The sequence below is a fragment of the Streptomyces zhihengii genome (assembly GCF_016919245.1).
In the GTDB taxonomy this organism is placed as follows: Bacteria; Actinomycetota; Actinomycetes; order Streptomycetales; family Streptomycetaceae; genus Streptomyces; species Streptomyces zhihengii.
On record NZ_JAFEJA010000003.1, the window covers coordinates 288,356 to 519,041 of the forward strand.

The window sequence follows — 230,686 nt, forward strand, 5'->3', positions numbered from 1 at the left end:
CTCCCCGTCCGTGGTCAGACTGCCCGAAGCCAGTGCACTGAGTACCAGCTCTCGCACGTAGAGAATATTCCCCTCAGAGGCAGTGAATAGCTCGCGAAGGGTCTGACGCTCGATCGGGCCGCCGAGAGCCGTCCGGAGGACTTCCTCGACGTTCTGGCGGTCGAAGGCTGTGACATCGATCTGCCGTACGACGTCTCGGTAGCAGAGCGCTGCGACGGCCTCGGAGATCGGTTCCCCTGCACGCACGGTGCAGATGAGGCGGATCACGCCGGCGTCCACCAGTTGTTGCAGCAGGAGGACGGAGGTGGCATCCAGCAGATGGATGTCGTCCACCCACAGCGCCCAGCGGGTGCGCTGCTGTGGCCCGGCCAGCGAGGCGGCTACCTCTGCGAAGCCCTTCATAGGGTCGGAAAGATCCACTCCTGCGGGGATGATGTGCGCGATGGCACCCAGTGGCACCGTGGCGGCCGCGGCGGTCGCCGTCGCCTGCAGAACCTTCCAGCCACTGGCAGCGGCTCGCCCGAGGCACTCCTCGGCCAGCCGCGACTTCCCCACTCCCGGCGGTCCAAAGATCCGCACACCTTTGCACCGCTCATCCGACCACGCAGCCTCGAACTGGTGGAGTTCCCTGTCCCGGCCGATCAGTGGCCACGGAGATGCCGCCAGAGCGCGAACTTCCATGGCTTTCCTTCTGCTGTCCGAATACGGAGCTACTCATGGACGGCTCTCTGACTGAACTGCCGTCCGCAATACATGGAGATGGCTGCATAGTCCGACTCCATTTTAGTGCCGGATGGTATCTATGTCCGCGACGGACTATGTCAAGCCTCCTGGTCCTAGCTAGCGCTGCGCTGCTCGAGACCGGGGTCCTGCTGAGGGCGACGGTGCGCAGTGATGTCCCCGCTGATCAGGAGGGAGAGCCGATCAGGGTTCGGCTTCCGTGCGGCCCACGGGCGGACCGACTCGTAGTTTGCCGCGGCCCGGATGACTGCGCCGTCAGCGTGCAAACCGCCGGCGATCTGGAGGCCCACGGGGCGGCCATCACTTGTGAAGCCAGCAGGCACTGTGATGGCCGGTGCCGTGAGCATGTTGTAGGGGTACGTCAGCAGCCAGCCCAGCAGGCGACGCTGAAGAGACTCTCCGGTGAGCCAGTCTGGACAGAACTGGCTGTGCGGAAAAGCTGCTTCCGCGACGGTGGGCGAGACCAGAAGGTCATAGCGCTGCATGAACGTGGTGTACGCATCCCACATGCCGCCGCGGAAGGCATCTGCGTTGCCCTTCTGTACGCCGGTCAGGCGCTCTGCCTCCTGCATGAGCGCAATGAGGTCGTCGTCGACTTCGCCGCGCAGAGTCTCCCAGTCCAGGAGGTCATGTTCCGAGGCAAAGCCAGGCACCCAGATGCCATTCCACATTGCTTCCTCGGGGTTCCCCCATGGGGGTGTCGCTTCCTCGACAGTGGCCCCGACTTCGGTGAATGCTTCTACGGCAGTGGCACAGATAGCAGCTACTTCGGGGTCGATCTGTGTACTCAGGCCCAGGTCAGGGGAGTACGCGATGCGCCAATGGCTGACGCTTCGTTCCAACTCGGCGAGGTAGTCGGTGCCGTCATCAGGCAATGACAGCGGGTCTTCACGATGCCGACCGGCAGTCACCTTCATCATGAGCGCACAGTCAGCCACGGTCCTCGCGATGGGGCCGTGGTAGGCCCAGGTGTAGTAGCGGCCGGCGAGAATCGTCTGCGGGATGCGGCCCAAGGACGGCTTGAAGCCGACCACGCCACACAGCGAGGCCGGGATCCGCACCGACCCGGCACCGTCGCTGCCTTCTGCCAGTGGGCCGAGACCCGCTGCGACAGCCGCCGCTGCGCCACCACTCGACCCGCCCGCGCTGAACCCTTGCTTCCAAGGGTTGTGGGTTGCGCCGTAGAGATGGCCTTCAGTGCCTCCCCAGTAGCCGCTCTCAGGGGTGTTGGTCTTTCCCAGGAACACACCTCCTGCGTCGCGCAACCTCCTGACGACGGCCGCATCGCGCTCACCGATGGCACCAGCGAGAGGGCGAAGGCCGAATGCGAGAGGTTGATCCTTCATCGCTGTGAGCTCTTTGATGGAGTACGGAACTCCATGAAGTGGTCCCAGACGGTCTCCCGACATGATCGTCCGGTCGCGAGACTTGGCTTCGGCCATCACCTGCTCAGGATCGAAGCTGATGAACGCATTGAGCTCCGGATTCAAGGTCTCGATCCGCGTGACGATGGCCTCCGCCACTTCAGTCGCGGACACTTCTCGAGCTTTGATCCTCGCCGCCAGCGCCACTGCCGGCATCCAGGGGATGTCCTCGGGGTTCATGACCTGGTCCTCACATCCGTCGGGTGGATCACTGAGCGACGCACTCCCTGCACGGTGGGGTCCACGATTCCGGACAGTTGCCGCATCCCGCATCGGTAGATCTGCCGATTCCCAAACCCCGTTCTATGATGGTGGGCCCCTGTTCCCGTGCACCAAGCTGTGGCATCGTGTCGCTTCAGTGCCAGGATTCGAGGAGGCGGGATGGACGCCGACGACTTCGGGGGCGCCATCGGGCAGGTGGCCGACGACAACCTGCTGACCCGGTGTTCAGGTGTGCTGGATCTGGCCAGGTGGCGCATCGGAAGCGACGGGATCGCGCTCGTAGCCATCGACCGTGCAGGGGCTATGCCGTCCGTCGTGGTGACGCTCGGCTACGATGCCGACACGATGGCTTCGCTGACCTCCAACGCTTTCATGCTTGAATGTCGCGAACTCCAACGCCAACTCGCCCACCCACTCGATATCTACTCGTGGGAGGACGTCAACTTCGCCGACAGCCGCTTCGCGCAGGAGTCCCTGGTACCTAGGGGATTTCGCAATGGGATGTCCGTGCCGCTTCGCGATCACGACGGAACGCTGGTCGGGCTCATGCATGCCAGCACCACCCGCCCTGTGATTGACGCACAAGCCAAGGCGCTGGTGCTTTCGATAAGGCCGCAGCTCGCTTCACTGACAGATACCGTCCGCACGGCACGGCAGACGGCGCTCACATCGCGCGAAAAGGAAGTTCTGCGTCATCTGTGCTGCGGTTTGAGCAACCACGAGATCGCCGCGCGCATGTTTGTCACCGAGCGCACGGTCGCTACGCACATGGAGCACATACTCCGCAAAACGGGGACACCGAATCGCGTCGCTGCCGCAGTCTGGGCCCTGCGCCACTGCTTGTCAGCGTGAAGAGGCTCTAGGGTCCGTCTCCAAAGGATCTTGCCAGAGCAGGAATGATGCCAGGCTGACCGCCGCTTCGTAGGAGGTGGCGGTCTTGTCGTATCTGCTGGCGATGCCGCGGAAGTCTTTGAGGCGGTTGAAGCAGCGCTTGAGGGTGTTGCGCCGGCGGTAGGTCTCCGGGGCGAAGCCGGGTGGTCGGCCGCCGCGGCTGCCGCGGTTTCGGCGGTGCTTCTTCTGGTCGTCTTTTTCGGGGATCGTGGCGGCGATGCCGCGTCGCCGCAGGTAGGCGCGGAATCCTCTTGGGCTGTAGGCATTGTCTGCCACGACATGGTCGGGTGTGGAGCGTGGACGGCCCGAGCCGATGCGGGGCACGCGTATGCGTTCGAGCAGAGCCTGTGCCATGACGCTGTCGTGTCTTTGGCCGACGCTGAGCATGAGGGCCGTAGAGCGGCCCTTTCCGTCGCAGGCGAGGTGGAGTTTGGTGGTCAGGCCGGCCCGGGATCGGCCGAGGGCGTGATCGTCCGGTTCGTCCTGCCGGTGCTTCCCCCTTTTCGTCCGTTGGCAGCGGCGTGCTGATGGGCCCGGACGATGGTGGAGTCGATCTGGACGAGCCAGTCAATGTCGCCGGCCACATCCGCGCGAGCCTGGATCTGCTGCAGGGCCCGGGTGAATACGCCGTCGATCGCGTAGCGGCGGAACCGCGTGTAGACCGTCTGCCAGGAGCCATGGCGTTCTGGCAGGGTCACGCCAGGAAATACCGGTACGGATCGTGTAGACCATCCCCTTGATGATCTGCCTGTCCTCCGACCGAGGTCGCCCCCGAGCGGCCCGCGGTATCAGTGGAGCGAGCAACTCCCACTCAAGTTCGGTGAGTTCATGACGGCGTATCACGACACCATGATCCACCATCGAACGACCCACGACACCATGATCCACCATCGAACGACCTTTGAAGACGGGCCCTACTGATCTTTTCGTAAGTTCTGTGGGTCTGGTGGGTGGAGGGTAAGGCCGGTGTGGGTGAGGAAGGACCAGGGCAGTTGGGGGTTGGTGTTGATGCGGTGGATGCCTTGTTCGGTGGCGTCGGCGACATCGGCGAGGTGGTCGCCGGCAAGGTTGGCGAGCTCGCGTTTCTTCAGCGAGGACCACAGCAGTTCCACCGGGTTGAGCTCGGGTGCGTAAGCCGGTAATCGCTCGAGGGTGAGCCAGTCCTGCTCGGCGACCCAGGCCCGCATCGCCCGGCTCCAGTGAGCCGACAGCCCGTCCCAAACCAGCACCACCCGTTCGCCGTTGTAGAACACCTTCATCTGCTCCAGGACCTCGATGAGTGCGGCGGTGTCGTAACTGCCGGGCTTGAGGTGGAAGCACAACCGAGGACCTCGGTCCGGGTCCGCGGCGTGGTAGCCGAGGGCGCCGGCCATCGAGGCCCGCTTCCAGTTCAGCCGGTGCCGCAGGAACGGGGTGCGGCCGCGGGGCGCGTAGGTGCGGCGGACCTGCGGCAGCAGCGACACTCCTGATTCGTCGAGGAACACGATCCAGGCACGTGTGTTCACGGCCCCTTTTTGATCCGCGGCCACTCGTGCGCGATCCAACGGGCGATCTCGGACTCGTCGCGCTCGACCGCCCGACGCTCGGGCCGCTGCAGACTCCACCCCAGCCGGCCGGTCAGCAGCCGCCATACCGAGGCCCGCGACAAGACCACTCCGGTCACCCGCTCAACCACCAGGCCAACCCGTTCCAGGGTCCACAGATCGGCCTCGAAACCATGGGCTTGGGCGCCTTGTTCCAGTGCGGTCCGCACCCGCTCGACCTGGGCGTCGTCCAGCTTGGGCGGACGCCCGGTGGCGGGACGTCGGCGCAGAGCATCGGCGCCGTTCTCCTCCCAGACCCGTTTCCACCGCCGCACACTCTCGTCACTGACCCCGAGCATCCGGGCGATATCGGCGTTCGAGTGTTCCTGGTCGAACAACTCGGCCGCCCGCACACGCCGGGCCTCGGACAGCTGCGGCCGTGTCAAAGGAGGAACAACAGACGAAGGCTTGAAAGACACCACATCAGGATCCCACCAACGAAGCCGTCGAACCCACAGAACTTACGAAAAGATCAGTAGTAGACGACCTCCAGCCTGCCTCTGTAGTGGCGACTAGAGGATGTCTGACTGCCTAGGTGGATTCGTCCGGGAGGGGCCGATCTCATGGGGTGTGCCGGTGCAAGGGAAACTGCCCCGATGGGCGCTGCAGGGAACAGCAACCGAGCAACGGCCATCGAACGACCGGAGCGACGCGGGGTTATCGGTCGAGCACGCTCCGGGGCGTATCGGCCCACGCCTGCCGCGCGAGGGCATCCCTGACCTGCCGCACGTGCCGCCTGCTCACCGGCAGCATGCGATCGCCGAGCCGAACAAAGGTGCCTCCATAATCAAGCCGCACTTCGGTGACCTCGCGCATGGCCACCAGGTAGCTGCGGTGTGTTCGGACGAAACTGTCATCGCGCCAGCGCTCTTCCAACGTGGCGAGTGGTATTCGCACCAAGTGATTGCCCGTCTGAGCATGCAAGCGGGCGTAGTCCCCGTGGGCCTCGACGTAAAGCACTTCGCTGCGTCTGATGAAGCGGGTGACCCCTCCCAGCATCACGGGGATCACCTCGTCGGAAGGGGTGGTAACCGCCCCGTGCCATGGACGCGAGAGACGGCCGGCCCGCAGAGCAACTCGACGCACAGCTTCGGCAACACGGTCGTGAGAAATGGGCTTGAGCACGTAGTCCACGGCGTGAGCGGTGAAAGCTTCGACAGCACGATCGTCACGCGCGGTAACGAAAACAATGCTTGGGGCCTGCGCGACTCGGGACAGTGCGCTGGCGACGGAGAAGCCGTCCAGACCAGGCATAGCGATGTCCAGGAAGACGGCATCGAGAGGGCGCCCTGACTCCATGGCCCCGCCGATGTCGAGTAGTGCCCGTACTCCGTCAGTCGCTGTCCGTACTTCTCCGACCCGCGGGTCGGAGCGGAGCAAGTACACCAGCGCCTCCAGGGCTGGTGCTTCGTCATCTACGGCGAGAATGTGCAGCACGTGGTGAGGCTATTAGGCCCACCCAAGGGCATGCCTCGTTTCGATACTCATATGCACCCAAAGTGCATACTATTCTGGCCTGTCGGCGATGACCTCTTGCCAAGTGTGCCATGGGGGTGCTCGTGGCAGGCGTGCTTCGGCACCGCGGCAGACCCAGCTCTCGAGGGGGATGGGGTTCCCAACTGTCAGGGCCGCGTGGGAGGGCCTCGACTCAAGACTGAGAGCCGGGATGCTGGCCTGTCCGCCACACTTTCGATGGAGCGAGAGGTGTCGTGCCCACGCTGCTTCGGGCCCCTGCAGGAGCGCTTGAGCACCTCTTCCCCGGGGACGAGACCATCCGCCTGCGGGTAGGCGTGTGATCAGCGGATGGTGCCTGGCTCGCGCAGCGCACGTGTCCGGCGGACGCGGATTGCGGTGCAGGTTCCCTCCGGTTCTGGCTCGCGGCAATGCCGGCATCGTGAGTGGGAACTGCTATCCATGCGGGGCGATGCGGCGGGGCAGGATGCCGCCGTGAGACGTCCCCCACCCGGTTGAGCGACAAATTTCATCCCGCCTGTTGGCCAGAAATATTGCGACGCATGAGTCAACGCGCCATACGGACGTGCGCAGCCTCGGGTCTCGGTGCGTCCAAGCGGCACCGTGCGGGGCGGGGTGGCTCAAGAGTTGCGGCACCGGTTGCACTCACGCTCCGTGCCCCGACTGCCTGTTCCCCGTCAGGGCTGAGGTGGGGGCCTTCGCCGGGATGTAGTCCGCCCCACCCGGCCGCGGCGCCGCTGTTCCGCAAACGCCCCTCAACGGCGGCGAGAAGATCCGGTCTGTCGCGTACCGGCACCTAGCAGGGAAGACTTCATAACCGGAAGGTTCCCTTCCGTACCCCAAGAGGTCTCCAGCGTTCAACATTGGGGTCGACCCCTAATGACCTGTCGCTGTCAGAGGGCTGTGCTGGCAGTAGCAGTACCCCAATGGCTCCAAGAGTTGGAACGAAAATCTCTTGGCGCCAGAGGTAGTCGGGCCCAGAGGAGTGCGCGCCTGAGGTCGCATTGCAGACGGTCGGCTCGATGTGTCTCAAATTCGCCGCAGTGTACGCGCAATTTTCCAGCCGGGCTGGTTGCGCATCACCTTACACAACAGGGGAATGGAAATGCAGCAAACGATACCCGAGCCCCGCACCAGTGGCGTGCGCTCCGTCGCAGCCGATCGCATCATCGCAGTAAGGCTTCACGCCGAGGATGCGATTACCATGGCTGGACTTTCCCACTGCCTGGGTCAGTTCTCCAGGTTTGCGGTGAGTGACTCTCAGGCGAACACGGAGCCGGATGTTTTCGTTGTTGCCGTGAAAAACGTAGATGCGGCGACTCTCAAACTGCTGGACGCGCTCGCGCCGAGAGGGACGGGTCGCTTCATCCTTGTCGTGGATCGAAGCTGGCAGGTTGATGTCTATGCTGCGGTTGAGAAGGGTGTGCGCTCTGTTCTTTTTCGATCCAATTTCTCAACCGCCGTCATAGCTCGGACGATCAGTTCGGTGGCGGAAGGGGAAGGGTCGTTTCCCTCGAAGCTGCAGGGTGCTCTGATGCAACAGGTCCAGCTTGTACAGCAAGAGGTTCTGGCCCCCCGCGGTCTCACCTCGTCAGCGTTCTCTGATCGTGAGATCGACGTGCTGCGCTACCTGTCGGAAGGGCTGGACCTCGATGAGATATCGAAGAAAATGCGATACTCCGAGCGGACCATCAAGAACATCCTCTACAGTGCCATGAAGCACCACAACTTCCACAATCGGACACAGGCTGTTTCTCATGCCATACGTGCAGGGTTGATCTGATTGTCGGAGTGCTGAATCGCGAGACAATAAGGGGCACGGTGGCGTGTGTGTCGCTACCGCAGTGCGCCACCGTGCCTTCTATGGCGATTTGCCCCGCTGTAGCATTCGCAATAAGAGAGCAGCCCGCCCTAGCTGAGCTCCAGACTCCTATTAGAGACTGTCGCATCTGAAATCGGAAGTAGTTTCAGCAGAAGCGTGCAGATCGTGTATGCGGTCTGCCTTTCATGTCCTCGCGCGACATCCGGAATCAGCCAATCGGTCGCGTGCCCTCTTCATCCCCACGCGTCGGAATGCCGGGTTTCCCGACTCTACTCGCGCGAGCCGGAGGAACGGGCAGTTGGCGGGTGGGGGTGGGGTGTGTGGCGGGGGTGTCTGAGTACATTGCGAGTCCTGCTTGGCCGTTTCCGGTTGGGCGGCGGCTTGTTTTCCGGATGTGCTGCTTGTTGGGAAGGGACGTATGAACGACAGCCTTGCTTCGTCTCCCGAGGGCTCTGGCTCTTTCGAGTCGGGTCAGAGCGTGGGGTCCGCGGGTGTCGGGCCGGTTGGTGAGGGTGTGCCGGGTGGCGTCCGCCCTGAGCCGGCGCCGGTGGAGGTGCCGGTGGACCAGAGCGGCGGTGGGCCGGATGCCGGCGGCCCGGGTGAGGATGCGGTGTCGTCGGATGCGTACCGGCTGAAGTTCTCGGCGCCGCCGCCCGAGCCGCCGGCGGACACGGTGGAGGCTGCCCGGCTGGCTCCCGAGAGCTGGATCGGGATGGTGGACCCGGCATGGAAGGGCAGCGGTGCGCCGCCCGAGTGGGCCGTGGTCGGCTGGTGGCGTTCCGGGAGCAGCGGCAAGGTCGAGGAGTGGCAGGAGAATCGGGCTTACAAGGCGTCGCCGCAGGCGTTGGGTTTTCCTGAGCCGACGGATCCGGTTGATGCGGCGGTGCAGTTGGCGAGTACCGGGTACGGGCCGGCCGAGGACGTGCATCGCCGACTGGCCGCGGCGGAAGTGGCTGTGCTGATCGAGTTCGACGGGGCTCCGGTGCTGGGCACCGCGCCGAATAACAGCCCGGTCCTGCCTGTCTACACCTCTCCCAAGCATGTCGAGGCCGCCGGCCGTCTGCAGTTCGACGTCCGCCCCGTCACCGACCTCGTCCAGCAGCTGCCCCTCGGCCACCAGCTCTACATCAATCCCACCGGCCCCGTCAGCATGCTCGTCGAGACAGAAGCCCTCCTCACCGAACTCGACGACACCGAGCCGGAGAGCACCGAAAGCGCCGACGACACCGAACGCCCCGAGAAGCAGGCAACACCCCCCAGCCCCACACCGGACACCACCCCAGACCACCAACCCCCCACCCACGCACAAGACCACCCCACACCCCCCACCAGGAGCGCGACCTCAAGCTGACGGTGGCGCCGTAACTCGCTCGACCTAGTGCAGGGCACTTCTGTCGGATGTTGGAGTATGGCGGCGGGCGAGGTGACGTTGGCGAGACCGGTGTCCGGGGAAGGGGCACTTCAGACTGGTTCAATCTGGCTGTGCGGAGTCCGGATAGGCTGCCGGTGTACGTCTGCTGCGTGATGAATCGTGGGCACCCCTATCTCCGCGAACGAGGCGCGCGAGCCGCGGATTGTTTGCGTCTACGTCCGATGCTCCCGCAGCTTCTGAGAATGCGGGAGCGCTATCAGCGGGCCTGTCAGCGGCCCACGGGTTGCCTGGGGCCCCGTCATTTGGGCTGAGCAGTGCCAAGTGGCCACCGTGATGCAGGCGGGTGGTCAGCCGCAGACGGCTTGTTCCCTGCCCCGATTCTGCGTCGATGAGGTGCACTTCGCCATGACCGCCGCGGGTGAACAGTCACCCAGTCGGCGCCTGGTGACGCCGCGACGGACCGGCGTTCTACGCCCTCCCAGGGGGTGGCGCCGCGCTGCTGTGCGCCGTTCATGGCGGGTAGCGGGACGCGGCGGAGTGCGTCGTTGGCAGCTAGTGCCGCATCAGAGACCTTCGCCCTGTTTCTCGGTGAGAGGATCACTGGCAAGCGCCGGGACTGACGGTCTCGGATCGAACGGGCGGGGAGACATCGACAGTGGCCGAGGACGAGCCTCGAACGGGTGACGATCAAGATCACAATGATCGGTGCCATGCACGCTGGCAGGTGTCATTGAACCGCTCGACGGCTCAGTCCGGCTACCGGGACGAGTGGTATGACGCCCAGTGCGGAGGATGCTGCTTCTGGATCGCGTTGAGCGGCCGGCTCGGCCAGGACTACGGAGCGTGCAGCAACCCTGGCTCGTCATTCGACGGGCGAGTGCGGTTCGAGCACGACGGCTGCGAGAGCTTCGCCGGTCGAGCCGACGGCTCGTTCGGGTAGCGGCCGGTCAAGTGACATTGGCTCTGGCCACGATCCTGGAGGGGGCCGAACTCGTCCATGCAGAAGATGACTTCGGGCTCGCCGCCCTCGGGTATGACCTCGCCATCGGCGATCGGCATAGAGGTGTTCGACCCGAGTCTTCTTGGCCGCGTACTCGGGGTCGTGGGAGGTCTTCCAGGTCTTCAGGCGTTGCAGGGAGACGACCTCCTCGCGGAGCAGGATGCGCAGGCCCTCGTGGCTGATGTCGTCGACCACCCGCGACCAGGAAGTCGGTCAGTTTCGCCAGGCTCCAGGTCGAGAACGGCAGTTCGTGCTCGGCGGGCTTGGACCTGGCGGTCTTCTTGATCTCACGGCGCTCGGGCAGGGGGAACGTTCTGGGCCGGCCGCCCTTGTACTCGACGGCGTCGACCTGACTGTCCACCCGGGTGAGACGCTGGCACTGGTTGGCGCCTCAGGTGCTGACAAGTCCACCTGCGCTCACCTCATGGCCCGATTTTGGGACCCCTCCGAGGGACGGATTCAACTCATGCACATTGCTCTCGCTCGCGCCCTCCTGGCACGGCCGACAGTCTTGATACTGGGCGAGTCCACAGCCCACTTGGACAACGAGAGCGATGCCGGGCTCGCCACCGCACTCACCGAGAGTGGTTGTACAACTGTCGTCATCGCGCATCGCCGCGCCACTATCCGCCGGGCCGACAGGATTGCCGTCCTCGACGCCGGACACATCGTTGAGCAAGGCACCTGGGAGAACCTCATCGGGTGCGCCAGCAGTGCCCTCAACCGCAGCCTCGCCAGCATCGCATTGTGTGCGCCGGCACCATCCGACATCGTCAGACCGGGCAGGGACTTACTGATCTTTTCGTAAGTTCTGTGGGTCTGGTGGGTGGAGGGTAAGGCCGGTGTGGGTGAGGAAGGACCAGGGCAGTTGGGGGTTGGTGTTGATGCGGTGGATGCCTTGTTCGGTGGCGTCGGCGACATCGGCGAGGTGGTCGCCGGCAAGGTTGGCGAGCTCGCGTTTCTTCAGCGAGGACCACAGCAGTTCCACCGGGTTGAGCTCGGGTGCGTAAGCCGGTAATCGCTCGAGGGTGAGCCAGTCCTGCTCGGCGACCCAGGCCCGCATCGCCCGGCTCCAGTGAGCCGACAGCCCGTCCCAAACCAGCACCACCCGTTCGCCGTTGTAGAACACCTTCATCTGCTCCAGGACCTCGATGAGTGCGGCGGTGTCGTAACTGCCGGGCTTGAGGTGGAAGCACAACCGAGGACCTCGGTCCGGGTCCGCGGCGTGGTAGCCGAGGGCGCCGGCCATCGAGGCCCGCTTCCAGTTCAGCCGGTGCCGCAGGAACGGGGTGCGGCCGCGGGGCGCGTAGGTGCGGCGGACCTGCGGCAGCAGCGACACTCCTGATTCGTCGAGGAACACGATCCAGGCACGTGTGTTCACGGCCCCTTTTTGATCCGCGGCCACTCGTGCGCGATCCAACGGGCGATCTCGGACTCGTCGCGCTCGACCGCCCGACGCTCGGGCCGCTGCAGACTCCACCCCAGCCGGCCGGTCAGCAGCCGCCATACCGAGGCCCGCGACAAGACCACTCCGGTCACCCGCTCAACCACCAGGCCAACCCGTTCCAGGGTCCACAGATCGGCCTCGAAACCATGGGCTTGGGCGCCTTGTTCCAGTGCGGTCCGCACCCGCTCGACCTGGGCGTCGTCCAGCTTGGGCGGACGCCCGGTGGCGGGACGTCGGCGCAGAGCATCGGCGCCGTTCTCCTCCCAGACCCGTTTCCACCGCCGCACACTCTCGTCACTGACCCCGAGCATCCGGGCGATATCGGCGTTCGAGTGTTCCTGGTCGAACAACTCGGCCGCCCGCACACGCCGGGCCTCGGACAGCTGCGGCCGTGTCAAAGGAGGAACAACAGACGAAGGCTTGAAAGACACCACATCAGGATCCCACCAACGAAGCCGTCGAACCCACAGAACTTACGAAAAGATCAGTAGGGCGTGTTTTAGAACTAATTCCGTGAGGTGGGGCGTCAGTTCGCCAGCCGTATCTGCAGGATCAGCGCAACGTGCTGATGTCCCCGCAGCCGGGGCTCTCGATCCCATTGGTGCTGACGCACTCCGCGTACTCAAAGACGTGGTCAAGGCGTCCTCTGCTGCGATCGCCGTTGTCGAGCTGTTCAGTCTCGACGTACGTGACACCGTCTCTGGTAAAGACCCCGGTTACCCGGAAGTCGCGGTCGTGCTGCGGGTAACCGGGGTAACGGCGGGCCCAGACGGAGCCGATCTTGGGGTGGGCGGTCATGGTGCCCAGTCTGTCACTCTCAGGGCAGGGGGTGGTTGGCCTGTCTGGCAGGCGACATGCCGACGAGGGTGCGGGTACCGAGCCGCCGGTTTAGAAGGTGCTGGTGTGCTGGGTGGGCCGTCCGGGGAAGTCGCGGGCGGCCATCCAGACGGTCAGGCCACGGGCGATCTGGTCGATGCCGGTCTCGATGGTGGCATCGTGTTCGTGGCGGGTGGTATCGCGTCGGACGACCTCGTAGCCGCCTTCGTCCAGGACCGCGATCGAGACGAACCAGACCGGGTCGTCCTCGTCGGGCTGGATGACGACGAAGGTGTTGTCCGAGCTGTTGAGGCTTCGATCAGCATGAACAGCGCGTCCTCGGACGGATCCTCGATGTAGTCGCCGCTCTCACTCTCGGCCCGGTAGTAGGCAGCCCTCATCGGCTCTGTCCCCCTCAACCCGCTGATCTGATCGCGGCCAGAATGATATGCGGGGCCGACACTCCTGGCAGATCACAGCCATTCGTTGATCGCGGCGATGAGGACGGTCGCCTCGAAGCGGACCGCGAGCTTGTCGAACCGGGTGGCCACCGCCCGGTTCCGCTTCAACCGGTTGATGCCGCACTCGACCGCGTGCCGGGCCTTGTAGTCCTCACGGTCGAAAGCGGGAGGCCGCCCGCCGGACTTTCCCCGGCGCTTGCGGTGGCCGGCCTGGTCGGCAGGTTCCGGAATCGTGCACCGGATCCCGCGCCGACGCAGATAGGCACGGTTCGCGCGTGAGGAATACGCCTTGTCGCCACGGACCCGCACCGGACGAACCCGTGGTCGGCCCAGCCCGAGGCGAGGGACACGGATGGCTTCCAGCACTGCCGTGAACTGCGGGCTATCTCCCCGCTGACCTGCTGTGACCAGCAGCGATAACGGCTTCTGCCCTTGCTCGCAGGCCAGGTGAATCTTCGTGGTCCAGCCCCCGCGAGAACGGCCCAGACCGTGATCGGCGGGTTCGGCCCGATCGCCGCCCGGCGGTTCCTTCTGGGCTCGGCTGTCCCGCCGGGCACCGGCCGCGTGCTGATGAGCCCGGCAGATCGTGGAGTCGACGTTCACCTCCCAGGTAATCAAACCGGCGGCGTCCGCCCGGGCCTGCATCCTGGTCAGGACCGCCGACCAGACGCCGTCGCGCTGCCAGCGACGGAAGTGCCCGTAGACCGTCTGCCACGGGCCGTACTCGGATGGCAGATCCCGCCACGGGGCCCCGGTCCGCACCCGCCAACGAATCCCGTCGATCAACCGCCGCAGGCCTACCGGCGGCCTACCCAACACCGCGACCGGCAACAACGCCCCCAGCACCGCCCACTGATCATCTGAAAGATCCCCTCGCCCCACACCGAGATCATCACGGCACGAGGCGAGACACGGACCCCAGTTCTAAAACACGCCCTACTCTTCCGAGTCAGGAATTCTGTTCAGATATGAGGCGAGGCGTTCGAGGATCTCGTCCGCGGTTTTGGTCCCGACGTAGGGCTTGGGGTCGGTGTTCCAGGCTGCGATCCAGGTCCGGATGTCCTGCTCCAGGGCCTGGACTGTCTTGTGGACGCCTCGCCGTATCTGTTTGTTCGTCAGCTCGGCAAACCATCGCTCCACCAGGTTGAGCCAGGACGACCCGGTCGGTGTGAAGTGCAGGCGGAACCGGGGGTGGGCCAGCAGCCAGGTCTTGATGGCCGGGGTCTTGTGGGTGGCGTAGTTGTCCAGCACCAAGTGGACCTCGAGGCCATCGGGCACTTCCCGTTCGAGCTTGATGAGGAACTTCTTGAACTCCTCGGCCCGGTGGCGCCGGTGCAGGGAACCGATCACCTTGCCGGTGGCGACCTCCAGGGCGGCGAACAGGGTGGTGGTGCCCGCGCGGACGTAGTCGTGTGTGACGCGTTGCGGCACTCCGGGCATCATCGGCAGCACCGGCTGGGAGCGGTCCAGGGCCTGGATCTGTGACTTCTCGTCCACGCAGAAGACAAGGGCCCGCTCGGGCGGGTCCAGGTAGAGGCCGACGACATCGTGGACCTTGTCGACGAAGTACGGATCCGTCGACAGCTTGAAGGTCTCCGAGCGGTGCGGCTGCAGGCCGAACGCCCGCCAGACCCGTGACACCGTCGACTGCGACAGACCCGTCTGCCTCGCCATCGACCGTGTCGACCAGTGCGTCGCGTTCTTCGGGGCGGACTCCAGGGTCTTGGCGACGAGCGCGGCTACCTGTTCGTCGGTGACCGACCTGGGACCGCCCGAGCGGGGCATGTCGCCCAGGCCGGCGATCCGGTGCTCGACGAATCTCGCCCGCCAGCGGCCCACCGCATGCGGAGTCGAGTCGAGCCGGGCCGCGACGTCCTTGTTCGAAGTACCCTCTGCACAAGCCAGGATGATCCGGCACCGCAGAGCCCACGCCTGCGGCGTGGAGCGACGCCGCACCCATCCCTCGAGCGCAGCCCGTTCCTCATCGGACAGGATCAACTCGGCCTTCGGCCGCCCAGTACGCGCCACAGACCAAGCTTATACATCTGAACAGAATTCCTGACTCAGAAGACTAGTCGGCGCTGAGGGCACGGCTTCTTCCTGCAGCGTTGGGCAGGCCGCGGATGCGGGAGGTCAAGGCGGGGACTGTCATCAAGCCCCCGCCATCGGAATCCGGCAGCGCGAGACCCGGGTTCTGTCACCGCTTGCGTCCCACCAGTGCGATCGGAACATCCCCGCTCGCAGGGCACCAGCCGGGCGTACTGACTGGCAATGTAGACGAGACCGGAACACCCCCGCCGGCGCGGGGACCAGCCATGCCGGACCAGCCCAGGACCGTCGTCCTCCGCAACACCCCCACTGCTTGCGGGGATGCAGGCGCATGGGCACACTCGCAGGTCGAGCCACCGGGACACCCCCGCTGAGCGAGGACCAGACTGCGTTGCCTTGTGCGAGGAGTAAAGGAGTCCGGAACATCCCCACTAGCGGGGGATCAGGCCGCGTGGCGACCGACGATTGGCGGGCCACGGAGCAAGCCGCACGGGATCAGGTTACCTGCCTAGCTGCCCTGTGCGGGATGGGCGGCGGTACGGACAGGTCGACCGGGAGCAGCCAGTCGACCGCCACTCCCTAGTCAGCGGAAGCCCGCTAGGTGGGCTATGCGTTGGTCCGACGTGTTGCGCATGGCCGACCCGGGCCTGCCCGCCTCAGGCCAGCCATGCGCTGGGGATGTGTCAGGAGGCTGGCAGCTCGCTGCGGACGGTTCGGGCGGCTGCGACGAGGTTCTCGAGAGACGTGCGTGTCTCGGCCCAGCCGCGGGTCTTCAGACCGCAGTCAGGATTGACCCACAGCCGGTCGGCGGGGATGGCTTCCAGACCAGTACGCAGCAGCATGGCGGCCTCCTCGGTGCTTGGGACGCGGGGCGAGTGAATGTCCCAGACGCCGGGGCCGGCCTCGCGCGGGTAGCCGTGTGCGGCGAGTTCGCGAGCGACCTGCATATGGGAGCGTGCCGCCTCCAGGCTGATGACGTCGGCGTCGAGGTCTGTGATGGCTTGCACGATGTCGCCGAACTCGGCGTAGCACATGTGGGTATGGATCTGAGTGTCCGGCCGCACGTCACTCGTGCTGAGCCGGAACGCCTCAGTTGCCCACGTCAGATACGCGGGGCGGTCGGCGGTGCGCAGCGGCAGGGTCTCGCGCAATGCGGGTTCGTCGACCTGGATGACGTGTGTGCCGGCAGCTTCCAAGTCCTGCACTTCGTCGCGTAGGGCGAGCGCGACCTGGCGGGCGGTCTCCCTAAGGGGCTGGTCGTCGCGGACGAAGGACCAGGCGAGCATGGTCACCGGGCCGGTGAGCATGCCCTTCACCGGCCTGGAAGTGAGTGACTGTGCGTACCTTGTCCACCGCACGGTCATCGGCGCAGGTCGGGAGATGTCCCCGGCGAGGATCGGAGGACGCACGTATCGGCTGCCGTAAGACTGCACCCAGCCGTGCCGCGTGGCGAGGTAACCCGTGAGCTGCTCGGCGAAGTACTGCACCATATCGTTGCGTTCGGCCTCACCGTGTACCAGGACGTCGATCCCTGCCTTCTCCTGGTAGGAGACGACCTCCCGAATCTCTGCCTCGATGCGCTGCTCGTAAGCTCCAGCGCCGATCCGGCCGGCGTTCAGGTCGGCGCGGGCAGTCCGCAGCTCCGCGGTCTGCGGGAACGAGCCGATGGTGGTGACCGGCAGCAGCGGCAGGCCGAGGTGCGCCCGCTGTGCGGTGACCCTCTCCTCGTAGGGCTGGGGCCGCCGGGTGTCCTTGCCGGTTACGGCGGCGACGCGGGCACGCACTTCCGGGCTTCGGGTGATCGGGGAGTGGGCCCGGGATGCGAGGGCGGAGCGGTTGGCGGCGAGTTCGCTGGCGATTGCTTCGGTTCCCCGGGACAGGCCGGTGGCCAGAGTGACGACCTCTTCCGTCTTCTGCCGGGCGAAGGAGAGCCAGCGCAGGATCTGCGGGTCGATCTCCTTCTCGGCCGCCGCGTCCAGGGGCACATGGAGCAGGGAGCAGGATGCGGAGACGTCAACCCGGTCGGCGAGGCCCAGCAGGGTGCCGAGAGTGGCGAGGGACTTACCCAGGTCGTTGATCCAGACGTTGCGGCCGTCGACCACTCCGGCCACCAGCCGCTTACCCGGCAGACCACCCGCAGCGGCCAGCTCGTCCACGTTGGCGGCGCCGGGACCGGTGAAGTCGAGCGCGAGACCGTCGACCGGAGCCTTGGCTAGCACCGGCAGCGCGTCACCGAGACGATCGAAGTAGGAAGCGACGAGGAGCTTCGGCCGGTCGGCGAGTGCGCCGAGCACGCGGTAAGCGTGTGCGGCCGCGTCGAGCTCGGCGGGCGTGCGGTCCTGGACGAGCGTCGGCTCGTCGAGCTGGACCCACTGCGCCCCAGCCGCCCGCAGGTCCGCAAGGACGTCTGCGTACACGGGCAGCAGCCGGTCCAGGAGGCTCAGTGGCTCGAATCCCTCGGCCGCACCAGGGGCCGGCTTGGCCAGCAACAGGTAGGTGACGGGACCGACGAGCACGGGTCGTGCGCACAGTCCGCTGGCCTGCGCCTCTGTGTACTCCGTTACCTGCTTGGCGGAGTTGGCGGTGAAGACCGTGCCCGGTCCGAGCTCCGGCACGAGGTAGTGGTAGTTCGTGTCAAACCACTTCGTCATCTCCAGCGGCGCCACGTCCTGTGTGCCGCGCGCCATGGCGAAGTAGCCCGCCAGGGCGTCGGTGGCCACAGCGGCGCGGTGACGATCGGGGATCGCACCGACCATGACGGTGGTGTCGAGGACATGGTCGTAGTACGAAAAGTCGCCGGTAGGTACCTCGTCGACCCCGGCATCGGTGAGCTGGCGCCAATTCTCGCTGCGCACTTCGGCGGCAGTGGCATGGAGGGCATCGGCGGGGACCGCCCCCTTCCAGTACCCCTCGACTGCCTTCTTCAGTTCGCGGTTCAGGCCCTGCCGGGGGTAGCCGTACACGGCGGCCCGTGTTGCCGCGGCCGCGGACTTTGATGTCACGGAGATCTCCTTCGCGAGATGAATCCCTGAGATCCCGGAGACGGGGACGAGAGCGCGAAGGGGTGACACCAACCAGGGGGTACGTGTGCACGGTCGGCACGTGCATCCGCCAGGTGTGTGGTCGCCGACCCGCCCTCGAGGTCACCGGGATGTCCGCACACGGATCCGTCCGGGTGCGGGCAACGGGCAGGTCTTCGGACTCGCGGGCTCGCCCTCCTATGAAGGACACCTACTAGTAGTGCTTGGTCATGTGCGATTTGCCATGGCGTGTCTTCTTGATCGGCCGTGTCGTTGACTGGATGTGCTGAGCGAGGAGTTGGCCGCGGTTCGGTGTGATCTGGAGGATTTCGCGGCGGAGATGTTCGAGCCGTTCGCGCGGGCGGATCAGCGCCGGTGGGGCGGCGTCTATCTGCGGGGGCTGCTGCTGGACGGCGGCCGCAAGTCGGTGGAGCCGATGGCCGCCCGCCTTGGCGAGGAAGGTAACCGGCAGGCCCTGGCCCACTTCGTGACCTCCAGCCCGTGGGATGCGGCGCATGTGCGGGCCCGGCTGGCCTGGCGCATACAGCCGGTCATCAAGCCCATCGCGCTGGTCATCGATGACACCGGATTCCTCAAGGACGGGGACGCGTCGGCGTGCGTGACCCGGCAGTACACCGGCACTGCGGGCAAGGTCACCAACTGCCAGGCCGGTGTCTCGCTCCACCTGGCTTCCAACAGCGCCTCCGCGGCGGTGAACTGGCGTCTGTTCCTGCCAGGGAGCTGGGATCCCGCCTCACCGACAGCCGATCCGGCCAAGGTCGCCCGCCGTAACAAGTGCGCCATCCCTGCCCAGGTGGGCCATGTCGAGAAGTGGCAGCTGGCCCTCGACATGATCGATGAGACTCGATCCTGGGGCATCGAAGTGCCCCAGGTCATCGCCGACGGCGGCTACGGGGACACCGCCGCCTTCCGGCTCGGCCTTGAGACACGCGGACTCGACTACGTGGTGGGCATCTCGACCACAACCACCGCACACCCCGAGGACGCACAGCCTACGACCCCGGCCTACCTCGGCAGGGGCCGGCGGCCGGTCCCTGCATACCCCGAGTCGGCACAGCGAGTGAAAGACCTGGTCATCGCGGCCGGCAAATCCTCTGCACGGCCGGTGCAGTGGAGGGAAGGATCACGGCCGGGCAGTGGCCGCAGCGGATTCAAGCGCATGTACTCGCGCTTCGTGGCCCTGCGGATCCGGCCCGCCGGACGTGAGATCCGCAAGGCCGCGACCACCGCCGAGCTTCCGGTCCGCTGGCTGCTGGCCGAATGGCCCGCCGACCAGGACGAGCCCGTGCAGTTCTGGCTCTCCAACTTGCCCGAGACCACCCCGCTGCCCGTCCTCGTGCGCACGGCGAAACTCCGCTGGCGCATCGAGAACGACTACCGCGAGATGAAACAAGCCCTCGGCCTGGCCCACTTCGAAGGCCGGACCTGGCCAGGCTGGCACCACCACGTCACCCTTGTCTCAGTAGCCCACGCCTTCTGCACCCTCCAGCGACTGAGCCGATCCCCAAAAGAGACGGCGCCGGCCTGAGCCTCTACCGAGTCGTCCGCGAGCTGCAGATACTCCTCGCGACCTGGACCGGCGCCTGCCCCACCTGTCACCGCGACATACCGGACCCTGCACCAACATGACCAAGCCCTACTAGCCGTCGCTTCCCAGACCCGTGCGGGGCCCAGTGCGTATGACGGCGGTCGTTCCCGCTCACCGCTGCGGGGCAGTCCCGGATTCTCACCGGGTTCCCTCTTACGACGCATCCCGCCTGGCGGACGGGGCGAACCAGCTGCACCGCCACCCTAAGGGGCACGGCCATGTCACGGCGGCTCCTGCCCAAGATCCGAGACCGCGGGCGAGCGCGAGGGCGGGCGTCTCGACGCCAACTGATGATTTCAGACGCGAGGCGGCGAAGGCGTATGGGGCGCAGCCGGATGAGGCGAGGATTTGTCTGGTCTGCCCCATGCAGTTCTGTCTCGCGGCCTGCCCGCGATGGGTGGCGGCCGTCTTTGCGCAGCTTGTGCCGACCGGCGTACAGGTGACCGCAGTGTCACCGCCTGATCGGGCCCTCGCGTTGGTGCCAGTGTGGCGGTCAAGGTGGCGCCGGCCGAGGTCGTACAGAAGAAGACGCATGGCTTGCGAGGGAGCGGGCCTCTCGGCCCAGAGATCGTAGGACCGGTTTCTCGTGGGGGAGAGGGCGAGCGTCGGCGCTGAGCAGGATGGCGTCGATGACCAGAGGGTGACGGCGATGTTGAGTGACCGGCCGCTTGTGTGAGCGGGATCCTGACGCTGCGGATGGGAGCGACGGGCGACCGGTCGACTCAGAGCCGATGCGGTTCGGGATGACTCAAGGACAGGTGACTGGAATGGTGGCGGTTTTCATATGAGTCCTGAGCGCAGGACGTAGGCGACAGCCTGGGTTCGATTGTTGAAATTGTGGCGCTTCATTGCGTCGTAAAGGATATTCTTGATGGTTCGCTCGGAATATCGCATCTCCTGTGAGATCTCGTCAAGGTCGAATCCTTCTGACAAGAGACGCAGAACTTCGATTTCGCGCGCGGAAAAAGCTGAGGACGTGAGTCCACGCGGCGCCAACACTTCCTGGTGCACCCGCTGTACCCGCTGCATCAGGGAACCTTGAAGTCCGGAGGGGAGCATGCCTTTGCCGTCTGCGACTTCGCGAATCGCACGCGAAACGGTGGCTGCAGTGATGCTTGATCTCCACAGTACAGCGCGCACGCCCCTTTCTAGCGCCGAATAAACGTCGACCTGCCAGTTTTTGTTGACGATGATCATGAAACGGCTGGTTCTGGTAGGGGACAGGCTTTCTAGGAAACCGAGGGTCGAGGCGTCGGCATTTTCGACTGAGATGAGGAAAACGTCCGGGTCTACGGTGGAGTCGGATTCAATTTCGACTATCTCCGGGGACTGCTCAAGGCAGTATGCGAGGCCTGCTCGAGTGATAAGATCTTTGGAGTATAGCTTGACCTTAATGATTGTATTTAAAGAGCCGGAGTCGTTGATGGTGCGCCTAGCGCTGTGGAGGGCGGGCGTCTTCATGTCGGTTCCTAGATGTGTTGCGGATTGGTTGAATCGTCGGACATGTCAGGAGGTTGAAGAGGGAGTTCCGTAATTCCGTCCATCGGTAAGAACATTCGGCATGCTGTCTCTGCGTGAATCGGGCGATCTTTGAAATTAACGAGTACATCGCTAAGGTGTGCGAGGGGTGACGGGATATGATTGTCGAGAACCAGGAACGCGGAGTCAAATTGAGGCAGAGAGGGGTGTCCGTGGATTCTTCAAGTGACAGTGTGTTCGAATGCTTGATGTCGTTATGTGTGAGATGTTGCTCGGCATCTTTGGGCGTCAGGGGCTCTGATGCCCGCTTCGGGCGCACGTGGTGACCGTTTGGACGACTGTGGTGTCCGCATCGGGCGCTGCAATGCGTGACGTGGCCAACTCCGGCCTGGTGCCGCCGGGGGCGGGGTCTTTCGCGGCCGTAGCTTCGGTGGAGCTGGACGCACGCCTCGTCAAGGGCGTCGTCTCGGGCAACCCCATGCGGCCACGACGGTGCGCCTCGCGGTAGCGTTGCCAATAGGAACCGTGTACGTGACCCAGATAGCTCCATTCGACATTGCTCTGCAGCTCCGGAATCCGAGGGCGCATCGCTGGGGCCAAGGTTGGTCGGACGCGGACGCGGATTGCCGTACCGATAGGCGGTGCTCGCCGGACGCCGCGAGCATCTTCGCATACGCCGATCGATGGAAAAGCGGTTAGGAGATGCTCGCTAACACGCGGATGTCTACTCGGCGGCATTCCAGTCGATAGTCATCTGCCCCCCAGATCATGAGGACTGACTTCGCATACTCGCGAGCTCATCTTGCAAGCCGGGAGCCGGTGTACGTCATGATCAGACAGCTCGGGTCCGGTCTGTACTTCAACGAGGCGCCCACTGCGACCCTTTTTACCACTCACGATCTCGTCGATCACGCAGTGCCCCAACCTTGAAGGCAGGTGAGGGAGCAATTCGGTCCCATCCCTGACGGGCCCACACGCGAAAAATACGTCCGTCGCCCCCAGGAAGTAGAACCGGCGACGATTTGCGGCGTTTTCCGGGCTCTATTGCGCGACGGCCGGGCCGTCACGGCGGCTCCGCGCAGAACATGCCTTCGCTGCCGGCCGTCCGCTCTCGGCATCTGATCGGAGCGCTGACAGTAACGAGTCATGAGGGTGGGCTACCCGGATTCATCAAGCAGCGTCGAGCGCGTAGCGCTCTTGGCAGCGTGCGATCTTGAGCGGGTGGCGAGCCGCGATGCACGCCAGGGCGCAGCTGCGCTTGAGTACCTGCGGCGGGCGCGAGACCGGCCCGGGACTTGCGCCAGCACTCTCTCAGCCTTGGGCCCTCCACCGAAGACTGAGGCACAGCCTCCGCTCACGTCCCACAGGTACCGGGGCACGGGCGCCCTGACTTCGCCGGTGAGGTTCCGCCGCCAGCACTACTGCCGCCCCACAGATTGCAGCTACTGCAGCCGACCGCGTACTGAAGCCGAGGCGCATCGTGCCCCCTTCTTGTCGGCATTCCACCGAGCTTGGCACCGGTTGAAGTCATCCGGCTCTCGTGCAGTCTCGTCCACCCTTGCTGAGCAGTGCATTAGCCGTGCTGCCGTACGCCAGACGTGACGCGATGGTTCAGCCAGAACGAAGAATTTTCACCTTGAACAACTCCTGCTTGGCGCTACGTACTGCCTGATGAAGCCCGAGTCGCATCACCTCTCAAGGCGAAGAACGCGACAACGGCTTGAAGAATCTTCGCCGTACTTGTACGCGCACCTGCTACTAGCACCTTCCCGAGCCAGCAGCCAGAGAGCGGAAACGGAGCCAACATGAGGAGTCCCGCCGAGCGCTACCGCGAAGAGTGGGCAGCCAAGACCGGCCGCAGCTCGAGCGACATCTACATTCCCAGCACGCTTCGCGAGACGGAAGGTGAGGAGTCGAACGACGCAGAACGCGATGCCCTGCGGGCGAGGCGGCTACTGAGCTGGAGGGGTCATGAGCCAGATGCCTATCGCGCACGAGCCTGAGCTTGCAACGGCTGATGCAGCGACTCTCACCGCGTACTGCGCGATGGACGGTCATTCCGCGTCTGACACAGACCCTGCGACGCCAGGGCCGACGGGGGCAGGAGCACCGACAGCTGCTGCCACCAGCGGTCTGACGCGCCGCCTACACGCTCCACTTAAACACAGCCGGCAGTCCCCCGGCCTCGCGCGGCGGATCACTGCTTCCGCCCTTGCGAGTTGGGGCGTGGACGAGGACACGATCGCAACAGCCCTGCTCGTCGTCTCTGAGCTCGTCACCAACGCCGTCGAACACGCGCAACCCTCAATCGTTCTGCACCTGTCGTGTGAGCGCGCTCGCCAGCGCCTTCGTGTGCAAGTCGCGGATGGTGGCCCCGCCTCGAGCGAGGGCAGCTGGACATCGTCATGTGCCCCCGACGAGCACGGCCGCGGTCTGAGCATCATCAGCTGTGTCGCCAACGCGCATGGAGCCTATACGCGCACCAGCGGTACGATTCACTGGGCAACACTGACCTACGGGGCATGCGGGTCCTGACCAGGTGGGTCAGGACCCACCTGCAGGTCGTTGCCGGCACGCCCGACGTGCTTACCTGCTCATCGCCGCCCTGGCCAGACGTCGAGCTGCTGACACCCGGGGAGTCCGTTACCAGGGCCGGTGCGTCCTGCTGACGGCGGTGCCAGGTCGCCAATCTCCAACTTACTTCGTCTCTCTTGGTGAGAGGACGCCGGGCATCATGACCACCGATAGGGGTCACTGTGTGAGGGGACGAGTAGGGCAGACGTCTGGAGGCGTTACGGCGACTTTGACCAATCTGTGGCAGCAGCACTGGCCCAATCGTCCCCCGGTCGGGTGCAAGCTTCGCGATCCATGTCGGGATGTCTGGGTGCGCTGTCGCAGCCTGCCGGAGTGGAAGCGATACGCGGAGGACGAGAGCGAGTACATCGGCGTCCTGGAGCGGTACAGCAGTGTCCTCGATGGGTTGTTTGCCGGTGGGCATGTATCCGTGATCACCCCAGTTTGGGCGGCCGAAGCCGAGGTTCCACCATTCCAGCCAGATGCTGGCTACTGGCAGACCCTGCTGGTGGAGGACGATCCGGACCCGGAGTGCCGTACCTACTGCCACCTCTTCGCCGCCCGAAGGCCCTGGCGATACGGCTGCCTCGACGAGCTGCTCCGTGACATCGCGGACGACAAGGGTGGCGGGAGTCCTCATCACCGACACTCAGATGGGACGCGTCTATCACCCCGCCGACGGTGGCGCCGATGTCTTCCTCGCCACGCCCGAGGAGCGGGATCAGACGCGCGATCGGCAGATCGACTGGCTTTCCAGTTACCCGTCGGGGCTCTGACAGGACTGGCTCACCACCCCGCCCACGTCGTGGGACCCAGGTAGTCGGCCGACGGAGGCAGATGGAGAGGGCCGCTATGCCGACGAAGGCGAGGACGTGTTCGGCCTTGCGCTCGTAGCGCCAATGGAGCCGTCGGCAGCCGGCCGGCCAGGACACGGTCCTCTCGACCACCCATCGTGGTGGCCGAGCCGCTGCGAGGACTCGACGCCCTTGTGGGCGATGCGGTGGCGGATGCCACGGCTGCGAAGCCACCGACGCAGATGGTCGTAGTCGTAGCCCTTGTCTGCGTGCAACCTCGCCGGGTGCCGGCGGGCGCGGGCCGCGGCGGGAGCGGGATGGGCGGGACCCCGCGCACGAGCGGCTCCAGGCGCAGGCTGCGGAATCGACGTAGCCGAAGGAGAACGGCTCGCTCGAGTACCCGATCCGGCCCCTGATCTCGAGTGCCCGGCGCTCACGTGTCGTCCGACGCCGCGAAGAACGTCATCGTGCGGCTCACCACGGGAGCATGCCCAAGCGTGCGCAGCCGTCTCTGGATGGACGATTCCACGTTGCGTGCGTGGCACGCCCAGAGGCCGACCTTCGACTCTCGTGGTCGAGCGCTCCTTCCGTGCGATCGGTCGCCGCCACATCGACACCTCACCGGAGTGCTGCGCGTCGCACCGACCGCGATCGTCACACGCCGCCAGAGGCAGCACCGCCAACTCATAGGAGTTTCGACCTACTCATCAGGCCTGCGACACACCAGCCCCTCGTTGTCCGGGGCAGGCATCTGACCCTTTGACAGGCCCGCTTGTGCTCGGTCAAGGATTTGTCACTGGCTGCGCGCTGCCCGTTCCCGCTCGTACCTGGAGTGCCCGGCGGAACGGGCAGTCAGGGGGTCGGCTTCGTGCATGACAAATGAAACGCTCACTATGTTGGTGGTCAGCAAGCACAGTCTGCTTCAAGCCACCCAGGAAGTCTCGGGTCACAGGCAGGTGCTCGCCTCACGATGTCCAGTGCGCGAGTCATGAGCGACGATCTCGGTCATTGAGGTGGTATGGATGGTTCTCAAGACTGCTGGTGTGACACCAGAGACGCTGCACCTACCATTAATGCACGCAGAAGCAGTGTCAGACGTTCACGGTGCTTCACCGTGCAACTGCCTGTCAGCTGGCCGGTTTTCTAAGTCAGGTCGACAAGTTATACAGCCAGCCGGCCTCGGCCACGGCCTCGACGACCTTGGTCCCCCATCAAGTAGTGGCGCAATCGCCTGGTCTCGGTGGATAGTTGGGCACCAGGCTGCCTTTCTGGAATGGTTGTTGTTGCGCGAGGCGCTGATCCGTCGAGATCATACGTCGGACGACCAGACCGTCCATTTGCTGGACCAGTACTCCAGCTTGCTTCTGTACACAGGAAGCTGCCCGCCGGAGACCTATCTACAGGTAATCCGCCCGCGCATGGCGCGGGCACACCCATCCTTCAGTGGGGAATGGGCGCATGAGTATCGGGGCCTGCCCCGTCTCCTGCGGGCGGCCGCAGCCGCAGGACCGCCTATGGTTGCGCAAGCAGTTCGACGGAATCACCGAGTACACATGGCCGTAGCAGCACAACTGGTGCCCGAAGGTAGCTCGATGCTGCAGCAAAGCGGACGCGGAGCTGGCCACGAGCCCAGTCCGGAAGAGCTCGCCCTCTACGACCGATTCTTTTTCGTCAGCCGGAGCCAGGTCTGCCGGCACGCACTGCAAGCCCAATTGCTGCAGCGTCTGCGGAGAATCACAACCGACCTGGACAGCCGAGGCCTCTATTACGGTGGCCGACCGGTCTCGGCCGCAGCTCCGGACGGCAGCCGCCACGAGATCGAAAGCTTGGAGCGAGAGGCTGGACTGCGTTTCGCGCACCAAGCCCGGCAACTAGCTACGTCGGTCCACGACCACACCCTACTTCCGCACAGCTGACAGCCGCGAAGCGCCTGTCACCAAATGTCGGTAAATGGAGACCACATGACGTTGGGCAAATACGTCGAACTAAGCGAAGACCTGTACCAGTACATGTCCGGGCACAACCCAAAGCCCGATGCGGTGGCTGAAGAGCTGATCAAGCGCACCACGGCACTCGGTCAGGCTGCTGAGATGCAGGTGCCCCCCGAACAGGGAGCTTTGCTCACTCTCCTGGCCCAGCTTCTGGGCGCTCGTCACGTCGTGGAGGTCGGAACCTTCACCGGCTACTCCACACTCTGCCTTGCACGCGGAGTGGGACCCGACGGGCACGTATTGACGTGCGATCTCTCCACGGAGTGGACAGACATCGCCCACGAGGCATGGGAACGCGCAGGGGTGGCCGACAGAATCGACCTGAGAGTCGGCCCCGCCGCCGTCGCCCTCGCTTCTCTTCCCGGAACACCGAGCATCGACATGGCTTTCATCGACGCCGACAAGCCCGGCTACATCGGCTACTGGGAGCAACTGGTACCTCGGCTGCGCCCCGGTGGGCTGATCGTGGCCGACAACGTGTTCTACGGGGGGCACGCCGCGGATCCGCGTGCGACAGGCAATGCTGCCGCCATTCGAGCCTTCAACGATCACGTGGCCGCCGACGTCCGCGTGGACCCGGTCATGCTCCCCATCGCCGACGGCATCACCCTTGCCCGCAAGGTTCCACTCACCCCCGGAGGAACATCATGAGTCAGGCTGTCACACCCATTCCCTTGATGGAGCTCACGTCGGGAATCTACTCCTTCAAAGCCTTGGCTCTCGCCTGTGACCTGGGCTTGTTTACCGAACTCTCAGACGGGGGATCGACGACGATCGCCGACTTCGCGAGTCGGCACGACCTGGAGCGCAGGCCCGCTGAACTGCTGCTCACAGCCTGTACGTCTATCGGGCTTCTGCGACTGGACTCGCAGGGCTCGTACCGCAACACTCCTATGTCCGAGGAGTTCCTGGTCCAGGGCAAGCCGAACTACTTCGGCGGCTGGGTCACGGTGGTGGACCGTCATGAGTACCCGGCCTATGAGAAGCTGGCCGACTCGCTGCGTGGCAATCATCCCACCACTTGGGATCCGCAGCGCCAGGAGTCTCTGTTCGCGCCTGATGATCCGGTGATGACGGAGCACTTCTGGAACGGTATGCACTCCCTGTCTGCCTATACGGCACAATTGCTGGCAGACGCCCTCGACTTCACGAACGTCCGCACTCTCCTTGACGTCGGCGGCGGTGGCGCCGCCTACGACATCGAGCTGTGCAAGCGCTACGCGCATCTCCGGACGACGATCTTTGATCTTCCCTTTGTATGCGACCTCACCCGCCCGCGGGTGGTGGAAGCCCAGCTTGAGGATCGCATCTCTTTCGCCGTCGGTGACTTCTTCAACGACACGCTGCCATCGGGATACGACGCCCTGCTCCTGTCCAACATCCTGCACGACTGGGACGAGGGGGACGTCAAGAAGATTCTTGCTACGTGCGCCGCGGCTCTTCCCAAGGATGGTCTCCTCCTGATCTGCGAGTCCTTCGTCGATGACGCCAAGCAGGGCCCGCCGCTCGCCGCTCTCATGAGCCTGAACATGCTCGTCGAAACGTGGGGGAGGAACTACACAGCTGCGGAGTACTCCGCCTGGATGCGAGAGGTAGGCCTTGAACCTCAAGGGGTCACACCCTTCGAGGGTCTGGGCGCTAACGGAGTCCTCGTGGCCCGCAAGCTTTGACATAGGTTCCGCCCGTACGTGATCAGCTGAAGGAAGAGCTCATGCCACGACAGCACCCGGCAGAACCCTGGCGCATCAAGATGGTGGAACCGCTTCGCGTCACAACGCGACACGAGCGTCAGCAGGCACTGAAGGAAGCTGGCTACAACATCAGCCTCCTTCGATCGGACGACGTGTACATCGACCTCTACACGGACTCCGGTACCAACGCCATGTCCGACCGCCAGTGGTCCGCCATGATGGTGGGGGACGAAGCCTATGCTGGCGCGCGCAGCTTCTACCGCCTGGAAGCTGCCGTCCGCAAGTACTACGGCTACGAGCACATCATCCCCACCCATCAGGGCAGGGGAGCGGAGAACCTGCTTTCCCGCATCTTGATCCGTCCCGGAACGCACATCCCGGGCAACATGTACTTCACCACCACTCGAGCTCACCAGGAGCTCAATGGCGGCACGTTCCACGACGTCATCATCGATGAGGCGCACGATCCCCTCGACGAGCACCCATTCAAGGGAAACGTCGACCTGGCCAAGCTCGAGCGCCTCATCGCCGAAGTCGGGGCAGCCAACATCCCCTACGTATCCGTGGCAGCCACAGTGAACATGGCCGGCGGGCAACCGATCAGCATGGCCAACCTCACCGAGGTGCGAGACCTGGCACAGCATCACGGCATAGCCGTGATGCTGGATGCCGCCCGCGCGGTAGAGAACGCCTACTTCATCAAGCAACGGGAGCCCGGTTGGGCCACGCACAGCGTGGCAGACATCTTGCGAGAGATGTGCGAACGTACTGACGGCGCGGCCATGTCATCGAAGAAGGACAGCTACGCGAACATTGGCGGCTGGCTGGCAGTGCGTGATCCGCAGCTCGCCGAGCAGGCCCGTAACCTTGTAGTGCTCTACGAAGGGCTACACACCTACGGAGGCATGGCTGGCCGCGACCTAGAAGCCGTTGCTGCAGGGATATCGGAATCCGTCCAGGAAGAGAACATTGCGGCCCGTGTCAATCAAGTTGCATATCTTGGTGACCTGTTGACGGAGGCCGACATCCCGCTGGTGCAACCCATCGGAGGACATGCCGTTTGCGTTGACGCCGCAGCGGCGCTGCCCCATGTGCCGCGCGAACAATTCCCGGCGCAAACCCTCGCTGCAGCCCTCTACCTCGACTCTGGGGTCCGAGCCGCCGAACGCGGGGCCGTATCGGCTGGCCGCGATCACAGCACAGGCCAGAACAGATACCCCCGGCTCGAACTCATCCGTCTCACCATTCCCCGCCGTGTCTACACCCAAAGCCATATGGACGTAGTTGCGGAGTCCGTCATCCAAGTGCATAAGGAACGAGACCGCCTGCACACAGGGTTGGACTTCGCCCATGAGCCAGAGACATTGCGCTTCTTCCAGGCTCGCTTCACGCCCTCCGGTTCTGGCGCGGGGAGTGACCCGTTCGAGTAGGGTTGGAGTGCCTTCGTTGCAACGCGACAGACTTCTCTGCTGACTCGAAAAGGACAATCAGTAAACTACACCCTTCCGGGCTTCGTGCCGGCCCTGACACCCACGGAGCCCGGGGCTCTTCGGGCTCTAACTGCCATGCCACTGACACTTACGATGCGCACCCAGGGTCGTCGAGACTGCACTACCTGACCCTCTAGAAGCCGATCGACTTCTGTGTCATGTGAAGCATGGTGGTGGCGCCGATCAGTCCCGCTGCCGGCCGATTCCTTCCCCCCTCATCGGTCGGCAGCCTCCCAGCACGCCCTGCGCCGCCCCGTCAGCGGCGTCGCAGGGCGTGCTCCCATGAAGTTGAAGCAGGCTCACCCCGCGACGGCTTCGAACCTTCATTCGATGAACTTGTTCGTGCACCAACGGGTACTCAGTCGGGCGCACTTGCCTCGAACCACAGGGGATTCATGTTAGAGAAGCCGGAACTCGCTGCTTTGCTTGCCGACTTGCGGACGGACATCACAGCATGGCAAGCCAGCCGGCACCGTACTCAGCATGAGAAGGGCCCAGACGTGAGGCTTGCCTCAGCCATCCAAATGCTAGAGGAGCGCGATGACCTATCCCAGAAGATCGTGGAGGGCTTCAACCTGCTAGATCGTGAACTGTCGAGACGACCACAGGGAAACGAACAAGTCACCTCTGTGTGGCCATACCAGCCCTGCACGGAAGAAGAGGTTGTCGCAGCCAGGAGAAGGTGGCCGGAGTTGCGCCTATTCGATGTTCCCACTGCACGCACGGCGGCCGACGCGCTCGGCCTTGCCATGGTCCGAACCATGGCACAGGAGGCCACGCGGAATGGCCCCGCATATTCAGGTTCCACGCCTGAGCCGCGATCGAGTGCAGTACCTGATGGATTCTTCGCGCCAGGTGCCCTGTATTACAGCGGTGACCCGCTCAGATCCCCCGAACTTACGCACTTCTTCCGATGCGAGCACGTTGCCCAACACCCGCGGACGGGTGCCGGTGTGAGGGCTTTCGGTTTTCTACGCAACAACGTTCCAGACGCCGAATGGCTCTCCACCGCCCTGGTCGAGAGCGACTCTGCCATGTGGACACGAGTTCCGGATACGCGCCTTGCAGGGAGCAGTCGCCCACCAGGGCAACATCGGACACTGCAGAGTGGTGAGTGACGGGCATGATGTAGCCCCCGCACTTGTGCGGAAGCGGACACCTACCCGCAGTCGGGCTCGAAACTGCTCTCGCACCCTGATCTCGGCAGTTCTAGCCCCAATGCCGTGTAGTTGGGGGTGCCGTGGGCGGTGTCAAGGGGCGGGCGTCAGGATGTGGACGCTGATCGTGGCCCTGTAGGTGGTGCGGTCGACGGTGCCTCTGGCGTTGTATCTCGAGATGGCCCGTTTCACGACGCGTGGACGGGTGCGGACACGGCGGTCGGGCATGAGGGCGGCCAGGATTCGGCGGCCTATGGTGCCGACGAGGTCGATCACGGCGCCACTGAACACGCCTGCGGCCTTGATGACCAGATCGCGGGCGGTGTTCAGGGCGATGGAGAAACTCGCCCGGTCGGGGTCGGTCCCGGGCCGGCTGGCGGTGGCGTCCGCCATAGCCAGCCGCAGGACCTGGTAGGTGACCAGCACTGCGAAGACTTCCTGGGCGACACCGGCGGGAGTGCGGGCACGAAGGACCCGACCGCCGAGGATCGTCGACTTGATCTCCAGATAGGTGGTCTCGATTTCCCACCGCTCGTGATACAGCCCGATCAGATCGCCGGCGGGGTGGGTGAAGGGGTCGGTCAGGGTTGTGACCAGCCGGTATGCGCCGGTGCGTCGTCCCTGTGATGTGCTGATGGTGATCTCGCAGCAGACAACACGGACCGGAACGGGTCCGATCCGGGAGAGCCAGGAGCCGTCGGGGAAGCGTCGCAGGACCGGCAGTCTGCGGTTCTCCTTCACCCGGACCAGGACGTGTGCGCTCCTCAAGGTGACTGCTTCGATCAGGGCCTGGACGGCGAAGTTCCGGTCCAGCAGGACGATCATGTCTTCCCGCAGGCTTCGGACCAGGCGTGGAGCGTAGGTGGTCTCACCGTCGGTGGCCGGACCGAATACCGCGTCCATGACGGTTCGGGTTCCGCAGGCGACCAGGATCAGAAGCCGCAGTGAGGGGTATCCCGCGCCGCCATTGTTGCAGCGGTGCCTGGTGAACTCGGCCTGGTTCGCGGGGCTGTCCGGCACTGCCATCAACGTGCCGTCGATGGCGCAGACGAGCAGTCCGTGCCACCGCGTTCCGGCGATCCCGAGTCCCGCGGCCGGTCCACGAAGCAAGTCGAACAGGTGACGCAACGGTCGGGTCCCGAGCCTCTTGCGGGCCTGGGCCAGCGCGCCGGCCGTGGGAGTCGCCGTCGGCAGTCCGTCCAGGCCGGCCGTCAGCCGCTGCCACACCTGCTGCCATCCGAGCCCCGGGAACAATGCCCCGCCCAGCAGCAGATACACCACCACGCGCGAGGGAAGGTCCCGTATCCGCTGCTGGGTTCTGCCGGTATCTGCCAACACCTCATCGACCATCTCGAACGGGACAATCCGTGTCAGCTCGCCGAGATGGCCGGGGGCAAACGCCCCTGCCGCAACCGCTACTTCACGAGAAATGACAGACTTGGCGGCCAACGGAGCTCCTGCTGAACAGTGATCTTGGTCGACACGGTTCTAGCAGGAGCTCCGTCACTTCATCAGCCTGCTTGACAAGCAGCCCAGAGCCCTAACTACACGGCATTGGTTCTAGCCCGCCGACCACGTCGGCATTAGTGCGGCACTGGCGGCGGGGTTCGTGATCCGCCACAACCGGGCATGGACGCCGAGGTTGACTTCGGTGAGTCATGGGGGACCTGGCGGGCGAACTGACGAAGTCCTTCTTCGCCCTGCGTCTGGCCTACTTGGGCAAGGCGGTGGACCGCATCACCGAGCTCGCCGAGGTCCTCTCCATGATCATTCGCCGGCCGGAAGTCCTGTCTGGAGCAGTGATCGACGGCCTGCGCTTCTTCGGCTTTCGCGGCTACCACGAACTCAACCACGAATGCGGGAGCTCCTGACCCGACCACCTCACCAGCGCAAGTTCACAGAAGCACGGCGGCCGCGCGAGTGCAGCTACGGGGCGGTTCGAGCCCCGGACGGGAAGGGGAAGATGGCGTGGGAGGATCGGCAGACGGGGCAGGCATCGGCGGGAACCGTACGGGACCGACGGCATGTGGCCTGACGGGCGCGAGATAGACCCCTTGGTCGTTTCGCTGCGGACAGCGACGCGAGCGTTGCGGTTTCATCTCGACACGCTGCCTGCGGTATTTCACGTCAACGGGCCAGGCGACCAGTTCCTTGCCGTGTCGGCGTTTCCGTACGCACGCTGGCGATACGCCTGCGCCGATTCGCTGCTGGGCTCCGGGATGGGTGGCACGGTCGTGGGGGCACTTGCCCGCAGTCTGTTCGATTACGGGCTGCTCTGGCAGTGGATCGCTGAGTCCCCTGCTGAGCGGCGACCAGCTCTGCCGGGCAGCATGCTTGAGGAGCGTAATCGTATCTGCGGTTACCTGGAGGACCACAAGGTGAGCTGCCCGCCTATGCCCGGTGGTTCGTTCGCTGAACGGCCTCACCGACCTGACGGGAGCGTCGTTGGTAGCGCCGTGCACTGGCTGGACTGCCCCCCGGACTCAGGTGCTGCATCCAGTCCCATCAGCGGATGAGGAACTTGCGTAGGTCGGAGTTGATCCGGCTCGCCGAGGACTCCACCGGGAGCATGGGGCCTCCGGGCTCCGAGCAAACGATCAGTTTGTTCAGAGAAGCCTGCGTCCGATGCCCGATGGACTGGCCAGACTCCACCCCGTGCGGCGGCTGCTGGAGATCCGCGACAACCTTCACGCCTGCACCGCGGAGGCCGAGTGCGAGGGCTGGTTCGACGAAGTCGAAGGACTACGGGTCAGCCTGGCCGGCGCCGGAAGACAAACTCGCGCAGGTCGCCGGACTTGCGGCCAGTGCGTTGGCCGCAGGCCCGATGCCGACGCTCCCCATGGGAGTCATGAGCATGCCCCGGATGACGACGCCTGCGCCAACGGGACAAAGCGCTGATGTTTCGCTATGCGCTGGAGGAGAGTCGGCTTGCCGCTTGCTTCCATGGTTGAGGCTCGATCAGGTCGTGCCTGTCAAAGGCATCCTCCTCGAACCAGCCCGTCCCCGCGAGCCATGTCTCTAGCCACGCTGCGAGGCTGGCGGAGTCGAGGAACCAACACTGATCCCACGCTCCGCCGCAATACGGGTTGGGCTCGAAGAGCAGGACCTGACCGTCCCCACTGAGGCAGTCGACGCCTGCGTACATGGCGCAGCCCCAGGTCAGGATCGGCACGACGCCTTCGGGCCACTCCGGGTGCTCCACACCAGCGGACGCCTCACGTCGCGTCAGGTATTCGCTAGCGACGCTGGATCCCGGACCAAGCAACGGGAGCAGTCGGTAGTCAGGGCCGAAGCCGCCATCCGCGACCTCGCGATACAGGCGTGCGAGTAGGGGATGCAGCGTGAAGCCCAGTTGCGCCTCGGCCTCCGCGATCTGCGCTTTGCTAACAGGCGCGGGCAGGTTCTCGCTGTCGGATGTGGCACGGATGGCAACGCGTTGCAGGAGGTCATCAATGTCGGTCATGACCGTGATGCTGTCAGGGCGCACCGAGATGTCGACGGCCAGGTCGACAGTCGAACGGAAGTTCAGCGAAGGGGTCACCCCTTTGGATAGCGAGCCGGGGCTTCGCGGCGCCCATGAGAAGGGTGAAGCGGTTGGTCAGGTCGGCCACTTCCGCCGCAACGACGTCACGCCAGGGCCCCGGGTGAACTCCCTGGACGAGCCTTCGGCGCGGTTGCAGGCACTGCTAGGGCAGGAGCTCAGCAAGGTGGCCAGCCTGAACGCCCGCCGGTCCGTCCGTCTGCTCACTGACCAGTGTCCCCTGCCCTCTGTCGACCGCTGGGACCCGCTTCTGAAGCACGCGCCCTGACAGGTCTGCACTACAACCTGGCCGAGACCGCCTTCGACGCAGTGATCGACAGAACCTGCCGGGTCCGGTAGTTGCCCACTCCACTTCGCTTCACTCGTCCTTTGGCGCCCTGAGTCGCTCCAGGATCCTGCGTCGGCTCTATGACGCCCGGTGGGCGGGACAGGTAAAGGCCACGTCAAGTCCAGTCGCATGAGACCGGAGTTGCCGGATGGCCAAGCCTGTACCTCTCGGTGTGCAGCACAGCCAGTTCTTCAGTATGAGGAGGGTGAGGCGGTCAGGGGGGAATTGTGTGCACGTCGAGGCAGGGAACGGTGAGCATACGCCGGATGCTGCTGTCCTAGTCTCGTTCGGCCGTCGCTGTGTCCGGCTCAGACAGCCCCTCTTCGTGTTCGAACATGAGAGGTTGCCATGGGGCGATCGAGTGAGAGTATCTCTCTGGCGTGACCCGTTCCATTCTGCGAACGTTAGTGAGGCGACGCGTGCTCGCTTTCGCCCCACGGGACGAGCATGCGCGGGGCCCTGGACCCTGCCCGGCCTCCAGGGCCCCCTCTCCACTTGGTGGCTTCGCAAGAACGCAAACGCGTTAGGGCGTCGACGATGTCGACCGCCAGTGCGTCAGGCCAGTTTGCGTCGACCGGTGATCAGAGCGGCATCCAGGTTCGACGTCATAATGTCGACCTCTGCTAGCGATGCAGTTGGTGGCGGTCCTTTCCCGGGGAGAAGGGCCCTAGCTCGGAACGGAACGACTTTCGCCTGCGGTTGACCTCAGCGGGACGATGGCGGCTTGCCTTTTCCGGCTATCATGCGCCGGGCTCTTTCCAAATCGCTACGCCATTTGGATAGACGGGAATCTCAAGTGCCTGATTTGCCACCGCCGCTGCGAGGGTAGGGCGAGGGTGGACGATGATGTCGTCGTGGTGAAGTAGGACACATGCTTCTCCTTTGGTGGCGGTCACACCTTGGTTGCGAGGCCTGAGGAGTCGCAGCTCACGGCGACATTTGTCGGTCTCTGAGAACGGGATTGGTTGGTGAGCTCCCCCGAGTTGGAGAGGTAGAGTGACTAGGCAAGGAGTGGGGAAGGCGTGCGGCAGCCAGCGACAACCCAGTGAGCTGTGCGTAGTTATCCTTTGAGGGTGTTCTGGTTCCTGATAGATGGTTTGCCGCGCCTACGGCGGTCGGCCACTTCCGTTAAATCTGCGAGAGCATTGCCTGCCGAGAGCGTTCCTAGGGTCTGCGCTCCAGCGTGGTCGCTCGGCGAGCGATACCTGGCGGGACGGAAATTTCCCGGGGGCGAGTCGGCCACATCGCCTTCCGAGGTGCCTGTAGCTGTCCATGACGGGTCCAGGTGCGCCTTTGGTAGAACCGAAGGAGCACCCGTGTGTGCTGGTTCGGAAAGAAGCTGAGCGTGTATGGCGATTGAGCCCTCTGAGGATTTGCAGCGGCTGATCTTTGTTTTGACCGGTGAGCGGTTTCTTGAGGCGGACGAGGATCGTGGCTATGCGAGTCATGATCCTTATGTTCGTCTGGCGAGGCGGGCGCGGGATCTGTCGGGGACGATTGAGGGCTCGGTTGGTGGGATTGGTCGTGCGTTGCCGGGGGAGGCGGGTGCGGCGTATGTGCGGGCTATGCGGTTGTTGGTGAATGATGGCGGCCGTAATGCTTTGGGGGAGTTTGCGGGGCAGTTGGACCGGATTGCTGATGGTCGGGTCCGGACGTCGATGAATGTTACGGAGTCGAAGTGGCAGTTGGTCGCTGAGCTGGTTCGGTTGTTGATCGAGCTGGCGGTGTTGGCGGCGATGGCGTTCTTCTCGGGGGGTTTGTCGGCGGGGCAGCAGGCGGTGGCGATGCTGCGGTCGCGGGTGTTTTTGTTGACGGTGCTGGATGCGTTGTTGAGTCGGACGCGGTTGATGCCGTCGTTGAGTGAGGCGTTCGAGGAGGCGTTCCAGACGTTTGCGGTGCGTCTGGCGTTGATGGTGGCGGGGCCTGAGGGGCGTCGTCCGAAGGGGTTCGATCTGGGGGATATTGCCCGGTCGGCTGTGGTGGGTGGTTTGGCGGGTGCGTTCCACGGGGTGTTGTCGGGGACGGTCGGGAAGGCGTTGACGGGCCGGTTGGGGCGGCCGTTGGTGAAGGATGTGTCGGGGGACGTGGCGGTGAAGGTTGCGCCGCGGGGGGTGTTCACGGCCGGCAACGGGGTGCGGGCGGTGGGTGCGGGTGCGGGTGCGTTCGTGGTCGAGGGGGCCGCGGAAGCCGGTGCGGAGTTCGTGACCAACGGTCTGTTCGACGGCCGGTGGAAGGTCGAGGCGTCCACGTTCTACGGCGCCGGGATCAGCGGTGTCACCGAAGGCGTCCTCACCGCCGGCGTCGTCGCCGGCGCGTTCGCGTTGAAGGACAGCATCTCCCGCATCAAGGTCGTACTTCGCAGCCCGGTTGGGGCGGGTGGGTATCCGGATCAGGCCCGGGCCATCGTCGCCCGTCCCAATCTTCTGAGCGCCCATACCGGCACTGCCGTCGACATCGCGGTGCGCCATGATTTGGGCGGGGAGGCGACGTCGGTCAATTCGGCAAGCGAGTTCACCATGTATGGCACTACTGAGCGGGTGCAGCTTGGTGACCTGTCATCGGAGGTGCAAGTAGGAGCCCTCGGCTTGAGCGGCACGGTCCCTCAGTTGGAAGCCGCAGAACACGGTGTGCCCCCTCTGCGGGCGACCGCCCCCGCGGGCGCGTTTACGGCCGCCCTAGTACCGCAGTCACTCACCGAGTCCGCCAGCATCGCCGCCACCCCAGATGCAGGTAAGGCGGCTATGCGCACGGATGTAGCGGAGCTCGTCAGTGTTCCCGGCGGAAGTGCGCCTGAGACGCAGTTGCCCCAGTCGGTGGTGGAGCGGCGCTTGCCGCACGGCGTGCAGGTGACGTCAACCGAAGCCACCTCCGTACCGGGCGGTCTTTCTCCTGCCAGTTCGCCAGATCGCGCCAGCGAGGGGCGCACCCCAGTCAGGTCGCTGCCTGCGGTGGGGCTGGAGCATTTGCCGCCGGTGCCGAGTGGTCAGCCGGGGAGGCTACCTGACACTAGCCCAGCGCAGTCCGCTCCAGCGGTGGGTGCGTGGGCCGCGTCTGCCCCTGACGGCCTCCACCGCCGAGCCATGGCGGCAGATGGCGGCGCTGAACCTGTAAGCGTGCATCGACAGAAGTTGCTGTCAACAGATGTGCCAGGTGCACTTGAATGCCGACTCGGTATGGAGGATGCGGGTTCGCCGTCACCTGAAGATCAGGTATCTGCGCGTCACGCCGATCACAGCCCATCTCTTGGGACAGCAGGGGCAGATCCGACGGCGACGATCACCGAGTCTGCTGCCGCCTCGCAGCCGGTGCGGACCGCTACGGCGTGGGCACACGCCAGCACGCAGTTGGACGTGGGCGTCGACGGCATTTCGGCCGCCCTTGATCAGGAAGACGAGAATGACACCGTGCACTCGGTGCTGAGGCAGGCACAGGTCCCCGGTATCAGCGTTCGAGGGGCTGACGTTGCCGGGCAGGGGCCGGCAACGAGCGCGATCGAGATCCGGGACGATCTGCCGGAGACATCATTCGCCGACGGAGGTGAAGGACTCACAGGCATCGAGTCGAGTAGCGCTGCTGCTACTCGTCTGGCCGCCGACTGGTTCGCTACCAGGCAGCCTTCGCGCGAGATGGTGGAGCGCGCGCGGCGGCTGGCCGCGGTGGTGAGGCGGTCTGTTGCCGACACGAGTACTTTGCCAGGGGAGACTGTGCAGTTGGCGGCCATGGCGGATCTTGCAGGTGTGCTGCTTGGCGTTCGTGATGCAGACCGAATCGCCAGGGACATGCCGGGAGTGCTTCCAGGGCTGTTGGTACGGCTGGTCGATGATGTGGAGCAGGTTCTTGGCACAACTTTGCCGGCCTCTGGCGGACGCAGCGTTCCTCTGTCCGTGGCGGCTCGACACTATCTTGAGGGACTGGCCCTCCCAGATGCGGAGCGGGAGCGGGTGCTCGCAGAGGCCGAGCGTTTGGCGCGCGCCGATCATGATCTCTACGATGCACCAGTGCTGAGGGGCACCCTCCGGCATGAGCTGCGCGATAGTGTCACCGCCCTGGTTGCTGCGGAGTATCAGCGCCATGGGAAGCAGGCAGCGCGCCTCGTGTCGCACCTCCTTGCGCAAGCCCACGGAACACAGCGGACGGGCCTGCTTGGTGGCGGGAAACACTTCTCGGATGACGTGGTGGCGCAAGCGGTGCGCGCCTGGCGGGCAACCGACCCTCAGCGACTGCAGCCTCGGCCGCCGCGGGGCGCGGTGCAACAGGTTCAGGGCGAGGACGTGCCTGTGGGGGCTATCGTCGGCAACATCCGCTATGGGCAGCGTGGTGCGAGTGGGGAACTGGTCCAGGTGCTGGCAGAGCTGACTGACGTCCAGGTGGCCGTTGACCCGTTCCGGAAGCGGATTGGACAGCCCGCTGTTGAACTGCCGGTTGAGGGTGTGGGGGCTGTTCCCCATCAGATGCGGTCGCAGTGGTCCGATGAGGTGGTGATGGAGGCGCTCGACCTCTTCTACGCCGAGCCTGGCAGGGCCGGAAGTTCTCCAGGGTCCAGGGTCACGGTCGTCGTCCGGGGATTGCAGGTGCCCCTGGGCAGCATTGTCGCTGACATTGAGCGCGGCCATCGGAGACGTGTGTCGGAGGAGTTGCAGCGAAAGGTGGCAGCGCGGGGGCTCCCGGGGTTCTTGGGCGGGCCAGCCGCTAGTGGTGCTGGTCCCGGCTCGTCTCACCTGTTTGCGCCCCCGGTGCCTGGTCCGCTGCGTACGGAGGGTGCGCGGCTTGACGGATCGGGACGGCTGCCGGCTGGGACGCCGGTGTATGGGGCGCAGCGCTTGGGGCTGTTTCGCCGGGATGGGGAAGCTGTCACCGATGAGTTGGTGGCGCGAGCGGTGCGGGCTTGGCGTGCCACGGATCCCATGAGGCTGCTGCCCCGGCCGCCGGTGATGGAGGTGCAGTACGTCGATGGGGTGCGTGTGCCTGTGGGTGATGTTGTCTACGAAATCACCTGCGGGCGCAGAGAGGCGAGCCAAGAGTTGACGAGGGTCTTGGCGGAGCTGACAGATGTATATGGCGACTCGGGCCCCTCTCAGAAAAAGGCTGAGCGGTGGCCGGATGAGGTGGTGATGGAGGCGCTTGACCTCTTCTACGCCGATACCGCGCATGTGGGCAGGCCGCCTGGGTCCGCAGTCATCGTCGACGTTGGCGGACGTCAGGTGCCGTTGGGGCGGCTTGTCTACGACATCAACGGGGGGCGACGGCGGCGGGTGTCAGACGACCTGCAGAGGAAGGTGGATGCGCAGGGACGGCGGTCGATGACGGCTGATCGGCCGGCGAGTGCGATGGCGGGGGCTGGGAGAGTTTCGGCTGCTGGTCCGTCTCGTCTGGGCGGGGGGCAGGTGTCTGGGCTGTCGTCGTCGATGATGGGGCTGGGTTCGGTTGGGTCGGGGTCCGGCAGAGGGCGACGTCTGTCTGTTGATGGTGAGGGGCAGTTCTTTCCTCCCATGGGATCTCAGCCTGGGACGGTGGGGCGGCCAGGGTCATTGCCGGGGGCCGGGCTTGGCGGGGTGCAGCCATTGTCGGCAGGGAGTGGCGTGGCGCCCCTGAGCCTGACTGTCAACGGGCAGGTGTGGTCGGATCGATGGGTGATGGCGGCTCTGGAGGCGTGGCGTGCCGAGAATCCCGGGGTGAGGGAGTGGGTGCCGCCAGTGGACTTCGTACAGCCTGTCGGCAGGCGGCTGGTGCCGCTCGGGCAGATGTTCGCGAGTATCTGTAGCGGCGAGCAGGCGGCGTCGCCAGATGTGGCGCGGGTGATTTGGCAGTTGGCGGGGCTGACGCCCATGGCACGGGAGGAAGCGAACGTCTGGAGCATGTTGGTCGGAGGGCCATCTGACCCGGCTGGTCGGCCAGGGAGTGCGATGGCGGGGGCTGGGAGAGTTTCGGCTGCTGGTCCGTCTCGTCTGGGCGGGGGGCAGGTGTCTGGGCTGTCGTCGTCGACGATGGGGCTGGATTCGGTTGGGTCGGGGTCCGGCAGGGCGCGACGCTTGTCGCTCGGCGGTGGAGGGCCTTTCTTCCCCGCTGTGAGTTCGCGGGGTGAGGCGGTGGGGCGGCCGGGGTCTTCGGTGGGCATCGGGTTTGGTGGAGCGCTGCAGTCGTCGACGAGTGCAGTGAGGCCTCCTGGGGCGCAAGGGTCTGGACTGTCCGTAGGCGGAGAGGTGTGGTCGGATCGGTGGGTGGTGGCGGCGCTGGAGGCGTGGCATGTCGCTAATCCCGGGGTGAGGCAGTGGGTGCCGCCGGTGAGCTTCGTGCAGCCGGTCAGCGGGCAGCTGGTGCCGCTCGGCCAGATCTTCGCCGACATTCGTAACGGGAAGAGGAAGGCTTCGCCTGAGTTGATGAGGGAGGCCTGGCGGTTGGCTGGACTGATCGCGATCGGGCCGACTGAGTCGGAAGCGGACGAGTGGAGTACAGCTGTCCTGGGCGTTGTAGAACCTGCGGGCCGACCCGCGAGTGCGATGGCGGGGGCCGGGAGGCTTTCGGCTGCTGGACCGTCCCGTCTGTCCACGGGGCCGGTGTCCGGCCTGTCGTGGTCGGTGATGGGGCCAGAGCCGAGTGGCTCGGGGTCTAGCAGGACTCGGCGTATGTCAGTGGGCGGTGATACCGCACCGTATTTCCGCACCCAAGGCGCCCAAGGCGCGCCGCTGGGAGGCTCCGGGTCGTCCCTGCGAACATCCAGCGGCGCGCCGCGCGATGACCAGAGCGACCCTTGGGCCTGGGCACGCGGGTCGGGGCGGTGAGAAGGGCACTCCACGCATCCGACGGTGATGGCGGTTGTCAGAAGCTCTGGCACACGCCGCCGTACTTGCCTGTCGATACCGGTGGTATGCGGGGAACTGCCGGCATGAGGCTGCGCGTCGACCAGGCATCGGGTGGAGGAGAGGATGCTTGGGAGGGATCCTCTTGTCTCTCGGCCGCCTACACCTGCTTCATGGCCCAGTGAAGAGGAACGTAGAGGGTGACGAACTGCGCTACTCCCTGGACGGATGAGTGCCGCGACACCTTCCAGGACCTGCGTGTGGTGAACTTCGGTGCGCACGCGAACTGTCCACGGTCGAGGCGGCGGCCGAACGCACCCTGGTCATCGCCCACCGCCTCCGACCATCCTGACCGCTGACCGTCGTCCTCTCCGGCGGGCACGTCGCGGAGACCGGCACGCACGAGGAGCTCGTCCTCGTCGGGGGCCTACGTCGAACTGCTCGCCTCACAACTCGACGGATTCTCTGGATCGGACACCCGACTTCGCCTATTTGCGCCCTTTTCGTTACCTCGTGAGCGGTCGTTCATCGAGCCTCGTATTGAAAATGAGTGTCATAATCGTATAGAAGTGCGGTGTGCTCATCTCTCGACAGCGGCTGGAGCGACCGAAGGCTGAAGTCCGGCCCTTCGCTCTTACCGCACTCCGGCATCCCGCAGTCTCCACGCTCCTGACAGACCACCGCGCCCTGCTCGCCGACCTCCTGGACGGCCTGGGATCACCGCTGCACATCGTGCTGCCAGAGATCTTCGAGGAAAACGTCGGAGAACTCCGCCGGGCGTTCGCCGAGGCCGGGGGCACCGTCGACATCCTGTTCGCCAAGAAGGCCAACAAGGCCGACTGCTTCGTCACTTCAGCTGCCGGCCTCGGCGTCGGTGTCGACGTCGCCAGTGCCCCCGAACTGGTCAAGGCGCTGGCCGGGGGAGTGCCCGGCCGGCGGATCGGGATATCCGGCCCTGAGAAGGACGACGCGCTGCACGCTCTCGCCGTCCAGCACGGCTGTCTGGTCGCCGTCGACTCGCTGAGTGAACTGAGGCGGCTCGCACGGAGCGCGCGAGACGCCCGGCGGCAGGCCGTGGTGCTGCTGCGGTCCCGGACGACCGGACAGCCGGGCAGCCGCTTCGGCCTGTCCGCCGACGAGCGCCGTGCCGCCGTGGGTCTGTGCGGGGAACTCGCCGACCATCTCGTTCTCCGGGGATTCGCCTTCCATCTCAACGGCTACTCCCCGGCGGAGCGCGCGACGGCCGCGAGCGAGATGATCGAACACTGCCTCGACGCCCGGAGGCGCGGATCGCTCGCCGCCGAACTCGTCAACATCGGCGGCGGGTTGCCGGTCCGCTATGTCGAGCCGCGGCTCTGGGACGAGTTCCTCGCACAGAATGAGCCTGACCACTACCACGCGGCCAAGGTTTTCGAGGGCTTCTACCCGTACGGGGGACAGCCCGCCGACCAGGCGGTGCGCGCGTTCATGGCGCACCCAGTCGGCGGCGGCGAGAGTCTGTCGGCGAAGGCGAACCGATGCGGCATCCGGTTCGTCGTCGAGCCCGGCCGAGCCCTGCTGGACCAGGCCGGGTTCACCATGTATCGCGTCCAACAGGTCGACGACCGGCGGGGGTCCGACGGGTACGCGATCGTCACCGTCGCCGGAAGCAGCTTCAGCCTCTCCGAGCAGTGGTTCAACAGCGACTACCTCCCCGACCCGCTGCTCATGTCTGCCGAGGCCGGCGCCGACGAGCCCTTCCCGGCGTGCGTCGCAGGCTCGACCTGCCTGGAGAGTGACATGGTCACCTGGCGCAAGATCGGCTTCCCACGACCCGTGCACCGCGGTGACCACCTCGTCTACCTCAACACCGCCGGCTACCAGATGGACTCCAACGAGTCCCCGTTCCACGACGCCCGCCTGCCGTCGAAGGTCGTCCTCCGGCTCGGCGACGGCCTCGGCGGCCAACTCGGCGGCGACGGCACTCTGCCGCGCTGGCGACTGGACGGCATCCACTGAGACCTAGAAACCGTCCGATACGACCACCCATGAAGGAGAAGACGCCTATGTCCCCGAGCTACGCCCCGCCCGGGCAGCTGTGGCTCTTGCCGCAAGCGCAGCAGGAAGGTCTCGACCTCGACCACCGGCAGGTGATCGACGTCGTCGAGAAGGCATACCGCGCGCTGCGAGAAGGCGGCTCGAACAACCCGGTCAAGACGATCATCGACGACCCCAGTCATCGCTCGCTGAGCTACTCGATGGTGGCCAGGGATGCCGGCAGCGGCACCGTCTGCTTCAAGGCCGTCTACGAGTTCGACCCGCGCCGTACCCAGGACAGATACCAGTTCCACTCGTTCGTCTTCCTGGTCGACGACACCACCGGAGCCCCCATCGCGCTGATGGACGTGGTGAAGCTCGGCCCCTTGCGGTCCTCCGCCACCACCGCGCTGTTCGCCCGCGAGGCATGCCCCGACGCGCGGACCGTCCTCGTCGTCGGCACCGGCGTCCAGGGGCAGGCGGCCTTGCCGATGCTCGTCGCGGCGATGCCGGATCTGGAGCGGCTGCAGGTGTTCGGCACGTACCCCGAGGGGCTGCGTGCCGTCCAGGACAGCGTCGACGGCCGCGAGGTCGAGATCGTCACGGACCTGAGAAAGGCCGCGGGCAAGGCGGACATCGTCATCGGCGCCGCGGGCCTCTCCGCCACGGAGGAGGTCCGGCGCGACTGGATGAAGGCCGGCTCGGTCGCCATACTCCTCGGGTACGGCGTGGACGCCGACGTGTGCCACGGCGCGGACTACCGGATCGCCACCGACGCCGCCCAGATGCACGCCACCTGCGACGACCTGCGAGGCACGGACGGCAGCCTGCCGTCCGTGGACGCCCAGCTGCCGGACATCCTGCTCGGCATGGCGCCCGCGCGACGGCGTCCGGAGGACGTGGTGTTCGCCTACAACAGCGGCATGGCGGTCACCGACGCCGCACTCGGCCGGTACATAGCCGACCTCGCGCTGGCGAGCGGCCGTGGGGAAAAGGTCAACTTCTGGTGAGTACCGAATCGACCGACACCACCCGTGCGACGGACACGACCCGCTCCGAGAAGGCGGGCGCCGGATGGTGGATCGGGCACTCGCGCGCGCTGCTCAAGCTCTCGCTCCCGCTGATCCTGACCAACTTCGCCTACGTCGCGCTGACCACCGTGGACATCGTGATGCTGGGCAGGCTCGGCGCGCTGGAGATCGCCGCCTCCGGCCTGGCCATCGCGCTCTTCAACCAGCTGCGCACGACCGGAACCGGCCTGGTCACCGGGGTCAGCAACCTGGTGGCCGAGGCGCGTGTGCGGGACGACAAGGCACGGATCGGCGCGCTGCTGTTCGCGGGGTTCTTCTGGGCGACCGTCTGCGGTGTGGTGTTCTGCGCGGTGCTGCTGCTGATCGGACCTCTGCTCGTCCTGCTGGGTCAGGACCCGAAGGTGGTCGACAAGGCCGGTGAGTTCCTGATGGTCCTGGCACCGGGCATGCTGCCCTGCCTTTGGTTCCAGAACCTGCGCCACTTCACCACCGGCCTCAAGCGCCCCGGGCCGCTCCTCGCCATCACGCTGGCATCGGTCGCAGTCACCATCGGCCTCAACTACGTACTCATTTACGGCAAGTTCGGGCTGCCCGCGTTCGGATTTGTGGGCGTGGCCATGGCCACCGTCACCGTGTTCCTGCTGTCCTTCCTGGCGTTCTTTGCGGTGATCCTGCGCGACAGCGTCCTCCGCCCGTACCTCATCTCGCTCCACGCGTGGCGCTGGAACGGGGACGCGGTCAGGTCAGTCTGGCGCCTTGGCCTGCCGATCTCGGGGACGTACGCCTCGGAGGCCGGGTTCTTCAGCGTGCTCACGCTGGTCATCGGTTCCCTGGGCGTCGAGGCCCTGGCCGCGCAGACGGTGCTCAACCAGATCGTCTACATCGTCTTCATGGTCTCCGCCGGCCTCTCTCACGCGGCGTCGATCCACATCAGCGAGGCCGACGGCGGCAACGACTACAGGACGGCCCGCAGGATGGGCATCCTCGCCACGGCCTGGGGCGTGATCGCAACCTTGGTGGTCGCCGCCGTGTACCTGGTGGTCCCGAACCAGATCGTGTCGCTGTTCATCTCCGCCGAGCACGCCGACAACGCGGACATCATCGCCCTGACCGTGACCGGACTGCTCATCGCCGCCCTGATGCAGGTCTTCGACGCCATCCAGAACATCGGCAACGGCATCCTGCGCGGCATCGGAGACACCGCAGGCCCCTTCCGGATCTCCCTCGTCGGCTACTGGTTGATCGGCCTCCCCGCGGGCTACCTGCTCGGGATCACGGCCGACTGGGGTGTCGAGGGCGTCTGGACCGGCCAGACGATCGGCCTCGCGACTACCGCTGCCATCCTGCTGGGCGCGTTCCTGCGCCGCGTCGACCGGCTCCACCGCGAGACGTCCGGCGCGCCCCTCCCCGAACCGGAGTCGTCATGAACCCCACCCTCGCACCGGTCACCTCCGCCTCCCTGATACGCGGAGAGGTGGCAGGCCTGCCCGGATACGATCCCGGCGCCGACCCGGACGATGTGGCCGCCCTCAGCGGCGCCGCCCACGTCATCAAGCTCTCCAACAACGAGAACCCGTACGGCGCTTCACCCGCGGTCACCGAAGCCGTCCGCGCGGGACTGGCCGGCGGTGTCTCCCGCTACCCGGATCCCACCGGCAAGCGACTGGCCGAGACCATCGGGGCGAGCCTGGGCGTGCCCGCCGAGCGCGTGGTGCTCGGCAACGGGTCGGAGAACATCCTGGAGCTGCTGTGCCAGGCGGTAGTCGACCCGGGTGACCTGGTGGTCACCCAGGCGCCCGGGTTCAGCCTGCACGAGACCTTCCCCCGCGTCATGGGTGCCCGGGTCCACAAGGTTCCGGTCGCGGCCGAGTTCGGGTTCGACGCGGACGCTTGGCGCGACGCCCTGGCCGTGGGTCCCAAGCTCGTCTTCCTCGCCAACCCGTGCAATCCCACCGGCGCGATGCTCACCGTCGGCGAGCTGGAGCGGGTCGTGGCCGCCACACCCGAGTCGGCCCTGCTGGTGCTCGACGAGGCATATGGCGAGTTCGCCCGCGCCGACCCGGAGTACCCCGACGGTCTTGAGGCGCTCCGCGCGCTGGACCGGCCGTGGATCGTCCTGCGTACCTTCTCCAAGGCGTACGGCCTCGCGGGCTTCCGTGTCGGCTACGGCATCGCCTCCGACACGGCCCTGATCCAGGCACTGGACCGGGTTCGTACCCCGTACAACGTCAACCGGCCGGCCCAGGACGCTGCCGTCGCGGCGCTGGGCGACCAGGCACACCTGGCCGAAACGGTTCGCCGGACAGCGCTGGAGATCGCCAGGGTCACGGACCGCCTGCGCGGCGCGGGACTGCGCGTGGTCCCGTCCTCTACCAACTTCCTTTTCATCGACACCGGTCGAAGCTCTGACCGGGTCGCCCGGGAGCTGCACCGCGCCGGAATCATCGTCAAGGCATGGCGCGAGCCGGGATACGAGACCTACATCCGAGCCTCCCTGTCCACGCCTGAGGACAACGACGTCTTCGTGGGGTGCCTGACGGAGATCTGCACGAAGGACATGACGTGATCAAGACCAGAATTTCCGATCTGGTGGGGCGCACGCCCCTGCTCAGGCTGCACACCGCGGAGAGTGGGGCGACCGTCCTGTTGAAGCTGGAGCAGTTCAACCCCACCGGAACCGCCAAGATCCGGATGGCCAGGAATATGGTCGACGAGGCGGAGGCGGCAGGGCTCCTGGCCCCCGGCGGATGGCTCGTCGAGTCCACCTCCGGCAACACCGGACTCGGCCTTGCGCTCATCGCCGCTGAACGCGGCTACAAGTTCACCGCTGTGGTCGACAACCACTCCAGCGCGGACAAGCTGCGCGGCATGCGCGCCTACGGCGCAGACATCCTCAACGTCGCAGGCGATGAGGACGGCCTCGCCACCGCCGAACGCGACACCACGGCCGAGCGCCTCGCCGCCGAACACGGCGCCTACTGGACCGCCCAGCACCGCAACCAGGGCAACCCCAACGGCTACCGGCCCCTCGCCCGCGAGCTCCACGACGACCTCGGCGACGACATCCAGTACCTGTACGGAGCCGTCGGCACCGGTGGTTCGCTCTGCGGCACGGGCCGCTTCCTCCGCGAACGCATCCCGGACCTGAAGATCATCGGAGTCGAACCGGAGGGGTCCGTCCTCTTCGGGGGGCAGGGCGCGCCATATCACCAGTCCGGCACCGGGACGCCCGAGGGCTCGGAAATCGGTCCCGTCGTCGACTACGAAGTGATCGACCGGGGGCTCAAGGTCAGCGACGCGGAAGCCTTCGAGACCTGCCGCTACCTCGCCAGGAACTTCGGTCTCCTGATCGGCGGTTCAGCGGGCGGCGTGGTCTACAAGGCCCTGGAGCAGGCGCAGAACGCGGCGCCAGGATCGACCATCGTCGTGCTGGTTTGCGACGGGGGCGACAAGTACCTCCACACCGTCTTCGACGACGACTGGATGGCCGCCCACGGCCTCTTCGACGGGCAGGTCGTCCACCGGCTGGCCGCCCTGCTGCGTTAGGCACACGGCCCGACTGCCGGCGTGCTGGCCCGCGTCCCGGGGCCCGCCCGGAGTCCCCAACTCTCCTTCTTCCCTTCCCTCCCCACAGATAGCCTCAGATAATGAAAACGAAAACGATTACCATAATTGCTGTGGCTCTGGCTGCGCTGACGATCACCGGATGCGGGGCAGACACGTCCTCCGACGCCGGGGCCAAGGCCAAGGGCACGACGGCGGCGACGAGCGCGACGACCTACCCGTTCACCCTCAAGAACTGCGGCACCGACGTGAGCTACAAGGCCGCGCCGCAGAAGGTTGTCACCCTCAACCAGGCCGCCGCCGAAATCCTCATCCACCTCGGCGTCGGCGACCGGATCGCCGGCACGGGCTACGAGATCGAGAAGATGCCGCCCCCGGTCGCCGCGCAGTACGAGAAGATCCCGGTCCTGTCCGCGCCCGGCACCGAGATCAAGCACGAGAAGCTGCTGGAGGCCCAGCCGGACTTCGTGTACGGCTCCTTCGCCAGCATGTTCACCAAGGAGCAGTCCGGCGAGCGTAAGCAGCTCCACGACCTGGGCGTCCCCACCTACCTGACCGAGTTCGACTGCACCTACCACGAGACCGTGGCGAACGCGGACTTCACGATGCTGTTCGAGGAGTACCGTCGGCTCGGCAAGATCATGGGGGTGCCCGAGGCCGGCGAGAAGTTGGCCGCGCAGCAGAAGGCCGTGGTGGACAGGGCGGTCGCCACTGTCGAGAAGCGCGAGAAGCCGCTCAAGGTGATGTGGTTCTACTCCACCTACGAGGGCACCCCCTGGGCCGCCGGCCCTGGCGGTCTGCCGCAGCACATCTCCAAGCTCGTCGGGGTCGAGAACATCTTCGCCGATGCCAAGACGAAGTGGGCGGAGGTGAGTTGGGACGAGGTTGCCGCGCGGAACCCCGACGTCATCATCCTGGCCGATCTGACCCGAGGCGAACCGAACGACACCGCCAAGGAGAAGATCGAACTCCTCAAGAAGGACCCGCTCACCAGCAAGCTCGCCGCGGTGAAGGGTGACAAGTTCATCACCATCCCCGGAAGCCACATGGACCCCAGCTTCGGCAGCGTGTCCGCCGTCCCCGCGCTGGTCGACGGCTTGAACAAGCTCGGCTGACCCGTCCACCATCATGACGACGAGTTCACACACGACCGCCGAGCGCACCGGAGCCCCGATCATCACAGGTGAAACGGTCACGGTGCGCCGGCGGCGCACCGTGACCGTGGCGCTGTACCTCCTGGCCGTGTCAGGCCTCCTGGTGTCGATCGTCACTGCGTCCCTGTTCGGGAGCGCGAACATCCGGCCTCTGGACGTGGTCTCCACGATCCTGCGGCACATCGGTCTGGGCGGCATCGCCCCCACTCCGCCCCTTCCGGGCCTGCTCGACGCCCTGATCTGGGAGTCCCGCTTCCCCCGCGTCCTGCTCGCCGTGGCCGTCGGCATGGCACTGGCGGTCTCCGGCGCCGTCCTGCAAGCGGTCACCAGGAACCCCCTCGCCGACCCCTATCTGCTCGGAGTCTCCTCCGGCGCCTCCACCGGCGCGGTTGCCGTACTCCTGTTGGGAATCGGCGGAAGCATCTCCCTGTCGACCGGAGCCTTCGTCGGTGGACTGGTCTCCTTCGGCCTGCTGCTGCTCCTTCTCGGCGGGGGGCGCGTCGCCAGCCCTTCACGCGTGGTGCTCACCGGCGTGCTCGTGTCCCAGTTCTTCGCCGGCGTCACCTCCGTCATCCTCATGGTCAACGGAGACGCCAACTCGACCCGCGGCTTCACCTACTGGCTGCTCGGCACCCTCGGAGGCGCCCGATGGGAGGGAGTGACCGTTACCGTCCTGGTCATCCTGGTCGGGGTGATCGCCATTCAGTTCTTCGCGCCGGCCCTCGACGCCTTCACCTTCGGGTGGGACTCGGCGGCCGCCCTGGGTATCAACGTCACGGCCGCCCGGATCTGGCTGATGGTACTGACCTCGGTCATCACGGCCGCGGCCGTGGCGGCCTCCGGAGCCATCGGCTTCATCGGCCTGCTCATCCCCCACGGCGTCCGCGTCGTGACGGGACCGACGCACCGCTCGCTGCTTCCACTGTCCGCGATCATCGGCGCTCTCTTCCTCATCTGGGTGGACGTGTTCGCGCGGACGGCGTTCGCGCCCCACGAACTGCCCGCCGGCGTCATCACCGCGCTGCTCGGGGCGCCCGCGTTCGCACTGGTCCTGAAGCGTCTGGAGTCCTGATGGGCCGCATCACCACCACCGAGCTCTCCTGGTCGGTCAAGGGCCACCGACTCCTCGACAACATCGAGATGGCCGTCCACGACGGGAAGATCGTCGGACTCCTCGGCCCCAACGGCTCGGGCAAATCGACCCTGCTGCGCCTGCTCGCGGGGCTGCGGAAGCCCGACACCGGAACCGTCCGCTACGACGACACCGACCTGAGCGACCTCGGACGCCGGGCGATGGCCCGGCGGCTCGCCGTAGTCGAACAGGACGTGTCCGCCCACCACCACGTCAACGTCCGCCAGGTCGTCGAACTCGGCCGCACCCCCTTCCGCGGCCGCTTCGACGCGCTGACCGATTACGACCGGCGGATCGTCGACGAGGCCCTCGAACGGACCGAGATCTCCGACAAGCAGCACCGGAGCTGGCACACCCTCTCCGGAGGGGAGAAGCAGCGCACCCAACTCGCCCGCGCCCTCGCCCAGGAGCCCCAGGAGATCCTGCTCGACGAACCCACCAACCACCTCGACATCCGTCACCAGCTCGAACTCCTCGATCTGCTGACCTCCCTGGACGCCACCTGTGTCGTAGCCCTGCACGACCTGAACCTCGCGGCACGATACTGCGATCACATCGTCCTCCTCGACCACGGAGAGGTGGCCGCGTCCGGCCCTCCGGAGGACGTACTGACTCCGGACCTGATCAAGCGGGTCTACGGCGTGGCGGTGCTCGTCGACCGGGAACCAGCCACCGGGACGCTGCGCGTCACCTACCTGGGCACCGCCACCCGGACGGCATCCACGAGGAGGCCCGCCCCCCGCTGACGACACCGATACGGACAGGGTCACCGACCCAGTCGATGGCCCTGTCCGTATCGTGCTGCGGGAAGAGTCCGGCCAGGAGGTGCCGTGGCCGTGGCCACCACCCGGCATCAGAGCACGAGCCTCATCAGGACCTCGTCCGTGTCGTCACCCAGGGCCACCCGGAGTGCGCCAGGCCATTGGCCGCTTTCCACCCAGCCCAAGGCGCGGTAGAAGTCCTCCAGCCCCAGACCGGCTCTTGCCGTGAGACGCAGCCGTTCCAGTCCCATCTCCACCCGGGCGGTCTCCTGGAACTCCCTCATGAGGCCACCCCGATGCCGCGCCAACGGCACCGGAGGTGGATCTGGACGCGGTTGACGGTGCCGCAGTGCGCCACCAGCGGATGCGGGTCGTAGAGCATGACCAGCCAGCCGGCGAGCGCGCCCTGGAGGGTAGCCGAGAAGCCGACTGTGCCGGGGGCGCGCCAGCGCGTGAGGTCGTCGACGGCCGGGCCCACGTCGCTCGCGGTCACGGCGGGAGGAGGAAGCGGGCGGCGATCACCGCTCCGCCGGTGTTGGTCACGGTCTCCCCAGCAGTCGATCAGTTCGGCCGCAGCTCCTTGTGACCTGATCGGAGTGCGTGAAGTGGAGAAAGCGGGGAGCTTCGTGCGCGTTCATGTCCGTCAGCGTCCCAGAGGTGTCGTCGGGGAGCGGGCACCCGCCGTGCGACGTCCTATCGGGCGCTGCTGTACGCGAGGAGGGCCAGCTCGCGGGCGTTCTTGATGGCTGCGGCGAGCTGCCGCTGCTGCTGGGCGCTGACGCGGCGGCTGCGGATCTTGCCGCGCTCTGCGTGCGCCCCACAGGGGCGCCGCGCGGTACCTTTCGGCAGCCGAGCGGCCTCCCTGCCTGGTTGAAGCGCAACCTCACGGGCGACGGGCGCATGGGGTGCCGGCGCGCACGATGCCTGGACCCAGGGGTGATATGGCGAAGACGTGTAGCGAACGCGACGGCGCCTCCCGTGGTGATCCCTCTGAGGTGGTGCCGGCCGTGCGAACGATCCTGTCGCGTCGCTCCTGGCGAAGGCTGAGAACGGCAAACGGCTGATCGCGCGTGCCTACACGTGGTAGCCGGGGCGCTGTATCAAGGCGTGCCGTCTCTCGTCCGCTGTCGGCCGTATGACGTGCGGTGGGATGTCCTTCGGTGGTGGACTTTCAGGCTTCGGCCCGCTGAGGCGCGTCTGAACGGGGACGGGCGGGGCGGTCGACGAGGGAGGCGGCGCTGAGCCGCCTGACGCAACCAGTTGCGGGCTCGGTTCGACTTCTGGATCTGATCCGCTGCACGGGCGTCACCACCTTGGCCGTCCTGATCCGGATCACATACGCTGCGCCCACGCGTACAACGGGACGCCCGGGAAGCCCGGGAAGGAAGGTAGGACGAAGTTGCACAGCGGGCGTGGGCCGTGTCGGTAGGAGAGGCCTCGCAACCCTCGTCAAGTCTCCGCACATAGCGCCCGTAGCGCACATCAGGAATGTCGTAGGTAGGGCGCGGAACCGATCTGACCTGTGCTCTCATCTCACCTGCTTTGCACAGACCATATTCTTGTGACCGACCGCTTGGGTGCCAGCGGTCAGCGGCTTGCGCACCATCGGAGCCGCAGCGCGAACCATCCACTCTCGTGACCTCGGCTATCAGCTGACGTGTCCGCAAGGCGTCAAGTGCATTGCTGTCGTAGTGGGTAGCATCCGGCAGCAGACAGGTAGAAGGAGTGAGCTGTAGTGGTCGATGAGCCCGCGATGAACCCGATCCGCAACCGGTACGTGCAGCAGTACGCCGATGACCTCGCGGCGAATCGAGATGAGCAAGCAACGATCGGTCAGCAGGTCGCCGACCTGCAACAGCGTCTGAAGACTCTAGAAGAGGAAGAACGCTGGCTGGTTCAAGCCCAGAGCAGTTTGCCCGAGCGAGCCGTTCTGTCTGCCACAGAGGATGTTCCTCTCGGCCCGCCGGCTGACGTGGAGGGGACCGGCATCCCAACCCTTGCCGCCGACCCTGCCGAGGTGTCCGACACGGTTCCACAACCGCGGGACAGCAAGTCGAGGAGGAAAGAGACCACCCACGGAGAGAAGACTGCCCGCGCTGGCAGGAAGACAGCAGCGAACAGGCCCAGTCGGCCCTCCCGTGAGGTGAGCGCCGCAGCCGTGACAGGCCAGAACCAGCAGGACAACGGCTCGCGGCGGACAGGGCCGCCGCTCGGTCAGCTCCTCTTGGCCATCCTCTTGAAGACACCCGGCGAGCCGTGCGTGGTACGAGAGGTCTCTGACCAGCTCGCACAGGATCATCCGAGCCGAGCGACGTCCGTCCAGACAGTGCGCAACACGCTGGAGATCCTGGTCAAGAAGGGCACCGTCGAGAAGTCGCGCCAGCAGGGCAACGCGATGTACACGGCGTATGCCGTCAGTGGAGCAGGCGACACGTCGCAGGATGGGCAGGCTTCCACACCAACGGAGCGGGTTGCGGCCGAAGCTTAAGCGGCCCTTGAGGCCTATCCACCAGGCGTGCTTGGCGCCCTGTTGTCGGGCTACAGGTCGTGCTGTGGCACGCGGCCGCGTGCGGTGTGCCGATAGTTTGCGTCCTACTGGTCGTGATGTGGATTTCTCTGACACACAAGGTGTGCCAGGTTGCTGCTGCCAGAGAAATGAGCCAGTAGGGCGGGGCGTGAGAGGCGACGTTTCGCCTTGGGCCACGGCTTCTGGCGTTCCCCGGGACGGTCTACGCTGACCGGTGGCCCGTGCCGGAATGGAGTGTGCGGGATAGGCCCCGGTCCCCGTTCAAGACGGGACGCAGTACGGCCGGGGCCGCTCCGCCGCTCTAACCAGGCTGCTCTGCTTGCACGGGGAGGGTTGGGCAGGTCGCTCGACCGCAGCGCTGGTCTGTTTCCGGTGGCTGCGTGTTTCAGAGCCCGCGCCCCAGGCGTGGCCATGCTTGCGTCCCCGATGAGCGTAAGGCGATGACACCCCGGAAGCCCTCGCCCCCTGTTGGCGAGCCGCGCTGTGCCGTGTCTCGCCGAAAATGTAGGGCACGGAAGCCTGAGGCACTTCGTCCATGTTGGGCGCTGCGGGCAGGGTCCCTATGCAGTCAGCTCCTTGGCTACTGCGGCAACCTGCGAGACCCGTCTCGCACCATTGAAGGCGCTTGCACGCCCTGTTGGGTCAACCGGCGGATCTGGGCGCAGGAACTCGGTTCCATCCCTGCGGGAGCGGGGATTGCACAGCGATTGATTGTCGCCCCCTGTGCAGGTCGGGGTCATCCCTGCATGTGCCGATCACCAGTCGCCTCCCACCCTGAAGGTGCCGCCGGCGGGCTGGGCAGAGGCCATTCACGGCGTCGATTGTCCCAGCTCAGGTGTGGCAAACATCGGAGACCGCCCCTGTCTCAGAGGGCGGGCTGACCTAACTGATCCACGCTACTGCTGCTGCGCCTCTTTGCGCATTAATTGGATCAACTCTGCCTGTTTTACCCATGATTCATTTCTTCTGCTGCGCACTTAACCACTTTGGAGGTATTCAACTGGCATGACAGTCGATGGGGGCCCTTGTTCCGCGTGGCAGGCGAGGTTGCCCGTGGTTATGGCGAAGCATGTGCCGGGCGGCAGTAGAGCAGGACATCTTCGGTGGGGCTGCAGCGCCAGCACCGTTGGATCGGTGTGGCCACCGGGCAGCTTGCGTGAGGAAGCTCCATGCCCGGTGGCGGCGGCATCGACGATCGCTGAGCATGGCGCGGCGAAAGGGCGCCTTGTTGGTCGGGGAGAGAGTCACCGGCCGGCCAACAGCGTGGGGAGTCACGCTGGTGACGACGCTGGCACCGTCCAGAACGCTGTGGCGATCGACTCCAGCGACATGGGCCTCGGGAGCCATGTCACGCACAGCGCGAGCGCTGTCGTACCGTCCAGACGTGCCTTACGGCGCATTGGCTGTGAGGTTGTCTACGTGGCATATGCCGACTCCCTTGCCCTGATGCCGGGCGCAGTTACTGGCCGGTTGCTCCGTTGACGTCGTCACGCCAAGAAGCCTGTGTACGTGAAGCGGGCGACATCCACTGCTGCGTTCCCACCGACGGTCGTGAGGGTCACCATGTCTGAGAGCACCATTCGCCAGGCGTCTGGAGGCCTGGCGTTCGACCTCACCACCGAGCCCTGGATCCCTGTACTGAGGACAGACGGTTCGCAGGACGAACTGTCACTGAAGCAGGTGTTTGCCCAGGCAAGCGGGCTCCGGCAGATCCTTGGCGACCTGCCCACGCAGGAGTTTGCGCTTCTGCGCCTCTTGCTGGCAGTCGCGCATGACGCACTTGACGGACCAGCGACGATCAAGGACTGGGTGCAGTTGTGGGAGGACGACAACTGCTTCGCGCCGGTGGGTCCCTATCTGTCTGCGCACGCACGCCGCTTTGACCTCCTCAGCATTGCGACACCCTTCTTCCAGACGGCTGGCCTCCGTACGGCGAAGGGTGAGATCTCCTCCCTGAACCGCATCGTTGCCGATGTCCCGAACGGAGAACCGTTCTTCACCGCCCGGATGCCGGGAGTGAAGCGCCTTTCCTTCGCTGAGGGCGCACGGTGGGTCGTCCACGCCCACGCCTATGACACCTCCGGCATCAAGACCGGTGTCGTAGGAGACGCACGCGCCAAGAACGGCAAGGTGTACCCGCTGGGCGTGGGATGGGCCGGCAATTTGGGAGGTGTCTTCGTCGAACGACCGACGTTGCGCGAGACGCTGCTGATGAACCTTGTCGCCACCGACACACCCGGCATCGAAGTCGACGAACACGACGAGCCTGCCTGGCGGCGTCAGCCGACCGGACCGGGGGCAGGTGAGCGCACCCCCACCGGCATGCGAGACATCTACACATGGCAGACCCGGCGTCTGCGGCTCGCCTTCGATAACCATGGTGTGACGGGTGTGGTTCTTGGCTACGGTGACCCGCTGAGTCCGCGCAATCTGCACACGTGCGAGCCGATGACCGCCTGGCGGCGCAGCCCCGTGCAGGAGAAGAAGCTGAACGAGAGCTTGGTCTATCTGCCGCGAGAGCACGACGCCGACGCGGCGGCCTGGCGCGGTATCGCCACACTTATCAATGCGCGCACCAATCCGGACGGCACCGCGGAACCCCCTGTGATGTTGCGGCCGCGGGTGATGGATTGGGTGTCGCGACTGGTCTCAGAGGGGCCCTTGGATAGTGGCCTCCGGGTGCGAGCGCGGTTCGTCGGAGCCAAGTACGGCACTCAGCAGTCCGTCGTCGACGAACTCGTCGACGAAGCGCTCGTGATGGACCTCGCTCTTCTGCATCAGGTCGACACCCGCTGCGCCGAGCAAGCCATTGCGGCAGTCCAGGATGCGAATCGTGCTGCTCTGGCTGTCGGAGACTTGGCCGCGAACCTTGCCCGCGCGGCCGGCATTGACACGGAGGGGCCGCGAACGAGCGCCCGCGACCGGGCGTACGGTGCGATCGACTCCTCCTACCGTGACTGGCTCATAAACCTGCCCATGGCGCGCGACCCCCTCAAGCAGCGTTCGATATGGCAGCGGGACCTGGTCGAGACCGCGAGTGCCCTGGGCGATCAGCTTCTTGCTGCTGCGGGCCAGGCCGCGTGGCGGGGCAGGACTGTGGCGACCCGGCAGGGCACGGAGTGGCTGAATTCGGCGACGGCGGACAGGTGGTTTCGCCGAGCGTTGTACAGGGATCTCGGATTCCCCGATCAAGGGCTTGAACTGCGATCACCGACGGCCAAGCCAAGCGAACCGGACCACCGGGGCCGCTGGAGTTCAGCTCCCCGCGGCACGCTTGGCCGCGATACCGGCATGGCTGAGGGCACGGCACGGGATGGAAGCCGGGACAAGGTGATCACCCTTGCGGCCCTGCACTTGGCACACCTCCAGCGAGGCTATCTCGACCAGCAGTCGCACATCGTCGCTGGCGTGGCTCGCCTGCGAGGGAATCTCGGCCGTGACGTGAGCGCACAGAACGGCTTGAGAGACCTCATCCGACGCAGTCCATCGGTGATACCGGGTGGAGAGTGGCTCCTGACCGAAGGAGAGGCACAGCAGGCGGCGGAGGCTCTCCAAGCCGCGCTGGCCTTGTGGGCTGTGCACCAGCACGCTCGTTCAACCGCCATGCACGAGCGCGACCCGGACGGCAGGAGCAGGCGGGGTCTGGGCGCCGCACTGCGCCGGATGATGAGACCAGGCGAGATTGATGAACCACTGCGCAAGCGGATGGTCCGAGCTGGCACCGCTGCCGATCTCCCGGCTCTCACCAACAGACTGCGCGACATCATCGTCTACCTGCGTCGTGACAGCGTTCCCATCGACTACGCGCTGCTCGCCGGCCAGTTCTACACCTGGCAGCAGCCCGATGGAGCGGACGCTGTGCGTCAGGAATGGGGCCGCTCGTTCCAAACCTGGCCCACCAAGGCAGCTGCGCCCTCCACCCTTGACATTTCCGACGAGACCACCCGCACCATGAACACCGACAAGGACGCCTCGTGACCCGCTTCTATCTCGACGTGCACGCTCTGCAGACTTTCCCGCCGAGCAACATCAACCGCGACGACACCGGCGCGCCGAAGACTGCCGTGTACGGAGGCGTACCGCGCGCGCGAGTGTCGAGTCAGGCTTGGAAGAAGGCTGTACGCGACTACTTCCGCGAAGAGAACCTGCTGGACGCCAGTGAGCTCGGTGTGCGGACGAAGCGGATCGTCGAGTCCGTTGCCGAGCGCATTGCTGCTCTTGCTCCAGCCATTGCCGGAGTGGAGGCTCTGCAGGCTGCGGACGAGACGCTTAAGGCAACCGGACTCAAGACCGAAGTACGCAAGCGCAAGGGCGACACAACGAAGGCCGGCGAGTCCGAGCCGGTCCCGGAAGCGAAGTACTTGGTCTTCCTCAGCGCACGGCAGCTTGACGGTCTTGCCCGCCTGGCCGTGGAAGGCGCCGGCGACATCAAGACGTTCTTCAAGCACAAGCAGAACAGGGACCGTGCCCGAGAGATCGCGGACACTCACCACTCAGTCGACATAGCACTGTTCGGCCGCATGGTCGCGGATGCCGCCGACATCAATGTTGACGCTGCCGTGCAGGTTGCCCACGCCATCAGTGTGCATCGGGTGGAGAACGAGTCCGACTACTACACGGCTGTCGACGACCGCAACACCGAGGAAGAGACCGGCGCCGGCATGATCGGCACGGTCGACTTCAACTCTGCCACGTTCTACCGGTACGCCGCCGTGGGCGTTCACCAGCTCGCCGAAAACCTCGGCCAGGGGCTGCGTGACGGTGAGCCCGCCTCCAGTCCGGTACGCCGCGCCGTTGAAGCATTTGTGCACGGCTTTGTCGCCTCCCTGCCCACCGGAAAGATCAATACCTTCGGGCACCACACCTTCCCTGACGCCGTCATCGTCAAGCTGCGCACCACACGTCCCATCAGCTTCGTCGCCGCCTTCGAGGACCCCATCCGCGGAGACCAGGGGGGCCACGTGCACGAGGCCTGCGACCGCCTCGCTGAATTCGTCCCTGAGATCGAACGCGCCTACGGCGACGATGGCACTACCCTCACCTGGGTCCTGCGCGTCGGTGCCAACACCAACAGGCTCGCTGATACGGGCGAGGAAGCCGGCACCCTGGTCGACCTTGTCGCCGCGGTGGGCAAGGCGGTCGCCGAACGCCTGGAGAAGCCCGCATGAGCGTACTTACCCTGCGTCTCGCCGGCCCTCTCCAGTCCTGGGGCGCAAACGCGCGTTTCTCCCGCCGCACGACCGAGTCCGCGCCCACCAAGAGCGCGGTGATCGGCATGCTCGCTGCAGCGGTCGGCGTCGAACGCGGCGACGATACCCGCCTCGCGCCCATAGCCGCTCTGCGCTACGGCGTGCGCATCGACCAGCCAGGCATACGTATGCGCGACTTCCACACCGCGCACCACGCCGTCACCGGCAAGGCCATGCCCCTGTCCGAACGCTTCTACCTCGCCGATGCTGTCTTTGTCGCGGCTCTTGAAGGCGACTACACCCTCCTCGCGGACCTCCATAGTGCTCTGCGTAACCCCGTCTACCCGCCCTTCCTCGGCCGGCGGTCCTGCCCGCCCTCACGGCCCGTCGAACTGGACCTCCACCGCGAAGGCACCCTCGAGCAGGCCCTGCGCAGCACCCCCTGGCAGGCATCTTCCTGGCACAAGAGACAGCACCGCCCCGGCGCCGACATCCATCTCACTGTGCTGCGCGAAGCGCGCCCGGAAGAGGTCGATGCTGCCAATACCTTGCGCGACCAACCTCTCAGCTTCGCGCCTGAACACCGCCGTCACGCACTACGCAGCGTCATCAGCGACAGCGTCCGCTTCACCCACTCGCTCGAACGTCGAGCAGTTGCCCGACACGACCCCTTCGATGCGTTCGACGCTGCCGAGGAAAAGAGTGCCTGATGTTCCTCACCCGCTTCCGCGTGAACACCGCGCGCTCCAGCTCCCGGCGGATCCTCGGCTCACCGCAGATCATGCATGCAGCCGTCATGTCCTGCTTCCCCGCTCTGCTGCCCAGCGACGCACCTCCGCCTGGCGGACCGCGGATTCTTTGGCGCGCGGACCACACTTCACGTGCCGAGGTGATCCTCTACATCGTCAGTCCTGGCCGGCCTGACCTGACACACCTGGTTGAGCAGGCCGGCTGGCCCGCAGCAGCCACCCCCATCGCACCTGGCTGGGAAACCCGCGCCTACTCCCCATTCCTCGACCGTCTTCAGACAGGCGACCGCTGGGCGTTCCGTCTCACGGCCAATCCCGTCCATCACGTGCGCCGTAAAGACGACGAGCCCACCAAGCGCACCGCCCATGTCACTCCTGCGCACCAGATGGGCTGGCTGCTGCAGCGACAGGAATCCGCGGGATTCCGCATCCTCGAGAGGTCGGCTGGTCAACCCCTGATGTCGTCCGTCGGTGCCAGCAGTGGACCTACGCACCCCGGGAACGCGTACGAGCTTGCGGTTCACAGCAAGCGTGACCTCGTCTTCGCCAAGCGCCCGCAGAACGGGTCTCCCGTTGGCAACAAGGCACCTGTCCAGATCGTTGCTGTCACCTTCGATGGACACCTGGAGGTCACGGACCCTGCCCGACTGCGCACCGTCCTCACCCAGGGCATCGGCCGGGCCAAAGCTTATGGCTGTGGCCTGCTCACCCTTGTCCCCATCAGGACGGGCGAGTAGGGCTGTGGCTGATAGCTGAGCGGCAACACGTTTTTGGCTTCCTCGGTCATGGGGGCGGCGCCGCAACCCCCATGACCGAGCGGTGGTGCCTGATGACGGCATGGCATCCGGCCTCCTCCTCCTCATCGTGGTCCTGAAGGCGACGGGGCAGCTGACAGTGTGATGTCCAGCCCCCCAATGGTCGTCAGCGGGCCGGGGACAGGGCGCGCACGGTCGGCGAAACTCTTGCAGTGGTGTCCTCGTCGTCGTGCTTGGCGGGTGTCGCCCGACATGTAGACCGGGGGTGGGGGCGGCTGAAGGGACGTTGGTTGCAGCCGGTGTAAGGCCGGGAACAGTGTGCGCGCTTTCGTGCACGCTGGGCACGATTAAGGCTGACATGGACGTAGTGTCGCCTTACGGTCGGGACGTGCACGATCCGCTTCGGCCTGGAGGAGATTCCGCATGCGCAGCGCTGCCGTCAACAATACCGAGTTGGCATATGTTGACGAAGGGCCCCGCGACGGCACCCCAATCGTTTTTAGCCACTCGCTGTTTTTCGATCACACGATGTTCGAGATTCACATGGAGCTATTCGCGCGCGAAGGGTTTCGCGTTGTTGCTTACGATCATCGAAACCAGGGTGCCAGTGCTCCGGCTACACGCGAGAGCTTGGGCATGGACACGCTCACCGAGGACGCCGCAGCGCTGATCGAGCATCTTCAGCTCGGCAGGTGTCACTTTGTTGGAAACTCGATGGGTGGCTTCGTCGCACTGCGGCTCGCGGCGCGACGCCCCGATCTTCTCCTGTCGGTGACCGCGCTCGGTTCGTCAGCCGAGGAAGAGTATCAACTTGCTGAGTTCGCCCCTTTGGCTGACCATGTTTCCGTCCACGGCATTGGACAGATCCTCGACACCGTGATGTACATCATGTTCGGTGATACAAGCCTTTCGCTGCGACCTGAACTGTGCAGCAGGTGGCGCGACTTCATGGCAAGCCTGGGTCCGTCGATTGCCGAAAGCGCCCACGGCGTAATTCACCGCACCCGCATCATCGAGGAGTTGCACGACTGCCAGGTTCCGGTACTGGCTATCGCCGGAAATGAGGACCACGCGTACCCCCAGCCGATCTCCGGTGTGCACATCGCGGCTGCCACCGGTGGGGCCGAGACCACCGTTGAAGGGGCTGGCCACTCGGTTGCTGTCGAGCAGCCTGACATCGTGGCCGAGTACCTTCGGCAGCACTTTGTCCGCAGTATCAAGTCTCTTGGCTGACCTCAGGTCAGACACGCCAGGTCCTGCGCCAGACACGTTGTCCGTCAAGTGCGGAGGAATGTCCCGGCCACTCGCGAGCCTCTGTTGCTTCGGGTGAGCTGCCCGCTTCCACGCGTGCACGGCCAGCATCGGCAGCCACGGGCACGGGCCCTATGCGGGCACCAACTGACACGAGTACCCCTTTGACGGCACGAGTTGACAGTCACCCAAGCGGCGACGGAGAGCACATGACAGCGACGGAAGACAGGCAGCCCTTCGTTGTGGGGGACGTGGTGACCGACGAGATGCGGTACGAGACCGGCACGGTGCGGTCGGTGTACGGGAACCAGGTACGGATCGCCAGGCCCTCTGGCCTGGACTGGTGGGCTCTGGAGAGCGCCGTCCGGCGCGCGACGACACGAGAGGTGGCGATGCTGCAGACGAGTATGAGCCTTCAGCTCAAGCAACTCGGTGCTACGGCCTCATGAGGGGCTTGTATCGCTTCGCCGGCGTGATGTTCACCGTCTTGATCGCCAGCGCCTGCGGCCTGGTGATCGTTCTTGCCTTCATCGGAAACTAGAATCTCGCCACTCAGCTCCCAAGCAGGCCATGTGCCCCACGCGCGTGAGCAGCGTTGCCGAGTGATCATGTCGGCGAGATTGGCTCGCCGTGCTCGTCTGCACGGTGCAGGACCCCGGCCGACTTGCTCCCCCGACGGGGGATGTGCCGGGGTGAGCGGCAAATGAGGCTGCCTGGTGCTGCCGTCTCCCTGTGCATGCAGGGTTGGCCGTGGCTGGCCTTCGGCGTCCACCGTCAGCGTGCGTCGCCTATCAGATGTCCTCGTACGGTGGGGTAGGCGCCTGCCAGGCTGGTAGGGAAGCCCAGAGGGCCACAAGACGCGCGTCCTGACCAGCGGCCGTGCCAAAGGGCGTCAGCCGGGCAGCGAGCCTGTGTCCGGGCGGAGCGGAGTTGACCCGCCCTGGGGCACATAATCTGTAAACAAATGGCCTTGCATGTTGATACATCTCTCCGTGGTTGAGTAGGCATTATTCGTTGGTCGGTTGCCGTCGAGTCGAACTGACACAGTACCCTCCGCAGGGTGCTGAGCGATCAGCCTCGGCTGAGCAACGCTCGATGCTCGAAGTGTGCCCGCCATTTGCGGCTCGCTGCATCTGCAGTGCGTACAGCACCTTTGGGCATGGCTAACGATGTGTCGCACCCTCAGGATCCCGCCAGTTCTCCCCGGCGGCCGCGTTTGTACGCGCTCGGCGTGAGCCGGATCCGACACGGACGGCTGCAGTTCAGGACCTTCGGATTCCGGTAGGTAGCAAGGTGGTTCACGTCTGCCCGTTTGACCACCGCTATGGGACCGGTATTGCTGATGATGTGAATGCACATGTCGTCGCTTTGCAAATTTCGGGGTGGCCGCGCGTCGTTCACCAACGATAGGGTTCGCGGACCGCCAGCAGTGGTGGCGTGTCTTCGTGGAGGAACTCAAGTGATCAACAACAGCAATTCGCTGCGGCGTTCAGCGGCCATGGTGGTCGCCGCCGCGGCCGGCGTGATCGGCCTCGGTATAGCCGCCGGCCCGGCCGTCGCCCACACCCCGACGTGGTCGGTGACGTGCGATTCGGTGGACATCAAGCTCACCAACTACGGCCCCGACACCGAGAACACGGTGACCGTCACCGTCGACGGTAAGGACCTGCTGCCGACCGAGACGTTCGAGAACGACTTCGCCAAGAAGCTCGCGCTTCCGGAGCACGACAAGGAAGTCGTGGTCCGCCTCGTCGTCGTGGCCGAGCACGGCGACGAGTTCTCACGGGACGAGACCAAGACTGCCCCCGTGTGCGAGGAGGAACCTCCCACGGAGACTCCTCCCGTCCCGAGCCCCACCCCGAGCACAGCGTCCCCCACGCCCACGCCGACGCCGAGCGAGACGTCTTCTGACACGCCGAGCTCGCCCGTTGCCGCGCCGTCGCCGACGCCGAGCAGCGAGGGCCCGGCCCTGGCGGAGACTGGATCCTCCAGCTCCACCCCGCTGATCGCGGGCGCGGCTGCTGTTGTTATCGCAGCTGGCGGTGGCTTCGTTTGGATCTCGCGCAAGCGCCGGGCGCAGAGCTGACCTCTTCGTCATGTGACCGGGGCGGCATGGGCTCCTCGGTGGGCAGACAGCGGCCGGACTCTCCTGGGTTCGGCCGCTTTGTCTCTTACAGATCAGGCCGCCGCGGGGCGTGTGAGTACCGTGTCGTAGCCCTTGACCTCTGTGACGGTCTGCGCCCGGCTCGCCGGGCGCAGACCGAACCGGCCACCTGGTGCAGCAGGCGCTGAGGACACCGTCGCGTGGGTGCGTTGGTCGAAACTTCTCATCGTTGCGGCAGCTGCTGCAGTGGGAGGTCGACCCTGACAACTTTCGGCTCGAGGCTTCTCTTGCCCGTGAGCTCGCGCTGTGGCCGCCTGCGGCTCGATGGAGCGCCAGGTAGTCATGCATGCCGATCTATTCCTTGCCGCCGGTTCGGCTGTGCACCGGTATCCGTAACCACTGCGGGGGCTTGGAATCTGTCTCCAGCCAGTACCTGATTGGCGGCGCATCCGTGGTTGGCCACGGCGGCAACCGTGCCGTCGGGCTGGTCGTCCCGACGTTGCCGAGATGCTGGCCTCGCCTTCCATCGCGAGGCCTGACCTCGGCGAGTACCCCGCGTGCGCCTTAGGACCTGTGATCCATCGGGGCTGCTGTCTCAGAAGCGACGGCGTGCACCATCATGGTCGTTCACGATCGACGTTCCAACCTCGCCCTTGCTCGAGTTCGGATCCGGGGCGAAGGCTGCGGCACACGTCTGCGATCACCCTCCGGCTAGGTTGTTCCGCTCGGATCATTCGCGGCTTGTCATACTTCCCGAGTGGAACTGCAAGACGAGGAAGCAGCGCGGCGTTGGCTGGCCGCTCAGGGCGTCAGCCAGGTGCGTGACGGGTGGGTGACCGTCGAGCACGTTGCTCACCACCAACCAGGTGGCGCACTCCTGGGCCGGTGACGTGTTGCCGAAGAACTGGATGCAGTTGACCAGGTGCGGTTGGCCTTCGGGTTACTGGACGTCCTCGACGACTACTGGGTCTTGTGCGGGATCCGGTTCGCCAACGATGACGTGGAGTGCCCTCTTCCGGCCGACGCGCTGTGGGCGGCGATCGTCGGCGCCTGGAGGCGGACCGGGACACCGAGGCCGTCACATACTCGCTATGGGTGGACTGGTTCGAAGACCAGGCCACTTCCGCTATGGCCTTCGCCGAGGTTCTTGGTAACGACATCGACCGAGCGGTGACCGAGCGATCGGAAGTTTTACTCCGACGAGCCTGTCGGGTGCTGGAGTGCTCGGGCCCGGTCCGCTGGACAGTGAAGGAGGCCACGTACCGCACCGCTGTGCGGCTTCCCGCCCTGCATCCGGCTCTCTTCCGCGGTCTTCTGACGAGCTTCCACGACCTCTACGGCGATCTGGAGCCGGCTGCCGCACTGGCCCTCCTTGGCCAATTGGAGCTTCCCGCGCACACCCGGCACCTTGCCGAACTGCGTCACGTGCTCGTCGCAGGGCACAAGAATCACTACGGCAGTGTCGGCGCCTGGGACGATGCGGTTCGCTCCTGCGCTTGACGCTCCTGGCCAGTCAGGCCGAGAGCAAATGACATCGACGCAAGCCCAATCAGATGGACAATTGTGGTGGTCTCGTTACGGGTGACGTGTCGCCCGGCTGCCTCGGGCGGTCGATGCAATGTTCCACGGTGTTGCGCTGCTCGTACCGCCATGCGGTCGAAAGCGAGGGTCTCGCCAACCCGGCTGCCACGCCGCAGACGTTTTCGGCGTTCATCGGCGGGAACGGGGATGAACGGCCGAACTCCACGCTTGCGCCGGTGATCGCGGAGCGCACGGGAACAGCACGACGCGCAGCCAGACCGGGTCCTGCCCAGTACGGGGACGTCCTCGCCGGTGCGCGCGCAGGCGGGCCCCTGATGTGGGCGAAGGGCGGTGCATCACCGGCCTGCCAAGTGGTGAGCCGGTCGCCGACATGGGGCATCGGAGGTGAGACGGTTCTTCGTGGTCAGGAGGTCGCGAGACGGCTTCGTCACCGGGCTCGCCGGCCGAGCCCCCTATTGCGGATGCCAGCCGCGTGGCGGTGAGCACGCGCGACAGTGGCATTGACCGAGGCAACCCACTGAGGGTTTCTCAGCGCCAGCCTGAATACCAGCGCGGGGGAGCACGCTTCCCAGGTGCGGGCACGGCCCACACATGCAGCCTGCTGTAGCCCCCTTCCCGTTCCTGCACTTCTCCACTGGGTGGGCCCGCTGAGATCCGGTCTGGACTGCAGGAGCACGCGTCGAGCACCTCACGGTGATCCCGCCCCCGGCCACCCCGCCGCGCTGTCCGGTCTGGCAGCAAGGATGCAATCCCCGTCCCCTTCATGCCAGGCAACGGCACACGGGAAAGAGATCAGATCAGGCAAAGAGGTGATCGGCTCCGTATGCAGGGTTCTGTGCTGAGAGGCACCCCGATGATGGCGGTGTGGCGGCGTGAAACTGAGTGGGGGTCGCAGCCGTCGTATCTGTTCAGGTATGTCGGTGTAATTCGCAACTTTCATTTGCCTTTTATGTTCTTCTCGTTGCGAGGATGCGTTGGTGACAAGTGGGCGCACCGCGGGAGTGGGCGTGTCAGGAATCTGTGACTTGTACGAACAGGAAGGGGTGTGTGTCCCTTCATGCAGCGCTTGGCTGGTTCTCTACCATCCGGGCTGGGGATCTCTGTAACTATTAATGAGCAGATGAGGGCTTTCCGCATGGTTGTGCCCAGGCGTAATCTTTCGACGGAGTGAGAGCGCCGATAATAAGGCGCGCAAGGCATCGATGCCCGTCTTCGCTGTGGTGACGCGATTTCCTGATCGTCGAAAGCTCCATGAATCCAACTTTTCCACAGAAGGATGATGAAGAAATGACCACTCCCACGCGCATCATGGACCTTGTCGCCGGTGTCTGGTCTGCCGAAACGCTGGCAACGGCGCACAACCTCGGCATCTTTGACCAGATCGCGGAGTATGGTCCGCTGACTGCCGAAGAAGTTGCCGACCGCAACGCCATCGAGGTGCGCCCGGCCGACCTCCTGCTGAGCACCTGCGCAGCGCTGGGGCTGCTGCGGCACGAAGACGGCCGCTACCACAACACAGAGATCACCAACGACTATCTGGTGCCCGGAAAGCGCTACTACTTCGGCGACGCCATCCGGCTTTTCTCCGGCCGCTACGACACGTGGCTCAACCTTCCTGAGGCTGTCCGGAAGAACGCCCCGGTCAGCTGGAACCCGGACACGCAGGACTCCCTGTTCCACGCAGAAGCTCCCCAGGCCACGTTCTGGGACGGGATGCATGCTCTGTCGGTCTACTCGGCTCGCTGCCTGGGCGAAGTTCACGACTTCACCCAGCACCAGCGACTGCTCGACATCGGGGGTGGCGGCGCTGCGTACGACATTGAGCTCTGCCGCACCTACCCGCACCTGCAGACAACGATCTTTGACCTTCCCTTCGCCATTGAGCGGACCAGTGAGCGCGTGGTTCAGGCAGGCCTGCAAGAGCGTATTGCCTTCCATGAGGGCGACTTCCTGAACGACTCCGAGCTTCCCACCGGTCACGACGTCATTCTCCTGTCGATGATCCTCCATGACTGGGCCGAGGAAACAAACCGGACTCTGCTCGAAAAGTGCTTCGCCGCGCTCCCGTCAGGTGGATCGATCATCGTCAGTGAACTCATCCTGGATGATGACCGAAATGGCCCGCCGCTTGCCGCTCTCATGGGCATCAATATGCTCGTTGAAACCTGGGGGAAGAACTACACAGCGGCCGAATATCGCGGTTGGCTTAGTGATGCAGGATTCACCAGCATCACCCAGCACACGTTCGACGCTCCTGGTGCGAACGGCGTCATTGTCGCGAAGAAGGACTAGGGGCCAGAGTGCCGAGCATCGAGAGTCTGCAAGAGAGCGAAGAACTGTGGTTTCTGCTGCGCCACCTCATGGACGCAGACAACATGCTGGACACGCTTGAGAAGTGGACTGGCCAGGCTGTCATTCTCAGCAACCTTCACCGCCAAGACATCGAAATCCCCGAGCACCTCCAGGAACCCCTGCACGCCGAGCCGGCCACACCCGTGCAGTACCGGGCCGTGCAATTTAACAGCCACGATGCCAATGACATTCTGTACGCCCGCTCCATCGTTGTCATCGGCAGAGTCCCCGCGGAAACTCGCACGCTCCTGCAGTCCACGCATACACCCCTGGGTTACGCCCTGCGGCGACTGCACCCCCGCCGTCACTTGATCGGCTGGAACATCGACCTCCAAGAAGCGGGCCCCAGTCTCACCACGACAACACGCATGGACATCCAGGCGAATCCCGTCGTCTGGATGGAGGAACGTTTCTCCCTCGCTCACCTACTGAGACGCGATCTCCATGGCTGACCACACTGCGGTCGCAATCGTCGGGGCCGGACCTGCTGGCCTCCTGCTGGCCAACCGTCTCCTCGCACAAGGCCTCGACTGCACCGTCTTCGAACGCAGATCTCGCAGAGACCTGGAACAGCTACCGCGAGCTGGCCTCCTCACGCCAGCCTCAGTAGCCGTGCTGGACCGCAACAACCTCGCAGCGAGCCTCCGCGTAGACAGCACGCCCCATACCACCTGTGCGTTCCGAATCGACGGGCGCGAAACTCTTCTCGCTTACGCCCGATACGCACGGCGCCACCACACGGTTTATGCCCAACATCATCTAGTCCGCGACCTCATCTCCACCTACCTCGACGCAGGCGGTGACCTCCGCTTCAGCACCCCATGCACGGCGGTCACTGACCTGGATAACTCCCCGCACGCCACCGTCCATACCGGCGCCGCTGCCTTCACCTGCACCTACGTTGTGGGTTGTGACGGATCACGCGGCGTCAGCCGAGGCGCACTTGCCCCGTACACCATTTCCCATCACTCGGCAGACCCCTGGGTTGCTGTGCTTGCAGCATGCCCACCATCCGTCGACCACATCACCTACGCTCTCCACCCTGACGGATTCGCCGGCCACATGCTGCGCGACAAGGTCACCAGCCGCTTCTACCTCCAGTGCAACCCTGCTGAGACGACCGACGATTGGCCAGCCGAACGCATCTGGGAGCAACTCCGCCGCCGTCTCTCGTTGTCCCAGTCCTCTTGGTCATTGACCGAAGGGCCCATCCTGAGCCGCGAAGTCGTCAACATGACGAGTGAAGTTTCGACGCGCCTCCAGCGAGGGCGCCTCTACCTGGTCGGCGACGCTGCTCACACGGTTAGCCCCGCAGGTGCCAAAGGGCTCAATCTGGCCCTTGCCGACGCGGACCACCTGGCGACCGCATTGATTACCGCCCTCCAGAAGAAGGACGAGCGACAGCTCAACGCGTACTCGGAAGACCGTCTGCCGCACATTTGGCAAGCGCAGCAGTTCTCGCACGAGTTCCTGAATCTGCTGAATACGCCTCATGACCCGTTCCGATACCAACTCAATTCCGCCCGCCTGGGGCAGCTTTTTTCCTCCCCGAGCCACGCCGTGTCCTTCGCCCTCGACTACACGCGGTAGCGCGTCTCCACGTCCTCGGTCAGTGTCCGCAGTGGACCCACCTGGCCCGCGAGTGCTGCGTCTCACCTAGCCGTGAATCCGGACGATGTCATTCCGCGTGAGCCGGATGTCGCGGATAGACCTACTTCGTGCGGGGAGATGGCAGCGTGTGCACGGAGGCGGGCGCTCACGTGATGCTGGCGGCTACCACTGCCCCAGTCGCTAGTAGGGCTTGGTCATGTTGGTGCAGGGTCCGGCATGTCGCGGTGACAGGTGGGGCAGGCGCCGGTCCAGGTCGCGAGGAGTATCTGCAGCTCGCGGACGACTCGGTAGAGGCTCAGGCCGGCGCCGTCTCTTTTGGGGATCGGCTCAGTCGCTGGAGGGTGCAGAAGGCGTGGGCTACTGAGACAAGGGTGACGTGGTGGTGCCAGCCTGGCCAGGTCCGGCCTTCGAAGTGGGCCAGGCCGAGGGCTTGTTTCATCTCGCGGTAGTCGTTCTCGATGCGCCAGCGGAGTTTCGCCGTGCGCACGAGGACGGGCAGCGGGGTGGTCTCGGGCAAGTTGGAGAGCCAGAACTGCACGGGCTCGTCCTGGTCGGCGGGCCATTCGGCCAGCAGCCAGCGGACCGGAAGCTCGGCGGTGGTCGCGGCCTTGCGGATCTCACGTCCGGCGGGCCGGATCCGCAGGGCCACGAAGCGCGAGTACATGCGCTTGAATCCGCTGCGGCCACTGCCCGGCCGTGATCCTTCCCTCCACTGCACCGGCCGTGCAGAGGATTTGCCGGCCGCGATGACCAGGTCTTTCACTCGCTGTGCCGACTCGGGGTATGCAGGGACCGGCCGCCGGCCCCTGCCGAGGTAGGCCGGGGTCGTAGGCTGTGCGTCCTCGGGGTGTGCGGTGGTTGTGGTCGAGATGCCCACCACGTAGTCGAGTCCGCGTGTCTCAAGGCCGAGCCGGAAGGCGGCGGTGTCCCCGTAGCCGCCGTCGGCGATGACCTGGGGCACTTCGATGCCCCAGGATCGAGTCTCATCGATCATGTCGAGGGCCAGCTGCCACTTCTCGACATGGCCCACCTGGGCAGGGATGGCGCACTTGTTACGGCGGGCGACCTTGGCCGGATCGGCTGTCGGTGAGGCGGGATCCCAGCTCCCTGGCAGGAACAGACGCCAGTTCACCGCCGCGGAGGCGCTGTTGGAAGCCAGGTGGAGCGAGACACCGGCCTGGCAGTTGGTGACCTTGCCCGCAGTGCCGGTGTACTGCCGGGTCACGCACGCCGACGCGTCCCCGTCCTTGAGGAATCCGGTGTCATCGATGACCAGCGCGATGGGCTTGATGACCGGCTGTATGCGCCAGGCCAGCCGGGCCCGCACATGCGCCGCATCCCACGGGCTGGAGGTCACGAAGTGGGCCAGGGCCTGCCGGTTACCTTCCTCGCCAAGGCGGGCGGCCATCGGCTCCACCGACTTGCGGCCGCCGTCCAGCAGCAGCCCCCGCAGATAGACGCCGCCCCACCGGCGCTGATCCGCCCGCGCGAACGGCTCGAACATCTCCGCCGCGAAATCCTCCAGATCACACCGAACCGCGGCCAACTCCTCGCTCAGCACATCCAGTCAACGACACGGCCGATCAAGAAGACACGCCATGGCAAATCGCACATGACCAAGCACTACTAGTGCCGGGACACCGCCAGTGCGTCCGTAGCACTTCCGCTGTGACAAGCGACCGTCGAATGTGCCCAACAGTCGAGCCCACATCGAGGAGTCATCGATGCCCCTTCTGCGTCGCCAGGTGCCGGACAATTTTGGAATCGATAGCGACCGCTTGTGCATCCTGCGGCGCTCACTCAGCCCTGCGGCCTCCGTGTCGTCGGCGGCTCCTATAGGGGGGAGACGACGGCAACCGCTGCGGGCCGCGAGGGAGGCTCCTGGTGATCGTCTGACGCAGGCCCTGAGCTGCGCTGCGATTACAGCTCGAGTCAACCAGTCTTGAGACATGGCGCGGGCGCCGATCGTCGTGCACCGACTGTCAATGGACGGCGGCCGGCGCGTCACCGTGGTCCGGACAGGACGCCGCGAAATCCTTGGACTCGCGCACAGTGACGACGACCTGGTGGTGCTGCTTGAGAACGCCGGGATTGTCGACCCTGGCGCCCTACTGGACGACCCGCAGTGGGTTGCGTGGCGTGGCGGTCGCGCCCACCAGTGGCATCTGTCCTGATACGTATCACTGGCCGGCACACTTAGCTCGTCACAACCGACTCGCTGCGACATGAGGCCACTAGCGCCACGAAGCCCCTCATGATCGACCTGCGCGCGCCGGGCGGGGCGAGCCACGGATGTCGCCGCAGGCGGGCCGATCTGCGCTTGCGGCTGGAGTGGAACCTGCTGTCGGCCGCCACGGGGGAGGGGAGCGAGAGACTCCCGGCGGTATCCTTGGTCCCTTGCCTGCTGGCCAAGATGTTCCTACAAGTTCTGCGTCAAGGCTGGCTTGAAGCTGTGTGTGCAGTGGTCAGACGCATTCTCCGCAACTTGCGTCCGGGGGCGGAGTGCGGCCTTAAAGAGCAGTTTCAAGATGGCGGGGTGATGTCAGATGTTCAGTCGCTTGAGTCGCTTGAGTCGCTTCGGTCGCTGGCCAGCAGGTCGGAGGCATAGGCCATCCGCCGGTCCGCTCGCGCCGTGGACCGCGTCGGCTACGTCCGGCTGAGGCAGCCTGCTCGACGGCTGCCACCGGCCACGACGTCCGCGCCGTGTCCTCGCATAGGTCAGGTTCTGCCAGTTCTTGACCACCTCTTGGGGCACTGGTGGTGCACTGCACCTTTACCGGAGACGTCTGTTCGAACGGCTTGCCCACTTCCTGCGCCGGTTGCTTGACCGCCCGCATACTGGGGGCCCCAGGCGCGCCGTCACAGTGCTGCGGTGCAGGACCTCTGGCACCCGTATGCTAAGGCGAATCGCCACCGTTCCCAGTACGGGCTGGCGGAACCTGAGGCTCTAGTGGAGCTTGATGTCGACCGACACGCGGCAGTATCGGGATCGCGCGTCCGCAGCTGGCGGCACGGATACGGCACTGACCGGTCGACCTTCTGTCGGTTTACGCAGGCGCTCACTGCGACAAGCTGCGCGTGCGCTCTCAGATCGTTCGCGTACGCCTCATACAGTTCTGAGCTCCGCCTGCATGCGCGGAGTACCGGGATTCCTCCGAGGCGCATCGAACTGAGGGCGGCTGCGCTGGCGCAGTTGTGTTGCCAGGGTGAAGTCGAGCCACTCCGAGTTCTCGCTGCGGAAGCGCGGGCCTGTCAGCGCTGGATCTTCTGGAACGTAATGAGGTGGGCGGTGAGCGCTGCCTGCAGTGCGTGAGGTCGCTCGGCGGCCAGGTGCCCGCAGTCGATGACCTCCAGCACCGTGTTCGGAATGCCTTCTGCGAGTTCCCGGGCGTGTTGCACCGGTGTCACTGAGTCCTGCGATCCCGCGACGACGAGAGTGGGAGTCGTGATTTGGGCCAGGCTGGAGCGTAGATCGTACGTGGCGAGGGCGTCACAGCAGGCTGCGTAGCCGGTCGGGTCCGTCTTGGCGAGGTTGTCCAGCAGTCTGCGGCCGATGTGCGTGCCGGCAAATGGCGTGGTGGCGAACCAGCGGTCTGGACTGCTTCGGAGCAGGGGAGTGGTTCCCTGGCGCCGGACGAGTCTTGCACGCTCTTGCCAAGGCTGTGCCGGTCCGAAATGTGCGGAGGAGCAGACGAGGGCCAGGGACGCGATGCGCTCGGGTTGGTGGAGGGCGAGATGGGCTCCGATGGCGCCGCCCAGTGAGATGCCTGCGTAGTGGAAGCTGCTCCACCTGTGGTGGTTGGCTAGGTCGAGAATGAGCGACGCGAGGTCTTGGACTGTTGTGCGGCCCGGCTCGGAGGCAGGCACGAGACCGGTGGCGGAGCCGCCGTGCCCGGGCAGATCGAAGCACAGGACCCGGAAGCGCCGGGTCAACCAGGGCAACTGGGAGTTCCAGACTGCGTGGGATGTGCCGAGGGAAGGGCCCAGGATCAAGGGTGGTGCGTCGGCTGGTCCGGTTACGTGGTGGTGCAGCAGCGGTGATGGGGGCACGGCGGCTCTCCTGTGAGTGTGGTCCGCGGCGGCCGTCGAGGACGAGTACAAGGCCCTGCCGAGGTCGACGCTGGAGGCTTTGAGTGCTTGGGGCCGTGGCGATCAGCCATAGGGCTCACGCGTCCGCGGTCAGCTTGCGCTCTGGCCCGTACGGGACGGCTCGCTGTCTTTGGCAGTGCGGATCCTGGCGGCCGTACGAGCGGTGATCTCCTGGATGCTCACACCGGGTGCGGTCTCGATGAGAGTCAGTCCTTCGTTGGTCACGTCAAGGACACCGAGGTCGGTGATGATCCGGTCGACGCAGGCTGTCCCGGTCAGGGGCAGGGTGCATTCGGTGAGGATCTTGGGGCTGCCGTCCCTGGCAGTGTGCGTCATCACGACGACGACCCGGCGGGCGCCGTGCACGAGGTCCATAGCGCCGCCGATGCCGGTGACCAGTTTTCCGGGCACGGCCCAGTTGGCCAGGTCCCCACCTTCGGAGACCTGCATGGCACCGAGCACGGCCACGTCGATGTGACCGCCCCGGATCATAGAGAAGGACAGGGCGGAGTCGAAGAACGATGCGCCGGGTAGAACGGTGACGGTCTCCTTGCCGGCGTTGATCAGGTCTGGGTCAACGGCTTCCTCACGGGGGTAGGGGCCGGTGCCGAGAATGCCGTTCTCGCTTTGAAGGATCACCTTCATGCCCGATGGCAGGTGGTTCGGGATCAACGTCGGCAGCCCGATGCCGAGGTTGACGTAGTTCCCGTTCTTCAGTTCGCGTGCGGCCCGGGCGGCCATCTGCTCCCGCGTCCACGTCATCGGAGGCTCACCGTCCGCTTCTCGATCTTCCTGTCCGCTGCCTGCTCTGGCGTGAGCGCGACCACCCGCTGCACGAAGATGCCTGGCAGATGCACCGCGTCCGGATCGATCGTGCCTGGCTCGAACAGTTCCTCCACTTCAGCGATCGTGATCCGCCCCGCCATGGCCGCGAGCGGGTTGAAGTTGCGGGCGGACTTGTTGAACACCAGGTTTCCGTGCCGGTCACCCTTGGCGGCCCGCACCAGTGCAAAGTCGGTGCGGATGCCGTGCTCCAGTACGCAGGCGGTGCCGTCGAAGTCCCGCACCTCCTTCGGTGAAGAGGCCAGCGCTACACCGCCATCCCCGTCGTACCGCCACGGCAGTCCTCCCTCGGCGACCTGCGTGCCGACCCCAGCGGGTGTGTAGAACGCCGGGATGCCGGCACCACCAGCCCGGAGCCGTTCCGCGAGCGTGCCCTGCGGGATCAGCTCCACCTCCAGTTCCCCGGCCAGGTACTGGCGGGCGAACTCCTTGTTGGCGCCGATGTAGGAGCCGGTCACCCGGGCAATTCGCCCGGCCGACAGCAGTACGGCCAGGCCTGAGTCCATCGCTCCGCAGTTGTTGGAAACCACGCTCAGCCCGTTCACGCCACGCTCGTACAGAGCGCGTACCAGCGCATTGGGCACACCACTCAGCCCGAAGCCGCCGACTGCCAGCGATGCGCCATCCGGCACGTCGGCCACGGCCGCCCCGGCCGTGGGGACCACCTTGTCCATCACGGCGCACCCCTGTTGGCGGTGAGATCGGACGGGTGCGGGGCCAGCGGCGTGACTGCGATCCGCATGTAGGGGAACAGGGGAAGTTGCCACAGGACCTGATGAAGCGCCTCGTTGTCGGCGACGTCGAACACGCTGATGTTGGCGTACTGCCCGACGCACCGCCAGATGTGCACCCACTCGCCCGACTCCTGGCGCTCCTGACAGTAGGTCTTCTCGCGGGCTACTAGGTCGGCGCGGATCTCGGGGTCGAGGTCGTGCGGAATTTCGACGTCCATGCGCACTGCGAACATCATTGCCGATCACGCCTTGTCGAGCACGAAGTTGTAGGTGACCTTGCGGCCGGAGCCGTCTGCGGCCGGAGCCGGATCCAGGACGAGTTCGGGCTTGACGGCGGATGCGATGTCTTCGGTGACGTACTGGCCGCCCTCGAAGTACAGCTGCGTGGTGACCAGCTGGTGGGCCGGTGCTGACACCTTCAGGTGCAGATGGGCAGGGCGCCACGCGTGCCAGCCGGCTGCGGTGATGAGCCTGCCGCAGGAGCCGTCCGTAGGGATCTGGTACGGCGCAGGCTGGAAGGTGTGAATCTTGAAGTTTCCCTGTTCGTCGGCGATGACGGTTCCCCGCAGGTTCCACTCCGGCAGACCAGGTGCGAACTGCGAGTAGAAGCCGTCGCTGTCGGCATGCCAGATCTCCACGATGGCACCTGGCAGCGGAGTGCCGTCCACATCGGTCACTTGCCCCTGGAAGAGCAGCGGAGTGCCCGCCTCGTCCTCGCGGGTGGGCAGGGTCGTCTCGGCCGGCAGCTGGGGCGAGCCGGGCACGTAGTAAGGGCCCTCGATAGTGCCCTTGCTGCCGTCGCGGCCTTTACCGGCGACCTCTTCGACGGCGTGCTCGAGCCAGACGTCGAGGAAAAGCGGCCACTCGCCGTCCTCGCCGACCTGGATCAGCCAGGACTTGAGTGCGTCGTATTCCGCATACGTGACTTTGTGACGACGGATGATGTCGTGGGCAGCGGTGAGGAGTTCGGTGACCAGGGTGTCGACACGCTGGGTGTCGGCCTCGGCGCTCTCCCTGCGCTGTTTGCTGCGGAAGCGCTCGGTGGCTGCGGCTCCGGACTCGGCGGCGGTGGCCTGCTGGGTGATGATGTCGGTCATGATCGTCCCGTTTCTGCCGAATGGTCAGTGGTCCTGGCGGTAGCGCGCCAGTTTGTCGGGGTCGACGTCGATGCCGAGGCCGGCGCCCTCGCGGATGCGCAAGGTGCCGTTCTCGATGGTCAGCGGCGTGGCGAGGAGGTCGTCGGACATGTCCAGGAAGTTGGACAGTTCGCCCGCGTGCCCCGTGGTGGCCCGGTGGGCGGCTCCGAAGGCGACCGTGCACAGCGTGCCGATCTGCCCGTCGATCTGGTTTCCCATCACCACTGGAACACCCAGCCCTTCGCATTCGTGCAGCACGCGCTGGGAGGCGGTGAATCCGGTCCGGGCGGTCTTGATGCTGATGGCGGTTGCAGAGCCGCCGAGGAGTTCGCGCGTTACCTCCGCGGCTCGCGTGGCGCTCTCGTCGGCGATGAAGGGGACGGAGCTCTGGGCGACCAGCCAGCGGCGGCCCAGGACGTCGTCTGCGGGGCAGAGTTCCTCGGCGAAGAGCAGGTCGAGGTCGGCCATCTCGCGCAGGGCACGCGCGGAGTCGGGCGCAGTCCAGCCGCGGTTGCCGTCGATGTACAGCTCGACGTCTGGTCCGAGGGCCTTGCGCAGGGCTCTGCAGGCGGCGACGTCCTTGGTGTAGGGAAGGCGGCCGACCTTCACCTTGAAGGTGGTGATCCCGTAGGTGTCCCGGATACGTTCTGCCTCGGCCACCATCTCTGCGGTGGGCGCGAAGCCGACCATGTGGCACACCCGCATGCGGTCGGCGTAGCCGCCGAGCAGTCCGGACACCGGCATCCCGGCGGCCTGGCCGAGGATGTCCCACAGGGCCATGTCGATCGCTGCCTTGGCGGTGGGATTCCCTATAGCGCGGTCCAACCGGGCGTGCACGGCCTCCCGTTCCAGTGCGGTGAGGCCTAGCCTCGCGCTTTCATGAAGCGGGCTGTCCGACGGGCGGTCAGGTAAACGAGAAGTGCCTCTGACCAGCAAGAATGAGGATTGTCGAGGTCCTTGTTCCTGCCATGCCGGAGGCACTTCCCAGGTGAAGAAGCGTATCGGGTCCTATCCACGCGTCCGCATCGAGGGCGGTGGTCGCGGAGTGGTGTCCCAGGCCGGGGCCGTGCTGCTGGTCGAGACCGCCCGCAAGGCCGGGCTGGACCAGGCGATATCGACGGCACTGACGCCGTGGCGACGTTCACGGGCAGTGCACGATCCAGGGAAGATCCTGCTGGACGTGGCACTCGCGGTCGCCCTGGGCGGGGACTGCCTCGCGGATGTCGGGATGCTGCGGGCCGAGCCGGCCGTGTTCGGGCCGGTGGCGTCCGACCCGACCGTCTCCCGGCTCGTCGACACCCTCGCCGCCGCCGGGCCGAAGGCCCTGTCCGCGATACGGGCCGCGCGGGCCGAAGCCCGCGAGCGCGTCTGGAGCCTGGCCAAAACCGCGGCTCCTGACGCGGGCGGGCAGGTGATCGTGGACCTGGACGGGGTCCTCGTTCTGGCCCACTCCGAGAAGCAGGACGCCACCGCGACCTGGAAGAAGACCTTCGGACACCACCCCCTGATGGGGTTCGTCGACCACGGAAGCAGTGGCAGCGGGGAGCCGGTGGCCGGCCTGCTCAGGCCCGGCAACGCAGGCAGCAACACCGCCGCCGACCACATCACCACCACCCAACTCGCCCTGGCCCAGCTGCCGAAGAAGTACCGGCGCGGACGCCGGACGCTGATCCGTACCGACTCAGGAGGCGGCACCCACGAGTTCGTCGCCTGGCTCGCCCAACGCGGCCGGTGGCTGTCGTACTCGGTCGGCATGACCATCACCGAGCAGATTCACCAGGCCGTCCTCAAGGCCCCCGCCTCGGCCTGGACGGCGGCGACCGAGCCCGGCGGCGAGATCCGGGACGGGGCCTGGGTCGCCGAACTGTCCGGCGACTGCCTGAAGGGCTGGCCGAAGGGAATGCGGCTGATCGTGCGGAAGGAACGGCCTCACCCCGGCGCCCAGTTGCGGATCACCGACGCCGACGGCCTGCGGCTCACCGCGTTCGCCACCAACACCACCGGCATCCCGATCGCCGCACTCGAACTGCGGCACCGCCGGCGAGCCCGGGCGGAGGACCGCATCCGTGCCGCTCGCGCCACCGGCCTGCGCAACCTGCCCCTGCACGACACCAAGCAGAACCAGATCTGGCTGGAGATCGTCCAGATCGCCCTCGACCTCCTCGCCTGGATGCCCATGCTCGCCCTGACCGGCGAAACCCGCAGGTGGGAACCCCGCCGCCTGAGGCTCCGCCTCTTCTCCGCCGCCGCCCAGCTGGTCACCACCGCCCGCCGCCGGCACCTGCGGTTCGCCCGCCACTGGCCCTGGACCCACATGATCACCGACGCCCTGGCACGACTCGAAGCCCTCCCGAACCCCGGCTGACCAGCGTGTTCCCGTCCCTGCGAGCAGCACCACCCCCGCCGGAGCCGTGGAACCCGGCGCCCACCCGACGCGACAGCCGGGCCATCAGCCTGACCACCACCAGCCCGAACAACCGAAACGGCCCGCCGAAGAAACCCACGGACCGTCACGAAAGATCGAGGCTAGGAGCTGTGGGGCGAAGATCTTTTCGATCACTGCGACGATCGACTCCTGGGTCTCTCCGTAGGTGTACGGGCGAGGCGGTGCTTCGGCGGTACCCATGAGATCGTCGTCCGTGTGTACCCGGACCAGGACGTGGTCGGCGGTGTGCACCTCACCGCTGGCAAACTTCAGCGGCTTCGCATAAGGAATGGCGAAGGGGATTGCCTCCACCCGGACGATTTTCATGCGACTCCTTCGAGAAATGCGTCATGGCGCTCCAGTACGTCGAGGAGGTTCCGGACCAGGGGGGAGTCGTCCTCCGACCGCCAGGCAAGGGCGAGCGGGACGGACAGCGCGTCCTCGATGTCCTTGACCACCACCCCCTCGCGCGGAGCGGAACGGATCGAGTCGGGCAGGACAGCCACGCCGAGCCCGGCGGCGACCAGAGCCAGCGCGGCCGAGGTCTCGGCAACCTCGTACGCGCAGCGGGGATAGAAGCCGGAGGCCAGGCAACTGCGGACAACGGCGTCGTTGACAACAGAGCCGAGGGCGGCGCCGTACATGACGAAGTTCTCGTGGCGTAGCTGTTCGACGCGGACGATGCCGACCTCGACGAGCCAGTGCTCCTCGGGTACGGCGACGACCAGCGGTTCGTCGGCGAGCGCGCGGTGGTCGATGCCTTCCTGGCGGACCGGTGGCCGCAGGACGCCGACGTCGAGGCGCCGCTCGAGCAGACCGAGCTCTTGTGCGGGCGTGAGCATCTCGGTGTGCACTTCCATCATCACGTGGGGCATTTCGCGCTTGAGTAACCGGGCGAGTGCCGGTAGCTGTCGGTACGAGGCGGAACCGGTCAGACCGACCCGCAGCACCCCTTCCATCCCGGAGGCGAAACGCCCGACTCTTGTGACTGCCTCCTCGAGGGACTGGAGGATGCGCTCGACATCGGTGCGGAACACTTCGCCGGCAGGCGTCAGGGTGACCTGCCGGGTGGTGCGTGTGAACAGGTCCACGCCCAGTTCAGTCTCCAGTCGGCGGATGGCCTGGGAGAGCGGGGGCTGGGCCATGTGGAGACGTGCCGCTGCCTTGCCGAAGTGACGTGTGTCGGCAACGGTCGCGAAATACCGAAGGTGCCTGAGCTCCATCAGGATGCCCTTTCCTTGTGGGGCCCTTGGGTGTGCATCAGCGTAGGAGCGAACCCAATAGCCCACAAATACCTTGTTGCGGCCTATTGAGATGCTAGGGATATCAATGTCCGCTAGTCGATCGCGTTGGATGGTTAAGGCAGGGCTTTTGCCCCGCATGCCTGCACCAGTTGCCGGGCCGAGGTGGAGTTGAGCGTCCTCGGTGATATCTGCCGAGTGATCTGCACGTGCGGCCCCCGGGGCGCCCCCGGGGGCCGTATCCGCAGACGCAGACACCTGCGGGCAGGAGCTACGTGTCTCTTCCCCTGGTGCCGGACTCCAGTGGCAGCCGGCGCACAAGCGTGCGGCATCCTTGCCGCCCGGTCGCTCTTCAGGGGTTGTGAGCATGGAAAGCACGCTCACAACCCCTGCCCCCACCAGGATGGCCACGCCGACAGGGGGATACGTATAGGCCGCCACGCCGGCAGCGACACCGGCCAACAGCAGCACTAGCGCGTACGGGCTCAGCGGTTCGTTCATTAGGCTCCTCCATCGCGCGTCCTGAAGCGCATTCACTACAGGGCGGCTACCCAAAGTAGGGGCCAAGGTGGCGGATGGGTGGGTGCGAACGTGCAGGTCAGCGCCCTAGATTGAGCTGCATCGCGTACGGCGGTCGGCTTCAACATGCCGACTAATGTCCAGTCGCGTCTTGTGTCTCCCGGCGCGGGCCCGGCGCGTGCGGGGGTGGGAGGGGCGCGCTGACTCGGCGTGGGCCGGGAGGTCGCAGGAGCCGCGTTTCTTGCGGCCGCTCGCCAGCCGTCTGCGCCGTTGCGAGTCGGCTGGCCGCATGAGGGAATGTGGCCTTCCATGCGGTGGCCCTCGTGGCGGGCGAAGGCTCGGGGCAGTGACGGCGCTCGACAGCCGTGGTCGGCTTTCGCTGCATCCACCAGCTCGGAGGTGAGTCCGTCCGGGTCTCGATCCGGCCTGGCCGGGCCGCACTCCAATCCCGCTGGCGCGGCAGTGACGCTCGCAACGGGGAGCTGGCTTAGGCGACGTGCGCACGGTGCCTCGACCGAGCCGAGCCCAAGGGTATTCGGAAAGGTATGCATAGGTGCATACTCGATGGCATGGCAGACACCACCGTGAAGATCGACTCCGAGACTCGTGACCGCCTCGCCATCCTCGCTGCCGCTCACGGCAAGAGCGTCCGCGCCTATCTGGCCGACCTCGCCATCGAGGAAGAGAACCAACTCGCCCTCGGCCGCGCGACCGCCGCTTTCCGCGAAGCCGTGGCCCGGCCAGGCATCGCCGAAGCCTTCGACGCCGAGTACGGCGGCCTCCCGCCGTCCGCGACTGGGAACCGGGCGGCCTGACCCTTGGAGCTGCACATTGACATCCGGTGGCTCCTGGATCGGCAGGAAGAGCTTCTCGGCAAGGATCTAGGAGTCCAGGACTACTCGGGCCTGGTCGCCGCCGTCGCCCGCCACCGTGTGAACACGCCGGCGCTGGCCACTGACGCACCGGACGGCTACTGGCGCGCCGCCGCGCTGCTCGACATGATCGTACTCTTGCGCCCACTGCCGACTCGCAACGAGTACTTCGGATACGGCGTCGCCATCGCCTACATCAGAGCTTCCGGCAGTACCGTCGACGACACCTTCGAACCCTGGCGCGACCTCATCAACGACATCCGCGCCCTGCGTCTGACGGTCTACGACATCGCCGATCGATTGCGCTCGCTGCGACCTGCGGCGTAGGCGGCCCGATCGTGGTTTCGTGCGCGTTGACGGCAGCACAGCGCAGGCGAAGCTCATGGAGGCAACCCGCCCGGTCTCGGCTTTGCTCGGGCGTGCACTGTCGGCATGATGCAGCCGCGCGCAGCGAGCGCCCGCACAGAGGTGATGTGCGGGCCCGTCGGCGGTCTGAGTGGGTGTCAGCCCACGATTTGTACCCGGTCGGCTTGCATGCCCTTCTGTCCTTGGACGGCTTCGAAGGACACCTTCTGTCCCTCGTGCAGGGATTTGAAGCCGTTGCCCTCGATCGCGCGGAAGTGGACGAACAGGTCAGCGCCTGACTCCGGTGTGATGAAGCCGTACCCCTTCTCGTCGTTGAACCACTTCACTGTGCCGTTCTGGCGCTCCGCCACCACGCCTCCTTTAGGTAGTCATCCGATTACAGCGTGATCGTCGCATGTGAGACCCCTCGGCGGATGAAGGACTCACATTGCCGATCGCTTAAGCGGTCACCACAGGCTTCACGATGCTGCGGCGGTCTGCTGCCGTGACGCAGGCAGCGGCGGCACCTCGCAAGGACGAGCAGCTGGTGCACGCGCTGGCAGTCGGCACCCGGCAAGGCGCCTTGTTCACCGACGACATCCGCTGCCCCGTCCACGTGGAGGACCTGGCCACAGCCCTGTGGGAGATCGCCCGCTCCGGCGCGGCCGGCGTCTTCCACCTTGCTGGTTCTGACGCCCTGAGCCGCTTCGAGCTGGGCGAGTTCATCGCCCGCCGCGACGGGCTCGACCCCGCTCGGCTGCCCTCCGCGTGCCGCTCTGTTACTAGACTGCCCGGCGGGCTCGACGTACGACTGGACAGCCGCACCACCCAGCAGCAGCTGACCACCCGCCTCCGCGGCGCCCGCGAGTTCCTGAGCCGAGCGGACCAAAGCTGATCGAGGCTGACCCTCGGGCCGGCGAGACCCGTTCACGCCGCGGCGATGGCGACTAGGCACGGCTCTTCGATCAGCCCGAAGGGCTCATCGACACCGTGAGCTTCCAGCGCATGCTCGGCATCTTGGAATTCTGTCGTTGGGCGTGGCCGCCCGCGTGAATATCGGAGCCGTCGGCGAGAAGGTCACACTGTTCGGCCGGTGGACCTGTTGCCGAGCTGAGTCGGGGAGTGGGAAGACCATGGCGGACGCGAAGGTCGACGGCCACGACACGTGGGGCACCCTGGCTGGCCTAGGGGATCGCGGTGAACGCGCGGCACGGGATGATGCTGCCGGGGGACGGCTGGTCCTGATTGTCCCTGCCGAGCCCGAGTTCGACGAGCAATATCGAGACACGCTGGTGGGAGGGACGGATCAGGGTCGGGTGCACAGTGAGGCGGGTCAGTAGGGAGCTGCGGAAGTGGTGGTTCACGTCCTGGCCGCGTTGACCTCGTTACTGTTGGCGTACCAGCTGGCGGGGGTGCGCATGGTCTGGATGCCGGAATCGCTTCCCTGCTTGGTCACCCCCATGGTTGTGCGGATCTCTGCGCTGAGGACCCCGGGAAGGCGGTGATCAAGACGCAGCCCCGGCGGAGGCCCGGCTGGCCCGGCATTCCTCAGGCACCGCGCGTCCGAACACGCCCTGCTGCCTCATCTGCTTGATCAGTGCCTCGAAGCAGGTGTTGGCATGCTCCAGTTGCTGGACGGCTGGCCTGACCAACTCGTCTGCCAAGGTGGGCACGGTGGAGCTGCTCCTGATCGGACAGGACACGGCGCGTGCTCAAGTCGGTCAGCTCCTCGCAGAGTCGTGGTGCGAGCGGTACCGGTCTGCGGCTCAGATGACATGCGCGGAGCGCAGGCGGTCAATCACGGCCGACGCGTACCCAAGCCCGCTCAGGATCCGGGCGGTGTGTTCTCCGGCGGCGGGTACAGCGCCCATGCGGGGGGTGGTACCTGACAGGTCCACGGGGGGCAGCAGAGCGGCGATTGTCCTTCCGCCGGGAATCCGTATGTCCTGCCATCGGCCGCGAGCCTCCAGTACTGGGTGTTTCAGGAAGTCCTCGATGTCGTTGACGCCGGCGGTGGCGATGCCGATCTCCTCCAGCAGTTGGGTGGCCTCCTGGCTGTCGAGCTCCGCGAACCGGGCGGTCAGGAGGACGTTGAGTTCGGCGCGGTGAGCCACCCGGTCTGACGTGGTGGCGAAGCGCTCGTCTTGGACAAGATCCGGGCGCTGCAGGAACCTCTCGCAGAGGGCAGCCCATTCACGCTCGTTCTGGACCGTGAGGAGGACATCTCTGCCGTCGGCGGCGGTGTAGGCACCGTACGGGGCGATGGTGGCGTGCTGGGTGCCGATGCTCGGGGGCTGGGCTCCACTGTGCCGGGTGTAGTACGCGGGCTGGCTCACCCACTCGGCCAGAGCCTCGAAGAGCGATACCTCGACCGCCCGGGCGATCCCCGTGGTGGCTCTCGTGAACAAGGCGGTGAGGATGCCCGTGTAGGCGTACATGCCGGCGGCGATGTCCGCGATTGACACTCCTACCCGGGCAGATCCGTGCTCGTTGCCGGTGAGCGATACCAGGCCCGTCTGGCACTGCACGAGCAGGTCGTACGCCTTGCGCTCTGCCCAGGGGCCGCTGGTGCCGTAGCCGGAGATGGAGCAGGGGATCAGCGAGGGGAAGCGGTCGGCAAGGGCCTCCGCGCCCAGCCCCATCCGTGCGGCCGCGCCAGGCGCTAGGTTCTGAACGAACACATCTGCCTCGGCGAGCAGTTGCTCCAGAACCGTCAGGCCGACGTCAGACTTGAGGTTGAGCGTCACCGACTCCTTGGAGCGGTTGAGCCATACGAAGTAGCTGGACTCGCCGTGCACGGTGGTGTCGTAGCGGCGGGCGAAGTCGCCGCCTTCTGGGCGCTCCACCTTGATCACCCGGGCGCCGAGGTCGGCCAACTGGCGTGTGGCGAAGGGTGCGGCGACTGCCTGCTCAATGCTGATGACGGTGATTCCTGCCAGCGGGAGTGGTCCGGACTGGTCAGTCATGGGATGCCTCCAGGAGGGCCGGGATTCAGCGCCAGCGGAACCATCATGGAGAGACATGTGCATATATGGGAAATAACAATTGCTGATGCGTCTATGCGTACCTCTAATAGGAATAGGCGTGAAGGGAGGTGCACGGGTGGACGTCAGACAGCTCAGAGCGATCGTCACAGTGGCTGAAGTGGGTAGCGTGACGCGGGCAGCGGAGGTGCTGCATCTGGTACAGCCAGCGGTCACCCGGCAGATCCGCACTCTGGAGCAGGAGCTCGGTGTTCCGCTCTTCGAGCGGACTGCCCAGGGAATGCGGCCCACAGAGGCCGGCGTGATCATGGTTGACCGGGCTCGGCGGGCGCTCAATGAGTTGGAGCGGGCCCGTGCCGAGGTCCAGCCGACGCTGGGGGAGGTGACCGGCATCGTCACCGTGGGGCTGCTGGACAGCACCAGCGACCTGCTGGCCGAGCCGCTGGTGACGGCCGTCGCTCGTGATCACCCCGGAGTGGTGCTGCGGTTGATGACCGCCTACTCCGGGCACCTGCAGCAGTGGCTCGACGACGGGGACCTCGATCTGGCTTTGCTGTACGACCTGGACAGCACCCCCTCGCTCAACACCAGGATCTTGGTCCGAGAGCGCCTATGGGTGGTCGCCCCGCCGTCGGCCGGTCTGCGTGCCGACGTTGCGGTGCCGCTCGCGGAAGCTGCCCGGCATCCGCTTGTCATGCCGGCTGCCGGGCATGCGCTACGCGGCCTTGTCGACGCCGCTGCTGCCCGGGCGGGCGTCGAAGTGAGGGTCGCCGTCCAGACGAACTCCCTGCGGGTGCAGAAGCAGCTTGTCCTGGCGGGCCACGGCTGGACGGTACTGCCCGGCGTGGGTATCGCCGACGATGCCGCCCTGGGGATCGTGAGCGCCGCCCCGCTGAGTGAGCCGGAAGTGTGGCGCTCGATTGTCCTGGCGGCAGCACGGTCCGGGCGTACCCCGCCTGCCGTTGTGACCGTCGCGGCCGAACTCGTGCGCCAGGTCGGCTCGGCAGTGGCTGGTGGCAGGTGGCCTTCTGCCTGGATTGAGGGAACCGAGGGGCTGGCTGGCGGCGATTGACACGGCCATGCGTCGTCGGGCATGCCCTCGCCTATAGCGTGTGTGCCCGTCGCGCCTATGCCCACATCTGATGCACGCATCATGCCTTTCTATTGTGCGAACGAGGGCGTCGGTGTTCATGATGATTCCGGGTGGGCGGCCGGATCACCTGGTCCCCCGAAACCGTTCTGCACCGCTTGGAGGCACCGTGTCCGCTGTTCCCGGTGCCCGGCCGGAAACGCCGCCACTCAGCTCGTACATCGAGTCATGGTCACCTGGACCTGTGACGGATTCGGACTCTCTGTGCAGCGGCCCGGTGGCGGCGCTGTCGGCTCTGCTGAATCTGCCTGCCCCGGTCGCTACCGCCGGTGACCCGCTCCCGCCGCTGTGGCACTGGCTCCACTTCCCGCGCTGGCCCGCTCATTGCGAACTCGGTGCCGACGGCCATCCGCTGCACGGGCGCTTCCTGCCGCCCGTTCCTCAGCGGCAGCGCATGTTGGCAGGCGGTCGCTGCGAGATCACCGAACCGCTCCGCCTCGGGGAACCTGCCGAGCGCACCAGTAGTCTGGCCGCGGTGACCAGCAAGCCGGGCCGGAGCGGCGAAATGCTCTTCGTCACCGAACGCAGAGAGTTCCGGCAGGGCGGCCGCCTGCGGCTGGTCGAGGAACAAGACGTCGTCTACCGCTCCGGGCGCGGCGCGGGACAGCACCCTCGCGTACTCGACGATTCTGCCTACCCGGATTTTGACGAACCGTGGCATCACTCGCTTCGGCCGGACCCGGCACTTCTGTTCCGCTTCAGCGCCCTGACCGCGAACGCGCACCGTATCCACTATGACGTCCCGTACTGCCGGGACGAGGAGGGCTATCCCGGGCTGGTCGTCCACGGACCCCTGCTGGCGCTGCTCATGTTCGAACTCATCCGTCTCCACGTCCCGTCCCGACAGGTGCGGAGCCTCTCCTACCGGCTTCGGATGCCGGTGTTCGCCGGCGAGCATCTTGCGGCCTGCGGGGCGCCGTCCGACGACGGTGCCGATCTCCGCGTCGCCACCCATCGGGAGGCACGGCACGCCACGGCGCAGGTGGCCTTCAGATGAGAGGCGCCATGACCGTTCACCACCGCCGTACGGGACATTGAGGTGCTGCGCGACGACATCGCCTTCGCCCGGCGACGTGGCTTGACCGGCAAGGTGTGTGCCCATCCCGCCCGACACCGTCGAGTCCTCGTGGGTTCATGCCTTCGACCGGGATTGCGGGGTGGGCGCTGCAGCCTGGACCCGAGCCCACGGCATGGCGACGCGGCGGGGTGGCAGCGGCCACCGGGGTGCTTGACCGGTGGTGGCTCCGTCGTTCGGAGATGGTGTGCGGGCTACGCCGAGAACGCAGGTTCGGCTGGCGCGCTGCCGGCAGGATCGCTGGTTGCGCACGCAGTGTCGATTGAGCTGCCTGCCGCACCGTGGGGCGAGCATGTCCGACCTATTGCTGGCCGGTCGTCCATGCTGCCGCACGCCGCTGCGCCGATTCCCATACGGGTCTGCCCGCGTGCCGGCCGCAGTGCCGGCCCGAGATCCAGCGTCGCGAAACTCAGCGCGGGATGGGGTTGCGGCCGATGAGCTGCTTGACGATCACGTTGCGCTGGATCTCGTTGGTGCCCTCGCCCACGATCATCAGTGGTGCGTCGCGGAAGTAGCGCTCGATGTCGAACTCCGACGAATACCCGTAGCCCCCGTGGATCCTCACGGCGTTGAGGGCGATCTCCATGGCCGTTTCCGAGGCGAACAGCTTCGCCATGCCTGCCTCCATGTCCACCCGGGCGCCGTCGTCGTAGCGGCGGGCTGCGAACAGAGTGAGCTGTCGGGCGGCTTCGAGCTTGGTGGCCATGTCGGCCAGGTAGTTGCCGATGGACTGGTGCTTCCAGATCGGTTTCCCGAATGATTCCCTCTCCTGCGCGTAGCGCAGTGAGTCCTCCAGCGCGGCTCGGCCCACGCCCAGGGCGCGTGCGGCTACCTGGATCCGGCCGATCTCCAGCCCCCGCATCATCTGGGCGAAGCCCTCGCCCTCAGCGGTGCCGAGCAGGGCCTGTGCGGGCACGCGCATGTTCTCGAAGACGAGCTCCGATGTCTCCACGCCCTTGTAGCCGAGTTTGTGGAGATCTCTGGAGACTGTCAGGCCCTCTCCCTTCTCGACCAGCAGAAGGGAGATGCCCTTGTGGGCTGGCTCGGCGGACGGGTCCGTCTTGCAGAGGAGGGCGACGAGGCCTGCGTGTCGGGCGTTGGAGATCCACATCTTGGAACCGTTGATGACGTATTCGTCGTCTTGGGCGTGCGCGACCGTACGCATGGCCTGGAGGTCGGATCCGCCGCCCGGTTCGGTCAGGGCCATGGTGGCGCGCAGTTCGCCCGTGGCGAGCCGCGGCAGGTATTTGTCCTTCTGCTCTTGGGTGCCGAAGTCCAGGATCAACTTGGCGACGACAGTGTGACCGCCCATGGCGCCGGACAGGCTCATCCAGCCGCGGGCCAGTTCCTCGGTGACCAGTACGTAGCACGCCGCGCTGACGCGTCCGAAACCCCACGGCTCGGGTACGGCGAGTCCGTAGATCCCGAGTTCCTTCATGCCGTCGATGAGTTTCTCCGGGTAGACGTCACCCGCTTCGAGGTCGTGCGCCACCGGTTTGACCTCGGAGTCGACGAACCGCTGGACCACACGTACGAAGTCGTACTCTTCCGTCGAGAGCACAGGCTACTCCCCTCAAGTCATACCCTGATATTGCATCATTCTGAGAATTGTCCGAATAAGGGAACTTCCTCGGGAAGTGGCCACGCGCATGCTCCTGGCTCCGTCTCTGGGTGACGGAGCCCCCCTCAGCCTGCGAGTTCCGAGGCCAGGGCGTCGTAGAAGATGGCGATTGCCTGGTCGAGCTCTTCTCGGGAGGCGATGAGCGGGGGCATCCAGCGAACGGCGGTCCCCTGAGTGCCGGCCGTTGTCAGGATGAGATGCCGTTCGAAGCAGGCTGCGACGATCCGCTGGGTGACGGCGGGGTCGGTGAACTCGATGGCCAGCATCAGCCCGAGACCACGGACATCGGCGACGGCGTCGGGGTGGGCCGCCTGGATCCTGAGCAACGCGTCGCGCAGGACCTGTGCCAGGGACCGGACGTGTTCGAGTGCACCCGGCGCGGTGAGCACGTCGATGGTGGCGAGGGCTGCGGCGCAGGCGACCGCGTTTCCGCCGTAGGTGCCGCCGTGAGAACCGGGGATCCATGACCGCATGACGGAGGCTCGCGCGCCAACGGCGCTCAGCGGCATGCCGGATGCGATGCCCTTTGCCAGGAGCATGATGTCCGGCTCGATGTCGTACTGCTCGATCGCGAACATGGTGCCTGTGCGCCCGAAGCCCGATTGGACCTCGTCGATGACGAGCAGGATCCCGTGCTCGTCACAGATCTCGCGGAGTCCGCGAAGGAACGCTGGGGGCGCGGGACGGTAGCCGCCTTCACCCTGGACGGGTTCGATCACGAATGCCGCGATGTCGGAGGGGTCGCACGTCGACTTCAGGAGCCGGCCCAGGTCGGTGAGGCACCGCTCCGTCTCCACGTCGGATGCCTGTCCGCCGGTCAGGTCCGGGAACGGGGCGATGAAGACGCCGGCGGGCAGTGGCTGGGCGTTGACCCGGTAGACCGCTTTGGATGTGGTCATCGCGGCGGTGAGATGGGTGCGGCCGTGGAACGACCCCTGGAAGACCACCACACTGGTCCGGCCGGTCGCCTGCTTCGCGAGCTTGACTCCGGCCTCGACGGCTTCCGCGCCGGAGTTGCTGAAGAAGAACTGCTCGATGGAATCCGGTGTGAGTTCGGCCAGCCGGTCGGCGAGCGGCGCCAGCAGGTCGTGCTGGTAGCAGTTGACCTGCGCGTGGATGATCCTCCCCGCCTGCCGGCGGACAGCCTCCACGACGTGGGGGTGGGAGTGGCCGGTGGAACAGACGGCGATGCCGGCGGTGAAGTCCAGGTAACGCTGTCCGTCGGACGTCTCCACCCAGGCTCCGGATCCGGAGGTGACGTCCAGCTCAGTGATCCGTCCCCATACGCCGGAGAGTGCCGAGGTCGGCGGCGTGATGTTTTGCGTGGTGGACATGGCGGCTCCTCGACGGAAAGCTGGCCCACATGTTTTATATACGATAAAGTATCGCGGTGAGGCCGACACGGTAGCATGCCCCGTGGTGGCGGTCGATCCGGCCTCCGGGATGTGAGAGATCGCTGCCTCCGACGGCGGACAACGAGATTGCGGAGTGATGGACCGACACGTGCACCTCAAGTCACGGCAACCGGCGCGCCGAGTGCTGCGAGAGGATGTCGCCGACGCCATCCGCAACGGCATCATGGTCGGTGAGCTGCGTCGGGGTAGTCGCCTTGACGTCACTGGTCTGGCCAATGACCTCGACGTGAGTCAACTCCCCGTCCGTGAGGCTCTCATCTCTCTTGCGGCGGAGGGGCTGGTCCGCGCAGTGCCTCGCCGCGGGTACTACGTCGAGGAGCTCGCCCCTGTCGACGTCCTCGATCACTACGAGATCTACGGAAAGATCTCGGGCATTGCCGCCGCGCGCGCGTCGAGGCTGCTGACAGATCAGGACATCGACGAACTGCAGGCACTCAACGACCGCATGCGCACCGTTGAGGACCAGGGCCAGCAGGAAGAACTGAACAACGAGATCCACAGCCGGATCAACCGGGCCGGCAGTTCGCGCCGACTGCGGTCGGTGCTCCGTCCCCTGGCGCACGGGATGGACGTGCGTTTCGGCGTGATCATCCCCGGGTGGCAGGCCAATGCCGCGGACGAGCACGACGCGATCATCGCTGCGCTTCGGGCGCGGGACACCGAAGCGGTCCGGTCGGCCATGGAGCACCACCTCAGCGTCAACGGCCAGCGGGCCGTCGACGCACTCACCCGTGCGGGCTTCTTCGTCACTCATGATGAGGAGGGCGCCGCGCCCTGAACCGAAGGGCCCTCATGCGCGCGGAACACTGGATCAACGGGAAGGCGACAGCGCCAACCGGATCCCGCTACCTTGCCACCTTCGACCCGATGACGACGCGTCCCTGGGCTGAGATCGCCCGGGGCGACGCACAGGACGTCGAAGCTGCCGTGCAGGCCGCGAACGACGCCCATCCGGCCTGGCTGGCCCTCGGTCCCTCCCGCCGGGCAGAGATCCTTTGGCGTATGGGCGATGTCATCGCGGACCACGCCGACGAACTCGCCGCCCTAGAATCACGCGACGCCGGCAAGGTCATCCGTGAGGTCAAGGGGCAACACCTGAGCATGCGGGCGTGGTTCCACTACTACGCCACGCTGGCACTGCACAACGAGGGCCGCTCGATTCCCCTCGACTCACCCCACATCACGGCCTATACGACGCGTGAGCCGTTCGGGGTCATCGGAGTCATCCCCGCCTTCAACTCCCCCGTCCTGCTAGGTGCGATGAGCATCGCACCGGGTCTCGCCGCGGGAAACACCGTGGTGGTCAAGTCCCCCGAGGTCAACGCTCTGTCGCTGAGCCGCGTGGCAGAACTGTCCAAGCAGGCCGGACTCCCCGACGGCTGTCTGAACGTGGTGCACGGCTACGGAGCCGAAGCCGGGGACGCACTTGTCGTGCACCCGCTCGTACGCAAGATCTTCTTCACCGGCGGGCCGGACTCGGCCAGGATCGTCACCGGACGGGCAGCTGAACACCTCAAGCCTGTCGTTACTGAACTCGGCGGCAAGTCCGCCAACATCTTCTTCCCCGACGTACGGGTCGACGACGTCGCCAACGGTGTGATCGCCGGCATCTTCGCCGCGGCGGGGCAGACGTGTGTCGCGGGCTCCCGCCTGCTGGTTCACCGGAGCATCGCCGATGAACTGGTCTCGGCGGTCGCCGCGCGGGCACGGCGAATCGTTCTCGGCGACCCGACCGATCCGTCGACCGAGATGGGCCCGATCTCGCAGGAGAAGATCCTCACGGGCGTACGGGCAGGTGTCACGGCTGCCCTGGACCAAGGCGCGGAACTGGTGGCCGGGGGACCCGACAGCCCGACCCCGGGCGGTGGCTGGTTCTACGCACCGACCGTACTGGGCGATGTCACCACCACGATGGACGTGTTCTCGCAGGAACTCTTCGGGCCGGTGCTCGCCGTGACGACCTTCGACACGGAGGAGGAAGCGGTCGCGATCGCCAACGCCACCGAGTTCGGTCTCGCCGCCGGAATCTGGACCAACGACCTCGGGCGTGCACATCGTGTGGCTCGCCAGATGGTCGCCGGCACCGCCTGGATCAACACCTACCGGGCCATGAACTTCTCGATGCCGTTCGGCGGTACCAAGGCGTCCGGCTACGGCAGGGTCAACGGCATGGACGGGTTCGCAGAGTTCACTCAGTCGAAGGCGATCTGGGTCAACACCGATCCCACCCCTGTAGGCGACCCGTTCGTGCTGCGCTAGTCGCCCCTGGCCGGTAGCGGCAGGGCGCAGTGAGTGCCCCGGGGGCCTTGTGCCCGGTCGGTATGCCCGTTACCGGCCAGGTCCACGCGGTCCTTCTGCAGGGCGGTATTGACAGCGGCCAGAGGAGGGAGGGCCTCCGGCCCCTGGTGGCGTCAGCGGTACCCCCGATCAGATCACCCCGCCTGTTGGCCTGCAGAAGTCGGACCTGCGTGCGGACCGCGATGTTTGATATCTTATCGAGATTCGTTTGCGAACGAAGGGGCCTCCCGTGATGATGTTCGCCGAGACCGTGCTTCATGAACCCGAACTGGACCTGGTGGTTCGTTCGGCCCGAGCCGAGTCCGACGGAGTCCGCTCGCTCGAACTCACCCCGGTCAACGACGGCGAGCGGCTCCCGCGCTGGACCCCCGGCGCGCACATCGACGTCATGCTGGGCACCGGGCCCAACGCTTTGGTACGGCAGTACTCGCTCTGCGGCGACACCGCGACGGTCGACAGCTGGCAGATCGCGGTTCTGAGGACAACCGACTCGCGCGGCGGCTCCCAGTACATCCACGAACGGATCCAGGTGGGAGACGTCGTCAGGGTCCGCGGGCCACGCAATCATTTCGCACTGGCCGGAAGCCCCCGGTACCTCTTCATCGCGGGCGGGATCGGAATCACCCCGATCCTTCCGATGATCACCGAGGTCGAGGCAGCAGGCGCCGACTGGCACCTGGTCTACGGAGGCCGCAACCGGGACTCGATGGCCTTCGTCGACCGGCTGGCGGCACACAGCGAGAAGGTCACCCTGGTTCCGCAGGACGAGCGGGGGCCGATCGACCTCGATGCGCTCCTGGGCACGCCCGAGCCGGACACCCTGGTCTACTGCTGTGGACCCGCCGGGCTGCTCGATGCCGTCGAAGCCAAGTGCCGCTCCTGGCCCTCATCAGCACTGCGCGTGGAACGGTTCGCGCCCGTCGCGACAGACGGCGCGGAGAACCGGGCGTTCACGGTGGTCCTGCAACGATCGGGCCTGACCCTCACCGTGCCCAGCGACAAGTCCATCTACAGCGTGTGCCGTGAGAACGACGTATCGGTGCTCGCCTCCTGTCTGGAGGGTATCTGCGGGACCTGCGAGACCGAGGTCCTGGACGGTGAGGTGGAGCACCGTGACGCGATCCTCGACGAGGACGAGCGGGCCAGCAACACCACCATGATGATCTGTGTCTCCCGTTGCCACGGCGACAAGCTCACCCTGGACCTGTGACCCGGAGGGCACGAATGAAGTCAAGCAACGGAAGCGTGACCCGTTTCCCGTTCGACGCCTGGTACGCGGTTGCACACTCGGAGGAGGTCGGCAGGTCACCGGTGGGCCGGATCGCCCACGGGGCAGGCATCGTGCTCTACCGCACGTCGGGGGGCGGCGTCGTCGCGCTCGCCGACCGGTGTGCGCACCGGCCGTACCCCCTCAGCCTCGGCAGAGTCGAGGGCGACCTGATCGTCTCCTCCTACTCCGGCTTCGCCTACGGCCCCGACGGGCGCGTTGTCTCGGTGCCGACGCAGCAGCAGGTGCCTGTCGGCGCCGCCGTACGCGCCTACCCGTCCGTGGAGTACGCCGGCCTGCTGTGGGTCTGGACCGGCAATCCAGGTCTCGCGGAGCGGCGCCCGCTCACGGCCCTGCCGTGGCTGACCGAGCCGGGCTGGACGACTTTTGGCGCCGACTGGGAGACCGCTGCTTCCGGCGGCCTGCTCCAGGACAATTTCGCTGACATCACGCACGTGCCCCATCTGCACCCGGTGCTCTCGCCGCCGGTGCTGCGGCGCACACCGCCCAGGCTCCATGTCGAGGTGAGCGAGCAACAAGTGCGCTTCTGGCGTGACTTCCCCGCTGCACACTTGCAGACCTGGCAGAGCGAAGCCACCGGCCTGTCCGCCGAGGCCGAGTTCGAACAACATGAGGAGGGCCTTTTCGCCAGCCCCGGCCTGTGGACGGACCGCTGGGACGTGCTGACCTCTCACGGCCCCAAGACCATGCACTTCACGCATGCGATCACGCCCGTCGACGACCGTCGTACACAACACTTCTGGACGGTCAGCCGCAATTTCGCTTTGGACCGCGAAACCACCGGCATTCTGCGGCCGCTGCTCGAGGGCTACTACCGCACAGTCAAGGAAGCTCTCGAAGTGATGCAGACGCTCATCGACCGCGAAGGCCCTGCCAAAGAGGTAAGTGTGCGCGCCGATGCCGCCATGCTGGAGGTGCGACGGGTCATGCGCCGGCTCCTCAAGGAAGACACGACGCGATGAGCGACTACAGAATCGTCAATCCCGCGACCGGCGAGAGCGAGGCGCCGCATCCGCAGGCGAGCGCCGAGGACATCGAGTCCGCTCTCGCCTCGGCAACGGACGCATTCCACGCCTGGCGCCGCACCTCGATCGCCGAACGCCAGGATTTGCTGCGCCGGTTGGCGTACCTGCACGAGGAGCGGGCGCCGGAGCTGGCAGCTGTCATGGCCAGAGAGATGGGCAAGCCAGTGCGTTCCGGCCGCGGCGAGATCGGTCTGTGTGCCGAGATCTTCCGCTATTACGCGGATCACGCAGAGGAGTTCCTTGCAGACGAGGTCCTCCCGCAGCAGGACGGCTCCACGGCCCTTCTCCGCACGGCTCCGCTAGGGCCCCTTCTGGGCATCATGCCGTGGAACTACCCCTACTATCAGGTGGCCCGTTTTGCGGCGCCGAACCTGCTCCTCGGCAACGTCATCCTCCTCAAGCACGCCCCTCAGTGCCCCGAGTCGGCACTGAGGATGGCGGCCATGTTCGCCGACGCGGGCCTGTTGTCCGGCGGCTACACCAACCTGTTTGTGGACAATGACCAGGCCGCGAGGATCATTGCTGATCCTCGCGTTCAGGGGGTGTCGCTGACCGGATCGGAGCGCGCCGGCGCCAGCGTCGCCGAGGTGGCGGGACGCCATGTGAAAAAGGTCGTGCTCGAGCTCGGGGGATCGGACCCCTTCATCGTCTTGGACACCGACGACCTCGAAGGCCTGGTGGCCGAGGCGATTGTGGGCCGTATGGGCAACTGCGGGCAGGCATGCAACGCAGCCAAGCGGTTTGTGGTCCTCGCCGAGGTCTACGACGCGTTCGTGGAGCGGTTCGCGGAGGGCGTGGCGGCGATCCGGGTGGGCGATCCGCTGGACGAGGGCACCACGATGGGGCCATTGTCCTCTTTTGCCGCGCGGGACGAGGTTGCCGCGCAGGTGGATGATGCCCTGGCGAAGGGAGCGGTGGCGATGGCGGGGGGCGGCATCGTCCCCGGGCCCGGAGCATACTTCCAGCCGACTGTGCTGACCGGAGTTGGGCCGGGTATGCGCGCTTGGGGCGAGGAGATCTTCGGTCCTGTTGCTGTGGTTCACAAGGTGGCCGATACAGCCGAAGCGATCCGGGTCGCCAATGACTCCCCCTACGGTCTGTCGGCGTCCGTGCACACGACCGATCCGGATAGAGCTCTGGAGCTGGTGGATCTCCTTGACGCCGGAATGGTGTACATCAATGAGTCGCCGTCGACGGCAGCTGACCTGCCCTTCGGTGGTGTCAAGCGCAGTGGCTACGGCCGTGAGCTGGGCCGTCTGGGCATCCTTGAGTTCGCCAACCGCAAGCTGATCAAGCTACGCAAGTAGCCGAACCTGTGTGAAGTCCAGGGGTGTTTCGTGGGACCCACCCCCGGGCCGTGTAAGCCTGGGGCGGGGGAGACCCCGCGGCAGCCCACTGTTCTCCTGCGGTTGGGTCTCGAAGAGGCGAGCGTGCGGTCCGGGGGTTCCTCAAGGGGCTATAGGGCCTGTCCGATGGGTCAACAAGAGGGATGCCCATCCAGGCCGCCATGAGCGCTTTAATGCCCAGGTGGTGAACTGGACACAGATGCACGACTGCTACGGGGACGTCGATCGAGTCCCCGCGCTTCTGGAACAGGTGGAGCTGAAGGACGACGCCGAAGCATGGAAGGAGCTGGGATACCGGCTAGTCCTCGAACACGACCTCGTCTTCCCCGCCAGCTTTGCCGCCTTGCCGCGCCTGATGTGTCTTGCCTCCAGGAGCGCACGGGCGCGTGGACTGGCTGGAACGATCCTGCGGCGCGCGGCAGGACACCATGGCTGCGATGATCTGCTGGGGGACTGCGCCGACGAGATCCCCGGGTTCCGTGAGTTGCTGGACCGGTACCTGCAATCGCGGCCGGTCGACTACCTCCCGGCCTTCCTCGATTCGCTCGCGGCCATGGAGGAGTACCACTGGAGTGCCGCCCTGGGGGACTTCACGGACGACTTCTACCACCTGGAGTGCCCCCACTGCGCCGTGGAAGTGACGATCGCCATCGGGGACCACGGGCGCTATTCAGCGATCCGGGACTGGAACCTGGGCGATGTGGACCGCCGTGACCTATGGCCGGCGCCCTCCGAGGCGCTCTTTGGGACCGGCCGGTGGATGTACGAGACTGCCGTCCGTGACGGGCGAGAGGCACTCGCTGACGGAATCGCCTACCTCTTCGGCAAGGCTGAATGCCCACGCTGTGCCAGCGTGTTCGACATCGCGGACGAGTACACATCCGCCAACCGACCCGTCCTGCGGTAGGCCAGGGTGGGTCGGAAGCAGGCGAGAAGGAGCTCAGGAGCGGAGCCAGAGCCGGATCGCGGTGACGGTTACCGTGCCGTGGAAGACGTAAGCCCGTTTGTCGAATCGAGTGGCCACGGCACGGAAGCCCTTGAGGGCGTTGATCGTGCGCTCGACCTCGTTCCTGCGGGTATACCAGGCCCGGTCGAAGCCGGTGGGCCGCCCGCCCCTGCTACCGCGGGTTTGCCGGTGGGCCTGCTGGTCGCGGCGCTCGGGGATGGTGTGCCAGATCTGTCTGCGTCGCAGATAGCGGCGGTTGAGGCGGGAGCTGTGCCTTGTCGCCGCTGAGATGCTCCGGCCGAGTGCGAGGACGCTCGCCGGCCCAGCGCGGCACGCGGACGCGCTCCAGTACCGGGATCATCTGCGGTCCATCGCCTGCCTGCCCCGGTGTGATCAGCACGGCCAGCGGACGCCGTCCGCCTTCACCTACCAAATGGATCTTCGTGGTCAGTCCTCCTCGGGAACGGCCCAGCCCTTCGTCGTCCCGATGATGAGCGGGCCGACTTCGCCTGCCGGGGACGCGTGGAGGCTGCTTGCGTGCACCGGCCGCATGCTGATGTGCCCGGCAGACCGTCGAGTCCACCCCCGCCATCGTCCAGTCGAGACGGCCCTCGCTATCGGCATCGGCTTGGACGGCCTGCAGGATCTTGTCCCAGGTACCGTCCGCCGACCACCTGCGGTGCCTGTCATGCACCGTCTTCCACTTGCCGAATCGCATGGGCAGGTCCCGCCATGGGATGCCGGTCCGTTGCCGGAAGAGAATGCCGTTGATCACCACCCGGTGGCTCTTCCACCGCCCGCCTCGGCCTGCGCTCTTCGGCAGGTGTGCGGTTCCAGCCGGGCCCACTCCGCATCTGTCAGATCACCCCGCCTCACAACGAACGGAACGATTCACCAGTCAGCCTGTCACGCGACCCATCGGACAGGCCCTAGCCGCGCTGGGGTAAGCCTTCCAGGTGTGTCCGGCGGCTTGCTCCTTCACCCCGCTGTGGTCGAAGCGATGCGGCCGGGGATGGCTCCGCGGCGGCCACAGAGGCGCCCGCGGGCCGCAGACAACTCAGCAGGTCACCCCACTTCACCGGGGTTTACCTTGCTCATGATGCGGCCCTGAGACGTCGAGGCGAGGTACGGTGTCGCTGTCAATCGCCCTGCACTCTCTGTGGGATCAGCTCACGAACTCCCTCAGCATCTCGTCGCTGGGGCGCCGTTTGGCAGTGATAGTGCTGTAGAGCATGGCGGCGACGAACACGATCAGCGGGGACAGCGCGAGTGCCCAGCCGGTGGCCGACATATGCCATGCCGCCAGGCTGGTGCCGGCCGTGCCGCTGATGAGTCCGAACCGGCTCAGCAGCAGGTAGAGGATCCAGATCATGGCGACCAGGCTCAGGGCGGGGGCGATGAGCACGTTCCACGTCCGGGAGTCTTCGCCGGTCCGCCTGAAGTAGACGATGACGGCGATGCTCACAATGGCCTGTACGAAGGTGAGCGCCACGATCGCGGTGATCGCGAACCAGTAGAAGAGGTTGATGACCGGGTCCAGCCCGAGCAGGGCGAAGGCCGCGATCACGAGGACGGCCACCGCTGTCTGGAGGAACGATGCGTTGGCCGGGACTCCGCGGCCGTTGGCCCGGCCGAAGGCCTGCGGCAGCAGCTGGGCGCGTCCCATCGCGAAGAAGTAGCGTGTGGCGGAGTTGTGGAAGGCGAGGACGCATGCGAAGGCGCTGCTGATCAGCAGCCACTTCATCAGTTCGGGCAGCCATGAGCCGACGTATACGTCAGCTATGTGGAAGAGCACCTGCGAGGGGTCGGCGAGGGGGACGTTGTCGACCGTGGTCAGCCGCAGAGTCTCGTCGGCCACGTGGGCGTGCCCGATTCCGCTCACCATGCCGAACGACACGACCGCGAAGAGTCCCGTGATGATGCCGACGGCGAGGTAGGTGGCTCGTGGAACGGTGCGTCTGGGGTTCCGTGACTCTTCGCCGTAGATGGCGGTTGCCTCGAAGCCGATGAAGCCGGCGAACGCGAAGGCGAAGGCGATGCCGGGTGCGCCGTTCATGATCGCCGATGGACTGAACGATGCGCCCATGTCGATGCCGTCGGGGCCGCCGCCTCGGGCGAAGACCGCGATTGCGGTGAGCACCATGGAGCCGACTTCGAGGACCAGGAGGAGCCCGAGGAGCTTGGCTCCGAATTCGACGTGTAGGAGGCCGAGTACCTGGACAAGGGCTACCGCGATCAGGGACCACGCCCACCATGGCACGGACGAGGGGAACGTCCCGGCGAGGATGGCGCCCAGGTAGCCGTACACGGCGGTCTGTACAAGGCAGTAGGACATCACGGTGACGAAGGCGGACGACACGCCCCATCGGATGCCCAGGCCTCGTCCGATGTAGGCGAAGAAGGCGCCAGTGTGCACCACGTGATTGCTCATAGCGGCGTATCCGACGGAGAACAGGGCGAATATCAGGCCGGCGACGAGGAATGTCCCTGGGGCGGCGGCGCCGTTGCCGATCACGAGGATGCTGGGTACCAGCCCCGTCATGCCCGCGATCGGCGCGGCGGCTGCGATGACGAAGAAGCAGATTCCGAAGACCCCGATGGCATTCTTGGTGAGCGAGGAGCCGGACGACTTCGCGGGTTCCGCTGTTGCGTCGGCCTGTGACTGGCTCATGGGTTCCTCCCAGGGGAGATGGTGAGGTGGCGCGATTCCCGGAGTACCGGGCCGGGCGCGCACGTCGTCACGCGATGGTGAGGACGATGCGGCCCCGTGACTGACCGGAGCGCAGCAACTCGTGCGCCCGGTTCGCCTGGTCGAGCGGAAGGTGCTCGACTACGTGACGCAGCGGCTCGCGCTGTGCCAGGTCGAGCAGGGCCCGCAAGTCAGCGGGACTTCCCCAGATACTTGTCGTCAGCCAGGCTTCACTGGGCAGACGGCCGAGGCCGAAAGGGACGGCTCCTCCGAACAGGCCCACCAGCACGACGACTCCTCCACGCCGTACGGCCATCACGGCGGATTGCAGCGTCGATTCGGCGCCGACGAAGTCGATCACGGAGTCGTACGGTTCCCCGCCGATGTCGTCCGGAGCCAGCGTTACGTCGGCTCCCAGCTCCCGCGCGACGGCGAGCCTGGCCGGCAGGGGATCGGTCACGGTCACGTGTGCGCCTGTGCTCCGGGTGAGGAACTGAACGGCGTACTGTCCGAGGCCCCCCGCGCCGATCACGAGTGCCCGTGCCCGGCGGCCGGACTCCCACCGGGAGGTGGCTCGCCGCACGGCGCGGAAGGCGGTCAGCCCGCCGCACGCCAGAGGTGCGACTTGGAGGGGGTCGAGGCCTTCTATCGGGATCAGGTAGTCCCGCTGCGGCACGAGCATCTTCTCGGCGTAGCCGCCGTTGTCAAGGACTCCCGCTTCATGACTGTCCGGACAGGTCATCTCTTTGCCCGATGAGCACTCCCGACATTCGGGACGGCGACAGCCCCATGGAGCATAGACCATGACCGGTCCGATCCGGTTGTCTACGCCCACCACTTCGTGACCCAAGATGATCGGCGTCCGACCGATGTGCCCATCAGCTACGTGGAGGTCTGAATGGCAGACCCCGCACCCGAGGACATCGATCACGGCCTCGTTGGGGGAGGTGGCCACCGGGTCGGCCACCTCGCACTCGACAAGTCGTTCCCCCGGACCTGTAAGGAGCATTGTCCGCATAGGGAGGCCTCTCTCGTTGACCCTTGCCAATCACCCATTCCGGACACTATATAACTGATAGACGATAATTTATCTAGGAGGTGGCGATGGCAGTCGAGCCGGCTCGAACCCTCGACGAATGCGCGAAGATCGCCGAAGCCGCAGGGGTCCACACCGTTGCCTGCGTGTTCAGCGACACCTGGGGCGTCGCGCGCGGGAAGCACCTGCCGATCCGCCAGTTCCTCCGAGACGGACGGTTCAGCACCGCCGCCGTCGCGTTGTCGTGGAACCCGCGCTCCGACGTCCAGCCCACGCCCTGGGCGGAGATGGACAGCGAGTTCAAGGACATGGCGGTCGTACCCGACCTCGACACCTTCCGAGTCGCCGGCTGGACCGAAGGGACAGCGGTCGTCATCTGCGACACGGTGGACCCACAGACCGGTGAGCCGACCGCCATGGACGCACGCGCGATGCTCAAACGGACGCTCCGCGATTACGCCGACCTCGGCCTGACCGTCCATCAGGCACCGGAGCTGGAATTCCATCTCTTCGACACCGCCTGGCAGCCGATCTCCACTAAGACGTGGTGCTACTCCATCGACCGCGCCGACGAACTCGAACCAGTACTCGGAGCCATCCGCGAAGCCATGCTGAGGACCGGCATCGACTGCGAGGCGAGCAACGTGGAGTACGGTCCGTCACAGGTCGAGATCAACCTCCGCTACGCCACGGGGATGACCGCCATCGACGAGACCATCCTGTTTCGTCTCCTCACCCGCGTCATCGCGCGCAGGCACGGCTACAACGCAACCTTCATGGTCAAGCCGATCAACAGCGGTGCCGGCTCGGGCATGCACATCCATCAGAGCCTGGTCGACGCGGACGGGCGCAACATCTTCGCCGAGCACGACGACCCGGGGCACGCACTGCGGTCCACAGCCATGAAGGGCTACGTCGCCGGACTGCTGCGCCGCCAACTGGAACTCCAAGCGCTGGCCATGCCCACAGTCACCGCCTACCGACGGGCGGAGGACTACTCGTTCTCCCCGACCCAGGTCTGCTGGGGACTCGACAACAGACTCGTCGGAGTGCGCTGTCTGACCCCCAACGCCTCCGGAACCCGCGTCGAGGTCCGGTGGGCCGCCGCGGACGCCAACCCCTACCTCCTCGCGCACGGCTATCTCCAGGCCGGACTCGAAGGAATGCGCGATGATGCCGTCCTGCAGCCGGTGTCGACCGGCGACCCCCACGCAGACACCACTCTCGCCCGGGTCGCGCCAAGCCTCGACAAGGCTGTCGAGGCGTTCCACGGCAGTGCGTTCGCCCGTCGCATCTACGGCGACATGTTCGTGGACACGTTCACGGTCATGCAGCGCAACGAACTCGCCGCTTTCGGCGCACACGTCACCGACTGGGAGTTCAAGCGCTATGCCGATGTCTTCTGAGAGCGGCGAGCCGGTAGGACCAGCCGACCAGCGCAGGAGCGCAGTCCTGGTCACGCACGAGGCCTACGGCGCCGACGACACCGGCGCGATCCGACGGTACCTTGTGGACCGCGGCTTCAGCGTTGCCCATCACTCCGTCTTCCCGCACGGAGAGATCCGCGACCCGGACCTGGCACTGCCCGACACGGCGGCAGCCGACCTGGTCGTCGTCTTCGGCTCCTTCGCGCACGCGTGGCAGCAGGAACACCAAGACTGGGTCGAGGCGGAGATCAGCTGGGTCCGACGCGTGGTGGAGTCGGACATTGCCTATGTCGGCGTCTGCTTCGGCGGCCAACTCCTGACCCGCGCCTGGGGCGGTCGCGTGGAGCCCGGCAACGGCCACGAGATCGGGATGCTGACCTTCCAGACAACTCCGGACTGCCCGATCCCAGGCGGCCCCTGGTTCTCCTGGCACAGCGACCGCGTGGTACTTCCGCCCGACGTCACCGTGTGGTCCCGCAGCGACTTCGGGCCCCAGATCTTCACCCGCGGCCGCTCGATCGGTGTCCAGTTCCATCCGGAGATCACCCACGCGTTGGTCGACTCGTGGATCCGGGCCGAGCAGGCCACGGTGGACAAGGCCTACGGGTCGGAACGACTGCGCGCGGAGGTGGACGCCGACATCGGGGCCTCGCAGACAAACCTCGGCACGTTCCTGAACTGGGTGATCGAAGCGTGGGTATGAGGACGAGACCCCTTATCGCCATACCGGGACGGTTCAGCCGGTCGGCCTCCGCCCTGCGATTCCGGGCCGTGGTCAACGCGCAGGCCCTGCTGGAGGCGGTATGGACAGCGGGCGGCGACCCCGTCACCCTGCTTCCCACCGACGCGACCACGCCCGCGGAGATCACGGCGAGGCTCGACGGCTATCACGGAGTGCTCCTTCCTGGCGGCGCTGACATCAACCCGGCCCTCTACGGGGCCGCCCCCGCTCCCGGTACCGACCCGCCCGACGACCTACAGGACGACTTCGACCTGGCCGTACTCCGCCACGCGCTGGACCACGCGATGCCACTGCTCACCGTCTGCAGAGGGACGCAGCTCCTCAACGCCTTCCTCGGCGGCACCTTGGAACAGGACATGGCCGCAGGGCACATCCACACGGTACAGACGGTCACTCCGGTCGAGCCGACCCTCTTCGGACCCGACCCCATCCCCGTCAGCTGCTACCACCATCAGCGCATCGACATCCTGGCAGAGGTGTTGGAACCGTTCGCCCGCGCGGACGACGGGACCGTCGAGGCAGTGCGGTACCGCACCGCCCCGGGCTGGGTCTTCGGCGTGCAGTGGCATCCCGAGGACACGGCCGCCGAGGACCCCCACCAGCAGCTCCTCCTCGCCACCTTTGTGGAAGCAGCACGGACATCGCTTCCGAGTAACCCCGTTGAAGGAGCGCCATGCACCCCGACGACATCGACCTGACCGACCTCGACCTCTACCAGGACGGAATCCCCCACGAGGCGTTCCGCACCCTGCGCGACCAGGCCCCTCTGTTCTGGAACGACGAGACCGACGGCAACAAAGGCTTCTGGTCCGTCACCCGGTACGAAGACGTCGCGGCGGTCGACAGAGACGCTGAGACGTACTCCTCAGAACAACAGGTCACACTCGAGGAGCTCGACGAGGAGCAGCTCCTCGTCCGCAGGTCCCTGATCGACACCGACGGAGCCCGGCACTGGGCGCTGCGCAAGGTGCTGGCTCGAGAGTTCAGTCCTCGTTCGGTGGCTCTGTACAGCGACTTCCTCACAAAGCTGACCGAAGCGACCCTCGACCGCGCTCTCGCGCTCGGCGAATTCGACTTCGTCGAGCAGATCAGTGCCGACATTCCGATCCGCCTGCTGGCGCGCATGCTCGACGTGCCGATCGAGGACACTGACAAGCTGATCGACTGGGGCAACCAGATGATCGCGAATTCCGATCCCGACTACACGGACGTCCTCGCCGGCAGTCCCGAGTCGGAGCAGTACCGCAACCTCCCCTTCCGCTCCCCGGCTGCTCTTGAGGTCTTCGAGTACGGTTTCAGACTCGCCGCGCACCGCAGGGGTGGCGCGGGGACCGACCTGGTGTCCAAGCTGGTCAACACCATCCCCGAGGACGGTGTCCCGCTCACCGATCTGGACTACCAGAACTACTTCTCCCTTCTGATCATCGCCGGCAACGAGACCACCCGGCACACCATCTCGCACACGGTTCGAGCGCTCGCCTCGCATCCGCAGGCCTGGGCCGACCTGAAGAAGGATCCGTCCCTGGTGCAGAACGCGGTCGAGGAGTTCCTTCGCTGGGCCAGTCCGATCCTCCACTTCCGCCGCACCGCGACCCGTGACATCGAGCTCCACGAGCAGCAGATCCGCGAGGGTGACAAGGTCGTGATGTGGTTCGGGTCGGCCAACTACGACGACCGAAAATTTCAGAACCCCGAAGTCTTCGATGTCCATCGCAAGAACGTCGAGCATGTGTCGTTCGGCAAAGGCAGCCCGCACTTCTGCCTCGGTAACGCGCTGGCGCGGCTGGAGATCAGGATCGTCATCACCGCGCTACTCGAGCGGCTGGAGAGCATCGAGCTGCTGAGCGAGCCGCGGATGGTGCGTTCGAACCTTGTGCACGGCATCAAGCAGATGCCGGTGCGGGTGCACCCTGCTCCGTCCTACCGAGGCACTGCCGGCTGAAGGCCGCAGCCCCGGTCCTCTGGTCCGTGCGTTACAGCGCACGGTTCCGCAAAGGCTCCTCTACCGGATGATCACGGATCGCCCGTTCACAACAACGGCAGCGAGGCACCGAGTACCAACTCGTACCGAGGCCGGAGGACTTCGTACGGTGCAGCTACGGTCGTCATGGTGCTGACCGGTGCCACTGTCGGTGCGCTGCGGCGGCCTTGTCTGGCGCGACCATGATCATGATCGAGAATGGGGTGACTCTCTGGGTTGGCTCTGCCGGAGACCGCTGGCCGGGCGGGCCACCCCTGCCCGCAGAGAACGTCTGGCCGCATCAGCATCGTGACGGCCACGCAGGGACCACTAGCGTGTTGTCGTTCAGGTCGGCCGGCGGTGCCGATCCGCGGGAGCTGGTCGACTGTTCACGGACAGCGGGACACCCGGGTGCGCGGACGCTTCGGCTGGGCCGCCGGTACCTGCCCGCCCGACATCCAGCCCGACTGGCACCCGGGCAATCCGGCCGTCCGTCATGGACGCCGAGGGAAAGCTTGCGCTTCACGCCGCAGCTTGCGGCACCCCACCAGGAAGTCGTCGGAGACCAGCAAGTCCACAAGGTCGTAGCCGAGCACGACCGTGGTCAGGGACTCGGTGTCCGCGCTTCCAACGGCAACGCGTGCGACCTCGCGCTTCTGCTGCACCACCGCGCCGGGCTGTGCACGCACTGACACCCGACGTAGCAGGTTGTCGTCGACATTGCCTGTCCGTGGGCGACGCTGAATGTGTCAGCGGTGCCTTCGTCTCTTGAGTCCTGGCCTGTGGGGGAGAACGGCACGTCCGGGTGTCTCGGGACAGGGTCGCAGATCGTGAGTCGGACGCAAAAAACGGCAGACCTACCGATGCGCAGAGCCGTAGCAACACGCAACCCTGGTCCTACCGGAACCGGAGGCGGTGCGCCGAGCGGTTCCCGCAACGGACGCGAGGAGCAGGTCATGAACCCCGAGGACATTCCTTGGACGCCGGCGGTGGAACTGGCGGCGAAGATCAAGGCTCGTGAAGTCTCCGCGGCTGAGGTGGCGGAGGTCATCGTCGAGCGAGTCGGGAGTCTGAACCCTGAGCTCAACGCCTTCATCAGTTTTGATCCCGAGCAGGTGCTCGCCGATGCCAAGGACTGCGACCGGAAGACGGTCGCGGGCGAAGAAGTCGGGCCGCTTCACGGGGTTCCCTACTCCATCAAGGAACTCACCTCGATGAAGGGCCAGCCCCTCGCGTTCGGGCTCAAGCCGCTCGCTGGCGGGATCGGCCAGCGCGACGCTGCCGTCGTGACACGGATGCGAGATGCCGGCGGAGTGTTCCTGGGGAAGACCAACACTCCGGAGAGCGGCTACTGGGGTGGAACGGAAGGCCACCTCTACGGAGCGACCCACAACCCCTGGAAGCGGGACTACAGCGCTGGCGGGTCGAGCGGTGGCGCCGCAGCCGCTGTCGCCGCGGGTCTGGGCCCTCTGGCGGAGGGCAGCGACGGTGCAGGATCGGTTCGCATCCCGTCCTCGCTGTGCGGCGTGGTCGGGCTCAAGCCGTCGATGGGCCGGATCCCCCAGACGATTCTCGCAGGCCGGTACTACACCTGGGCCTACCACGGGCCGATCACGAGGACCGTCGCTGACAGCGCGCTGATGATGAGCGTGGTGTCAGGCCCTCACCGCGAAGACCCCATGACACTGCCTGACGACGGCACCGACTACCTTGCCGAGACGCAGAGGGACATCTCCGGCTGGCGGATCGCCTACTCACCAGACCTCGGCTTGAGTACACAGGTTGACCCAGAGGTAGCAGCCATCTGTGCCGACGCCGTGACGGCGTTCACGGACCTCGGTGCTGTCGTCGAGGAGGCCACACCCGGCTGGGGCGACCCCGAATGGGCGATGTGGCATGGTGTCTGGGTGCCCGGATTCGCATCCGAGCACGACTTGCTGGACTGGGAAAGCCTGCACGGTGAAGTCGACGACGACCTGATCGGCCTGATGCAGGAAGCCGAGCAGCTGACCGGCGTGCAGAAGGGGAACGCAGACGCCTTCCGCGGCGGGATGTGGGACACCTACACAACCTTCATGGAGCGATACGACCTCCTGGTTTCCCCCACCCTCGGGGAAGCATCCTTCCCGCACGGTCAGTTCTGTCCGGACTGGCTGCAGGGTGAATCCCTTCAGCGGCGCCTGCTCGGCTGGCTGCTGACATACCCCTACAACATGCTGACAACGCCAGCAATCACCGTCCCTGCTGGCGTCACCTCTGATGGCCGCCCGGTCGGGCTGCAGATCGCCGGTGGCCTGCATGCCGACGGGGCCGTACTCCGGGCAGCCGCTAACTTTGAATCGGCCCGTCCCTGGGCCGACCGCCGGCCGAGCCTCTAACCAGGTGCACACCCTCGGGGTCGGAGACTTCCGTACGCGTCTCCGACCCCGAGGGCGGGTTCGAACGCGCCAGTGCGTGGCACCCGGGGCGATGTCGGCGACTCGGGTCTATCGATGATCGCGGCTGCCGACTGCCCCTGATCCGAATTTTAGTGCGACGACGGTGCGCACCTGCTAGAGGAAGTCCCGCTCACCGTTGCGGCCATCGACACCGTGGGTGGAGGACAGCTTGGTAAGGACGGCGGCGTCGCTGTTCTCCTGGGCGGCCACCCATGCGGCCTGTCGGCGGGAGCGGTCCGGTGAGGCGTGCTGTGCGTTGAACAGCATCAGCCTTACGGCCTTGTCGGTCGACGACGTGCGAGGGTTCGTCCGCGTAACCAGCCCGGTGAGTGCGCTCTTCGGTCGGCGCCCATTTCATCGAGGAACGCCTGGCTCTGGGGCGTCTCCTGAACGGCGGGTCGTAGGGACGCCAGGCTGTCACGGATCACTCCGCTGCTGGCCCGAAGTGCATGTGCCAACTTGGCGGCCAAGGCTGGAGGTAGCCCTCCGTCGTTCAGCCCGCACGCGTGGACCAAGTCGTGGGCATCGTTCGCCTTCCCGGAGGAGACCAGGCTGGTGAAGCGGGGGTTGGCCAGGCACTCGCGGGCAGCGTAGCCGTCGGTCGCGACCGTGGTTCGACGGTGCAGTTCCTCGGCGACGAGGTGTGCTGCAGAGCTGTCGGACTGATCGAGGAGGTCCAGGACGGTGAGCCCGAGGCGCGTGTCGAAGACAGCCGTACCGGTGGCGGGTTCGCGCTGCAAGTAGCTATTCACCATATCGGGGAGCAGGTCGTCGACGGAGCGGTGGGCGGCTCGGTGACACATCACGGCCAGGCAGGTGGTGACGGCGTTCTCCCAGGATTCGCCAGGTGTCGTCTCGGCGACGAGGCGGGTGGCGTGCTCCGGGTCGCCGTGGAGGGTGGCGAGTACGGCGACCTGCCGACCGTCCAGCATCCGCAGTCCGAGGCCGTGGTGCTTCTCGATGTGGGCGAGGGCCTCAGTCCAGCGGCCGGCGGTGGTCAGAGTGCGGGTGCCGTCGGCGAGAATCACCCGCCACAGCCACGCGCGTACCTCGTGCCGATCGGTGTCGCTGGTGGTCAGCTTTGCAGGGATGCGAACGCCTTCGAACCCGACGGGGGCGGCGTTACTGACGGCGTCGAAGAGGTTGAGGAGGCGCTGGCGACCGTCGTCTGTGTTCCCAGCGCGGATCTGGAGCCGGGCGAGGTTGACGACGGGTTCCAGGGCTCGGATTGCGGTCATGCCGGGGAGGGGGGTGGCGTTGAGGTAGGCGACGGCGTGCTGGTGGCACCAGCGGCGGGCGAGGTAGGGCAGGCCGAGGTCGGAGGCGAGGAGTGCGGCCTGGTTGTAGACCGCGGACGCCAGGCCTTGGTCCGCCTTCGTTTGGGCTGTGGCGGAAAGCTCGACCAGGGCGCGGACGCGCTGCGGGAGCGGCAGGCAGGCGGGGCGGAAGCGGGAGATGAGGGGGAAGCGCCGGGCTATGGAGGCGTTCGGGTCCATGGGGACTCCCGGAGAAGGGAACGGCGAATGCGGCTGCGGGCCCGCCGTTGGAAGGCGGGCTCGCAGCCGAGGGGCTACTGCCAGGTGACGAGGACGCGGTTGAGCGGGGTGTCGAGGAGGAACGTGCCGGATCGCTGGTCGACGGGCGGCGCGTCGAGCGGCAGGAGCTCGAAGTCGGCTTCCCGGCCGCGGTACTCGCGGTCCCAGGTGCGGATAGCGTGGGCGGTCTGAGAGGCGAGATCCTCGCTGCCGGGGCCGTGACCGATGACGCCGAACTCCCAGAGTTTGCCGCCCTCGGGTGTCATTTCGTCCAGCAGGCGCCGGGTGAGGTAGATGAGCGCGCCCTTGTCCACGGCGGCTGTGGAGGAGGGGTAGGGGTCATCGGTGAGCACGGTGCCCTTGGCGCTCTGGGGGAACAGCATGCGGATCAGGCCGGAGGGCAAAGAGCAGGAAACGAAGAGCTCCATCCACTCCGGGCTCTCCATGGCGCGGACCTTCATCCCGGTCCATTGTTCGGTCCGCGGCTGTTCCAGGACGCCAGCGAGGGCGTCGGCGTCGATCTGCTGTCCGGCGGGGGCTTGGAGGCGCACAGTGCTCTGCGTGGAGAGGGGGATGACGCGGCGGTCGTCGTCGGCGATGCCGCATCGCAGGGGCATGAAGGTGTTCATCTGAGAGCCGGACGAGATCCAGCGGCCGTCGCGCTCTTGGTAGACGATGGAGCGCGAGACGCTGCCTTTGAGGCGCTGGGGGGTGACGAGCCGACCGCCGGGGGCGAGCTGCTCGAGCCAGGCGGGCGGAATGCCGTGTGCGCCGACTGTGGCGACGATCCGGTCGTAGGGTGCTCCTTCGGCGTGGCCCAGGGCGCCGTCGCAGGTGAGGGCTTGGACGTTGGTGAAACCAGTGTCGGCGAGGTGGGCGCGCGCGCCTTCGACGAGGTCGTCGTCGACGTCGATCGTGGTGACGTGTCCGTCAGGGCCGACGAGGTGTCCGATGAGGGCGGCGTTGTAGCCGGTGCCGGCGCCGAGTTCGAGGATGCGATCGCCGGGCTGGGCCTGCAGCTGGTCGAGCATGAGGGCGACGACGCTGGGCTGGGAGGCGCAGGAGATTGAGGTGCCGTCGGTGTCGTACTTGATGTTTACCGGCGCGTTGGCGTAGGCGTCGGTGAGCGACGCGTCGGGGACGAACCTGTGCCTCGGGACCGTGCGCAGCGCGCTTTCGACCTCGGAGGTGCGGGCGTGGCCCTCGGTTTTGATCTGGTCGACCAGGGCGTTGCGCAGGCACTCGGCCTCGGGTGTGGTGAGCGTGTCGGTGTTCACCGCGCTGACGTTATCGGCGGCGGGGGTGTTGGCCTTGGTGGGCGCGGTGTCGTCGCTCGATCCCATGACTGCCTCTCGTGCGATGTGGAACAGGGTGTGCTGGTCTGCGGCCGGTAGGCCGGCCCGGTTGGCGTGGAAGATGACGTGGTGGGTGATGACAGTGCGCAGGCCGCGAGTCAGTTCGCCCTGCGCGGCGAGGTGGGCGAGGGTCATGCCCGCCCGTTCGAAGGCGGCGATCCACTGCGTGTGGCCGTCCAGCGGCCCGCCCGCCCGGCACAGGCTGCGTGCCTCGATGGCCATCAGCTTCCGCATCGACGGCAGAAGGCTCTCGGACAAGTCGGGTGTCGGGGTGCCGGGGCGCAGGGCGGCGGCCTTGCTCCACACGTCGCCTTGCTCGAACCAGTCGAGGTTCGCGGCCCGCATCATGCTGCTCAGCAGCAGGACGGCCATCTCCGGACGGTCCAGGTGGCCGGGGCCTATCTGGTAGGCGAGGAGGTGGCGGCTGTCCTCGTGGAAGAGGTCGTGCGCGGTCGCCATGGCGGGCCAGCCGCCGAAGGCGTGCATCTCAGGCTCGTAGATCCCGGTCGTCCAGGAGGACGCGACGCCGTCTGCGACCAGGTCGTCCAGCAGCGCCGTTACGGCCGGGGCGGGTTGATCGGCCAGGTACCGCAGCGGCCAGGGCTGTTTGTTCATGAACCACCAGCCGCTGAGCTGCCGGGTGGCCTCTGCCTCGTGCAGGACAGAGGCGAGGCGGTCGGTGATGGCGGCGCGCGCGGTCTGCCGGTCGGGGAAGGTGATCTGGTGCTGCTGCCAATGGTCGGCGGGCATCAAGGTCCTCTCGGAGGTCAGGCGACGAGCAGGAAGGCATCCCAGTGGGTGCGCGGCGGGGCGGTGCCGGAAGTGGAGAGGAGGCCGAGCCCGATACCGGCGGCGCCGTCAAGGAGACCGGCGCCGGGAGCGCCATCGATGAGTGCCGTGCCCGCGTCCTCCGGTTTCGAGCCGGGCGGCAGCAGGGTGGCCAGCAGGTCGGGCAGAACGGCGCGGAGCTGGTTCGCGGTCTCGGGCGCGGCGTCGGCGGCGGCCCGGCCGGTGATGTGGGCGAGTCCGGCGAAGCCGTGGCACAGGCCGGTGTCCGTGGTGGCCCACAGCTGCTCGGGGTCGGTGAGAGCGTTCAGGAAGGCGTTCTCGGCGACCGCTCGGCGGGTGGGATCGCCGAGCGCGAGGGCGGCAAGCTGCTGGGCGCGCGCTATGCCGGCGGTGCCGTAGCACCACGAGGGACGCCGGGGACCGGCGGGCGCGAGCTGCCCGGTGCGCAGCTCGTCGCGGGTGACCCAGTACGGCCAGGTCCCGTCGTGCGTGGTGGCAGTAGCCCAGTGGTCGAGCCAGGCCAGGATGGTGCGCAGGGCCTGGCTGTGGCCGCTGACCTTGGTGCCGCGGCGGGCGCAGAGCGCGAGCAGGGCCAGAACGGAGCCGACGCCGTGGGCCATGCCGGTGTTGCTGTGGCCGCCGGGGAATTGGTCGTCCGGCCGTCCGGAGGGCCCGCTGAGCGTCCACCACCCCGGCAGAGTGTCCCCTTGATGAGTGAGCGGTTCGGTCAGGCGTACGCAGTAGTCGAGGATCGATTGCAGGGCCGGGCCCGCCGGGTCGCGGCGCAGGAGGTAGCCGCCGAAGCCGGTCAGTCCGCGGATCGCGTCGAACTCGGCGAGCGCCGGGAGTTGTCCGGCGTCGACTCGGCGGTGCGCGTCGTCCAGGCGGCGTTGGACGTCGTCGAAGATCCGGCGGTCCAGGAGGGCGAGTTCGCGTGCATAGGCGCCGGGTAGCCCTTCGGCGGCGCAGGCCAGGACGTGCGCGAGTGCGGGGGCGCCGTAGAAGGGGTGGCTGTCGGCGCCGCTGGTGAACGGGCGGCGGGTGGCGGCCGCGAGCCAGTCGTGGGCGCGCTGCCACGGGCCGAGGCCAGCCGCGGCCCGCTCGATGTGCAGCAGAGCGATACCGATCGGCCCGAGTGCGAGGTGCTGCCGGGCGGCCTGCGTGCTCACCGTGGGTGGCGCGGTGCCGGGGTGGGCGAGGCGGTCGGCGATGCTCGCGGACAGGCCGAGGGCGGTGTCGTTGTTCACCGGGTCCTCCTGGGACGGGCGTTGAAGGCTTGGGCGGCGGCGCGGGCGAGGTGGAGGCAGATCTCCTCCTCGGGGAAGTTGACCGCGACGTGCCGTACGAAGTGGGTGTGCAATAAGGAGGTGAGGACGTCGTCCAAGGCGATGCCTTCGGTGTCCGGGCCCGGCAGGTGCTTGCGGTAGGCGGCCAGTGCGACGGCACGGTCGGCCCAGCCCGCGACGATCGCCTTGCCGCCGGGGACCGCACGGAGCGCGGCCCAGCCGTCGTGGGGGTCGGCCAGGCGGACGGCCTCGGTGAACTGCTGCCTTGGGATCGGCTTCGGCGCTCGGTGCGGGATGTGGTCGATCAGCCAGCGCGCGCCGGCCTGCGGGCTGCCGAGGAACGCTGAGGTGATCGCTAAGGTGTGGGCGGCCACCAGAGCGCGTTGCTGTGGGCGCCTGGGCTGGGAGAGCTGGGTGATGACGGCTCGAGAGTCGGCCCGGAATACCTTTTCGGCGGCGTCCCATGCGCTTGCGGAGCCCCAGCGGCCCATCTCCCGGTAGGAGGTGGGGTAGCGCAGGTCTGCCAGAAGCCCGTCCGTGCGCAGTTCGTCGGCCCACGCGCTCACCGTACGGGCGGCGTCCGCGAAGCCAGCCGGGTCAGGCAGGGCGATGCGCAGGCGCAGGTGCTGGTCGGGGTCGCGGAAGCGGATGAACCACCATGGGGGAGAGCCGAGCCGGTCAAGGAGTTCGGGGATGTGCCGGGTGAGCACGGCGTCCTGGCGGCGTAGGTCTCCATACAGGGTGGCCAGCAGCACCGAGGACGTGCCCGGCGTCTGGGTCTGGGGCCGGGTGAGGGTGCGGGCCGGGGTCGGCTGGGGAAGCGGCGGCCACGCTGCGGACCTGGTTGCGTTGAGGGGGATGATGATGTCGTGGGCCCGGCCCTGGCTCCAGCCGTATGCCTGCGGGCCCGGCGCCTCGGTGAGCACCACGGCGGAGGCGCGGTCGAGCTGCTGGCGTAGCAGACTGCGGTGGGCGGCCTGGTCGAGGTCGAGTGGGAGGAGCCGGTCGCCCTGGACGAGCCGCACGTGCTGAGGCAGGCGTCGGCGGCTGTGCCATTCGTCGAGCGCGAGGTTCCACTCTGCCGTCGCCCGGTCCTGGCCGGGTAGGTCGGCCGCTTCCAGCCGCCACCGGGCCGGGGAGAGCACGATGCGGCCGTAGCGCAGGCGCGGGAGGAACGGCGCTGTCGCGGCAACTCCCCAGTCGAAGGCGGTCACCCGGGCGCACTGGCCGCGCGAGAGCTCGGTGAGCAGCCGGGCCAGTGGCGGGGTGTGCTCGGTGAGATTAAGCGCGTGCATGCCCACGGCCTCGATGCGGCGGCCAAGACCCGGGGCGGCCAGGTACATCCGGCGGCCGTCGCAGGCCACGGCGAGATCGGCCGGAGTGAGAACGTCCGGGGCGGGTGGCCGGTGTTCTTGCAGGCTGATCAGCAGCGGCAGGATGCGGGGGGTCCGAGTGACGTGCGCGGTATCGGGCAGCAGCGGAGGGAAGGAGAGCTGGGCGGGATCAGTGCCGAAATCGGCGGTGGGCAGGTCGGTCAGCTCCGCGCACAGCGCCTTACGCGCGGCGGGATCCAGGACGCTGGCGAAGCGGCCGGTGCTGACCCCGGCGCCACGGGACACGCTCGTGACCGCCAGGGTGAACCGGCCGTGCTGCACCTCTTCGACGCTCGTCGCGTGCAGCCGTATGCCGATCTCCAGGTGCGGCGGCATCCGCGGTTCCTTCGGCCCCATGTTCAGGGCTTCCACCATCTTGTCGGAGAGCACCACTTCGTCGTGCCCGTCGAGCGCGGCGGCCTGGGCCAGTCGGAGGAGTATGTCGTCCCGTGGGGAGATCCGCCGTTGGCCGGCGCCGGCCGGGGCACCGGGGTAACCGGCGGGGTAGCCGATGCCGTTGTCGGCGACGACATCGAGGAGGGGCACCATCGTGCCGATGCCGTACCGCTCATAGAATCGCTGGTGATACTCGCCCAGTCCGCGGCCCCCGTACGGGCGGGCACTGAGCCGGGTGAGGACGGTGGCGGCGCGCTCAATCTCGCGCGCCACTTCATCGGGCAGCCGGAGATGTGCGTCGAGACGGAGGTCGAGCGCCAAGGGGTGGCGGCGAAGGCCCGGCACCAGCTGCTGCATCAGCGCGGCCACTGCCTCCCGGTCATCCGGCGAGGCGCACTGGAGCAGCCCTGCGTGGACGGCGCGAAGGTCTCTGACCATCCCAGCGAGCGGGACGAGGGCGCCGCCCCGGGCCGTGTCGAGCTGGGCGAGGACGTAGCCGAGGGCGTCGGGTTCGGTGGCCGGTGCTTGGAGGTTCGTGATCAGCACGCGCCGCCTGATCAGGCCTGCCAGCAGCCCGTGGACCCGCTCGGGGACCACGCCGGGGAACTCTGCGCCCAGCTTCTCGGCCAGGTCCTCGAACCGGACCGGCTCCTTTGCTGCGGCAAGGGCACTGCGCACTGGGGAGGACAGCTCGATCGACGCCTCCACCGCCCGCCGACCGTCGTCCTGGTACGGGACGATCAGGCGACCGTCCCTTACGAAGGCCGTGTTGTTCACCATGACGGACAACCACGGCAACAGCTCTCCGCTTCTCTCCAGTTGCTCGACCAGCCGGGACAGCCACTCGGCGCCGACCCGCGCGACAACCACATGATCCTCGCCCCAGACGGCGGCAGTCCTGTCACCGAAGGCGGCGGTGGTCACGCCGGCGAACAGACCGAACGGTGTGGCCCGGTGCCTTGCCCGAAGCAGGTAACGGACCAGGGAGAGGCCGACGCGCCGGACGTCGCGCCTGGAGGGTGCCGGGGACTCGCACAGATTATCGACCTGGGTCCCCAGGTCCGAGCTGGCGTGTCGCACGGCCTCGACCAGGGCTGCGTTGCTCCAGACGGCGCGCACCCAGGCGAGACGGCTGGCGGTGATGTCTTCCTGACCGGCGTCGGGGAGGGGGCGGTCGTCGAAGTCGGGGAAGGGATCCTCGGCCGGTGCCGGTCGTGCTACGGCGCGGACGAGGGCGGTCGTGCCGGCCCGGAATAAGGGTGGTGCGGTCACGAATGCCTCCTTGAGCCGGGCGGGAAGGGCGGCCGGGGCCCGCCGCACCATCGGTGTGGCGGCCCCGGCCAGGTGCGGGCTAGATGGGTCAGGTCAGGCGACGTTGGTGGTGCAGGCGCCGCAGGTGGTGCCGCAGTTGTCGTCGGTCAGGTTGGTCAGTCCGATGGCATCGGAGACCTCCAGCAAACCGACGTTCAGGGTGAACCCGTCCTCCTGGGCGAGGGGCTCCTGAGCCTGAGTGGTGCTCTGCGCGATGTTGCGCGTCATGTCAATTCCTCTTTCATGGTTGGGTGTTGTTGGCTTGATGGCTCTGCCGTATGCAGGAGGCCGGAGAGTGGCCGGTGGGCTGGCTCCGTCGGCCCGGGTCTGGCCACCCCGACGCGAAGCCGCGGCGGGAAGCTTTTCGGTGTCACCTGTGCAGGCGAGTCAGCCACTGGGTGGAGCGAGCGGTCACTGCTCAGGGCAAGGGACAGCACGGCTTGACATCCGTCCTCACCGACCAGCGTGCGCCCAGGCCAACCTCGTAGTCGGGCGACGATCCAGAGTGGCGCCTGCGTGTCTCCGGCTATGGTGTGTCGGGCTGCCTGCGCGACCTCTTCTGGAGCAGCGTTCCGGCAGTCCGTCGGGGCACCCCACGTGGTGTTCGCGTCGGCCTTGACCTCGCCGATCAGATCCAGCGCGATGTCGGGTCGGGCGGTCATCTGGAGCTCTCCAGTTTGGCGCCGCCAGCAGAGTCGAGACGGCGCGTAGCGTCGGTCTGTGCTGGGAGGACGACGGTCAAGGGCTCCACGGGAGATCCTTCGGGATAACTGGGCACGCGATTGGTGGTGATGGATGGCCTGTACGGCAGACCGTCAGCCCAGGCGTTGAGGCCGGGGTAGCCGACCTCGGCCTTTCGTGGGCAACGTCGGCGTATGAGGCCGCTGAGATGACCGAGTGTCGGTCAACTGTGCGTGCACGGCCTAGTAGTTGATGGGAGTCTTGCGGGAGTCCCGTCTCTGCGGCGGTACGCTCAGGCTGTGCCTGCCTGATTGGATTTCGTCGTGGACGAGGATGAGCGCACACCCCACCCGCTGGCTGCAGTCCGCAGCGCGCGCGGGTTCAACCGTGTCGAGTTCGCCCAAGCGATACACGGCGCTGCCCGCCGTCGCGGTCTGCGCACCGGCGTCGATAAGGCCCGGGTGCGCAAATGGGAGGTCAACGGCGTACGACCTGACGTCGTCTCCCAGACCTACATCGCGGAAGTCCTGGGCATCTCGGCCGATGACGTTGACCCTGCTGTCTGGCCCGCCTGGCTTCCTCGCATCGACCAGGGTGTCGTGCCGCTCGGCCTTGCGAACGTTGTACCTGCTCTGCGAGAGGCCCTGCACACTATGGACCGCCGTAACCTGCTCAGCGCTATCCCCGGATCCGCGCTCGTTGCCCTGGCCGGAAGCTGGACTGGAGCCCAACCGACCGCTCTTGCCCATGGCCCTTCCGGCCCGGGCGCCATAGTGGGCGAGGATGTCGTAGCCCTGCTGGAGGAGACCAGCGCCCGCCTGAACGCACTGGCGACGGAACAACGCCAGCACATTGCGCCTCTCTACGACGCCCACCTCGCGCGCGTCACCGATCTGATCGGGGAGCAGCGCTACCCCCGCGTCCTAGGAGTGCGCCTGCACAAGCTCGCCGCCAGCCTCGCCCAGACAGTCGCCTGGATCCGCTTCGACCATGGTCAGCACAGCGCCGCCAGCCGATACTGGATTGCCGGACTGCACAACGCTTACGTCAGTAGCGACCGTGATATGGGCGCGGCCCTCCTCAGCGACCTCGCTTACCAAGCCTCCTGGCGGGATGACCCCACCACCGCCGCTGGCATCCTCACCAAGGCCCTCAGCCGCACCACGCACCCCGCAGCCAGTTCCTTGCTGCACTTGCGACTGGCACGCGCCCAAGCCGCGCGCGGCGAACGGCGCGCCACGATGCAATCCCTGCATGCCGCAGAACGCCTGCTCGATGCCGGGGACGTAGACGACACCCCGCACTGGTGCTCGTAGATGTCATCCGCCGACCTGGCCGTGGACTCAGGCCGCTGCCTGCTCGACCTCGGCGACACCACCCAGGCACACCGCCTCATCGCCGAGGGTCAAGCGCTCCTGCCCGTCAGCCGCGACAAAACCCGCGGAATCTTCCTTGCCTACCGGGCGCAGGGGCATCTCAGTCGTCGCGAACCCGAGGCAGCAGCTGCCGACGCCCTCGAAGCTCTTCGCCTGGCTGAACGGATTGGAGCCCCACGATGCGTGCAGCTCGTCCGGAATTTAGCTCCCTCCTTCGCGCCGTACAGCACTGCAGAGGGTGTGCCCGAACTGCTGCAGGCTGTCGCATAGTCCGGACATCAGATGCGCACGCCCATCGGCTCGTCACCGGATACGTCGCTGCCCCCTCGTACTGCACGACCAGCTCGACACCACGGGCGTACGGCTCCGACCAGGACGTGTTCGGCGACCGGGCCCTGACCGCCGTCTCCGCTACGGATGTCAGGTCACGATGGGGCCGCAGTCATCACCTTCGCCGCCTGGCCAAGAGTTCGACTAGGGCGAGCTGCACAGCAGGAGGCTTGTTTTCGGACATTTAGGTGGCATTCTGCGGTTCGACTCACCTGAAGGCCCGTACGGTGAACTGCGTCTGAGGCGGGATGTCTCCCCCGTCATCCCGCCTCAGATGTCTGTCTGGCGAGGGCGCTTGCGTCGTCTCTCTGTACTCGGCTGTCGCGGTGGGCCACGAGACGGTCGGCCACCAGGCGGTGGGCAGTGGAACACCATGACGAAAGTGACCGCAGCGGATACCCTCCCCGTATCTCCTGGTCGACCCCCCTGTCCTGCGGGTGCAGCTCCCCGGGGCTCAGTTGGTACCCGCCCCGGCCTTGATACGTCTTTTCCGGCCGCATCCAGGCCCGTCGTGGTGGCTCGAACGTGAGCGGGTCTGGGCCCGAACTTCTGCACCGCACAGTCCTTCCCGACGGGAAGGACTGTGCGGTGCAGGCACCTGGCCAAGAGCACGCTGAGCTCGGTCAAGAGTTCGCCTCGTTGAAACCGGTGCTGGGCGCCCACGCCGGTACACCAGATGCTTGTCCCGGAGCAACCACGCGACTGTGTCCGCACCGCCGCTGGCCCCATGACGCCCACCGAGTCGTCGCCGGGTAGCCGGCGGCTCTCTTGTCGTCGGGCACGTGGCGGGTGAGCCACTGCCCGCGAGTCTCGGACGGGGTCCTTGGCTGCCCGCGCGAGGGCCGGGGCCCACGGTCGCTTTCCTTGGGTATACCCGAGAGGTGCACTGAGGGCGGTGGGGGGTGGTGCCGGGGGCAGAGGAGTTCATCGCCCTGCTTCGGCCGGTCCGTTCGGCGGTGGCGTGGCGGTGGTGGGTTCCTCGGCTCCGAGGATGCCGTCGGTGTGGGCCAGGCCGATGAGATGGGGGACGTTCGCGGCGCCGGCCTGGCGCACGAGTACGTCGGTGCGGGTACGCAGGGCCCCTGTGGGGATGCCCGTGGCGCGGGCGATGTCGCCTCGCTGGGAGTGCTCGGCGAGGGCGTGGATGAGCCGTCGCCCGTCGGCGTCCGGCACGAAGGAGTGCCGCACGGTGAGTTCGGGCGGTGGAACCTGCTTGAGACGCAGGAGGGTGTGGGCGAGAACCGCGCGGGATGCGCGGGGCGGGCAGTGCAGGCGCAGGCGCATCGTGCCGATGTAGGAGCGCACGGTCTCCAGAGTCAGGTGCTCCGCTTCGGCGATTTCGCTGTTGGAGAGCCCCCAGACGTTGTGGGCGCCGATCTTCCTTTGGGTGGTGGTGAGTGGAGTGATCAGGGTGGTGCTGCGGGTCATCAGATGTCCAGGTAGGTAGGGAGGTGAAGGGCGCTCGATCTACTGCGCGGGTCCGGGCAGGGCTGTGTGGGGTGCTGGGTGGCTGTCCGGTCCGGGGGCGGGGATGTGCGGGACCGGGAGGGCAGGCGTCCGATGGGGGGAGAGGACGGTGGACAGTCGTTGTGACCATTGGCCTTTGCTTTGGCCGAGTGCGACTTCGGCGAGGCGTAGGAGTTGGATGTCGGATGTTCCTGCGGGGGCGGGGATGTGGTGGGCGTCGCGCAGGTATCGGTTGATGGGTGTGTCGGTCAGCAGGCCGGCTGCGGCGTGGATTTCCATGGCGGCGCGGGCGGAGTCCAGGGCGAGTTCTGTGTTGATGAGTTTGGCGTTTATCAGTTCGGTGTCGCAGGCTGCGCGGGTGTCCAGGAGGTGGGCGGCGTGGTAGGCGGCGAGGCGTGCTGTCATCAGACGGGACTGCATCTGCCCGATTTTGATGGTGATGTTGGGCAGGTGGTGGAGTTGTTTGCCGTAGCGGACGCGTTCGCTGGTGAAGCGGGTGGTCTGTTCCAGGATCGCCTGGTGGATGCCGAGGGCGACGGCGGTGAGGTTGGGGCGCCCGTACAGGACGCTGGAGGAGTAGGCGATGTCGCGGCCGTCTCCCTCATCGCCGAGGCGGTTGCTGACGGGTATGCGGCAGTCGGTGAAGTGCAGTTCGCCGAAGCTGAACCCGTGGAGTCCCAGGGCTCGGACAAGTGGGGGCAGGGTGAGGCCGGGGCGGTCGGCTTCGACGAGGAAGCCGGTGAGGCCTCTCGAGCCGTCGCCGGTGCGTGCGACGACTCCGTGGAGGTGCCCGATGTGGGAGTTGCCGATGTAGATTTTGCGGCCGTTGAGGACGTAGTGGCGTCCCTCGCGGCGTGCGGTCGTCTGCATGCCGAGCACGTGGCTGCCGGCGTCGGGTTCGGTGACGGCGATGGTGGGCAGGCATGTGCCGTTGGCGATCTTGGGGAGCCAGGTCTGCTTCTGCCGTGCGTTGCCGAAGTGGATGATCTTTGCGACGCCGAGCTGGGATGCCTGTGCGACGGCGCCCATGGCTCCGCTGACCCGGGACAGTTCCTCGATGATGAGGGTCTTGGCGAGGTGCCCGGCGCCCATGCCGCCGTACGTCGTGTCGACGGTGACGCCGATCCACCCCTGGAGGGCGATGGCTTCCGCCAGCTGTGTCTCGACCGCGCCGGTGTCCTCCATGTCCGCGACCCGTGGGGCGATGTGGGACTCGGCGAAGGCACGGACCTGCGCGCGCAGTTGGTGATGGCGTTCTTCGAGATAGGCGTCGGACATGGGGGCTCCCTCCCTGGTGGCTGCTCGTGGCATGGGGTGGTGCGGGGTTGTCTACGGCTGGATGCCGGCGCGCTGGTGGAGAAAGGCCATGACATGGTCGCGGTGCTGCTTGATCAGGGCGAGAGAGTCGCGGCCGGTGCTCAGGTCGCGTTCCACCGGGCCGACGAAGCACACGGTGCCGAGGACCGTGTCGCCGTGCACGAGGGGGGCCGGCGTAGGTGCGGATGCCGATCAGGTCGACGACGGTGTTCCCGGCGAACCGGGGCGAGGAGAACACGTCGGGGAGGACCAGGGCCTTCTTGCGGGCGACGACTTCGGGGCAGAAGCCGTGGTCGAGGGGCATGCTCCGGCCGACGGTCGGCAGGTCACTGTCCTCCCCGGGGGTGTGGAGCCCGAAGAACTGCTGCCGGTCGCCGAAAATGTTGACCATGGCGTAGGGGGCGCCCGCCGCCTGGGCCAGGCGCGCGGCGAAGGCATCAAGTTCGGGCGTAGGGCCGGTCAGGCCGAGGGCGCGCAGGAGGGCGTCCTGTTCGGGGTGCGGCGTGCCCGTGTGCGGGTGGCCCGGGGTGTTCGTCATGTGCAGGCTCCAGAAAAAAGGTCGCGGGGTCGCATGCTGTGTTCGACGAGGCGGATCAGTACGGTCATGGCGGACCTTCGATCGCGGACGTCGCAGGTGAGGACGGGGACTTCCCTGTCGAGATCGAGTGCCCGCCGCACTTCCGCCGGCGTATAGCGGTACGCGTGGTCGAACTCGTTGACTGCGACGACGAACGGCGTCCGCAATTGTTCGAAGTAGCTCACGGCGGCGAAGGAGGCGTCCAGGCGGCGCGTGTCGGCGAGGACGACAGCGCCGACCGCGCCATAGGACACGTCGGGCCAGGCGAACCAGAATCGCTCCTGCCCGGGCGTGCCGAACAGGAAAAGGATCATGGGGTGGGGTGGTTCGGCGAACGTGATGCGGCCGAAGTCCAGGGCCACCGTGGTGGTCGTCTTCTCCGCCACACCGGTCAGGTCGTCGACGCCCTGACTTGCGGCGGTCAGGACTTCCTCGGTCGTCAGAGGCGGAATCTCGCTGAGCGTGGCGACCATCGTCGTCTTGCCGACAGCGAAGCCGCCGGCCACGACAATCTTCAGCTCCGCTGACGGGAGGAGCGTCGCCTCTGGTTCAGAGGCGTGTGCGTAGGCCATGAAGGAGTGCCTCCAAGAGATATACGTCGGGGTCGGCTTCGGTGCTGGCCGGGTTGGCCCGGGCCAGTGCGTCGCAGTCGAGCAGGTCACCGATGAGCACCTTCACCACCTGAACAGGCTGGTGGGAGAGTGCGGCGAGTTCGGCTACGGAGCGGGGCGCACCGCTGCAGTGCAGCAGCAGTGCTTCGCCTTCGGGGCTCGGGTGGACGGTGCCAGGGGAGGCCGGTCGGGTGATCAGGCAGGTGGTGAGCTGGAGCGTGTGGTTGGCGCGGGTGCGGCCGCCGGTGATCGTGTAGGGGCGGACGTCCCCTAATGAACCGTCGGCCCAGCCGCTCGTCCCCACGTCACAGTCCTTGCCCGTTGAACGGGCTGGGCCGGGCTGCTACGACGAGGTGCTCGTTCAACCCGCGGATGAAGGTCTCCATTTCGTAGCCGACCTGGCCGGGGCTCGCGTCGGGCGTGGCGACGACGGCCAGCACGGTGTTCACTGCTGCGTTGTTGGTGAACTCTGTGCCGGCGCTCATGACGAAGAGGCTGCCGCCGTCGTGTTCGACGACGACCTGGCGGATTCCGCCCGGCATGTCCCTGAATTGCTGTCGCCCGAGCGAGTACAGGCCGGAGATGACGGCTGCGAGGTTGTCGGCGTCGTCGGTCGGCTGTTCGGTGTGGGCCAGTTTGAGGCCGTCACCGGAGGCGAGAACGGCGCTGGTCGTGAAGGGGACTTTCCGCAGGAGCGCGTTGAGTAGTCCGTTGAGCTGCTCACGCGCGGTGTGGAAGTGCGTGGTGGAGTTGTCAGAAGTCATGTGGTTTTCCTGGTCAGGGATGTGCTGGGGTGCGGTCACGGATATGCCTGGGGGTTCGGCGGGGTCGGGTCAGCAGGTGGCTGTCCGTTTCCGGTGGGCTTGCGGGAGCGGAAGCTGGCCATCAGTCCGCCGGTGGCACGCCCCGCCGGTGCAGGTGGAGTCAGAGGTGGGGTGCGTCGTTCGGCGGCGCCTCGCCGGGGTAGTTGCGGTCGGCTGGCGCCTTGAGGCGGGGGCGCGGTCGCGCTGTCGTGCGCCGTGCCGGGCCGGATGCGCCGGGGGAGTTCGGCGGTATCGTCCGGGCCCGGCAGTGTGTGGGCTCGGAGTGTCGGACCGGGCGCCGTGGGCGTTGGCCTGCGTGGGGTGTGTGGGGGCTGGATGGGCGGGTTGTGCGGTTCGGTGGGGACGAGTAGTCCGGTGGGGATGATGACGACGGCCTGGGTGCCGCCGACGATGTTGGGGCCGAGCCGGATGGCGATGTTGTGCTGTCGCGCGAGGAGGGCGGCTACGAGGAGCCCGATGTGGCCTTCGCGCAGGCGGGTCCGTGGGTCCGCGCTCTCGGGCGCGGCCAGCAGCCGGTTGAGCGCTTCCCGCTTGTGCTGTGTCATGCCGGTTCCCCGGTCGAGTACTTCGATGGCGATCCCGCCGTCCGTCTGAAGGACGTGGACCTCCACTCGGTCGTTGGAGAAGCCTGTCGCGTTCTCCATCAGAGCAGCGAGCAGGTGGACCACGCTCGGGCTGATGTATCCGGGCAGGGCGGCGGAGGAATGGTGTGAGGGCGCCACGCGGACGCGCTGGTACTCGGGGATCTCCTGGACTGCCCGCCGGATCACGGTGGCCAGCAGAACCGGTGCACTGACACGGGGAGGGAGGCTGCCGCCCAGGACGGTGAGGCTTTCGACCTCGCGGCGGATCTGGGTCAGCAGATGGTCGACCCGGAAGAGGTCGGCCATCAGCTCCGGATCCTCGACGTCCCGTTCGACGTCGGAGATCACGGTGAGGCTGCGATTGACCAGACTCTGCAGACGCGGCGCGATGGATTTGAAGACTTCCGCGAGCTCCGCCTGCGCGTGGAGCTGCTGGTGCTGCCGGGTTGCGACGGACATCACCGCCCGCCACGCCTCGTCGAAGGCCGTCTCCAGGTCGTCAGCGGCGGCGGAGGGCACGGCCGCGCGGCGGGGTGGGGATGGCGGCGGCATGCTGCTGGAGGCAGCAGTACCTTGTTCAGCCTGGTCCACTGCCCAGCGCACCTGCGCACGGCCCCTGCCGATAGCGGTCCTGACATCGTGAAGGGCCTGGTGGGCGGCGTCTGTCTGTCGCCGGGCTTCCGCTACGTGCCCGAGCAGGTGGCGGCGGGCTCGAGCTGTTCTCGCTGCGGCCCACCACAGCGAGCAGGCGGTGGTGGCGACAGCTGTTGCCATGCTCAGCGTGGTGGGCAGGATCTCGGTGCGATCAAGCAGCCAGCCAGCAGCCACTGCAGCCGCAGTGAGCGCGTTCGCCTGTATGGCCGGTGCAGGTGCCGCGTTCTCGCTGGCGTGCGCGCGGTGCCGCCGGGCAGTCCTGGCCGGGGTTGGGGAGTCACGCATCGCACCGCTCCTACTTGGCAATTCCCTGCGGCAGGACAGCGCTCGTGGTGTGCTGCTCCGCATCGGCGACCGGTCGTGCGGCGGGATCGGTGTTTCTGTGCCGGCAGACCAGCCAGGCCCCGACATGGTGGGCGAAGGCCATCTCGTCGAGAGCGAGGAGTCTGCTCATGGGCTTCTGCGGCGATGGGAGAACGAGTAGGAAGGCAAGCGGTCGCGAGGCAGCGGTCATGAGATGGACTTCCGCTCCATGTCCTCGGCAGCGCTCATGAGCGCCCCGTGAGTGGCGTCACGGCTCCAGGCGGCATCGGCGGCCTCGCGCAGTCCGGCGCTGATGACACGTGCGGTGCGGGAACCGGTCTCGTAGCAGGGGAAGAGACTGTTGCGCACCACCATGCGGTGTCCGTGGAGCGTTACTTCGGCGGCCGGGCCGACTGATTGGATGAACAGCACCTCGCTCAGCGGCAGGATGCGGATGGTGGCGCCCGGCCCGGTGGGGGTCTCTTGGGCGGTGAGGTTGGCCAGATGCCGCAGTTGGCTGGCCAGCGTTGCGGGACGCGCGCGCCGTCCTCGGGTCAGCACGGTCTCGTCCAGCAGCACGGTCCACCGCTGATCCGAGGCCCAGGGCACGTGGTGCACCCATGCCGGCAGCCCGGGGGCCGGCTCATCGGGGGAGATGCACACTGCCGGGTCCAGCAGGGCCTGCTGGTAGTCCCGGGTGCGCAGGCGGACGGGTACCACCATGCAGTACTGCACGACCGTGGTTGCCGAGCGCATCAGGCTGATGAGACGGGCTGCCGCTTCGTCACCTGCCACGTCCGCCCACCGGTCGTGCGCGGTGCTTCGGCAGCTGCCCTGCGTCTCGTACCTGCTGTGGTTGTCGTCCAGGGGCGGAAGACTCCGCACCATGAAGTCCAATTCGTCGTCCGCCACGCCGTAGTGACGTAGCAGGGTGGTGAGCGCGTCCGGGCGGATGGGGGAGTGGGCCCGCTCCCACCGGCTGACGGCTGCCGGGGACACCCGGACTGTGAGGGCTGCCTCCTCCAGCCCGATGCGATACGCCTCGCGCAGGCACTGCAGGTAGAGGCCCGTCATGATCTGAGCGGGCGCCTGTGGCACCTCGGCCGGTGGCGACGGAACAGCGTGAAGCATGGCGATGAGTTCCTTGCGTGGATGGTTGAGCCGGGGCAGAACGGCGCAGAGAAGGGGCGGCGGGGCGGAAGGCCATCGGCGGGGGCCTTCGAACGAGCGATTCAAAGCCGGCGCGCAGCCGGGCAGCTCTGCCCCGGGGCATCACCCAGTCGGGTGGCCAGTCCGGAGACGCTGACCACTGCCTCGTACGGATCCGGCGAGGGGCGGGGGCTCACCGAGACGGCGAACGTCGGGGCGAAGAGGTGACCGCGGTCAGCGCGGCAGATCCGCCAGAGGTCTGCTGCCTGACGCGGGGTCTCGTCGCAGCGTGTGTGCGGGTGTGACGGGGAGGGCATGCCAGCTGCCGTTTCGCAGCCGGGCACGGGTCAGGCTGAGTGCATCGTGCAGCGCGTCGGCCGGGGTGACCACGGCCCGTTCTGATCCAGGGCTGGTCACCCACAAACCCGTACAGCCGCGGTATCCGCCCGCACCACAGCTTCGGGACCGGGCCGTGGGGATGCAGTCGGAGTGCGCGGCCCTCCACCGGTGAACCGTCTCCGGCTCCACTGGCACGACGAGTTGGCGATGGATCATGCAGTACTTGAACGGTCCGACGTTGATGCCCTGCGCAACGAGCGCGTCGATAGCGGGCAAGCCGAGGGCCACACCCACCCGGACTGAGGATAGGCCCACTGCCAGTTCAAAGGGCGGTTGCTCAGCGACAGCGATACGCCACAGATGGTTGCTACGTAACGTCATGAAGATCTCCAACAAATGATGGGATCTGGTGCCCCGACTGGCGGGGGCGGCTTGCGCGGCACCAGATCAGGGAAGGCCGCATGGGCCGGGGGCGAGTGTGACGCCAGCCCTGACGCAACCCCGGGGAGGGGTGAGCTGTCGGCCGGGCAGGCAGCCCGGGCGCGGGAGGCAGGTCGCCGATGTCCACGGCCGGAGCCACGGTCACCGCGCCGGGCAGGAGGCTGGGGGCCACGAGCCGGTCCCCAGCAGTCGGAGTCGCTCGCAGCGGGGAGTGGCGGCACCCTTGGAAGCCGCCCGGCAGGCATCGGAGAGAGGTCATGTCACCGCCGCCTCGCGCGGCAGAGGACGCTGCGGTACACAGATGTCACCGGACGGCAGGAGGTACCCGGTGTCCTCGAAGGTCACCACGCCGTTGCACAGCAAGCTCCATCCGGCCTCGGGTGACGCGGTGTAGACGCTGGCCGCCAGGCGGTCGGCAGCAGTGGCCGACGGACACTTGGGCGAGTGCTCACACAAAACTCCTGCGGCGCGTAGCGCCCAGAGCACCGCACGGACGGCGAACGCGAACCTGACCAGCGGCATCAGGGCTTGGGCGTGCCTTCCCGGCACCTGAGCCTCACAGGCCCAGGCCGTCTCCAGCGCTTTGGTCACAGGCTCGCTTCGGGTGGGTACGAGTGTCCCAAGCTGCATGAGGTGACCGCGCAGCCGGAGCATCAGGTCTTGGATGTCCTGATCGGTCCCAGGAATGGGGCGGCCGTCCGTCAGGACCATGGCCAGGGTCTCCCGGGCGGCGGAGACGACGCACCGTGTGGGGGTGGAGTGGCGGCCGGTGCGGATGCGGGCAAGAATCACGACGCAGCCTCCCCAGAAACGAGATCCAGTTCGAACCACACCGTCTTGCCGGTCTGGCTTGGCGAGGAGAGGTCCGCTCCCAAGCGTGTGACCAGGGCATCGAGCAGGTGGAGCCCTCGGCCGGCCTCCTCATCCACTGTCGCGGTCCGCGGATGCGGCTGTTTGGGGGACGGGTCCTCCACCTCCACCCGCAGGCACCCGCGCCCATGCATGGCCCTCATGGCGAACCGGCCCTCCGACTGGTTCTCGCACCCGTGCACCATGGCGTTCACCATCAACTCCTGGGCGACGAGCACGATCGTGTCCGCGTACTCGGTGAGCCCCGAACTTTGGAGCAGGCTGGCGAGCTGACGCCGCGCACCGGCGACAGCGTCCGCCCGGGCAGACACCACCATCGCCACCTGGAAGTCACGCGCGCGGCAGGTCGGTACGCTCTCGCCTCCGGACGGACATCCGTCTACCGGTCGGCCGCTCGGCGCCAGCGGATCGTTGGCGCGCGTGCTCCGAAGGCCGGTAATCGTGTACTGCAGTTTCATCAGCTGCCCTTCCCGGCCCCGCAGGAGCCATTTCCGGTCACCAGCCGCACGTATGGCCAGGAGACGGCCGGTTCCGGTACGCCGCCTGGGGGTTCGAGGAATATCGTCTTCACGAGACAACCGCGTGCCGAGGCCGGTGGGAACGCAGGCGAGCTCGGCAAGGCGATGCACGTGATGCAAGATCGTTTCAGGGACAGGGGCGCACACCCATGGGGCGCACACGCAACACCCGGCTGGAAGCCGCAATCCAGGAATGGGGCCTCTCGCAGCGGCAACTGGCTGCCCGCTTCAGGGCTGTTGCCGCAGAGAACGGTGCAGTGGAACTCCTGCGGTACGACCAGTCCCGTATCGCTCGCTGGATCGGTGGCGCCGTCCCGGAGGGTCGTGCAGCGCATATCTTGGCCGAGACGCTCTCCCGTGGCCTCGGTCGCACCATCACGCTGACGGACATCGGGCTGGCACCGGACGACACCGCTGACCCGCAGGCGCAGGCGTGGAGCTTTGACACCCTCGCGACACTGGCGAACCTTGGGAGCACGGACATGGACATAGCTCGGCGCCAGGTGCTGGCGCAGTCGGCCTACTCGGTCGCCGGTCTGGCCCTGCCCTCCGAGACCTGGTGGCAGGAGGCCGCCGAACGCGCACGCACCCGCAAGCCGCTGTCGCAGCACACGGTCACGGCAGAGGACGTTGCAAGCGTGCGCGAGATGACAGCCTTCTTGTCTCAGCGCGACCAGCAGCGCGGCGGCCGGGGCATGGGCCGTGCTGCCCTGGTCGCATACCTGCGCACCGACGTCGCCATTCTCTTGGCCGCACGATTCCCGTCCGACAGTCTGCGCCAGGACATGACGTCGGCTGCTGCCGAACTGGCCTACCTTGCGGGCTGGACGAGCTTTGACGCGGGAGAGCACCCCATCGCGCTTCGGTGGCTCACCCTCGCAACGCAGCTCGCCGAGGAGGCCGGCGACGCGCCGCTCGCTGGTCACGCGCTGCGGGCCATGGCCCACCAAGCCGTGGACCTGCACCAGCCAACGGAAGCCGTCCGCCTGGCCGAGGGATCCCTCTCCAGCCGCCGCTACACCGAAGCCTGCTGGCGGGAGAAGGCCTTGTTGGGTGTTGTCCACGCGCGCGGGCTTGCCGCCGCCGGAGACAAGAAGCGGGCTGTGGTCGCACTTAACCGCGCGGAGTCCGACCTGGCGCGCGCCAGTGCCAGCGGTGACGAGCCCGCCCGGGTGTGGTTCTTCGGAGAGGCGAGCCTCGCTCATGAAACCGCGGCTACGCTCCGGGATCTGGGGGACCTCAAAGGCGCCGAACGCGAGTTCAAGCGCAGTGTCCGCACCCGGCGCAAGCAGTTCAACAGAACTCACTCCGTCACCTTGGGATACCTCGGTGAGGTTCAGGTCCGGCAGGGGCAACTCGATGCGGCCTGTGCGACCTGGCATCAAGCCCTCGATACGATGACCGGCGTCCAGTCCGGACGGGCACGGGAGACTGTGGTGCAGATGCGCCGAGTGCTGCACCCCGTCCTCCGTCGAGGTGGTGGGTCTGCCGCAGCCCTCGACGCGCGAGCCCGAGCGGCCCTCGCGGACACGTGACCCGTACGGTAGGGAAGCCCGGTGCAGAGAACCCTTCTCGCGGCGCCGAGGGAGAAGACCCACGAGAGGTGGAGCGTGTTCGACCAGTACATCCAGGTTCCGGTGATTGCCACGGTCGTGGGCGGCCAGACTGGCCGGCTCGACGACTACAAGGCCGGAGTCGAGTCGGTCATCCGCCTCGTGCCGAGCATCCCGGAGAGTGCCCTGCAGGGCATCGAGGAGTTCAGCCACCTGGAGGTCGTCTGGCACTTCAGCCTGGGGTCGGACGACGACGTCGAGCTCGATCCGCGAAGTTCTCGCGGCAATCCGGACTGGCCAGCCACCGGAGGCCTCGTCCACCGCAACCACAGGCGACCAGCCCGAATCGGCATCTCCTACCCGCGTCTGATGCGAATCGAGGGTCGGGACCTGCACGTCACGGACCTGGACGCCGACGCCGGAACTCCCGTTATCGACCTGGCGCCTGTCTTCCAGGAAATGCTGCCCCGCGGACCTGTGCACCAGCCGGAATGGCCTACTGACATGCTGCGGAACTACTGGACGCGAGCAGACGAGCGTCCTTGAGCTCCCCTGCTTCCAAGCCGCCCGCCTGGACAGGGTTAGGCGAAGCCCGTCCATGCACGTTGCCGCTATCAGGGTATTCTGAACGACAGCAGAACGAGATTGCACTGTCACAGCCTGGCATGGGCTCGTCAGGAGCGATTCCTTGCCGATCGCTTCCTCGTCTTCGGGTGGGACGAGCCACTGAACGGCCACGAGAATGAGCCCGCGCCCGTGCTCCTCATTGACGCCCGTGGGGCGCGGCAACGGGCAGTCGTTGCTCACAATGATCCTGAGCCGGCGGTCACCTTGGCGTCGGACCCAAGCATCTACGTGGCTGGCCGATGCACGCGCAAAGGCGTTGACCATTGACTCACGGCACAGCAGTTGTGTGTCACCCCTCGGGTCGAGGCGGCTCCAACGGTTCAGTCGCGCCGGGGGAGTTTTCCTGAGGCGTGGGGTCCAGGCGGCCCCCTCGGGCCTCCCTATGAATACGGGATCCGGACGCCGCTCGTCAGACCGGTTCACGGCCGACGGGGCCTCTACGCGCTGTGCCACTACGACGTCGGAGTCAGGTGTGCGCCGACAGGTGCGCTCCTGGTCCACGAGGTGTGCAGCCATGCTCACGGGGCTTTTCCTCCGGCTTGAGTTGCCCGGCCCGACGGGGTGGCAGAACCGGGCGTCCCTCCATGCGCACCGTCACTCTGATGCCGCATGACCCAGATAACACCTGTTCCTGGAAAGGGGGTTAGGGGATCTGACGCCGAACATCCGTGAGTACCCTAGGGGATTTTGACTAGTGCTTTACCTTGCGATGTCTTCGCAACGGAACTACCTTGCGTTCATGGAACCCGCGCAACGGAGCTCTCGAAGCGTGGATGAGAGAGCAACAGCACAGCGCCAACAGCCTGGCTAGAGCCGTAAATTCAGGGCTCGAAGCACTCACTGGGAAGCTTGGAACGTACGACGGTCGCCATGTCCGCGAGTGGCGTGCCGGACGGGTCCGCTGGCCTAGTGCAGCCACTCGCCATGTCTTAGCTGACCTCTCCGGAAGGTCCGCCGTCGACTTAGGGTTCGTGCCACGGAGCCGCACATCGTTGGCAGCCGCACCGCAGGAGGACCCCATGTACCGCCGCGCACTCGTTACCGGAGCCATCTCAGTCGCCGTTGCTGCTGCTGCACCGGGAACAGCCTCGCCCCGCAAGATCGGCATGAGCGACGTCGGCCGTCTCCAGGAGAAAATCGCCGCGATTATCGCCAGCGACCACAAGCGTGGCGGCCAGCGTGATATCGAGCAGCAGGCTGCGGCCCTAGCCGACACGGCCTTGAACCTACAGAACTCCGGAAGTGCCACACAGCGCGTACGCAGCAGCCTCTACGCCACCGCTGCCGGCTTCCGCTCGTCAGCGATGTGGGCAGCCATCGACGGACGCCGCTTCAAGGAAGCCATTGCCCACATGCGGGAGGCGCAGACCCTCGCGGAACTCTCCGGCGACCAGGCAATCAAGTTCCGGATCTGGTCTCACGCCGGCACTCTCTACCGACACATGGGACGTCCCGCAGACGCTCACGCAGCCAACGATGTCGCCCGCACCCTGCACATCACCCGTCGCGACCCCATGTTTGCCTCCCTCGGCATGGCCCGCCAGATGGCCATCCAGGGCGTGTCGCACGAAGTGCGAAGCCTCCCTCGCATATTCGACCGGGCGCATGAAGCTATGCTACGCGCCAATCCGAACGACTTCCGCCCGGTCTGGCTCCTGGCCTTCTGGGACGAGGCGGAGCTTCACTCCCTCGCCCTCAGCGCCCACCTGGCCGCCGGCGATTGGCCAACCGCCGAGTACCACGCACACCGGTGCCTTGCCTCACTCCGACCGCACATGCAGCGCTCACGTGCCATCGCCACCAGTCGCCTCGCGCAAGCGCAGCTTGCACAAGGCGACGCCGACACCGCCACCTATACCGCGATGAATGTGAATTCAGAAGCGGCTATCCAACACCCGCGTGTATCGAGGATGCTGCAGGAGTTCGGTGCTGCCCTGCGGGCTACGGCACCAGGCGGCGTGAACGCGCGCACGTGGACCGAGCACACAGCCGCCTGGAGGGCCCCCGCATGACTTCGGCAACCGCCATCGAACTCCGCTCCTTCAATGATCTGTTCGCCGTCCGCGGTGACCTGCTCGACGTATACGCAGAAGTTCGCGCGCCCCTGCTCCACCTTGCCAACTACGCGGTGAGCAGCTTTGGCGAGCGGCTGGACAGACACGGGGCCGAAGACGGTTTCCAGGCTGTCCTCGCGTACGAGGATGGGCACCCGGTGGGCTACGCCTACGGAAACCGAATTGAGGACGGGGACCGCTACTGGCAGCGAATGGACCCAGAGCCCAGCGAAAGGTACACAACGTGCGCGACCGTTGCCCTGAAAGAGATAGGTGTTCGGCCCGCCTGGCGCGGACTCGGTGTAGCGCGGAGCGTCCACGACGCCTTCCTCGCCAGCCGCTGCGAGCCGTACGTGACCCTGATGGTCAATCCGGCGGCCGGCGGTGGGAAGGTCCACGCCCTGTACCGGTCGTGGGGGTACGAAGACCTTGGCCATAGCCAGCCGTCACCCGCGTCACCTCGACTCGCGGTGATGATCCGACCAACGGCATGAATTTGGGTGAGTCATCCCGACTTCGTCGGGTCGTGCAGGGGGAGATGTATTGCGCACCCAGGACCGTGCTTGAGGTTGGCCGCAGAGTCGAGGTGTCCTCGGGGTGACACCGATCTCGTGTGCAGCACCTGTGAGCAGGCAGGTCTGGTTACACCCCGATGGCGCTCTCCTGCATGGAAGGCGCCGAGAACGGCGTAGGTCCACGACTGGGCAGACCGTATGCGAGATGGAGCGTGACCAGGGTGATCGACCTTCGGCATTTCGGCCATGGATGCCTCCCGGAGGGCTTCAAGCACATGCTGATTGAGGTGCATGCCGACTCCTACTCCGAAGCGATGGACGACGAGTTCAACCAGCGGTTTCCCTGGTTCGTCGAACACTGGTCAGGGAAGGACGGCTTCACCTGTGTTGTGGCCTACGACGGAGATGAGCCGACCGGCTTCGCGTATGGTGCGCCGCTTCAGCCAGGTCGCGAATGGTGGCGCTCTACCGAGTTCGAACCGACCAACGGCTACACCTCGACCTATGCCGTCTCCGAGGTCATGGTGAGGCCGCAATGGCGGAAATGGGGCATCTCGGATCGCCTGCACGAGGCCCTGCTGCAGGAGCGGAGCGAGGACCTTGCCGTTCTCCTGGTCGACGTGACCCACCCGAAGGTCCAAGAGCTTTACGAGAGCTGGGGCTATGAGAAGACCGGCGAGCAGCAGCCGTTCGCTGACTCTCCGCTGTACGCCGTCATGGTGAAGACACTGCACGCCTGAACGCCGTCGCAGCGAGGAAGGCAAGGGGGGCGGAATGCGGGAGTGCTGGGAAGCTCAACGCATGCACAGCGAGCGGGTCCGGTCGGCGATGCCGTACGCACCGTGCCGCAGGTCGGCGATGACGACGTTCAGTAAGCGCCACTCGATCGGCTCGGGGGCCAGGGAGACGTCCGGCCGTTCCCCCCACGGGCCCTAGGAACTGCGGGAACCGTAGATGAGCGGCTGCACCTGCTGTCGGCTCGGAAGTCGGAACGCCTGACCAACCAGGCCGAGTGGGTTCGCTTCGAGGGATCCGGGGACGCTAGCGAGACCAGCCGCGCACACCCGTACCGGCTCCCTTACCTCCACCGAGACCGGGGCCAGCGGGGGCGAGGGTGCTGCGTTCAGGATTCTCAATACGGGGCTCAGCTCGCCAGCCTCCATGTTGTCGCACGCTGTGGGGGGCGGAATCGGCATGGCTAGTGCTCGCTCCCGCCTTCCCTCAGAGCACACAAGCGGAACGATCCTGCGGTGGAGCTTGGAAGAATGGGCTTGGCCCCGGGGAGGTTAGGCAGCCGCATGCGGAGATTGGATCGTCCGAAGGGCCGCAAGTCCTTCTGCCGACGAACTCGGGGTGGAAATTACCCACCGACGCCGACACGCAGAGTGTGGCGCGCAGGCCGGCGGCGTATGGTCACACGATGACACGCAAGCTACTGGTACGAGGGGATGCGGGAGCGGCAGGGCAGAGCACGCTTCTCACGTCTCGTCCGCACGGTAGCAGCGCTCCTCAGACCAAGCAGGCGCTGGCTCGCCACCTCAGTCGTTGAGATGCGAGCACGGCACTGTCCAAGCTGTCGCCGACCTGGAATCTCGTCAGAAGACCGCAGACCTGACGTCGATACAGCAGGGCTGCTGAACACCAGGACCTACCGCTGTCCTCGCCATCCAACTACTTACCGTGCACCAGATTGTCAGCCTGCTGGTGCATCGCGCTTCGCGCGGGCTCGGTCTACGAGGGCACCAAGTATTGGCAGTGTAAGGCCAGCGAAAAGGAACAGTACGGCCATGTCGCAGGCTGTCGTCGGTGAACGTGCTGACCACGCTCTTGAAGACGAGTCAACGCGTCACGGCTGCCATCCCCATGGCTCGCTGGACGGCGGCCGCCCATTCCGCCCCCTCCATGAGGAGCCACTCAGCGTTCCTCGGGCCCCTTCACTCGTCCGGCCGTCTCGCCCCCGCTCCCTGCGACCACCGACCTCATGGAGCATCCGTCCATGCGGACCGCCGTCTCGGCGGCAGCGCGTCGCGCCCGCTCCGACAGCGCTACCGCGAGCGTCAATCAGGAACTCGACCAGGCGGGCGCGGAGTCGGCGGTCCCGGCCCGCGGCACTGCCCGGTCCCTGCTGGACCAGCTGGCCCCGGGCATCGCGGACACCACCCACCCGCGCGATCTCTCGGAGGGCCAGAAGCTCGCCCTGGTGCTCGCGATCCAACTGGCGGCCGCACCGCGGGTGGTGCTGCTGGACGAGCCCACGCGCGGCCTGGACTACCGGGCCAAGTCGGAGCTGATCCGCATCGTGGACCGGCTCGCGGCCGAGGGCCGGGCGGTGGTGATCTCCACGCACGAGGTGGAGTTCGTCGCCCGCGCGGCGGACCGGGTGGTCGTGATGGCGGAGGGGAACGTCGTGGCGGACGGCCCGACGGAGGAGGTCATCGTCGCCTCCCCCGTCTTCGCCCCGCAGACGGGCGAAGATCCTCGGCCCGCTGCCCTTCCTGACGGTGAACCAGCTGACCGCCGTCCTCCCCGCCTCAGCGGCCTCGGACGCGGCGGACGCCGGAACCGGGGGCGCGGGTCGCACCGGGGCCGGGACCGCGGGTCACGCCGGACACGCCCGGCCCACGGACGAGGCACCCGGGGGCGCGGCGCCCTCCGGGGCCGCGGGAGGTCCCGCGTGAAGCGTCCCGCGGCGGCCATCCGCATCCGTCCCCGCGCGGGCGTCGTCATCGCCATGGCGGCCTTCCTCGGCGCCGTCGCCTTCTTCTGGCCGTTCCTGGTGGCCCCGGGGACGTTCGGGTCCCACTACGCCCCGCCCCTGATCTTCGGCGTGCTGCTGGTGATCGTGCTCTGCGTGGTGATCTCGGAGATCGCCGAGGGCGGGATCGACTCCAAGGCGCTCGCGATGCTGGGCGTGCTCTCCGCCGTCAACGCGGCGATCCGTCCGCTCGGCGCGGGCACGGCCGGGATCGAGACGGTGTTCTTCATCCTGGTCCTCGCGGGCCGGGTGTACGGGCCGGGCTTCGGCTTCACCCTCGGCTGCACCTCGCTGTTCGCCTCCGCGCTGATCACCGGCGGGGTCGGCCCGTGGATGCCGTACCAGATGTTCGGCTGCGCCTTCGTCGGCATGCTCGCCGGATACCTGCCCCGGGCGACCGGCCGCCTGGAGGTCATGCTGCTGGCCGTCTACGGATCGCTGTCCGGCTATCTGTTCGGCTTCCTGCTCAACCTCTCCTTCTGGCCGTTCTCCCTCGACCCGAACAGCTCGATCGCCTATCTTCCCGGCCTGCCGTTCACCGAGCAGTTCCAGCGCTACCTCGCCTTCGACGTGGCCACCTCGCTGGGCTGGGACACCGGCCGGGCCGTCACCAACTTCGTGTGCATCACGCTGGCCGGCCCCGCCGTGCTCACCGTCTTCCGCCGCGCCGCCCGCAAGGCGAGGTTCCAGGCGCCGGTCCGATTCGCGCCGCGCTCCGGGGCCTCTCCGGACTCCGCGGCCGGCTGAACCCGTCCGGCGGCGTCCCGCCGCCGGACGCGCACCACGTCGTCACCACGGACACCACCGACACCACCGACACCACCGTCGAGAGGATTCCCATGCGCTCCACGTTGCTCCGCCGTGCCGCCGTGACCACCGCCGTGCTCGGCCTCACGCTGACCGCCGCCCCCGCCGCGCAGGCGGACACCCACGCCGCCGCACAGGCGTTCACCAACGCCCCGGTGAGAGTCACCGTCACCGTCCAGGGGCCTGACGGCCTGCTGTTCGAGAAGAAGATCTTCACCTGGGGGCACGACTTGACCACCGCGACCGGCGGCACCCACACGTGCGACGGCACCAACGGCGGCGCACACGCCACGAAGGTGCCCACGCCCACGGCCGCCCTGGACCACGCGGCGAAGCGCAACGGCTTCACCTGGGACGGCGCCTGGTACGACTTCTCCGTGGACACCGTGAAGGGCATCAGCGGCGGCCCGTCCGCCTACTGGAACATCTCCGTCAACGGCACACCACGCCGGTGGGCGGCTGCCAGTTCGAGATCGAGCACGGCGACCAAGTGGCCTTCACCTGGACCTCGTTCTGACACAGGCACCCGGCCGGACGACTGCTTCCGCGACCCGGCCGGGTCCGTCCTGCCCGGACACGGCGAGCTCGCTTACACCGGGCCCCGTCGGTCCGGTGGGCGGCAGACCTAACCGCATTCGTGGCAGGGATGCCGCGATGTCGGCGTTGGCATCACCCCGTGCGAGGTCGATCAGGACGTCGCGCTAGCGAGGGGCGAGCCGTTCGAGCCAGCGGCGACCAAATGCACGGCGCGCAAGATCGCTGCGGGGCCCTGTCCTTGTGGAGAAAGCGTCGAGGCCGACGGCGAGAGCACCTGCACCCTCGGGGATGCGGCGAACTCCCCGCGTGCACCGCCTCGGCGCGCCGTGCTGCCGGACACGCTACGCAGCTGTCGTGGCCGCGACCGCTGACAGGAAACGACCCGCCGGAAATGCCGCCTGGCTGCTGGACGCGCCCCTGTCGGGGCGGCGCCCGGCGCCCTGAGGCACCTTGCGCCGGGAACTGAGCCGCCCCGAGGGGCGCCGGCGAGCACGCTCCTGGCACCTGCCCACGTGATCATCAGAACCCGCCCGTAGCCACCACTGGCGGCGATAGCATCCTGATCCACAACGACCCTGGGGGGATCATGACAGAAGAACATAGCCAGCCCGAACCACCCGTACCCCCCACGACGCCGCCACCGCCGATCGATGCCCCGCCCGTGCCCCACACGCCACAAACGCCCCCGAAGAAGCGCCTCACCCCCCTGGCCGCAGGCCTCCTCGGCCTCATCGTCGGCGCCGGACTTGTCGGCGCCACCTGGGCGGTCACCGCCAACCAAGACCCTGAGACCTTCACTCTCGAAGGCGCCTTCGCCCTCACCGACGAGGTCTACAGCGAACCTGGCTCAGAGAATTGCCGCGGCTCCGTCACCTCCGGCTACGACGACATTGCCGAGGGCACCAGTGTCACCGTCTACGGCGCCGGCGACGACGTCATAGCCACTGGTCATCTCGGCCCCTCGGAGCCGAACGACTCCGGGACCATCTGCACTTTTGAGGTCGTCATCGAAGACGTCCCCAAGGGTGAGAAGTTCTACAAGGTGGAGGTTTCCCACCGCGGTACCGTTCAACTCACCGCAGAGGAAGCAGAGAACGGCGAACTATTCGCCAGCCTCGGATAGCCGGACAAGAGTCATGCCCTACAGGAGCATCAAGTAGCGCGAAAGGGCAGAGCCCAGCTCACCCGCTGCGACGGCGCCGACGAGCACCGCACCGCGAACGTCGTGTGCGCGAACCGCTGGACGTCCAGATGCGGCTGCTAGCCACGCGATTCGCCTTCCGATGGAGGGGAATCGCTCCTCGGATCCCTCCCGGGACGGACTGGGGAAAGGCGAATGAAAGCGGTCTACCCGCCGTAGATCCGGGCCGAAACGAGACCGTTTCTGATCACTCTTGACCGGGATGCATAGTGTGACAAGAATGGATTTTCGCGGAGGGCTCTACGGCCCTGAAAACCCCTGCGCGGACGGTAGTTTCAGTCCGGGCCCCACCGACGAGGGCCCGCCCGGGAGAGTGTTACAGCACCTTCCCGGGGACGATGAGTCCGAAAGAAACAGGCAAATGCTCGAACCAATTCGCCGAGGGCGCCTGCAGCTGCCCCCCGGGCAAATTCACGGTACCAGTTTCAACATCAGTTCTGCAGAGGTTCCCCCCTCTCCCGGCGGCCAGGCGGTCGTTCGGCTGAGCGCTCTGCTCGCCGCGTTCGTCCTCATCTGGACCCTGGTCACGGAAACCACCGTGGACACCGCCGAGTCCGCCTTCATCGCCGCCATGCTGGGCTTCACATGGCACGCCGGCGTGCACATCACCTGGGACTCCCGCCGGTAACTCCAGCCGGCCGCCGGCCCCGCGCCTCGCGCGGGGCCCTTCCCCCTCCACCACCGCCCAGCGCGGTATCGCGTACACGGGCCGGGCGCAGCGGCCCGCATGCCCGAGGAGTTCTCATCCTCTTCACTCCCCGATCGAGTGCGCCCTCCGGCAGCGCCCCTGTTCACTCGTCCGTGCGGCCCCGAGCCGCCCTTGCCGCGACCGACCTCGGCTACGCCGCCTTCACCGAACGCAACCATCCCCGCTACACCCGCTACGCCCACGCCCGCCTGGCGCAAGCCGCCCACGTGACCGCCGCGGTAAACGCCACCCTGATGTACGCACAGGAGGACTGGTACTGGCTGCTGGGCCAGCCCAGCCTCGCGGCCGACGTCTGGGAAGAGCTCCGCTACCAGGTCAGGGCCGTTTCCGGAGCTGGTTCGGCACAGGATCCCGACGTGAACAGGCTGTACGACAGGCTGCCCGAGAACAGCGCCGACAGTGTGCTGCTATGCCACCGTCTCGGCTTCGCCGTCGGCGAGGCCGCCGAACTCATGGGTCTGGAGATCGCGACGGTTCACGCTGGTCTTGCTGTCGCCCACCGCGCTCTTCCGCAACCGGCCGAGAGGGGGTCTCGGACGCACTCCTGAACGCGCCCCGCGTGAACGTTCGCCGGCGAAACACTCGCCGCCGCTACTTCTCGCCACCCCACGCCACCCTTCACCCGAACTGACGGTGGTGCGGTGTGTGCTGCCCTCATAAGATGGGAAACCACTTTGAGCGCGGCGGAATCGGCGAGGGGACACGTCCGTTGGCGGAAGAAAGACCCGTGGTCGATCTGTCGGTGCCCAGTGCTGCACGCATGTACGACTGGCTCCTCGGCGGCAGCAGCAACTTCGAAGTCGACCAGACAGCCTGCGAGATGCTCCTGCAGGTCGCCCCGACGTCCCGTGAGATCGCACGCAACAACCGCTGGTTCCTCCAACGCGTGGTCCGCGACATCGCACAAGAGCACGGGATAAGGCAGTTCATCGACTTCGGATCCGGACTTCCCACGCAGCGCAACGTGCACCAGATCGCCCAAGAGGTCGACCCCGAGGCCCGCGTCGTCTACATCGACAACGACCCCGTCGTCCTAGCACTGGGCCAGTCGCTTCTCAACGAGAACGACAAGACCGCGATCCTACCCGTCGACATGACGGACACCGAGACCATCTTCGCGCACACGGAGGTCGCCCGGCTCATCGACTTTACCCAGCCGGTGGCAGCCCTCTTCGTCTCCGTCCTCCACTGCCTGCCCGACAGCGCCAGGCCCAAGCAACTGGTCCAGCGAGTCGTGGACAAACTCGCGCCCGGCAGCTGCGTCGTAGTGTGCCAGCTCGTCAGCGACGACCCGCAGGTCCGCCAGGACGTCACCGAACTCATGCGCGTCCAGACTCACGGCAACTGGGGCCGCGTAAGGGAAAAGAAGGACGTCGAGGACATCTTCGAAGACCTCATCACAGAGGATCCAGGTCTTGTCGATGTGACCGACTGGCGACCTGACTCCGAACTCCAGCAGCGCCAACGCAGCATCGAATGGACAGAGTACGGCGGTCTGGGAAAGGTGCCGCCCCGGGACTAAGTGACCGGGAGCACGCCCCGCTTCCTACGAGAAGTGCTTGATCGCCTGCTCCAGCATCCTGCGGCTCCGCTCCGGCGACGCACACGCTTCACCCTGGATCCGCAGAAGCAGTTGCAGGTGCCGCTCGTAGTCCCGGTCCTTGTGCGACGAGGACTTGACCTGCTCCTGCGAGTCCCGGGTGCGGACGGGCTTGCTGAAGTAGTCGGCCTTGCCATAGCCCTCGGAGTAGACCAGGTCGGGAAGACCACCACGTCCGAACTGCAACTGCGCCATCGAGCCGGCCATCGACGCCTCATTACCGGCGATCAGCGCATCCAGCAACACAAAGCGGATAACGACATACGGCAGGTCGGCCAACTCGCGCATCCGGGCCATCTGCGCCCGCATGACCTCGTCGGAGCCGACACGGCGCCGCAGAACAGACTCGTCCATCAAGAAGACCGACATGGGCGGTTCGGCCTGCCCGAGAACCCGCTCCTGCCGCTCCACGCGCTGCGCGAGACGCAACTCCAACTTCCCGTCATCCCACTCACTGCGGTGCAGGCCGGTCCGGATGAGGCAGGCCGCGTACTCGGGGATCTGCAGTAGCCCCGACACCAGCCGCACATCGTAGGCGGTGAGGGAGATGGCCATCGACTCCAGGCCGAGCAGTCGCTTCAGGTAGCCCGGGGTGATGTCGTTGAACCGGTGCTGAAACCACTCGGGTTCCTCAGCCCGGGCGGCCAGCACCTTCAGCAGGTCGTAGGTGGTGTCGTTGACCTTCAGGGCCTTCGCCGCCGCCTCGATCGTACGGCGCTGCGGGGTGCCCTCCCCCGTCTCCAGACGGCTGACCGTGGGCGTCGACACGAGGATGGCTTTGGCCAGCTGTGTCTGGCTCAGATCGGCCTCGATGCGCAGATCTTTGATAGCCAGACCCAGCATGATCGTGGCAGCCGTCTTCGTCGTGTCTGGCCCGGCCGCCGGCCGGGCCAGACGATTGATCGGAATTGGGTCGGCGGACACTCTCTCTCCTCAAAGCGTGGACATATGCCAATCATGACACGCCCGGGAGAAGGGTGACGTTAGAACTTGCTTTCCCCGACTACCTGTTGTGAGTGACCAGGTCGTTGAAATCGCCGTTCCTGACGCCGTCGAAGAAGGCGTCCATCTCGTCGGCGGTAAAGACCAACGCAGGGCCGCCTGCGTCGGTCGAGTTGGCCATGGCGTAGCCACCCTGCGGCAGTGCGGCGAGCTGCACACACATGCCGGCGGCCTCGGACTTGCGGCTCTTGACCCAAGGCCCCCGGATCAGGCTAGCAGCCATACCGTTCGTAAAGTTCTGCATCAACGAAGATCCCTCTCTGTTCGATAATCCCATTAGTCTTGCTCCCTCGTGGCACGCCGGTAAGCCTCACAGGTGAGGGGCTCGTGAAAACCCGTCATGCAATTTCATAGACCGGCGCGAAGGAATGCTAGCCCTCCGGATTCGAACAGTGCCGTCCCGCTAACGGGTGGCGCGGCCCCCAGCCCGGGCGGTACCGGGCTCCATTCCCGGACGTGCACGACCTCGACGCTGCTTCGTGGCGCCGAAGTTCATCCCCTGGAGTGAGGCGCGAAGCTGCCCTACCACCGAACCCTCTCGAGCTGCCGACCCCCGAGCCTTGATGCCTGTCTGTCAAGAGCGCGGGCTGAAGCGGCATGGCGGCCTCACCGTGAGCTGATGCGAACTCACGGTGATCCTCGGCACCCTGCTCGTGGCGCCGCTGCTCGCACTCCTCGGAAGCCGAACCCCTTCAACCAGCGGACGCTCATGCGCCACTACAGCGAGCCCATGCCGTCCGAGACCGACGCCGCCGCGTCGAACGATGAGGCGGTCGGTCTCCTCGGTGAGGCTGGGGAGACGCAGGCGACGCACTGCATGCCAAATACGTCGACGACCTGAAAACGCACACGGCCGCAAACCACCCACTACGGAGTAGCATCCACGCATGCACTATGCAGTCAGCTCAGACAGGATCGTCCGTCTGTTCGGACTTCGAGGGATCGTCATGTTCCCCCCTGACGCACAGCACGCCGGAGAACAGAGCCGTTCCCTGTGCATCCTCCACGAAGTTGGCCTCCCTCACGACGAACTCTTCCTCTCTCGCATATCTGTCGAGAGCCCAGGCAAGGACTCCGCCTACCTTGGCGAGTTCCTCGCCTCCATTCAACGCGCACACCCCCCCCGAGGCACAGAAGTGGCTCGTCCTCGGCTACTTCAACGACTCAGTACTGGCCCTTGACCCCACGACGGAACACGTCTACGCCTTCCCGGAAGACACCTCACGTCATCTCCTCATGCACCGGGATGTGGAGTCCTTGATCTACAGCCTCTGCGCGCTGCAGGCATACCACTCCGAACGCGACGAGGCCGAGGACGAGGAGGCACTCGCCCAGCAAACACGAGCAGCTGTCGAACAGTTCGACAACACTCCTTTCGAGGACCCCATCTCTGAATGGAACATCATCTTCGAAGAGATCTTCGAGGGGTCCTGGTAGCTGTTGCTACCGGCAAAGACGACCGCGTTCCGGCACGTGCAGTCCAACCTCTGATGGCGAGCGAAGTGTCAGCCAAGCTCTGCGGATGATCGGCACTTCCTGGCAAGAGCTGCGTGCCACTGGCGATGGCCCAGCATCAGCATCCGTGCACGCCGAGCCTCACGATTGACAAGAGCCCCACCATTCAGCCAAAGCATCCGACCGACGCACCTCGCGATCATTGTCGCCGAACACTGACCCACTACAGGCGACCGTGGGTGCGATGGCGATCGTGCACTGGCAGCCGGAGCGGGCGATGCCGATCGCGGAGACGCCCTCCGAGCGCCTCCGCCGCGATCTGCCCCCTCCCGTCGATCTGGTGCAGTCAGTCCAGGGCGTGTGTCTGAGCACTGTCGCGGTGGTGGTCGTGGACAGTTCTTGGGGCGGGGCCGCGAGACTTTGGATTGCTCCGGACGAACCATGGGGAGATCACAAAACCGCTGATCCCGCCGTCGAAGGTGCGGATGCAAGAAGACAGGACGCCGGACACACGCGATCACGCACTGTTCGAGCCCCAGCCACCACGTGCTGGTCAGCCTGCTGCGCAGAGCGAGCTTTGTCCCCGCGCTCCGGGACATCGAAGTCGACAGAGCACCGCGGCGCCGTGACCTGCTCCCGGGCCGGCATGTGGGGACGCCTGCACAAGACAGTGTTCGACCGGATCGCGAGTGCGTCCCGCTCGACCTGTCCGGCACGGTTCCCGACCTGCGCACGTGCAGGCCAAAACAGGGCGAACCTGAAGGTCCGAGCCCCGCGGACAGGAGCAAGGTACGCGCCGAGACGTACCTCGCATCGGACGCGAACGGACTGCGTTTGACCTTCGTCGTCTCGTCGGCCTGCACCTACGACAATTTCGGGCTGGAGCCCACGCTCGCTGGGCTCCAAGCGAGCGTCGAACCTGACCGCGGCTGACGATACGAGTCCCGCAACTCCATGCCGACGACGTCTACGGCATACCTGAAGTGGGAAGATGGCTGCGCGGCGAACATAGCGCCGACTGGACCGCCCGCAGAGGTATCGACTCCGGCGGACGTCTCGGCCGATGTTGCTGAGCCATCGAGCGCACGATGTCGTGGCTCACCTACTACCGAAGACAAACCACCGGCACGAGCACCATCCGCACACCTATCTGGCCTTCCTCAGCTTGGCTGCCGCCCTCTGCTACTACAAAGGAGTGTCCGCCTCACCACTTAAGGACATGGTCTTGAGCCCGACCGGCGGTGGGCCTGCCCTGGGGTCACTCCGCAAGCGCGAGGACCACCACGTGGCAGATGTCGCGTCGTGCGTGTGATCGGGTCAGACCTCCCATCTGTAGGAGGTATGGACCGTTGCCCCTGCACCGACGGTTTCGAGGGGCCATCCCGCAGGTATGGGAACCACTCTGCGTTGATTAGTGGCCGCGGCCGCCGCAGGGACCACCCCCGCAGGCACGGGGACCATAAACTTTCAGGTCAGTGAGGTGCGGCTGTTCCGGGACCACCCCCGCCAGTGCAGGGACCACCTCTATGCGTGCATGGACGACGACGATTTGATGGAACCACCCCCGCAGGCGTGATGACAACCCTGCAACCGTGGTGGCCCACGGCGAACCGAGACCACCCCCGCAACCGCGGGACCACGCCTCGTGCCGGACGGGCCCGGGTTCCCAGACGAGACCACCCCCGCAGCCGTAGGGGCCACAGGTATGGCGTGCTGGCCACCCCGCTCGGTAAGGGACCACACCCGCTGTGGCCGTGTTTGGTGTGGGGATGGTGTCTTCATGCTCGGCGTGACAGGTCGGCCATCAAGAGGTCGAGTGTGATCTCCTCGTGCAGTGCGGCGCCGAGGGCGGTCATGGCGGGAGCCAGACCCGGGTCCCAGTCCGCGTTGACGGGCTGGCCTTCGAGCGGCAGCTGGGGGATTCCATCGGCGTGGCTACGAGCAACCAGGTGCTCGTAGTCGTCGGCACCCATGCGCCAGGGCTGTGCTTCGTAGCGGCGGATGATCCGGTTCGCGAGAGCAATGCCGGGCCAGTCGAAATCCCCGTGGTAGGCGAAGCGGCTGCCTGTGGCAGCGAGCGCATCGAGGAGTGTGAGGACGACCGTGGCGGCGCTGCCGGAGGTGCACACCAGGGCGTGGACGCAGTTTGCGTCCGCCGCAGCCTCCACCACGCGCGGATTCTCACAGATGTGAATCTTGGTGCCGGCAGGCAGTTGCAGCTGCAGGTCGTGCAGGTCCCGTGCGGTGAGGTGGGCTTCGGCGTGGTGGTCGGCTCGCTGCCTCAGGGCCTGCTCCCGCCAGCCGCCGCCGACGGGTCGCAACCCGTAGGTCAGCACGGTGCTGGAAACCTCGTCCGGCGTGACGGACACCAGACGCCATAGCGCACGTCGGCCGGCTGCGTCGCTGGGAAACGGGGTGCCGTGGGCGAAGGAGATGCCGCGCTGGACGAGGCGAGCGAGCCAGGTGCCGTCGTCCAGGCCGTGTGCGGACCCGGTCGCCGCAGCGGCGAGATCTCCACGGCCGCGTGTGCCACGTCCTTCCGGGCCGAGCAGCACGGTGAGGACCTGGACAGCCTGCTGAAGCGTTCGTACTGCCGACTCAGGTGTCACCCCTCTCGGGACGCCGGTACGGCGGAGCAGATCGCACCACGGGCCGGTCCACTCCTGACCTGCGAGCGGCGAGGAGCCCAGCGCCGAGGCGAGCGACGACCAGATATGGTCGCGCCGTGCCGTGACGCCCGCCCGAACGGCACGGCGGTCGGTAAGCGGGGGCCCGAGTTCCTCCACGATGTCCCGGAGTCCGCGTCCGGCCGCCGAGGCGCGCAGTCGCGTGTCGAGGGCCTCGAGGCCCACCGTTGCGGCAGCACCCGTGATGGGTTTGCCCAGCAGGAGCGAAAGGTCGTTGCGTTCCTGGGCGCTGGGTGCGGTCAGCCGGACGGAACCGGTGGCCTGCACGCCATTGCCTTCCAGGCGCTTGCGTACCGCTTCCCAAAGCCTGGTGAGCCCAGGGCCGGCCAGCCAGTCCCGTGTCTCCGCAGGCAGCTTGCTCATATGGACACCAGACGCCGGTGCCGGCCGTTCCAGGTGTAGTGCAGGGTGGCCACCCCACGAACGTGGGGGTCGCGGAGACACTCGTAGATGTGCAGGGAGGGCACCTCTGTCCAGTTCCCCATGAGCCGCTCGCTGGTGAGGATGAAGTCGAGGTCGAGATCGACAAGGATCCGCCCCAGCCGCCCGTGGGTGGGTTCGTCAACCTTGGCGAAGGCGTCGTCGAGCAGAATCAGCCGCGGCGCGTGGGGCGCGGACTCGGCAAGGCTGGTGAAGTGGGCGGCGGCCGCCGCGAAGAGCACGAGGTAGGAGAGCACCCTCTGCTCACCCTGGCTGAGCCCGGTGCGGCCGGTCAGTTTCCGTCTCCGTCCCGGGGCGGCGTCGTCAACGACGAAGGTGTGGAAGCGATACCAGTCACGGTAGTCGAGCGCGGTCCGCAGATGTGTGGCGTAGCCAGCTGAGGGATCGGCCCTTCGGGCATCCTCGATCCTGCGTTGCAGCACTTCGCGGAGCTGTTCGGTCTGCTCACGCGTGCGCAGGCTCGACGGGCTGCGCAGCAGTTCCACAGCCGCCCTTACGTCTGCGTCCACATCCTCGTCCAGCTTCCACAGCAGCTCCACGCCGAGCCCGTGGGACGTGCGTACGGTCCGCAGGGTGTCGTTGAGAGCCGCGACCAGGTTCGCTGCGGTGATGACCTGACCCGAGAGATGGTCGCCGAGCTCGCCGGTCAGAAACCGCTGAAAGACGTCACGTTCCCGCTCGGTGAGCCGGCCCCGTGCCTCTGCGGCCTGGACGGCGATCCGCTCGCCCACGTCCGCGACATCGTGGGATCCGTGGTCGTCGACCAGGCGACACACCTTGATCCCGTCGCGTTCCGCCAGCTGCGCGTCATAGCCGCCGGCCAGTTGGTCGCGCAGGAGGTTGTGCCGATTGAGTAGCGTGCTGTCCGACACCTCGTGCCGCGGACGGCCGAGAGCCTCTTTCACAGCGTCGGCCAGTGCCTGTAGCGCTCGCAGACGGCTGCGGACGCTTGAGCTGGGATCGTCCACCACGTTCTCGGGCAACAAGGACCGGTCCAGCCCGGCGCCGCGCACCACCTCCGGTCGGCCGAGTGCACCGCGCAGAGTGCCGCCGGTGATGATGACTGCTGTCTCCTGGCCGGTCAGATCCTCCCGCAAACGCTTCTCCTCCTCTTCCGCGCGCACGCGCAGGTCGTGGAAGCCATTGCGTTCCCGCCGTGCAGCCAGCCGGCCCTGGACTGCCTGCGCGATGCGCTCTCTTGTTTCCTGCTCGCGGGTGAGGATCTCTTCTTCAGTCGCCCCGATGGCCTCCTCGCGGGTGCGCAAGTCCTGCTGCGCGGTGCGCAGCTCGGTGAGGTGGAGCTGGTAACTCTCCTCCGCGGACAGGCGGGTTTTCCGGGCGCGTTCGTAGCCATCGGCATCGGCGCGATGGGTGCCGAGTCGCTCGGCCGTACTGCCGACCGTCCTGCGAAGATGTCCTATGCCGGTGAGCAGGCCAGCCAGCGCGGTGCGTACACGTTCCAGTTCGGCCGGGTTGCTGGGCAGATCATGGGCGGTGGCGGTAGCGTCCGCTTCGGTGCGAGCCGCTACGGCGAGAGCGCGGGTTTCCTCGGCCAGCCGTGCCGCGCTGGTCGCCTTGGCGGTCAGGTTCCGCAGAGTCCCCTCGTCCGACTCGACCCTGCTCCAGGCGTCGGCGAGAGCGCGTGCCCGGGGAAAGTCCTGCTCCGCGAGCCTGAGGGCCCGACGCCGGGCATCGGCCTCGACGAGTTCGTGACGAGCATCGGACAGCCGCTGTCCCGTCTGCGTGAGCTGATCTTCCAGCTCGGCCAGCATGCGCCGCCGGGTCTCGGCCCGTACCGCGGCCCCCACGTACTCGGCGTCGCTCTTGTGATGCCGTCCAGTAAGAATGCCCAGACGCCAGGTTCCGTCGTAGTACACCGTGTCATGAGCGGCCGTCTCCTCGGCTGGTGCGAGCGCAACGCCAGCCAGCAGCAGTTCCACTTGCTCGGCGGTGACTCCGCACCCCGGTTGAGGTGCCGGGCGTAGGGCAGAGGCGAGAGTCGGCATGCCCGGCAGCGCGGAACCGGCACGCAGCAGAGTGTCCAGAGTGCCGGGATCGACAAGAGCACCGTCCGTGCCGACCCACGCGTCCAGAATCCCGCTGGCTTCCAGAGCCGCTTCCAGACCGGCCCGATCGGCGGGGCTCAGATCATCCGTGAAGTCCACCAGCCGGTAGAAAGGCGCCCCGGTGCCCGGCCTCCTTCCGGTGACGCGGTGATAAGGAACCGGCGGCTCGGGGTCGGTCCGCAGCTCACAGTCACGCCTCTCATCCGTCAGGCGGTCGCATTCTTCCCCGAGTCGGCCGACGCTCAGTGCGAGGGCGTCGCGGCGCTCGGTGAGCTTCTCGCCGTACGGCTCCAGCGCGGCATGGGCAGCCTGCCACGCCGGCCCGTCGATGTCGGGCGGGAGAGTACGGTCCGCGAACGGGGCGTCGGTGGAGTTCTCACGGCCGACCGTGGCTAGCACGGTGTCCATCGGCGGGCAGTGGGATCCGACGGCGGCCCGCGTGCCCGTGACCCACTCGGCCACCCGGCGCGCGTACGCACCGCTCTCCTCGGCCACCTTCCCCCGACCGGCAGCGAGACGACCGCCGGCTTCTTCCGCTTCGCCCTCCAGCCGCTCCCGCTCGATGTCGGCCTGCACCGCCCCGCTTCGGGCCTCCTCGGCCCGCGCGACAAGACCCCCTACCTCCTGGACCATCCGGGCCCGGTTCTTCACGACCGCCTCAGCAGCCTCCAACTGCTTCTGCCAGGCCATCAGCCCGTCCTGAACCGCCGCCGTGTCCACGCGGACGGCCGACCGATGCCGCACGATCTGCCTCTCGCCGTCCGGCGAAGTCAGCTCGCTCTCGCCGGCCTGGGAACGAGACCTGTGGGGCAGAGCGACTGCCTCACCGAGATGGCCGGTCGGAAGCCCGCCCTTCTCCGCCTGCGTCAGCAGCACCCGATACTCGGTGCCCAGTTCGGCCAGGCGACGCCCGAGGTGGTCGACACCGTCGGCCAGCCGCTCGGCCGCGCCGTCCTCTGCGTTGTACGCGTTACTCAGGCCGGTGTACGCGGCCCCGGCAGCTCTGTGCAGCGCCTCCACCGTACTCCGGCGATCCGACAACTCGTGCAGACTGCGGTAAGCCTGACTGGCTTGCAGAGCGACCAGGTCAGTCTGGGCGGCTTCCTCCTCTTCCTGCAGTGTCTCCAGCCGGGCTTGCGACACCTCCTCCTTCGCCCTCAGCTCACCGGTCCGCTGCGCGGCGTCTCCCGCCGCCCGGCGTCGCTGCGCAAGGACCTCCAACTCCCCGGTCACTGCCTGCGCAGAAGCAAGCAGGACCCCGGACAGATAGCCGCGGTAGTCGGAGAGGAAGGTGCGCAGCGCCGTATCGGTGCGCTCCAGGCGGCCGAGCTCAGCGCGGACAGCGTCGAGATCGTGGAGGTTGCGCGCGACGTTGTCGACCACGTCCTCGTCGAGCCCCGGCAGCGTCTCGCCCAGCAGGGAGGCGAGTCCACCGTGCTCGATGCGGTCCCCGACCGTGGGCCGCCGCAGCCGGTGGAGGAGCTGCGTGAGGTTGCGGTAGCGGGTCGCATCGGTGAAGCCGAACAGTTCCCGGGCCACCCGCGAGCGGTGCACGACCGCACGGTCGGTGACATTCTCCGAGCCGACGATTTCCCTGAGCCGGTCGACCGGCAAGGGCCTTCCGCTCTCGACCAGATGCACGTCCTCACCCACGCGCAGCGGGGTGACGAAGAACGTCGGCAGCGCCTTCTGCGTCGACTTCGACGCACGGATCGCAGCACCCAACGTCAGGTGGCGGTGTTCCCCGCCCTCGGCTGTGCCCCGGAACTCCACCCACAGGTAGCCGAGACGATTGGTCTGCTCGAACCCGTCCAACATCAGCCACGCGAGAGTGGTCCGGCCGGTTCCTGTCGCGTCCAACGCTCGTGCATCACCGTCCAGCAGATAGGGAAGCAGCATTTCCAAGGCTTTGGACTTGCCCGCGCCATTCTTGCCGCGCAGCAGCAGCCGTCCGTCGCCGAAAACGAACTCCTGCTCGTCGTACTGCCAGACATTCTGGATGCCCGCCCGGTGCAGCCGAAAGCGGGCGCCGGCCACCGTCACGGAGCCGGAACGCGGCAACGGAATGAGGCCACGCGCATCGCTGGTCACAGCGGCAACTCCTCCTGAACATCAACACCCTTGCCCCTTGAAGCCGGGCGCACCGTCACGTGGGTGGCGTAGCGCGCCGCCGCGGCCAGCAACACCCAGCCGTCACCCCCAGGACGTGCACCACGAACATCGGTCACGGTGCGCCCCTCCGGTGCCTCCGGCGCGTACCCCTCCGGCAGCCCGTCTCCCTCGGCACGCAGCCTCCCGGCCCGGGCCACCAGCCGCATGCGGGCCAGCAGGTCCAGCACAGCCTCCCGCAAGGCGGAGATATCCTCCAGGTAACCACGCTGCCAGCTGCTGCGCTGCCCATACTCGGCGACCAGATCGGCCAGCAACTCGTCCACCAGGTCATCTGCAACGGCCACACCGACAACGAGAACACCACCGGTCGCCGGGTGCCCAGGATCCTGCGGACGCAGCCGCTCCACGAGCCGTTCCACCAGCAGCAGCGCGGCCTGCGCCACCGTCCCCGTGCCCGGCAAATGCAGATCCGTCAGCTCATCCTCAGGATCCACCAGCGCCACCCCCTCGCCACGAATCTCCATCTCCAGACCCACAAGCTCGGCGAACGCCTGCGCCTCCCGCCGCTGCCGCGTGCGCAACCAGTCACGCTCCCCGTCAGTCAACTCGTCGAGGTAGACGACCGGCGTCTCGACAAGCATCCGACGCACATAGGTGCGAGCACCACCAAACCCTGGATCCGCTGCCCGCCGGACCAGGTCGGCACCGTCACGGGCCTGAGAGAGCGGGCCGGCGACAACAACGCGCGCCAGCTCCCGGTCGACCGTGATCAGAGCCTCCCCACCCGCGTCCTGCGCGAGCGCGGCCACATGGCCCTCGGTCTCGATGAGGACACCCCACTCGACCAGCAGACGCAGAGCCGCCACCAGGGTCCGTTTCCCGGCCGCCTTCCCCGTCTCCTCCAATTCGACCTCCGCGTCGGCCGCAGCGGCCTTGATGTCTGCCACCAGCTGCGACAGCAGCAACTGCTCGGGTGCAGTCACCAGCACCGACAGAGCCAACGCCAGACACGCGTACGTGTGCGGAGTAAAAGGTGTGCCACTGGCGCGCTCCAACCGATGCCCCGCACCAGCCCCCAACCCAGCCTTGAACAGCCGCGCATAGGAGCTGTCGACCAGCAGGCGGTAGCCGAGCACCTGCTGAAACCGTTTGCCCAGCCAGTCGGCATGCCGGCGAATCAGCGGGAAGAGATCGCCGTGCGCACCATCCGAAATGACCAACGGATGCGCGAGCAACAGCCGGGCGGCGCTGCGCCGCTCGGCGGCCAGGGCCACGTCGTGCGCCGAGGGGAGGGTCATGACACGCTCACCTCCGCACCACCATCAGCACTGCCGGAAGAAGTCCGGGCCACGTCCAGCTCCAGATCGTCCAGCAGCAAATCACCGTCAGCCGAATGCAGGACGCACCGCGCACCAGCGATACGCCGCACCGTGAGCCGAATCCCGAGCTCGGTGTCCTCACTCTGCGCCTGATCGAGGTCGAAACCCGTCACACCCTCCCCGCGACGCCTCAACTGCGCATTTCCAAGTGCGGTGGCCAGCAGCTCCAGAAGCAGACCGAGCGCAGCCGAGGTGAGGCGCACCTCGGCGAACCGGCCCGACGCGCTGCGTAGTTCGTCCGCCGCCGCAGCCCTGGCCGCAGCCCGATCACGAGCAACCTCCCGCAGCCGCTGCTTCTGCGCGGAATGGTCCTCCACTGCGGACGTCCGGCCCCGCTGTGCACGACTGCCCCTTTCCCGCAGCGCCACCGGCACCTCGACCACCGGGCCGGCCCACCAACTCGTATAGGCGGGTACCACCTCGTCGGCCGCTGGGGGCACACCCAGATGGCGGGCGCCGTACAGTCCGAAAGCAGCGACGGCAATGTCATGAGCGTCCTGCGGCGCCGCCTCCTCGAACCACCGGGCCAGCCGCAGCAAGTCCTTCCGCCGGGACATCTCCCCAGTGGCCGACCGCAGCATCCGCTTGGCATTGGCGAGCAACGACTGCAACGCGCGCAGCGTGGCGCTCCGCAGCTGATCAACCTGACTGCCCATCCCGTCGGCATCGCTGAACCAGCCGCGCAGGCCTTCCCAATCCTTCAACTGACGCCCCCGGCTGCGCTGCACCCGCGCCTCCAGCCGACCACCCCCCTGCGGCGACAACCCGGTCAGACCCTGTGCATGGCTGTCCAGCCGGCCCAGCAGACCCGGGACATGCGGCCACAACACATCCAGCGCCGCCGAGATCCGTGGTGCGCGAAACGCGACATCCTCCGTGATCGCCTCGACATAGTCGAGGAGCAGCTCCTTAAAGCCCTGATACTCGGCACTGTCCAGATCGTACCGAGCCAGCACCTGACCGAGGTAGGCATAGAACTCCCGGACAGAGTCCGCGAACTCGGTGAACTGCACGAACAGCGTGCTCACCCGCTCCAGCGCGTCCTGCAACTCGACACCGCCCGGCGCGGTCACGAGCTCGGCCAGCTCCCGCAGCCCCCGCTCGACCAGAGCGAGCAACTCGCTGCTCACCTCCCGAGCTGCGTCCGCCTCGGCCAGCACACCATCGGCGTCACGCTGGATCCGCTCACCCAGCTTCGACAGCTGATAGCGGGCACGCGACCGCTGGTACTCGCCGATACTGGACGCCTTCACCGTGTGGCTGCTGCGCAACAGGTTGCCCCACTTCACCAGCTGCTCCAGCCGGACGGTGAGAGTGTCAGGATCGATCCCGGCCGCGGAGCCCCCAGCCTGGCGCAGCTGCGCCAGGAGGTCCGGCACCGCCAGGTCCGCCAGCAGGGTCCCGCAGAAGACCCGCATGATCGCCAGGTGATCCAGCCGCTCCGGCGCGCTGAGGTAGGTGAATGCGTCCAGCCGCCGGCGGGCTTCGCTCAGGGCATCCGGCGTCGCGACTTCTTGCCCTGCGCCGGGTGCGGGTGTCTCCATGTCTGCGAGGCTATGCGGCGTATGTGGCTGCCACCGTTGGATGGCTAAAAAATGCTGGAGGAGGGCTGGACGATCGAGTCGAAGAACGGTACCTGACGGAGCATTAACCGATGCGGCCGGTACTCAACCCGCGAGCTCGGCATCCAGCCCGAGACGCACGACCCGAAGCTGCACGTCGACTTCACCCCGCTGCGCGACCAGCACCTCACGACCGTAGGGCTTCCGCCAAGCTGCCTGAACCAGGCAGGGACCGGCCGTGGCTCACCCCCTGACGGCTCCGATCAGGGTTTGCACGATACGGACCACCCGGCACTGCCGGGGCAGTCGCCAGAAGGCTGGCGAGCAGCATCTCGGTCAGCTCGACGGTCGTGGACGTCTCGAACCACCACCGGGCGTAGTCACCGACGGCTCGGGCGTGCTCGTGGACTGCGCCCAGCGGCTGGAAGCCGTCCCAGAGCGAGGCCAGCCGCGCCAGGTAGGTCGTCTTGCCCACATTGTCAGAGCCACTACTGATCTTTTCGTAAGTTCTGTGGGTTCGACGGCTTCGTTGGTGGGATCCTGATGTGGTGTCTTTCAAGCCTTCGTCTGTTGTTCCTCCTTTGACACGGCCGCAGCTGTCCGAGGCCCGGCGTGTGCGGGCGGCCGAGTTGTTCGACCAGGAACACTCGAACGCCGATATCGCCCGGATGCTCGGGGTCAGTGACGAGAGTGTGCGGCGGTGGAAACGGGTCTGGGAGGAGAACGGCGCCGATGCTCTGCGCCGACGTCCCGCCACCGGGCGTCCGCCCAAGCTGGACGACGCCCAGGTCGAGCGGGTGCGGACCGCACTGGAACAAGGCGCCCAAGCCCATGGTTTCGAGGCCGATCTGTGGACCCTGGAACGGGTTGGCCTGGTGGTTGAGCGGGTGACCGGAGTGGTCTTGTCGCGGGCCTCGGTATGGCGGCTGCTGACCGGCCGGCTGGGGTGGAGTCTGCAGCGGCCCGAGCGTCGGGCGGTCGAGCGCGACGAGTCCGAGATCGCCCGTTGGATCGCGCACGAGTGGCCGCGGATCAAAAAGGGGCCGTGAACACACGTGCCTGGATCGTGTTCCTCGACGAATCAGGAGTGTCGCTGCTGCCGCAGGTCCGCCGCACCTACGCGCCCCGCGGCCGCACCCCGTTCCTGCGGCACCGGCTGAACTGGAAGCGGGCCTCGATGGCCGGCGCCCTCGGCTACCACGCCGCGGACCCGGACCGAGGTCCTCGGTTGTGCTTCCACCTCAAGCCCGGCAGTTACGACACCGCCGCACTCATCGAGGTCCTGGAGCAGATGAAGGTGTTCTACAACGGCGAACGGGTGGTGCTGGTTTGGGACGGGCTGTCGGCTCACTGGAGCCGGGCGATGCGGGCCTGGGTCGCCGAGCAGGACTGGCTCACCCTCGAGCGATTACCGGCTTACGCACCCGAGCTCAACCCGGTGGAACTGCTGTGGTCCTCGCTGAAGAAACGCGAGCTCGCCAACCTTGCCGGCGACCACCTCGCCGATGTCGCCGACGCCACCGAACAAGGCATCCACCGCATCAACACCAACCCCCAACTGCCCTGGTCCTTCCTCACCCACACCGGCCTTACCCTCCACCCACCAGACCCACAGAACTTACGAAAAGATCAGTAAGGCTGACGAAGTCCGGAACCTGAGCCATCGTTCACGCCTCACGAATCGGGGTGTCGAGAACGGAGACGATCGCGTCCGTGCTGGCGGCGATGAAGGCGGCGAGCTGCGGCGGCATCAGGGTCAGCTCGCGGACTACCTCGACGATTAAAGGCACGTATCCGCCGCGCTCCGGATTGGCGAACCCCGTCCCCGCCCGCGCAGCCAGGTCCGTCGACTCCGGGCGCGTGGCGAAGATGCGCTGGACGCCGACGCCGTCCTCCAGCTCGTCGGTGATCAGGTCAATGAGCTCGGCGCGCTCCAGCTTGCCGCCCAGCTCCTCGAACACCTCCCGGCGCAGGGCCGCCTCGATGGTGGCGTCGTCTGCCTCGACCCCTCCGCCGACGGTCACCCAGTACGGCTCCCTGCCCGGCTTGGTGCGCTTGATGAGGACGAGTTCGTCGCCCCCGAGGGCGTTGCGCTTGACGATGTCGGTCCTGCCGTCTGCTCCTTCTGGTGGTAGTGCAGGAAGAACGGGCGGAGAGCTGTCTCGTCGCGGCCAGCGCCTCCCCGAACCGATGAACTCACCATGGTGCAGTTCGGTGACGGCGTGTGACATACACGCGCGCAGCAATGCCGCACCCCTGCTGAAGGAGGCTGGCTACGCTGGCCGTTTCCGCGTTCCACCAGGTGACGGACAGAGGATACGACGATGGTCACGGTGCAGCGACGGTCCGGCCGGAACCCCGGCTGTTACGCGACACCCTCCGCGTGAGCCTGCGGGACTTCGCCGCCTACCTGGGCGTGAGCGACCGGATTGTGTCGAACTCGGAAATCGACGGCGCGAGTTACCAGCCCCGTGGCGAGTCCCAGGCCGTCCTCGACACCGCACTCGACCGCCCGTCGGACGACGTGAAAGCCCGGTTCGCAGCAGCCTTGGGAACGAACGGCCCCGCTCCACCTGTCGCAGGCCGGATCGGAGTCGACTCCCACAAATTCCTGTCGGTCTTCACCGGCGCCAAGCGCGGCGACCGACTCCGCGCCCACATGACGCCGAGCGCGGGCGACCAGTGTCTGGAATCCTCCTCGGCTCGCATCGACCACCCCGAAGCACAGGAGTGGGTCCTGCACATTTTCGCCGGCAGGGCCGCCGTCTTCCACCTCGTCCAACCCCACAAGCCTCCCGCGCTCACCGACCTCGCCGTCTGGCGCTACCGCTCGCCTCCGACCTGCCCTGGGCACGGGACAATCTCCGCGACCTCCTCGACGAGGACCACGACCGCATCCCCAATCCCGAATAGGTCCTCTCCCTGTACTGGCTCGCCTCCGCGCCCTGGACCAGCGACGCCCACGACACCGCACTGCGCCTGCTGTCCACACCCTCGGTCCTGGTCGACCGCGGGGCCCCCTGGCGGGCCCGCACCCCGGGATCGCTCCTAGCCTCCGGCTTCGACCACCCGGACATCGTGTCCCTCGCCGTAAGGGGAGCTGGTCCCACGTCGCCTACCCCTCTCACTCCCGCGAGCGCAGACTCTCCATCGAAGAGCTGGTCACCTGGGAGCTGACCGTCCAGGCCCTGTGGCGCTTCACCCGCCAGGCCCAGCAGATGATCGAGGACGGCCACGACCCCTCATGCCCGGCCAACCCTCTCCCTGCGCGCGCCCACCACCGGCTCACCACCACCCGCGCCCAGGAGACCGCACAGCACGTCCTGATGCGGGCAATGCGGGAGGACAACATGAAGACCAGCGGGCTTGCCGAACGGCTGCGCGCCGCACAAGACGCTCCGCGCGAGAGCGTCGGCCGAACACGGGGCAGAGGAGACAGCGGATGAACACCAACAGCGCCGCGCTGGTCGTGATCGACATGCAGAACGGCTTCGTGAACCACCACAGCCGCCACGCCACGCCCGCGGTCTCCGGCCTGGTCGCCCGGCGGTCCGCCGCGGGCCGACCCGTGATCTCCACCCGGCACTTCAACTATCCGGACAGCCCCTACGAGCGCTTCTTCCAGAAGCGCCGGCTCTCCGGGAGGACCCGAGGACGCGCCGCTTCCGTCGAGGAACCGACGGCGCGGGACCTTCGGACGTACCGTGGACATACGGAGACCTGTCCAGCCCGGCCTTCGACGGGAAAGGACGGTGCCACCTTGAACCGCAACGAGCCGGAGGCAGAAGCCCTGCCGCCGCCGGGGCACGCCGAAGTCCGCATCGTCGCCGCCACCCCGGACGCCGCCCGGATGGTGGCCGCTGCCCTGCGTCACTGCTTCGCCGGTGGCGAGCAGCGCAGCTACCCCGCCCCAGGCGGGGGTACCCGCCTCCACCTCACCGTCGATACCGCCCACACCGCCGAACCGGTCAGGTCCTGGCTGGCCACCAGCAGACCCCCGAGCGGCACCCGGCCCCACTCCGAAGAACCCTGACCAGCAGTGGAGCCTGCAGGCAGGCATAGCGGTCCGGGTCACGGCGGAGCATCCTGGAAGTCGCACCGCGATACCGACGTATCGGCCCGCCAGCAACGGACCAGGGCGTCGCCCCGCCGCCCGCCTGGAGGCCCCGAATGACTGTCGGAGGTTACAACGGTGGGAGTTCCGACCGCTCGGAGAGCTTCGGGGAAATGCTGCTGGGCGACCTCCTGGACCACGCCCCGCAGCTGCCGCCCGACCGGGTGGGGCCAGCACTCGCCGACGCGGTCGCCCGTGTCGGGGGCCGGGGGGTGCGGATCCTGCTCCAGGATTACGGACAGCGGAATCTGCTCCCCCTCGCCGGGGACGGGCTGGAGGTCGGCGAGCCCCAGCCCATCGACGGTTCGGCGGCCGGCCAATGCTTCCTCACCTCGCTTCCGGTAGAGGTGCCGCTGGCCGACGGAGTGCGAGTGCACGTCCCGATGCTCGACGGCGGTGACCAGGCCGGCGTCCTGGCCATCACATTGGACGCGGTCGACGACGACATCCGCCGCATCCTACGCAGGCTCGCCGCCCTGGCAGCCGACACGATGCGGGCCAAGAACGGCTGCACCGACCTCTTCTTCCGCACCCGCCGCGGCGAAAGAATGAGCGTCGCCGCCGAGATCCAGTGGTCGCTCCTGCCACCCCTGGCCATGACGATGCCCCGTGTCGCCATCGCCGGAGTCCTGGAACCCGCATACGACGTGGCAGGCGACAGTTTCGACTACGCCCTGAACGGCGACATCCTCCACCTCGCCATGATCGACGCCATGGGCCACGGCCTCGACGCGGCAACCATGGCGACCGTCGCCATCGGCGCCTACCGGCACGCCCGACGCGCCAGCATCGAGCTCTGCGAGATCTACCACTTCATGGACCGGGCCATCGCCGAGCAATTCGCCCCCGACCACTTCGTCACCGCACAGATGCTGCGGCTCGACACCGGCACCGGCCGCCTCCAGTGGGTCAACGCCGGACACCCGGCCCCCATGCTGATCCGCGACCACCGCGTCATACACCGCCTGCACAGCCCCACCACCCTCCCCGTCGGCTTCGGCGGAGACCAGCCGCAGGTCAGCCACGTGGTGCTCGAACCTGGGGACCGGATCCTCTGCTTCACCGACGGCCTGGTCGAAGAACACAAAATCGGACACCAGGAGTTCGGCGAGGACCAGCTGATCAACTGGGTCCACCGGCTGGACCGGGCCGACCGGAGCGTGCGGGCCGTGGCACGCGACCTGTCCCACACGCTCGGACGGGCCCGCGGCGGGGCCACCACCGACGACGCCACCCTCGTCCTCGTCGAGTGGAGCGGACAAAACTGACAGGGACCCGGCGCGTCCGGACGAGGAGCGGAGTACGTTGGAACTACCGGGAGCACCTCGTACACCCGCCCTCACGCGGACGTCGTTCCCGGCGAACACTAAGCCGGGGTGCCCCAGGCCCCCCGGGGACGGGCCCGGTCTCATGACCAGCAGCACCGCTCCGACCCGCCAGGCGCGCCTGGCCCTGACCCCTAACACCTCCATGGCCGGCCTGCTGGACGGCGCATGGTGGCCGTACTCCCGCGATCTCACCACGGAGCTGCCTCCCCTGGTAGAGGCGCTGCGGAACCGCTTCGGACGCGTCACGCGCATCACCGCGAACCCGGCCCCCTGGCCCGCCACTCTGCGCCACGTCCCCGTCGGCGGCTACGCCGTGCACGTCGGCTGGTTCATCGACCAGGCCCCCGACACGATGATCCTGCTCTCCTACAGCCTCGGCCGCTGCGACCTGCTCGTGATTCCCCCGAAAACCCCACCCGCCTCCGCCGCGCGCCTGATGGCCGCCGCGTCCGCCCCGGGCAACGTCCACACCACCGACACCCTGATGTCCGATGAACACAAGACCGGTCGTCTCCTGCGGGAGGCAGGGGCCGGTGAGGACGCCTGGGAGACGGAAGGCGGCGCCTTCCGGCAGCCCCTGACCCGTCGCCCCCGCCCCGTCGTCGGGGCACGCATGATCTACCTGCCCCAGCGCATACGGAGATGACGCCTGTCATTCCCGCGATCGCGCCGGTCCCTGGTCCACGAGGACCCACCGCCGCTGCACCCCTGGCATCGTCGGCCAGTTCGTCCGATACAGATACACCGCTGCTCGCCAGTCGCCTCGCCCGTGCCGATGTGGAGGGCGAGCTGCGAGGCCGGGGAACCACCGGCACGAGCTCGGCCCGCATATGGACCACGACGGGCGCCGGCACACGGCCCTCGGCGTCGCCGGGGCGCCCGTCGGCGATGAGCGCGTAGACGTGGGCGACGTCGGCACGTGACGATGCCCGACAACGCCCCGCAGAGAAGTGCGGTCGTCGTCCTGGCAACGATGTGCTGTGCGGAAGATGGAGCGGCCGGCCGCCTCGCCGCTGCTGCCGGTCAGGTCGACGTACCGCATACGCCTCGGGCGCGATGGCCACTGCCGCGGGAGTGGAAGTGGAGGAGGGGGCGAGGGACAGTGCGGTGGTGGTGCGCGGTCCCGGAACGCTGTCGGCTGATGCATCGGTGGGCTCACTCATGCTGCCCATCCCGTATCCGGATGTTCTGAGGTGCGCGTGCAGTCAACGCTGATAGGGGCACGGCCGGGCCCACGTTCGATTCCGGGAGGATGCTGCAAGGAAAGGAGGTAAAGGTGGGGTGCACGGCGTCCTCCGTCTGAGGGTCGGTGTGGCACTGATGCTCTAACCACCCGTGGATCTGGTACGTCACGGCCTGCTCAGAGGGCAGTCTGTGAACGCTAGATCTAGCGCCGGGATTGGGCCGTGTGAGCTCTGGGGCGTCGTTCAAACTCGCTCGATCAGGTCGGAGCACTCCTTCCGGCGGTTGCGGGCAGCACGAACCAGGGTCACGGCGGACGACGGCGGCCTGAGCGGGTGATCGAGGGCTGGAAGGCGGAGCGTGGGGAAGCAGCGGCCGTTGACCTGAAGGGCGAGGAAGTAGGAGCCGGGGGAGGCCTTCCAGCGTGCCGTCGACGCAGCGGGTGCGCCTTGGCGAGTCGTAGGTCCTGGCCCGACTCGGCGATGACGCGGCGCACGAAGGCCACCTCCTCCCGTGGTCGGCCGGTCGGCCCCGTGGTCGCGATCACGATCATCACGTGGATGGGGGTGGTGGTCGAAGTGGCGGTGAGAGCGGCGGAGAAGTCGAGGGTGTCGCCCTCGCGGAGTTCGCTCGGGTACCCGAAGAAGACACGCGAAGAGGCCAAGCAGACCATCCAGCACATCCGGGCCCTGTGGGACCTCTCCGACCGCCTTCCGGGGACCTTTCGGCCAGCGTCTTCACCTTCCGGCCCTACCCAGACTCTCCCATCTGGGCCGAACTCGTGCATCGCGGCTACGACCCAGCAGTGATGCAGAGCTACAGCGACGTCGACCTCACCGAACACGGCGCGGACGAAGCAATGCGCGGCCGCGACGAATTCAACTTCACCACCGGCCTCCAGTTCGGAGAACTGACCCTCCCGGAACTCAACAGACACCTCGCAGACCTCTCCCGCGAGCAGTACGAGCGCATCCACAGCGACCAGACACTGACCGCATGACCGGCACCCTGATCACCCTCGACGGGCCCGGCGGCAACCGCTACCTTCCCTCCACGCTTGTTCTGCAGCGAGCCGACGGCCTCGACGCTGACTGGCTCCTGACCCTCAACGTCGGCATCACGGTCCCCGACCTGGCCGTCATCCTGACCGCCACCCCCGCAGACGAGGGGACCACTGTCCCCGAGGGCAGCAGCCGGCGCACCTTCCGGGTCCACCCCCGCCCCGCTGACGCGGGGGACCACCCGTACTCCTCGCCAACGTAGTCACGAGCAGCGGGTCCACCCCCGCAGACGCGGGGACCACAAACCGACCTGGTTGGTCTCGGCGTAGAGCTAGGGGCCACCCCCGCTTACGCGAGGACCACTCACGATCTGGTCGCGCAGCGCAGCCGGATCGGGTCCACCCCCGACGCGGGGACCACGTTGTCGTAGCCGAGGAGGCGGGAGACGTCCGGTCCACCCCCGCAGACGCGGGGACCACCAATGAGCAGCCAGGTACGCCCCGCGTCCGCCGGGTCCACCCCCGCAGACGCGGGGACCACCACGGACGCCTGTAGCGGCGCGGCGCCATGACGGGTCCACCCCCGCAGACGCGGGGACCACCGCTTGACAGCCTTGCCGCCGCCAACCGAGCAGGGTCCACCCCCGCAGACGCGGGGACCACAAGGCCAACGGATCTGGCTTCACGACCGACCGGGGTCCACCCCCGCAGACGCGGGGACCACCGGTGGTCGCGGTGGGTCAGCTCGGCGATCGAGGGTCCACCCCCGCAGCCGCGGGGACCACACCCGCCTTGAGGGCCGCGGCACCCGGCACCGGGGTCCACCCCCGCAGACGCGGGGACCACGAGGGCTGGCCAGGCCGACCGGCCTCACGCACGGGTCTACCCCCGCAGACGCGGGGACCACGAGGGCTGGCCAGGCCGACCGGCCTCACGCACGGGTCTACCCCCGCAGACGCGGGGACCACCCCCGAAGGGAGGGGCACATCATGGTGCAGCCGGGTCCACCCCCGCAGACGCGGGGACCACGTACCGGAGCGCGCCGAACGCGATGACTTCCAGGGTCCACCCCCGCAGACGCGGGGACCACACTCAGGAGCCTGCACGCGGCGAGCTCGGCCGGGGTCCACCCCCGCAGACGCGGGGACCACGCGATCCGCCGGTGCTCCAGCAGCCATTCGTAGGGGCCACCCCCGCAGACGCGGGGACCACCGGATCAGCTACTGCTGCTGGCGGAGCCAGTAGGGGCCACCCCCGCAGACGCGGGGACCACGAGGGGAGGGCAGCATGGCGGAGCCCACCGTCGGGGCCACCCCCGCAGACGCGGGGACCACATCCGGCCCAGGTTCACTGCGCCCGTGCCCCAGGGGCCACCCCCGAGGACGCGGGGACCACCGCAGTTCACGGACTGGGAGCGCGGCTGGACGGGGGCCACCCCCGCAGACGCGGGGACCACTTTGAGAACTTCGCCGCCGACATGGGCGCTACGGGGCCACCCCCGCAGACGCGGGGACCACACGGCCGCCACGTCGCCAAGGCATACCGCGCTGGGGCCACCCCCGCAGACGCGGGGACCACGTTGATCCGGGGGAGCGGGGAGTCGATGACGAGGGGCCACCCCCGCAGACGCGGGGACCACGACAGGTCCGGGGAGAGGGTGACGGCTTCGACGGGGCCACCCCCGCAGACGCGGGGACCACATACTGGGCGTTGCGGTCGAAGAACGAGCGGAGGGGCCACCCCCGCAGACGCGGGGACCACACGGCCGCCACGTCGCCAAGGCATACCGCGCTGGGGCCACCCCCGCAGACGCGGGGACCACGTTGATCCGGGGGAGCGGGGAGTCGATGACGAGGGGCCACCCCCGCAGACGCGGGGACCACGACAGGTCCGGGGAGAGGGTGACGGCTTCGACGGGGCCACCCCCGCAGACGCGGGGACCACATACTGGGCGTTGCGGTCGAAGAACGAGCGGAGGGGCCACCCCCGCAGACGCGGGGACCACTGCCCTTCAGTCTGGGCACGAATCCGGGATCCGGGGCCACCCCCGCAGACGCGGGGACCACGGCCGGCCCGAACCCGTCCTGACCGGGGCCCAGGGGCCACCCCCGCAGACGCGGGGACCACGCGCCGCACGCCGGGCGCGGCGGCCCCGGCGCGGGGCCACCCCCGCAGACGCGGGGACCACTCCTGGGTCTGGAACAAGATCCTCTCCCCGGTGGGGCCACCCCCGCAGACGCGGGGACCACAGATCAGGGCGCCGCCGGACCCGGCCTTGACCGGGGCCACCCCCGCAGACGCGGGGACCACTCGATTCAGCTCACGGCGGCGAGCAACACGACGGGGCCACCCCCGCAGACGCGGGGACCACCGGCCAGGGCCCCGCCACGCGCATCCGTGGCGGGGGCCACCCCCGCAGACGCGGGGACCACCCCCCGGCATAGTCGGCCATGAGGGGAACGCCGGGGCCACCCCCGCAGACGCGGGGACCACAACGGTGATCATGACAGCGATGGTGAACATCAGGGGCCACCCCCGCGTCTGCGGGGACCACCCAGTCCCCCGACTACGCGCCCGGCACGTCGGGGGGCCACCCCCGCAGACGCGGGGACCACACGATCCTCGACCTGCCCTTCATCACGTCCGAGGGGCCACCCCCGCAGACGCGGGGACCACAACCTATTGCTGTCGACGCTCGGCGTGGGAATGGGGCCACCCCCGCAGACGCGGGGACCACAAGATGGCCAGGCAGACGGCTCCGATCTCGACGGGGCCACCCCCGCAGGCGCGGGGACCACGTCGGCAACGACTGGCAGACCAGTACCCGCGTGGGGCCACCCCCGCAGACGCGGGGACCACATGTACGCGGCCCGCTGCGACGCCGACCAGATGGGGCCACCCCCGCAGACGCGGGGACCACTGGACGCTCGACCAGTGGCAGCGCCCGTCGATGGGGCCACCCCCGCAGACGCGGGGACCACACCACGGCGTGGATGAGCCAGCCGTCCAACTGGGGGCCACCCCCGCAGACGCGGGGACCACGGCGAGTGGACCGACCTCGACGCGACGACCCGGGCGCCACCCCCGCAGACGCGGGGACCACAGCCGGTGTGCCACCGGGTGCCGGGGTCAGCGGGGGCCACCCCCGCAGACGCGGGGACCACATCTCCTCCCACTCGTAGGAGGTCACCGACGTGGGGCCACCCCCGCAGACGCGGGGACCACCGGCACCACCTGGTCCCACATGCACGGCGAGGTGGGCCACCCCCGCAGACGCGGGGACCACTCGATGGCGGCCTGGGCGTAGGCGCCGAGGTCGGGGCCACCCCCGCAGACGCGGGGACCACTGGACCTCGGCCTGGGCCTTGTTGACGATCTCGGGGCCACCCCCGCAGACGCGGGGACCACACCACACTCAGGAGCCTGCACGCGGCGAGCTCGGGGCCACCCCCGCAGACGCGGGGACCACGCCGCACTGTGCCAGGCGGGAGCCGTCGGCCTGGGGCCACCCCCGCAGACGCGGGGACCACTCGATGGCGGCCTGGGCGTAGGCGCCGAGGTCGGGGCCACCCCCGCAGACGCGGGGACCACACCACACTCAGGAGCCTGCACGCGGCGAGCTCGGGGCCACCCCCGCAGACGCGGGGACCACGCCGCACTGTGCCAGGCGGGAGCCGTCGGCCTGGGGCCACCCCCGCAGACGCGGGGACCACACCTGGGCGCTCTCGCGCAGCACGCAAGCACGGGGGCCACCCCCGCAGACGCGGGGACCACGGTAATTCCGCATTCGAGGCCCTTGCGGACGAGGGGCCACCCCCGCAGACGCGGGGACCACACAGGAAGGGCGCGTAGAGCGCGCTGTCGGCCTGGGGCCACCCCCGCAGACGCGGGGACCACGCGACTCCGGCGGTGGCCTGGGTGTGACCGATGGGGGCCACCCCCGCAGACGCGGGGACCACACCCCCGAGCTCATCGCCCGGGTCGCCGAACGGGGGCCACCCCCGCAGACGCGGGGACCACACCATCCCGCCGATCGCCGTCGACGCGGCCCGGGGGCCACCCCCGCAGACGCGGGGACCACCTGCCTTACACTCAGCAGCGGACCTGTTTCTGGGGGCCACCCCCGCAGACGCGGGGACCACACTGGTTGCGGACACACCCGAACTGACGACAAGGGGCCACCCCCGCAGACGCGGGGACCACGCCGTCGTGCGGCCCTCGGTCGTCTGGCCGACGGGGCCACCCCCGCAGACGCGGGGACCACCGATCCGCCGAGTTCGCTGATGAGGGTGGAGTAGGGCCACCCCCGCAGACGCGGGGACCACTTACGCCTGTCGGGTGTTTCCGAGTCGGCCAAGGGGCCACCCCCGCAGACGCGGGGACCACCTCCGCAGCCGGTCCCGGTGCCGGGCCCGCCGGGGGCCACCCCCGCAGACGCGGGGACCACAACGTCAGCGGGTCGGGGAAATTCGTGTCCCCGGGGCCACCCCCGCAGACGCGGGGACCACGACAAGGCCAAGTCGCTCATCTTCAACCTGTCGGGGCCACCCCCGCAGACGCGGGGACCACAGCACCTGGGCCACCCTGGCCCAGTTGTCGGGGGGGCCACCCCCGCAGACGCGGGGACCACAAATGGGCTGCGACAACGCGAACTGACGGCGAGGGGCCACCCCCGCAGACGCGGGGACCACTTGAGAGTGGAAAGGGCAAGGGCCGGGCGGGCGGGGCCACCCCCGCAGACGCGGGGACCACTCATGCGGAATGCGGGTTCGGTGTCAGACACGGGGGCCACCCCCGCAGACGCGGGGACCACGGATTGATCCGGCGGTGCCTGCGGAGCTTCAGGGGGCCACCCCCGCAGACGCGGGGACCACGGGTCCGCCTGTCCGAGCTGACCGAACGACAGGGGGCCACCCCCGCAGACGCGGGGACCACCCGATGGCCCCGTTCAACGCGCCCTTGAGCCCGGGGCCACCCCCGCAGACGCGGGGACCACCGGTCCGAGGGCGGCCGTGACGCGGCAGTCTGGGGGCCACCCCCGCAGACGCGGGGACCACTCGTCATCAATCAGCGGGGCAGGTTCGATGACGGGGCCACCCCCGCAGACGCGGGGGCCACGCAGCGGCCGGGCCCGGGGTCGGGCCGACCGAGGGGCCACCCCCGCAGACGCGGGGACCACGTTCGCGGCCAGGACACCGGAACGCTTCTGTCGGGGCCACCCCCGCAGACGCGGGGACCACATGCCGCCCGCGCGTACCTGGATCGGGCTCACGGGGCCACCCCCGCAGACGCGGGGACCACTCGACAAGGCACTCTCGATCGGGTCCGCGATCGGGGCCACCCCCGCAGACGCGGGGACCACGGTTCGCCGAATCACCTGAGCTGTCCTTGCCGGGGGCCACCCCCGCAGACGCGGGGACCACCCACCCCTCTACTCCTGGCCGGGCACCGCCGTGGGGCCACCCCCGCAGACGCGGGGACCACCCACGGCCGCGGAGGTCGACGCTGAGGTTCCAGGGGCCACCCCCGCAGACGCGGGGACCACTTGCCGGTCTCGATCCGGCCGTTCGTGAGCACGGGGCCACCCCCGCAGACGCGGGGACCACGCCCGCATACGACGCGATCAGCCGCGCGACCGGGGGCCACCCCCGCAGACGCGGGGACCACTCCACACCGCAGCCGTATGACGAGTCGGCCGTCGGGGCCACCCCCGCAGACGCGGGGACCACGGCGTCTGCCGCCGGCGGCGGAGCCACTCGTGGGGGCCACCCCCGCAGACGCGGGGACCACAAGGAGGTCAGAGGCGGACTGAAAAGCGGTGAGGGTCCACCCCCGCAGACGCGGGGACCACGGCAGACAAGGCCGACCCTGACGGGTGCGGTAGGGTCCACCCCCGCAGACGCGGGGACCACATCGACGGGCACACGCGCCCGCTCGCCGAGACGGGTCCACCCCCGCAGACGCGGGGACCACAGGAGCTGACCTGCAGAGCTATATCGCCTGGCGATGGATTTTACCCACTTTGCCAAACTCCGACTTTTCGGGCATATATTCCTTTCCTTCCCGTTTCATGCCCCGAACCGTCGTCGTTTCGCTGCTTTGCTCCACCCTTGTTTCGGTGCTTGTCCCTCTGCCCCTGGCGCACCTGTCAACTTGGTGTGGGGGTCCGGCTGGGTGGGGCGGTGGAGGAGGGTGATGCCCTCGTGGTCGGTGGGGTGCCAGGCGTGGTCGTGGGTGCGGAAGGTGAAGCCCTGTTCGTTGTCGGTTGTGTGGGTGAGAATGGCACGGCCCTGGCCAGAGTAGGTGCGCACTTCTTCCCAAAGAATGTCCCGGACTCGGGCGGAAGGGGAGCCGATGAAGACCCCGGGAGAGATCTCCAGCAGCCAACGGGTGAGAAGCCCGCGTAGTCCGGCGGGGCAGTTGGTAAGGACAAGGACTGTCACCAGATGGGCTCGTCCCCATAGTTACGTCCCGAAGCTAGGAGGCGGCCGTTATCGGTCTGGATGCCCACCCGGTCCGCGTCCGGGCCTTCGTCCGGCGACGCGCCGTGCTTCCCGGGGCCCTCGTAGCGCAAGAGTATTTTGATGTCGTTGGCGCAACGCGCCAAAAGTCCCTTCTGGTTGATGTGGTCTCGCAGCGCCCGTCGGGTGCGGGTCGGCACGTCCTCGTCGCCCATCGAGGCCGCGTCGAATGCGGCCGGAATTGCGATCTCCGTCTTGTAGAGGTCGGCGATATCGAGGACGAACGACCGCTCATGTCCCGAGTGTACGAATCCCAGTCCGGGGGAGCAGCCGAGTGCGGCCACCACGGCGTGAGCTACGCCGTACATGCACTGGGCGGCTGCTGTGACTCCCTGGTTGGGGGCGTCTGCGGCAGCGAAGTCGCCGTGGTGGTATTCGCGCCGGACCCAGCGGACGCCGGTACGTTCGGATTCTCGCCGGTAGCACTCCTTGACCTGTCGGCCTTCCATCCGCAGTAGGTCGTCTCGGGTGCACCCGGCGGTGTCCTCGCCGGGGAAGCGCATGCGGTACATCTCCCGGGCTACTTCCACGCGGGTACGCCGGTTGGCCCAGGCTTTGGCCTGCGCCTCCAACAAGCCGGACGAGCGGGTGAGCCCCCGGCCGCCAGCGTAGAAGCGCACGCCGTGCTCTCCGACCCAAATCACGGCGGCGCCGCTTTCTCCGAGTAGTGCCATCGCCTGATGGGTGACGCGCGTGCCGGGGCCCAGCAGAAGCGTGCCGATGGTCGCCGAGGGTATGTGGGTCACCCCGTCAGCATCGGTGGCGGTGACGGCGTTGTCGTCCCGGTGGACGGTGCAGCGCTCCAGGTAGAGGAAGGAGGTGCGGTCGCTCACCCGGGTGAGTTCGCGCGGGGAGGACAGGGCGCGTTTGCTTACAGTGCTCATGACGTTGCCCTACCGCACCGGTGCGAGGGTCATGAGGCCGCACCCGTAGGCCTTTGACTTTCCCATTCCGTGGGTCAGTGTGCGGCGGAAGGCGGCGAGGTCGGTGATGCGCAGTTGGCCGTCGAAGGTGGCTCGGGTGAAGCGCACGTCTGCGCCCGGGCTGGAGCTGGTTTCGCGGCGGCTCTTTGAGCGCTCCGCGCGTTGTGGGAAGCGTACTGGTGTGCGTTCGTGGACGACGAGTTGGTAGCGCCACTGCATCGGAGGCTCTTCGGCTCCCGCGTCGGCCTTCGTGTCGTTGTCGGTGGGGGCCTGTTCGTTGGGGAGGACTTCGAATCCGGCTCGTTCCTGGTGTTTGATCAGCCAGCCGATCTGGTGTCCTACTGTCATGTGGGGTGCCCGCTTGGTGGGGGAGCCGGGCGGGTCCTGTTCGCGACGGATGTAATGCAGGGGGTTGGCGGTGAGCCGGAATGCCCACTCGCCGCCCGCTGCGAGCTTGTTCAGAAACTCCCCGTAGGCGAAGGTGGTCCATCCTTCGGTGCCCAAGGTGGGCCAGCCGGCTTGCTCGGCGAGGTGGGTGAGGTCGGGGCGGTCGGGGCTTGAAATGAGCAGGTTGATGCGGTTGGTCGGGGCCTGGTCGAGGCGCCACAGCACCCGGGGTCCGTTGCCGTCGCGGGGCGGGGGCTTGGGGAACGCCATGTCGACGGCTCCGTGCAGGCGCTGAGGCGAGGCGAGGAGTGCACGGGCGCTGGAGCGGGATGTGTTGATGCGGAAGCGGGTCAGGTACATCGGCGGGTCCTAGAAGTCGTCCGTGGCGAGGGGCGGAGCAGGCGAGTCGTGCCGCGCGGTCGGGGCCGGCCGCAGGTGGGCTGTCGGATCGTGGACAGGAGCCGAGGCTGTTGCGTGCCTGGCCTGTATGCCGCGCATCGCGTAGCGGCGGTGGCTCGGGTTGTAGCTGAGGGGGGTGTCGCGGAGTTGGATGTCGGGGGTGTCCTGCGGCGGGCAGTCCAGAAGCATGTTCAGTTCCGCGGGTGGCTGTTCGCGCGGTGGCCGGTGGCTGAGCGGGCCCCGGCCTCCCTGCCAGGGGGTGTTGCGGAGTGCATCCTCGAGCGGAAGGCTGCTGAGGGAGGCGTTGTCCTGCAGGAGCAGTGGGTGCGACGGCGGGCACGAGCGGCGTCCCAGGTAGGGAAGGAACCGCGGCGCATCGACGGCGGTGTACAGGCGCCTGATGAACGTGTCCTCGCCTTCGACGCCGGCGAGGAAGACCGCGTCGGCAAGGTAGTACCGGTCCGACAGGGGCAGGGCGCGTCCGGTGTCTCTGTTCTCCGCCGTGTGGAAGTCACGGATGCGGGAGCCGGGCCGGTCGATGCGGACACCGAAGCGCAGGGCTGCTAGATCGGACAGGTCGGCGTCGCGGGGGCGGCCCTCGGCGCCGGCGAGCAGGCCGAGTACGCCGCTCTTGGTTGGGGCGTTCTCCGTGGTGCGCTGTACGAACCGGGCGGAAGCGCCCCATGACTGGAGGGGGCCGGCCAACCGCAGCAGCAGGGTGGTCATGCGCCGGACTCCAGGCGTTCCGACACCGCCGAGCCGACCTGTTGAAGCAGCGTTTCGAGTGTGAGCGTGCTGCCCAAGTCGGCCAGGCCCTTGGTTTCCTCGCCCACCCGGAACACCCAGGTGGGGTCGGAGTCGAGCCCGTACGCCTGCTCCATCTCCGTGATGTGTGCAGCGAGGCGGTCGCAGCTTTCGCGGAGGAAGCCGCCAGCTGAGGTTTTCGGGATCGGTGTCTCGAAGGCGCCCACGAAGTTCAGGGGCCATCGGTCGCGGAGCTTGACGATGACGACTGAGGGCAGTGTGTGGTGGGCGAAGGTGTTGATCTTTCCGGTTGGGAGGGAGGTGATGAACGCTTCCAGGAAGGATGTGAGTGCCTTTGTCGCGGGGGTGCTCGGGGGTTGTTCCGGTGCGAGACCGGATCCGAGGTTGCGATGGAGTTCGTTCACGTCGACGGCTGCGTACCGGTAGAGGGTTGCGGAGTTGAAGTCGACGGTTCCGATCATTCCGGCGCCGGACTCGGAGTCGCCGCTCTGGTCGTCCACGGCGGTGTAGTAGTCCGACTCCACCTCGGACCGGTGCACGCTGAGGGCGTGCGCGACCTGTGCTGCGGCCTCCACGTTGAGGCCGGCGGCGTCGGCCACCATCCGGCCGAAGAGGGCGATGTCGACGGAGTGCCGGCTGTCGACAGCGGCCCTGGCCTGGGCCTTGTTCTTCTTGTCCTTCAGTTCTGCCTTCAGTGTTGCGGGGTCTCCCCCTCCGCTTGAACCGATGGCGATGTCGGCGAGAGCGTCCAGTTGCCGCCGGCTGAGGAACATCAGGTACTTCGACTCGGGAAGCGTGTCGCTGCCTTGGTCGCCTTCCTTTGTCTTGCGCTTGGGCGTCTCCAGCGTGGATCCGGTAGCGGCCGTCAGCACCTCCTCTGCCAGCTTCACCGCGTTGTCTGCAACGGTTGCGTCCCGCTTCACGATGTGTTCCGCCAGGACTTCCACCACCCGCTTCGTCCGCACACCGAGTTCTTCGGGCGGAAGCAGCTGCTTGAACTGCTCCCTGGTGGCGCGCTTCCAGGCCTGGCTGGAGACCCTCGCCCTGCGTTCCCCCCCGTAGTAAGCGGACTTGGGGGTTCCGGTATCGTCGCGGTTGATGTTGCTGGGCGGCACATTCTGCAGAATGTGAATGTCAATAATGCTGCGTCGCATAACAGTTCAACTCTCGTGTCAGTGTTCTTGCTGGAGCTGAGAGGCGTCCGGGGCCGGGCCCGAGTAGGTAAAGAGCGCCCGGCGGGTTGCAGGCCGCCGTCACCTCTGGTCAGGCGTCCGCGCCCCACGCGTCCCCGGATTCGTCGCCCATGCCGGCGGTCCTGCCGTCCCCGGGCCCGCCCGTCTCCTCGGAGCCTTCCATCTCTGGACCCCAGTACTGGCGGTGCAATTCGACACCCCAGGCACGGGTGACGGAGTCCCGCGCGGTCGGCTGCTGCCAGCGGTACACCTGGTCGGCGAGGCGCACGTAGTCCAGCGGGATGCGGGCCCCGCGCAGCATCAGCACCAGTTCGCGCAAACGAGTGGCCAGGACCATGATGTCCGTGGACGTGCCGACCCGAACGTACCGTTTGCGGACCGTCTCGTTCAGCGCCCCGGCCTCCGAGGGACGCGCGCTGCCCGATTTCGCATCAGTGGGCTCCGCTTCACTGGCCCGGCGTGCAGCATCGGCACCGTCAGCATCGCTCTTGCCCCCGCCCTCCGCGCCCTTCGCCCCGCTCTGGCGTCCGGTCCCCGTCTCCCCGAGGGCCAGCCGCCGCACCGAGCGGCCGAGGGCCCACCCGGGCAGGTGCATGCGCTCATCCCGCATCGACTGCTGATGCAGCGCCCAGAGCGTCACCGCGAGGTGAACGGCGTTGTCCTCTCTCCGCTCCTGCCCCTCACGCGCGGTGTAGCCGCGTGAAGAGAGCAGGGCCGGGTCCACACTGCCCGCTGCTCGCGCCTCCCGCTGGGCGTTGACGCGTTCCAGGCGGAGCGTGCCCAGCGCCTCCAGATGCCCCAGCCCCCATGCCGTGGGCGACTCGTGGGCCTGCCGTCCGGCCTCGCGGCGCAGGCGGGCCACGTCGGCGACCGCCCAAGAAACGTCCTGCCGGTATCCGCCCTGCAGCGCCGGGAGGATGCGGGCGACGGCCATCCCGGGCAGTGGCCGCAGGTAGCTGCCCGGACCCGGTAGGTGCGGTGAATCATCGGTCTTCGGTGCCATCGATAGCTCTCCATAAAGGGAGTCCCGGACCCCGGGCCCGGGAAAGTGATGTCAGTACAGGTCGGCAGGCGGCGCGGAATCAGCGACCCCCTCGGTCCGGCGCGGCGCCGTGCCGAGGACTCTCTCCAACTTGCCGCGGAACCAGAGATCCGCCCGCCCAGCGTCCAGCAGGGTGGCGCCGCGCCCGGGAAGGTCGACCATCCGCCCCTCGACCGCAGGCCGGCCGGCTGAGCGGATTTCCTGGCGGGCCAGCTGGTTCACCTGCCGTCGGACGGTCTCGCGCCACTGCTGCTGTGCCTCCGGCAGATCAGGCTGCTCGGCCAGTTCACGCAGCCACGCGCGATACGGGCCGTCCAAGGCGCCGAAGGCCCGGTCCCGTACGGTGTCCATGGCCGCGTCGGTGTGTTCCCCCCCGGCCGCGCGCACGAGGTTGGCAGCCAATTGGGCGAGCGCCCCCACCGCCTGGTCGGCGTCACTGACGGCGTCGACCGCCGCCGCCCCGTAAACCTCGTTCCCGGCATGGAGCGTGATCACCGGCAGGACCACGGCGTCGTCGACGATCTCGTCGATAACCGACTGCTGCGTGCCGTACTCGACTCCCACCGTCCGCAACCGCACCAGCTTCGACAACGGCAGGAGTTCCTCGTCGGCCAGTTCCGTGGCCAGCAGACCCAGCCACTTGGTGACCCGCGGCCGGAGCCGCTGGGCGGCTTCACCTGGCTTTCCGGTCAGCTCCTCACCGGCCCGCAGGTGCAGGAGACTCGCCAGCCCGCGCCAGGCCGCCCTGCGCGGCTGGTGCCGCAGCGGGGTGTAGTACGGCACCCGCTTGCGCTTCTTCTCCTGCACCTGACTGCGCCGCCAGGCGGTCATCGGTTCCAGCACCCACGGCGACTCCTGAGCGGGCGGGTCGCCGTACCCCAAGACCACGCCGCTCACCGCGTCCGCGTCGGCCACAAGCCGGATACGGCGGGTCTGCCAGGTATACAGGTCACGCAGACCGGCAGGCTCAAGGCCACCTTCCTGGGCCCCGCGCGGGCCTGGCCCGTACGGCTCGTCACAGCACCAGACGGGGCGGTCCATTTCGGTGCGCTCCTCGAAACCGGAGCCGCCGTACGCCTCCTCGAACGGAACGAGGTTGAGCAGCAGCGTCTCCCGCAGTGTCTCGCCCTCCGCGAAGACGCCGCCGAGCACGCCGAGTGAACCCTCACCCAACGGGTAGACCTTGCCCGCCTTGGCCCGGGTGTCCTGCCGCATGGCGGACTTGATGCCCGACACGTCGAACGCGTGCGCGTGCACCAGCCACCGAGCGGCCTCCGCGAACGGGATGCGCTCGACCCCCGGCCAGCGCATCGAGAACAATGCCCCGCCGGACGACGCATCGGCCACGATCCGGCTCAGCGGCCCGACCTCGTCCTTAGCCGTCCGCAGCCCGGCCGATTGGAAGAAGGGCCGTTCCTCATCGAAGAGTTCGAAGCGGTCCGCCATCGTGTCGAGGTAGCTGCACGTGACCTGGCAGAAGCTGTCGTCGGCGTCCGGTTCCCAGAGCTGCAGCCACGCGTCGAGATCCGCGGGCCCCTGGTGGGCGTCGTACAACACCGCCAGCGTCAGCCGTAGCAGAGCAATCTCCTGCGTCGGCACATCACCCACGAACCGGCGGAACTCACCTGCGCGAGCGAACAGTTCTCTAAGCGAAACCTCCTCCACCGCCCCATCGGAGATCCGCTGCACCGGCAGCCAGGCGTTCCGCACCAGATTGAACGCGGGCGGCCGAGCCGACGCGGGACTCACCGCCTCTGCCCGCCCCGCCGCAGAGCCGCCGCCGTCACCGCCAGGCTGCTCCCGCCTCTGCCCGATAGTGGAGGCGTCCCCCTCCGTTCTAACTCCCCCGCCCTGATCCCCCTGCGCGGCATCATTCCGCTCGTCTCCCTTGCTGCGTTTCGCTGCGTCGCCGTGCCCACCAGGCGACTGCTCGCCGGGCATGGCAAAGCTGAGCCCCTCCTGCGGGCTGTAATGCACCTCAAAGCCTGACAGACGGGTCTGACAACGCTCGTCCAGAACGAGAATCAGCTGGCCCGCCAGCCACGGACTCTCCTTCACCTGCCAGGCGGGGACGAGGAACTGTTCCAGTTCGGCAATGGTGCGGTCGATGATCCCCGGGTGGCAGAAACGTCCCGGCAGCGTGAGCGCGCTCGCGGCGACCGCCTCCGCCGCCCGCCTGGACGGAGGGAAATCCACGGGAAGATCGAGGCCGGCCCGCCCGCCGTCCAGCCAGGGCACCGTCGTGATCCTGCCGTCGTCCCACCGCATCACGACCAGCACGTCGAGGCTCTCGTCCGAGTCCCGCACCTGGGCCCGCCCGCTCAGACTGTCGTCCGCATCACCCGCGTGCGCCTCCAGCCACCCATACAGCGGCCGGCCAGGGCGCCCCACATGGCCGAGCAGGAAACCATCCGCCCGACGCCGCTTCGCCTCAAGCAGCGCGGCGTGACGCTCGTGCGCCCGCTCTGCCGCCTCCGCCCACTCCCCGGGACCGATCGCCTCGTCGCTGTAAGCACGTTGCACCAGCAGACTGATGTCGTCGGGCAGCCGCACCGGCACCCCGTCCAAGTGCGGTGCGAGTGCCGCCGACGCCCGCAGAAGCGTCCAATCGCCCCGGTACACCGCCCGCGACGCCTTCACCGGCACCGGCGGCGAGGCCTTCCAATCCACCACACCAGTGATGAGGCACTTCGGCGCAACCAGCCGAACCGGACGACCCGGCGCGGGATGCCGGTGCAACCGACCCATCCGCTGCAGCACGAGATCAACAGGGGCCAGATCCGTCACCAACAGGTCGAAACTGACATCGAGCGACTGCTCCACCACCTGGCTGGCCACCACCACATGACGACCCGGACGGTCACCGCCGGGCCCGTACCGCTCCACCAGTCGCACGTCGTTGACCGCCCGGTCCGCCGCCAAGAACCGCGAATGCGCCACCGTCACCTGACCCTCACCGAACCGCTCACGCAGCACCCGCGCCGCCTCCAGCACACGGGCCACCGTGTTTCGCACAACAAGCGCGCAGCCCCCGTCCGCCAGTTCGGCCTCCAACCGGTCGGCCAGCACAGCGACGTCGTCATCCAACCGCTCCACCACGACCTCCGCACACCGCCCGGAAGCCGCCGCAGGACGCGCGGTGATCGCCTCCCGCCCCCGCGCCACCGCAGTCACCAACGGATACGCGCCCGCAGCCGTCACCACCGCCCGCGCCGCCTCAGCCCCGCCATAGGCCGCAGCCAATTCCTTGCGGCGCGCGGCAGGCAGCGTCGCCGACAGCAGGACGACCGGCACCCCGTACGCAGCCAGCCACTCCAGAGCCCGGTCCAGATACCGACCCATGTACGCGTCATAGGCATGAACCTCGTCGATCACCACGACCTTGCCGGCGACCGCCAAGTGGCGCAGCGCCAGGTGCCGACTCTTCAGACCAGCGAATAGCACCTGATCCACCGTCCCGACAGCGAACGACGCCAGCAACTGCTTCTTACGCCCCCGAAGCCACTGGTGCGCATGCAACCCGGACGGCTGCCATCGCCCCCGTCCGCCCCCGAACGCGTCACCGTCCGGGTCGACCGCCGAAATCGCCCGGCTTCCCTCCCGCAACAGCCCCGCCCAATCACTCTGCAAAGCTGCCTTGGCATGGGCGAGCACGACCGACCAGATACCGCCCCCGTCTCCTGCCGGCAGCGCATCCAGCCAAGACCGCAGCCGCCTGAACATCGCGTCCGACGTCGCTCGGGTCGGCAGCGCCAGCAGCAGCCCACCGGCGCCTGACCGCGCGGCCAGAACCTCCGCCGCCGCAAGCGCCGCCTCCGTCTTCCCCTCACCCATCGGCGCCTCGACGATCAGCAGACCGCTTGTTGCCATCTCCCGCGCCAGACGAACCGCTTCAGCCTGCACCGGGCGCACACCCGCTCCCGCCAACCGCGGAAAGCGCGCGCCGAACAACTCCTCGACAGAGCCTGCAGGCTCCGCGGGGTGCCACGGAGCGGGCAGCTCCAATCCCTCCCAAGCGGCCCGCAGCCGACGAGACTCGCCCCCCTCCAACCACGACTCGGGCGCGTAGGGAAACAGCTCCGGCGCGCTGGCGATCCAGTCGGAGACGATCACCATCGCCGTCAACAGCACCTGGGCGGGCTGCGACAGCCGAACGTCCGCAAGCCTCCCCAGCACCGCCGTGGCATCGCACAGTTCTGCACACCAGTCCAGCAGCTCGAACTGCGTGCGACGCCATACCTCTTCGCTCGCACCCGGATGTCGCAGCAACTGCGGACGCAACCGGACATCGTGAATCTGCCCACTCTCCGGCGGCACCCCGTGGTGCCCGCCGACCACTACGGCGAACTGCCCCGATATCCGGGCACCGAGCGCGTGGCGCTCCCGCAGCCACTCCTGTAGCAGTAACTGCCCCGCCAGCCCATGGGGAGCCAGCCTCCGTGCTTGCCCGTATTCCTTCGCGGTCGGCATGTCCAGCCCGCGGTCCCGCATCGGCCCAGCCAACTCCTCGACCTGACATGCGAATGCGGGCGAGCATTTGCCAATATCATGCGAAGCGGCGAGAAACCGGACAAGCCGCTCCGCTTCCTCCTCGCCCCCCGGTAGACCCTCCCGCACCACCCGCTTCACCGACTCCGGAAGCCACCGCTCCCACAACAACCCCGCCACAGCGCCGCTATCGGCGAGGTGCCGCCATAGCGGGAGCCAACCTTCGTCCCCTCGTGCATGCTTTGCCCAGACAGACCTGGCCGCGTCGGACAAGCCAACGGGCAGAGACTGTGCTGCCGACGAGGCGGACGTGCCCTCTTCGGAGTGTGTGGCCATGCTCTGCCTTCCGTAGCGCACCTGCGGACAGCTGTCGTGTGGAGCCGGGGCGGCCGCCTACGACCGGCGGCCGTACCCCGCCGCCTGTCAGCGCCTGAGCCAGAGCGAAAGTGCAGTTCCGATTGCGACCAGGCTCACCCAGACGAGAGGTCGATTCGGCGAGCCGGAGATCATCGCGCAGATGACAAGCCAGTGGTGGTCGCTGAAATCGGATGAGGTTAAGGCACGCATATAATCTTCCTTGTCTCTGGTTCTCGCTGGATCGGTGACAGGAACGGGACTTGTGCGCTTAGGTACGTCGCCCTACGACGCACCAGCACAAGTCCCGTTCCACTTGCAGGCAATGAGGCCCGGAAGACTCACGCTAGCGCAGCGCCCAGCCTCAATGTGGGCCTTCCAATTAACTGTTGATCGAGCAGTGGACGCACACGAACCCCTCAGTTGCATGGGTCTGGACGGCAAGCACTTCCGCGCAACTACGAGGGCTGAGCCTCGACCAACTGGATGGGTCAACGGTGCGTCACCCCCGCATACGCAGGGACCAAGACTTCGCGCTCGCTCGCACGCGGACCCCTCAGGGGTCACCCCCGCCGCACACGCGGGGAAACCAGAGCATGCATGGGGTCGACCCACCACCAGCGGCGACCATCCCTGAACGCGAGAGCAACGCTACAGCGACTTCCGCCGACCGCGGCTACGACTACGACAAGTACCGTCGGCTACTCCGGGCTCGCGGCATCACAGCGAAATTCGCACGGGTCGTGGAACAGGCCATCGCCTGGCCTCACCAGTTCAAGCGACTCCGGATCCGCTACGAGAGGCGCGCCGACCTCTACCTCGGACTGCTTCGACTCGCCTGCAGCATAGTCTGCTTGATACGACTTCGAACCTCAGGCTGAAACGATCAGTAGGTGCCTGTGGGAACGAGCAGGCCCACAACGCGCTGCACCTGCAAGAGGCCGGGGCCGCCGTCGCGCTCGTCGACGACGTGTCCCCGGCCGCGTTGCAGTCGGCGCTGCATGGGCTGCTCATGTACCCGGAGCGGCGTGCAGCCGTAGCCAGGCGGGCCCGGGAGCAGGGCCGGCCGGATGCCGCGGAGCGCCTGGCCGACGTGGTGCTGGCTGCGGCCGATCGCCGCTGAGGGACCAGTCGGCTGGGCTACGTGGCGGAGGCGGCCCGGGTCCAGTCGGCTCTTGCGCCGAGCAGAGCGGTCTCGCGGAGGTGGTGCGTGACCGCCAGGGCCTCGTCCTGGGGTCGTGGCGGTATGTGCCGCAGCCGGGGCAGGACGTCGCTGATGAGCAGGCGCCCGTGCCGCATGGTCCGCTCCCAGACGTCGCGCACCTCGTCGATGTCCGGCCAGATCGAGAACAGTGCCTCGCCGACGATGGGCCCCGTGTCGATGCCCGCGTCGATGTGATGGACGGTGATCCCGTGAAGTTCCTCGCCGTTGCTTAGCGCCCAGTTCACCGGCCGGGCGCCGCGATACTGCGGCAGCCGGCCGGGGTGACAGTTGATGATGGTGTCCGTCGCCTCGATCAGATGGGGTCCGATGATCCGGTCGTAGAGGACGCTGAAGACGAGATCGCAGCGGCCCGGGTCCAGCTCCCGCCAGTCCCCGGAGGGCACGATCCGCACGTGCGGCCACCGAGATGCCGCTACCTCGGACAGGCGCACGTCCCAGGAGGGCTCGTCGGCGTTGGGCACCACCGTGTCCAGGACGGTATCGGGCAGGCTGGCGATCACGTCGCAGGCGTGGACAGCGAGCGCCCCTTTGCCCAGGACTGCGGCCCGCCTCACTCCAGGGCCCCTTCCAGCCCCGCGACGACCACGCCCACGTCCGCACTGGTCATGTGCTGGTGGAACGGCAGCGTGAGGATCTCCGCTCCGATCATCTCCGTGACCGGCAGCGGCCGGTGCCACTCGACGAATGCCGGCTGCGTGTGATTGGGCGGGTAGTGCGCGCCGACGCCGATGCCCTTGCCCCGCATGATCTCGAACACCCGGTCCCGGTCCGGTACGCGCACAGCGCACAGGGACGGCACGGACCGCTCCGGGTCGACGTCTACGAGCTGGACCCGGTCGACGTCCGCCAGGGCGGCCGCGTAGGTCCGCCATAGCTTGCGCCGTTCGCTGCGCGCCCGGTCGAAGTGCGGCAGTTGCGCCAGGCCGATGGCGGCGTTGAGCTGCGACATGTGGCCGCGGATTCCGACTCGCTCGACCCGGTAGGTGGTGGAGCGGGCTCGTTCCGTGGGGGATTCAACCATGCCGAGGAGCCGCATCTGGCGGGCGGCGGTGGCCTCTTCGCGGGTGCGAGGGACGATCGCACCGCCCTGCCCACAGGTCAGGTTCTTGATCGGGCCGAAGCTGAAGCAGGTCAGCCCGGTCCCCGAGGCTCCGACACGGCGCCGACCGGACATCGATCCGAAGGCGTGCGCGGCGTCCTCCACCACCGTGATGCCACGCTGGTCGAGCTCGGCCTGGACGTCGGTCAGGTCGACCGCGCGGCCGCCGTACAGGACGGGCACTACAGCCCGGGTGGCCGGGGTGAGGGCATCCATCACGTCGGCACCGGTCAGGCACAGGGTGGCAGGGTCGACCTCGGTGAAGCGGGGCGTGGCGCCGGCCGCGAGGATCGCCTGCACGGTGGCGCAGAACGTCATGGACGGGACCAGGACCTCGTCGCCGGGCTGGATGCCGGTCACGGCCAAGGCGTTGTGAAGGGCGTCCGTTCCGGTGGAGACCGCCACGACGTCGGGGACGCCGAGGAGGTCAGCGACGGAGCGCTCGAACTCCTCGGTGACGGACCCGTGCCCGAACTGGCCAGTGCCCAGAACTTCGTCCACGTGCTTCAACTCCTGGCCGTAAAGGCTGGGGCGCGCGTTCTGTGCGTACCCGGGGGGCGTCTGCTCAGGCATGTGAGGGCGTCCTCTCGACGGCGGCGGTGCCGAGCAGCGGAGCCCAGCGGTGCGGGTTGTGGCGGTACCAGTCGACGGTCTCGGCCAGTCCATCGACGAGGTCGCGGGACGGCGCATAGCCCAGAGCACGGGCTTTCGCGCAGTCCATGGCGTAGCGGCGGTCATTCGCCGTACGGTCGGTGATGTAGCGGACGGAGCTCGAGTCGGCACCGCACAGGCTCAGCAGGAAGCCGGTCAGCTCCTCGTTGGTGAGGTCGGTGCCGTCCCCGAGGTTGTAGGCCTCGCCGGGCTGCCCGTGCCGCAGGACCAGCTCGACGCCCTGGCAGTTGTCCTCCACGTGGAGCCAGTTGCGTACGTGCTTGCCGTCCCCGTGGAGTGTGACGGGCAGGCCCTTGAGCAGGCGGGTGATGAACAGCGGGATGATCTTCTCGGGGTGCTGGTTGGGTCCGTAGTTGTTCGACGACCGGGTGATGCACACCGGCACGCCGTAGGTGATCCAGTACGAGAGTGCCCGAGGACGTGTCCTCCCCGCCGACGCGGGGGTGCTCCGCACTCCGACCCCGACACCGAGGTCTACGCCGAGTCCTCCCCGCCGACGCGGGGGTGCTCCGGCTCCGTTCACGGAGTCCTGGCGGGCGCCGGGGTCCTCCCCGCCGACGCGGGGGTGCTCCGGAGAACAAGTCCTACCCGCACCTGATCCGGCTGTCCTCCCCGCCGACGCGGGGGTGTGCCGGACGAGGGCGTTCACATGTCGGGCTGGACCGGTAGAGGCACCGCTGTGCACCGGGCGCGGATATCGGTGAAGTGCCCCCGCTGGGCGGGCGGTCCTGGCAGGCGGACAGCCCAACTGCCAGGTGCCCGGCGGGGGCCGTCACTCTCCCCGCGGGCGCCTGGTGTCCCTCCCTGCCCGTCAGGGCTTCGGTAGCGGCAGACCGGGCAACTGCGGGTGCCGCAGGTGCTGCCCGCCGTCGTGGACTTGCAGGGTGAACGTCTCCGGCCCCGGCCGGCCCGCCTCGTCGTACGAGGACAGCACACGCTCGATCCGTTCCCACAGCGGCACTGGGCCGCCCTCGCGGACCTCCCAGCGCCCGTCTACCGGAGTGAGGGTGGCGGCCGAGCCGGTGACGACGTCGACCAGGTGCACCACCTCGCCGACGGTCGTCATCTGCGCGTCCGGCACGGCACACTGAGCGAGGAACCGCAGGTGAAAGGCCTCTTCGGTCCCGGCAGTGATCCGCTCTGGGCTGTGCCGGGCCGCCCGGCCCGTCTCCGGGAGGCCCGCTGCCCAGTGGGCGGGGTTGCCGAACGCCGGCGCCGCGTGAACGCGGGCGGACATGAAGGAGACGGTGCTGCCCAGCAGGCGGCCCTCGGCGGTGCCGTCGCCGTTCACCGTCAGCAGGACACGGGCGTACCCGTAGAGCCAGCCCGAGAGGGGGAGCAGGATCTTCCCGCCCGGCCGGGCCTGCGCGAGCAGTGCCGGGGGAACAGCCCGAAACGAGCAGGCGGCCACGATCCGGTCGAACTTGGCCTCGGGCCAGTAGCCGTACAGGCCGTCCGCCACCGCCAGGGTGGGCGTGTACCCGCAGCCGTACAGGGTGCTGGCCGCCTGATCCAGCCGGTGCGGATCGACCTCGATGGAGGTCACGCCGGTCGAGCCGAGGCGTTCGCAGGCGAGCGCGGTGGAGTAGCCGGTGCCGGTGCCGATCTCTAGCACCGTGTGGCCCTCGCGCACGTCCGCGTCGGCCCACATACGTACGACGAGCGAGGGCAGCGTGGACGACGAAGTCGGGGCCCCGCCGTGTCGCACGACGGGCTGCTTCCAGTCGGGTTCGTCGCTGTCGAACTGCGTGATCAGCGTCGTGTCGGAGTACGCGGTGGCCAGCCAGCGGCCATAGGCGAGTTCGGCGGTGACCGGCTCCCACGCCGTTAGGCCCTGCCCGTCGCGCTCGTCGGCGGGCAGGTAGAAGCCCGGCACGAACCGGTGCCGAGGCACCCGCTCGACCGCGACCCGCCAGCCGGGATCGGCAAGGACGCCGTCGCTGGCGAGGGCCGTCACCATCGCCTCGCGCAGACGGGCGGCATCGGTCTCGAGGTTGGCGGGCATCGTCATCGCGCCCCGCCTCCTTCCGTGCTCGTACTCAGGATGTCGGCGAACGCCGACGTAATGTCGTCGGCGTCGGGCAGCCAGCCCCACTGGCCGTTCGGATTGCACTCGATGAACACCCAGTCGCCGGGCTCGTGGCCGTCGCCGGTCAGGGCGAAGTCGAAGCAACCGAAGACCAGGCCGAACGCCGACAGGTAGCTGTGCAGCGCTGCCTCGATAGGCGTCGGCACGGCGATCGGGGCGTGCAGCAGGGCGTCCCAGTCGCCGCGACGCCAGTCCAGCGCCCCGTCCGGGGCGGCGATCTGCTGGGCGAACACCCGCCGGCCGACCACGGTCACGCGCACATCGCAGGTCTTGGGGATCTCCGCCTGGAACAGGTGCGCAGTTACCGCGAGCGAGTCGTCGAAGGTGTCGGCATCGACGCGCTGGGCCCAGATCGCTCCGGTGTGCCCGTCCTCGTCGCGGGGCAGGCCCCGGAACGTCTTGTAGATCACGCGTGCGTGGTCGGCGGCGAACTTGCGTGCCTGCTTAACGTCATTGGTGACCAGCGTCGGCGGGATCGTGAGGCCGAGCTGGGCGGCGGTCTGGAGCTGGGCGGGCTTGAAGTCGGCGGCCGTGACCGTGCCGGGGTGGTTCACGTAGAAGGCGCCGTGCAAGTGGTTCAGCACCCCGCCGAGCCCGTGCCGGGCCTCCGCAGCGGCGAAGTCGCGCTGCTGGGCCGGCAGGTGCTCGAACCGGGCGGCGTAGGGGGTGGGACGGCGGTAATACACCGCCGCCACCTCCCCCAGCTCCACCTCCCGGCTGCCGGTGACCAGCCGCCCGGCCCAGGCCGGCGCCCCCGCGCCGATGCGGGCGCCGAAAGCCAGGGAGGGGCCGATGTCGGCCGGGTCGACCCGTACGACGGGCACCTCACGCGCGTTCAGCGCGGCGATGACCCAGTCCGCGGTGACGTCCTCCAGCGCGGTGACGACCAGAACGGTGGAGGCCATCGGTCAGTCCGACGAGTAGTCGGTGGTGTTGTCGTCCTGCGTCTGCGGCTGCGGGGTCTGCCCGTCGCCGCCCCCGGACATCGACGCCGTGCCGGTGGTCTTGGAAGTGCCGTGCTTGCCCATCTCCACCACCCGACCGGCGGCGTCGGTGTAGCGGGCGGTCTGCGTGGCCGCGTCGAGCGTCACCGCGGCGTACGACGGCGGGCCGACCGGAAGCCGGTCGGTGACCAGCCGCATCGCCCACGGAACCTGAGCTGGGGGTGCAAGCGTCGCCATGCGGTTGTCCTTCCCCTTGCCTCATGCGGATAGCCCCTGCGGCTACCGCAGGAGCAGAATGGACCTCCCGCACCAGCCGTGACCAGTACCCTTGAGGCCGCGAACCGTGGCGAAAATGCCACGCTCCGTGACAGTGGAGTCGGGGAGGGTGAGACGGCGATCAGCGGCAGAACCAGCAACCCACACCTTGCGCTATGGATCGCGGCCACCGGCCTGTCCCACGGCGAGATCGCCCGCCGGATCGCCGTCGAAGCGATTCGCCAAGGTCACCGGCAGATCGCCCCGGACGCCACCCGCGTACGCCTCTGGGTCGACGGTGAACGGCCCCGCCCGCCGGTGCCCGCGCTGCTGGCGGCGGTGATCTCGGATGGGGTCAGCCAGTGGCTCACACCGGGTGATCTCGGGCTGACGGCCGCCGGGCCCACGCTGGATACCGTCCAGCTCCCGCTGCTAACCGAGGCAGCCGCCCAGACCCTGGCCGGATGGTGGTGGAGATTGTCACCCGCATGTCCCACCAGATGATCTACCTGGGGCACCCCGATGACGCCCTCGGTCTGCTGGAGGTGGCCGCGGCGAAGGCGAACCTGCCCGCAACCAGGGCGCTGGTCGCCTCCCAGACCGGGCGGGTGCACGCCGCCCTCGGCAACGAGCGTGATGCCGAGCGGCACCTCGGCGCCGCCGACGAATTGGTGGCCGATGGTCTGGGTGACGACGTGCCGGAGTGGGTGGCGTACTTCGACGCGGCTGAGCACGCCGGTGCCCGCGCGGTCTCCGCCCGCGACCTCACCAGCATCGGCCGGCCTCGCCGTGCCAGTGATCACTTCACGGACGCGCTAGCCCTGCGCAGGCCCGGCTTCAACCGGGTGAAGGTCATGGACCGCATCGGGCTGGCCGCCGCGTTGTTCACAGAGAACGAGCCGGAGCAGGGCGCCGCCGCGGCCCACCAGGTCCTGGAAGACGCCGCCCGCGTCGACTCCACGCTGGTCGCTTCCCGCCTCAACACGCTGCTGTACGCCGCCCGGCCGTACCGGACCGCTGCGATGGACGAGGTCCGCACGCGTGCGGCGGATCTCGCCGCGGCCCGGCCGACCGCCGTCGCGGCCTGAGACCATCAAACCTATGGGCAAGCACTCCCGACCCGGACCGCCGAACCAACCGTCCCGCGCGATCCCGCGCGTCGACGCGGGCGACCCGCTGGCCGCATACGAGAAGCGGCGCCGGGCGCCCATGAACGTTCACCGTCGGCACCGCCCGCTCCATGGCGGTGGAGGACACCTCCGCCCGGACGAGCCGCGGGCTCTGGAGGAGTGGAACGGCTTCTCATACGAGCCCGCAGGCACCGCTGCGAACCTCCGGGAAGCCCTGCTATGGGTGAACGGGATCGACCCGGGTACCGAGGCCGCGAGCAAGTAAGTGAGACTGAGCGCCGCCCCGGCGGCCGGGATGAAGCGTCCGGCCGATGCTGCCGCCGCCTGGCCCCTTCCTACGGGTGTGGACATGGCCGCTGGTCGAGGGTTCTCCTGGATAGTCACCCCGTCCGCTTCGCTGACCGGAGGCGCCGTGTACGACACGGTCCACGTCGCAGTGCACCCGACTCGGCCGCTGCCGGGTGACCGTGGCCGGGGACCTCGACGCGGTCAGCGCCCCCCGATGTCCAGGAAGCCCTCCGGGCCGCCGTGGCGTCCCACGACCGGGTCGACGTCGACTGCGGCGGGCTGACGTTCCGCGACTGCACCGGCCTGTCCGCGCTACTGGCCGCCGCCCGCGCGGCGAGAACCGCTGGCAGCGGGCTGCGTCTGTGTGCGGTCCAGCACAGGTTGGCGAGGCTGCTGCGGCTGGCCCACGTCGGCAGCGTCTTCACCATCGAGCAACCCGGCGCACGGTGAAGCGATGGCTGGGCGGGCGCGACGGTGCGTGTACCCACTGCCGGAGAGTGCCCGCAGCGACAAGGCGGTTCTGTGACCGCGCGTGCAGGGCGGCGAATCGCATATGGCGCCGCCACCAGGCCGAAGAGGCCGCTGTCCTGGAGGAGGCCGCCCGCATCGGCGTCCCGTGCGCCCCGGCGCTCGCTCCTGCCTGAAGCGTCCATCGAAGCCGCATACGCCGTGCAGCGTCTGCACATGGAAGGCGGGATCAGCGCCGGACGGCGGCAACCTCACCCGCCGTGCAGCGGCAGCTCGGCGCGGACCAGCCGGGCTTCGGCGCGCTGTTCGTTGACATGCCGGTGCCCGAGGGACGGCTGATCACCCCCGGCCGACTCTTCCAGCCGAAGGCCGAGGCCGAGGTCGCCCCGGTCCTCGGCACGGACCTGCCGCATCGCGACCCGACCGTCGCCGACCTGCTGCGCACCACGGCGTTCGCGCTGCCCGCGCTGGAGATCGTCGACAGCCGCATCGCCGAGTAGGACATCACCATCGTCGACACCGTCGCAGACAACGCCTCCTGCGGCCTGTACGTCCTGGGCGGCACCCCCGTCCCCCCCGGACCGCGTCGATCTGCGGGCCGTGACGATGACCCTCACCAAGAACGGCAAGACGGTCTCCGAGGGCACCGGCGCCGACTGCCTCGGCAGCCCACTCACCGCCGCCCTCTGGCTCGCCTCCACCCTCGCCGGGCTCGGCGAACCGCTGCGGGCCGGCGAAATCGTCCTGACCGGTGCCCTCGGGCCGATGGCAGTCGCTGCCGCGGGAGACCAGTTCACCGCGCACATCGAAGGGCTCGGCACGGTCACGACCACGTTCGCGTCCACCGCCACGGAGGGAGCCGCAGCATGAGCACGAAGGTCGCCGTCATCGGATCGGATATCGGCACCGATCTGATGATCAAGATCCTGCGGCTCTCCGACTCCCTGGAGATCGCCGCCATGGTCGGGATCGATCCCGAATCCGACGGCTTGCCCCGCGCCCGCCGCCTCAGGGGCGCCACCACCCACGAGGGCGTCGACGATGGTGGGGTCCGCTCTGCCCGTGCGGGGCTGAACTACCGGAGCGCTCTGCCTCCATCCTCGTAGATGTCCGCCTCGCCTGCGCGGGGCTGAACCGGTCGGCACCCGGCCCGGGGTTGCCGCCTCCCTGTCCGCTCCGCCCGCGCGGGGCTGAACCGTCCGCAGCACTGATATTTCTGTCCTACCCTGGGTCCGCTCCGCCTGCGCAGGGCTGAACCGGTCGGGCCCGGCTACGTCGACATCGTTCAGACGTCCGCTCCGCCTCCGCGGGGTTGAACCGCTCGACCTGTCCGAGCGCACCGTGCAGTACCAGTCCGCTCCGCCCGCGCGGGGCTGAACCGGAACACCCTAAGTCACCGAAGAAGATCGACGCGTCCGCGCTCCGCCCGCGCGGGGCTGAACCGGAACACCCTAAGTCACCGAAGAAGATCGACGCGTCCGCGCTCCGCCCGCGCGGGGCTGAACCGCCCCTCACCAACCCCAACGACCTGATCGCCCAGTCCGCTTCCGGGGAGGGATCAGAGGAGGAGGGCGGCGGGCAGCGTCTCGAAGGCCCGCAAGGTCGCCGCCCGGCCTCGGACGCCGTATCCGGCGGCCAGCTGGGCCGGGTGGTCGTGCAGGGCCGCGACCAGGGCGCGCAGGCCGGCCTCAAAAGCGGGTCTGCCCCCTTCTGAGACTTGCATTCTACGAAAATCCGGACCCATGGCGGCTTTTCAGACCTCTGCCGCCTCCGACCGGTCGGATGCCAACGACGTGGAACAGCAAGCCTGTCCGAAGTGTGACGCACAGCCCGGCTCGGCGTGCCCCTCACGCGGAGGTGGTCCGCGCTGCACCACGGCGAGCACGGCGGCGATGCTGTCGACCCCGCGCCCGCTGGGATGCTCCGGACGCTTCGGCGTCTGCAACACGCCACACCGCGTCGACCCCGCTCGCGCGGTGCTGATCCGACTGGTGTCCGGGCTCCGGTCGCTACTCCACTTGTCTCGGGCTCCGTCATCCGTCCGCACAGAGCGTTGGCCCAGGTCGGCGGGGATGCTCAGGTCAAGTGCCAGAGGTGTATAGCGTTTAGCTCGGGCCGGCGGTGAGTGAGTCCTACAAGGGCCGCGGGGGAGGTCGACCTCGCCGCCTGCGGGGATACTTCGGCGGCCGTGATCCGGGAGTGGGGCGTGGCGACGTCGGCTTGGCGCGTGGGAGAGTGCTCGCCGAAATGGGGCCTGGGTCCGGGCGTTTGTGGATGGTGCTTTCCGTACGTTTAGGAGACCAGGCCCTTGTGGCAGGGCCTGTCTCATATTCCGGGCGATGTCGGTGTCTTGCGGCCCGTCCCCGCTTCAGAGAGCGGGCCTCCCATATCGCTGCTCACTGCAGTTCTCATCATGCGGGCAGTTGCCCGGCTTACAGGTGCCGCGGCCAGTGTGCGCACATCGAGAGCGCCTCCGGGTGACGGCGAGTGGCTAGTCGAGCCCTCTGCCAGTGGCTTGGCCGGGTGCGCTCTCTCACTCGCCCGCGTCCTGCACTGGAGCTGCCCTATGTCCTCTTCTTCCTCGTTCCGTCCGACGAAGCCTTCTGGCTGGCTGGCGCCGCCCCCTCTGCGGGTCCTGGACTGGCAGCGCCGCCAGGAAGCGTTCACTCGCTCCAACTTGTGCCATCTCATGCTGCGCACTGCCCTGGAGAACGGGCACTGGACCTTGCTGCCTCTGCCGGGCGAGATTGCCGCTTTGCCTCCTGCTGCCATCAACGCTGAGTTCGCTGCACTGACGCTGATGATGGGGGAAGCGGACCGGCTGCGTTCGGCGCGCAGTTACAGCGTTGGGGCCAACGCCACCGGGCTGGCTGTCGCGGCGACTGCTGGGTCGTCGCCGGGGGAGGCGATCAGTCTTGACCGGGCGCCGAGTCCGCATGGCTTGATGCTGTTTGCCGATCCGATCGGGTCCGATGTGGCGATGTATGACACGCCGGCCGGGCCGGTGGAGATACACACTCCGATCGTGGCTGTGTCGTGGTCGGTGTGGGATGGGACCCGTCATGAGGTCGGTGGCCGCCCGGTGACGTGGATGCACCACAATCCTGACGGCGCCCCTTCGCTGCTGGATCCGTCGATGCGGGGCGTATGGATGACGTTCTACGCTCCTCGGGTCCAGGACACAGTGGGTATCGATCCCGACCAGCCTGTGGCTGTCGACCAGGATGGCAGTCCGGTCACGGCGGCGCAGTCGGTGACTGCTGACATGTCCTTCCAGCGCCGTGACCCTCACTTGTTCGGGCCCTTGGCGTGGAATAACGAACTCGTTCTGCCTGAAGGCGACGTGTTTGGCGACATCCGTCCGCACACCGCTCAGGAGTGGGCTGCGACCGTCTATACCACGTGGCAGATCATGCAGCAGAGTGGGCGATCGCTGCTCACCGAGGAGCGGCGGCATACGCTGCCGCCTGCGGCGCGGAAGAAGGCTGCTGCCAAGGCCCGTACCACCGGGGCCGCGCAGAAGATCGGTGATGGTGCTGTGCGTGTTGTCGATCTTGCTGCCCCGGCCCGCCCGCCGCAGCAGGCTGCGGACCGGGACAAGGCTGCGTCCGACGGCCGCCGTACTGTCAACTGGTCTTGCCGCTGGCCCGTTCCGCCCTACCGGCGCAGCACCTGCACGAACCCGTACCTTCATCACAAGCTGAACGACACGCTTCATGAGCATCATGAACACCGGGAGGAGATCATGCCTCTGCGGATCAAGGGCCCTGCGGACAAGCCGTTGCGCATGCCGTCGGGTACCACGTTCACGTTCGACACCCCCTCCTCGTAGGGTCCCAGCCCGTGGGTCGGCCAGAGCGGGGCGTGTCGGTGCCCCGGTCTGCCGTCCCTGAGGGGCGTGTACGTCTTCTGTGCTGCGGCGGTGTGAGGGGTGGGCAGGTCGAGCGAACTGCCCGCGGCCGCCGTCCCGCATGCGGCGACATGGACGGTGCGGGCATCGTGCTGGCTGGACATGCGCAGTCGTCCGCTGATGACTGGCCCGCATGGGTTCCGGGTTCGGGGCTGGCCGTGTACGCGCCGCCCGGAGTGTGGCGGCGCTGCGGTACACGGGTTGTGCGACTTGGTGGCCTCCGAGGCAGTGTCCGGGGCATCGAGAGCGAGGTTCCCGCCCCCCGGTCGTGAGGCCGGTGGTGGTCGAGCCCGGCCCGGCGGATGCCCGGCCGCCTGTTCTCGACTCCTGTCGCCCCTGCCCTGGAGTTGCCATGCCCGCGCCTGCCCGCTCAACGGTCACTGCCTCTCGCACCGCCCCGGCAGCATCGGCCCACCCGGTTGTCTACGACGGTCCCCGCGTCCCCGCTGCCCCGTTCCTCCTTTGTGCCCGCGCTGGCAGGGCACATGCAGTCCTGCCGTCCTTCCGTGACGGCGACAGCGTCAGTTGTCCGCGAGGCACTGAGTGGATGCGCTACGAGGGTCGGTGGATCCTCCCGGGGCAGCCGCAGGGCCTGACCCTGGCCGACGGAACAGTCGCTGCCTGGTGGCAGGCCCGGCACGAGCCCGACGGCAGGTTCGCACTGGTCCACCGGCTGGATCCTGCGGAGACCTGCCTGATCTCCGGTTGGCACTACACCAGCGCGACACTCATCCGGAACGTGCCGGTTCGACAGCCGATCCCCGGCCCGCAGCTGCGTCACCTGGCCCGGCAGGCCGCACGGATGCGGACCGTGAGCGTTCACCTGGAACTACCCACAGGCATTGTCACCTTCCATTCCCCGTACGGCGACGTCTTCTTCCGCCCCACCACCGCAGACGCACCGGCCCGGTGCGCCTGACACCCACACCTTGATAGTGCAGCGACGCCCTCGTCCCCGGGCCACCCCGGGGACGGGGAAGCGCCCCAGTCCCCTCGCCTGTAAGGGACTATCCTTCCGGCACCGCATGACACGGACTTCGTGACCTCACCGTCGTGCGGCGCCCTGACAGCGCCCCGGGCGACCCGTACGACGTTCGCTGCCCGCCACCCGGAGGATCGGTCCCCGGGGACGCCGCCACGCGCATTGCACTGGCATCGGCCACTTCTCGCAGAACCCGCTGCGACTCCCGGCGGCGGTACGGTGCTGCGCGTGGCGGATGGTGTGATGATGCACGGGTGCCGCACCGCGTGCCCGGCAGCCGGATACGACAGGACACGGGAGCGTAGGGATGGGGGAGGGGAGCGGCGTGGATGGGGAGGTGCAACTGGTCCGTGTGGACGCGGATGTTCCGCGACTGGTCTGGGAGTTGCACACGCCCCTGGAGCGCGTCGGCTTCCTCGACGCTCTGGACCGCGGAGCGGTCTGGGTGACCCACATCGGAGTTGATCCACGCTACCGGGGCCGCGGCCACGCCACCCGTCTGCTGAGCGCACTGCTGACACACGCCGCGGGTCTGCCGGTCGGACTCGCAGCAGCACCGTTCCCCTCCTGGCGTCAGAGGGGCCTTCAGCACGATGCCCTGCGCGCCTGGTATGCACGCCACGGTTTCCACCCGGACCCCGTGCCCGGCGACCCTTACCGCATGCTTCGTCCGGCCGCAGCGCCCTGACGTCGCGTGTCACGCTCGTTGCGAACCAGGCCCAGGTCTGCGTCGAGTCGGAGGGTGTGGTCGCGGAACGCGACGGCTTGCGGGATGCCGGCGTGGAGGGGGTGGCGAAGGACTCGGAGGTCGCCGAGGAGGGGGTGGTCTGCCCAGGCTCCGGGCGGCGCCATGTTTGCGGCGTCTCCTCCGGTAAGCCAGTCTGCCCGGACGGGGAGGGTACGGCGCATGACCGCCCGTACAAGGGCGGTGGGCAGCTTCCCCTGCCCGTCTGCGACCTCGGGCAACGGGTGTGCACCCTCCGGGTCGAGCGTGATGCGGCCGTCTGGGTGGGCGTACATGCACAGCACACGCGCAGAGTCGGCGCCGAGACGGGTGGACAGTTCCCATTCGTCCTCCTCACCGGGCAAGTGGTGCAGGTTGCGAAGTTCCGCGACGACACTGGGCCGCGGCACGGCCCGCAGGCCAGCCATGCTGCGCTCGGCCGTCTCCTTGCCCTTGTGCGCGGTCCAGGCTTTCTCCTCGCGGCTGCCGGGTGTTTCCCATTGGAACTCTGCACTGTCGGCGTGCACCGCCTCGACGAGTTCCTGCACCTGCCCGGGGATGGCGATAGTGCCGCTCGTGAGGCTGCTCAACGTACGGGAGGTAGTGGAAAGGAGGTGCTCGGAATACACCTCTCCCCACTGGACGGGCACCCGCCCAGTGCCGGCGATGGGGTCGAGGACGACCAGACGCGGCGCGTCCGCCCAAGCGGGCCGGCCCCGGCCGTCCGGGTAGCCGTTGCGGGTCCAGTGCTGTTGATGCCGCCAGCAGCGGCCGGCCCGCTGCAGCAGCAGCGACATAGGGGCCAGGTCGCTGATCACGATATCGGCGTCGAGGTCGAGAGACTGCTCGACCACCTGGGTCGCTACGACAATCCGCCGCACCGGACGCGGTCCACTACGGCCGAGACCTGCAGTCACATCAAGGGTGCGAGCTTCGCGAACATCCGCGGGGAAGCGGGCATGCAGCAACTGCACAGTCCCGCCCTCGTGATGGGCGCGCCGATCGAACCGGTCGCGCAGCCGCAGGTACGTGGCCTGCGCGTCAGCCACGGTGTTGCACACCACCAGCGCGGTGCCGCCCTCACCGCTGCCCACCGGCTCCAGCAGCTGCTCGATGACATCCTGCCGCTGTCGGACCCTCACGCCTGCCTCCCGGGACACCGGTTCGACCTGGACAGCGAGCTCCATGCTCCGCGCGGACGCCTGCTCGTCCCGCCGCTGCTCGGAGATCGCAGTGGACCGGGCGCTGGCGCCGTCGACGTACAGCCACCCCGGATAGGGAACAGGGAAGGTCCGCCCGGACAGCGTCGGCTCTGCGCTCCTGGCACCCTTCCGGTTGCGCATCTTGTGCCCGCAACCCTGCAGATACTCCTTGACCAGCCGGTCGCTCACCCACCCGGGCAGCGTTGCCGACAACAACACAACCGGCACCCCGTACGCGCCGAGCCAAGTCAGCAGCCGCCCCAACAGCGTCTGCATGTACGGGTCGTAGGCATGAGCCTCATCGACGATGAACGTCTTGCCCGACAGGGCCAGCATGCGCAGCGCATTGTGCCGCACCGGCAGCACGGCCATCAGCGCCTGGTCGATCGTGCCGACCGCGAACTGCGCCAGCAGCGGCCGCTTCGCGCCTCGCAACCACCGCTGCGGCCGCATATCCGCCTCCACCCGACCACGACCTCGCACCAGCTCGTCACCGTCACACGTCAGCACCGGCTGCGCCTCCAGGCCCTCGTCGGCATAGGCGCTGTTCAACCACGCCATGCTGTGGACCAGAGTCAAGCCCCCGCCCCGACCGGCCTGACGCGACAGCGTCCCTGCGATCCGACTGTGCATCTGGTCGCTGGTCGCCATCGTCGGCAGCAAAAACGCGTACCCCTGAGTACCGAACACCTCGGACAGGACACGCTCCGCCTCCAGAGCCGTCTCGCTCTTCCCGTCCCCCGGCGCCGCCGTCACCACCAGGATTCCGCCCCGCAGCCCCTCACCGACCGCACCCCGCAGCTCGCCCATCACAGACCGCTGCAACGGATTCGGCTCACCAGCAATCCCGTAAGCCTCGCCGAACCCCTTGCGCCCCAGCCGCACCCGCGCCAGACCCGCACCCTCCAACAGCCCCGCAGCATCCTGCCGTGACCGCTCGAAGTGCCCCGCCAACGACGGCTCCAGCGCCCGCTGCCGCCCGCGCAGATAGTCCTCCTGGCTCACCAGCCAGTCCGCCAGAATCACCACCCCGCACACCAGCACTGCCGCCGCAGCGCTGAACACCTCCGGCACATGAGGCCGGCCCAGCGCCGCATGCACCACGCCGGCATGCGCAGCCCGCTGCCCCGCCCACACCTCGTCACCCAGGAAGGTCGAGAAACCATCCTCCACGCGGTGGAAGCGGCCGTGATGACCACCGATCACCTCCGCCATCCGCGTCGCCGCCCGCACCTCCCCACCCGCGACCAGACCCAGCGCCTTGAGCACCTCCTGCGTCACCTGCAGCCCCGCCACGTCATGCCCGAACCGCTCGCCGGTCAGGCGAACCCGATCCTTGGCCAGGCCCTGACTCAGGCCACTGGCGCCGTGTCGCGAACAGAACTGAAACCCTGACACCTTTCCGATGTCATGCAACCCTGCACACAGGCCCACCACAGCGCGCGCACGCTCGCTCTCACCCGCAAACCCCATACCCTCCGCGATCCGCAAGCGCTGATTCTCGGACAGAAACGCATCCCACAGATGCAACGCCATAGCCGAGGCGTCTAACAGATGCCGCACCAGAGGATAGGGAGCCAACCCCGGATCAAGCCCCCGGGACTTACCCCACACCGACTCGTCCGGCAAACCCCACGCCTCAGACACCACTACCTCCACCCAACAACGCCAGTCCTTCTCTGAGAACCGGCATTCAACCACTCCCCGCCGACAACGCCCCTGGCCTCAACCAGTCCCGCTACAGTGACCCCGTGCAACACCAACCCTCCTCTCAGCAGCAGGCAAAGAAAAAGCAAAGCCACTGCTAAGGCCCAGGTCAGGAAGCGTCCTCCCCGCTGGCGTGGGGGTGCTCCGGGTGCTGCTGATGGCGGCCGCGTCGCGGTGCAGTCCTCCCCGCTGGCGTGGGGGTGCTCCGATCAAGCAGGACGCTCTCCAGGCCGCGAGCAGGTCCTCCCCGCTGGCGTGGGGGTGCTCCGCTGGTACTGCTGATTGAGCACGTCCTCGGGGCGTCCTCCCCGCTGGCGTGGGGGTGCTCCGACGGCAGCGCCGAAGGAGCCGGAGCAGCAGCCGTCCTCCCCGCTGGCGTGGGGGTGCTCCGATCCGCTTCACGGCGTACCGGGCGTGCGGGGCGTCCTCCCCGCTGGCGTGGGGGTGCTCCGCTCACCGGCGGCTCGTCGACCACCTGGGGAACGTCCTCCCCGCTGGCGTGGGGGTGCTCCGCGACAACCGGGGGTTGTCGCTCCAACTCGCCAAGTCCTCCCCGCTGGCGTGGGGGTGCTCCGCAGGTGCTCGGGCCCATCACCGGATTGCAGCTGTCCTCCCCGCTGGCGTGGGGGTGCTCCGTAGGCGATGCTGACGCCGAACCAGCGCGCCAGGTCCTCCCCGCTGGCGTGGGGGTGCTCCGCTGGCCGGCGGGCGAGGCCACATGATCTCCCCGTCCTCCCCGCTGGCGTGGGGGTGCTCCGGGTGCTGCTGATGGCGGCCGCGTCGCGGTGCAGTCCTCCCCGCTGGCGTGGGGGTGCTCCGATCAAGCAGGACGCTCTCCAGGCCGCGAGCAGGTCCTCCCCGCTGGCGTGGGGGTGCTCCGCCCGCAGGGGGAACGCCTTGCAGGATCTGCGGGTCCTCCCCGCTGGCGTGGGGGTGCTCCGCGAACACCGGGCACGGCGGCCGCACCGCCACCGTCCTCCCCGCTGGCGTGGGGGTGCTCCGTCCCCGCGCGACTCTTCGTCGGTGGTGGCCGCGTCCTCCCCGCTGGCGTGGGGGTGCTCCGAACTGCGCCGCCGCGGCGTCCTGCACGGTGCGGTCCTCCCCGCTGGCGTGGGGGTGCTCCGACGGGCACCTACGGCGGTCTCGGGCAGACCGAGTCCTCCGCGCTGGCGTGGGGGTGCTCCGCGACGGGGTGCGGCCGATGGCCTTCCCAGAACGTCCTCCCCGCTGGCGTGGGGGTGCTCCGGCGCCGAAGGACGATAAGAAGCGCATGCTTGGGTCCTCCCCGCTGGCGTGGGGGTGCTCCGAACGGCGACCTCACCGGACACCGGCTGGGCAAGTCCTCCCCGCCGGCGTGGGGGTGCTCCGACTCCCGCCGCGAACGGTTCGCCGCCGCGATCGTCTTCCCCGCTGGCGTGGGGGTGCTCCGCGGACGGGCTGCGGGCGCGGGTCGTCGAGCTGGTCCTCCCCGCTTGAGTGGGGGGTGCTCCGCTCGGGCATGAAAACCCCCCGGAATAGTCGGGTCCTTCCCGCTGGCGTGGGGGTGCTCCTCGTGGCGTCGCGCGGAGATGCGTACGCCATGGCCGCTGTGGTGTCGCGTCCTGGCAGTCGGGAAGTGTGTGGGCCAGGGGCGAGGTCTGGGAGTGGGATCCCGCGGACCCTGATGCTGGATTGACCCTGCATACACAGAGATCATTTACCGGACATGTGGCTCCTTGTGCCACGCGTCATCCTGCCCGATCCCGACCTGCTGCGCCCCCGCCGTCGGATCGCCCGGCAGATCCTTGGCCGCGCGCGAGGAGGCCCGGTTGACGCAGCAGGCGGTCGCCGAGCGGACCGGTCGTCGTACCAGGACATCGAGTACGGCAACGTGGCGCCGATGCTCGACTCGTTGCTGCGGATCGCGGACGCGATCGGCGTCCCACTTTCTGAACTGGTGAGGGAGTGAAGGCCGGGTGACTACGGCCGACTGCTGGCGAACTCGGCTGCAGTCAGCATCCGCTGAGGGGTCGCTCCGCCGGTGGCATCGCAGGTGACGATGACGTGGCCCCCTATGAGCACAGCCATCGTTTGGGTACCGCGGCACTCCCGGCACGGCGTCCGGTCGTACTCCCGGCCGATCCGCAAGTAAGCGACTTGGACCTGCACCGCGGTCCTCATCCTGTGCCGCCTGCCCACGTGCTCAAGGTGCCGAGTGTCCTCGGCTGTCCACTCTCCGCGTACGCCGGGGCTGGCCACTGCCGCACAGATCAGGTGTGCGAGGACCGGCCAGCAAAGCGACCCCCGCCTCCGGCGCATGGCCGGGACGGGGGCAACGCCATGGGTACTGCCTGCGGGTCGGGTCGAGCCCAAGCGCCGACGGTGGCCCGGTCGGGCTCGGGTCCGGGGCCGGCGCGCTGCTGCAGCGGCAGACCAGGGAGTCGGGGGCCAGCGGTGACGTCTGGAGGGTGTACCCGTCCGGATAGGTCTGCCCGTCGCGGCCAGCGGTGCCGTTCCGCCCGTCTGCACCCGCGGGTCCGGCCGGGACTGCGGCAACGTCCGCCCCGGCCGGGCCAGGTGAGTTGACGGCGTCGGCCCCGGCGAACCCAGGGCTATCAGTAGGTCCTCCTCGCTGGCGTGGGGGTGCTCCGGGCGACGGACGAGTCCCGCGGTAGGCGCCGGTGTCCTCCCCGCTGGCGTGGGGGTCCGTGCCGCCCCTGCCCTTCAGCCCCCCAGGATCGTTGCGCAGGGGGTGGGGAGTGCTCGGCTTGTTTGGCGCGCCGTGGCGGGCCCTTAGCAGGGGTGGCGGTGAGGGCCGTGAATTTTGTCAGGTCGGTGCGGATTGTCGGTGCTGGGTGTTTGAATGCGGTCACGCTGCAGTAACTGGCTGTAGGCGGCTGTGTCGTGTCTGTATGTCAGGCGCGGCGGGGGAGAGGGGTGTCTGTGGGCGGGGGCTTTGATCTGCGGCTTGAGCCGTGGATCCCGGTGCGGTTAGGGACCGGGGAGACGGTGCGGCTGGGGTTACGTGCACTGTTCACGCGAGCGCATGAGATCGAGGACCTTCAGGTGCCGGTGCCGCCGGCCGCATCTGGTCTGATGAGGATCCTCGCGTCGCTTACGGGGCGGATGGCAGCGGACGGCGACGAGTTTCTGGATGACGCGGGCATCGGCGAGAACATCGACGAGTGGCACGACTTGCGGGACAGGATCCTGAAGGCGGGCCGGTTCGACCCGGAAGCGGTGAACGCCTATTTCGCCCGGGAGGATCTGGAGGGCCGATTCGACCTCTTCCATCCCGAACGGCCGTTCCTGCAGGACCCGCGGCTGCGCACCGAGTGTGTGGACGCGAAGGGTGCACCGAATGCGTCCGGTGTGAACAAGCTGGTGATGGGTCGGCCGACAGGTATCAACGGCGCTGTTCTGTTCGGGCACTTCACGGACACCGCTCCGGTACCGGTGCCGGCGGCAGAGGCTGCGTGGCATCTGATCGCACAGCTGTATTACGGCCCGTCGGGTCAGTGCACGCCCCGCAGGATCACCGGCGAGCGGACGGGCAGCACGGATGCGGCCCCGTTGCGCAAGTCGGTCTCCTACTTTCCCTGGGGCCCTGACCTGTTTACCACGCTCGTACTGGCGGTGCCGAGCCCGCAGACGGAAGCCGACTGGGAGACAGACGATGCCTGCCCGTGGGAAGCCGAAACCCTGATAGATCCGTTGGGGCCGGTGCCGGCGGTGACGTGGCCCGGCGGGATGCTGACCGGACGGTCCCGGCACGCAGCACTGCTCGTTCCCTCCCCGGACGGCCGCACCGTGTGCGACGCCTATCTGACGTGGGCGACCCACGAGAAGCCTCAGCAGGTCCGCGACCCCTACCAGGTTCTTGACCCGCGCCGCGACGGCGAGTTCCAGCCGAGGGAGGCGGACGGGGCGCGGGCGCTGTGGCGAGACCTCGACTCGCTGCTGCTGAAGGACAGCCGTGACAGCAGTCGGCGTCCGCCCGCTCTGGAGCATCTGCCGCGGTGGCTCCTGCCCCAGCTGCGGGTGCGTGCCTACGGCTTCGACCAGGACGGACAGCAAAAGGACAGCGTCTGGTACCAGGCGACGACTCCGCCCGTGCTGCGATGGCAGGAAGAGAACGACACCGCCATGGCGCACCACATCAAGCGCTGCCACGCCCTGGCCGAACAGACCGGCGACCGGCTCGACTACGCCGCGCGGATCGCGTGGAAGGTCGCCACCGACGCGAATACGGACCTGTCGCCGACAGCGAAGGTCAAAATCGATGCGCGCAAGCCCGGGCCCTGGGCGGCCGCCGCGATGACCCGGTACTGGCCGGCAGCGGAGACCGCGTTCTGGCAGCTCACCAGGACCGGCCAGGCCACCGAACAGGTCGCCCGCCCGTTCGTGGACGCCGCTCTGGCCGCACTCGACGACGCTCTGGGCCAGGTCAACCGGGCGGACATCCGCGTCGCCCGCGCCCGCCAGCGCGCCCGCGGCCTGCTGCTGGCGCTGTTGCGCCCGGCGCCGGCCAACGCCTGACCCTGCCGCTGACAGCCGTGCCAGTGCGCAGGCACGGCGCGGCATCACATCCACACCCTCGTCCAAGGGACGCCTCATGACCACTTCTGTGCCGGCGGCATCGGTGCCGCCGCCATCTGATCCGCCGACCACAGCTCCGCCGCGCTCTGAGACGCGCTGTTCGGACCGGTTCGTCGCCCACGTGCACCATCTGTGCCAGTCGAACGAGGCCCGCGCCGCGCTGCGCCGGGGTCTGGGACTGCCGGTGGAGCGGTGCAACACCATGCACCGCTACCTGGTGCCCTGGCTGCGTGACCACGACGACCCGTACCACGCCGATGTCCGCCGGGCGTACTACGCGGTCGCGTCGCTGATTGCCGCGCGTCCCCGTGCGGCCCGGGACACGGTACCGGCCCATGCCGGGATCTCCTGGTTTCAGCGGCCGAGCCTCGGAGCCAGCCTCGGCCGGGGTGTTGCGGCTGGCGTGATGAAGGGCAACTCCGCCGAGAGCAGCCTGCACCTGATGACCCGGCAGAGCACTGATGCGATCCACCCGTCCTTGCCCGCCCTGATCCGGCAGCTCCAGGGCGGCGGGATCACGGTCGACTGGGCCGTCCTGCTGGAGCACCTTGCCTGGTTCAACCGCAAGCGTGACCGCATCGCCACCCGCTGGCTCGAGGACTACTTCCGCACCTCCACCCGCACCACCGATTACGGCACCGGCATCCCCGCCGGTGCCGACCCTGCCCATGCCAACCTTGCCGAGGAGAACGACCGATGACTGTCTACCTGGACCTGAGCGCCCTGCAGTCGGTGCCCGCCGCGAATCTGAACCGTGACGACCTCGGCTCTCCGAAGCAGGTCCGCTACGGCAACGCCTCCCGGATCCGGGTCTCCAGCCAGTCCTGGAAGCGGGCGATCCGCCATGGCGTCGAGCAGGACCTCGGGGAGAAGGCCGCCCGCACCCGCCAGGTCCCGGTGAAGGTGCGCCAGGCCCTCCAGAAGGCGGGCTGGCCCGAGGAACTGGCCGCCTTCGCGGGCGCGCAGGTCGCCGCCAGCGCCGGGAGGAAGGGTATCGGCACCGAAGCTGCCGGCCACACCTCGGTCCTGCTGTTCCTCCCGGAGGCAGCGATCGACGAACTCGCCGCCGTCTGCACCGAGCACCGCCCCGCCCTCGAAGCCGCCGTGGGCAAGAAGAAGCCCGGCCAGGTCCTGCCCACCCAGGCCATCGAAGCGATCCTCAAGCGGCGCACCGCCTCCATCAGCCTGCTGGGCCGCATGCTCGCCGAACTCCCGGACGCCAACGTCGACGGCGCCGCCCAGGTCGCCCACGCCTTCACTACCCACGCCGCCGAACCGCAGCGCGACTACTTCACCGCAGTCGACGACTGGCTCGGCGAAGCCGACACCGGCAGCGGCCACCTCGACACCGCCGAGTTCAGCGCCGGCGTCTTCTACCGCTACGCGACCGTCAACGTCGCCGATCTGCTGAAGAACCTCGAAGGCGACACCAAGGCCGCCCGCACCGTCCTCGGGTCCTTCGCCGAACACTTCCTCCTGTCCCTCCCGCAGGCCAAGAAGAACAGCACCGCCCCGCACACCGTCCCCGACCTCGCCTACCTCGCCGTGCGCGAACACCGCCCCCTCTCTCTGGCCGCCGCTTTCGAAACCCCCGTCACCGCCGACCAGCAGGGCGGCTTCTCCCACCCCTCCCGCACCGCCCTCGACTCCTACGCCGTCAACCTCAACCGCCTCACCGGCCAGCGCAACCGCCGCTTCCACGGCCACACCGTGATCGACCCCGAAGCCAAGCACGCCGGACTCGGCATCGCGCACGACTCCTTCGACCAGCTCATCGACGCCGCCATCACCACCGCCCTGCCCACCGCGGAGAACGAGCAGTGAGCGGCTTCCTGCTGCGCCTGGCCGGACCCCTGCAGTCCTGGGGAGAACGCTCCGCGTTCGCCCCCGTCCGCGACACCGCCCCCTTCCCGACCCGCTCCGCCCTCATCGGCATGTTCGCCGCCGCCGAAGGCATCGGCCGCCACGACGGCGGCCTCGACCGCTACCAGGACCTCCACCTCACCGTCCGCGTCGACCGCCCCGGCGTCCGGCTCATCGACTACCACACCGCCGGCGGCGGCTTCCCCAAAGAACGCACCCCCGCCACCAGCGCCGGCAGCAACAAGGGCGCAGCCGTCATCACCCGCCGCCACTACCTGTCCGACGCCGTGTTCGTCGTCGCCGTCACCACACCCGACCCAATCCTCGAACCCCTCACCACCGCCCTATGCCGCCCCCACTGGGCCCCCTACCTCGGCCGCCGCTCCTGCGTACCCGACGAGCCATTCCTCCTGCGCCGCCACGTCGACAACCCCGAAGAAGAACTCCGCACCCGCGTGCCCCTCAGCCGCCCCGCACCACGGGACCAGCACGGCCGCACAAAAGAACACGCCACAATTCAAGTCGAGTTCCTCCGAGAACAGCAGACTTCGACCCACCCGGCACCCCACCGCGACCATGCGAGAGAGCCCCTCACCACCAACACACCCGGCAGCACCGGCCCCGGCAGCCCAGGAGGCGCCCACAACATCGCCGACATCATCCAAGTCAACGACGTCCCCATCAGCTTCGCCCCACACCAGCGCGCCCACACCTCACGCCACATCCACCGCACCCTCGAACCGCTGCCCAGCCACCTCGCCGGCCCCCAACACACCCTCATACAGCGCCTGATCGACTACGCCCACCTCGAGGACAGCGCATGAACGACCACCCGGTACTCGCACGCATCCACCTCAACCCCCACAGCCGCGACGTACAACGAGACCTCCAAGACGCCACCCAGATGCACCGCACCGTCATGCGGATGGTCCCCGACCACCTCGGCGACTCCCCCCGCCTCCAAGCCGGCCTGCTCTACCGCCTCGACGAAACCGACACCGCCAGCACCCTCCTCGTCCAAGCCACCCAACTCAACCCACAGCGCCTGCCCACCGGCTACGGCACCGCAGACCTCAAAAGCCTCGGCCCGATGTTCACCGCACTCCGCACAGGACTCGCCGTCCGCTACCGCATCGTCGTCAACCCCGCCAAACGCGAACGGCTCCCTACCCAGCACAAAGGCCAACGCGGACGCATCGTGCCCCTGACCGGCCCCGACGCCGACCAATGGTGGCACCGCCGCTCCACCGAAGCAGGCATCACCCTCCACACCCTCACCCCCACCAGCACCGAACCCGTCCGCCCCCGCACCCCCAGCACATCCCGCATGCGGCACAGCCTCCTGCGCTACGACGGCACCGCCACCGTCACCGACCCCGACGCACTACGCAACGCCATCCTGCACGGCATCGGCCGCGCCAAGCCCTACGGCGCCGGCCTCCTCAGCCTCGCCCCGGCCACCACCGCATGAGCGCACCACGACGGGGCGGCGACGCCCGCCGACGACTCGCCGCCCCGACCCTCGCCATGCTCCCCCGCATCGCCGACTCCCTGTCCTTCCTCTACCTGGACATGGTCCGCGTCGTCCAAGACGACACCGGCGTCTGCGCCCAAATCCAAGTCGACGACAGCCGCACCGACACCGTCTACCTCCCCACCGCCGCCCTCTCCTGCCTCCTCCTCGGCCCAGGCGTCTCCATCACCACCCCCGCCCTGACCACCCTCGCCCGCCACGGCACCAGCGTCGTATGCACCGGCTCCGGCGGCGTCCGCGCCTACGCCGGCATCCTCCCCGACTCCCTCACCACCCACTGGCTCGAACAGCAAGTCTCCTCCTGGAGCGACCCCGACCGCCGCCTCGACATCGCCATCCGCATGTACCAAATGCGGTTCAAAGACGCCGACCTGCCCACCACCGTCACCCTCGACCAACTGCGCGGCATGGAAGGCCAGCGCATGAAAGCCCTCTACAAAATCCTCGCCGACCAACACGGCATCGGCCGCTTCCGCCGCAACTACCGCCCCGACCAATGGCACACACAAGACCCCGTCAACCTCGCCCTATCCGCCGCCAACACCTGCCTCTACGGCATCATCCACGCCGCCCTGCTCGCCCTCGGCCTCTCCCCAGCCCTCGGCTTCGTCCACGCCGGCACCCAGCACGCCTTCGTCTACGACATCGCCGACCTCTACAAAGCCGAGACCACGCTGCCCCTCGCCTTCGCCCTCCACGACTCCACCAACCCCGAACAAGAAGCCCGCCGCCGCTTCCGCGACAACCTGCGACTCCTACGCCTACTACCGCGCATCGTCCGCGACACCCAAACCCTCCTCACCACCACTCCACCCGACACCCTCCAGAACGACGACACCGACGAAGACCCAGCAGAGCGCCGCGACGTCCACATGGTCCACCTCTGGGACCCCAAAACCGGCGCCCTACCCGCCGGCGTCAACTACGCCGCAGGAAACGACTGATGCCCTCCATGGTGGTCATCGCCACCACCGCCGTCCCCGACCACCTACGCGGCGCCCTCAGCCGCTGGACCAGCGAAGTCGTCCCCGGCATCTTCGTCGGCAGCATCTCAGCCCGCGTCCGCGACGAACTGTGGCGCGCCGTCACCGACACCGTCGGCAACGGCGCCGCCGTCCTCGTCCACCCCGCCGCCACCGAACAGGGCTACACCATCCGCACCGCCGGCACCCGACGCCGACTACCCGTCGACTTCGACGGACTCACCCTCATACGCATGACCGCCGCAGCCAAGGCAAAGGAAACGCAAAGCCCTTCTTAAGGTGCAGGTCAGGAAGTGTCCTCCCCGCCGACGCGGGGGTGTGCCGATCACGGGAGCCGTTCGTGAACAGCATGTCAGGTCCTCCCCGCCGACGCGGGGGTGTGCCGATGGCGCCCAGCAGGTTGAGGTCATCGAACGCGTCCTCCCCGCCGACGCGGGGGTGTGCCATCCGGTCCCGGCACCTCGCCCCGCACTCCGCAGTCCTCCCCGCCGACGCGGGGGTGTGCCGCCCTCTCCCTGAGTTTCCGGGAGGGGGCTTCAGTCCTCCCCGCCGACGCGGGGGTGTGCCGCGTCAGATCCAGTACCGCACCGGCCACGATGCGTCCTCCCCGCCGACGCGGGGGTGTGCCGTCGGTCGCGGGTCTCGCCACGATCGCAACGCGGTCCTCCCCGCCGACGCAGGGGTGTGCCGGGGGTCGCCCTCGCGCGGGGCCGGCACGGCGGGTCCTCCCCGCCGACGCGGGGGTGTGCCGTCCGTCATCACCCGGACCATGGCGTCTCAGATGTCCTCCCCGCCGACGCGGGGGTGTGCCCTGCGGCCCGAGGCCGATCAGGGGCGCGGACTCGTCCTCCCCGCCGACGCGGGGGTGTGCCGGCGTACGCGGCCATGATGCCGCCGCACTCCTGGTCCTCCCCGCCGACGCGGGGGTGTGCCGCTGTTGGAGGAGATGTGCGAGCACGGGTACTGGTCCTCCCCGCCGACGCGGGGGTGTGCCGCATTCCGACGCCCCGGCCCTCCAATCCGACATGTCCTCCCCGCCGACGCGGGGGTGTGCCGGTGGACGCGTCGTCCTGGGCGCGCAGGTCGATGTCCTCCCCGCCGACGCGGGGGTGTGCCGCGGGCGCTGGCCGCGCTGGGGGCGTGGATGTCGTCCTCCCCGCCGACGCGGGGGTGTGCCGTCGGAGACCTGGGGCTGCCGACCGACGGCACCGTCCTCCCCGCCGACGCGGGGGTGTGCCGACGCCGCCGAACCTCCGCCGGGCCCTGCACCAGTCCTCCCCGCCGACGCGGGGGTGTGCCGGTCCACTGGGAGGGAACTCCCGTCCCTGCCAGGTCCTCCCCGCCGACGCGGGGGTGTGCCGGTAGTGCGCCCGCTCCACCCCGGAGTGCTCCCGTCCTCCCCGCCGACGCGGGGGTGTGCCTTCCCCGAGGGGAGCCGGACCGCCGTTGCGGGTGTCCTCCCCGCCGACGCGGGGGTGTGCCGCTGGTGGACTCCCTGACGAAGGGCACGACCAGGTCCTCCCCGCCGACGCGGGGGTGTGCCGCCCCCGCCGACTTCAGGCGGGGGCTCTGTCTGGTCCTCCCCGCCGACGCGGGGGTGTGCCGATCGCTGCCACGTACAGCAGGGCGATCATCCAGTCCTCCCCGCCGACGCGGGGGTGTGCCGCACACCGTGCGCTCCCGGCACCCGCTGTACGTGTCCTCCCCGCCGACGCGGGGGTGTGCCGCTGGAGCTCGAGCTCGTCGGCCTGGCGGCGCGGTCCTCCCCGCCGACGCGGGGGTGTGCCGCCCCACACGGTTGGTGTGGGGCTTCTGTGTCTGTCCTCCCCGCCGACGCGGGGGTGTGCCGCCGAGCCCGGCGCCGGCGGTCGACCGGTCGGCGTCCTCCCCGCCGACGCGGGGGTGTGCCGCGCGTGGTGCAGACCATCAAGGCGCTGCCGAAGTCCTCCCCGCCGACGCGGGGGTGTGCCGCCCGCATACGACGCGATCAGCCGCGCGACCGGGTCCTCCCCGCCGACGCGGGGGTGTGCCGGCGGCGGGCGGCCAAGCGGGCGGCAGGCATCAGTCCTCCCCGCCGACGCGGGGGTGTGCCGTGTGGGCGCGGTCATGTCCGCAAGGATCACCGGTCCTCCCCGCCGACGCGGGGGTGTGCCGCCATCGGCGGCGACGACGAGGCACTGCGGGCCGTCCTCCCCGCCGACGCGGGGGTGTGCCGACCAGCATCACCGCCGGCCTCGCCGCGGTCGCGTCCTCCCCGCCGACGCGGGGGTGTGCCGCCGGCTGGACGGTCCCAACTGCCGTTGGTGTGGTCCTCCCCGCCGACGCGGGGGTGTGCCGCTCATCCGCAAAGAGAATGCGCGGCTCTTCGGGTCCTCCCCGCCGACGCGGGGGTGTGCCGCGGGCGTACGGCTTGTGGCTGCCGGGGCACGGGTCCTCCCCGCCGACGCGGGGGTGTGCCGGTGCGGGTCACGATCGCCGAGGTCGCGCAGGAGTCCTCCCCGCCGACGCGGGGGTGTGCCGGCAGCCGCCGCCGCCGGGGTCGGCCGGTCGTCCTCCCCGCCGACGCGGGGGTGTGCCGCGCTCAGGGCCGCCGTGAAGGGCCTGGGAGTCGTCCTCCCCGCCGACGCGGGGGTGTGCCGCAGGAGGAGTACCGTAAAGCACTCGCGAAGCTGTCCTCCCCGCCGACGCGGGGGTGTGCCCCTTCCACGACCGCCCGGCCGGCCCCTGGACGGGTCCTCCCCGCCGACGCGGGGGTGTGCCGCCGGCGGCACCCCGCCCGGCCGCCGCTGCGACGTCCTCCCCGCCGACGCGGAGGTGTGCCGATCCGGACTGAGGGTCACCAGCGCGGCAGTAAGTCCTCCCCGCCGACGCGGGGGTGTGCCGAACTGTGGACGCAAAGACCGCCGGCGCGGCCCGTCCTCCCCGCCGACGCGGGGGTGTGCCGGCACGGCCCCATGACGGTATGGGCGGTAATCGGTCCTCCCCGCCGACGCGGGGGTGTGCCGACCGGGAAATCCTCGTGTGGGTGGATGAGGCCGTCCTCCCCGCCGACGCGGGGGTGTGCCGCGGGCCCTCGATGTCGGACGCGGGCAGGCTGGGTCCTCCCCGCCGACGCGGGGGTGTGCCGGCGTCCTGGCAGACCGTATGGAGCGCCCCGCAGTCCTCCCCGCCGACGCGGGGGTGTGCCGCTGGGCCAGGTCGAAATCTGGGAGTACGACGGCGTCCTCCCCGCCGACGCGGGGGTGTGCCGACTCCGCTCATCCCTGCGCAGCGACGGACTGTGTCCTCCCCGCCGACGCGGGGGTGTGCCGAACTCGGCCGGCCTCACCGACTCGGCGGGCACGTCCTCCCCGCCGACGCGGGGGTGTGCCGTGGGGGTGACCGTGCCGACAGGTGCAAGATCAGTCCTCCCCGCCGACGCGGGGGTGTGCCGCGGGCCCTCGATGTCGGACGCGGGCAGGCTGGGTCCTCCCCGCCGACGCGGGGGTGTGCCGTCGTGGGCGTGGCGCGGGGGCTGGACGTTGATGTCCTCCCCGCCGACGCGGGGGTGTGCCGCAGTCGGCAGGCTTCCGTCCACGGCCCGTTCTGTCCTCCCCGCCGACGCGGGGGTGTGCCGGAGAACGCCGCATGAACCGCACCTGCCACATCGTCCTCCCCGCCGACGCGGAGGTGTGTCGGTGCGCACGCAGGTCCGCGAGGGCAGGTACCAGTCGTCCCGCCGACGCGGGGGTGTGGCGCCACATTCGGCGGCCCAGGAAACCGGCGAACGGTCGTCCCCGCCAAGGCGGGGGTGTGCCGGCGATTCCGGTCATCAACTCCTACCGGAACTCGTCGTCCCCGCTGTCGCGGGGTGTGCCGCCCTGATCCCGTACGGCTCCGCGCTGCTCCTCATCGTCCCCGCCGACAACGCCCTTGGCCTCAACCGGTCCCGCTACAGTGACCCCGTGCACCACCAACCCTCCCCTCAGCAGCAGGCAAAGAGGGAGCAAAGCCACTGCTAAGCCCCAGGTCAGGAAGTGTCCTCCCCGCTGGGGTGGGGGTGTTCCGTCGCTGTCTGCCCTGCTGATCCAGGGGAGCAAGTCCTCCCCGCTGGGGTGGGGGTGTTCCGCATGTCAGACACCCGGACCGGTGGGGCAATCCGTCCTCCCCGCTGGGGTGGGGGTGTTCCGTGCCGACGCGGACCGTGCCCTGGCCGACGCCCGTCCTCCCCGCTGGGGTGGGGGTGTTCCGCCCCGGCCCGGTGGGCGAGGTGTTCGGATACGGTCCTCCCCGCTGGGGTGGGGGTGTTCCGTCACCCGGGCGGAACTCGCGGGCCGCCACGTCGTCCTCCCCGCTGGGGTGGGGGTGTTCCGACACTCCTGATAGCTACGGCTTCACCGGCAAGGTCCTCCCCGCTGGGGTGGGGGTGTTCCGAGCTCAGCCAGCGAATGGTCGGCGGCGACGATGTCCTCCCCGCTGGGGTGGGGGTGTTCCGATTTCCAGCAGCTGGACTTCAGCAACGTGCAGGTCCTCCCCGCTGGGGTGGGGGTGTTCCGCGTGGCCTGCCGTTCGGCAGGCCACGCCCCGTGTCCTCCCCGCTGGGGTGGGGGTGTTCCGGTCAACGACGCGAACATCTACCACCTGCACGAGTCCTCCCCGCTGGGGTGGGGGTGTTCCAAGCACTACCAGTCCCGCCACGGTGTGGCCGTCGTCCTCCCCGCTGGGGTGGGGGTGTTCCGTTGTCCCCGTCGGGGTTGCTCGAACGGTAACTGTCCTCCCCGCTGGCGTGGGGGTGTTCCGCGGCGCTTCGCCTCGTCGGCGGTGGCGGCCGGGTCCTCCCCGCTGGCGTGGGGGTGTTCCGGTCTCAACAGGCCCCGCAAGCACAGAGAAGGGGTCCTCCCCGCTGGCGTGGGGGTGTTCCGACCAACCCTGACAGGCCACGGCCCCCGTCACCGTCCTCCCCGCTGGCGTGGGGGTGTTCCGCACGGGGCCGCGCCCCGGCGGTGTGGTGTGGCGTCCTCCCCGCTGGCGTGGGGGTGTTCCGACGTGCACCAGGCCGAGGATGGCCCCGCCGACGTCCTCCCCGCTGGCGTGGGGGTGTTCCGCCGAAGTTGCCGGAGGTGTTGGCGCCGGTGACGTCCTCCCCGCTGGCGTGGGGGTGTTCCGGCGGACCGGACGTCGCGCATGGTGTCGGTCCAGTCCTCCCCGCTGGCGTGGGGGTGTTCCGCCCATCGCTCCAGGGCCTGCGTCCTCGAGGCGGTCCTCCCCGCTGGCGTGGGGGTGTTCCGAACAAGGCCACCTGCGCCTGGCAGGCCAACCGGTCCTCCCCGCTGGCGTGGGGGTGTTCCGCGAGCTGCAGCCGCCGTAGCCGCCTCCACGGCGTCCTCCCCGCTGGCGTGGGGGTGTTCCGCGGATCATCCCGGCGCACCGCCGGGTCTACGGGTCCTCCCCGCTGGCGTGGGGGTGTTCCGCCGATGCCGGCGAGGATGAGGGCGCAGGCGACGTTCTCCCCGCTGGCGTGGGGGTGTTCCTCTATGGCGACGGTGAGGGCCCCGACTGCTTCGGTCCTCCCCGCTGGCGTGGGGGTGTTCCGACGACGTTCGTGGGCGAGACCTGGGAGGAAATGTCCTCCCCGCTGGCGTGGGGGTGTTCCGCCCCCGCTCAGCCTGGAGGTGCGCGTGACGCTGTCCTCCCCGCTGGCGTGGGGGTGTTCCGTGTACGGGAACGGGACAAGCGCGAGACGTCGCGTCCTCCCCGCCGACGCGGGGGTGTGCCGGCCACCAGCGGCGCGCAGCCGGCGGGATTCCGGGCGGGTTCGGCGGTCTGGATGCGGGCGGTGCACACGGCGCTGATCAGGTAGGAGGCGACGTCGCCGAGCAGCGCTCGGGCGGGGCCGAGCAGCGCGGTCAGCGCGGCGCCGAGGTGGCTTCCGGCGGTCGCGGAAATCGCGAAAAGGGCGCCCACGCGGCTGTTGCCCCGCTGGATCAACGACCGCTCCACGAGGCTGGGCAACAGGCTGATGGCTGCCGCGTCGTGGAGGACACCGGCCGCTCCCTGCACCGCGGCGACGATCATGAGCTGGGTCAGGGTCAGGGCGCCCAGCGCGGCTGCCACCGGCACGGTGGCGAGGGCGGTCGCGCTGACCAGATCGCCGGTGATCATCTGCCAGCGCTTGGAGTGCCTTCTCTGCACTAAGTCAAGCGAGTCGATCCTTGTTGTCAGCCTGACTGGGGCCGGACGGTCGGGATGCCGAGTGGGACGGTCGACCGTTGTGCGAGTCGAGCCGCATCGGCTTGCTTGGTGCGGACAAAGGTCAAGGTCATGTCGATGCCTTCGATCTCGCCGAGCCATTGTTCCTCCTGTGCGCGCTTGCGGCGGAGGACCAGGTCCTCCTCGATCTCGGCCAGCCTCGGCAGCATCTTGGGGTTGACCTGCAGCATTGGGCATCGGATGCATGCGTGCTCGTGCTGGCAGGGGGATCCGTAGGGGCGAGCGCAGTTACCGAGTTCGACCTTGCGTTTGTCGAAGTGCTCTTCGAACTCGTCCCACTCCTCGCGGTTGACGTCGACGTACTCGTCCTCGGGACGCAGGGTTCGGCGGTGGTTGAGGAACTCCTGGTAGTGCTTGACGATGTCCTCGGCGAAGACCGCGACGTAGCCCTGAGTGGTCTGGAGATTCAGATGTCCGAGTAGGGCTGCGCCGATGTGGATCGGCAGGCCGCCGTTGACGATGTCGGTGGCGAAGAGCCTGCGGAAGTCGTGCGGTGTGAACTTGGTGCCGGCGAAGGCGGGGTTCGTTTCGGCGATCTCTTCGCAGCTGCGGCGGATCATGAGCTGAACTGTTGTCGGCGATACGACATCGTGGCGGGTTCCCAGTTGCCGTTGGAAGAGGAACGGCATGGGTTCTGACCAGGTCTTCTCGTGTCCGTCGTAGCGGCTCAAGAGGGGAATCGAGTGGCCTCTGCGGGTGTGGCGGCGGACGATCTGCGCGACGGCGTGGAAGAGCTCGGCGGACATCGGGATGACACGCTCGCGCTCGGTCTTCGAGGGGGCCACGACCAGGAGGGCGATGACCTCACCACCGGGCCGCTCGTATTGGCGAATGCTGAGGTGGGTGAGCTCAACCAGTTCCTCGACGCGGATACCGCTGTGACGCAGGATCTCAACGGCGACCCACTCCCAGAACGCGGAGTCCTCGGCCATCGACACGTGGATCAGCTCGCCGGTCTCGTGGTCGGTAACCCTCACGGCCGGCTCGGCCAAGACCTTCGCCCGGCGGCGATCCTCGCGGGAGTTGGTGCGGCTGTAGCGGCGGCCCTTGTGCTCGAACTGTTCACCCAGTGGAATCGGCCGGGCAGCTTCCAACAGGCCGGCCAGGTGCTCGTAGCGCTCCTCGACGTGCCGGACGAGAACCGGCAAAAGGGGCTGGCGAACGCGGGTGCGGTCGGCCATCCGCCGGGTGACCTCACGGCGCCGCTTGCCGAAGCCCTTCACGTCCCGGGGCAGAATCGGGCAGGGCGTCACCCACTGGGCCCACCGTTCCGGTTCACCGATGGCCCAGCTGTGGAGATCGAGGTAGAGGCCGCGGACGGCCAGCAGGACGGATTCCGCGTCCTTGCGGAGGCGGGTGCGGTCGGTTTTGCCGTCCCTCCGCCAGTACTGGATTTCAGCCCGCCACTGGTCATAGAGCTCCTGGCTGAGGTTCAGGTCGCGCTGATCGGGGTTGAGCTCTTCGATGACGGCCCAGAACAGGCTGGCCAGCTGGCGGGCCAATGCCTGAAGGGTGACGTAGTCCGTGTCCGCTCGGCGGCGAGCCAGGTAGTCGATCAGGAGCTGCCGGATCTCGACGTTCTTGATGCCGTAGGCGTCGACAAGTTCCTCGACGCTTCGCTGACCGGCGTAGGTGAAGGCCCGCAGGGTCGGGCTCGTCTCAGGCGGAAAGTGCCCCATCCTGTGCAGGATCTCCCAGGTGCCCAGGGCCGCGAACCGAGTCGTGTCCCCGTTGGCTCCATGGGTGAGCCCCAGGCGCTTGCTCTCGATCGAGTAGTGCAGCAGAGCCGAGGGAGTCAGATGCTCCATGGTGATGCCCTGCGTGGTGAGAGCGCAGGTCAGGTCGAATTTCGCGCGCTGCCGGTGCACTGCGGTCAGGTGGTGCTGAGCATCGACTACTGCGAAGAACTCGTCCAGGCGAGGGTCCTTCTGGACCTGCCGGAACGGATCGGCGTAGTCACTGAACTTGTTCGCCCGGAACCCGGGCAGCGAGGGCTGGATGATCCTCGCCACGAACGCCAACTTCAGCGCGGAGAGGAGGTCGCTTCGCTCCCAGGGTGCATCCTCGCGACCCAGGACTCTGACTGACAGGGCGTTCTCGCCGTTGAAAGCGCTCGCCTCCCATCGCTCTTGCCAGGTGTTCCCGGGCAGCGTCGCCAAGTGGCCGAAGAGAATGCGGATCGCCGCTCGGCGCTTCCCTGCCCCGGACCTCGACTCCTTCGGCCAGACCATCCCGGTCAGGTCGCACAAGTCCGCGATGCCGACCGTCGACAGGTCCCCAAGCGGCGCCGGGGGCCTCTCCGGCCGGGGTGCCGGCGCTGCTTTGGCCGAAGCCCTCGAGAACCTCGTCGGTGCCTTGACCCGCGGGGCCTCGGCGTAGTTCTGGCGCCGATTACGGACAGTGGAGACCTCGACCGTCGAGTGATCAGCCACCGAACACCGCCTTGATGTCCTCGGCGTCGTAGCCAGCGGAGAACGTGCGCTGGACCCGGGGGCGGCTGTAGTGGGCCTGCAGAGCGTCGAAGAGATCCTCCACTCGGGCATTGAGGTAGCGGCCGGTGGTCGCAAGATCGGTGTGTCGCAAGATCGCTCGGACCTGGGCGAGGGTGAGGTTCGGGTCGTTCGCCATTCGGTTCGCGGCGGTGTGCCGCAGGTCGTGCAGGGTCCAGTTCGTGCCGAGTTTCTCGTTCACCCGCTGGAAGACCCGCCGCATCGCCGAGTAGGTCAGCGGCCGGTCCGGCCCCCGCATCGTCCGCAGGACCGGCTCGTGAGCCGGCGGAAGCCCGATCGTGTCGAGGTAGGCGGCCAGGATCGTCAGGGCTTGAGGGCTCGCGGGAACGGGCTCGCGATCGTCGGTGCCCTTGGTCACCACGTAGATCATCTGCTTGGCCCAGTCGATGTCACCGGGGGTGACGCCGAGAAGTTCGCCGGCCCGGGAGCCGCTGGAGACGTAGAGCAGGATGGCCGCCCGGTCCCGGTCGCAGGTCATCGCCTCGAAGAGCTCGTCCCACATCGCGTCGGGAATGGACCGGGGGTCGGTCTGCCGAACACGCTGGCGCAAGCGGGCCCGCCGGAATTGCGGGACCGTGCCGTCCGGAGCCCTGTGTGCGAGGGCTCGGCGCTGGGCGGCTGCCTCCGGCACCGGGTTGATCAGCGGACCTCGGTTGTAGTGCCGGTGGTAGGCGTAGAAGCTGCAGATCACGGTCAGGCAGTGGTTGATCGTTGAGGGCGCGTACCCCGCCTTGAGATAGGGCTTGCCGGTGCGGGGATTCACCGAGCCGGGTCGTGGGGCGTCTGGCTTCCGCCGGCGTCGTTGGGGGTTCGGAGCCAGCCGGAGCCAGCCCACCAGCGCGGAGGCTTCCGCCTCGGTTGCCCTGTCCCAGGGGACGTCTAGGAACCACAGCAGCCGAAACCAGCGCTGGAGGTCGTACGCGTAGCTCCTGACGGTCAGCGGCCGGTTGTCGTCCAGGGTCAGACCCCGCAGGTACGGGACGACGGGAGCGACCGGGGTCCCGTCAGGCCCGAGAACGGCGTACCGCGGTATCGACTCCAGCTCGACGACCGAGCCGACACGGGGCACATCGGCCTGGCCCTCGATTAGCTGGCGGTGCAGATCTTGCAAGACACACTTCCTCGAAGACGTAGATCATCTCGCTTCATGATCAGAGACTTGGTGCAGTTAACACACCGGTCGGCGAGCGCGCCGGCGTGCAGGGCGAGAAGCGGGGGCGGGAGCTGGCCGAGGACCGCCAGCCAGGCGACCTGGGCTGTCGTGGCGTCCAGGTGGAGAACGGCCAGTACCGGCAGCGCCATCTGCGTGAGCGAGCTGCCGGCCACGCTCGCGGCCTGGCCGGTCAGGTACCGGCGGAAGTCCCGGTGCCGCCACAGCGAGGCCCCGGCCACGGACGGATCCTCAGCGCAGGGCGGCACGGAGTACCTCCCTCGGCACCGCCAGGCGCTCCCGCTCCACGTACGTGAGCTCGGCCTGTCCGCCACGAGTCGGCGTGCTCACCGTGCCCACCAGCCCATCTGCGAATAGGGGCTGCCTTCGGAGATCCCGGTGATGGCCGTGCGGGTGTAGGAGACGAGGCGGTCCGGGAGCTCGTGCCGCGGCCACCACTTCCAGGTCAGACACTTGTCGGGCTCGCGAACCTCGGGGGTTCCCTCCCACCGGCGTGCCCGGAAGACGAGCTGCATCAGGGGCAGACTGCCCGGGGCGTCGACGACATGGACGACGTGCGCGAGCTCCACGTCCGCGGGGTCGATGACCAGCCCCGCTTCCTCCCACGCCTCGCGGACCAGGCATGAGAGGGCGGACTCCTGCTCGCACCTCCCGGCGAGGTAGTGCCAGGTGTCGCCCGCGTACTTCGACTCGGGGTGACGCAGGCCGAGCAGTACCCGGCCCTCGGCGTCTTCGATGTGGAGGTGGACTCCGACGCCGTTGAGCACCACCCGGCTGCCCCCGTCCCACACGGGCGGTGCCACGGCCGGCTCGCTGCCCGGGGGATTCTCGGCCGCGTGCCGGCGAATCAGGTCCCGGGTGGCAGGGCTCAGGCGCAGCCGGTCCAGTTCGTCGACCGCGAACCAGCGCAGCAGCACCCCTTCGTGCAGCGCGAGGCGGTCGGGGTTGCCTCGCCACCTGCCGGCGAAGACCTGAACCGGGACGCTGAGGCCGTCGACGCTGGTCGCGACTTCCATGGCGTAGGGCTTCACGTCCTCAAGGCGGAGGCCCGGGACCTCCTCGGACAGCTCCCGCAGCAGCGTGCCCTCAAGGCTCAGGTCGTCGTGGGTACGGCCGCCGCCGAGAAGGGCGAACGCGCCCGACTGCCAGATGATGCCGGGCTTGTGGTCGCGCAGATGGAGCAGGTAGCGGCCGGCCCCGTCGTAGATCAGCGCGGACGCGTTCACCGGCTCCGGCACGCCGTCCAGGCCCGTCGCGAGGAGTTTCGCGTGCAGCGTCGGCGAGGTGACCTCCGGCTGCGGGATCCACCGGGCTCCAGACACCTCCTCGTTCTGTAGCGCGAGCGTCTGCGGCTCCTCGCCGGCGAGGTAGAAGACGAAGCGGAAGTCGTAGTGGCGGTGGGCCGGTTCGCCCTTGGACGGGCTGGCGTCGATGTCGTGGAAGTCGATGTCGATCGGAGAGCCGAGCAGCTGCCGGGTCAGGCACAGGGCGCCCGGCGCGATCCCGGTTTCCTCCGCCGCCTCGCGCAGCGCCGCGGCGAGCAGGGTCCGGTCCTCGGGCTCGGTGTGACCGCCGGGGGTGAGCATGAGGCCGTCGGTGGCCTGGTGCCGGATGTGCAGGACCCGGCCCTGCCGGTCGATGATGACGGCGCTGCACGTGACGTGACCGGGCAACGTCGTCCGGGCGGTCGCGTCGACCGGCCGGTCCAGCAAGGCGAGGAGACCAGCCAGGGCGTCACGCTCGCCGGGGTGCCTGCCGAGGTACGTCTCGACGGTCCTGCGGATCGCTGTGGAGCTGGGGGACATGAGTGTCGTCTCGCCTTCGGTGTCGTGGGGTCGGGGCGGCGGGCGGGCTGGGCAAGGGAGGTCGCTCGGGGTGGGTCAGATCGCGGTCTCGTGGTCGGACGGCTGGGCGGCGCGTGGCTCGAGAGCGGACCTGGCAGGGACCGGTGCGATGTCGACGGGCCGGCGTTCGAATTCGCAGGTGTCGTTGCGGGAAGTCGGGCCGGGTTTCATGACGTCCTCCATCTGGGCGGCTGGATGGCACAGGTGCTCTAAGAACGCGCCGAATCCGGAGTCGTAACGGCCCCGATCGGACGAATGGATCGAACGCGAATGCGGAACAGGTCGACGCGGTAACTGCTGCTTGCGTGGACGCGTTTGAACTCACACGTTCGAGTGGAGAAGGGGAGGCGGCACCCGATCAGGGTCTTGCGTCGTCGCTCTGGCAGCGTTCTGAATCGTGCGTGGCGCCGACTGCTTGCCGGGATGGTCCCCATCACGCCCGGCCGGATGGGCGGGTTGAATCAGCCAAGCGGGATGCCCAGCAGCTTCTGGAGTCCGCTGACGGTCTCCTCGGCGGTGGTGGCGTGGACCGTGGCCATGCCCAGTTCCTGGGCGGGAATCAGATTGCTCGGGTTGTCGTCGACGAAGATGCAGGCGGAGCCGGGCAGTTGCAGCTTGTCGAGGGTGAGCTGGTAGATCGCGGGTTCCGGCTTGCGGATCCGGTGGTGCTCGGAGAAGACGATCACGTCATGGTTGGCCTCCAGGTCCCACGGCGTGTAGGGGTTGAAGGGTTCCAGGCCCATGCTGTTGGACAGGATGGCGGTCTTGAGCCCTGCCTCGCGTATGGCGAGCGCCGCGTTGACCACGAGCTTCTCCGGGACCAGCGTGGCGAGGGCGCGGCCCATGAGGTTGTCAGAGTCGATGCCGAGGATGCTGGCGATGCCCTCGTTCCACTGGGTCTGGCTGATGTCGCCGCGCTCCAGCTGGGCGTAGAGCGCGCGGCCGGCGGGGTCGAAGGCGACCGTGTCGCGGTAGGCGTAGGTGGGCAGGCCGATCTCTGCGGCGAAGGCGATGGCGGTGTCGTCCATGGGGTTGGTCAGGACGCCGCCGAAGTCGAAGATCACGGCCTTGAAGGTCTGCTGGGTGTCGCTCATCGGGTGGGCTCCTTGGTGATCGTCGCAGGGCTCTCGGCGGTGCCCGGCTGGTGGGGTGGAGTGCGCAGCGCATGGTGAGGTCGGGCCGCAGCTCGGAGGATGGCGTCGCTGACCGCGGCGATGCGTGCGGCCCGCGCGCCGGTGCAGGCGGACGAGGTGCCCTGGGTGAGTGCCGTCGCGAGGTCGATGACGCCCATGCCCCGGCCCGTCGTCTGCGGAGCACGACCCGTGGATGTCAGGGGGTTCCAGGTGAAGGTGCCGTACTCGGCGAAGAGGACGTCGCCTGCGTGGAAGTTGGGGTCGGGCAGGACGAGGGCCCCAAGGGTCCCCTGGAGCTCGATGCGGGGTGTGCGGGTGGCGGCGGCATCGAAGCTGGCGCTCAGATTGACGGGCACACCGTCGGCGGCCGTCAGGAAGGCTGCGATGTGGGTCGGGGCCTGCGCCGTGAAGTGCTTGCCCGCGGCGGGGCCGGAGCGGATGGTGCGGACTTTCCGGGTGTGCGCGGTCGCTGCGTGGACCTGCAGCGGACCGAGCAGCTCGTCGAGGGCCGCGAGGTAGTACGGGCCCACGTCGCCCAGCGGGCCGGCCCCTTGGGCGTAGAAGGGTTCCGGGGAAGGGTGCCAGCGCTCGGGCCCGGTACTCATGAGTGTGGCCGCCGCGGACAGAACGGTGCCGATCCGCCCTTCCCTGACCGCACCATGCGCGGTCAGGAACGCGGGGCCCAGCGTCGTGTCGGGCGCGGCTCCCAGCAGGATCCTGGCGGAGTCGGCTTCGGAGACCAGCTGGGCGGCGTCGCCTGGCGTGAGCGCGAGGGGCTTCTCGCTCCACACGGCCGGGACGCGCGCCGCGATGGCCTGAAGGACCAGGGCGTGGTGGGTGTGGGGAGGGGTGAGGATGACCGCGAGGTCGATGAGGTCCGGGTCGAGGACGGAGCCCGGTTCGGTGGCGGGGATGCCGTGCCGGCCACCGAAGGCGGTGGCGCGGGCCGGGTCGGCGTCGGCGCATGTGGTGAGGCGGACCAGCGGGGAGGCGGCGAGCGTGGTCGCGTACTCCTCGGCGACCATGCCGCAGCCGATGATGCCGACCCGGACGGGTATCGCCGTCATCGGTTGCTCTCCAGGCTCTGCTGTACGAGGTCGGTGAGGGTGCAGGCCCACTGCTTGTGGGCATCCGCGGGCAGCCAGGGGATCTGGATGTCGAAGTAGGTCCGGTGGTCGGTGATCTGCCGCTCCGGCTGGACGGGCCAGGCTTCAGCGGTGTGAAGGTCACCGGGGCCCGGCCACCAGCTGCGGTAGCCGTGGTGGAAGAGGGCGCCGGAGATGCGTGCGGCGGTGTCCGGGTCGGGAGCACGGACGCCGACGAGCGAGCCGTTCCCGGCCGGGTCGGTGGATCCGGGCACGAGCTGGAGCCCGGGCAGTGCCGCGAGCTGGAGGTGGACTTCCCGTTGGAGTGCGCGCAGGTCCTCCACGAGCCTGGGCAGGTGTTCCACCTGGGGCAGGGCCAGACCTGCGGCGAGTTCGGTCATCCGGGCCTTGGACCGCCAGACCGCGCGCGGGGTCTTCTGCCGGGTGTCTCCCGCTATGGCCCGCATGAGGGCCATCATGGCCGGGTCGTCGCCGACGACGAGGCCACCCTCGCCCGTGGCGATGAGCTTCATGGAGTGCGTGGAGAAGGTCGCCAGGGTCCCCCAGCCGCCGGCCGGGCGGCCTTCGACGTCGACGCCCCACGCCTGCGCGCAGTCTTCGATGAGCGGGATGCCGCGTTCGGTCAGGTGATGGGCGATCTCCGCGGTGCCGGGGGCGGGGCGTCCTCGGAGATGGACCAGGACGACGGCCGCGGTGTCCGGGCCGATGAGCGGGGCGATCTCTGCCCACGTGGGGGTCAGGGATTCGGTGGCCGGTGCGACGCGGACGGTGGCGCCGAGCATGTCGGCGGCAGCCCCGACGGACACCCAGCCGATCTCGGGGATGATCACCTCCTGGCCGGCGCGGATCTCGAGCCCGCGCATCGCCATGCGCAGCGCGGAGGAGCCCGAGTCGACGGCGAGGGCCTGGGCGCGGCCGGTGAGCTGGGCGACGCGCGCTTCGAGGTCGGGGATCAGTTCCCCGTTGAACGTGGCGATCTGGCCGGACAGTATGCCGCCGCCGACGAGGGCGTTCTGGGCATCGGCCGTGAGCTGGCTGTACTGGTAGACCGGAGCAGGATGCTGGGGCATGACGGTGTATCCCCTCCACGGGAAGTGAGCGGGTCTTCGTGCCTGGGTTACAGGTGCGCGGCGCCGGGGAGCCGGCCGAGGATCGGTAGCGCGGTGAACGCTTCGGCGCGCGAGGCTCCGATCCGCGCACCCCACAGCGAGCCGAGGTTCTCGGCCATGGGGCCGAAGTGCTCGGTGATGGGCTGCGAGCGGTGTTCACGCAGGGCCGTCATCTTCTGCTCGAAGGTGGCGGTGACGTCCACGATCACCGATGCGGCGACGGGGCCGCTGAGGGTCAGGGAGTTGTAGGTGTCGCAGGCGTAGAGCTTCTTGGGGTGGCCGGTGGCTATGACGGCGTCCACGAGCCCTTCCATGACGGCGCCCGCGATGCGCCGGTGGTCGGGGTGGACATCGTCGACGGGGTGGGTGATGAGGATCTCGGGCCGGTGGCGAAGGATCAGCTCGGTGACGGTGGCCGCGTCGAGCGCCTCGGCGAGGACGACCTCGGCGCCCAGGGCCTTCCCGCCGGCGACGGCCTCGGCGTTGCGCACGGTGTCGTGCGCCTGGACGGCGGCGATGACCGGGGCGGTGCGGGCGTGCAGGGCGAGGGTGCCGCCGGCCCACAGTTCCGGGTCGTCGGGGTGCGCCATGACGGCTAAGAGGGATCCGGCGCGCGTCACCACAGGCCCAGCTTCTCGACGACGTCGGCGGGCTTGGGCAGGAGCGGGCTCACGTTGCCGGTGGCCTGCCAGGCGACGGGCACGTCCCGCCGCATCCGGCTGAGTTCGCGCCAGCGATGCACATCGCTCCAGCCCATGGTGATGGCCGCTCCCTTGGCTCCGGTCAGGCGCCCGGAGTCGGGCAGGTCCTCCAGGGTGAGCCCGCCAGCTAGGAGGGCTGCGGCCGTCTTGGCGCCGATGCCCTTGACGCCGGGGATGTTGTCGGACGTGTCGCCGGTCAGGGCCCGGTAGTCGGGCCACTGGGCCGGGGTAACGCCGTACCGCTCGGCGATCTCGGAGTCGGTGATGATCCGCGCGGAAGCCTTCCGGGACCGGTTGATGATCTTGACTCGTTCGCCGTGCAGGAGCTGGTAGTAGTCCTGGTCGGCGGACATGATCCGTACGGGACGGTCCGGGTGGCGGTCGGTGAGAGTGGCGATAACGTCGTCGGCTTCGGCGTTGTCGATCTCGACCCAGCCGATGCCGTACCCGTCGAGGGCTTCCTTGATCGGGGCGAGGAACTGGATGGGCTCCAGGGCTGCGGGGGTGGACTCCCGGTTGGCCTTGTAGTCGGCGTCGGCGTCCTTGCGGTCCGCGCTGCCGTTCTCGCCGTCCAGGACGACGCAGATCTCCACCGGCCCGGTGTCCAGGTCGTCGCGGACGCTGGCCCGCAGGAGCGCGAAGAAGGCGAAGAGGCCGGTCAGGTTGCGGGTCTTGTCCCGGGAGAACACCGGCGCGGGGAAGCCGAAGTGCCCGCGCCAGAGCACGTTGAAGCCGTCGACGAGGAGCAGGGGGGCGACCTGGGAGTGCAGACGGGCAGGATTACCCATCACGACACCGCCTTCACGAATAGCTGGGCGATACGGAGGGGCCTGTAGTCCTGCGAGAGGTGGTACATGGCCTCTGAAGTGCGTCCGTAGGCTATCGGATCGGCGAGGAGGCGTTGGGCCAGTCGCAGCAGCGCGTTCGGGCCGTGCATCAGTTCGCCCAGCAACCCCCGCGTGGCGATTCCGTCCTGGAGCAGGGCCGGCAGGTTACCGGTCCGGTAGGCGATGACCGGAGCCCCGACGCTCATGGCTTCCAGCGCGACGAGTCCGAAGGTCTCCCGCAGTGAGGGAACAATCACCAGGGCGGCCTCGGAGAGCCAGAGGGGAACCTCGTCCCAGGGCAGCGTGCCGGTGGTGAGCGTGATGTGGTCGGCCCTGTCGGCCAAGTCGCGGCACCGGCCCAGCAGCGTCTCCTGTGAGCCGTCGGCGCTCTCGAAGGCGGCTGCGGCGAGCTGCACGTGCAGCGGCCGGCCGGAAGGCAGGCAGGCTGCGGCGGTGAGCAGCGGCAGGACTCCCTTCTCGGTTCCCAGGCGGGCGAGGACGCGGATGGGGCCGTCCTCGCGCAGGGCGAGTCGTTCGGTCAACGGCGGTGGGTCGATCTCGCGGAGCAAGGCGTTGGGCACCACGTGCCAACTGCTGGTGGGCCAGCCCGCTTGCTGGGCCTCGAACCGTACGAACTCGGAGGGGACGATGACGGTGTCGGCGAGGGCCAGGGCCGGGCGCATGTCCTCGGCGTGCGGCAGGACGTGTACGGCGAGGATCCGCCGGATGCCCAGCGGCAGGTCCACGTCGAGGCGGCCAAGGCCCCACAGGGCGTCGGTGAAGACGATGGTGTCGGTGCGGTGCTGCTCCGTGATGTCCCGGAGGCGGGCCTGGAGTTTGTCGGCGCCGGCGGTGATCGCGTCGCGCAGGGTGGTGTCGCTGCAGGGGAAGGTGACGCCGAGATCGAGGGGTTCCACCGTCACGCCGGGCAGAGCCTGGTCTGCCGGCTGGGGCGCGCCGGTGGCGATCACGACGTGGTGTCCGGCTTCCGCCAGGCCCGCGGCGAGCGCCGCAGTCGCCCGCTCGATTCCGGCGGGGGCATCCACCTGCCAGGAGGCGAGCACCAGCAGCACGCTGAGGCGGGGGTTCGGGTTCACAGGGGTCGTCCGTTCAGGGGAGCGGGCAGGGCGACGAGCTTGATGCCGGCGGGCGGGGTCTCCCAGGGGAAGACCACCCAGTCGTCGACGGTGTACGCGGCCCAGTCGGGTTCCCGGTCCGCGCCCGCGTTGCGGCACAGGGCCACGGTCTCGATGCGGGCCCCGGTCGTGAGCCGCGGGGCGAGGGCGGCGGTGACGGCGTCGAAGGTGGCGCCGCTTCCGCAGATGTCGTCGACGAGCAGGACCCGCCCGGACAGGGCGTCCGGGAAGCCGTCGGGGAAGGCGACGGCCACGTTCCCGGTGGCCTGGGTGTGGATGGCGTCGGTGCGGTTGTGCTTGGCGTGGATGTGGGTGAGGGGGACCGTGAGGCGTCCGGCGAGCCCGGCGCCCGGGATGGTGCCGCCGTTGGCCACGGCGATGACGATGCTGACCTCGCCGCTTGGCGCGATGGCCGCGGCCAGCTCGTCGAGAGCGCGCTCCAGCACGGGTTCGGTCAACTCGAAGGGGCCGGTGCCGCGGAAGAGCCGGCGGGCCGTGGAGCCGCTCACGGTGTGCTCCCTTGCAGGACGGGAACGGGCAAGTGGAGGTCCTCGGCACGGGTCAGGCGGCGCAGCGCGCTGATCTCGTTGGCCTGGTCCGTGTTGCGCCAGACCTTGCCGTCGGCGCGGACGACGGTGAACGCGTCGGCGATCTCCCTGGTCCGCAGCCGGACCCGTACCCCGGGCGGCGGGGTCACCGCATCGAGACGGGTGCGTGCCTGGGCGTCGGAGAGCATCTGCGTATCGCGCAGGGCCCGGCCATCGCCGATGGGCAGCATCTGCAGGAAGGTGACCCCGCCGGCGCCGAGCCGGGCGGCGAGGTTGGCCATCTGCTGCATGCCGTCGGCCGTGGACTGCATCACGACGAAGTGGAGCTGCACCGGAAGGCCGGCCCGAACGGCGGCCCGGACTCCCTCGCAGGCCCGACCGAAACTTCCCGTGCCGCGCCAGCGGTCGTGCGTCGCCGCGGTGGGCCCGTCCAGGCTGACGCGGATCGCGTCGAAGACCCCGACGAGTTCGGGGGCGCGCCGCGCGAGGTGCCAGCCGTTGGTGGTGCAGCTGACGACGGCACCTGCAGAGCGCAGGGTCCGGCCGAGCGCTGTCAGGTCCCTCAGGAGCAGCGGCTCGCCCCCGGAAATGTCCAGGCCGAGGGTGCCGCTGGTGGCAAGGATCCTGGCGATCCTGGCCCGGTCAGCGCTCCGCAGCTCCTGGACGGTCTTGTCGTCCAGGCACTGCGGGCACTCCAGGTTGCACCGGACGAGCGGCGACCAGCAGACGTTGAACGGCACGGCCGTGGCGACCTGCCGCTGGAAGACGGGCTGCCATGCCACGACCTGCGTGCCGTCGAGCCAGCAGCGCCCAGAGGCCAGCACCTGCGGCGCCAGGTGGGTCAGCTCGGTGGCCGGGTCGTACACCAGGCTCTTTCCGCCCAGGACGCGGGTCGAGAAGGCGCGAACGGTCATCGGCCGTTCACCTCCGCCCGTACCAGCAGCCGGTGGGCGGCGGCCGCGAAGGCCCGTCCGCGGCCGATGGGCGCCGAAGCGGCCAGCCTGCCGCGGTAGTGGGCGAGGGTGGCCGGCCAGCCCTGGAGTTTGGTCTGCCACTGGGCGTCGGCGTCCGGGGGGTCGAGGTGGTAGCCAACCGCCTGGCGCAGCGGGACGACGAGACACCCGGCCGCGATGAGGGCGGCGCCGAGGTGGGTGTCCTCCATGCCCCAGCCGATGCGGCCGAACGTCTCGTCGAAGCCGCCGACATCGACGACCGCGGCGCGGGGAACGGCGACCATCGCCGTCACGACGGTTCGGGCGAGGTCCCAGTCGAGGTAGAAGGCGCCGTGGCCCAGCTTCTGGAAGTCGTCCGTGTCGTTGAGGGGACTGCCCGTGGTGGGGCCGGGCAGCACGTGCCCGGAGTAGAGGAGGGGTCCGCCCGCGCTGCGCCAGGTGACCCGGTGGTCGGCCGCGAGATCGGCCGGCCCGTCGGGGACGAGAGGCAGACCGTCTGGGCCGGGCTGGAAGGGCACGTTGTGGCGGAAGCCCGTGAGGATGGTGTCCGGCAGGGCGCGGGCGGCGAAGTCGGCCAGCGCATGGCGCGGCAGGACCATATCGGAGTCGAGGTACAGGACGGTGTCGGCGCTCGCCAGGTAGGTGCCGACGTTGCGGGCGGCCGCGGCCCCCTCCGACTGGGCGAGGCGCACCAAGGTGTCCACGGCGGGATGCCGGGCGGCGATGAGGTGGGTGTCGTCGGTGGATCCGTCGTCGACCACAATCACCTCGACGGGGCCCTGGGTGTCCTGGGCGGCGAGGGAGTCAAGGACGGCCGGGAGCGCGTAGGCGGTGTTCCGGGCGGGGATCACCACCGACACGGCGCGGCCGGCGGCGAGGACGGGCGGTGTCGGCGTGTGCCAGCCGATCCCGGTGGCGCCTTCGAAGTCGGCTCGCAGCCTGCTGTGGTCGTTGGGCTGCTGGCCCAGGGCGTGGGCCAAGGTGTCGTTCACGGCCAGTTCCAATCGTCGAGTACGGCAGAAGCTTCGTCCCAGGCGCGGGGGTCGGTGATCCACCGGATGCGCGGCCGGTCCTCGTCGCCGAGGACATCGGCCAGCAGCGACAGATAGGCCGGTTCGGCGACGAGGAGGATCTGCGCAGGGTGGTGGTCCAGCGCGTCGAGGCGTTCACGGACGGCGGCGCAGACCGCCGGCCGCAGCAGGCGGGCGCGGGCGTCGGTCAGCGGCCGCTCGTAGGGCAGGACCGGCGAGCGGGCTCCGAGAAGACCATGCTCGGCTGACAGGAAACACACCCGCTCCAGCACCTGGGCGTGTCCGGCCAGCCGGTCGCGTAGCTGCGGGACGATGCCGCCCTGGTACAGGTCGAGCGCGGGCACCGGGCTCGCAGTGGTGGCCTTGCGCCGGGAGCACCCGGCCATGACCAGGGTGCCGGGCAGAGGCACGGGGGCGCTCACGTCTCCCTCACCACCCGGAAGCCGATCCCGGCCGAAGCCAGTTCGGCGGGTGCGGCGTTGAGGAAGGTGCACTTCGCGTAGAGGTCAGGGGAGTCGTACGAGCCGCCCCGCAGGATGAAACCGTCGCCCAGGACGGAGCTGGAGGTCCATTCCCAGCAGTTCCCCACCATGTCCAGGAGTCCCTCCGGGGTCGCGCCACCCGGGTGGGAGCCGACCTCGGTGGTGGTGCCGGGACCACTGCGCAGGTTCGCGAGGTGGGCCGCCGGGGCGGCTTCCCCCCAGGGATATGTGCGCCGGCCGGGGCCGGAGGCGGCGTACTCCCACTCCACGGAGCGCGGCAGGCGCCCGCCGAGTCCACGGGCGATCTCGGCGGCCTCGGACTGGGACAGCCCGGTCATCGGCGCCGTACTGACTCCCGCGCCGAGCTGGGCAGGGGTAATGGGGGTCCGGGTCCATTCCAGCGCCCGGACCTTGATCGGCCGACTGCGGTCTCCGAAGAGGCAGGTCCCGGAGGGGACCGGCACCCAGCAGATTCCGTGCCCCGGCCGTTGGGCGGGGGTGATGGTGGGCGTCATGGGCGTCATCCGTTGATCAGGAAGAGGTCTTCGGCGTTGGCCGCCGGCCGGATCCGGCTCTTGCCCGGGTGGGGCTGCAGCCGGACCGTTCCAAGAGCCGCGGTCAGGGCCTCGTTCGCTGCTTCGGCCTGCTCCTGGCTGTCCGCGAACAGGCAGTAGTTGTCGGCGAACCGCACGACGTGGAAGCCGCCCAGTGCGGAGTCGACACGAGAAAGGCGCAGGTTCAAGAGCATCGGGCTCAGGCCGCACCCGGGAGCGATCGGGTCGGGCAGCGCCTCCAGGGCTATACGGACCCGGTCGAGGAAGGAGCCATCCTGGACGTGATCGGCGAGCCAGTCGATGACTTCCTCGGTATGGGCGCCGGCCGACGCCTGCTTCACGTCGACGTCGGCGACCCACACCAGGCCGGCGCGAAGGTGCTGCGCCGCCTGGCGCAGCGCGGTGAGCCGATTGCGTCCCGGCCGGAACCCGGAGACCCACGGCGCGAACGCGTGCGTCTCCAGGACCGGTTCGACGGCGCGGCGCATCGCCCGATGGACGACGCGGTCACCCACCGTCGGCATCACCATGTCGATCCGCTTGCCGGTGTAGGCGATGACGTGCGACGCCTTGACCGGCCCGGGACGCCACAGCCCCAGGCGGAGGTCTTCGGCGAGCCGGTCGAGTCGCTCAGGCAGTCCCCGGCGGAACGCCGCCCAGGACTGTCCGTCGGCACCGGGCGCCGAGGCCCGACGCATGCACAGCCGGGCGGCTCGCTTGAGATGGAGCGGCTCGACGAGGAACGGCATCAGCGAATGGGTAGACACAGCACGGGAGTTGCGCACTACAGTGGCTCCTGCCTGAGTGGCAGGAACGATCCCCTTCTCCGCTGATTGGCCGCTATCCCACACACGCGGCCGGAGAGAGCGGGAACGACGGCCCCACTCAGGCTTTGTGCTGTCCGGGCTACCGGCCACGCTCGTCCTCCCACAGCAGGGTGTGAAGCCGGGGGCTCAGGTTGAAGCCGAGACGGAGCGCTTCCTGGGCCATCTCCCGCATCCCGTCCAGGACGGCCTTCGAGGACACGCCCTCGGGCATCACCCACACCTCGCTCAGCGCGAACCGCTCGACGAGCTCGGCCGCCTCGACGAGGTCCCCGGGGTGGCTGATGACGAACTTGAAGCGGGCCTTGCCGCTCTCCGCCAGCGCGCGCAGCGCCGCCGGGACGATACGGGCCGACGCCCGGCCGCCGGCGGTGGACAGCTTCGGCGACACGTTGAACGCGCGCACGTATCCCACCAGCTCACCGCTGGGGATGAACGTCCCGTTCGTCTCGATCTCGATCTCCCGACCGGCCCCGTGCAGGGCGCGGGCCAGCCGTGTCAGACCGGACATCTGGATCATCGGCTCCCCGCCGGTGATCACAATCAGGCGGGTGGGGACGGCGAGCGCCCACTCGGTGAGCGACTCCACACTCTGCCGGCGGGAGACGGCCGGATCCCGCGGGTCGAACCTCTTGAAGTCCCACGTCTCGGGGGTGTCGCAAGCCCACCGGGCCAGCTGGCCCTGCCCGCACGACAGGTTGCACCGCGAGAGCCGTATGAACAGGGCCTGCCTGCCCGTGGAGGGGCCCTCCCCCTGGAAGGTGGGCCCGAACGTCTCCGCGACCGATAACTGCCGGTCGTCCGTCACAGAGCTCGACAGGAGATGGAGCGCGCCGGCGTTCATCCGCGTGCCACCTCAAACGTCGCCCAGGAGGACGGGGACTCCGACACGCTCACGCTCACGAGCTGGCCCTCGATGACCGGCTCCAGCTGCTCGATGAGCCACTCGGCGAGGAGCCGGGCCAGGTTCTCCGACGTCGGCTCGATCTCCAGGACCTTGTTCAGGTTCTGGTGATCCAGGTGGTCGTCGATGAACCGCTTGAACGGCCCGAAGTTCGCGAAGTCCGTCACGAACCCGGGCCCGGTCAGCACCTGGGCGGTCCAGACGACCTCGACGGTGTAGGTGTGGCCGTGCTCGCGCCTGCACTTGTGACCCTCCGGCAGGCTCAGCAGCTGATGCGCGGCATGGAACTGGAACTGCTTGCCGATCCGGGTCCAGCCCCGCACCGCGCTCATCGGCCGACCTCCCCGGACAGGGCCTCGTACGCGGTCGGGTCCACCACGCCCGCCAGGGTGAACGCCTCGCGGCGCTCGACGCACGTTCCGCACACCCCGCAGTGGAGTTCGCCGCCCTTGTAGCAGGACCACGTCTCCTCGAACGGCACCTTCAGCTCGGCGCCGCGCCGGGCGATGTCCGCCTTCGTCAGGTGGAGGAACGGGGCCAGGACGCGGAAGCCCGGGACGAGCAGCCCCTCGTTGCCCGCCTCGATGGACTGGGTGACCTTGTCGAAGAACAGCGGCCGGCAGTCCGGGTAGATGGTGTGGTCGCCGGCGTGGGCGCCGAAGCCGATGGCGTCGGCCTTCGCGCTGATCGCGACGGCCGCTGCGATGTTCAGCATGATGGCGTTTCTGTTCGGGACGACCGTCGAGGCCATCGTCGTGTCGCTGTAGTGGCCGTCGGGAACCGAGACAGAGGTGTCGGTGAGCGCGGAGCCGGTCAACAGCGTGCCCACGCTCTTCAAGTCGACGGTGTGGTGGGCCGCGCCGAGCCGTGTCGCGGTCCGGGCGGCGTAGGCGAGCTCCTTGACCTGGCGCTGCCCGTAGTTGAACGACAGCAAGATCAGAGCGGTGCCCTGATCGGCGAGGTCGTACGCGGTGACGGCACTGTCCATGCCGCCCGAGCTGATGAGCACCGCAGTGCGCGGCGCGGGTCCAGTCATCTCCTGATGCCCTTCAAAGTTCCCCGGTCTGAAGCCGGGAAGTGGAGTGAGTCCGGGCACGTGGCCCTGGGGGTGTGGACGCGAAGCGGGGCGGCACGGGGCGGGGCACGCGGCCCCGTCGGGAGCCGGCGCGGATGCCGCCTGGCACCAGTGAGCCCCAACCGGGCAGGATGAGGCATCCATGAGCCGCACTCACTCACGCTCATCTTCAACTCACGGATGCGGGAGGCAACATGGGCGATCGGTCTCAGATCGAACCCTTCTCGGCCACGCTGAAGCACTTCCGCACAATCCGCGGATTTTCCGCGGCCGCCCTGGCCCGACGGCTCGGGATCGACCCGTCCTATATCAGCCATCTCGAAGCCGGGCGCGAGCGAGGAAGCTCCGACCTGATCCGCCGCATGGACAGGGAACTGGAAGCCGCCGGCGCGCTGTGGAACGCGTGGAAGGACGACGACGGCGAACCCCTGCCACGCCGAGACGCCGGAGGAGACGCCTGCATCCACGGGAGTCCTCGTCCTCGAGGACGAGGCACGCCTGACCTATGCCGACGGCGCCTACCACCTGCGAATGCGCAGGCTCCTCCGGAACGTCGGCAGCGAGCCGGTGACCCGATACCTCGTCCGCATCGCGGTCGACCGGTACCCCGGGGAACCCGAGCGCTCCAACGCCCTGTACCGCGCGCGGCCCCTGACCTGGGACGAACTGCGGCTCGAAGCGCACTGCGGGAAGGAGGCGATGGGCTGGACGGTCAAGCACGACCGGGACGCCTTCAAGGAGATCTGGCTGACCTTCGCTAACGATCAGGCCCGATTTCCGCTCTACCCGGACCAAGAAGCCGAGATCACCTACACCTACACAGTCAGCGGCGACAAATGGGGGCCGTGGTTCCAAAGGGCCGTTCGCGTGCCCACCAGCGAGCTCAGCGTCACCCTTGCATTCCCCACCGCCCTCGACCCCACTGTCTGGGGCACCGAGACGTCCCTCACCGCCGACTTCGCCCCGCTCCGCACGCAGCCCGTACGGACCATCGACGGAGACCAGACGATCTTCTCGTGGAGCACGCGCGAACCCCAGCTCCACGCCCGCTACCGCCTGGAGTGGCGCCTCAAGACCCTGCACACCGCAGAGAGCGAGTCCGAGACCGTGAACGCGATCCCCCCGAGCGCCGCGATGGCCGGCGCCGGCATCGTCCAGGAGGGCGACCCCCTGCTGCACACCGCCGCACGCCGCTTCGACCTTCCCTCCGAGGCCGATGAAGCAACGAGGGTGGTGGGCGAGCTCCTCGACGCCATCGAACGCGTCCGGCAACTGCACACGTTCGGGAAGGGAATGGGGATTGCCGCCTGCCAGATCGGTATCGACCGGGCGGCCGCCGTCGTCATCCCCCCGACCCCAGGAGCCGGGCCGATCGTTCTCCTCAACCCCGCGATCGCCGAGACCTCGGCCGAATCGGACGAGCAGTACGAGGGCTGCCTCAGCTACTTCGATGTCCGCGGCCTGGTACCCCGGCCCCTGAGCGTCGTCGTGGCCCATACCGACCTTGACGGAACCCCCCGTCTCACCCGATACGAACAGGGCCTCGCCCGACTCGTACTGCACGAGGTCGACCATCTCCACGGCACCCTCTACCGGGACCGCATGCTCCCCGGCACCGAACCGATTCCCGTCGAGGAGTACCGCGGAACCGGCCATACCTGGAACTACCGCTGATTCTCGCCAACCCAGCGGAGCGGACACGCCGGCCCACGAAGGCGGCTTGAGTAAGCCGAGCACGTATACGTCCACGCACAGCGGCTCCGCGACACCCTGGGTCAGGGCGGTGAGGTGTGCCGTGCGCCGCGCGGCGGCGAAGAACGCCTCGGCCGCGTCCGGGCCTCCCTGCTCGCACGTCGCGACGAGCAGGTGGGTGTTCGCGGCGACCGCTGCCGGGGCCGCGAGGGCGGCCAGCGTCAGCTGGCCGCGGCCGCCGTCGACCGGCAGCGCGCCGGTCAGCGCGTTCGTCAGCCGTGAGTGCACCAGGGAGGCACTGACCGGCCGGTCGTCGCTGTACCCGGAAATGCACCGCTGGGCCACGACCGCGAGCTCCTCACACGCCCCGGCGTCAAGGCCGGGGGGAAGGCTAATCTCAAGGAGACTGGGGGCACTCATGCGGCCGGCCTTTCTACGGGCGGGACGACGGGGGCGGATAAGGAAGCGAGGTGTCGTCGGCGCAGAAGCCCGGCCCGCTCGCCGTGGACGGCAAGACCGACCTGTGCGCGGCGTTGGTCGAGCGCGTCCGGCTCCGTAACCGGCAGCAGCTCCAGACGCCCGCCCGTTCCGTCCGGACGGTAGATCCACTGCGTGCCGTACATCTGCGGCTGACCGCTGTTGACGAGGAGTCGGTCCTGCGCACGGGCCCACTGGGCGGGCGTCGCCTCACCTCGTTGTGCCGCCTCACGTAAGGCGGCAAGGAACCGCAGCTGAAGCTGACGCTCCTGGTCGGCGTGGACGGCGATGGCCACAGCGGCCCGGCATCCGTCCTCGCCGACCCGGGACCGTCCCGGCCAGCCGTGCCGGGCAACGATCTCCCCCAGGAACAGGGCGTTCTCAGCGTCGGCCTTCCGGGCCGCCGAGAATACCTCCGCAGGCGCGGCGGCCCGGCGGTAGGCAGGCGTCCGCCATGACTCCTTGGCGGTGTCTGCCCGCGCGGTCAGGTCGCGGCCGATGGCGACCCAATCGGGTGGGCTTCCGGGCGTAGTCATCGTGGTGTGCCTGCCTCTCGATCGGTCCGGCGGTCAGATTTCGGTCTCGGCGCGCACCAACGCGGATGCGGAGCGCTGGCCGCGTGCCCGCGGCGTGAGGGTCGGACGTCGTGGGGGCGAAGGCGCGACGTCGGGCCGACTGAGGCAGACAGGGTGGCCACCCGGGTGCTCATCGGGCGTCCACCGTCGGCAAGGGGAGTGCGTCGGCGGAGGCGGAGATCGCCACGGTGGGCGCGGGCCGCAGCTCGGCGCGCAGTCGCAGGGGTGTGACGCGCTCGCCGTTGGTGTGGCGGACAGCCGGCAGGTCCTCCGATCGCGAGCGAAGTCCCGGTCGGGGCGGTAGTTGTCGGTCCCGCCGTCGAGGTGGTCCTGCAGTCGCGCAACGGCGGGCCTCTTGAAGTAGTCGTCGGGAAATCCGGAGGTCATGCGCTCACCCCCACACGGGCAGGGCCGTGCCCGACGCCCGAGACACTGCGACCCGCGCTATGGGAGTGCCGGGCCTGGATACGACCCGCGAAGGCGGCTTCGTCGAGAAGGAGCAGCCTGCTCATGGGCTCCCCCGGCGGCGTGGAGCCCAACAGGATCGTGAGGAGCCGAAGGGCGGCGATCATGACGCGGCCCTCCGCTCCATGTCCTCGGCCGCGCTCACGAGCGCCCTCAACGTTGCTTCACGGCCCCACGCGGCGTCAGCGGCCTCGCGTAGCCCGGCGCCGATGATCCGCGCGGCGCCGGAGCCGGTTTCGTATGTGGGGGAGAGACCGAAGGCCACCGTCATGCGGCGCTCGTGGAGGGTCACCTCGGCGCTCGCACCCACCGTGTGGATGAAAAGCACCTGTTCCGCCGGCAGGATGCGGATGGTCAGGCCCTGCCCCTCGCACTCCCGGTTCACGAGCTGGGCCAGGTGCCGCAACTGGTCGGCCACCATTGCGGGGCGATCGCCGCGTCCCCGGGCCAGCACGGTCTCGTCCAGCAGTACCGTCCGCCGCTGTCGCTCGGCCCAGTCCACGCCGTGCACCCACGACGACAGCCCGAGCACCGGCTCATCAGGGGCGATGCACACCTCCGGGTCCAGCATGAACCGCTGGTAGTCCTCGGTGCGCAGACCGGCGGGCACCTGACGGCAGTACTGGATGACCTCGCTCGCCAGGCGCATCATCGCAATGTGACGAGCCGTCGCCTCGTCGAGGGCCACGTCCACCCAGCAGTCGTGCGGGGCGCGCCGGCCCCCACCCCGCTCCTCATGTTGCCCGCGGCTGTAGCCCTGCGGCGGAAGACTCCCCACCAGGAATCTCGCGTGGGCGTCCGCCACCCCGTAGAGCCGCAGCAGCGTGCCGAGCGCGTCCGACGGAATGGAGGACTTGGCCCGCTCCCACCGGCTGACCGACGGCACGGACACCCCGACAACGCGGGCGGCTTGCTCCAGCCTGATGTGCTGCGCTTCGCGCCGGCACCGCAGGTAGAGGCCCGTCATGATCCGGGCGGGCGCCTGAGGCACCTCAGCCGGCGGCGACGGAACAGCGTGAAGCATGTCGAAAGGTCCTTGCCTGGGTGTTCGGGTGGTCAGGGAAGGTCTAGGGGCGGGTGCGGAGCAGGGTCATCCGTTTCCGGCGGGAGCCGCCGAGCGGTCAGCCGGGGGCCGAGGAGCACCAGGGCGGCTATGGCCAGCACGATCAGGACGGTGATGACCAGTCCGGTGGCGGTCACCGCTGCCTCGGCACGGATTCGGCGATTGCGAACGGCAGGACGCGGAGGTGATCGCGGCCGGGCCTCCACGGCCACCAGGCGCTGCTCTCGGACACGTGTCTACGCACAGCGGGCCCCCTGGTGACGGGGGTAGCGCGTGCCGGGTGCAGTACGCAGGCGGGCGCGGGTGAGGCTGAGCGCCTCGTGCAGCGCGTCGGCCGGGGCCGGGGCGGGTCACCCACAGGCCCATGCAGCCGCGGTAGCCGCCCGCACCACAGCTCCGGGATCCCGCCGCGGGAACGCAGTCGGAGTGCGCGGCCCTCCACTGGTGCACCGTCCGGCCTCCACCGGCACCACGAGCTGGCGATGGGCCAGGCAGTACTGCACCGGCCCGACGCCCGTGCCCTCCCCGACGAGGGCGTCAAGCGCGGGCAGGCCGAGCGCCAGGCCTACCCGTACCGAGGCCAGGTCCGAAGGAAGCCCCATCGGC

176 protein-coding genes, 18 pseudogenes, 5 CRISPR repeat arrays and 1 riboswitch (1 of these 200 only partly in view) are annotated in these 230,686 nt (G+C 67.9%); of the genes and pseudogenes, 93 read left to right on the forward strand and 101 right to left on the reverse strand.

Annotated features, from left to right (window positions below; translation table 11 throughout):
* Nucleotides 1-681: the beginning of a LuxR C-terminal-related transcriptional regulator gene (locus JE024_RS39100; protein WP_205378723.1), read on the reverse strand. The gene continues 2,019 nt to the left of window position 1, outside the view; only the first 681 of its 2,700 coding nucleotides appear in the window; it begins with the start codon at nt 679-681; the stop codon falls past the left edge of the window.
* 155 nt (nt 682-836) lie between these two features.
* Nucleotides 837-2,345 carry an amidase gene (locus JE024_RS39105; protein ID WP_205378724.1) on the reverse strand — a complete coding sequence of 503 codons (1,509 nt, stop codon included), beginning with the start codon at nt 2,343-2,345 and terminating at the stop codon, nt 837-839.
* 201 nt (nt 2,346-2,546) lie between these two features.
* Between JE024_RS39105 and JE024_RS39110 the strand changes: the two genes are divergently transcribed.
* Entirely contained in the window at nt 2,547-3,239 is a 693-nt protein-coding gene (locus JE024_RS39110) for a response regulator transcription factor (protein ID WP_205378725.1), read from the forward strand.
* On the opposite strand, the pseudogene JE024_RS39115 reads toward JE024_RS39110, so the two are convergent.
* The 4 genes and pseudogenes from JE024_RS39115 to JE024_RS39130 all read right to left on the reverse strand — a co-directional run bounded on the left by JE024_RS39115 (nt 3,231) and on the right by JE024_RS39130 (nt 6,298).
* A pseudogene (locus JE024_RS39115) lies at nt 3,231-4,139 on the reverse strand (IS5 family transposase). The gene JE024_RS39110 and the pseudogene JE024_RS39115 sit on opposite strands and share 9 nt — an antisense overlap.
* A gap of 53 nt (nt 4,140-4,192) precedes the next feature.
* The gene (locus tag JE024_RS39120) at nt 4,193-4,783 is read right to left on the reverse strand and encodes a transposase (RefSeq protein WP_205378726.1); all 591 of its coding nucleotides are present in this window, start codon (nt 4,781-4,783) and stop codon (nt 4,193-4,195) included.
* A complete protein-coding gene (locus tag JE024_RS39125; RefSeq protein WP_205378727.1) occupies nt 4,780-5,280 on the reverse strand; it encodes a winged helix-turn-helix domain-containing protein in 501 nt (166 codons plus the stop codon). The genes JE024_RS39120 and JE024_RS39125 overlap by 4 nt, the downstream gene beginning before the upstream one ends.
* Before the next feature lie 238 nt (nt 5,281-5,518).
* The gene (locus JE024_RS39130; protein WP_205378728.1) at nt 5,519-6,298 is read right to left on the reverse strand and encodes a LytR/AlgR family response regulator transcription factor; all 780 of its coding nucleotides are present in this window, start codon (nt 6,296-6,298) and stop codon (nt 5,519-5,521) included.
* 1,135 nt (nt 6,299-7,433) lie between these two features.
* On the opposite strand from JE024_RS39130, the gene JE024_RS39135 reads away from it, so the two are divergent.
* The 3 genes from JE024_RS39135 to JE024_RS39145 all read left to right on the forward strand — a co-directional run bounded on the left by JE024_RS39135 (nt 7,434) and on the right by JE024_RS39145 (nt 10,468).
* Entirely contained in the window at nt 7,434-8,117 is a 684-nt protein-coding gene (locus JE024_RS39135; RefSeq protein WP_244883710.1) for a helix-turn-helix transcriptional regulator, read from the forward strand.
* Nucleotides 8,118-8,715: 598 nt separating this feature from the next.
* The gene (locus JE024_RS39140; protein WP_244883717.1) at nt 8,716-9,507 is read left to right on the forward strand and encodes a type VII secretion system-associated protein; all 792 of its coding nucleotides are present in this window, start codon (nt 8,716-8,718) and stop codon (nt 9,505-9,507) included.
* A gap of 676 nt (nt 9,508-10,183) precedes the next feature.
* Entirely contained in the window at nt 10,184-10,468 is a 285-nt protein-coding gene (locus JE024_RS39145) for a DUF3027 domain-containing protein (protein ID WP_205378729.1), read from the forward strand.
* A gap of 38 nt (nt 10,469-10,506) precedes the next feature.
* Here JE024_RS39145 and JE024_RS41705 read toward each other — a convergent pair.
* Nucleotides 10,507-10,889, reverse strand: a pseudogene (locus JE024_RS41705) (transposase); the annotation flags it as partial.
* Here JE024_RS41705 and JE024_RS39150 point away from each other — a divergent pair.
* Nucleotides 10,797-11,336, forward strand: a pseudogene (locus tag JE024_RS39150) (ATP-binding cassette domain-containing protein); the annotation flags it as partial. The pseudogenes JE024_RS41705 and JE024_RS39150 overlap by 93 nt on opposite strands.
* Here the strand turns inward: JE024_RS39150 and JE024_RS39155 are convergent.
* From JE024_RS39155 to metE, 7 genes and pseudogenes are all read right to left on the reverse strand, one after another.
* Nucleotides 11,319-11,909 (reverse strand): transposase, encoded by a 591-nt coding sequence (locus JE024_RS39155; RefSeq protein WP_205378726.1) that lies wholly within the window; start codon nt 11,907-11,909, stop codon nt 11,319-11,321. The pseudogene JE024_RS39150 and the gene JE024_RS39155 overlap by 18 nt on opposite strands.
* Nucleotides 11,906-12,406: a winged helix-turn-helix domain-containing protein gene (locus JE024_RS39160; RefSeq protein WP_205378727.1), complete on the reverse strand. Its 501-nt coding sequence runs from the start codon at nt 12,404-12,406 to the stop codon at nt 11,906-11,908. Before JE024_RS39160 ends, JE024_RS39155 begins: the two co-directional genes overlap by 4 nt.
* A 121-nt stretch (nt 12,407-12,527) precedes the next feature.
* Nucleotides 12,528-12,773, reverse strand: coding sequence for a hypothetical protein (locus tag JE024_RS39165; RefSeq protein WP_205378731.1), 246 nt, complete (start codon nt 12,771-12,773; stop codon nt 12,528-12,530).
* 90 nt (nt 12,774-12,863) lie between these two features.
* A pseudogene (locus tag JE024_RS41710) lies at nt 12,864-13,192 on the reverse strand (hypothetical protein).
* A gap of 72 nt (nt 13,193-13,264) precedes the next feature.
* Entirely contained in the window at nt 13,265-14,134 is an 870-nt protein-coding gene (locus JE024_RS39175) for an IS5 family transposase (protein WP_205378733.1), read from the reverse strand.
* A gap of 54 nt (nt 14,135-14,188) precedes the next feature.
* Nucleotides 14,189-15,280, reverse strand: coding sequence for an IS630 family transposase (locus JE024_RS39180; RefSeq protein ID WP_205378734.1), 1,092 nt, complete (start codon nt 15,278-15,280; stop codon nt 14,189-14,191).
* A gap of 704 nt (nt 15,281-15,984) precedes the next feature.
* Nucleotides 15,985-18,303, reverse strand: a complete 2,319-nt coding sequence (gene metE / locus JE024_RS39185) for a 5-methyltetrahydropteroyltriglutamate--homocysteine S-methyltransferase (RefSeq protein ID WP_205378735.1) — start codon at nt 18,301-18,303, stop codon at nt 15,985-15,987.
* A 301-nt stretch (nt 18,304-18,604) separates the two neighbouring features.
* Here metE and JE024_RS39190 point away from each other — a divergent pair, with 301 nt between their 5' ends.
* A complete protein-coding gene (locus tag JE024_RS39190; RefSeq protein ID WP_205374336.1) occupies nt 18,605-19,870 on the forward strand; it encodes an IS701 family transposase in 1,266 nt (421 codons plus the stop codon).
* A gap of 88 nt (nt 19,871-19,958) precedes the next feature.
* Nucleotides 19,959-20,079: riboswitch (cobalamin riboswitch) on the reverse strand.
* Nucleotides 20,080-20,710: 631 nt separating this feature from the next.
* Here JE024_RS39190 and JE024_RS39195 read toward each other — a convergent pair.
* Entirely contained in the window at nt 20,711-21,391 is a 681-nt protein-coding gene (locus JE024_RS39195; protein WP_205378736.1) for a response regulator transcription factor, read from the reverse strand.
* A 2,064-nt stretch (nt 21,392-23,455) separates the two neighbouring features.
* On the opposite strand from JE024_RS39195, the gene JE024_RS39200 reads away from it, so the two are divergent.
* Nucleotides 23,456-23,944 (forward strand): ATP-binding protein, encoded by a 489-nt coding sequence (locus JE024_RS39200; RefSeq protein WP_205378955.1) that lies wholly within the window; start codon nt 23,456-23,458, stop codon nt 23,942-23,944.
* A gap of 199 nt (nt 23,945-24,143) precedes the next feature.
* Nucleotides 24,144-24,759 (forward strand): annotated as a pseudogene (locus JE024_RS42635) (DUF3885 domain-containing protein).
* Nucleotides 24,760-24,801: 42 nt separating this feature from the next.
* Here JE024_RS42635 and JE024_RS42510 read toward each other — a convergent pair.
* Nucleotides 24,802-25,135 (reverse strand): annotated as a pseudogene (locus JE024_RS42510) (transposase); the annotation flags it as partial.
* A gap of 715 nt (nt 25,136-25,850) precedes the next feature.
* Here JE024_RS42510 and JE024_RS42715 point away from each other — a divergent pair.
* The 4 genes from JE024_RS42715 to JE024_RS39225 are packed head-to-tail and all read left to right on the forward strand — an operon-like array spanning nt 25,851 to nt 29,889.
* Nucleotides 25,851-26,693: a 3-methyl-L-tyrosine peroxygenase-related protein gene (locus JE024_RS42715; RefSeq protein ID WP_507232752.1), complete on the forward strand. Its 843-nt coding sequence runs from the start codon at nt 25,851-25,853 to the stop codon at nt 26,691-26,693.
* Nucleotides 26,694-26,738: 45 nt separating this feature from the next.
* Nucleotides 26,739-27,419: an O-methyltransferase gene (locus tag JE024_RS39215; RefSeq protein ID WP_205378737.1), complete on the forward strand. Its 681-nt coding sequence runs from the start codon at nt 26,739-26,741 to the stop codon at nt 27,417-27,419.
* Nucleotides 27,416-28,438, forward strand: a complete 1,023-nt coding sequence (locus JE024_RS39220) for a methyltransferase (protein WP_205378738.1) — start codon at nt 27,416-27,418, stop codon at nt 28,436-28,438. The genes JE024_RS39215 and JE024_RS39220 overlap by 4 nt, the downstream gene beginning before the upstream one ends.
* A 41-nt stretch (nt 28,439-28,479) precedes the next feature.
* The gene (locus JE024_RS39225; protein ID WP_205378739.1) at nt 28,480-29,889 is read left to right on the forward strand and encodes a tryptophanase; all 1,410 of its coding nucleotides are present in this window, start codon (nt 28,480-28,482) and stop codon (nt 29,887-29,889) included.
* 1,310 nt (nt 29,890-31,199) lie between these two features.
* Here the strand turns inward: JE024_RS39225 and JE024_RS39230 are convergent.
* Nucleotides 31,200-32,537, reverse strand: a complete 1,338-nt coding sequence (locus JE024_RS39230; protein WP_205378956.1) for an IS4 family transposase — start codon at nt 32,535-32,537, stop codon at nt 31,200-31,202.
* Between the two features lie 227 nt (nt 32,538-32,764).
* Here JE024_RS39230 and JE024_RS39235 point away from each other — a divergent pair, with 227 nt between their 5' ends.
* Entirely contained in the window at nt 32,765-32,977 is a 213-nt protein-coding gene (locus tag JE024_RS39235) for a hypothetical protein (protein ID WP_205378740.1), read from the forward strand.
* A 1,034-nt stretch (nt 32,978-34,011) separates the two neighbouring features.
* On the opposite strand, the gene JE024_RS39240 is transcribed toward JE024_RS39235, so the two are convergent.
* Nucleotides 34,012-34,569: an SMI1/KNR4 family protein gene (locus tag JE024_RS39240; RefSeq protein WP_205378741.1), complete on the reverse strand. Its 558-nt coding sequence runs from the start codon at nt 34,567-34,569 to the stop codon at nt 34,012-34,014.
* Between JE024_RS39240 and JE024_RS39245 the strand changes: the two genes are divergently transcribed.
* The 10 genes from JE024_RS39245 (at nt 34,559) to JE024_RS39290 (ending at nt 51,415) form a co-directional block, all read left to right on the forward strand.
* The gene (locus tag JE024_RS39245; RefSeq protein WP_205378742.1) at nt 34,559-34,915 is read left to right on the forward strand and encodes a hypothetical protein; all 357 of its coding nucleotides are present in this window, start codon (nt 34,559-34,561) and stop codon (nt 34,913-34,915) included. The genes JE024_RS39240 and JE024_RS39245 overlap by 11 nt on opposite strands.
* 1,409 nt (nt 34,916-36,324) lie before the next feature.
* The gene (locus JE024_RS39250; protein ID WP_205378743.1) at nt 36,325-41,754 is read left to right on the forward strand and encodes a hypothetical protein; all 5,430 of its coding nucleotides are present in this window, start codon (nt 36,325-36,327) and stop codon (nt 41,752-41,754) included.
* Nucleotides 41,755-42,348: 594 nt separating this feature from the next.
* Nucleotides 42,349-43,770: an alanine racemase gene (locus JE024_RS39255; protein ID WP_244883718.1), complete on the forward strand. Its 1,422-nt coding sequence runs from the start codon at nt 42,349-42,351 to the stop codon at nt 43,768-43,770.
* Nucleotides 43,771-43,817: 47 nt separating this feature from the next.
* Nucleotides 43,818-44,798: an ornithine cyclodeaminase gene (locus JE024_RS39260; protein WP_205378744.1), complete on the forward strand. Its 981-nt coding sequence runs from the start codon at nt 43,818-43,820 to the stop codon at nt 44,796-44,798.
* Complete coding sequence (locus tag JE024_RS39265) at nt 44,795-46,246, forward strand: MATE family efflux transporter (RefSeq protein ID WP_205378745.1); 1,452 nt, start codon at nt 44,795-44,797, stop codon at nt 46,244-46,246. Before JE024_RS39260 ends, JE024_RS39265 begins: the two co-directional genes overlap by 4 nt.
* Nucleotides 46,243-47,385 (forward strand): histidinol-phosphate transaminase, encoded by a 1,143-nt coding sequence (gene hisC / locus JE024_RS39270; RefSeq protein ID WP_205378746.1) that lies wholly within the window; start codon nt 46,243-46,245, stop codon nt 47,383-47,385. The genes JE024_RS39265 and hisC overlap by 4 nt, the downstream gene beginning before the upstream one ends.
* The gene (locus JE024_RS39275) at nt 47,382-48,365 is read left to right on the forward strand and encodes a PLP-dependent cysteine synthase family protein (RefSeq protein ID WP_205378747.1); all 984 of its coding nucleotides are present in this window, start codon (nt 47,382-47,384) and stop codon (nt 48,363-48,365) included. Before hisC ends, JE024_RS39275 begins: the two co-directional genes overlap by 4 nt.
* A 131-nt stretch (nt 48,366-48,496) precedes the next feature.
* On the forward strand, nt 48,497-49,498 hold the full coding sequence (locus JE024_RS39280; RefSeq protein WP_507232749.1) for an ABC transporter substrate-binding protein: 1,002 nt from the start codon (nt 48,497-48,499) through the stop codon (nt 49,496-49,498).
* An 82-nt stretch (nt 49,499-49,580) separates the two neighbouring features.
* Entirely contained in the window at nt 49,581-50,609 is a 1,029-nt protein-coding gene (locus tag JE024_RS39285; protein WP_205378958.1) for a FecCD family ABC transporter permease, read from the forward strand.
* Nucleotides 50,609-51,415, forward strand: coding sequence for an ABC transporter ATP-binding protein (locus tag JE024_RS39290; protein ID WP_205378749.1), 807 nt, complete (start codon nt 50,609-50,611; stop codon nt 51,413-51,415). The genes JE024_RS39285 and JE024_RS39290 overlap by 1 nt, the downstream gene beginning before the upstream one ends.
* A 107-nt stretch (nt 51,416-51,522) precedes the next feature.
* Here JE024_RS39290 and JE024_RS41720 read toward each other — a convergent pair whose 3' ends face one another.
* The 3 genes and pseudogenes from JE024_RS41720 to JE024_RS39300 all read right to left on the reverse strand — a co-directional run.
* Entirely contained in the window at nt 51,523-51,714 is a 192-nt protein-coding gene (locus JE024_RS41720; protein ID WP_244883720.1) for a hypothetical protein, read from the reverse strand.
* Nucleotides 51,711-51,923 carry a hypothetical protein gene (locus tag JE024_RS41725; protein WP_244883721.1) on the reverse strand — a complete coding sequence of 71 codons (213 nt, stop codon included), beginning with the start codon at nt 51,921-51,923 and terminating at the stop codon, nt 51,711-51,713. The genes JE024_RS41720 and JE024_RS41725 overlap by 4 nt, the downstream gene beginning before the upstream one ends.
* A gap of 200 nt (nt 51,924-52,123) precedes the next feature.
* Nucleotides 52,124-52,240, reverse strand: a pseudogene (locus tag JE024_RS39300) (30S ribosomal protein S18); the annotation flags it as partial.
* A 925-nt stretch (nt 52,241-53,165) separates the two neighbouring features.
* Here JE024_RS39300 and JE024_RS39305 point away from each other — a divergent pair.
* The 12 genes from JE024_RS39305 (at nt 53,166) to JE024_RS39360 (ending at nt 69,489) form a co-directional block, all read left to right on the forward strand.
* Nucleotides 53,166-53,918, forward strand: a complete 753-nt coding sequence (locus tag JE024_RS39305) for a BlaI/MecI/CopY family transcriptional regulator (protein ID WP_205378750.1) — start codon at nt 53,166-53,168, stop codon at nt 53,916-53,918.
* Nucleotides 53,919-55,520: 1,602 nt separating this feature from the next.
* Nucleotides 55,521-57,935: a type I-E CRISPR-associated protein Cse1/CasA gene (gene casA / locus JE024_RS39310; protein WP_205378751.1), complete on the forward strand. Its 2,415-nt coding sequence runs from the start codon at nt 55,521-55,523 to the stop codon at nt 57,933-57,935.
* Nucleotides 57,932-59,125: a type I-E CRISPR-associated protein Cas7/Cse4/CasC gene (gene cas7e / locus JE024_RS39315; RefSeq protein WP_205378752.1), complete on the forward strand. Its 1,194-nt coding sequence runs from the start codon at nt 57,932-57,934 to the stop codon at nt 59,123-59,125. Before casA (JE024_RS39310) ends, cas7e (JE024_RS39315) begins: the two co-directional genes overlap by 4 nt.
* Nucleotides 59,122-59,856 carry a type I-E CRISPR-associated protein Cas5/CasD gene (gene cas5e, locus JE024_RS39320; protein ID WP_205378753.1) on the forward strand — a complete coding sequence of 245 codons (735 nt, stop codon included), beginning with the start codon at nt 59,122-59,124 and terminating at the stop codon, nt 59,854-59,856. The genes cas7e (JE024_RS39315) and cas5e (JE024_RS39320) overlap by 4 nt, the downstream gene beginning before the upstream one ends.
* Nucleotides 59,856-60,632, forward strand: coding sequence for a type I-E CRISPR-associated protein Cas6/Cse3/CasE (gene cas6e / locus JE024_RS39325; protein WP_205378754.1), 777 nt, complete (start codon nt 59,856-59,858; stop codon nt 60,630-60,632). The genes cas5e (JE024_RS39320) and cas6e (JE024_RS39325) overlap by 1 nt, the downstream gene beginning before the upstream one ends.
* A gap of 441 nt (nt 60,633-61,073) precedes the next feature.
* Nucleotides 61,074-61,883, forward strand: coding sequence for an alpha/beta fold hydrolase (locus JE024_RS39330; protein ID WP_205378755.1), 810 nt, complete (start codon nt 61,074-61,076; stop codon nt 61,881-61,883).
* Nucleotides 61,884-62,110: 227 nt separating this feature from the next.
* Complete coding sequence (locus tag JE024_RS39335) at nt 62,111-62,350, forward strand: hypothetical protein (RefSeq protein ID WP_205378756.1); 240 nt, start codon at nt 62,111-62,113, stop codon at nt 62,348-62,350.
* Nucleotides 62,351-63,399: 1,049 nt separating this feature from the next.
* The gene (locus tag JE024_RS39340) at nt 63,400-63,987 is read left to right on the forward strand and encodes an LAETG motif-containing sortase-dependent surface protein (protein WP_205378960.1); all 588 of its coding nucleotides are present in this window, start codon (nt 63,400-63,402) and stop codon (nt 63,985-63,987) included.
* Between the two features lie 1,113 nt (nt 63,988-65,100).
* Nucleotides 65,101-65,505, forward strand: coding sequence for a hypothetical protein (locus JE024_RS41735; protein WP_244883725.1), 405 nt, complete (start codon nt 65,101-65,103; stop codon nt 65,503-65,505).
* Nucleotides 65,506-66,834: 1,329 nt separating this feature from the next.
* A complete protein-coding gene (locus JE024_RS39350; RefSeq protein WP_205378757.1) occupies nt 66,835-67,839 on the forward strand; it encodes a methyltransferase in 1,005 nt (334 codons plus the stop codon).
* Nucleotides 67,840-67,847: 8 nt separating this feature from the next.
* The gene (locus JE024_RS39355) at nt 67,848-68,351 is read left to right on the forward strand and encodes a hypothetical protein (RefSeq protein ID WP_205378758.1); all 504 of its coding nucleotides are present in this window, start codon (nt 67,848-67,850) and stop codon (nt 68,349-68,351) included.
* Nucleotides 68,344-69,489 (forward strand): FAD-dependent monooxygenase, encoded by a 1,146-nt coding sequence (locus JE024_RS39360; protein ID WP_205378759.1) that lies wholly within the window; start codon nt 68,344-68,346, stop codon nt 69,487-69,489. Before JE024_RS39355 ends, JE024_RS39360 begins: the two co-directional genes overlap by 8 nt.
* Nucleotides 69,490-69,805: 316 nt before the next feature.
* On the opposite strand, the gene JE024_RS39365 is transcribed toward JE024_RS39360, so the two are convergent.
* On the reverse strand, nt 69,806-71,071 hold the full coding sequence (locus JE024_RS39365) for an IS701 family transposase (protein WP_205374336.1): 1,266 nt from the start codon (nt 71,069-71,071) through the stop codon (nt 69,806-69,808).
* A gap of 388 nt (nt 71,072-71,459) precedes the next feature.
* Here JE024_RS39365 and JE024_RS39370 point away from each other — a divergent pair, with 388 nt between their 5' ends.
* Nucleotides 71,460-71,684, forward strand: coding sequence for a hypothetical protein (locus JE024_RS39370; protein WP_205378760.1), 225 nt, complete (start codon nt 71,460-71,462; stop codon nt 71,682-71,684).
* 1,078 nt (nt 71,685-72,762) lie between these two features.
* Here JE024_RS39370 and JE024_RS39375 read toward each other — a convergent pair.
* The 6 genes from JE024_RS39375 to JE024_RS39400 form a co-directional block, all read right to left on the reverse strand.
* Nucleotides 72,763-73,503: an alpha/beta fold hydrolase gene (locus JE024_RS39375; RefSeq protein ID WP_244883727.1), complete on the reverse strand. Its 741-nt coding sequence runs from the start codon at nt 73,501-73,503 to the stop codon at nt 72,763-72,765.
* 186 nt (nt 73,504-73,689) lie between these two features.
* The gene (locus JE024_RS39380; RefSeq protein ID WP_205378761.1) at nt 73,690-74,361 is read right to left on the reverse strand and encodes a CoA transferase subunit B; all 672 of its coding nucleotides are present in this window, start codon (nt 74,359-74,361) and stop codon (nt 73,690-73,692) included.
* Nucleotides 74,358-75,116 carry a CoA transferase subunit A gene (locus JE024_RS39385; RefSeq protein WP_205378962.1) on the reverse strand — a complete coding sequence of 253 codons (759 nt, stop codon included), beginning with the start codon at nt 75,114-75,116 and terminating at the stop codon, nt 74,358-74,360. The genes JE024_RS39380 and JE024_RS39385 overlap by 4 nt, the downstream gene beginning before the upstream one ends.
* Nucleotides 75,116-75,412: a muconolactone Delta-isomerase gene (gene catC / locus JE024_RS39390; protein WP_205378762.1), complete on the reverse strand. Its 297-nt coding sequence runs from the start codon at nt 75,410-75,412 to the stop codon at nt 75,116-75,118. The genes JE024_RS39385 and catC overlap by 1 nt, the downstream gene beginning before the upstream one ends.
* A gap of 6 nt (nt 75,413-75,418) precedes the next feature.
* Complete coding sequence (catA, locus tag JE024_RS39395; RefSeq protein ID WP_205378763.1) at nt 75,419-76,273, reverse strand: catechol 1,2-dioxygenase; 855 nt, start codon at nt 76,271-76,273, stop codon at nt 75,419-75,421.
* A gap of 24 nt (nt 76,274-76,297) precedes the next feature.
* Nucleotides 76,298-77,314, reverse strand: a complete 1,017-nt coding sequence (locus JE024_RS39400; RefSeq protein WP_205378963.1) for a mandelate racemase/muconate lactonizing enzyme family protein — start codon at nt 77,312-77,314, stop codon at nt 76,298-76,300.
* Here JE024_RS39400 and JE024_RS39405 point away from each other — a divergent pair.
* Nucleotides 77,301-78,677: an IS1380 family transposase gene (locus tag JE024_RS39405; RefSeq protein ID WP_205377879.1), complete on the forward strand. Its 1,377-nt coding sequence runs from the start codon at nt 77,301-77,303 to the stop codon at nt 78,675-78,677. The genes JE024_RS39400 and JE024_RS39405 overlap by 14 nt on opposite strands.
* Nucleotides 78,678-78,839: 162 nt before the next feature.
* Here JE024_RS39405 and JE024_RS39410 read toward each other — a convergent pair.
* Both JE024_RS39410 and JE024_RS39415 read right to left on the reverse strand, forming a co-directional pair.
* Nucleotides 78,840-79,064, reverse strand: a pseudogene (locus JE024_RS39410) (enolase); the annotation flags it as partial.
* Complete coding sequence (locus tag JE024_RS39415) at nt 79,061-79,960, reverse strand: LysR substrate-binding domain-containing protein (protein ID WP_205378764.1); 900 nt, start codon at nt 79,958-79,960, stop codon at nt 79,061-79,063. The pseudogene JE024_RS39410 and the gene JE024_RS39415, both read right to left, overlap by 4 nt.
* Before the next feature lie 1,106 nt (nt 79,961-81,066).
* Between JE024_RS39415 and JE024_RS39420 the strand changes: the two genes are divergently transcribed.
* Both JE024_RS39420 and JE024_RS39425 read left to right on the forward strand, forming a co-directional pair.
* Complete coding sequence (locus JE024_RS39420; RefSeq protein ID WP_205378765.1) at nt 81,067-81,312, forward strand: antitoxin MazE7; 246 nt, start codon at nt 81,067-81,069, stop codon at nt 81,310-81,312.
* 3 nt (nt 81,313-81,315) lie between these two features.
* Complete coding sequence (locus JE024_RS39425; RefSeq protein WP_205378766.1) at nt 81,316-81,696, forward strand: toxin Doc; 381 nt, start codon at nt 81,316-81,318, stop codon at nt 81,694-81,696.
* Between the two features lie 176 nt (nt 81,697-81,872).
* Here JE024_RS39425 and JE024_RS39430 read toward each other — a convergent pair whose 3' ends face one another.
* Nucleotides 81,873-82,085: a cold-shock protein gene (locus JE024_RS39430; RefSeq protein ID WP_205378767.1), complete on the reverse strand. Its 213-nt coding sequence runs from the start codon at nt 82,083-82,085 to the stop codon at nt 81,873-81,875.
* A gap of 134 nt (nt 82,086-82,219) precedes the next feature.
* Between JE024_RS39430 and JE024_RS39435 the strand changes: the two genes are divergently transcribed.
* The gene (locus JE024_RS39435) at nt 82,220-82,609 is read left to right on the forward strand and encodes a sugar nucleotide-binding protein (protein ID WP_372449918.1); all 390 of its coding nucleotides are present in this window, start codon (nt 82,220-82,222) and stop codon (nt 82,607-82,609) included.
* A gap of 610 nt (nt 82,610-83,219) precedes the next feature.
* On the opposite strand, the gene JE024_RS42515 is transcribed toward JE024_RS39435, so the two are convergent.
* Nucleotides 83,220-83,417: an acyl-CoA dehydrogenase family protein gene (locus tag JE024_RS42515; RefSeq protein WP_372449919.1), complete on the reverse strand. Its 198-nt coding sequence runs from the start codon at nt 83,415-83,417 to the stop codon at nt 83,220-83,222.
* A gap of 63 nt (nt 83,418-83,480) precedes the next feature.
* On the reverse strand, nt 83,481-84,680 hold the full coding sequence (locus JE024_RS39440) for a CaiB/BaiF CoA transferase family protein (RefSeq protein ID WP_205378769.1): 1,200 nt from the start codon (nt 84,678-84,680) through the stop codon (nt 83,481-83,483).
* A 136-nt stretch (nt 84,681-84,816) separates the two neighbouring features.
* Here JE024_RS39440 and JE024_RS39445 point away from each other — a divergent pair, with 136 nt between their 5' ends.
* A complete protein-coding gene (locus tag JE024_RS39445; protein ID WP_205378770.1) occupies nt 84,817-85,770 on the forward strand; it encodes a LysR family transcriptional regulator in 954 nt (317 codons plus the stop codon).
* A gap of 262 nt (nt 85,771-86,032) precedes the next feature.
* Entirely contained in the window at nt 86,033-86,845 is an 813-nt protein-coding gene (locus JE024_RS39450) for an HTD2 family dehydratase (protein WP_244883733.1), read from the forward strand.
* A gap of 487 nt (nt 86,846-87,332) precedes the next feature.
* On the opposite strand, the gene JE024_RS39455 is transcribed toward JE024_RS39450, so the two are convergent.
* Together JE024_RS39455 and JE024_RS39460 are read right to left on the reverse strand one after the other, a co-directional pair.
* On the reverse strand, nt 87,333-88,484 hold the full coding sequence (locus JE024_RS39455) for an acyl-CoA dehydrogenase family protein (protein ID WP_205378771.1): 1,152 nt from the start codon (nt 88,482-88,484) through the stop codon (nt 87,333-87,335).
* A 125-nt stretch (nt 88,485-88,609) separates the two neighbouring features.
* A complete protein-coding gene (locus tag JE024_RS39460; protein WP_205378772.1) occupies nt 88,610-89,878 on the reverse strand; it encodes an aspartate aminotransferase family protein in 1,269 nt (422 codons plus the stop codon).
* A gap of 169 nt (nt 89,879-90,047) precedes the next feature.
* On the opposite strand from JE024_RS39460, the gene JE024_RS39465 reads away from it, so the two are divergent.
* From JE024_RS39465 to JE024_RS39490, 6 genes are all read left to right on the forward strand, one after another.
* A complete protein-coding gene (locus JE024_RS39465) occupies nt 90,048-90,737 on the forward strand; it encodes a GntR family transcriptional regulator (protein WP_205378773.1) in 690 nt (229 codons plus the stop codon).
* 14 nt (nt 90,738-90,751) lie between these two features.
* Nucleotides 90,752-92,218 carry an aldehyde dehydrogenase family protein gene (locus JE024_RS39470; RefSeq protein ID WP_280521598.1) on the forward strand — a complete coding sequence of 489 codons (1,467 nt, stop codon included), beginning with the start codon at nt 90,752-90,754 and terminating at the stop codon, nt 92,216-92,218.
* 271 nt (nt 92,219-92,489) lie between these two features.
* Entirely contained in the window at nt 92,490-93,467 is a 978-nt protein-coding gene (locus tag JE024_RS39475) for a PDR/VanB family oxidoreductase (RefSeq protein ID WP_244883787.1), read from the forward strand.
* Between the two features lie 35 nt (nt 93,468-93,502).
* Entirely contained in the window at nt 93,503-94,507 is a 1,005-nt protein-coding gene (locus JE024_RS39480; protein ID WP_205378775.1) for an aromatic ring-hydroxylating oxygenase subunit alpha, read from the forward strand.
* A complete protein-coding gene (locus tag JE024_RS39485; RefSeq protein WP_205378776.1) occupies nt 94,504-95,877 on the forward strand; it encodes an NAD-dependent succinate-semialdehyde dehydrogenase in 1,374 nt (457 codons plus the stop codon). Before JE024_RS39480 ends, JE024_RS39485 begins: the two co-directional genes overlap by 4 nt.
* A 220-nt stretch (nt 95,878-96,097) precedes the next feature.
* The gene (locus tag JE024_RS39490) at nt 96,098-96,823 is read left to right on the forward strand and encodes a hypothetical protein (RefSeq protein WP_205378777.1); all 726 of its coding nucleotides are present in this window, start codon (nt 96,098-96,100) and stop codon (nt 96,821-96,823) included.
* Between the two features lie 33 nt (nt 96,824-96,856).
* Here JE024_RS39490 and JE024_RS39495 read toward each other — a convergent pair.
* The 3 genes and pseudogenes from JE024_RS39495 to JE024_RS39505 form a co-directional block, all read right to left on the reverse strand.
* A pseudogene (locus JE024_RS39495) lies at nt 96,857-97,738 on the reverse strand (IS5 family transposase).
* Nucleotides 97,739-98,027: 289 nt separating this feature from the next.
* Nucleotides 98,028-99,533: an APC family permease gene (locus JE024_RS39500; RefSeq protein ID WP_205378778.1), complete on the reverse strand. Its 1,506-nt coding sequence runs from the start codon at nt 99,531-99,533 to the stop codon at nt 98,028-98,030.
* A 67-nt stretch (nt 99,534-99,600) separates the two neighbouring features.
* Nucleotides 99,601-100,506, reverse strand: coding sequence for an alcohol dehydrogenase catalytic domain-containing protein (locus tag JE024_RS39505; protein WP_205378779.1), 906 nt, complete (start codon nt 100,504-100,506; stop codon nt 99,601-99,603).
* Nucleotides 100,507-100,655: 149 nt separating this feature from the next.
* Here JE024_RS39505 and JE024_RS39510 point away from each other — a divergent pair, with 149 nt between their 5' ends.
* Genes JE024_RS39510 through JE024_RS39525 form a run of 4 tightly spaced genes read left to right on the forward strand, consistent with a single transcriptional unit; the run spans nt 100,656 to nt 104,698 of the window.
* Complete coding sequence (locus tag JE024_RS39510) at nt 100,656-101,993, forward strand: glutamine synthetase family protein (protein WP_205378780.1); 1,338 nt, start codon at nt 100,656-100,658, stop codon at nt 101,991-101,993.
* Complete coding sequence (locus tag JE024_RS39515; RefSeq protein ID WP_205378781.1) at nt 101,983-102,717, forward strand: type 1 glutamine amidotransferase; 735 nt, start codon at nt 101,983-101,985, stop codon at nt 102,715-102,717. The genes JE024_RS39510 and JE024_RS39515 overlap by 11 nt, the downstream gene beginning before the upstream one ends.
* The gene (locus tag JE024_RS39520; RefSeq protein ID WP_205378782.1) at nt 102,714-103,454 is read left to right on the forward strand and encodes a gamma-glutamyl-gamma-aminobutyrate hydrolase family protein; all 741 of its coding nucleotides are present in this window, start codon (nt 102,714-102,716) and stop codon (nt 103,452-103,454) included. Before JE024_RS39515 ends, JE024_RS39520 begins: the two co-directional genes overlap by 4 nt.
* Nucleotides 103,430-104,698, forward strand: a complete 1,269-nt coding sequence (locus JE024_RS39525; RefSeq protein ID WP_205378783.1) for a cytochrome P450 — start codon at nt 103,430-103,432, stop codon at nt 104,696-104,698. Before JE024_RS39520 ends, JE024_RS39525 begins: the two co-directional genes overlap by 25 nt.
* Nucleotides 104,699-105,210: 512 nt before the next feature.
* Here the strand turns inward: JE024_RS39525 and JE024_RS39530 are convergent.
* Nucleotides 105,211-105,384, reverse strand: a complete 174-nt coding sequence (locus JE024_RS39530; RefSeq protein ID WP_205378784.1) for a hypothetical protein — start codon at nt 105,382-105,384, stop codon at nt 105,211-105,213.
* Nucleotides 105,385-105,672: 288 nt separating this feature from the next.
* Here JE024_RS39530 and JE024_RS39535 point away from each other — a divergent pair, with 288 nt between their 5' ends.
* Complete coding sequence (locus JE024_RS39535) at nt 105,673-107,094, forward strand: amidase (protein WP_205378785.1); 1,422 nt, start codon at nt 105,673-105,675, stop codon at nt 107,092-107,094.
* A 174-nt stretch (nt 107,095-107,268) separates the two neighbouring features.
* Here the strand turns inward: JE024_RS39535 and JE024_RS39540 are convergent, their stop codons facing one another.
* The 6 genes from JE024_RS39540 to JE024_RS39565 all read right to left on the reverse strand — a co-directional run bounded on the left by JE024_RS39540 (nt 107,269) and on the right by JE024_RS39565 (nt 115,427).
* Nucleotides 107,269-107,421: a hypothetical protein gene (locus JE024_RS39540; protein WP_205378786.1), complete on the reverse strand. Its 153-nt coding sequence runs from the start codon at nt 107,419-107,421 to the stop codon at nt 107,269-107,271.
* Nucleotides 107,422-107,426: 5 nt separating this feature from the next.
* Nucleotides 107,427-108,650: a hypothetical protein gene (locus JE024_RS39545; protein ID WP_244883734.1), complete on the reverse strand. Its 1,224-nt coding sequence runs from the start codon at nt 108,648-108,650 to the stop codon at nt 107,427-107,429.
* Between the two features lie 74 nt (nt 108,651-108,724).
* Entirely contained in the window at nt 108,725-110,794 is a 2,070-nt protein-coding gene (gene fxlM / locus JE024_RS39550) for a methyltransferase, FxLD system (protein WP_205378787.1), read from the reverse strand.
* A 17-nt stretch (nt 110,795-110,811) separates the two neighbouring features.
* A complete protein-coding gene (locus JE024_RS39555; protein ID WP_205378788.1) occupies nt 110,812-112,080 on the reverse strand; it encodes a lanthionine synthetase C family protein in 1,269 nt (422 codons plus the stop codon).
* On the reverse strand, nt 112,077-115,160 hold the full coding sequence (locus tag JE024_RS39560; RefSeq protein WP_244883736.1) for a lantibiotic dehydratase: 3,084 nt from the start codon (nt 115,158-115,160) through the stop codon (nt 112,077-112,079). The genes JE024_RS39555 and JE024_RS39560 overlap by 4 nt, the downstream gene beginning before the upstream one ends.
* A gap of 93 nt (nt 115,161-115,253) precedes the next feature.
* Entirely contained in the window at nt 115,254-115,427 is a 174-nt protein-coding gene (locus JE024_RS39565; RefSeq protein WP_205378790.1) for an FxLD family lanthipeptide, read from the reverse strand.
* Nucleotides 115,428-116,203: 776 nt separating this feature from the next.
* Between JE024_RS39565 and JE024_RS39570 the strand changes: the two are divergent.
* Nucleotides 116,204-117,526: pseudogene (locus tag JE024_RS39570) on the forward strand (NsdA family TPR-like regulatory protein).
* 984 nt (nt 117,527-118,510) lie between these two features.
* Here the strand turns inward: JE024_RS39570 and JE024_RS39575 are convergent.
* The 12 genes and pseudogenes from JE024_RS39575 to JE024_RS39625 form a co-directional block, all read right to left on the reverse strand.
* Nucleotides 118,511-119,014 (reverse strand): helix-turn-helix domain-containing protein, encoded by a 504-nt coding sequence (locus JE024_RS39575; protein WP_205378791.1) that lies wholly within the window; start codon nt 119,012-119,014, stop codon nt 118,511-118,513.
* A gap of 39 nt (nt 119,015-119,053) precedes the next feature.
* Nucleotides 119,054-120,331: an acyl-CoA dehydrogenase family protein gene (locus JE024_RS39580; protein ID WP_205378792.1), complete on the reverse strand. Its 1,278-nt coding sequence runs from the start codon at nt 120,329-120,331 to the stop codon at nt 119,054-119,056.
* A 51-nt stretch (nt 120,332-120,382) separates the two neighbouring features.
* The gene (locus JE024_RS41745) at nt 120,383-120,532 is read right to left on the reverse strand and encodes a hypothetical protein (RefSeq protein WP_244883739.1); all 150 of its coding nucleotides are present in this window, start codon (nt 120,530-120,532) and stop codon (nt 120,383-120,385) included.
* 372 nt (nt 120,533-120,904) lie between these two features.
* Nucleotides 120,905-121,519, reverse strand: a complete 615-nt coding sequence (locus JE024_RS39590) for a GTP-binding protein (protein WP_205378793.1) — start codon at nt 121,517-121,519, stop codon at nt 120,905-120,907.
* The gene (locus tag JE024_RS39595) at nt 121,497-121,862 is read right to left on the reverse strand and encodes a DUF742 domain-containing protein (protein WP_205378794.1); all 366 of its coding nucleotides are present in this window, start codon (nt 121,860-121,862) and stop codon (nt 121,497-121,499) included. The genes JE024_RS39590 and JE024_RS39595 overlap by 23 nt, the downstream gene beginning before the upstream one ends.
* A gap of 1 nt (nt 121,863) precedes the next feature.
* Nucleotides 121,864-122,322: a roadblock/LC7 domain-containing protein gene (locus JE024_RS39600; protein WP_205378795.1), complete on the reverse strand. Its 459-nt coding sequence runs from the start codon at nt 122,320-122,322 to the stop codon at nt 121,864-121,866.
* Between the two features lie 35 nt (nt 122,323-122,357).
* Nucleotides 122,358-123,905 carry an ATP-binding protein gene (locus tag JE024_RS39605; RefSeq protein WP_205378796.1) on the reverse strand — a complete coding sequence of 516 codons (1,548 nt, stop codon included), beginning with the start codon at nt 123,903-123,905 and terminating at the stop codon, nt 122,358-122,360.
* Between the two features lie 10 nt (nt 123,906-123,915).
* Entirely contained in the window at nt 123,916-124,074 is a 159-nt protein-coding gene (locus JE024_RS39610; protein WP_205378797.1) for a hypothetical protein, read from the reverse strand.
* Between the two features lie 56 nt (nt 124,075-124,130).
* Complete coding sequence (locus JE024_RS39615) at nt 124,131-125,054, reverse strand: Scr1 family TA system antitoxin-like transcriptional regulator (protein ID WP_205378798.1); 924 nt, start codon at nt 125,052-125,054, stop codon at nt 124,131-124,133.
* A gap of 1,053 nt (nt 125,055-126,107) precedes the next feature.
* On the reverse strand, nt 126,108-126,308 hold the full coding sequence (locus tag JE024_RS39620; protein ID WP_205378966.1) for a DUF5999 family protein: 201 nt from the start codon (nt 126,306-126,308) through the stop codon (nt 126,108-126,110).
* A gap of 18 nt (nt 126,309-126,326) precedes the next feature.
* Nucleotides 126,327-126,683: pseudogene (locus JE024_RS42050) on the reverse strand (DUF6415 family natural product biosynthesis protein); the annotation flags it as partial.
* A complete protein-coding gene (locus JE024_RS39625; RefSeq protein WP_205378799.1) occupies nt 126,641-127,180 on the reverse strand; it encodes an ATP-binding protein in 540 nt (179 codons plus the stop codon). The pseudogene JE024_RS42050 and the gene JE024_RS39625, both read right to left, overlap by 43 nt.
* Nucleotides 127,181-127,389: 209 nt before the next feature.
* Between JE024_RS39625 and JE024_RS39630 the strand changes: the two genes are divergently transcribed.
* The 12 genes and pseudogenes from JE024_RS39630 to JE024_RS39680 all read left to right on the forward strand — a co-directional run bounded on the left by JE024_RS39630 (nt 127,390) and on the right by JE024_RS39680 (nt 139,520).
* Entirely contained in the window at nt 127,390-128,775 is a 1,386-nt protein-coding gene (locus JE024_RS39630; protein ID WP_205378800.1) for an NsdA family TPR-like regulatory protein, read from the forward strand.
* Between the two features lie 75 nt (nt 128,776-128,850).
* Nucleotides 128,851-129,339 carry a TrmO family methyltransferase domain-containing protein gene (locus JE024_RS39635; protein WP_205378801.1) on the forward strand — a complete coding sequence of 163 codons (489 nt, stop codon included), beginning with the start codon at nt 128,851-128,853 and terminating at the stop codon, nt 129,337-129,339.
* An 812-nt stretch (nt 129,340-130,151) separates the two neighbouring features.
* Entirely contained in the window at nt 130,152-131,432 is a 1,281-nt protein-coding gene (locus JE024_RS39640; protein WP_507232750.1) for an NsdA family TPR-like regulatory protein, read from the forward strand.
* On the forward strand, nt 131,429-131,968 hold the full coding sequence (locus JE024_RS39645) for a GNAT family N-acetyltransferase (RefSeq protein ID WP_205378803.1): 540 nt from the start codon (nt 131,429-131,431) through the stop codon (nt 131,966-131,968). The genes JE024_RS39640 and JE024_RS39645 overlap by 4 nt, the downstream gene beginning before the upstream one ends.
* Before the next feature lie 233 nt (nt 131,969-132,201).
* Nucleotides 132,202-132,729 (forward strand): GNAT family N-acetyltransferase, encoded by a 528-nt coding sequence (locus JE024_RS39650; RefSeq protein ID WP_205378804.1) that lies wholly within the window; start codon nt 132,202-132,204, stop codon nt 132,727-132,729.
* Between the two features lie 1,256 nt (nt 132,730-133,985).
* Nucleotides 133,986-134,339: pseudogene (locus JE024_RS41755) on the forward strand (AAA family ATPase); the annotation flags it as partial.
* Between the two features lie 381 nt (nt 134,340-134,720).
* Nucleotides 134,721-135,491 carry an ECF transporter S component gene (locus JE024_RS41760; RefSeq protein WP_244883790.1) on the forward strand — a complete coding sequence of 257 codons (771 nt, stop codon included), beginning with the start codon at nt 134,721-134,723 and terminating at the stop codon, nt 135,489-135,491.
* A 92-nt stretch (nt 135,492-135,583) separates the two neighbouring features.
* Nucleotides 135,584-136,068 (forward strand): annotated as a pseudogene (locus JE024_RS39660) (DUF4430 domain-containing protein).
* Nucleotides 136,069-136,674: 606 nt separating this feature from the next.
* Nucleotides 136,675-137,211, forward strand: a complete 537-nt coding sequence (locus JE024_RS39665; protein ID WP_205378806.1) for a hypothetical protein — start codon at nt 136,675-136,677, stop codon at nt 137,209-137,211.
* 439 nt (nt 137,212-137,650) lie between these two features.
* Nucleotides 137,651-137,917 carry a hypothetical protein gene (locus tag JE024_RS39670; protein ID WP_205378807.1) on the forward strand — a complete coding sequence of 89 codons (267 nt, stop codon included), beginning with the start codon at nt 137,651-137,653 and terminating at the stop codon, nt 137,915-137,917.
* Nucleotides 137,918-138,090: 173 nt separating this feature from the next.
* Nucleotides 138,091-138,546 carry a hypothetical protein gene (locus JE024_RS39675; RefSeq protein WP_205378808.1) on the forward strand — a complete coding sequence of 152 codons (456 nt, stop codon included), beginning with the start codon at nt 138,091-138,093 and terminating at the stop codon, nt 138,544-138,546.
* A gap of 113 nt (nt 138,547-138,659) precedes the next feature.
* Nucleotides 138,660-139,520, forward strand: a complete 861-nt coding sequence (locus JE024_RS39680; protein ID WP_205378809.1) for an SAM-dependent methyltransferase — start codon at nt 138,660-138,662, stop codon at nt 139,518-139,520.
* 24 nt (nt 139,521-139,544) lie between these two features.
* Here JE024_RS39680 and JE024_RS39685 read toward each other — a convergent pair whose 3' ends face one another.
* Nucleotides 139,545-140,522, reverse strand: a complete 978-nt coding sequence (locus JE024_RS39685) for a helix-turn-helix domain-containing protein (RefSeq protein WP_205378810.1) — start codon at nt 140,520-140,522, stop codon at nt 139,545-139,547.
* A 79-nt stretch (nt 140,523-140,601) separates the two neighbouring features.
* Nucleotides 140,602-140,844 carry a DUF397 domain-containing protein gene (locus JE024_RS39690; protein WP_205378967.1) on the reverse strand — a complete coding sequence of 81 codons (243 nt, stop codon included), beginning with the start codon at nt 140,842-140,844 and terminating at the stop codon, nt 140,602-140,604.
* 839 nt (nt 140,845-141,683) lie between these two features.
* On the opposite strand from JE024_RS39690, the gene JE024_RS41765 reads away from it, so the two are divergent.
* On the forward strand, nt 141,684-142,037 hold the full coding sequence (locus JE024_RS41765) for an SUKH-4 family immunity protein (protein ID WP_244883740.1): 354 nt from the start codon (nt 141,684-141,686) through the stop codon (nt 142,035-142,037).
* Nucleotides 142,038-143,833: 1,796 nt separating this feature from the next.
* On the opposite strand, the gene JE024_RS39700 is transcribed toward JE024_RS41765, so the two are convergent.
* Genes JE024_RS39700 through JE024_RS39715 form a run of 4 tightly spaced genes read right to left on the reverse strand, consistent with a single transcriptional unit; the run spans nt 143,834 to nt 152,284 of the window.
* On the reverse strand, nt 143,834-145,105 hold the full coding sequence (locus JE024_RS39700; protein ID WP_205378811.1) for a TIGR02679 family protein: 1,272 nt from the start codon (nt 145,103-145,105) through the stop codon (nt 143,834-143,836).
* Nucleotides 145,102-149,340, reverse strand: coding sequence for a TIGR02680 family protein (locus JE024_RS39705; protein ID WP_205378812.1), 4,239 nt, complete (start codon nt 149,338-149,340; stop codon nt 145,102-145,104). The genes JE024_RS39700 and JE024_RS39705 overlap by 4 nt, the downstream gene beginning before the upstream one ends.
* On the reverse strand, nt 149,337-150,659 hold the full coding sequence (locus JE024_RS39710; protein WP_205378813.1) for a TIGR02678 family protein: 1,323 nt from the start codon (nt 150,657-150,659) through the stop codon (nt 149,337-149,339). The genes JE024_RS39705 and JE024_RS39710 overlap by 4 nt, the downstream gene beginning before the upstream one ends.
* A complete protein-coding gene (locus JE024_RS39715; RefSeq protein WP_205378814.1) occupies nt 150,656-152,284 on the reverse strand; it encodes a TIGR02677 family protein in 1,629 nt (542 codons plus the stop codon). Before JE024_RS39715 ends, JE024_RS39710 begins: the two co-directional genes overlap by 4 nt.
* 566 nt (nt 152,285-152,850) lie before the next feature.
* Here JE024_RS39715 and JE024_RS39720 point away from each other — a divergent pair.
* Together JE024_RS39720 and JE024_RS39725 are read left to right on the forward strand one after the other, a co-directional pair.
* Nucleotides 152,851-153,351, forward strand: coding sequence for a winged helix-turn-helix domain-containing protein (locus JE024_RS39720; RefSeq protein ID WP_205378727.1), 501 nt, complete (start codon nt 152,851-152,853; stop codon nt 153,349-153,351).
* A complete protein-coding gene (locus JE024_RS39725; protein ID WP_205378726.1) occupies nt 153,348-153,938 on the forward strand; it encodes a transposase in 591 nt (196 codons plus the stop codon). Before JE024_RS39720 ends, JE024_RS39725 begins: the two co-directional genes overlap by 4 nt.
* Nucleotides 153,939-153,969: 31 nt before the next feature.
* Here the strand turns inward: JE024_RS39725 and JE024_RS39730 are convergent, their stop codons facing one another.
* Nucleotides 153,970-154,404 carry an NUDIX domain-containing protein gene (locus JE024_RS39730; RefSeq protein WP_244883792.1) on the reverse strand — a complete coding sequence of 145 codons (435 nt, stop codon included), beginning with the start codon at nt 154,402-154,404 and terminating at the stop codon, nt 153,970-153,972.
* Nucleotides 154,405-155,520: 1,116 nt separating this feature from the next.
* Between JE024_RS39730 and JE024_RS41775 the strand changes: the two genes are divergently transcribed.
* The 6 genes from JE024_RS41775 to JE024_RS42645 all read left to right on the forward strand — a co-directional run bounded on the left by JE024_RS41775 (nt 155,521) and on the right by JE024_RS42645 (nt 160,189).
* Nucleotides 155,521-155,748 (forward strand): hypothetical protein, encoded by a 228-nt coding sequence (locus tag JE024_RS41775; RefSeq protein ID WP_244883741.1) that lies wholly within the window; start codon nt 155,521-155,523, stop codon nt 155,746-155,748.
* 314 nt (nt 155,749-156,062) lie between these two features.
* Nucleotides 156,063-156,335, forward strand: a complete 273-nt coding sequence (locus tag JE024_RS42640) for a hypothetical protein (protein ID WP_205378968.1) — start codon at nt 156,063-156,065, stop codon at nt 156,333-156,335.
* 137 nt (nt 156,336-156,472) lie between these two features.
* Nucleotides 156,473-157,684, forward strand: a complete 1,212-nt coding sequence (locus tag JE024_RS39750) for a PP2C family protein-serine/threonine phosphatase (protein WP_205378816.1) — start codon at nt 156,473-156,475, stop codon at nt 157,682-157,684.
* Between the two features lie 142 nt (nt 157,685-157,826).
* A complete protein-coding gene (locus tag JE024_RS39755) occupies nt 157,827-158,390 on the forward strand; it encodes a DUF5994 family protein (RefSeq protein WP_205378817.1) in 564 nt (187 codons plus the stop codon).
* Between the two features lie 1,344 nt (nt 158,391-159,734).
* Complete coding sequence (locus JE024_RS39760) at nt 159,735-159,926, forward strand: hypothetical protein (protein WP_205378818.1); 192 nt, start codon at nt 159,735-159,737, stop codon at nt 159,924-159,926.
* Entirely contained in the window at nt 159,923-160,189 is a 267-nt protein-coding gene (locus tag JE024_RS42645) for a hypothetical protein (RefSeq protein ID WP_386255031.1), read from the forward strand. The genes JE024_RS39760 and JE024_RS42645 overlap by 4 nt, the downstream gene beginning before the upstream one ends.
* Nucleotides 160,190-160,377: 188 nt before the next feature.
* A CRISPR array of direct repeats spans nt 160,378-165,899; the repeat unit is 29 nt; unit sequence GGGGCCACCCCCGCAGACGCGGGGACCAC.
* A 95-nt stretch (nt 165,900-165,994) separates the two neighbouring features.
* On the opposite strand, the gene cas2e (JE024_RS39765) is transcribed toward JE024_RS42645, so the two are convergent.
* The 7 genes from cas2e (JE024_RS39765) to casA (JE024_RS39795) form a co-directional block, all read right to left on the reverse strand.
* Entirely contained in the window at nt 165,995-166,369 is a 375-nt protein-coding gene (gene cas2e / locus JE024_RS39765; protein ID WP_205378819.1) for a type I-E CRISPR-associated endoribonuclease Cas2e, read from the reverse strand.
* Entirely contained in the window at nt 166,366-167,331 is a 966-nt protein-coding gene (cas1e, locus tag JE024_RS39770; protein ID WP_205378820.1) for a type I-E CRISPR-associated endonuclease Cas1e, read from the reverse strand. The genes cas2e (JE024_RS39765) and cas1e (JE024_RS39770) overlap by 4 nt, the downstream gene beginning before the upstream one ends.
* 9 nt (nt 167,332-167,340) lie before the next feature.
* Nucleotides 167,341-168,117 carry a type I-E CRISPR-associated protein Cas6/Cse3/CasE gene (gene cas6e, locus JE024_RS39775; protein ID WP_205378821.1) on the reverse strand — a complete coding sequence of 259 codons (777 nt, stop codon included), beginning with the start codon at nt 168,115-168,117 and terminating at the stop codon, nt 167,341-167,343.
* 9 nt (nt 168,118-168,126) lie between these two features.
* Nucleotides 168,127-168,882 carry a type I-E CRISPR-associated protein Cas5/CasD gene (cas5e, locus tag JE024_RS39780; protein ID WP_205378822.1) on the reverse strand — a complete coding sequence of 252 codons (756 nt, stop codon included), beginning with the start codon at nt 168,880-168,882 and terminating at the stop codon, nt 168,127-168,129.
* Nucleotides 168,879-170,075 carry a type I-E CRISPR-associated protein Cas7/Cse4/CasC gene (gene cas7e, locus JE024_RS39785; RefSeq protein WP_205378823.1) on the reverse strand — a complete coding sequence of 399 codons (1,197 nt, stop codon included), beginning with the start codon at nt 170,073-170,075 and terminating at the stop codon, nt 168,879-168,881. The genes cas5e (JE024_RS39780) and cas7e (JE024_RS39785) overlap by 4 nt, the downstream gene beginning before the upstream one ends.
* Nucleotides 170,076-170,184: 109 nt before the next feature.
* A complete protein-coding gene (gene casB, locus JE024_RS39790) occupies nt 170,185-171,048 on the reverse strand; it encodes a type I-E CRISPR-associated protein Cse2/CasB (protein ID WP_205378824.1) in 864 nt (287 codons plus the stop codon).
* A 120-nt stretch (nt 171,049-171,168) separates the two neighbouring features.
* The gene (gene casA / locus JE024_RS39795) at nt 171,169-175,980 is read right to left on the reverse strand and encodes a type I-E CRISPR-associated protein Cse1/CasA (protein WP_205378825.1); all 4,812 of its coding nucleotides are present in this window, start codon (nt 175,978-175,980) and stop codon (nt 171,169-171,171) included.
* Nucleotides 175,981-176,663: 683 nt separating this feature from the next.
* Between casA (JE024_RS39795) and JE024_RS39800 the strand changes: the two are divergent.
* A pseudogene (locus JE024_RS39800) lies at nt 176,664-176,879 on the forward strand (IS5/IS1182 family transposase); the annotation flags it as partial.
* Between the two features lie 259 nt (nt 176,880-177,138).
* On the opposite strand, the gene JE024_RS39805 reads toward JE024_RS39800, so the two are convergent.
* The 6 genes from JE024_RS39805 to JE024_RS39830 form a co-directional block, all read right to left on the reverse strand.
* Nucleotides 177,139-177,777: a formyl transferase gene (locus tag JE024_RS39805; protein WP_205378826.1), complete on the reverse strand. Its 639-nt coding sequence runs from the start codon at nt 177,775-177,777 to the stop codon at nt 177,139-177,141.
* Entirely contained in the window at nt 177,774-178,895 is a 1,122-nt protein-coding gene (locus JE024_RS39810) for a DegT/DnrJ/EryC1/StrS family aminotransferase (protein WP_205378827.1), read from the reverse strand. Before JE024_RS39810 ends, JE024_RS39805 begins: the two co-directional genes overlap by 4 nt.
* Nucleotides 178,888-179,373, reverse strand: a complete 486-nt coding sequence (locus JE024_RS39815) for an NAD-dependent epimerase/dehydratase family protein (protein WP_205378828.1) — start codon at nt 179,371-179,373, stop codon at nt 178,888-178,890. Before JE024_RS39815 ends, JE024_RS39810 begins: the two co-directional genes overlap by 8 nt.
* 432 nt (nt 179,374-179,805) lie before the next feature.
* On the reverse strand, nt 179,806-181,005 hold the full coding sequence (gene tgmC / locus JE024_RS39820) for an ATP-grasp peptide maturase system methyltransferase (protein WP_205378829.1): 1,200 nt from the start codon (nt 181,003-181,005) through the stop codon (nt 179,806-179,808).
* On the reverse strand, nt 181,002-181,988 hold the full coding sequence (gene tgmB, locus JE024_RS39825; protein WP_205378830.1) for an ATP-grasp ribosomal peptide maturase: 987 nt from the start codon (nt 181,986-181,988) through the stop codon (nt 181,002-181,004). Before tgmB ends, tgmC begins: the two co-directional genes overlap by 4 nt.
* A 3-nt stretch (nt 181,989-181,991) precedes the next feature.
* Nucleotides 181,992-182,264, reverse strand: coding sequence for a putative ATP-grasp-modified RiPP (locus tag JE024_RS39830; protein WP_205378831.1), 273 nt, complete (start codon nt 182,262-182,264; stop codon nt 181,992-181,994).
* Nucleotides 182,265-182,342: 78 nt separating this feature from the next.
* Here JE024_RS39830 and JE024_RS41790 point away from each other — a divergent pair, with 78 nt between their 5' ends.
* The 6 genes and pseudogenes from JE024_RS41790 to JE024_RS39850 form a co-directional block, all read left to right on the forward strand.
* On the forward strand, nt 182,343-182,786 hold the full coding sequence (locus JE024_RS41790) for a hypothetical protein (RefSeq protein WP_244883743.1): 444 nt from the start codon (nt 182,343-182,345) through the stop codon (nt 182,784-182,786).
* Nucleotides 182,747-183,370 (forward strand): NsdA family TPR-like regulatory protein, encoded by a 624-nt coding sequence (locus JE024_RS39835; RefSeq protein WP_244883745.1) that lies wholly within the window; start codon nt 182,747-182,749, stop codon nt 183,368-183,370. The genes JE024_RS41790 and JE024_RS39835 overlap by 40 nt, the downstream gene beginning before the upstream one ends.
* Before the next feature lie 13 nt (nt 183,371-183,383).
* Nucleotides 183,384-183,677, forward strand: a complete 294-nt coding sequence (locus JE024_RS42060; RefSeq protein ID WP_280521600.1) for a DUF6087 family protein — start codon at nt 183,384-183,386, stop codon at nt 183,675-183,677.
* A gap of 233 nt (nt 183,678-183,910) precedes the next feature.
* Nucleotides 183,911-184,150: pseudogene (locus tag JE024_RS39840) on the forward strand (STAS domain-containing protein); the annotation flags it as partial.
* A gap of 101 nt (nt 184,151-184,251) precedes the next feature.
* Nucleotides 184,252-185,038, forward strand: a pseudogene (locus JE024_RS39845) (fumarylacetoacetate hydrolase family protein).
* Nucleotides 185,035-185,208: pseudogene (locus JE024_RS39850) on the forward strand (acetaldehyde dehydrogenase (acetylating)); the annotation flags it as partial. The pseudogenes JE024_RS39845 and JE024_RS39850, both read left to right, overlap by 4 nt.
* Nucleotides 185,209-185,726: 518 nt before the next feature.
* On the opposite strand, the gene JE024_RS39855 reads toward JE024_RS39850, so the two are convergent.
* Nucleotides 185,727-185,891: a hypothetical protein gene (locus JE024_RS39855; protein WP_205378832.1), complete on the reverse strand. Its 165-nt coding sequence runs from the start codon at nt 185,889-185,891 to the stop codon at nt 185,727-185,729.
* A gap of 843 nt (nt 185,892-186,734) precedes the next feature.
* On the opposite strand from JE024_RS39855, the gene JE024_RS39860 reads away from it, so the two are divergent.
* On the forward strand, nt 186,735-188,000 hold the full coding sequence (locus JE024_RS39860; RefSeq protein ID WP_205378833.1) for a hypothetical protein: 1,266 nt from the start codon (nt 186,735-186,737) through the stop codon (nt 187,998-188,000).
* Between the two features lie 1,367 nt (nt 188,001-189,367).
* On the forward strand, nt 189,368-189,748 hold the full coding sequence (locus JE024_RS42525) for a GNAT family N-acetyltransferase (protein ID WP_372449921.1): 381 nt from the start codon (nt 189,368-189,370) through the stop codon (nt 189,746-189,748).
* Here the strand turns inward: JE024_RS42525 and cas3 are convergent.
* A complete protein-coding gene (gene cas3 / locus JE024_RS39870; protein ID WP_372449922.1) occupies nt 189,715-192,645 on the reverse strand; it encodes a CRISPR-associated helicase Cas3' in 2,931 nt (976 codons plus the stop codon). The two genes, JE024_RS42525 and cas3, sit on opposite strands and share 34 nt — an antisense overlap.
* Before the next feature lie 166 nt (nt 192,646-192,811).
* Nucleotides 192,812-194,122: a CRISPR direct-repeat array (repeat unit 29 nt; unit sequence GTCCTCCCCGCTGGCGTGGGGGTGCTCCG).
* Nucleotides 194,123-194,398: 276 nt separating this feature from the next.
* Here cas3 and JE024_RS39875 point away from each other — a divergent pair.
* The 8 genes from JE024_RS39875 (at nt 194,399) to cas2e (JE024_RS39910) (ending at nt 201,929) form a co-directional block, all read left to right on the forward strand.
* A complete protein-coding gene (locus tag JE024_RS39875) occupies nt 194,399-194,641 on the forward strand; it encodes a helix-turn-helix domain-containing protein (protein WP_205378836.1) in 243 nt (80 codons plus the stop codon).
* Between the two features lie 974 nt (nt 194,642-195,615).
* Nucleotides 195,616-197,211, forward strand: coding sequence for a type I-E CRISPR-associated protein Cse1/CasA (gene casA, locus JE024_RS39880; RefSeq protein ID WP_244883748.1), 1,596 nt, complete (start codon nt 195,616-195,618; stop codon nt 197,209-197,211).
* A 181-nt stretch (nt 197,212-197,392) separates the two neighbouring features.
* The gene (gene casB / locus JE024_RS39885) at nt 197,393-197,971 is read left to right on the forward strand and encodes a type I-E CRISPR-associated protein Cse2/CasB (protein WP_244883750.1); all 579 of its coding nucleotides are present in this window, start codon (nt 197,393-197,395) and stop codon (nt 197,969-197,971) included.
* On the forward strand, nt 197,968-199,095 hold the full coding sequence (cas7e, locus tag JE024_RS39890; protein WP_205378838.1) for a type I-E CRISPR-associated protein Cas7/Cse4/CasC: 1,128 nt from the start codon (nt 197,968-197,970) through the stop codon (nt 199,093-199,095). Before casB (JE024_RS39885) ends, cas7e (JE024_RS39890) begins: the two co-directional genes overlap by 4 nt.
* A complete protein-coding gene (cas5e, locus tag JE024_RS39895) occupies nt 199,092-199,958 on the forward strand; it encodes a type I-E CRISPR-associated protein Cas5/CasD (protein ID WP_205378839.1) in 867 nt (288 codons plus the stop codon). Before cas7e (JE024_RS39890) ends, cas5e (JE024_RS39895) begins: the two co-directional genes overlap by 4 nt.
* Complete coding sequence (cas6e, locus tag JE024_RS39900; RefSeq protein WP_205378840.1) at nt 199,955-200,605, forward strand: type I-E CRISPR-associated protein Cas6/Cse3/CasE; 651 nt, start codon at nt 199,955-199,957, stop codon at nt 200,603-200,605. Before cas5e (JE024_RS39895) ends, cas6e (JE024_RS39900) begins: the two co-directional genes overlap by 4 nt.
* Before the next feature lie 56 nt (nt 200,606-200,661).
* Entirely contained in the window at nt 200,662-201,612 is a 951-nt protein-coding gene (cas1e, locus tag JE024_RS39905; protein WP_205378970.1) for a type I-E CRISPR-associated endonuclease Cas1e, read from the forward strand.
* Nucleotides 201,612-201,929: a type I-E CRISPR-associated endoribonuclease Cas2e gene (cas2e, locus tag JE024_RS39910; RefSeq protein WP_205378841.1), complete on the forward strand. Its 318-nt coding sequence runs from the start codon at nt 201,612-201,614 to the stop codon at nt 201,927-201,929. The genes cas1e (JE024_RS39905) and cas2e (JE024_RS39910) overlap by 1 nt, the downstream gene beginning before the upstream one ends.
* Nucleotides 201,930-201,946: 17 nt before the next feature.
* Nucleotides 201,947-205,329: direct repeats of the CRISPR family, unit length 29 nt; unit sequence GTCCTCCCCGCCGACGCGGGGGTGTGCCG.
* A 340-nt stretch (nt 205,330-205,669) separates the two neighbouring features.
* A CRISPR array of direct repeats spans nt 205,670-206,248; the repeat unit is 29 nt.
* Between the two features lie 92 nt (nt 206,249-206,340).
* Nucleotides 206,341-207,102: direct repeats of the CRISPR family, unit length 29 nt.
* A gap of 189 nt (nt 207,103-207,291) precedes the next feature.
* Here cas2e (JE024_RS39910) and JE024_RS42650 read toward each other — a convergent pair.
* The 20 genes from JE024_RS42650 to queC all read right to left on the reverse strand — a co-directional run bounded on the left by JE024_RS42650 (nt 207,292) and on the right by queC (nt 225,769).
* Nucleotides 207,292-207,822, reverse strand: a complete 531-nt coding sequence (locus tag JE024_RS42650) for an MFS transporter (protein ID WP_443742877.1) — start codon at nt 207,820-207,822, stop codon at nt 207,292-207,294.
* Between the two features lie 26 nt (nt 207,823-207,848).
* Complete coding sequence (locus JE024_RS41805) at nt 207,849-210,332, reverse strand: tyrosine-type recombinase/integrase (protein WP_244882747.1); 2,484 nt, start codon at nt 210,330-210,332, stop codon at nt 207,849-207,851.
* Nucleotides 210,325-211,521: a tyrosine-type recombinase/integrase gene (locus JE024_RS39920; protein ID WP_205373278.1), complete on the reverse strand. Its 1,197-nt coding sequence runs from the start codon at nt 211,519-211,521 to the stop codon at nt 210,325-210,327. Before JE024_RS39920 ends, JE024_RS41805 begins: the two co-directional genes overlap by 8 nt.
* Nucleotides 211,497-211,802, reverse strand: a complete 306-nt coding sequence (locus JE024_RS39925; RefSeq protein WP_244883752.1) for a hypothetical protein — start codon at nt 211,800-211,802, stop codon at nt 211,497-211,499. Before JE024_RS39925 ends, JE024_RS39920 begins: the two co-directional genes overlap by 25 nt.
* A 105-nt stretch (nt 211,803-211,907) precedes the next feature.
* Nucleotides 211,908-213,386 (reverse strand): NUDIX domain-containing protein, encoded by a 1,479-nt coding sequence (locus JE024_RS39930; RefSeq protein WP_205378842.1) that lies wholly within the window; start codon nt 213,384-213,386, stop codon nt 211,908-211,910.
* 500 nt (nt 213,387-213,886) lie between these two features.
* A complete protein-coding gene (locus tag JE024_RS39935; RefSeq protein WP_205378843.1) occupies nt 213,887-214,519 on the reverse strand; it encodes an HAD family hydrolase in 633 nt (210 codons plus the stop codon).
* Nucleotides 214,516-215,625 (reverse strand): Gfo/Idh/MocA family protein, encoded by a 1,110-nt coding sequence (locus JE024_RS39940; RefSeq protein ID WP_205378844.1) that lies wholly within the window; start codon nt 215,623-215,625, stop codon nt 214,516-214,518. The genes JE024_RS39935 and JE024_RS39940 overlap by 4 nt, the downstream gene beginning before the upstream one ends.
* A complete protein-coding gene (locus JE024_RS39945; RefSeq protein WP_205378845.1) occupies nt 215,622-216,734 on the reverse strand; it encodes a DegT/DnrJ/EryC1/StrS family aminotransferase in 1,113 nt (370 codons plus the stop codon). The genes JE024_RS39940 and JE024_RS39945 overlap by 4 nt, the downstream gene beginning before the upstream one ends.
* A gap of 47 nt (nt 216,735-216,781) precedes the next feature.
* Nucleotides 216,782-217,363, reverse strand: coding sequence for a PIG-L deacetylase family protein (locus JE024_RS39950; protein ID WP_205378846.1), 582 nt, complete (start codon nt 217,361-217,363; stop codon nt 216,782-216,784).
* 26 nt (nt 217,364-217,389) lie between these two features.
* Complete coding sequence (locus JE024_RS39955) at nt 217,390-218,262, reverse strand: 5'-3' exonuclease (protein WP_205378847.1); 873 nt, start codon at nt 218,260-218,262, stop codon at nt 217,390-217,392.
* Complete coding sequence (locus JE024_RS39960; RefSeq protein WP_205378848.1) at nt 218,262-219,398, reverse strand: glycosyltransferase family 4 protein; 1,137 nt, start codon at nt 219,396-219,398, stop codon at nt 218,262-218,264. Before JE024_RS39960 ends, JE024_RS39955 begins: the two co-directional genes overlap by 1 nt.
* Nucleotides 219,395-219,946 carry a phosphoribosyltransferase gene (locus tag JE024_RS39965; protein WP_205378849.1) on the reverse strand — a complete coding sequence of 184 codons (552 nt, stop codon included), beginning with the start codon at nt 219,944-219,946 and terminating at the stop codon, nt 219,395-219,397. Before JE024_RS39965 ends, JE024_RS39960 begins: the two co-directional genes overlap by 4 nt.
* Nucleotides 219,943-220,899, reverse strand: coding sequence for a radical SAM protein (locus JE024_RS39970; protein WP_205378850.1), 957 nt, complete (start codon nt 220,897-220,899; stop codon nt 219,943-219,945). The genes JE024_RS39965 and JE024_RS39970 overlap by 4 nt, the downstream gene beginning before the upstream one ends.
* Nucleotides 220,896-221,930: a glycosyltransferase family 2 protein gene (locus JE024_RS39975; RefSeq protein ID WP_244883754.1), complete on the reverse strand. Its 1,035-nt coding sequence runs from the start codon at nt 221,928-221,930 to the stop codon at nt 220,896-220,898. Before JE024_RS39975 ends, JE024_RS39970 begins: the two co-directional genes overlap by 4 nt.
* Nucleotides 221,927-222,391 carry a DUF6884 domain-containing protein gene (locus JE024_RS39980; RefSeq protein ID WP_244883755.1) on the reverse strand — a complete coding sequence of 155 codons (465 nt, stop codon included), beginning with the start codon at nt 222,389-222,391 and terminating at the stop codon, nt 221,927-221,929. The genes JE024_RS39975 and JE024_RS39980 overlap by 4 nt, the downstream gene beginning before the upstream one ends.
* The gene (locus JE024_RS39985) at nt 222,388-222,966 is read right to left on the reverse strand and encodes a formylglycine-generating enzyme family protein (RefSeq protein ID WP_205378852.1); all 579 of its coding nucleotides are present in this window, start codon (nt 222,964-222,966) and stop codon (nt 222,388-222,390) included. The genes JE024_RS39980 and JE024_RS39985 overlap by 4 nt, the downstream gene beginning before the upstream one ends.
* A 5-nt stretch (nt 222,967-222,971) precedes the next feature.
* Entirely contained in the window at nt 222,972-223,754 is a 783-nt protein-coding gene (locus JE024_RS39990) for a reverse transcriptase domain-containing protein (RefSeq protein ID WP_205378853.1), read from the reverse strand.
* 157 nt (nt 223,755-223,911) lie between these two features.
* Complete coding sequence (locus tag JE024_RS39995; protein WP_205378854.1) at nt 223,912-224,673, reverse strand: 7-carboxy-7-deazaguanine synthase QueE; 762 nt, start codon at nt 224,671-224,673, stop codon at nt 223,912-223,914.
* On the reverse strand, nt 224,670-225,065 hold the full coding sequence (locus tag JE024_RS40000) for a 6-pyruvoyl trahydropterin synthase family protein (RefSeq protein ID WP_205378855.1): 396 nt from the start codon (nt 225,063-225,065) through the stop codon (nt 224,670-224,672). The genes JE024_RS39995 and JE024_RS40000 overlap by 4 nt, the downstream gene beginning before the upstream one ends.
* Nucleotides 225,062-225,769 carry a 7-cyano-7-deazaguanine synthase QueC gene (gene queC, locus JE024_RS40005; protein ID WP_205378856.1) on the reverse strand — a complete coding sequence of 236 codons (708 nt, stop codon included), beginning with the start codon at nt 225,767-225,769 and terminating at the stop codon, nt 225,062-225,064. The genes JE024_RS40000 and queC overlap by 4 nt, the downstream gene beginning before the upstream one ends.
* Nucleotides 225,770-226,002: 233 nt before the next feature.
* Here queC and JE024_RS40010 point away from each other — a divergent pair.
* Nucleotides 226,003-227,482 (forward strand): annotated as a pseudogene (locus tag JE024_RS40010) (peptide deformylase).
* Nucleotides 227,483-227,916: 434 nt separating this feature from the next.
* Here the strand turns inward: JE024_RS40010 and JE024_RS42225 are convergent.
* Both JE024_RS42225 and JE024_RS40020 read right to left on the reverse strand, forming a co-directional pair.
* A complete protein-coding gene (locus JE024_RS42225) occupies nt 227,917-228,513 on the reverse strand; it encodes a DUF6624 domain-containing protein (RefSeq protein WP_307840748.1) in 597 nt (198 codons plus the stop codon).
* 607 nt (nt 228,514-229,120) lie between these two features.
* Nucleotides 229,121-230,041 carry a Scr1 family TA system antitoxin-like transcriptional regulator gene (locus JE024_RS40020; RefSeq protein WP_205378859.1) on the reverse strand — a complete coding sequence of 307 codons (921 nt, stop codon included), beginning with the start codon at nt 230,039-230,041 and terminating at the stop codon, nt 229,121-229,123.
* Between the last annotated feature and the right edge of the window lie 645 nt (nt 230,042-230,686).

Coding starts and splice junctions, on each gene's coding strand:
- JE024_RS39220 (WP_205378738.1), top strand. CDS start 27,416: ATGAGTCAGGCTGTCACACCCATTCCCTTGATGGAGCTCACGTCGGGA.
- JE024_RS40020 (WP_205378859.1), bottom strand. CDS start 230,041: ATGCTTCACGCTGTTCCGTCGCCGCCGGCTGAGGTGCCTCAGGCGCCC.
- JE024_RS39475 (WP_244883787.1), top strand. CDS start 92,490: ATGATGTTCGCCGAGACCGTGCTTCATGAACCCGAACTGGACCTGGTG.
- JE024_RS39385 (WP_205378962.1), bottom strand. CDS start 75,116: ATGGACAAGGTGGTCCCCACGGCCGGGGCGGCCGTGGCCGACGTGCCG.
- JE024_RS39645 (WP_205378803.1), top strand. CDS start 131,429: ATGACTTCGGCAACCGCCATCGAACTCCGCTCCTTCAATGATCTGTTC.
- JE024_RS39565 (WP_205378790.1), bottom strand. CDS start 115,427: ATGACGCGCAACATCGCGCAGAGCACCACTCAGGCTCAGGAGCCCCTC.
- JE024_RS39290 (WP_205378749.1), top strand. CDS start 50,609: ATGGGCCGCATCACCACCACCGAGCTCTCCTGGTCGGTCAAGGGCCAC.
- JE024_RS39970 (WP_205378850.1), bottom strand. CDS start 220,899: ATGACCGTTCGCGCCTTCTCGACCCGCGTCCTGGGCGGAAAGAGCCTG.
- JE024_RS39500 (WP_205378778.1), bottom strand. CDS start 99,533: ATGAGCCAGTCACAGGCCGACGCAACAGCGGAACCCGCGAAGTCGTCC.
- JE024_RS39995 (WP_205378854.1), bottom strand. CDS start 224,673: ATGAACGCCGGCGCGCTCCATCTCCTGTCGAGCTCTGTGACGGACGAC.
- JE024_RS39830 (WP_205378831.1), bottom strand. CDS start 182,264: ATGGCGACGCTTGCACCCCCAGCTCAGGTTCCGTGGGCGATGCGGCTG.
- JE024_RS39460 (WP_205378772.1), bottom strand. CDS start 89,878: ATGTCCACCACGCAAAACATCACGCCGCCGACCTCGGCACTCTCCGGC.
- casB (WP_205378824.1), bottom strand. CDS start 171,048: ATGGCCGTCGCCCGCATCCTCCCGGCGCTGCAGGGCGGATACCGGCAG.
- JE024_RS39985 (WP_205378852.1), bottom strand. CDS start 222,966: ATGACGCCCACCATCACCCCCGCCCAACGGCCGGGGCACGGAATCTGC.
- JE024_RS39945 (WP_205378845.1), bottom strand. CDS start 216,734: ATGCCCCAGCATCCTGCTCCGGTCTACCAGTACAGCCAGCTCACGGCC.
- JE024_RS39240 (WP_205378741.1), bottom strand. CDS start 34,569: ATGACCGACATTGATGACCTCCTGCAACGCGTTGCCATCCGTGCCACA.
- JE024_RS39380 (WP_205378761.1), bottom strand. CDS start 74,361: ATGACGTGGACGCGGGAGCAGATGGCCGCCCGGGCCGCACGCGAACTG.
- catC (WP_205378762.1), bottom strand. CDS start 75,412: ATGATGTTCGCAGTGCGCATGGACGTCGAAATTCCGCACGACCTCGAC.
- JE024_RS39610 (WP_205378797.1), bottom strand. CDS start 124,074: ATGAGCAGACTCCTCGCTCTCGACGAGATGGCCTTCGCCCACCATGTC.
- JE024_RS39545 (WP_244883734.1), bottom strand. CDS start 108,650: ATGGACCCGAACGCCTCCATAGCCCGGCGCTTCCCCCTCATCTCCCGC.
- JE024_RS39535 (WP_205378785.1), top strand. CDS start 105,673: ATGAACCCCGAGGACATTCCTTGGACGCCGGCGGTGGAACTGGCGGCG.
- JE024_RS39625 (WP_205378799.1), bottom strand. CDS start 127,180: ATGAAACTGCAGTACACGATTACCGGCCTTCGGAGCACGCGCGCCAAC.
- hisC (WP_205378746.1), top strand. CDS start 46,243: ATGAACCCCACCCTCGCACCGGTCACCTCCGCCTCCCTGATACGCGGA.
- JE024_RS39195 (WP_205378736.1), bottom strand. CDS start 21,391: ATGAAGACGCCCGCCCTCCACAGCGCTAGGCGCACCATCAACGACTCC.
- JE024_RS39955 (WP_205378847.1), bottom strand. CDS start 218,262: ATGGGTAATCCTGCCCGTCTGCACTCCCAGGTCGCCCCCCTGCTCCTC.
- JE024_RS39520 (WP_205378782.1), top strand. CDS start 102,714: ATGAGGACGAGACCCCTTATCGCCATACCGGGACGGTTCAGCCGGTCG.
- JE024_RS39485 (WP_205378776.1), top strand. CDS start 94,504: ATGAGCGACTACAGAATCGTCAATCCCGCGACCGGCGAGAGCGAGGCG.
- JE024_RS40000 (WP_205378855.1), bottom strand. CDS start 225,065: ATGAGCGCGGTGCGGGGCTGGACCCGGATCGGCAAGCAGTTCCAGTTC.
- JE024_RS39810 (WP_205378827.1), bottom strand. CDS start 178,895: ATGCCTGAGCAGACGCCCCCCGGGTACGCACAGAACGCGCGCCCCAGC.
- JE024_RS39250 (WP_205378743.1), top strand. CDS start 36,325: ATGGCGATTGAGCCCTCTGAGGATTTGCAGCGGCTGATCTTTGTTTTG.
- JE024_RS39680 (WP_205378809.1), top strand. CDS start 138,660: ATGGGAAACCACTTTGAGCGCGGCGGAATCGGCGAGGGGACACGTCCG.
- JE024_RS39760 (WP_205378818.1), top strand. CDS start 159,735: ATGCAGAGCTACAGCGACGTCGACCTCACCGAACACGGCGCGGACGAA.
- JE024_RS39245 (WP_205378742.1), top strand. CDS start 34,559: ATGTCGGTCATGACCGTGATGCTGTCAGGGCGCACCGAGATGTCGACG.
- JE024_RS39755 (WP_205378817.1), top strand. CDS start 157,827: ATGACCAGCAGCACCGCTCCGACCCGCCAGGCGCGCCTGGCCCTGACC.
- JE024_RS39110 (WP_205378725.1), top strand. CDS start 2,547: ATGGACGCCGACGACTTCGGGGGCGCCATCGGGCAGGTGGCCGACGAC.
- JE024_RS39590 (WP_205378793.1), bottom strand. CDS start 121,519: ATGGCCTACGCACACGCCTCTGAACCAGAGGCGACGCTCCTCCCGTCA.
- cas2e (WP_205378841.1), top strand. CDS start 201,612: ATGCCCTCCATGGTGGTCATCGCCACCACCGCCGTCCCCGACCACCTA.
- JE024_RS41775 (WP_244883741.1), top strand. CDS start 155,521: ATGATCGAGGACGGCCACGACCCCTCATGCCCGGCCAACCCTCTCCCT.
- JE024_RS39665 (WP_205378806.1), top strand. CDS start 136,675: ATGACAGAAGAACATAGCCAGCCCGAACCACCCGTACCCCCCACGACG.
- cas1e (WP_205378970.1), top strand. CDS start 200,662: ATGCTCCCCCGCATCGCCGACTCCCTGTCCTTCCTCTACCTGGACATG.
- JE024_RS39615 (WP_205378798.1), bottom strand. CDS start 125,054: ATGCTTCACGCTGTTCCGTCGCCACCGGCCGAGGTGCCACAGGCGCCC.
- JE024_RS39855 (WP_205378832.1), bottom strand. CDS start 185,891: ATGCAAGTCTCAGAAGGGGGCAGACCCGCTTTTGAGGCCGGCCTGCGC.
- cas1e (WP_205378820.1), bottom strand. CDS start 167,331: ATGAGCACTGTAAGCAAACGCGCCCTGTCCTCCCCGCGCGAACTCACC.
- JE024_RS39750 (WP_205378816.1), top strand. CDS start 156,473: ATGACTGTCGGAGGTTACAACGGTGGGAGTTCCGACCGCTCGGAGAGC.
- JE024_RS41760 (WP_244883790.1), top strand. CDS start 134,721: ATGGCGGCCTTCCTCGGCGCCGTCGCCTTCTTCTGGCCGTTCCTGGTG.
- cas7e (WP_205378838.1), top strand. CDS start 197,968: ATGACTGTCTACCTGGACCTGAGCGCCCTGCAGTCGGTGCCCGCCGCG.
- JE024_RS39215 (WP_205378737.1), top strand. CDS start 26,739: ATGACGTTGGGCAAATACGTCGAACTAAGCGAAGACCTGTACCAGTAC.
- JE024_RS39690 (WP_205378967.1), bottom strand. CDS start 140,844: ATGCAGAACTTTACGAACGGTATGGCTGCTAGCCTGATCCGGGGGCCT.
- JE024_RS39340 (WP_205378960.1), top strand. CDS start 63,400: ATGGTGGTCGCCGCCGCGGCCGGCGTGATCGGCCTCGGTATAGCCGCC.
- catA (WP_205378763.1), bottom strand. CDS start 76,273: ATGACCGACATCATCACCCAGCAGGCCACCGCCGCCGAGTCCGGAGCC.
- JE024_RS42715 (WP_507232752.1), top strand. CDS start 25,851: ATGCACGCAGAAGCAGTGTCAGACGTTCACGGTGCTTCACCGTGCAAC.
- JE024_RS39135 (WP_244883710.1), top strand. CDS start 7,434: ATGGAAATGCAGCAAACGATACCCGAGCCCCGCACCAGTGGCGTGCGC.
- JE024_RS39510 (WP_205378780.1), top strand. CDS start 100,656: ATGGCAGTCGAGCCGGCTCGAACCCTCGACGAATGCGCGAAGATCGCC.
- JE024_RS39935 (WP_205378843.1), bottom strand. CDS start 214,519: ATGAGCGACACCCAGCAGACCTTCAAGGCCGTGATCTTCGACTTCGGC.
- JE024_RS39875 (WP_205378836.1), top strand. CDS start 194,399: ATGTGGCTCCTTGTGCCACGCGTCATCCTGCCCGATCCCGACCTGCTG.
- JE024_RS41720 (WP_244883720.1), bottom strand. CDS start 51,714: ATGAGGGAGTTCCAGGAGACCGCCCGGGTGGAGATGGGACTGGAACGG.
- cas5e (WP_205378753.1), top strand. CDS start 59,122: ATGAGCGTACTTACCCTGCGTCTCGCCGGCCCTCTCCAGTCCTGGGGC.
- JE024_RS39515 (WP_205378781.1), top strand. CDS start 101,983: ATGTCTTCTGAGAGCGGCGAGCCGGTAGGACCAGCCGACCAGCGCAGG.
- cas6e (WP_205378840.1), top strand. CDS start 199,955: ATGAACGACCACCCGGTACTCGCACGCATCCACCTCAACCCCCACAGC.
- JE024_RS39420 (WP_205378765.1), top strand. CDS start 81,067: ATGGCAGACACCACCGTGAAGATCGACTCCGAGACTCGTGACCGCCTC.
- JE024_RS39470 (WP_280521598.1), top strand. CDS start 90,752: ATGCGCGCGGAACACTGGATCAACGGGAAGGCGACAGCGCCAACCGGA.
- JE024_RS39235 (WP_205378740.1), top strand. CDS start 32,765: ATGGGGGACCTGGCGGGCGAACTGACGAAGTCCTTCTTCGCCCTGCGT.
- fxlM (WP_205378787.1), bottom strand. CDS start 110,794: ATGCCCGCCGACCATTGGCAGCAGCACCAGATCACCTTCCCCGACCGG.
- cas7e (WP_205378823.1), bottom strand. CDS start 170,075: ATGCGACGCAGCATTATTGACATTCACATTCTGCAGAATGTGCCGCCC.
- JE024_RS39335 (WP_205378756.1), top strand. CDS start 62,111: ATGACAGCGACGGAAGACAGGCAGCCCTTCGTTGTGGGGGACGTGGTG.
- JE024_RS39600 (WP_205378795.1), bottom strand. CDS start 122,322: ATGACTTCTGACAACTCCACCACGCACTTCCACACCGCGCGTGAGCAG.
- tgmB (WP_205378830.1), bottom strand. CDS start 181,988: ATGGCCTCCACCGTTCTGGTCGTCACCGCGCTGGAGGACGTCACCGCG.
- JE024_RS39700 (WP_205378811.1), bottom strand. CDS start 145,105: ATGAGCAAGCTGCCTGCGGAGACACGGGACTGGCTGGCCGGCCCTGGG.
- JE024_RS39860 (WP_205378833.1), top strand. CDS start 186,735: ATGTCCTCTTCTTCCTCGTTCCGTCCGACGAAGCCTTCTGGCTGGCTG.
- JE024_RS42060 (WP_280521600.1), top strand. CDS start 183,384: ATGGGCAAGCACTCCCGACCCGGACCGCCGAACCAACCGTCCCGCGCG.
- JE024_RS39605 (WP_205378796.1), bottom strand. CDS start 123,905: ATGCGTGACTCCCCAACCCCGGCCAGGACTGCCCGGCGGCACCGCGCG.
- JE024_RS39525 (WP_205378783.1), top strand. CDS start 103,430: ATGCACCCCGACGACATCGACCTGACCGACCTCGACCTCTACCAGGAC.
- cas6e (WP_205378821.1), bottom strand. CDS start 168,117: ATGTACCTGACCCGCTTCCGCATCAACACATCCCGCTCCAGCGCCCGT.
- JE024_RS39105 (WP_205378724.1), bottom strand. CDS start 2,345: ATGAACCCCGAGGACATCCCCTGGATGCCGGCAGTGGCGCTGGCGGCG.
- JE024_RS39930 (WP_205378842.1), bottom strand. CDS start 213,386: ATGTCCCCCAGCTCCACAGCGATCCGCAGGACCGTCGAGACGTACCTC.
- JE024_RS39330 (WP_205378755.1), top strand. CDS start 61,074: ATGCGCAGCGCTGCCGTCAACAATACCGAGTTGGCATATGTTGACGAA.
- JE024_RS39990 (WP_205378853.1), bottom strand. CDS start 223,754: ATGCCGTTCCTCGTCGAGCCGCTCCATCTCAAGCGAGCCGCCCGGCTG.
- JE024_RS39225 (WP_205378739.1), top strand. CDS start 28,480: ATGCCACGACAGCACCCGGCAGAACCCTGGCGCATCAAGATGGTGGAA.
- casA (WP_205378825.1), bottom strand. CDS start 175,980: ATGGCCACACACTCCGAAGAGGGCACGTCCGCCTCGTCGGCAGCACAG.
- JE024_RS39350 (WP_205378757.1), top strand. CDS start 66,835: ATGACCACTCCCACGCGCATCATGGACCTTGTCGCCGGTGTCTGGTCT.
- JE024_RS39670 (WP_205378807.1), top strand. CDS start 137,651: ATGCTCGAACCAATTCGCCGAGGGCGCCTGCAGCTGCCCCCCGGGCAA.
- JE024_RS39540 (WP_205378786.1), bottom strand. CDS start 107,421: ATGCTGTTCAACGCACAGCACGCCTCACCGGACCGCTCCCGCCGACAG.
- JE024_RS39580 (WP_205378792.1), bottom strand. CDS start 120,331: ATGTCCGACGCCTATCTCGAAGAACGCCATCACCAACTGCGCGCGCAG.
- JE024_RS39440 (WP_205378769.1), bottom strand. CDS start 84,680: ATGACTGACCAGTCCGGACCACTCCCGCTGGCAGGAATCACCGTCATC.
- JE024_RS39940 (WP_205378844.1), bottom strand. CDS start 215,625: ATGACGGCGATACCCGTCCGGGTCGGCATCATCGGCTGCGGCATGGTC.
- JE024_RS39575 (WP_205378791.1), bottom strand. CDS start 119,014: ATGACCCGCAGCACCACCCTGATCACTCCACTCACCACCACCCAAAGG.
- cas5e (WP_205378822.1), bottom strand. CDS start 168,882: ATGACCACCCTGCTGCTGCGGTTGGCCGGCCCCCTCCAGTCATGGGGC.
- JE024_RS39835 (WP_244883745.1), top strand. CDS start 182,747: ATGGTGGTGGAGATTGTCACCCGCATGTCCCACCAGATGATCTACCTG.
- JE024_RS39260 (WP_205378744.1), top strand. CDS start 43,818: ATGTCCCCGAGCTACGCCCCGCCCGGGCAGCTGTGGCTCTTGCCGCAA.
- JE024_RS39370 (WP_205378760.1), top strand. CDS start 71,460: ATGGCGCGGGCGCCGATCGTCGTGCACCGACTGTCAATGGACGGCGGC.
- JE024_RS42225 (WP_307840748.1), bottom strand. CDS start 228,513: ATGACTACGCCCGGAAGCCCACCCGATTGGGTCGCCATCGGCCGCGAC.
- JE024_RS39165 (WP_205378731.1), bottom strand. CDS start 12,773: ATGACCGCCCACCCCAAGATCGGCTCCGTCTGGGCCCGCCGTTACCCC.
- JE024_RS39630 (WP_205378800.1), top strand. CDS start 127,390: ATGGGGCGCACACGCAACACCCGGCTGGAAGCCGCAATCCAGGAATGG.
- casA (WP_205378751.1), top strand. CDS start 55,521: ATGTCTGAGAGCACCATTCGCCAGGCGTCTGGAGGCCTGGCGTTCGAC.
- JE024_RS39200 (WP_205378955.1), top strand. CDS start 23,456: ATGGACGGTCATTCCGCGTCTGACACAGACCCTGCGACGCCAGGGCCG.
- JE024_RS39415 (WP_205378764.1), bottom strand. CDS start 79,960: ATGGAGCTCAGGCACCTTCGGTATTTCGCGACCGTTGCCGACACACGT.
- JE024_RS42645 (WP_386255031.1), top strand. CDS start 159,923: ATGACCGGCACCCTGATCACCCTCGACGGGCCCGGCGGCAACCGCTAC.
- JE024_RS39360 (WP_205378759.1), top strand. CDS start 68,344: ATGGCTGACCACACTGCGGTCGCAATCGTCGGGGCCGGACCTGCTGGC.
- JE024_RS42525 (WP_372449921.1), top strand. CDS start 189,368: ATGGGGGAGGGGAGCGGCGTGGATGGGGAGGTGCAACTGGTCCGTGTG.
- tgmC (WP_205378829.1), bottom strand. CDS start 181,005: ATGACGATGCCCGCCAACCTCGAGACCGATGCCGCCCGTCTGCGCGAG.
- queC (WP_205378856.1), bottom strand. CDS start 225,769: ATGACTGGACCCGCGCCGCGCACTGCGGTGCTCATCAGCTCGGGCGGC.
- JE024_RS39715 (WP_205378814.1), bottom strand. CDS start 152,284: ATGGAGACACCCGCACCCGGCGCAGGGCAAGAAGTCGCGACGCCGGAT.
- JE024_RS39710 (WP_205378813.1), bottom strand. CDS start 150,659: ATGACCCTCCCCTCGGCGCACGACGTGGCCCTGGCCGCCGAGCGGCGC.
- cas6e (WP_205378754.1), top strand. CDS start 59,856: ATGTTCCTCACCCGCTTCCGCGTGAACACCGCGCGCTCCAGCTCCCGG.
- JE024_RS39950 (WP_205378846.1), bottom strand. CDS start 217,363: ATGGCGCACCCCGACGACCCGGAACTGTGGGCCGGCGGCACCCTCGCC.